We start from the raw sequence: 230,686 nt of genomic DNA on the forward strand, positions 1-230,686 counted from the left end.
TTGCTTCTTCTACCATTTCGTGATAGGTGTAACTTGTTACTTCTGCTGATACGGGACCATCTACTATACTTGCTATTTCTTTTACTACTGTTTCAAAGTCTTTGCCTTCTTTTTTTATTATGGATGGGTTGGTTGTTACTCCATCACAAAGTCCTAGGTCATTTATTCTTTTTATTTCATCTATGTTTGCTGTGTCTAAGAAAAATTTCATTTTTACTCCTTTATTGAATATTTCTACAAAAGAGAGCTTGAAACATTCATTTCAAGCTCTTTATAAGTCTTATCTTACTTTAGGTTTTATTAGGGGAAGATTTTGTTATTTCTTGATTAACTCAAGTGGTGAGTCTACTTGTTCTTCTACTTGTTCACCTTTTAGATATTTTAGAGCTGTTTCGATTGCGAGTTTTCCCATTTCTTGTGGTTTTTGGGCAACAGTTGCTGATAGCATTCCTTCTTCTACTGCCTTTATTGCATCGTCATTTCCGTCAAATCCAACTATTGTAACGTCTTTGCCGCTTGCTTTTACTGCTTCGCTAGCTCCTAGTGCCATTTCATCGTTTTGACAGAATACTGCTTTTACATCTGGGTGAGCTTGAAGGAGATTTTCCATTACTGTCATTCCTTCTGCCCTATCGAAGTTTGCTGTTTGGCTTGCTAATAGATTAATTTTTCCATCAGTTGCTTCAGTAAATCCTTCTCCTCTTTCACGAGTTGAGCTTGCTCCTGGGATTCCTTCTAGTTGAATTACTTCAGCGTTTTCTCCTACTTTTTCTAGGATATATTCTCCTGCAAGCTTTCCACCTTCTACGTTGTTACTTGCTATGAAGCTTACTAGTTCTCCTTCGTCTGATTTTCTATCAACACAGATTACAGGAATGTTTGCTTCATTAGCTTTTTGTACAGATGTTGAGATTGCAGTTGAGTCTACTGGGTTGATTACTATGAGATCAACTCCTTGGGTGATAAGGTCTTCAACTTGGTTGTTTTGAGTTGATGAATCGTTTTGAGCATCTGTTATTACTGTTTCTACGTTTTCATTTTGTGCTACTTCTTCAACACCTTCTCTGATTGATACGAAGAATGGGTTGTTTAGAGTTGATAAGGAAACACCGATTTTGATATCTCCATCTTTTGCTTTTTCTTCTTGGCTAACTTCTTTTTTGTCAGCGTCTTTGTTTTGTCCTTCTATGCTACATCCTGTTATTACAAATAAGGCTACTAGCATTACTGATAATAATCTTCTTAGTTTTTTCATAAATATCTCCTATTTGTTTCTCTTTCTGTCAATTAGTACAGCGATTAAGATTACAACACCTTTTACGATTTGTTGGTAAAAACTTGATACCCCTAATAAGTTTAACCCGTTGTTTAATACTCCTAATATTAGAATACCAATTAAGGTTCCTGTTAGAGAACCACTTCCTCCAGTCATGCTTGTTCCTCCAAGTACAACTGCTGCTATGGCATCCATTTCGTATGCTGATCCTGCTGTTGGTTGAGCTGAGTTTAGTCTTGATGTTAGAACTAGACCTGATACTACAGCCATTAGTGCTGATATTACATAAACAAGTACTTTTACCTTGTCAATTTTGATACCTGATATAAAGCTTGCCTTTTCATTGCCACCTACTGCGAATATTTTCCTACCGTGGGATGTTTTGTTTAATAAGGTGGATAGGACTATATAAACTATTAAAAATAGTATTACTTGGAAAGGTATGCCAAAAACTTGTCCTTTGCCTAAAAATTGGAAGGCAAAGTTATCTTTTGGTCCTGAGATTGGACGACCATCCATGTAAACTAAGGTTAGTCCTCTAAATATAGTCATGGTTGCTAGAGTTACAATAAATGGTGCAAGTTTTCCTTTAGTAATCAAAAGCCCATTTATTAAACCTAAACAAAGTCCAAGAGCTAAAGTAATTAGAATAGCAAGGCCTGTGTTCATACCATTTTGCAAGAGTCCTGCAAAGATAGCTGAGGTAAAAGCCAGGGTTGATCCTACTGATAAGTCTATACCCCCAGTTAGGATTACAAAGGTCATACCAAGCGCTATGAATCCATTTATTATTAGTTGACGCATAAGGTTTAGTAAGTTGTTTACTTGCAAGAATGCAGGATTTAAAACACTTACAAAAACTATAAGAATAATCAAGGCGGCTATAGTGCCTAGATTTTGATTTTCTTTGAATTGTTTTTTTATACTATTCATAATCTTCCTCCTGTTGCAAGGGTCATAATCTTTTCTTGATCTGCATCCTCGCTTAAAATCTCTCCTTGTACTTTTCCTTCACATATTACATATATCCTGTTAGATAGGCTTAAAAGTTCTGGCAAATCGCTTGAAATCAATATTACACAAACACCTTTTTCTGTAAGGTCTTTGATTAAATCGTAGATTTCTCTTTTGGCACCAACGTCTACTCCCTTGGTTGGCTCATCTAGGATTAGGATTTCTGGGCCTATGGCATACCATTTGGCAAATACTACCTTTTGTTGGTTACCTCCAGACAAATCTTTTACCTTAGTTTCACTAGATTGAGTCTTAACCCTAAAGCTATCTACCAAACCATCTGATAATTTGTTTTCATCTTTTCTATCTATAAAAGAATTTTTAGAAAACTTATCAAAATTTAGAACAGAAATATTCTCTCTTATAGATTCATCTAAAACAAGTCCTTCTTCTTGCCTGTTTTCTGTTACAAAGCCAATCTTGTTTTTGATGGCGTCTATTGGATTTTTAATCTCCACCTTTTTTCCGTCTATGAAAACTTCGCCCGAATCCTTTGGATCAAGACCAAATAGAGATCTCATAATTTCAGTTCTACCTGCTCCCATTAGACCAGATATACCAAGGACCTCGCCTTTTTTGGCGTGGATATTGATATCTTCATAATATCCTTTTCTGCTAAAGTTTTTAAGTTCAATTTTTGTATTAGAAATATCTGCATCCATCTCTGGATAGAAATCTCCAATATCTCTACCAACCATGTGGCTTACCACTTCTTTTTCATTAGTTTCGTTAGTATCAAGGACTGCCACACTCTTGCCGTCTCTCATGACTGTGATCTTGTTAGTTAGGGCAAATATTTCCTCCATCCTATGGGAAATATAAATCATAGAAACATTTTGATCTCTAAGTCTTTTTATAAGTTTAAAAAGTTTGTCTATCTCATTATTTGTAAGGGCACTTGTAGGCTCATCTAAGATTAAGAGGTTGACCTTGTTTAGGTTTGCCTTGGCTATTTCCATCATTTGCCTTTGTCCTACGGAAAGCTTTGCTACCTTCATATCTGGATCAATATCCAAATCAAAGTTTGCCAAAAGCTCCTTGCATCTTTTTCTCATGGTATTTCTATCTAAGAAAAGGCCTTTCCTAAGCTCATTGTTCATGAAAATATTATCCATTACGCTAAGCTCTGGCCAGTCGGATAGCTCTTGGTGGATAAAACTAATCCCCAAGTCCTTGGCAACATTGGTATCGGTTATGTCTACCTTTTTGCCGTCAACTAATATATCTCCCTTATCCTTAGCTAATACACCAGATAAGATATTCATAAGGGTTGATTTACCGGCACCATTTTCTCCAACTAAGGCGTGAATTTCTCCCTCACCTACTATAAAGTCTACTCCCATCAAAACATCATTTTTCCCGAAGGACTTGTATATGTTTTTCATTTCTACTTTCATGACTTGCTCCTAAAAAATATTTTTAGATTGAAGAATTATATTAGAATATGGGGTTGTTTCTCCAGTTCTTATGACAAATTTTACATCAGCTAGTTTTTCCTTAAAATCTTCGTGGCTGATGTACTCACATTCCACACCTTCCAATAATTTTTCTATGTTTTTTTCTTGGTCTGGATTGTTTTCTTTTATTTCTTCAGCTAAATAATAATATTCTACAGAAAAATCTTCCAACAATACCTCAAGTACATCTATAAACTTTGGCTCTCCAAGTTTTAAGGAAAGGTCAATTTTCTTCTCTGGATCAATTGGCAGACCACAATCTCCTATAGCTATCAAATCTGTATGACCTAAATCAGCTAGGCCCTTAGCTATATCACTATTTAAGATTCCCTTAAGTTTCATATAAGCTCCTTTTCAAAATTAATAACTTCTTCTTGGTTTGGTATCGAACCGCTAGCTCCTTTTTTAGTTACTGAAAGTGCTGATGCCTTGGTTGCAAGATCCAAACATTTATCTACATCAACACCCTTGTAGAAGTTTGCTACAAAATACCCTGTAAAGGTATCACCTGCTCCAGTACTATCAATAGCCTCTACCTTGTAAGCATCTTGTCTTATTAGGTCATTTTCGCTAATATATATTGATCCCTTGCTGCCCAAGGTGATTACAAGCTTTAATTTAGGATAGGTCTTTCTAAAATATTCGATATTTTCTTCAATATCACTAAAACCACTTATGGCTCTCGCTTCGTGTTCATTTACTAAAAGAAGGTCGATCTTTTCATAGTCAAATTTCTTAACTTCTTCTGTTATTGGAGATGGATTTAGGACAATCTTTAGTCCCTTTTCATAGGCTCTATCTATTATGTAATCCATCATGTTGATTTCATTTTGTAAAACTAGGATATCTCCTTTTTCAAAGTGAGAGAAAACTTCATCTACAAAATCTTTATCATTGTCAAAATTCGCTCCCTTGTAGAGGACTATGCAGTTTTCTCCAGCATCGTCTACTTGGATTAGGGCATTTCCAGTTAGATTGTCGCTTTTTCTTAGAAAATCAGTATTTATTCCTTGGCTAACTAGATAATCAGCAAGAAATTCTCCATCACTTCCAATATTTCCAACATGGTAAACTTCATCAGAATTTTTCGCAAGAGCTACTGATTGATTGAGTCCCTTACCTCCAGCTCTTCTTTCTATATCCCTTGCACTGATGGTTTCACCAGGTCTAACAATGTGCTCTACTGCAAAGAATATATCGATATTGACAGAACCAAAATTAATTATTTTCATTCTTCCTACCTACACTTTCTCCTTCTACTAGATGAGGTTTTATCATAATCCTATCTAGCGTTTCTTTTTTATTAATCAAATCATCCGCCATTTCTATGGATCTTCTAGCCAAATCTTCAAGGTTTTGGTCAATTGATGTAAGTCTTGGACTTATAATCTTATTTAGGTACAAATTATCATAGCTTATCAAAGAAATATCTTCGGGAACTCTTATACTATTTTCAGAAAAATAATTTAGCAAACCGTAAGAAGACATATCTGCAAAAGAAAATATAGCATCTACCCCTCTATCTAGAAAAAACTTACCTGCCTTATAGCCGCCTTCGTAGGAATAATCTCCGTGGATAATATTTTTTGAATCTATGTAAATATTACGGTTCATAGCTGCTTTTATTGCTCCGGATAACCTTCTTGATGAGTTGGCAGTAGACCTTGGTCCAATCAATATTCCTATATTTCTAAAGCCCCTATCCAATAGATAATTCATAGCCATCATTCCGCCGATTTCGTTATTGCCAGTCACTAGGTGAGTTTTGTTATCTGTAAAGTTAACTTCATCTAAAAATATCACGTTGTAGTCTTCTATAATTTTTTGGCTGATTTTATTAATATTTCTATCAACTACTAGACACGCCGCTGCATAGTTACTCTTTAGAAGATTTTCAAACTCTTCTTTTTTTATTTTCTTGTTGTTTGTATTATGGATATATAAGAAATAATCGTGTTTTAAGGAATAATTTGTCAAATACTTTACCAACAAAGAAAAAAATGGATTGGCTATATCTGGAATTATCGCCATAATTATGTTGCTCTTCTTGCTGGCAAGCGCCTTGGCGTACTTGTTTGGATTGTAGCCCAGCTCTTTTGCCGCTAGAAAAACTTTTTCTTTAGTTTTATCTGAGATTTTGTCGTTAGTCTTGTTTAGCACCATAGAAACTGTAGTTATAGATACTCCAGCAAGCTTTGCGACATCTTTGATAGTTGCCATATTAAACTCCATTAAAACGTTTTAATTAATTATAATATAACACCCCAGAAAACCTTTGTCAAGAAAATTATTTTTTTCTTTAAGTATTTTATTTGATTAATTTTAATTGTTTATTATTTATTTTTAATAAAAAAACTCCCACCTGTAAGGTGGAAGCTTTATCTTATTTAGCCAAGTCTTCTACAGCTCTTGCAACCTTTTGGGCTACATTTTCTTCAAAAGCACCTGGTATTATATATTCTTCGTTTAATTTATCATCTGTTACCATAGCTGCTAAGGCTTTGGATGCTTCTAGTTTCATCTCATCTGTTATAGCACTTGCATGAGCATTTAGTGCTCCTCTAAATATTCCTGGGAAGGCAAGGACATTGTTAATTTGGTTCGGATAGTCACTTCTACCTGTTGCAAGGATTCTTGCTCCTGCTTTTTTAGCTTCGTCATAGTCGATTTCCGGAACAGGATTTGCCATGGCAAAGACTATCGCATCATCATTCATGTTTTTAATATCTTCTCCATCAATAATATTTGGAGCTGATACTCCTATAAAAACATCGCTATCTACCATAGCTTCTTTTAGACTTCCCTTGAAGTCTTCTTCGTTAGTAAACTCAGCAATTCTCGCCTTTACTGGGTTATCTCCTTTTAGGTGGCCCTTGTTAATTGATCCTCTCGAATCACAAGCTATGATGTGTTTTACTCCGTAATCTCTTAAAAGTTTTGCTATGGAATAGCCTGCTGCTCCAGCTCCAGATATAACAACTTTGATATCTTCTTTATTTTTCCCTACGATTTTTAGAGCATTTATCAAAGCTGCAAGAGTTACTATGGCTGTTCCGTGTTGGTCATCATGAAATACTGGTATATCAAGCATTTCCTTTAGTTTTTCTTCTATATAGACACATCTTGGAGAGGATATATCTTCGAGATTTATTCCACCAAAACCTGGGGCAATATTTTTAACTGTTTCTATGATTTCTTCTGCATCTTGAGTATCTAATACTATTGGAACAGCATTTACATCACCGAATTCTTTGAATAATACTGATTTTCCTTCCATAACGGGCATCGCAGCCTTAGGTCCAATATTTCCAAGTCCCAAAACAGCAGAACCATCACTTACAACTGCTATTGTGTTAGCCTTTGATGTGTATGTATAGGCTTTCTTCTCATCCTTGGCAATTTCTCTGCAAGGTTCAGCAACTCCAGGAGTGTAAGCGTAGGTCAAATCTTCTGCATTGTTAACTCTGGCCTTTACTTCTGTTGCAACTTTTCCTTGCCATTGTTCGTGTTTTTCTAAAGCTTTTTCATATACGTTCATACAAAACTCCTTTACCTTTATACTTTAATTTTAACACAGAAAACGATTTTTTAAAACATGGTAAATTCTAAAAGAAAATCTCCCTTAACCTGTAAGGGAGATTTAAAATAATTGTTAAGATTTTCTAAAGGACCTTCTGATAAAAGATCTTGATGAGTAGTTTAAAATATTTTTCTTGTAGATTTTGCTAGATATTTTGTAAACACCTACTATGGAAATCATTAGTATAATGATAGATATTAATCCTGATCCTAGTCCTGTACTCGATTTTATCATTCTAAGAGGCATAAAGAAAACTGATGTAAAAGGTAAATATGATAAAACTTTTACTAAAAGATTTTCATCCTTACCCATAAATACCATAGATGTGAAAAAGGCAAACATGATTACAAGCATCATTGGAGTTGCAACTTTTCCAGCGTCTTCTTGCTTCTGAGCAAGAGACCCGAGCATTGCAGCTACTATCATAAATATAAGTAGGCTTAGGATAACCAAGACTCCAATTTCTACTAACATTAAAATATTTATTCCGCCTAGGTAGGCTCGTATATCTATATTTAGTTTATCCAATATTCCATAGCTTTTTACCAAATAAAAGCCTATGCCACCTAGAATGCCATATATAAGAGTTTGACTTATGATAGCCAGGAAATTGCCCAAGATTTTTCCTGCAAAATACGTTCCTGCCTTTATTGAAGAGAAGATAAATTCAATCATCTTTGATCCTTTTTCTGTCGCAATCTCTACAACCAATACATTAGAATACATCACTAACATCAAATACATATAAAATATTAGGGCAAAGTAGGCGCCATACATTATGAACGACTGTCCACCCTCATCTTCAACAATATTAAATGAAGCCTGTCTTTCTAAAATTTCAAATTTATCTTTTCTTATTTGAGCGTTTTTTATATTTAAAGAATTTTGTGCCTCCTTAAGTTTTAGATTAAAGGAAGCTATTTCATTAGAATCGAGGTTTCTAGTGTGGTATTTTGCAACTAGTATGCCAGATTCTTCTGTTATTTCTGCAAAGCTTCCTATTTTTTTATCATCCATTTTTTCTTTGGCTTCATTTTTATTAGATATTTTAAATCCTTCTATATCTTTGAAATATTCTCCTAGCTTTTCATCACAAACTATATATGTTTCTTGGCTTTTTGTATCATTTGAGAAATAGCTAACCGCAGTACTTGCTAGCATCATGATTACAGGCATCAGAACCATTATCCAAAAGGCTAGTGATTTAATTTGTTTTTTCCACGAATCTATGGCAACTGTCAAAAATCTAGACATCTTCTTCTACCTTTCTTGTAAATATTTCATTTAGACTCGGAGGTGTTTGAGCAAACACTGGAATATAATCAAACTTTTCTCTAAGTCTTTCATATATTTTCCTTCCATCGGTTGGGTCGTTTAACTTTATCTTGTAAGTGTTAGAGTCTTTCCCATAAGTAATTACAAAATCGTTTAATATATCAGAAATATCTCCTTCACATTCGATTAGAAGTTTATCTTTTGGATAAGAATTTCTAATCTCTTTTGGTGATCCTTCTAGGACTACTTGCCCATCTTTGAGCATGACAAGTTTGTTACACATATCTTCAATATTTTCCATATTGTGAGATGAAAATATGATTGTCGTACCTAATTCATTAACTTCTTTGATTATGTCTTGCAATAATCTAATATTGTAAGGATCAAGACCAGAAAACGGCTCATCTAAGATTAGAAAATCAGGTTTGTAGATAAGACTTGCCAGAAGTTGTACTTTTTGCTGGTTACCCTTTGATAGATCTTTTATTTTATCATTTAGCTTGCCCTTTATTTCAAATTTGTCGAAATATTTTTGGAGAGTTTTCTTATCAAGACCCTTCATCAAGTTTAACCTTGCAAAATACCTTATCTCTTCTTCTATTGTTTTTTTAGGTGAAAGCGACCTTTCTTCTGGCAAAAATCCAATCTTTTCCAAAGGAAGGCTTTTCATAAGATTTCCATCATAGAGGATTTCTCCTTCATATTCGTCGAAAAAATCCATTATACACCTAAAAAGAGTAGATTTTCCTGCTCCATTCTGTCCGATTAGACCAAACAAATCTCCTTTTTCAACATTGAAACTTACATGGTCTAAGGCTTTTACCTTGCCAAAAGATTTAGATACATTTTTTATTTCTAACATAAAACCTCCTTAAGAAAAAACAAGGTCAACTATTAAGACAGTCAAAGGAATTCCAAGCCCTAAAGCCATGAATATCTTTCCCCATTTATTGCCAACATTTATAGTAGTGCCGACACCTATCCTTTTTTCTACAAACAAAGCTGGATCGTCAGGATTGTAATATATCGAACCGCCCAAAATCCACCTATAGTCCTCTTCTTCGTAACCATAATTTTTAGTTTTATTTAGGGCAGATCCGTCAACAGATCTTAATTTCCCTATGATAATTCCCCCTCCAATTGACAATACAATAGTGATTATAGCTAATATTTTTACAAGTAAGGTATCACCACTTTTCATAAAAGATGATATCCCAACTTGAAACAAGATTATCAACAAAAAGGCGAGCATAGCACAATAATATGTCCAAATTCTCCTAGTTTTCAAAACATTAGCTAGAGATTCTTCTGGCATATCAGGACTTATTCTCTTTTTTGATAAGACAATTGAAATATTTGAGAAAAATGTTAGAGCTAGCATCACTAGGCTTATTAGACTTGGACTTTGAACATCAAAATACGTCTTCTCTGCCACTTTACTTACTTCGCCATCCATATTCATTTGCATAATCAAAGTGTCTGGATAGCTTTCATAGTCAAGGTGGATTTTTATAGCAAATATTATAACGAGAGCTAAAAGCCCAAGATATAAAGTATAGAGTTCTTTTTTGTTAAAAATTTTATTCTTTGAATATTCTATGCTAACAATCTTTTTCTTATCCATCTTTTCCGTCTTGGCTAAACCTTTTAACTTCTTGTTAGCCACTATTAGTGGAAGATACAAAAGGATTATAGCTAGGAAATATATTATGTTTAGAACTGCAAAATTATCTATAGCATAACTTATAAGAACTACAAATATCGCCAAGGATATTCCCAATAGAATTATCTGCATCTTATAATTTTTTATTATTTCTTTTGCCTTTTTACTTTCTGATAGACTGCTAGACATTCTAACTCCAAATATATAGCCTCTCTTAGAATAAGAATCAACAAAGGCTTGTAGTATTGTAAGTAAAATTATTACTCCAGCATAAAAGATAGCAAGTTTTGTGTTTTCACTCATCGTATTTCTCCCATAACTTATCTACATCTCCTAGAAACTCATCTTTTCCTAGACCCTTAACCTTGGCAAGAGCTGTTATAAATTCGAGTTCTTCTGCTATTTTTTCTTCCTGTCTTGTATTTATTTCTAAAGTTTCATCTACTATCCTAGAGCCATATCTCCTATCCATTGTTATTATTCCATCTTCTTCTAGGAGCTTGTAGGCCTTATTTACAGTGTGAAGGTTGACTCCAATATCCGATCCGAGCTGTCTAACAGACGGAAGGCTTTGACCAAAACCTAAGTCTCCTTGAGCCAGAGCCTTGATAATTTCTCTTCTGATCTGTTCATATATAGGAATTTCCGAAGAAAAATCAATTGCTAAAAACATAAGACCTCCTTTCTTTGTTATACTTATTATATAACAACTAAATCATCTTGTAAATAAAAAACCTGCTAAATAGCAGGTCAAGTTTAAGAATTATAATGGCTCATAGGTAGAGTAACTATCTCATTTAGCTCCTCTGGAAGTTTTATATCCCTAGTCAAGGCTAGAAAACTAATTGATTTTTTTCCGTATTTTTTCCTAATCTTATACATGGCTTCATCACATTTTTCATCCTTAATAAATTTTTTATAGTCAGAAAAAACATCCATCTGACTTCCGCCTCCTGCTTTTCTAAGCCTGATAGCTCTAATGCCAACGGCCCTTACTGGAAAATCCCAGCTATATTTTTCTTTGAAAAGTTCAAATCCAGACCTTGCTAGAACTATAGACGATTGACTAGCAAGATTGATTGGGCTTTGATAGTGGAAGGATTGAAGCTTGTTATTTCTAACAAAAATCTCAACACCATTCGCTTCTAGTTCTGCTTCTCTTAGCCTCCTTGATACAGAAAAAGAAAGTTCCTGAAGGACATTAAAGACCTCATTATCGTTTAAAAGGTCCTTCCTACAAGTAGAAGAATTGCCTATAGATTTTATTGGCTCAGTGTCATCCCTATCCCTTACTGGGCGAATATCTAGTCCATTAGCATACTCCCAAAGATAAAGACCATTGATCCCCAAGAGATTTCTTATAAGATCTGGATCACTATTAGCAAGCTCTCCTAGGCTAAATATTCCAATTCTGTTTAGCTTTCTCTCAGTTGCCCTACCTATGCCAACCATCTCTCTTACAGGAAGAGGCCAAACCTTGTCTCTAAAGTTTTCTTCGCTTATTGTAGTAACAGCATCAGGTTTTTTCATATCACTTCCTAGTTTGGCGAAAATCTTACAAAAACTTACCCCGACACTGACTGTTATCCCGAGTTCCTTTTTCATTCTCTCTCTAATCTCGTTTGCAATCTCCTCTCCACTTCCAAAAAGATGAGTTGATCCCGTAACATCTAGGAAACATTCATCTAATCCAAAGGGTTCTACTTGGTTGGTATATTCATAGTAAAGTTTTCTAGCAAGCTTAGAATGTTTTAGATACTCTTCATAGTGAGGTGGGACTATAACTAGATTTGGACACTTAGTCTTAGCTTCCAAGATTGTTTCGCCAGTTTTAACTCCCATTTCTTTTGCTTTCTGGCTTTTAGCAAGTATTATCCCATGCCTGTTCTTAGGATTGCCAGCAACAGCCATGGCCATTCCTCTAAGCTCCGGATTTAATTTCGCTTCTATAGAAGCATAACAAGCGTTCATATCTGAATGTAGTATAACTCTTTTCATAACATCTCCTTGAATTATTTAGACTATTAATGTATAATTAGACAATAAATGACTTAATTAAATTATAAGACTTCTAATGTCTTTTGTCAACTACAAACAACAAATATAAGTCTATCAATGACTAAAAGGAGAAAATATGGGATTTGCAAATAAACTCAAAGAACTAAGAGAAATCAAGAAACTAAGCCAAGAAGACTTGGCTAAACTCTGCCAAGTATCTACAAAGACAATTTCTAGGTATGAACTAGGCCAATCAAAACCGAGATACAGAAAAACTTACGACCTTCTAGCAAAACACCTAGATACAACCCACGACTATCTAGTTACAGATGAGGATGAATTTATCCTAAAGGCAAGGGAGAATTTCGGCAAAGAAGGCGCAAAAGATGCTGAAGATATGATAAATGGCGTTATAGGACTCATGGCTGGTGGACAAATTCCAGATGAAGATAAAAGAACAATCCTAGATGCCATCACAGAAGCTTACTACATAGCTAGATCAGAAAATGATAACAAGGACAGATAATGGGACTATCCTACAATCACATTTACAATGAGACTCTAGAGCTTATAAAATGCCACAAAACTAGAGATCCAAGGCAGATTTTAGAAGAAAGGAATGTCCATCTCATAGCCTTTAAGAAAAACACCAAGCTTTTGGGAATGTATAAGATCATCAAAGGAATTAGCTTTGTATTCTACAATCCTTTTGTAGATGAGAGGATTCAAAATATGGTCTTCGCTCATGAGCTAGGCCATGATATGTTTCACAAAGACCAAGCAACAGAAGATCTTATAGAATACGAGCTATTTGATATAACTTCAGAGATGGAACTTGAAGCTAATATATTTGCAGCCCACCTTCTCCTTGACGAAGATTTGTTAATGGACGATATCAGAGAAGGCTACACCTACAATCAACTGGCAGCTATGTATGATGTAAATGTCAATCTAATGATATTTAAGCTAAACGAAATGCACAGGATGGGCATGCCTATAAGAAGTGAAACCCCATCCGAATCTACGTTTTTTAGAGACATTGACACTTCAAACGAATACAATTACTAAGATCCCCCTCTTGATGGTGAAATCTTTTTATAGGAGAAAAAATGATAGAAAGAGTAACTGATTTAGTAAAAACCTTGATGATTAATGAAAAGGATATAGACCTTGCCGTAGATATGACAGCAGGAAATGGCAACGATAGCTTGTTTATATTAGACGAAATCAAAGCAAAAAGGCTAGTCGCCTTCGATATCCAAAAGGAAGCAGAAGAGGCTACTAAAAATCTCTTAGGAGAAAGGGAGAACTTCCTCTTTATCTTAGACAGCCACGCAAACATAGATCAATATATCAAAGAGAAAATCGACCTTGCAGTATATAACCTAGGCTATCTCCCAAAGGGAGATAAGGCTATAGCAACTACTTATGAATCAACCCTAGAAAGTCTAAGAAAGCTCCTCCACCTTTTAAGAAAAAACGCCAAAGTTTATATGACAATATATACAGGTCACGACCAAGGAAGAATAGAAGCCGCCAAAATAGAAGACTTTATAGCAAGCCTTCCCAATAATAAATACGCAATAATGAAAATTTCATACCCAAACAAAGGTACAATCGCCCCATACATAGTCATAATAGAGAAGAAATTCTAAATATTTTCTCTTAACTTATGACAGGTATTTTATATTTCTATATATTACAGGTCCATGAACTTATCTTATAAGATGTTCATGGATTTTTCTATTAAAGACTTCTGCCACTTCTAGGAAATTATCCTTATTATCTTCACAATTCTAACTGATATTTCAATATATTTATCCCACTCTCATAATAAAATTATTTAAAAACTCTATAAAATCTATCTAGGCCTATTGACTAAGTGAAATTATAGTGATATCATAATGATATCAAATAAATATAAGGAGAAAAATATGGACAAATTGGAAAAGAAACTAGAAAACTCTGATAATGTCGAAGAGAAAATTCTAAAGGCAAAAAAGAACGGCATACTTGTACTAATGATCTACCTAGTCCTCCTAGCCGGAGCTATTTTGACTATAGTAGTCAACGGAAACACAATAGATAGCGGAACATACACTAGCTTGAATGTTGTATTTCTAGTAATAGCTATAGCCTACGTTCTCTTAGGTTGGATTATGCTTTTGGGTCTTAAACTTCTAAAACCTCAAGAGTCACTAGTCCTAACACTTTTTGGAAAATACATTGGAACTATAAAGGGCGAAGGCTTCTATTATGTAAATCCTTTCGTTTCTGCAGTAAATCCTGCTGCCAACACCAAGCTAGGTCAATCTGGTGATGTAAGTGACGGCTTAAAGATTTTTGATAAGTCAAATTCCTACCAATCTACCAATAAGAAGATTTCACTAAAGGTAATGACCCTAAATAACAGCAAACAAAAAATCAACGATTATTTAGGAAACCCTGTAGAAATCGGTATAGCAGTAATGTGGAAGGTAAATGACACTGCCAAGGCAGTATTTAATGTAGACAATTACAAGGAATATCTATCTCTTCAAACAGATACAGCTCTAAGAAATATAGTTCGTCAATATCCTTACGATGTTAACCCACATTATCAAATCGACACAACAGGTGATGGTGAACCAGATGACGGATCTCTTAGAGGCTCTAGCGAAATAGTTGCTAGGAGAATCAAAGAAGAAATACAAAAAAGAGTAGAATTTGCAGGTCTTGAGATAATAGAAGCAAGAATCACCCACCTATCTTACTCATCTGAAATTGCCGCAGCAATGCTACAAAGACAACAAGCATCTGCCCTAATCGATGCGAGAGCAATGCTAGTAGATGGAGCAGTAGGCATGGTAGAAATGGCCCTTGATAAACTTGAAGAAAATGGAGTAGTAGATCTAGACGAAGAAAGAAAAGCCGCTATGGTATCAAATCTCCTCGTTGTTCTTTGTGGTAACCATGAAGCAAACCCAATAGTCAACACAGGAAGCTTATATTAATGGCAAAAAAACAAATACCCCTAAGGGTATCTGAGAAACTCTACAATCAAATTGCCCAATGGGCCGAGGATGATTTTAGATCTATAAATGGACAAATAGAATACCTACTCACAGAATGTGTAAAACAAAGAAAAAAAGACGGCAAATATGTATCAGAAACGATAGATGAACCAATAGACTTAGATATCGAATAAATAAAAGGCCTACAGAAAATATTATTTTCCGTAGGTCTTTTTACTTGCACACTTTCTTATAAAACTAGATTTATATAAAAGATGCTTTATAGCTTTTCCTGGTCTATAGAATATAAAACGTGGTCCTGAAAATCTCATAATCTCACGAATCTTATCACGCATCTTTGGCTTATAGCAATGAATTTTACAATACGAACAAAAAGGCTTATTAGCCCCATGAGGACAAGAAGAAAGTTTCTTTTTGACATAGGCCTTAAGCTCACCAATCTCACTATCAGAAAATTTATCATTCTTCCTATGGTACAAATCAATCATATCACAAACAATCTTATACTCTTCACTAAGCTTCTTATCCATATGTCCTCCTATACTAGCTATTATACTAGATATGTATATATTTATATATAATTAAAATATAAAAAGATAATAAATAACAATTTACGTAATTAAATCAAAAACATATGTATACCTTTAAGAACTGTAGACAAATATAAACTATGATAAACAATTATAACTTAGCTAAAACTTAAAGAAAAATGAATATAGCAATATTAAAATCTCTAAGCAGAAAGAAATAGTCCTAGAAAATAGTAGAGATGTTTGCAACTATTTAGGGATTTGAATAATGGATCTTATAAAATTCCACTATTTAGGAATATTAACCCTGAAAAATAAGCACTTAGTGAACTTAAATAGCCAATGATTGAATATTAAGGCAGAAGGTATAGTGAGTTCTCCCTAAAATATTCATAACAATCGAGTATTCAATAATCTCACTACATAAGAAAGTTTTACAAGAAGTCTCATAACCAGCATATTAGGCAAAAAACACCTCGTAGATGAGATGTTTGGTGGGCCTTTAGGGACTTCGAACCCTGTGGCCTTGTCCCTTGCAGGGTTTTAAATAAGTTAGCATTTAAAATCTCTTAGGCGAATGAAATGAGCCCAGAGAACAGTTATGAGTGTGCTCATAACCGGTTTGTTGGCAAAAAAAACACCTCATAGCTGAGATGTTTGCTGGGTCTTTAAGGACTCGAACCCTGTGGCCTTGTCCCTTGCAGGGTTTTAAATAAGTTAGCATTTAATATCTCTGAGGCGAATGAAATGAGCCCAGAGAACAGTTATGAGTGTGCTCATAACCGGTTGTTGGGCAAAAAAAAACACCTCATAGATGAGATGTTTGGTGGGCCTTTTGGGACTCGAACCCTGTGGCCTTGTCCCTTGCAGGGTTTTAAATGCGTTAGCATTTTAAATCTCTGAGGCGAATGAAATGAGCCCAGAGAACAGTTATGAGTGTGCTCATAACCGGTTGTTGGGCAAAAAAAAACACCTCATAGATGAGATGTTTGGTGGGCCTCCAGGGACTCGAACCCTGGACCTACCGGTTATGAGCCGGGCGCTCTAACCGACTGAGCTAGAGGCCCACAAAAACAAAAGTTAATTGTTACTTAATTTTATGGTGGACCTGAGTAGACTCGAACTACCGACCTCACGCTTATCAGGCGTGCGCTCTAACCACCTGAGCTACAGGTCCATATGTGGCAGGGGAGACAGGATTTGAACCCGCGACATCTGGTTTTGGAGACCGACGTTCTGCCAGCTGAACTACTCCCCTATATTAAGATTGATAGTAATATTAACCGGTTGTAAGATAAACCTATCTATCCAAAAAAATTGGTGCCCAGAGGCGGAATCGAACCACCGACACGGGGATTTTCAGTCCCCTGCTCTACCGACTGAGCTATCTGGGCAAGTTATGGCGGAGAAGGAGGGATTTGAACCCTCGCATCCCTATTGACAGGATCTACTCCCTTAGCAGGGGAGCCTCTTCAGCCACTTGAGTACTTCTCCATAAGCTATAAAGCTTATAGCTTCGCTTTATATTAAGCTTGCTTTTGGCGGAGAGGAAGGGATTCGAACCCTTGTGAGCCAATGACTCTAACGGTTTTCAAGACCGCCCCGTTATGACCGCTTCGGTACCTCTCCAAATATTAAAATATAATGATAAGTAATCAAATGGCTTAGATTTTAAACATATCCATAAAATTAAATCGTCGATACTATAGTCGACGAATTTCCAATTCCACCCTGATAGACAGGATGGATATTGTTTTTTGGTGACCCATCGGAGATTCGAACTCCGGACACCCTGATTAAAAGTCAGGTGCTCTACCGGCTGAGCTAATGGATCATATTGGCTGGGATAGCAGGACTCGAACCTACGCATACCAGAGTCAAAGTCTGGTGCCTTACCGACTTGGCTATATCCCAACGTTCAAAGTACGGTATAATTATATCATAAACGATTTAAGCTGTCAAGCTTTTTTTCGTTTTTATAAGTTCCAGTCTTACTTTAGAAATTGTCATGGCGCACCCTCCAGGATTCGAACCTGGGACACACGGATTAGAAGTCCGATGCTCTATCCAGCTGAGCTAAGGGTGCATATGGAGCGGGTGAAGGGAATCGAACCCTCGCAACCAGCTTGGAAGGCTGGGGCTCTACCACTGAGCTACACCCGCATAGGTGTTAAAAAATTGGTGGGGATGAGCGGATTCGAACCACTGAAAGCTAAGCTAACGGATTTACAGTCCGTCCCATTTGGCCAACTCTGGAACATCCCCATATATTTAATTTCCAAAATATTATTGGAGCTGATGATAGGACTTGAACCTACAACCTATTGATTACAAATCAATTGCTCTACCAATTGAGCTACATCAGCACATTGGATCACTATTGCAATCCAAATGGCGACTCGGATGGGATTCGAACCCACGACCTCCGCCGTGACAGGGCGGCATTCTAACCAGCTGAACTACCGAGCCATATTCGCTTTTAAAGCGATTATATAGGTATTATTGGTGGAAGTAACAGGGCTCGAACCTGTGACCCCCTGCTTGTAAGGCAGATGCTCTCCCAACTGAGCTATACTTCCATATTGGTGACCCTACCAGGATTTGCAACCCAGTCCCTTTCAGGGTTTCAAATGTTTACATTTGAAATCTTTGAGACGAGCTCTGGCGAGTCCAAAGAACTTAGCACCGTTACGGTGGTATCCCCGTCATACGAAGATGTTCTTTTATAAATATATTAGTTTATAAATATATTAGTTAAATATTGGTGACCCTACCGGGATTCGAACCCGGGATACCACCGTGAAAGGGTGGTGTCTTAACCGCTTGACCATAGGGCCTAAAAATTATTGGTTGCGGGAGTAGGATTTGAACCTACGACCTTCGGGTTATGAGCCCGACGAGCTACCAAACTGCTCCATCCCGCGATATTAGTTAGAGTAGTAGGGTTATGGTGCCGAGAATCGGAATCGAACCGATACGGTGTTTAACCACCGCAGGATTTTAAGTCCTGTGCGTCTGCCAGTTCCGCCACCCCGGCGCAGACAATATTTGGCGCTCAGGGTGGGACTCGAACCCACAACCTACCGGTTAACAGCCGGGTGCTCCACCATTGAGCTACCTAAGCACTACAACGATAATATTATAACATGTATTTTATATCGCTGTCAAGTTTTTTATCTAAATTGCTTAGATATTTTTGTTTAGCTACTACCTAGTCTCCCGGGAGGCTGCCCTCCGAGTACCATCGGCGTTATGAGGCTTAACTTCTGTGTTCGGTATGGGAACAGGTGTATCCCTCATGCTATCGTAACTATATTGTTTGGCGACTACCTAGTCTCCCGGGAGGTTGCCCTCCGAGTACCATCGGCGTTATAAGGCTTAACTTCTGTGTTCGGTATGGGAACAGGTGTATCCCTTATGCCATCATCACCATATTTATGAACCTTCTAAATAGCGTCTAGTATTTTTACTAGACCTCATCCCTACTAGCTACGTCGTAGCTTTCTTACCAATCGCACTTCGTGCTCTTGGGAAAGCCTGACGGCTGACCTACCATCGATTTGCTTTGCAAATCGGGTTAGGGACAAGCAAAAATATTTCCAGTCAAGATTTAAAGTTTAGTATCCATTAGCTTAATACATTACTGCACTTACACCTTGGACCTATCAAAGGTATTTTCTTTACCTACTCTTAGAAATCTTATCTTGAGGCCTGCTTCGTACTTAGATGCTTTCAGTACTTATCAATTCCATACGTAGCTACCCAGCTATGCTCCTGGCGGAACAACTGGTACACCAGCGGTATGTCCATCCCGGTCCTCTCGTACTAAGGACAGATCCTCTCAAATTTCTTACGCCCACGCTGGATAGGGACCGAACTGTCTCACGACGTTCTGAACCCAGCTCGCGTGCCTCTTTAATGGGCGAACAGCCCAACCCTTGGGACCTACTTCAGCCCCAGGATGAGACGAGCCGACATCGAGGTGCCAAACCTCCCCGTCGATGTGGACTCTTGGGGGAGATAAGCCTGTTATCCCCGGGGTAGCTTTTATCCGTTGAGCGATGGCCCTTCCATGCGGTGCCACCGGATCACTAAGTCCGTATTTCTACTCTGCGCAACTTGTAGGTTTTGCAGTTAAGCTCGCTTCTGCCTTTGTACTCTGCGAATGGTTTCCGTCCATTCTGAGCGAACCTTTGAACGCCTCCGTTACTTTTTGGGAGGCGACCGCCCCAGTCAAACTGCCCAACTGACAATATCCTTTGCCCTGATTCAAGGGTCAAAGTTAGAACTTTAATATTAGAGGGTTGGTATCCCAAGGATGACTCCACCTACACTGGCGTGCAAGTTTCTTAGTCTCCCAACTATCCTGTACGTCTAATCTCAAAGTCCAATATCAGCCTACAGTAAAGCTCCACGGGGTCTTTCCGTCCTAGCGTGGGTAAGTCGCATCTTCACGACTACTACAATTTCACCGGATCCTTTGTTGAGACAGTGCCCAAATCGTTACACCTTTCGTGCGGGTCGGAACTTACCCGACAAGGAATTTCGCTACCTTAGGACCGTTATAGTTACGGCCGCCGTTTACTGGGGCTTAAGTTCTAGCCTTCGCATTCGCTAAGCCTTCCCCTTAACCTTCCAGCACCGGGCAGGTGTCAGCTCCTATACTTCATCTTTCGATTTTGCAGAAACTTGTGTTTTTGGTAAACAGTCGCTTGGGCCTGGTTTCTGTGGCCAGATCGCTCTGGCTCCCCTTCTCCCGAAGTTACGGGGACATTTTGCCGAGTTCCTTAACAAAGGTTCTTCCGCGCGTCTTGGTATTCTCTACCTCCCTACCTGTGTCGGTTTTGGTACGGGCGCTTTGGTCTTGATAGTGACTTTTCTTGGCAATATGGAGTCAGCTACTTCTCTACTCATGTTTTCGATACCTATCAGATTTTAGCCTTAAAGTGTGCGGATTTGCCTACACACAAGCCTTTATCTTTAGACTAGCTATTCCATCAGCTAGCTTAGCTTATCCTTTTGCGTCATCACTTCTCTATAGCGACTTTAAGCGGTACAGGAATCTAAACCTGTTATCCATCGCCTACGCCTTTCGGCCTCGGCTTAGGTCCCGACTTACCCTGAGGGGACGAGCCTTGCTCAGGAATCCTTAGGGTTTCGACGGGGATGATTCTCACATCCCTTCTCGCTACTCATGCCAGCATTCTCTCTTGTATTCGCTCCACTGTTGCTTTCGCTTTGGCTTCTTCGCTTATACAATGCTCCTCTACCACTGATAGAGGTATTAAATCTAGACATAAAGTTTGGAATACTTGTTTGACGTTTTTTTACCAGGTTATATTTTTTAATCTTATATAACTGTTCGGTGATAATTGAGTATTTTTTTATTTACAACTTACCTTTTGGTTTACGTAATTTGATGTTTTTTACTCGTTTATCTTGATTGTTTTAATATTTCCTAGTTCAAGTATTTCTTTCTTTATTTCGTAGATTTAATTCCTCTATCAATCCGAAGCTTCGGTACTGGATTTTAGCCCCGTTCATTTTCGGCGCAAACCCACTTGACCAGTGAGCTATTACGCATTCTTTAAATGCATGGCTGCTTCTAAGCCAACGTCCTGGTTGTCTTAGTAGATTCACATCCTTTTCCACTTAATCCAGATTTGGGGACCTTAGCTGTCGGTCTGGGCTGTTTCCCTTTCGACTTAGAAGCTTATCCCTCTAAGTCTGACTCCTTGACTTGATTTTTTGGCATTCGGAGTTTGATAGGTTTCGGTACGGTAAGCCGCCCTAGACCATTCAGTGCTCTACCTCCTAAAATCTTTCGTCAAAGGCTAGCCCTAAAGCTATTTCGAGGAGAACCAGCTATATCCGAGTTCGTTTGGCTTTTCACCCCTAACCACAACTCATCCGATACGTTTTAAACCGTACCCGGTTCGAGCCTCCAGTGAATTTTACTTCACCTTCACTCTGGTCATGGATAGATCACCCGGTTTCGGGTCTATTGCATTAAACTTATTTGCCCTATTAAGACTCGCTTTCGCTATGGCTTCATCTCTTAAAGATTTAACCTTGCTTAATACAATAACTCGCTGGCCCATTCTACAAAAGGTACGACATCACACTTTAGTGCTCTGTCTGCTTGTAGGCGCTAGGTTTCAGGTTCTATTTCACTCCCCTTTCGGGGTTCTTTTCACCTTTCCCTCACGGTACTTGTTCGCTATCGGTCACATGTTAGTATTTAGCCTTAGGGGATGGTCCCCCTATCTTCACAACGGATTCCTCGTGTCCGGTGCTACTTTCCTCCTAGGTTTATTTAAGATTCGTTTACAAGACTGTCACTTTCTTTGGTTCATCTTCCCAGATGATTCAACTTCTTAAATATTCCACTATTGGATTAGGCTCTTTTCTGTTCGCTCGCCGCTACTTGGAAAATCGAGTTTTCTTTCTTTTCCTCCTGTTACTTAGATGTTTCAGTTCACAGGGTCTTGCTTCACAAGACTATGTATTCATCTTGTGATGACTGTGTCTTCCACAGCCGGGTTTCCCCATTCGGAGACCTAGGGGTTAGTGCTTTTTGTGAGCTTTCCCTAGTTTTCGTTCACTTACGTCCTTCGTCGCCTTCATGTGCCAAGGCATCCACCTTGCGCCCTTTGTTTCTTGACTGGAAATATTTTTTGCTATTTAGTTTTATGCCTAAGCTGAGTGGGTTCGAAATCTTTGATTTCGAATTATTTTAGAATTTGTCGCTTTAGCGTCAAATGATAAAATAACGTTACTTACTAATAACTTTTTCACTTCTTTAGGCTGGTTCGATTTTGAGCTTACCGTCTCTTCGTATTAATATACTCAGCGTTTGAATCCACTCCGTGGTGGGTCCTCTCAAAGCCGGACGGACTTGCTCATGGTGGAGATAAAGAGATTCGAACTCTTGACCCCCTGCGTGCAAGGCAGGTGCTCTCCCAGCTGAGCTATATCCCCATGTTTAATGATATTTATTTGTTTTTAGGTTAAAAATACCTTAATATTTTAATACCAACGATCTTTATTTTCTTTTCTGTGTGAGAAGCTAGCGTACCAGCTTCTCATCCTTAGAAAGGAGGTGATCCAGCCGCACCTTCCGATACGGCTACCTTGTTACGACTTCACCCCAGTTACTGACCCTACCTTCGACTGCTGCTTCCTAAAAGGTTAGCTCACAGGCTTCGGGTATTGCCAACTTCCATGGTGTGACGGGCGGTGTGTACAAGACCCGGGAACGCATTCACCGCGGCATTCTGATCCACGATTACTAGCAACTCCAACTTCATGCACTCGAGTTGCAGAGTGCAATCCGAACTGGGACAGGCTTTTTGAGTTTCGCTTGACTTCGCAGTTTCGCATCCCTGTGTACCTGCCATTGTAGCACGTGTGTAGCCCAAGTCATAAAGGGCATGATGATTTGACGTCATCCCCACCTTCCTCCGGTTTATCACCGGCAGTATTGCTAGAGTCCCCAACTTAATGATGGTAACTAACAATAGGGGTTGCGCTCGTTATGGGACTTAACCCAACATCTCACGACACGAGCTGACGACAACCATGCACCACCTGTAATACAGTCATCCGAAGATGTAGGCTCTTATCTCTAAAAGCTTCCGTATTATGTCAAGACTTGGTAAGGTTCTTCGCGTTGCGTCGAATTAAACCACATGCTCCGCTGCTTGTGCGGGTCCCCGTCAATTCCTTTGAGTTTCACACTTGCGTGCGTACTCCCCAGGCGGAGTGTTTAATGCGTTAGCTGCGGCACCCAGATTATTCCAGACACCTAACACTCATCGTTTACGGCGTGGACTACCAGGGTATCTAATCCTGTTTGCTACCCACGCTTTCGTACCTCAGCGTCAGTTTATGGCCAGAAAGTCGCCTTCGCCACCGGTATTCCTCCTAATATCTGCGCATTTCACCGCTACACTAGGAATTCCACTTTCCCTTCCATACCTCAAGATGAGCAGTTTTAAAAGCTTGCTATAGTTGAGCTATAGGATTTAACTTCTAACTTGCTTATCCGCCTACGTACCCTTTACGCCCAATGATTCCGGACAACGCTCGGACCTTACGTATTACCGCGGCTGCTGGCACGTAATTAGCCGGTCCTTATTCGTATGGTACTGTCATTTTCTTCCCATACAAAAGATTTTTACAACCCGAAGGCCTTCTAAATCACGCGGCGTCGCTGCATCAGGGTTTCCCCCATTGTGCAAAATTCCCCACTGCTGCCTCCCGTAGGAGTCTGGGCCGTGTCTCAGTCCCAATGTGGCCGTACACTCTCTCAAGCCGGCTACTGATCGTTGCCTTGGTGAGCAGTTACCCCACCAACTAGCTAATCAGACGCGAGTCCATCTTATACCGATAAATCTTTGATCAAATTATCATGCGATTATTTGATGTCATAGGGTATTATTCGTCGTTTCCAACGGCTATCCCCTTGTACAAGGCAGGTTACTCACGCGTTACTCACCCGTCCGCCACTAATCCAATTAAGTTCATTCCGAAGAAATCTTTTAATCTTCATCGTTCGACTTGCATGTGTTATGCACGCCGCCAGCGTTTATCCTGAGCCAGGATCAAACTCTCATATATAGTATGAGCCGTTTTTAATCTTGGCTTATTCATTTACATCTGACTTTTGTCTGATGCGTGATTTAAATTTGTCCTTATTTTATAAATAAGAATCATTGTTATATAAAGAAATTAACTAAAGGTTATTAGTTGTTTTCGTTTATATCTTATATAACTTAATAGTTATATAGATCGTTGATATTAATTTGTTAAGGTTCATGTCATTCGCTTACCGCGTTGACTATTACATAGTACCACAGTATTTTTTGTTTGTCAAGCTTTTTTTGAATTTTTTTATTAATTCTTTGTTTTTAGCTCGACTGCTTTCGCAATGACAATTTATATATTACACCCTTACTTTTCTTTTGTCAAATTTTTTTATAAAAAAATCACCAATATTATCTATTGGTGATTTTAACTTATTCTTCTGGCTCATAGTTTACTATCGAAACCATTTTGCCTTCTTTATTTTTTATTTTTCTTATTTTTTTGTCAAAGTCCAGCCTTTTCATCCATATGTTTTTTTCACAGCCTAGACATTTTAGTTTAATGTCTGCGCCTAGCCTAGTTATTTGCCAGAGGTTTTCTCCACATGGATGGCCTTTCTTTAAGCTTACTATGTCGTTTATTTTATATTTCTTCATTTTTGCCATACTCCACTAATGAGCTTTTTATATTTCTTTCTTCCATTTCTTTTTTTATTAGAATTCTCGCTTTTCTAGATATTTCCCATTGCAAGCCCGCTCTTACTCGTGCTATGATTCTAACCTTATAAGAGAATTCATTTAAATCTTTTATTTCAAATATCTCAAATTTTTCTTTGAATACTTTCTTATATTCTTCCATTTGACTAAGTTCGTTAGAAACTTTTGCTACCATATCTTTTACTTCTTCCAGACTTGTGTCATAGGATACACTGAAGGTTGCTTCTGATGCCATAAATCCTCTATTGAAGTTTCTAACTGTGGTTATTTCTGAGTTAGGTATTATATGAAGCGATCCATCAAAGTCTCTTACTTTTGTAACTCTAAAGTCTAAAGCTTCTACTTCTCCTTCTACTCCAGCAGCCATAATCCACTCTCCAACTCTTATCTTATCATCAAGGATTATAAAAATTCCTTTGATAAAATCCGCAATGAGAGTTTGAGTACCAAGGGCTATGGCAACACCGCCTACTCCAGCTGTCGCTATTAGAGTTGATGTATTTATCCCAAATATATCAAGGATCATTGTAATCGCTATAAATATAATTACAACTCGTATCACTGAGTAAAGGGCTTTTGATATGGTGCTGATTTTGTTTTTGTTTACATCTGATTTCTTTACAACCCTTCCTCCTAAGAATTTATCAATTAGTTTTCTCAGAAGATTTAGTATTATTTTTGAAACGAGCACTACTAATATTATAGAAATTGCTCCATATATTAGTTTGTTTTTCATAAGCTCTCTTATCATTTCTTGGTTTTCTATTTGTTCAATCATCGATCTCCCTTATTATTTTTTCTGCAAGCTTCTTATGAAAGTCACTATCTAGATGAATCCCATCTATATACCTACCAGAAATTTTTCTAGCATCTATTAGAGAAAAATTGTAACTATCTTTAAGAGTAATTAACTTCTCATATAGATAGTCCACTTTCTTATTTGCTTCTTTATAGAAACTATAGATTTCTTCTTCCTCTACATATGGAGGTAAAATCACTATTTTCCTAGTGGCTTTCGATATATCTAATATACTTTTAAGATTTTGGTAGGCAAACTCGACGCTTACTCCATTTAAAAAATCATTGCTCCCACCAAAGACAACTAATACATCGTCTTTCTCTTCTTCCATAAATCTTTTGTACCTATTTAGCATTTCTTCTGTAACCGACCCATTTACACCGAGGTTTCTAACAACAAAGCCCGCCTTCTCTAGAAAGCGGGTATAATTTTTGTCATAAACTAGGTAACCTTCTGTGAAAGAATCTCCTAGACATATTATCTTCATTGAATTTTCTTTAGAGCAAGTCCTGTCCTTGATGGAATATAGATTCTGATTCCGTCGTAGTCTGTTCCTGCTAACCTTTCTGTTTGATATTTATATTCGTGGCTAATTCTATCAAATCCCCCAAATTCACCTTGGTCTGTATCCATTACCACTTCAAATTCTCCAATATCGTGGATTGGTAGATGGAAAGATTCATAAGAATTTTCTGGGTGGAAATTAAATATATAGACAATATCGTCGTTTCTAAAGGCTATGATTTTCCTGTCGTTATCTATCCAAAGTCTGTATGTTTCGTTGGATAATTGCTTGTATTTCTTGGAAAACTCAAGCATAGCATTGTCAAAATTGTTGAGATATTGGTATTTTAGGTTAGGATCATCTGCCAAAGACCATTGGCGTCTCGCATAATGGTAGGAATATCCGTTTCCTTCTCTAGGAAAATCTATCCACTCTGGATGACCAAATTCATTGCCCATGAAGTTTAGGTAAGCGTCAGCTCCCATGGAAAGAGTAATCCACCTTAGCATCTTGTGAAGAGCAATTGCCCTATCAATTATCATATTGTGGTCGTCTTTTCTCATGTTCCAGTACATTTCTTGATCAGCTAACCTAAATATAGTTGTTTTGGATCCAACCAAAGCTTGGTCGTGACTTTCTACATAAGAAATTCTCTTCTCCTCTGGTCTATGAGTTGAAAGTTCGTACCACATTCTTGCCAAATCCCAGTCTTCGTCTCTTTTCATTAGAGCTTTTTCCCAAAAATCTGGCATACCCATAGCAAGTCTATAGTCAAATCCAATTCCACCATCTTCGATTGGTAGGCACATTCCAGGCATACCGCTCATATCTTCAGCTATAGTTATAGCGTCTTTTTTGACTTCTCTAATAAGTTCGTTAGCTAGTTGGAGGTAGTTGATTGCTTCTATATCTGTATTCATAGAAAAGTATTTCTTGTATGAATCAAAGGCTTCACCTCTACCGTGATCTTTATAAATCATTGATGTGACTCCGTCAAACCTAAAGCCGTCGAAGTGGAATTCTTCTAGCCAATATTTAATATTTGAAAGAAGAAAATGGCACACGCCTGGTTTTTTATAATCAAATAATTTAGAATCCCAATCAGGATGATTTCCTTCGTCTCCCTCATGGAAGAATTGATAAACTGTTCCATCAAACTCATTTATTCCTTCAGCTGTGTTTTTTACAGCGTGGGAATGAACAAGATCCATTATTACGTTTATGCCTTCCTTGTGGCAAGCATTTATCAAAGATTTCAAGTCATCATTTTCTCCATACCATGAGCTTGGAGCATAGAAGTTAGAAACCTGATAACCAAAAGATCCATAATAAGGATGCTCAGCAATAGCCATCAGCTGGATTGTATTATATCCATCTTTTACAACTCTAGGTAGGACATGGTCGCGAAATTCCTTATATGAAGAAACTTTTCCCTCTTCTCCTGCCATACCTATATGGGTCTCATATATAAGAAGGTCATCTTTTTTTGTTACGAAATTTTCATCTTCCCAAACAAACTTCTTCCTAGGGTTTTCTATTACACCAGCATAGTCAAGGTCTTCGTTTCTCTCAACTCTCGTTGCAAAAAGTGGTATCCTATCGCTAATTTTTCCATTAGCATCTACCAAGACCTTTACTCTGGACTTGTGTGGGAGATTTCTGATTCCTTTGATTTCAATCTCCCAATCTTCGTCATTTATTTTCTTCATTGGATGGGCGTGCCTATCCCATCCATTGAAATCTCCTATTAGATAAAGTCCGTCGGCGTTTGGCGCCCACTCCCTATATATCCAGCCTGTTTTCGTTTTGTGAAAACCGTAATACTTGTATGCATTGGCAAAATCAATTAATTTCCCATCTTCTCCTAAGAGTCTATTTTTTTGCTCCTTGTAGCGATCCATCCTCAAATTGATGTCATTTTCATAGTCCTTTAGCCAAGGATCTATATCTAATATCTTCCACTTTGCCATTGCACTCTCCTTATCTAATCTTTCTTTTCTATTTTTCTATAGTTTATTTTCCTAAAACCTTATTTGTGATTTCTTTTGGAACTTCTTCATATCTTACAAATTCCATTGAGAATGATCCACGAGCTGATGTTTGGCTTCTAAGGTCTATTGCATAAGTTAGAACTTCAGCCAAAGGTGCTTCTGCAAGGATTACTTGGCTACCGTCAGCTTGAGGTTCCATACCCAAGATTCTGCCACGTCTCTTGTTCATATCTCCCATAACATCCCCCATGTTAGCATCTGGAACATTTATCTCAAGTTTCATTACAGGTTCTAGAAGAATTGGATCTGCCTCTTCGATACCTTTTTTGAAGGCTATTTTTGCAGCAGTTTTGAAGGCTTGTTCGTTTGAATCAACTGGATGGTAAGAACCATCATATAATGTCGCCTTTATTCCAGTAACTTTATACCCACCTAGTGGTCCTTCTGCCAAAGATTCTACTAGACCTTTTTCTACAGCAGGGAAGTAGTTTTTAGGAACTGCTCCACCAAATACTTCTTCATCAAATACGAAATCTTCTTCTACTGGTTCAAATCTTATAAATACATCACCATATTGACCAGCTCCACCAGATTGTTTCTTGTGTTTACCTTGAACATCTGATTTTGATTTGATAGTTTCTCTATAAGGAATCTTGTATTCTACTATTTCTGTATTTACAGAATAATTATATTTTAATTTATCCATCAATACTTCTAGTTGGACATTTCCAAGACCAGATAGGATTGATTGGCTTGTTTCTTGGTTTCTTTCTTCTTTGAAAGTTGGATCTTCTTCGGCAAGTTTTTGAAGTGCTTCAGAAATTTTATCCTCATCGTTTTTGCTTAGAGCCTTTATAGCATAGAATAAAACTGGTTTTGGATATTTTATTCTCTTATACTCGATTGGATTATCCTTTGTAGCAAAGGTATCTCCTGTTGAAGCAGATTCTACCTTAGAGAAAGCTCCTATATCTCCAGCTACAAGTTTGTCTACCTTAATTTGTTCTTTTCCTCTTAGGACAAATAGATTGGCTACCTTTTCGTCCACGCCCTTACTTACATTGTAGACTTTATCATCTTTTTTGATAGCACCGGATAGAACCTTAAAGATTGAAATCTTTCCAACAAATGGATCGGCGATTGTTTTAAATACAACTGCAGAGAAAGGTGAATCTTCCTTAGGGTCGAAAGCTTTATAATCTTCTTTTACTCTATAACCAATATTTGCGGCTTCATCATCTATAGAAGGCATATATTTTATAATTGTATCAAGTAAAGATGTAAGTCCGATTTGTTTTTCACTTGAACCTGCTATTAATGGAACTACATCCCCTTGAAGGATTGCCTTAGAAAGTCCCTTCATGAATTCTTCTTCAGAGAATTCTTCTCCCTCAAAGAATTTTTCCATTAGACTATCGTCAGACTCAGCTACAGCCTCTATAACTTGGTTATAAACTTCGTCTACCTCTGCAAGTCTTATTTCTGGGATTTCTACTTCTTTTTTCTCATCATCTTCATAGGTGTAGGCTTTTTTCTCGATTACATCGATAATTCCTTCAAAGTTATCCCCTTCTCCTAGCATCAAAGTTAGAGGGATGATTTTTTTACCAAATTGTATGTGAAGGTCAGATACTACTTTATTAAAATTAGCATTTTCTTTATCTAGTTTATTTACAAAAAATATAGATGGAAGGTTAATCTCTTGGGTGTATTTCCAGTATTTTTCTGTTCCTACTTCTATTCCATTTTCTCCATCTACAACAAAAAGTGCAGACTCTGCTGCCCTAAGGGCTTGGAGAACTTCACCTTCAAAGTCAAAAAATCCAGGAGAATCTATAAAATTGATCTTAAAATCATTGTATTCTATTGGAACAATTGAAGTTTGAAGAGAAATATTTCTCTTTTTTTCTTGAGCTTCATAGTCTGAAACTGTTGATCCTTCTTCAACTTTTCCTTTTTTGTCGATCACGCCAGTTTTAAATAGTAGTGATTCTGTCAAAGAAGTCTTACCTGCTTTTGAGTGACCGACTAAAGCTAAGTTTCTGATTTTAGATGTGTCATAATTTTTCATATTTACTCCTTTGTGAAAACATTTATTCCTTTGTATAATAAAATGTTCTTTTTTAATATTTATACTATAATTATATAGCAAATCTAAAAATTTATCCACTAATTAGAAAATGTTTTCACAAACTTTCTCTTAAAGCTCTCTATATCAAGAATTTAACGAGCTTATTTATTTATGTATCATAAGTCTTAAAGAAAATTTAAAGTAGTATAATGATAAAAATATGGAGGTTATATGACTTATAATTTAATTAAAAAAGAAAAATTTGATAAATTGGGTCTTGAAGTTTTTCTCTATGAACATGAGAAAACCAAGGCAAATGTAATATATGTAAACGCAAACGACACAAATAAAACTTTCGGTATTGGCTTTAAGACACCGCCAGTAGATTCTAAGGGCAAAGCTCACATAATGGAGCACTCAGTTTTAAATGGATCTAAAAAATACAAAACCAAAGATCCTTTCATGGATATGGCATCATCCAGCCTACAAACTTTCCTAAATGCTATGACCTATCCAGATAAAACTGTATATCCAGTATCTAGCGAAAATGAAAAGGACTTTAACAACCTTGTAGATGTTTACTTGGATGCTGTTTTTAATCCCCTAGTTCTTGAAAAAAAAGAGATCTTAGATCAAGAAGGCTGGCACTATGAATTAGAAGATGACAAAGTTACTGGAATTTCTGGTGTTGTTTATAACGAGATGAAAGGTGCCCTGTCTGACCCAGAAAGCCTTATCTATAACGATATCAAAGAGCTTTTATACAAGGGTTCTTGCTATGAATACGAATCTGGTGGCAATCCTGATTTTATTGGTGATCTAACCTATGATGAGTTTTTAGATTTTTATAAAAACCACTACCATCCATCTAATTCTTTTATTTACTTCTATGGGGATATGGATATAAAACCTCTCTTAGAGAATTTGGATAAAGAATACCTTAGCAAATACGATTACAAGGATATAAACACTAAGATAAAAGTAAAGGAAAATTCCTATCCTGATATTATAGAAGGATCTTATCCTGCAAGTAAAGTAGAAGAAAATTCCGACTATCTATCCTATGCTTTTCTTGCAAGCTCTGCCTTAGATGCCAAAGAATACCTAACTTTATCAATCATAGTTAATACGATTTTTAATATGGATTCGTCAAAGATCAGAACAGAAATAGCTGAAAAACTTAATCCAGAATACTTCTACGCAAGGCCAGGCTACGGCAATAGATCCTCTGTCCTAATCCAAGCTCAAAAGGTAGATGGTGAAAAGATAGAAGAATTTGTAGATATAATAGAAACAGGGATCAAAAATGCAAGCGAAAAAATCTCAGAAGAAAGCCTAAAGTCAGCCTTTTCTATCTTTGATTTTGCTCAAAGAGAAAATCTAAATGATGTAAATCGCGGACTTTCTTATTACCTCATGATGAGCTTTGATGCAGATCCTTTCTCTGTATTCAAACTAGTTGATATCCTAGATGAGCTAAGAAGTCTCATAGGAACAGACTACTATGAAGATTTCATCAAAAAATATTTCCTAGAAAATAAAACTCGCCTAATCCATATTGCAAGACCAGATACAAGTTATGCCGAAAAGAAAGAGGAAACTTTTAATAATAAAATCAAGGCTATAAATGAAAATATGGACGAAGAAAGTTTAGAAAAAATAAAAAACGACCTAGAAAAGCTTAACTCTTATCAAAATAGGGAAAACACACCAGAAGAAAAAGCTACAATTCCAAGATTAGATATAAAAGATGTGCCTACTACCCTTCCTAAAACTCCAAGAGAAGTGATTGCCAATAAATATATCTACCACAATTTAGAAACAAGTGGCATGATTTATACAAATATGTACTTTAATATAGACCACCTTAGCCTAGAAGAAATGCAATATGCACAGCTTATAAATGAATTCTTGGGATCAGTTGATACTAAAAATATATCTTATAGACAAATTGATGATGTGATTTGGCAATATCTAACAGGACTAAACTTCACCATATCAAACATAAGACTAGATGATAAAAACATTGAAAATAACATCAAAGTCACCTTCAAGACAACTAAGGAAAATATAAGAAAATCCACAGAGATAATAAAGGATTTCTTGACAAATACAATCTTTGATAATCAAAAGAGAATAGTAGAACTTCTTAGAATAAGAAAATCTATCTTCGAATCTGGTATGTATGATTCAGGTCACCTAATCGCCCTAAATAGGAGCAATTCTCATATAGATAAACTTACTTTCATTAAAGAAAAACTTTCAGGTATCGACTACTATTTGTTTATAAAAGATTCTATAAATGAGGCGACTGAAGATTTTGAAAGTTTCAAGAAAAAAATAGAAGATATTTACAAGAAGTTATTTACAAAAAATGTAGAATTTAACATAACTTCTGCAGAAGATGATTTCTATCTACTAAAAGATGAGATTGAAAATAATTTTGATTTCCTAATAGATCCATTAGAAAAGAAGGAAATAGCTTTTGAGAAAAAACCTATAAAAGAGGCTATCCTATCAGATGCAAATGTAAACTATGTGTCAAAATCAGCTGATCTTAAAGAATTTGATCTACGCTATGACGGCAAATTTTCTCTAGCGAGCTCAATTATATCAAACCCATACCTCTATGAACTAATTAGAGCTAAGGGTGGAGCCTATGGAGCAGGAATGTTAGTTGATAGGTCAGGACTATTTGGAACTTATTCTTACAGAGATCCAAATATAAAACTAACTTTAGATAACTATGACAAAATCCCAGAGATATGTCAAAATATAAATATGAATGAAAGAGACTTTGAAAATCAACAAATCTCAACTATGGGTAACTTCCTAAAACCTAAAACACCAGCCCAAAAGGCGGATTCTGACTTCTTATATTATAAGAAAAAATCAGCTAAAACCGAAGAAGAAATCTTAAAAGAAATAAAAGAAGCCAAGTTAGAAGATATAAAACAACTCGAAGATCAATTTTCTAAGGCACTGGCAGTAAATAATATATGTGTTTTCGGAAACAGAGATAAAATCCTCGAGAACAAAGACTTATTTGATAGAATAATCGACCTAAATGATTAATATTTTGAACGTTTACTTCTAATATGTTTAAGTATCTTTAATAATATATTCATTTGTAGTATGATATAATTAAGAAAACAAAAGGAAGGCTTATGTTAAATAAAAAATACAAAAAATCATTTACCGATTTTGCAGAAGATGTGGAGAATTTCTCCTTTGACGATATTCCTTTTGCAGAAATCGGAGATAGAATAAAAAATTCAATAAACGGAGCTATTAGAGGTTTTTCTTCTTCTAGTAAGAAGAAACTTCCTCAAACTAGAAATCCCAAAGTTTGTGAGCAAGAGCCACCAGGCAAGGTCATCAGTATTTTATCAAGGATAGCAGCAATAATATCGGCCATGGTATTTTTCGGCATGACTATTGGCTCCTACTCTGAATTTCACCGGAGTGGCGGATTTGCTATGATCTTTGCTACTATTATCTCTGGTCTACTAACACTTGCTTCCCCCTATATCTTGTGGAAAGTAGCTGATAAGTACAAGAGATTATCCAATAACTATGTAAGATTTCTAAGAGAGCTTGGGGATAATACAGTTATTTCTATTAAAGATTTAGCAAGTGGGGTAGCCCAAAGTGAAGAGCAAACAAGAAAAGACATCTTGTATATGATGAAGAAAAATTATTTCAAACAAGCAAGGATAGTAGAAAATGGAAAGATATTTATCCTAGATATCCCGACATTTAAATTATATAAGGAAAAACTAGATAAATTACCTTCTTATAGAGAAAATCTCACTTCTGATACTAGTCCTATGGATGAAAGTCTTTCTCCAGAAGACATTAATAGGCAAAAAGCTAATGAGATTATAAAGGAATCTATCGTATCACTTGATAAAATATCTGAAACTAAAAACGATATAAAGGATGATACCTTCAAAGAAGATGTAGATCTTTTACTAAAAAATTCAGAAGATATTCTAAAAATTATAGAAAAATATCCAGATAAGGCTAGCTATATAGGTAAATTTTCTACTTATTATTTACCAACTAGCTTAAAACTTGTCGAATCCTACAAGGACTTCGAATTAGTAAGCTCAAATGATAGTCGAATCTTAAAATCCATGGTAGAAATAGACGAATCCATTAGGACTATATCAGAGGCTTTCAACAAGATGAAAATAGACCTTTTAGATGATAGGGCTATGGATGTCAAAACTGAAATTGATACAATTAACCTCTTGTTGAAACAAGAAGGCCTTGCTGAAGATGATTGGAGTGAACAATGAGCAATATAAAATTAACTCTTGATGGACAAGATAACGATAACGATTTAGAAAAAATAAATAAAGAACCTGATCTTATCGAAAATAAAATTACTTTCTCCAAAGAAGAGGAGAAAATGATAGATGATTTTTCCAAGAAAATCGACCTAGAAGATACAAATATAATCCTCCAATATGGATCTGGTGCTCAAAAGAAGATATCAAACTTCTCTGAAAAAACTCTAGATACAGTAAGAAACAAAGATCTAGGCGAAATTGGTGGATTACTTGATAAGCTAGTTGGCGATATCAAATCAATGGAGGCTGAAGAAAGTTCTGGTCCACTTGGATTTTTCAAAAAACAAGTCAATAAATTAGATACGATGAAGGCTAAATACCAATCAGCCGAAAAAAATATCGACAATATTACAAAGACCTTGGAAAATCATCAGATAACTCTAATGAAAGATATATCAATGCTCGATCAAATGTATGAGCTAAATGAAGACTACTACAAAGAAATCTCTATGTATATAGAAGCTGGAAATAGAAAGCTTAAAGAAACTTACGGAGTTGATATACCAGCCCTTGAAGATAAGGCAAGAAGTTCAAATCTTCCTTTAGATGCTCAAAAGGTAAATGATGTAAAAAGTCAGGCCAACCGTTTTGAAAAGAAACTCCACGACCTAGATCTAACTAGGATGGTGTCTATTCAAATGGCTCCCCAAATAAGGATGGTTCAATCATCAAATTCAATCATGGCAGAAAAGATCCAAACTACAATAGTAAACACTATTCCTCTTTGGAAAAATCAAATGGTTCTTGCCCTTGGTATGAACCACACCCAGCAAGCAATCAAGACCCAACAAAGAGTCACAGATTTAACCAATGATCTACTAAGAAAAAATGCTGATATTCTAAAACAAAATACCGTAGAAACAGCAAAAGCCACAGAACGCGGTATAATTGACCTAGATACAATAAAACACACTAACGAAGCTTTAATTTCAACTATAGAAGAGGTTAGAAATATTCAAATAGAAGGAAAGAAAAACAGAGACCTCGCCAAAGCTGAGATCAAAAGCCTAGAAGAAGAACTAAAAAGAAATTTGAATAGATAAGGAGATTGTATGGCAGATAAATTAGAATTTAAGTTTGATTGTCAAATGTTAATAGCTGGAGAAGGCTTAGATGAAGATGAAATCTTCGATTATATAACAGAAAACCTAGAAGGAGATAGCCTTCTTGCTGTAGGTGATGAAGATCTTATAAAGATTCACTTTCACTCTAACAAACCTTGGGAAGTTTTAGAATATGCCCAAAGCCTTGGCGAAATCCATGACGTAGTTATTGAAAATATGCAAAGACAAGCAGAAGGTCTCCAAGGATAATATTAGCTGGTGATTTCCACCAGCTTTTTCTATGCCAATTTTTACAAAAATAAAAACCAGAGCATCCACTCTGGCTTCTATAGGTTAATCTATAAGTTCTTTTAGTCTTCCTACTATTTTGTAGTCTACTTTTTTTAGCTCTTCTATGTTTTTAACACCTAATAGGCACATTATGATTTTAATCTTGTCATTTAAATCCTTTAGATAAGATTCGCAAGCCATATATCCACCGTGGAGGAGATATTTTAAAACCTCTCCACTAACAGCTGCCATATCTGCACCAATAATTATTGACTTTACAACATCCATCGCGTTTCTAAGACCTCCAGATGCAATTATAAATACATCCCTCGATATACTCCTTACATCTATAATGGCCTTGGCAGTTGGGATTCCCCAATTATATAGTTCTGAGAAATCTGTATCCATATCTCTTAGATCTTCTATTTCTATAAAATTAGTTCCGCCTTTTCCTGAAACGTCTATATATTTTACACCAAGATCGATTAAATCTTTGGCAACTTCCTTAGATATTCCAGCTCCAGTTTCCTTTACTATTATTGGTGTAGCAAAATTTTCACTTAAATTTTTGATGTTATCTCTAATACCTCTAAAATCCTTATCACCCTCTGGCATCACTAGCTCTTGAGCCATGTTTAAATGCACTTGCATTATATCAGCTCCGATAAGGTCAGCCGCAAAGGTAAAATCTTCTATAGATCTTTCTGATCCTAGATTTCCAACTTTAATCAAATCCTTATCTTTAAGGAGAGTAAAAGACTCTCTGCTTTCTTCATCATCTATAGCTATAGCCTCACTACCAACAGCCATAGGTATGTTTAAGCTCTCACATATAGAAGATAAGTCCTCATTTATATCAGCTCCCGCTTCGCCTCCGCCTGTCATAGCATTTACCATAATTGGCATAGCTATTTTTCTTCCTAGAAATTCTATAGAAGTATCAATTTCATCTATCGCTATGTCAGATAGAGCCTTGTGCTCGATATAGATATCTTCTAGCAAATTATTAGTTAAACTTTGACTTTTTAGGTAATTTTCTATGTGTTGATCTTTTCTTTCTCTTCTTTTTTCTATCATAATCACCTACTTTTTTATCCTATTAGTCGTTATTTTCCGGACTAATTACTCTTACATCTGAACTATCAGTTTCTGATCCACTTTCCTCTTCTACTTCCTCGGGTTCATCAGGCTCTTCTGGCTCTTCAGGAGTTTCCTCTACCTCTTCATGGGCTGGATGAGTGTAAGATGTATCTGGTCTTTGTGGAGTATAAGACGTATCTGGCACGTACTCTTCTTCTACATAATTATTAGAATAAGATGGCTCAGTGTATTCTATCTCTTGTGGAGCTACTGGTTCATAATACTCATCTTCTTCATTAGTCTCTTCTTCTATTTCGCTATCAAAGCCAGCCTTGTCTCTAGTCCAATTTTTAAGTTTAAAGGTCTCAAAGTTTTTGTCAACTATATCCAAAGTTTTGTCAAAATCTGGTAAATAGTAACTAGTTCCATATATTGTTTGTTCATGGCCAGGTACTAAGTGAGTTTTAACCTTATCTGATGAGAAGTTTTTTATGTTATTTGTAAGGTCTAGAATAGTTCCCATAGGAACATTAGTCTTTACATATTTTAGATAGTTGGTTACAAAGGTTGTAAGGTCGATATTTTCAGATTTTTTCACTATCTCATCTACCATAGCCTTCATGAAACCTTGTTGAGCCTCAACCCTACCTATATCTCCATTGTTATAGACGCTTCTAGTTCTGACATACCAAAGTGCTTCTTTGCCGTTAAAATGATTCTTGCCCTCTTTTATGGTTACGCCATGAGTTTTTACATTGAATCCTTTCGGTACATCGAAATCAACTCCTCCAAGTGCGTCAATTATATTTTCCACTGCCTTAAAGTTAACCTGAACATAATAATCTATGTCTAATCCCAAGAAGTTTCTTAGGGTTTGCATAGTTAGGTCAATTCCACCAAAAGCATGAGCGTGGTTTACCTTATCAAAAGTATCCCTAATCTTTACTCTAGTATCTCTCGGAACGGAGAGGATATCGACTTTTCCAGTTTCGCTATTTGCCTTAATTAGCATTATAGTATCAGTTCTAGTAAAGTCCTCATTTTCTCCATCTGGATTCTCATCAACCCCAACCAAAAGAATCAAATGTTCATGTTCATTGGTATTTGCTGAATCATCGTCAAATGAGTCTCCATTAATAGCTCTCATTTCCTTAGCTTCTAGCTGGTTTAGGATGACAGTTGATCCAAAATAGGAAAGGACCGCTACCAAAAACACAGCTAAAAATCTTTTTAATTTCATTTGTTATTCCTTATCTAATTTTTTAGCATACTTTTAAATACTTTTTTATTGTTTCCAAAATTATTTTTAATTACTTCACTTACTATTATATGCTAAATTTTCTTAATATCTTCCCCTATATTTTAAGGCTTCCGCCATAGACTTAACTGCAACCATAAATGAAGCTTCTTTAAGGTTTGTATTCTCTCTATCAGCCATTTCAAATATTTTGTCAAAGGCCTTGGTCAAATCTTCTTTTTCCTTATTTTTAACTTGGTCATAGGAGAAATAATAGCCAATTTGGTTTTGTATCCATTCATAGTGGCTGACTAAAACCCCACCAGAATTGGCTAAAATATCAGGAATCACAAGGATATCTTTATCTTCTAGAACCTTCATAGCAGCTGGTGTTGTCGGACCATTTGCCCCTTCGGAAATTACCTTCGCCTTTATTGTTTTAGCAATTTCTTCTGTGATTACATTTTCTAAAGCACATGGAAGGATTATATCAACATCAAGGGCAAAGAACTCTTCATTTGTGATTTTTTCTACCCCTTCTTTTTCAAAGCTTAGGACAGATTTGCCATTTTCCTTTAGCTCGTGCAAGACTTCTGGGTCAAAGCCTTCCTCACGATATATAGCAGCTGATCCAAGCTCTTTATCGCTGGCATTTACACTTACTAATCTAGCACCAAATTCATGCATGTATTTTGCCGCAAAATATCCTACATTTCCAAAGCCTTGGATGATGAAAGTCTTTCCTTCAAGGCTTTCATTTTTTCTTTCGTAAGCGTATTTTACAGCAAGAGCTACGCCATAGCCTGTAGCTTGATCTCTGGCAAACGATCCCCCAAGAACCAGAGGTTTACCTGTAAAGGTCGCAATTTCTTCTCTCTTAGAGTTTAAATTTATATATTCATCTGTAAAATATCCCATGATTTTGGCATTTGTATTGACATCTGGGGCAGGAATATCAATTCTAGGTCCCAAATAGTTATTTATAGCACGAACAAATCCCCTAGATAAAGTTTCAAGTTCTCTTTCAGAAAGATTGTTTGGATCTACTGCAATTCCTCCCTTGCCTCCTCCTAGAGGTAAGCCAAGAAGAGCTACCTTGATACTCATCATCATTGATAGGGCAAGGACCTCATCTCTTGTTACGTTCTTATCAAATCTAACTCCACCCTTAGATGGGCCAAGGGCTGATGAATGAGCTGACCTATAGCCTTTAAATACCTTTGTGCTTCCGTCATCCATTTTTACAGGAATAGAAACTTCAATTATTCTTTCTGCATCTTTTAATAATTCATAAACACTAGGATCAAGATTTAGCTTATCACAAGCTAATTTGTACCAAGACCTAGTCGCTTCTAATATATCTAATTTTTCGCTCATATTATGCCTTTCATTACTTATTTATAAAATTATAATACGTATTTTTGAAGGAATCGTCAATTATATCTATTCTAAAAAATAACTGGTCACCGACCAGCTAATTTTTCTTAACTCCCATAAGTTTATCTATTGTAATTAAAGAATCCTTGTATGATTTGGATAAAATATCGGGTGTTGTGGGATTTTCTTCGTTTATCTTTCCAGCAGGATCATAACCCAAAGTGTTTGTGTAGGTAAAAACATAACCAGAATTTGGCAATACAGAATTAATCACACCAAGGGTTACGCCATCTCCACCTGTGCTTTGTCCGATAAGAGTTGCTGTATTTGAATATTTCATAAAGTTAGCAAAACCTTCTGCAGCAGAAAATACTCCCTCATCAACTAATAGGTAAATCGACCCTTGATAGCCATAGTCCTTGTCTGATTGGTCAGGGTTTATGGTAATTATATCCTTCATATAAAAATCAAAGTGATCCAAATCTTCTGCATTGTCAAGCTTTATCCCTGAAATATCCACATTTCTAACTCTTTCTACATTTAGACTATCATCAGCAAACATAAGCTTAGCTTGGTTAGATTCCTTGAAAAATAAGTTGTTAGTTACAGTTTTTTGACTGGTTATTATCTTAGGTAGAAAGAAATTTTGCCAATATTCCATATTGCCTCCAGAATTTCCCCTAATATCTATAATTAGAGCCTTGTAAAGGTGTTTATTTCTAAGAAATTCCTTTAATACCTTTAGATCTTCAGTGTATTTTTCGCTGCCAGCCATTTGATTTATCCTTAGAAGGACCATATCATCTCCAACTTCTTTTAAGGTTAAGTTTCTAGAAGAGTCTTCGGTAAACAAAGACTTTTTCCTATCTTTTTGAAAATTATCATCCGTATCTGACTGCATACCCGCTAGAGAATATCTATTTCTAACAACTTGTCTATTTAAATTTAAAAATTCATAATAAATCGAAGGTGACTTCCAGTTTTTAGAAAAATATCTCATGGTTGCTTCTACATAGTCTTTGTCAGCAATCCTTGCGTGATTGTTCTTAAGGTCTGCCATTATTTCATCTAAGACGATTTTAAATTCCTCATCATCCTTACAAGCTTCGACCTTTTTCAGGTATTTGTCATAGTTTTTTAAAAAATCAATCTTATCTTCTCTCTTCAATACTCCAAAAAAAGGGTAATTATTTTTAAGTTCATTGAATAGATAATTGAAATCCTCAACTCTTTCTTCATTAGTCAAAGTCTTCGCCTTGGAGTAAGAGGGAAGCTGGAGTTTTAGGGGAGCTGATAAATTCTTATACCATTTCAAATACTCATCTACACTAAAGTCTGTAATCTTATCTGGATAAAAGCTTCCATCTGATAAGATAATCCCATCCTCATCGTAGGTTCTCATAGCTCTTTTTGTTTGAAGTTTAGCAAGTCTTCTTTGGGCACAAGATGTACTTATCAAAAATATAAGAAGTAATACTAGAAGTGACCTTAATTTTTTAATCATCGATAAGCCCTCCATTTAGGATTAAGTCTCTCTTATAAAGATCAAATAAAAGAGGGATATTGCCAATAGGATTAACTAAGGAATAAACTACTATAAAAACTACTATAAAAGAAAGTTTGTTCATCTCTACTCTTTTTATAGAAGATTGGCTATAGTTTTTATTTTTGAGATTTGCTATGCTGTAAATCATCCCAAAAACGCCAAAAACTATCTCAAATATTTCTCTAAAGTATATACCAAAAGCTAAAACAGCTGCTCCTGCTAGAAACCAAAGACCTGAGCTAAACTTAGTCAAACTATTGTATCTTTTGATTACATTTCTTTCTTTTCTATTTCGTCTCTTGCCCATATCATAATTCCAAATTAGGATAAACTTTCATGTAAGTGTCATCAGAAGATCCATTTTGATAATTTAGATATCCTGCCATGGCAATCATAGCTGCATTGTCTGTGCAAAGAATGGTAGATGGATGATAAAATTTTATATTCTCCTTAGCACATTCTTCCTCAAGCCTTTCTCTAAGTCTTGAATTTGCTGCAACTCCGCCGCTTACACAAAGAGCTTTCATGCCTGTTTCTCTTACAAGCATCATTGATTTATCAACTAAAACGTCTACTACAGCTTCCTCGAAACTCGCTGCAAGATCAGCCTCGTTAATCTCTTCACCCTTTTGTATCATATTATGATGATAATTTAAAACCGCAGTCTTTAGTCCTGAGAAAGAAAAATCGTAAGATCCTTTCTTAAGCATTACCCTAGGAAAATCTATCGCATCCTTGTTTCCTTCTTTGGCAAGTTTATCTATCTTTGGTCCGCCAGGATATCCTAGGCCAATTTTTCTTGCAACCTTATCAAAAGATTCTCCAGCTGCATCATCCAAAGTCCTACCTACTACCTCATAGTCAGTATAGGAATTTACCTTGCAAAGGTAGGTATGACCTCCAGATACAACTAAACTAATAAAGGGTGGTTTAAGATCTGGGTTTGACAAATAATTTGCACAAATATGTCCTTGCATGTGGTTTGCTCCAATCATAGGAGTTTTAGTTGCAAGAGACAAGCCCTTAGCGGCAGATATTCCAACCAAAAGAGAGCCCATTAGTCCTGGCCCCTTGGTTACAGAAATTAGGTCTATATCATCATAAGTAAGATTTGCATCATTTAAAGCTTTTTCTATCAAAGGATTTATAGCTTCTAAATGTTTTCTGCTGGCAATTTCTGGTACAACTCCCCCAAACAAAGTATGGATATCTATTTGAGAAGATATTAGATTTACCAATACCTCTCTTTCATTTTTAAGAATTGCTACAGAGCTATCATCACAGCTTGTCTCAATTCCCATTGTATAAAAATCACTCATATAATTTCCTTTTCATATTGTAGGCATCTACTCCCAACTTTTGGTAGTAATTTTTCCTGATGCCGTCTTTTTTAAAGCCAAATTTCTCATAAAGATTGATAGCGTTGGTATTTTTAACAGAAACTTCTAGCCAAATTTCGCTGGCCTTGTTTTTCTTGCCTAAATCTATTAAATGACTTAGAAGCGCTTCTCCTATTCCTCTCCTCCTGTAGTTTTCATCTACAGCAATAGTGAATATTTCAACTAAATCAAGCACCCTACTTGCTATATAAAACCCCACAACTTCTCCATCTAATTCATACACATAATGGTCTAGGAGAGTGTTTGAAGTCAATTCTTTTAGTAGATGCTTTTTGGACCAAGGCTCAAAAAAAGAACTATTTTCTATTTCGTAAACTCTATCTACGTCCTTTACTTCCATCTTTCTTATCATTTTTTAAAAGCTCCCTTTCCGCCTGACTTGCTCTCAGGTAGTTTGGTCTTATTTTATAAAGATCAACTGGCTCATAATCATCTAATAAAGCAATCTTAATTAGAGATCTACCTATGGAATTGTTGAAATTAAGCGGAAGTTTAACAGCATTTTTAAACTTATCCCCATATTTTTCATTCATAGTTCCAATAAGCTCAACCTCGCTATCAAGATCATTGACAAGATCTTTAAAAACATCAATAGTGTAAAGATCTTCTTTTATAATCTCCTTAAAATCTTTGTCATAAACCGCCCCATAAATCCTATTGCCTCTAGCATCTATCATTGGCACTTTAAGCCTATCTGATGAGGAATTGTTGGCAAGAGCTAGGAGGGTTGATACTGGAACAAGCTCTTTTTTACTTGCTTGGGCTAGGGTCTTTGCTACAGTCATTCCTATCCTAAGACCTGTAAATGAACCTGGACCCTCAGCTATGACAAACTTATCTATATCAGCTACTTCCATACCCAAAAGCTTAAGGAGATTTTCAATCATAGGCACCAATGATTCGCTGTGAGTCTTTTGTTGGTTTACATTAAAATCTCCCAAGATCTCCACACCATCTGAGATAGTTACAGTAGAAATCATGGTAGATGTATCAATGGCTAAAATATTCATTTATCTCTCTTCCCCTTTCGCTATCATCTAGGATAGTAATTTCCCTGGTATTTTCATCTACCTTGTCAAATTTAAGGCTAATCATTTCATCTGGAAGGTAGCCTTCTACATTTTCTCCCCATTCCAAAAAGGTAATAGCATCTCCTGGGTAGAAATATTCTTCAAAATCAATATCCAAAATATCATCTGGATCATCAAACCTATATAAATCCAAGTGATATATTTTCTTATCCGCCTCATAGATATTAACTATGGCGAAAGTTGGAGAAGATGAGTCATAGGCAGAAAAGTACTCACAAACTTTTCCTGTAAAGGTTGTTTTTCCTGCACCCATCTCACCAACTAAGTTTATAACATCGCCTTCTCTTAAAAGTGAGGCGAATTTTTCCGCAAAATCTTTTAATTCATTTAAGTTTCTAATAATCATAATTCCTCTTTCATTATATTATACTAAAGACGAACCAATAAAAAAAGCCTAATCCTGTTGATTAGGCAAATCCTTAGTATTTATCTATATTTAATTATTGGTGAAACCCTCTTGTAAATTAAGTCGGTTACTATGGATGCGACAGCGCCCTTTACTATGTTAAATGGTGCGATAGATAAAACCATCAAACTAAAATAGCTTTTTACAAGTCCGTTAGTCTTACTAGTCATTCCTACAAAAGCATTTAGATCTATACCCATAACCTTAGCATAAGTTGGGAATACAACAAAGGCGTTAGATAATGTAGCAACTGCAGTCATAGCTATAACTCCCATAGATAGGGCAAATAGAGCAGTTTTTTTGGTTTTTCTATTCTTATATATACTAGCTGATACATATACAAAAATTGCACCAACTATAAAGTTAGACAATTCTCCAACTCCACCTGTAGTTGTCTTTGATAGGTTCAATAAGTTCTTTATAAGCTGAATCAAAACACCATACCAAGGACCCATAGCAAATCCACCTATTAAAGCAGGTACGTCTGCCAAGTCTACTTTCATAAATGGTGGGGCAATTGGAATTGGCATTTGGATAAACATCAAAATGTAAGAAAATGCTGCAAGGATTCCAACTTTAACTACTGAATTTAAACTAAATGTTTTACTTCTATTCATATTTCCTCCTTCTAGGCAATAAAAAATGCCCAATATCAGGGCAGAAAAAAGAGATTTTATATATAAATCTTCTTTCATCCAGACTATACTGTCGGTATTGGAATCACACCAATTCAATCCCGTAGGACTCGCAGACTCTACTGCCGGTTAAGGAATTTCACCTTTCCCTGAAGATAATCATTTTTGATTAAATTTAGTTTATTTCTTATACTCATAATACCACAAGTTAAGAAAAATAGCAAGCTAATTTGCTATTCGTTTTCACACTTGTCTAATATCCATTTGTACCCTTGTTTAGATACAGTTTTTATAGGATTAATCTTAGCCTTCTTAAATTGTGATCTTATTTTTCTTATGTACTCTCTAACCGATCTTTCGGTTGTATTTATGCCTTTTTCGGCCATCTTCTCTACTATTTCTTCTCTTGATAAGACCCTTCCCATATTTGATATGAGAATTGAACAGATAGAAATCTCACTTTTAGTCAAATCTAGTATATCATTTCCTATCCTAAAGATACCATTGTCCTCTTCTAGGCTGCAGATACCAAGACTTATGATATTTGCTTCTCTAAGCTCTTCCACTTTTCTAAAAACATCTTCTATGAACTCTTCTCTAGTTAGGGAGTGAATTACGAAGTCTTTATCGTCAATTTCTTGTTCAAAGGGATTCTTTTTATATCTCTCTGTAAGGTAAATTACAGGTATCTTAGTTTTTTGCTTGATAAATTGAATTACTTGTAGGCACTTGTTATGGCTCATATCTACAAGAATCAAATCATAAATACTCAAATCTTTAAATAAAAGTTCATCGATTGAGTCGATTTCATCTACCAAAACTTCTTTCTTATCAAATCGAGAGTTGATTAGTGAGGATACCCCATTTTCATTTTCTACTGATAGAATCCTCATGTTTCCTCCAATCTCTTGAATACGTTTTTTTATTATTAGTAGGCAAACTTGCCCATCTTTATTATTTTACCTTGCTTATAAGATTAGGCAATACTTTAAGATACTTAAAAAATACAAAAAACCTAGGTGAATTTTCCTAGGTTTTGGTATTTTTATTAATTATCTAAGTTTATAGGTAATATTTCTTGATTACGTTTAGATTGTCATCTAGTTCATAAACAAGTGGTTGACCTGTTGGTATTTCAAGTCCCATTATATCATCATCTGAAATTTTCTCTAAGTGTTTTGCAAGAGCTCTAAGGCTGTTACCGTGAGCTGCTACTAAAACCGTCTCTCCATCTAGTAGTTGTGGAGCAATGTGGTCAAAGTAGTAAGGAAGTACTCTATCAAGAGTTACTTTTAGGTTTTCTGCTGTTGGAATTACATCAGCTGGTAGGTGTTTGAACATTGGAAGTTCTGCTTGTTTTTTAGCTTCTTCTTCGCTTAATTCTGGTGGAAGTGTATCGTATGATCTTCTCCAAATGTGAACTTGCTCATCACCATATTTTTCTGCTGTTTCAGCTTTGTTTAATCCTTGTAGGGCACCGTAGTGTCTTTCGTTTAATCTCCAAGATTTTTCAACTGGAACATACATTTGTCCTGAGTATTCTAGGGCAAAGTTACAAGTTTTTATCGCTCTTGTTAGAACTGATGTGTGAGCATGATCAAACATAATTCCTGCTTCTTTGATCTTTCTTCCAGCTTCTTTAGCTTCTTCTTCCCCTTTTTCAGATAGGTTTACATCAACCCAACCTGTAAATTTGTTTGCAAGGTTCCACTCACTTTGTCCGTGTCTTACTAGAACTAATTTCTTTGTCATTATCTTCTCCTTAATTTCTCGTCTCTTTCCAACTCTTTTTGCTTGCCTTTTATAGCGTCATTCTTCTCTTCATCTAGGGATTCCATCCAGTTTAGTGCTTTGGAAGTTCCAATTATAACACATTCGTTAGGATCTTGGGCGATTTTTACTGGAATTTGAAGTTTTTCATAAATTCTTTTTGCAAGTCCTAAGGTATTTGCTCCTCCACCTGTAAGAATTATTTCTCTTTCATAGATATCTGAGGCAAGTTCTGGAGGAGTTACTTCTAACACTTTCTTGATACCTAAGATTAGACTATCTATTTCATCTCTTAGACAATCGTATATCTCAGCTACTGGAACGAATATTTTTTGTGGAAGTCCGCTTGTTATTGCCCTACCACTTACTTCAAGAGATTGCTCAAAGCCAGCAAGACCTGCTTCGATTTTTATATCTTCTGCTTTTTGATCCCCTATTAATATACCATATCTTTTCCTAATGTAGTCTTTTATTTTTTTATCTAGGGAAAGTCCTGCCACATCTACTGATCTACTTGCTACGATTTGACCCATAGAAACAACAGCTATATCACTTGTTCCGCCTCCGACATCAATTACCAGATTTCCTCCAGCATCAGTTATATCAACTCCTGCTCCAAGAGCTGCAGCAAGTGGTTCTTCCATTAGGTAAACTCTGTGAGCCCCTGCATTATCAGCTGCTTGAAGCACAGCTCTTTTTTCTACTTGGGTTGCTCTTGATGGAACACAGATTAAAAGATTTGGTTTAAAGAGTGACTTCTTGACAGACTTATCTAGGAAGTATTTTAGCATTCTTTCTGTCGCCTTAAAGTCTGCTATAACTCCATCTTTCATAGGCATGATTGCCTTTATGTTTCCTGGAGTTCTTCCTATAAGTTTTTTGGCCTCGCTACCTACAGCAAGGATATCATCTGTTAAAACATCTACTGCAATTACTGATGGTTCTTCAAGGACTATGCCCCTTCCTGTAACATAGACCAAAACTTGGGCAGTACCCAAATCTATTGCTATAGTTTTTCTTAAGCTTGCCATTATCTCTCCTAATATTTCTTCAAATCTTCTACTTTATCTAAAGCTTCCCAGCTAAATAGTGAATCACTTCTACCAAAGTGTCCAAAGGCTGCTGTTTTCTTAAAGATTGGTCTTTGTAGGTCTAGTTTATCTATTATAGCTTGTGGTCTAAAGTCAAAGTTTTCTTTTACGATTTCAAGTAGTTTCTCATCATCATATTTTCCTGTGCCAAAGCTATCAACATATATAGATAGAGGTCTTGCAACACCTATCGCATAGGATAACCCTATTTCCATTCTATCACAAAGGCCTGCTGCAACCATGTTTTTAGCTGCATATCTTGCCATATAAGCTGCTGATCTATCAACCTTTGTTGGGTCTTTTCCTGAGAATGCTCCACCACCTGATTTTGAGTATCCACCATAAGTATCTACTATAATTTTTCTACCTGTTAGTCCGCTGTCTCCCTTAGGACCACCGATTACGAATTTACCTGTTGGGTTTACATAGATTTTGGTATTTTCATCCATCAAGGATTCATCTATAACATAATCTATTACTTCTTTTATAATATCTTCTCTTATTTTGTCTAAAGATACATCAGGGCTATGTTGAGCTGATATTACTATTGAATCAATTCTTACTAGTTTATCATCATCATATTCTACAGTTACTTGAGTTTTTCCGTCTGGTCTTAGGTAAGAGAGTATTCCTTCTCTTCTTACTTGGCTTAGTCTTTGAGAAAGCTTTTGGGCATATACTACTGATAATGGTAGATATTCTTCGCTTTCATTGTCTGCATAGCCAAATACCATACCTTGGTCTCCAGCACCGATTTTATCATAATCTTCGTGGCTTGTTTGATAATCTTGAGATGCATCGACACCTTGAGCTATATCGGCAGATTGTTCAATAAGAGATGTTAGGACAGCTACATTTGAATGGTCAAATCCCAAAGATGGGTCGTCATATCCAATTTCTTTTATTGTTTCTCTGACTATTTTTTCTATTGGTGCATAGGCTGTAGTTGAGATTTCTCCTACTACTAATACAAGACCTGTTGTTGTTACAGTTTCACAGGCTACTCTCGCATTTTTATCTTGTTTTAGACATTCATCAAGGATTGCATCAGAAATTTGATCGCAAACCTTATCTGGATGTCCTTCTGTTACAGATTCACTTGTAATAAGTTTTTTCATTATCTATTCTCCTCCAAAAGCACAACCGCTCTTGCTTCTATTCCTTCGCCCCTGCCAGTAAAGCCAAGCTTTTCGCTGGTGGAGGCCTTTACGCTTACATTTTCTATATTTGTTTTAAGATGCTCTGCCAAGATTTTTCTTATATCATCTTTGATAGGAGCAATCTTTGGCATTTCACAAATTATTACACTGTCAATATTAGTGATTTTATAGCCTTCTTCTTCCATAAGAGCTACTACCCTATCTAAAAGGTCAATCGAATAAATATCCTTGTAGGCTGGATCTGTATCTGGAAATAAGTTTCCTATATCAGGCTTACAAATCGCTCCAAGGATAGCATCCATTATCGCATGGGTAAGGACATCTGCGTCAGAATGACCCAAAAGACCAAGCTTATAGTCAACCTTTAGTCCTCCAAGAACTAAGTCTCTACCTTCTACTAATTTGTGAACATCATATCCAATTCCAATTCTCATTATACGTCCTTTTTTCTATCAAGAAATGCTTTAGCAAAAATAATATCTTCTTGAGTTGTTATCTTGATGTTTGAATACTCACCATGAACTACTTTGACAGGTTCACTTCTATCGAAAAACTCGAATAGCTGGGAGTCATCTGTTACCTTAAATTCACTTTGTATATAGTCTTTATACATTTCAAATATAAGTCTTTTATCAAAGGCTTGGGGAGTTTGAATGTTATAAACATAATCCCTATTTGGTGTAAAGTCTACATACATATTATCATCCACTATCTTTACAGTATCCTTTGATTTGGTAGCTGTTATTACAGCCTTGTTATCCCTAAGTCCTTCTATAGTTTTTAGAAAAAGTTCTCTACTTGCAAAAGGTCTTACCCCGTCGTGGGTTAAGACCAAATCGCTTTTTTCACTCAAGGCTTTTAGTCCTTCAAAGGTAGAAAGCTCTCTAGTGGTTTTGCCGTAAACATATTTTATATCTCTATCATACTTACTAATTATATTTTTAACGAAAGACTCATCATCTTCTCTTATAACTAGGATTATCTCGTCAATTTCTTTTATTGTTGTTATCGTATCTAGGGTTATCTCTAAAATCTTTCTTCCTCCTACTTCTATGTAGGGTTTGTTAACCTTAGATTTCATCCTGAGACCTGATCCTGCAGCAGTTACTATGCAGGATAAATATTTTCCATCAATCATTCTTATGCCTTACAAATATCATTCGACCTGCAGATGTTTGTAGAACTGATGTTACAGTTGCATCAATGGTTTGGTCGATATACTTAACTCCATCTTCTACAACTACCATTGTTCCATCGTCTAGGTAACCTACACCTTGATTTTTGCCCTTACCTTCTTTGATGACGTCAATTCTCATCATTTCCCCTGGGATTACTACAGGTTTTAGCGCATTGGCAAGGTCATTTATATTTAAAATTGGAATGCCTTGGACATCAGCTACCTTATTTAGGTTGTAGTCGTTAGTAAATACCTTTCCATTTAAGTCTATGGCAAGTTTTAGAAGTTTAGAATCAACTTCTTTTATATCCTTGTAGTCCTTGTTAGTTATCTTTAGTTTGATCTTATCATTTTCTTTAATTTTATTTATTATATCAAGACCACGTCTTCCCCTTTCTCTCTTAAGATCATCTGGGGAATCAGCTATGTGTTGGAGCTCCTCTAGGACAAACTCGCTTACAACAAGTTCTCCTTCTATAAAGTCTGTTTCTATGATATCTAAGATTCTGCCATCGATAATCACAGAAGTATCAAGGATCTTAGGACTTGCAGTATGTTTAGACCTGTCAAATATAAAACTCTTGTTTTCCTTATCCTTAGCTTCTTTATTATCTTTCTTAACAAAAATACCTAGTATATCATCAGCATTGTTTGATGCAACTCTCCAACCGAGATAACCCAATCCAATATATAATAAAATAGATAATAGCACAAAAATTAAATTTCCCACATAAGGAATGGTTAATTGGGTTAGGGGTCTTGTTACCAAAGCTGCTATCAAAAATCCTAAAATAGCACCAACTATACCAACAATTAGCTTGTTTGCCGGTAGTTCTTTGAGGTTATCCTCAAACAAACTAAAGCCTGCCGAAAATCTACCTGAAAGTTTGTCGGTAAGCACATAAAAAACTAATGCTCCCAATAAAGCTGCTGCTATGTGTGCTAAGATTGGCAAAAAGCCGGCTTTTGGTAAAAACTCCGTGCCGGCATTAACTAATCTTAAAAGCACAATACCAAGAACAGCTCCGATTATTGAAAGCACTAATCGAATTATTCTTTTCATTTACTTCTCCTTAGAGTCCAATAGACTCATCTATCATCGCTTCTGCTTCTTCTTTATCTAGAGAACCTGCCATTACTAATTCACTCGCAAGAATTCTTCTTGACCTATTTAATAGTTTCTTCTCAGTTGTAGAAAGACCTTTGTCCTTATCTAAAATAGCTAAATTTCTAACCATTTTAGCTATCTCGTAGACATCTCCCGTCTTAAGAATTTCTTGGTTTTGTCTGTATCTTGTTGTCCAATTTTCGCTCATATCGCTTGGATCTTCATCTAGAATCTTTAGTACTTTGTCGCCTTCTTCTTTTGTGATGACATCCCTTATATTCATATCATTAATTTTGCTGGTGGGAATAGATATATCCATATCTCCAATAGGCATCTTTAGGATAAAATAATCCTTTACTTCTCCCAAAAACTCCTTTTTTTCAATTGAATCTATAGTACCCGCACCATGCATTGGATATACGATCTTATCGCCGATTTTAAACATTTTTACCTCCTAGGTCCTCTATTATATTATATCCTATTTGGAGGTTTTAGTAAACGCAGACTGAATATTATATCCCATTTTTGGGGACTTTCAATCATCTAAGCCTGTTTTTATTGATATTCTTTTTTTAAGGATATCTATCTTTGCATCAATACTTGATCCACCATATTCACCGTCCAAAGACCAAGATACTTCTCTATCGGTTTTTACTCTAAAACTTGATGCTTGCCTTAGAATAACCATATCATTTTCCTTTTTGTTAGTAAGAGCTGTTACAATTTTATTAATATCCGTTAAACTTTTTGGCTTTTTTATAATTGTTAGCTCAAATATTCCATCATCAAGCCCTACGTTGTTGCCTAAGATATTGGTAAAACCTCCAACTGAAAATGAATTTGTTACCATAAAATGAACAAAGTCGCCCTCGATCTTTTCATCATCAAAGAAAACCTCAGCGTGGTAGGAATCCATAGTCTGTAGAGGAAGAGCTTTCCTAAGTCCTTCAAAAACATAAGCACTTCTTCCAAAGATATTTTTAAGGTCTTGGTCAGTGTTAAAGGAAACCTCAGATATTGTGCCAAAGGCTGCAACATAGACAAAATATTTATCGTCAATTTTTCCTACATCTACAAGCCTACTTTTAGCATTAACAGCCATTTTGGTAGCTTCTTTTATATCAGAGCTAATGTTTAAGCTCTTTGCAAAGTCATTGGTAGATCCTGTTGGCACATAGGATATTTCAGGTGAAATTTCTGCCTTCAAGGCTCCTGATATAACTTCATCTAGGGTTCCATCTCCGCCTGATACCATGATTTTCTCGAAATTTTTCCCGATTTTTTCTACTATTTTCCTAGCATCTCCACTTTCTTGTGTAGCATAAAAACTTCCTAGATATCCTTCAGATGATAAATAATTAATTATCCAATTCATATAATCGCCAATCATTTGTTGACCGCTATTAGGATTATAAATAAACAAAATATCTTTCATAATAACTCCATATACACATGTATTCATGGGATAATCTTACTTTAATTTTTCCTATTTAAAAGGCTAATACAAAACAAATTCTAAGTAAAAATTTATCACAAAAAATCCCTGTCATTTGACAGGGATAATTGTCTATGCAACAGATAGGGTTTTTTTGTGAAAGTAGTTTGTCGCTACATATAAGATTACTATTTCTAAGATAAATATAGCTACAAATAGATAATTAGTCTCAAAGAATGTCAATCTTACATTTGGATTATCTACTATAACTTTATCTACAGAATAACTTGCGATCATTTTTATTTGGATGTAATTTTCTAATGCAAATAAGATTACTCCAACAAGCACTGGTCCGAGCTTTCCAAGTTTTTTTAAGTAGTAGGAGTTTCCGATACTATTGGCCGCCATAAAGGTTAAAGCAAGCATTAGACCAAGTCCTATAAGTGTTAGAAGTATCTTAAATAACTCCCAATATTGCTCAGGGCTAAGCTCGCCTAAAAGTCTAAATAACTCTCTAAAAAAGTCTACTATGTCAAATTCAGATGGTAGAACCAAAGACATATTAAATAGAAATGTAAAAGCAGTAAAGATTCCTAATATAGCATAGTTTAAAAGTCTTGCCAAGGTTATTTTACCAGAGCTTAATGGATAAGTATCGTATAAAGCTGCATATTTTCCATAAAACCTATTGTGATCATTTCCAACAATGATTACCAAAGCTATTAAAGGACCCATGAATAAGACTCCTGCAGAGATAAATGCTAACATATCAAATCCGACTATTCCTGTAAGACTTCTCAGATAAAGTCCTGCAAAAGCACCAATCAACGGAATAAATAACCAAGGGAGAATTCCAAGGATATCTTCTTTTAATAATTGTTTAAGTAAATTTTTCATCTATACTACCTCCGTAAAGTATTCTTCAACACCCATATTTTGCTTTTGTCTTATGTCGTCGACTGGTTCATTTACAAGGATCTTTCCCTTATCTATGAAAATCGCCCTATCCAAAACTTTCTCTATTTCTCCAATAAGGTGGGTTGAGATTATCAGAATCCCTTCATAATCAAAATTATCTATGATAGTTTGAAGGATAATCTTTCTTGATTTTGGATCAATACCACTCATTGGCTCATCTAGGATGTAAACGGGACTTTTCCTTGATAGGCTAAGGGCTATTTGAACTTTATCTTCCATTCCCTTAGAGCATTCCTTGATTTTTAAATCCTTATCAATACCAAATCCCTCAATCAGATTTAGAAACTTCCCTTCATCAAAGTCAGCGAAGAAATTTTTATAGATCTTTCCTACTTTCCTAATCTTTAGACTAGAATCTACAGGCAAATGGTCTGGTTGATAGGAAATATCTCTATTTGTAAAACTTCCTGGGTTTTTTCCGTTTATTTTAACGTCTCCCTTATAATTTCTCTCAAGACCTGTAAGTATCCTAAGTAGAGTTGTCTTTCCTGATCCATTCTCACCAAGTAGACCAACTATCTGACCTTTTTCTAAGTCTAAGTTTAGTCCATCGATAACAGGTCTTCCGCCATATTTCATAGTCAAGTTTCTAATTGTTATCATAGTTTTCCTCCCAATAGTTTTTTAACAATCCTAAAGCCTCATCTTTTTCTAAGTTTAAATTTATGGATCCCTCTACGAAATCATATGCCAATGTTTCAAAGGTCTTTCCTGTTAAACTTTTTATCTTTTTCTTATCATTTGTAACAAATCTTCCAGCTGTTCTCCTGCTTTCACAAAGACCTTCTCTTTCTAGCTCTTGGAGAGCCCTTTGGACTGTGTTTGGATTTACCTCGTAAGTTTTGGCGAGATCTCTTACAGGGAGAATCTTTCCTCCGGCCTCCCATTCACCTACAGATATTTTTATCCTAAAGTCTTCTAGTAGTTGGAGGTAGATGGGTCTATTGCTATCAAATTCCATCCTTAGCTCCTTTCGTTTTTGTATTATTGTATTATTATCTTAATACAATAATACCACCTTTATAATTTCCTTGCAAATATTTCTTGAGATTTTTTATACAGACCTATTTTTGATATAATAGCCTAAAAGGAGGATTTATGAAATTAATAGTTAAAAACCTAAGCAAAACTTTTGGCAAAAAAGAAGTCTTAAAAAATGCAAGCTACACCTTTGACCAAGGAGAAGTCTATGCTCTTTTGGGTAGAAACGGCTCAGGAAAGACAACTTTATTTAAGCTAATCACAGATTCTATAGTCAAAGATAGCGGAGAAGTTCTCTTAGAAGTAGACGGCAAGACATCACCTTTAGATTTTAAAGATGTGTTCTTTATGGTAAGCGAGCCGGAATTACCTAAGTTTCTAACAGGAAGAGAATTTATAAGTTTTTTCATAGAAGCAAATAAGGAAAATATTAAAGATACAAAAGACCTTGATTCTTATTTTTCGCTGGTAGACCTAGATACCTACGATTCAAACAGACTAATCCAAGATTATTCCACAGGTATGAAAAATAAACTTCAAATGCTGATGTTTCTTATTCTAAGACCTAGGGTTATCCTTATGGATGAGCCACTCACAAGTCTAGATGTTGTTATCCAACTTCAGATGAAAAAGATTATAAGAGAAATCCACAAGAACCATATCATTATTTTCTCAACTCATATCCTCCAACTAGCCAAGGACATCTGCGATAGGATAGTTCTCCTTCACGATAAATCCCTAAATCCTGTGGATAGTCTGATAAAAGATGATCCGGCCTTTGAGGATACTATAATAAACCTCCTATCAGGAAAAGCAGAGGCAGAAGAGATCAAAAAGATAGAAGAAAATCTTGAATACACGGGAGAAAACTATGAATAAAAGTCTAAGAACTTTTTCACTCATGCAAAAAATCGACCTTGCCAAATCTATAAACGGCATAGTTTGGTTTTTTAGAAAAATTCCAATTCTAGGGAAATTCTTAGGAGATAAGTATAGGTTCTACGAACTAAAACAAATCGTATTCTTCCTCCATCCACTCTTTTCCCTTATCTGGCAGCTAATAAAATCAGCTATAGCCCTTTCCATAGCTGTAACCCTTATGACTAATGTCAATAACGTTTTAGTTGGTATATTTGGCGTAGACAAACTTATAGAAGACTCCTTACATGGCATGACTTTAAATGATTACTCAATAAGCCTTTTGGTCCCTAGCTTTCTTTACCTCGCTATTGGTATTTTTAGAAACATGATTGTAGATAATGGCAGTTCTATCCACGAGCTTTACACCAACTTTGGATTCGACCCTGAAAATATTGGCAAGGCACACTTATATTACCTTCCAATCCAAAGATTTATAGGAAGAAGCATAATATTTATGGTTTTATTTAAGGTTATTGGCAAAGTCAGCATATTTTATAGCCTAGCGATAAGCCTTGCTATCTTGTTAGTAGAACTTGCTGCATCAGTCTTTTGGATGGATTTTTATTTGAAGCGTGAAAAGTCAATCATGGACAATGGCTTTGTTCAGTTTATTATAATAATCACCTTGTCCTTGGCTATGCATATAGCTAGTTTCTACCTTGCTATACCAGCTAGTATTTTTAGTTTAACAACTCTGTCTATAGCTATAGTTTTGTTTGTCTTTGCCTTTATTTACATGAAAAACTTTGACTCTTATGCAGAGATAATCGAAAAATCTAGCAGGAAATACGAACTTGCCATAGAGGGAATAAGTGTAACAAGCGAAAATCAAATTAAAATCAAGGAGAAAAATCTAGGTAGGGAAAAAGTAGTCGGTACAGGCTTTAAGAAATTAAACAAACTTTTCTTTATAAGACACAGGCGAGTTATTAGAAAACCAATTATCATAAAGACATCAATAGTTCTTGCTATAAGTCTTGCCCTAGGTATTTACCTATATCTCAATGGATATCACGGCGAAAGTACAGGAAAGATTTCGACCTTCCTCATACCTCTTATCATGTATATTCTCCTAAAACAAGACAATATACTTAGGTCAATATATCTAAACTGCGATAAGGGACTCATGCCTTATGGTTTTTACAGGGAAAATAAAAATGTCCTTTTGATGTATAAGGAAAGATTTAAGTCTCTGCTTAAAATAATAGCTCTACCTAGTTTCGCTATTATAATTTCTTACCTTGGACTTACTTATTTTGACAAATCTATAGACCTATACGACAAAATTCTAAATGTAATCTACATCGGGCTTTTGGGTTTGTTTTTCGTAAATCTCCCCTTGATGGAATACTACTTACTTCAACCTTTAGACCAAGAGGGAAAAAAGGTAGGAAAACTTGCCAACTTGATAGATTGGCTTGTGTATGCAGCGGTGTTTTTTATCTTGCCAAGGCTAGGTGATTTAACTTCAGAAGCTACATTTGTTATTGTGATATCAGCCTTTATCATAGGTTTTATAATTGTAAGTCAGATTCTAATCTACAAATTGTCCCATAAGACCTTCAAGGTTAGATATTAAGAAGAAAGGATTATATTATGAAAATAGAACATATAGCAATGTATGTAAGAGATTTGGAAGAAGCTAAGAGCTTCTTTGAAAAATATTTTAAGGCTAGATCAGGAGATCTTTATCACAACAAGACAAGTGATTTTAAGTCTTACTTCTTGTCCTTTGATGATGATACAAGGCTTGAAATTATGACAAGTCCAGATATGATAGATCAAAAAAAAGATCAAAAGAGAACAGGCCTTGCCCACCTAGCCTTTAGTCTCGGAAGTAAAGATAAGGTAAATGAACTTACAAAAAGATTGGAAAATGATGGCTATAAAGTAATATCTGGTCCTAGAATTACAGGTGACGGCTATTACGAAAGTGCAATCCTCGCCTTTGAAGAAAATATAATAGAACTTACAATTTAAAAAAGGCGGTGATAAATCACCGCTTTTTTTAAACTCTTTGTAAATCTTTATTTATAACATTTCTTAGTAGATAAATTATAACAATTGTAATAGCAAATTCTACTACCAAGTAGCTTGCATTATAAATTATTGAATATGCCCAAGGATTTTGTCCTTCTGGTGCGTAGCTTGCAAAAAATATAGCTCCTGTCAAAGTGTGAGCAATCATTCTTAGGACAATTCCTAAAGATGCTCCCTTTATAACTGGTCCTATGCTTTTTGTTTTTTCAAATTCACTTGAAAATAAACCAGCAAGACCCAAGACACCAAAAGCTACTGGGTAATCCAAGATAGCTTGAACTGGGTGAAAAATTGATCCACCGAAAAGCATTTGTACAAAACCATACAAAGCACCGACAACTATACCTGGTAGGCTACCATGTCTTAGAGCAAAGATAATTATAGGAATCATCTCTCCTGCAGTTACAGAGCCTCCTTGAGGCATAGAAAACAATTTAATATAACCTAGTACGAAGGAAAGAGCTATACAAAGTCCACCTTCTACTAGCATTTTTACTGTCCAATTTTTCTTCATTAAAAAATACCTCCTTTACACATAACTGGGAGGTATTGGCACTTACCTCCGCCAGCATTACCTGGATCAGGTTAAGGGTATATTCTCAGCCGATTTTTAGGCACCCCTAGTGTACTTATATCATATTATATTTTATTAGTTTTTCAAATCTAAAAATCCTCAAGCAAATCACGTCTCACATATCCCATATTGCCGTTGTAGTTAATTAGGATAAAGCTATAATCACTTGTATCTATAGCTCTTACAACAGAGCCTTTTTCTAGTTTGTCAACTGGGTCTTTGTCATCTGGATTTGCAAATAAAGATGTGTCCTCTTTTATCAAATAAGATAAGTTCGGGCTTATTTCTTCTGATGATTCTTCCTTGTAGGTCCTAGGTCTAATTTCTATATCTTTCTTCTCATAAGAAACTTCTTCGTTGGAGCAAGATGCTAAAAAAACAGCAAGGATTCCTATAATTATTTTCTTAGTTATTGTAAATCACCCCTAAAACTCTAGTGCCCATCTCTTCGATTTGGTTGATTTTTTCAAGAAGCTCTTCTCTTTTTGCCTTGGAGTTGATAACTATAATCTTATAATCTTCATACCTTAGGCTGATTATAGGAGAGATACTTGTAAGGTTTGCTTCATTTATCAAGACATAGTTGTAAGTATCTTTAAGCTCATAGATTTTTTCTTCAAACTCGAAAGAATCAAGCATCTTCTCAGGTTTTTCAACTAGTTTAATAAAATCGACTCCCTTGTATCTTAAAACCTTGATATCTTCTGGCACAGATCGGTATTTCTTTTCTACATTAGTATTTTCTGAGAGAGAATCTACTAGGCAAACCCCTAGAGAAGTTGACATAGCAAGGGCTAGTTTTTCAGAAAAATCATAAGTTGATTTATCATCTCCCATAGAAGTTATACCGATAACAGAATTGTCAGTTAGGTTGTTTATGGCAGTTTTACTAGTGTAGAGAGCTAGATTTTCATCACTAGATAAATCTCCCAAAACTCTCACTCCCATCTCTTTTAGATCATCAGAATCTCTTATTTCATCAGATAAGATTTCTCTATATATCGCTAAAATAACCCCAAGCATGGCACCAACTAAAAAAGCTGCCACAGAAATTCTAAGAGCCTTAGACTTTGACTCTTCTTCTACTGATGGTTTTTGTACATAGGCGATATTATCCATATCAAGATAGTTTTTAACATAAGATCTAAAATCTTCAGTTATATAGGTTAGGGTATCAACAGCCCTATCCTTGTTGGTATCATTGTAAGTAAAAGTAATAACTCCACCTTGCGGATTTACTTCATAATTTAAATTATCCTTGATATCAGCAGGTTCTATATCACCGCCAATTTTGTCAGAAACTTCCTTAAAAAGGTCGTTTGATTCAAGAAATTGACCGTAGATATTAGATAGCTTCTCATTTAACAACAGATTATTATAAGATATTTGCTTATCCTTTTCTGCCCCTGTAACCATAAGAATTGAGCTTGCATCGAAAGATTTGCCTTCCTTAAGCATGGTTTGGGACAAGGCTAAGGCAAAAGCTAGAATAGCAGGCACTATTATAAGCAAAATATTTCTTTTTATAGCCTTAAATATTTGTTTTGTAGTAATTACCTTCATTTTTTCCTCTTCGTTTTATTTATTGTTCTAATATAGGCGCATCACTTTAAAAATTCGCCCTATCTTCTAACTTATATTATAACATGAATTTTCTTAATTACTAGAATTTAAATCTATATAAGTTAAAAACAAGAAAAAACCGTCCATTTTTGTGGACGGTCTAATAATATTTTTTATCTATCTTAAAGAAACCTTGCCGAATCCTGACTTGATGTTGATGTTTAAATCACTATTGTCAACAGCAGTGCTAATCTCATAGCCTTTTGCATCTTGAATCTTGTGGGCAAACTTTTCTGTTATATTTATAGCTTTACTTTCAACATTTGCTCTAATATCTCCACTGAAATCTGTAGTATCTACAACTATGTTGCCATATCCTGATTTAAGTTTGATATCCTCTGTATTTTCAATGTTAAATATTCTAATAGTACCTGCATTTGAACTAGCATCCAAGTTTTTAGAAGCTAAGCCATCAATTCTAATGTTCCCATTTATATTGTAAATTTCAGCTTCTTCACCTTCGATATTATTTAAATAAATAGGACCATTTATGTTATCTATGCTTAGGGCACCTCTTACATTTTTGACATCAATTTTTCCATTGGTGTTTTTTATTCTTGTGTTTGCGCTAAGGTTTATAAGTTGAATCTTGCCGTTTACTGTATCAATTCCAAGGTCAGCAAAGTCTATATCTGATATTTCCACCTTACCGTTTACTTGGTTGATTTGGATTTTATCGTAAAGATCTTTTCCTAGACTTAAGACGATATCTGATGTCGCTTGAACATTGTTGTAAGCATCATTTACAAAAATAGACAATTTATCTTCTTCTATTTCACAATCTATAAAATCATTTAGGTCAGGTTTCTTAGCCCAAACATCTGATTTTACATAAATTCCTTCTTCATCAGACTTTTCAATCTCTATTGTTCCGCTAACGATATCTATGTTTATCTCATTGATATCATCTTCTATCCTAAGGTCTTTGTGAGTATTATATTCACCTTTAACGTTATATTGACCAAAATCCATTGCTTGGTCTATATCAAACCCTTGGATTGTATCTGTAGCTTTTTTGATGATGCTATCTACAGCACCAGTTATTTTTTGGGTCAATTTATCAGTTTTACTTTTATTTTCTGAACAAGCTGAAAGAAGGTCGCTTGCTTCTTCTACGCTAATCTTGCCTTCCTTAAGCATCTTTAAAATAATTTGTTTTTCATCATTCATCTTTTAGCTCCTCTAACAAAGTCTTAGCTTTTTCAGCAGTGATTTCGCCATTATCAAGCATATTTAAAATATCAATCCTGCCTGCTTTCTTGTCGACTGTTCCGCCAAGTTTTCCAACAATTCTATCGATTCTATTTCTAACAGTTGGATAAGATATTCCGATTTCTTCCCCAACATCCTTTATAGATCCTCTTTTTTGTAAAAATAATTCTATAAATTCCTTATCTTCATCATCTAATCTTTGGAACTTATCTATTTCAAACTCACCTGAAACTTCTGTATAACATGAATTGCATCTATATGATGTGATTACCATCTCATCACCGCAATTTGGACATTTATTAATCATAGAACCTCCCCTTTTGATAAAATTATACTATATCTTTCATATTTGTAAATAGTTATTTTAATTATTTAAGTTTTTTATATCAATTTATTTAATATATGGATTATTATATTGACTCTTTTTATTTTTGCAAATTAAAAGTCCACTTTTCGTGTGGACTAATTAATATTTTTAGATAAATTTTCTATCCCAATATGAGTTTACAGTTCTAACTATCCAAATTATGGAGTTTATCATTAGGACAAAGGTCATTATAAGACCAATTATATAAAGCATAAAGGCAAAGGAAGTATTTCCAAATATCCCCTTTTTTAGTAAACCAACTCCAATTATAAAAGCAAAAAACAAAACTAGCCATTTTATACTAGTCTTTAGGTTTTCCTTAAAATCAGGGTAAATCCTTGTTTTGTGTTGGTATTTCTTGTTGAAATTATCTCTTTTTATCTTAGCTTCTTCTCTCTTCTTTCCTTGACTATTAGAAATTAGAGCTGAGTAATAGTGTTTCATATCTTCTGTTGAGTCAGTGTATTTTCTAAGATTTTTAAGCTCATCTTCCGAATAATCTATATTTATAAGCTCATTTGTTATCTTAGATTTTGACTTGTAGGTAATCCTCTCATCTCTAAGTTTTCTAAGGGCATCTGGATTCTTATTTTCCTTTATAAGTTCTTCTGTTTTTATCTCATACCTTCTCATAAGTGAAAAAACTCTAGTAAAAGCAATAATCATTAATAGCATTATAAAAAACTGAGCAATTATGACTACAGTTTCATTTCCACCAAAGAGGCTAACTAGGCTCATCACAAGGGTTGGAATTAGGATTGCAACAAGCATGAAGCTTAATAATTTCACTACCGATTTCATATATTTCTCTCTTTCTATATTTACTTTTAGGATAACACAAATAGGCGAAACTTTAAAGTTAGTTCTTTATCCATATATGAGTATAATACTAGAAAGTGAGGTGAATTATGGGACCTTTGATTGTAGCTGATACCCTACTATTGGTATTTAGTATTTATATAGGAATATTTTTGATTAAATTTTACTCCCCTTATCCGGAAATGCTGGTTGGCTTTCACATATGGGAGGTTTGTTATTCTAAAGAAACTTGGGATTATGGAAATAAGTTAGCTGGAAAGCTTGCTATAGGACTTGGGATAATATTTTTTGCCCTTATCTATCCTATATCCCTTTATTTCGGAACAAATAGAAACTATCTTGCTGGGCTTATTTGCCTCTTAGTTGTCTTATATTTTATTTTTCTATTTGCTATAGTTAAATTTAGACTAAGGAAGAAATTCAATCTAAAAGATAAATAGTTTCTTAACTTATTAAAATATAAAGATCTCCCAATATTAGGGAGATCTTTTCGCTGTTAGTCATTTTCTTTTTTAAACATTGATGTTAGGTCGATCTTTTGAGCATAAGGACTGAGTCTAAGATAAACTTCCGATCCCTTAGTCATAAAATCTTTAAATATCCTTAGGTCATCTTCATCAACCGCAACCTCTTCGGTCAAGGATTTCTTCCCTTCACTCATGTGAATTATCCCAATATTTATTGTAGGTATATCTAATCCTTCAGATGCGATTATTTCTAGATCCCTTGCATTTTCTACTATCAGAAATATATCTTTATCAAGCTTTTTAACAAATTCTCCTACTTCTTTTACAGGTAGATAATGCCTATTAATATTATCAGGAATTGTAAGATCCATGACTTTTTTCCTAAAATCATCACTACTTACCTTATCATTGGCAATTACAACAGTATCTACTCCAAGCTCTTTAGTCCAAACTTTAACGACCTTTCCATGAGACAATCTCGAATCGATTCTTACAAGTTTTATCTCTCCCATTATGCCCTCCTAATATCTTTAATTTCCCTAGGATCATCTATAATGAGGTCAGGATTTCCTTTTTCTAAAATATCCCTAGACCTAAATCCCCAAGAGCAACCCACAGTAAATATGCCGGCGTTTTTCCCGCATTTCATATCAACTTCGCTATCGCCAAAGTAAATTATATCTGAAAAATCTACACCAAACCTTTCCCTTATGATAATTATTCCTTCAGGAGATGGCTTTCTCTCATAGCTTTCCTTATATCCTAGGATATAGTCAAAATAGCCTTCGCCAAAAACTTCTGTTATCACCTTGTTAGAGGTTGAATCTGGTTTGTTGGAAAAGCAAGTTATAATCTCACCTCTTTGTTTTATAATATCCAAGCTCTCCTTTATCCCGTCGTAGGCTTTTAATAAATAGCTTGGATCGTCATCATAACTTTTATTATAAAAATCTAAAATTTCTTTCCTATAAACCGGATCAGAATCTGCCTTTACATAATCTAAAGATTTTTCTATTAGGACAACCGGACCATTTCCCACAAATTCTCTAACTTTTTCTTTAGGTACAGGGTCCAAATCATATTTTTTCATAGTCTTATTTATGTGATAATTAATTGAATCTATTGTGTTTAACAAGGTACCGTCTATATCAAATATATACATATGACCTCCTTACTAGTCTTTCTACTTGTATTCTACCCTATTTGTTAAAAAAATAATAAAAAGCACTTTATTAGGGTATAATAATAGGAAGTATAAAAGAAAAAGAGGAAAATAATGAACGATAAGAGAAACCTAACCATGTTAAGCGACTTCTATGAATTTAGCATGGCTAATGCGTATTTCAACAACGGTATGAAAGATACAGTCGCAGTCTTTGATGCCTATTACAGAAAAAACCCTGATGAGGGTGGATTTTCAATATTTGCTGGTTTACATGACATAATTGAATATGTTAAAAACCTCCATTTTGATGAAGAAGACATAGAATTTTTCAGGAAAAACGCCAATTTTAGCGAAGGATTCTTAGATTATCTAAGAGATTTTAAATTTACTGGAGATATATGGGCCTTTCCTGAAGGATCAGTTATGTTTCCTAATGAGCCAATCATTACAGTAAAAGCTCCAATCATAGAATGTTCCATAGTAGAGACTTATCTGCTTTTATCTATGAACTTCAATTCTCTAGTAGCAACTAAGACAAATAGAATAGTTAGATCTGCTGGCGATAGACTCGTAATGGAATTTGGTGCAAGGCGTGCCCAAGGAGCAGACGCCTCTATAAATGGTGCAAGGGCAGCCTATATCGGTGGTGCTCCAATTACAAGTAACACTTACTCAGCACAAAAATATAATTTTAAGGCAAGCGGAACTATGGCTCACTCATGGATTCAAGCTTTCCCAAGTGAATATGAGGCCTTTAAAACATATGCCAAATCCTACCCAGACAATTGTATTTTGTTAATAGATACCTACGATACTCTAAGATCAGGTCTTCCAAATGCGATGAGAGTATTTGAAGAAGAACTTAAACCAAAGGGCCTATCAGGTGGAGTAAGGATTGATTCAGGCGATTTGGCCTATCTATCAAAAGAAATAAGAAAAATCCTTGATGAAAATGGCTTTACTGATGCAAAAATAGTCGCAAGTAACTCCCTAGACGAATTTACAATAGAATCTCTCCTATCCCAAGGAGCAAAGATTGATTCTTTCGGTATTGGAGAAAGGCTAATCACAGCTAAATCAGATCCAGTTTTTGGTGGAGTGTATAAGCTAGTTGGAATCGAAAATAACGGAAAAATCGAAGCTAAAATCAAAGTTTCAGAAAATGTAGAAAAGATTACAACTCCAGGAGAAAAAAGAGTCTATAGACTATATGACCTAAAAACGGGCAAGGCAGAAGCAGATTATATAGCTTTGGAAAACGAAAAAATAGATAGCTCTGAGCCACTTGTAATATTTGATCCACTCTTTACTTGGAAGATGAAGAGAATGGAAAACTACAAGGCAAGACCTATGAAAGAGCAAATCTTTAAAGATGGAAAATATGTATACGAAAACCCAAGTCTTGAAGAGATAGCAAACTACTCTAAAAAAGAAGTTGATAGTCTTTGGGAAGAGGTTAAAAGATTCGACCAACCTCACAACTACTATGTAGATCTATCCCAAGAGTTGTGGAACTTAAAACAAAATTTGATACTGGAAGCAAAAGGAAGATAGGAAAAAGGCAAGTTCAAGCTTGCCTTTTTTACATACCTAAAAATGTAATATACTCATTTTATATCAATAAAAATTTACCAAAAAAGGACAGGCCTTTATCCTGTCCTTAAATTTTATTTTTCTGAAATATATTCTTCTGCTGATTTTGCGGCGTTTCTACCGAATACCACTGTATCTGTCACAGCATTTCCACCTAGTCTATTTCCTCCGTGGATACCTCCTGTAACTTCTCCAGCTGCATATAGACCTGGGATTACATTTTCATCTTTTGAGATCACTTCAGAGTTTGTATTTACCTTAACTCCTCCCATGGTGTGGTGGATTCCTGGAGCTATTTTTACTACATAGTAAGGTGCCTTGGAAAGATCTGATTTAGACTTATCCATTCCCTTTCTACCAAAGTCTGGATCTTCGTTATTGGCACAGATTTCCTTCCACTTTTCTATAGAGTTTTTAACAGTTTCTTCGTCTGCTTCCATTATTTCAGCAAGTTTTTTAACGTCATCTGCCTTTTCTAATAGACCTTTGTCAAAATATTTTTTGATTGTAGCTGATTCATCCATCATCTTTTGGTCAACTACAAGATAAGCTGCCTTTCCTTCTTGGTCTAGGATTGTTTTTGATACGAAATCTCTTGTTTGAAGTTCATCAACAAATCTTTCACCCTTTTGATTTAAAAGAATTGCTCCTTCTCCTCTAAGCCCTTCAGAGATTAGAGATCCGTCTTTTTGAACAACTGTTGGATGGATTTGAATTTGATCCATATCAATAAAGTCTGCTCCAGCTTTTTCAAGGAAGTCTACAGCATCTCCTGTTATTGATTTAGCATTTGTTGAAACATAACCTTCAAGCTCTGGTTTGTATTTTACAACCATATCCATGTTTGAACCAAAACCACCGCTTGCTACAATAACTGCATCAGCATTTACTGTAAGGTCACCTTTTTTTGTCTCGCAAACTACACCCTTAGCTACTCCATCTTCCATAATTATTTCGTTTACTCTTGCATCGTAGATGAAGTTTACTCCAAGTTCTTTGGCTTTTTTAGTAAGTTTATCTACTAAGTAAGAACCAACTGGAATTGATTTTCCTTCTTCATTTACTGGAGCGTGAGTTCTCATCTCTGTTTGTCCACCAGAAAATTTAAGTTGAGTTAATGGAGCACCGAGTTCTTCTAGCCAGTCGATAGCATCTGATGATGATTCTACCATTTTTCTAACTAGGTCAGGGTTGTTAATATCATGGCCACCCTTCATTGTATCTTCGAAAAATAGGTCGTTAGTGTCAGCTATTCCTTCTTTTTCTTGAAGCTTTGTCTCTGATGCATTCATTCCACCTGAAGCAAGGGAAGAGTTACCACCAGTTATGCTTGCTTTTTCTACAACTGTTACTTCTTTTCCGTCTTGGGCAAGTTGGATAGCAGCAGATAAACCAGCTCCGCCAGCACCGACTACGACTACTTCTGTATCTACAGGTGTTTTAAAGTCATCTTCTACATCTTTTGCCTCTAGATTTTCAGCATCAACTCCTGCTGTAAGTAGAGCTTCATTTACAGCTGACAAAAATGCTGCTGATGATATTGTAGCTCCTGTAGCTCTATCAACATCTGTAGAATTTCTCGCTATGACTTCGTCTTTTACCCTCTCGATTCCTTGTGAACCAACGGATACAGTTTCATTTTCTTCTGTTTCTATGTCTGTAATCACTCCCTTATCAAGGGTTACTTTTACATTTATGTCTCCACCGTATCCTGTTGCTTTTCCTTCATATGTACCTGAAACTTCACTAGCATCCTTAGCCTTAGATGGTTGTTCTGTCTTAGCCTCTTCTTTTGTTTCTTCTTTTGTGTCTGTTGGATTTGATCCACAAGAAGTAAGAGCAAGAGCTAGGGCTAGACCAGCGAATAAATTTTTAGCTTTCATATTTCCTCCTTTATATCAAAGCTTTTAAAAAAGCTCCAAAGGAATCTCCTCTGGAGCTTTAATAAATTATATTATTTTGCAGCTTTAATAGCTTCGTCAACAGCTGTCTTAAGAGCTTCACTTGTTACAGTTGCTCCTGAAACATTGTCAACACCTTCTGTTCCATTGTTCTTTTTGATATCTTCAACTAATGTTGGAACAGCATCAGCGCCTACGCCTTCTGTTTCTGTGTGGTCAACTTGGATATCTTTGATTGTTTCACCATCCATAGTTACTTTAACTTTGATATCTCCATTGTAACCTGCTGCTGTAGCTTCACCGACTTTTTCGCCAGTTTCTGCTGTTTCAGTTTTAGCTGTATCTGTGTCTGTTGTTGTATCAGCTTTGTTTCCACAAGCTGTTAAAGCAAGTGCAAGTAATGCAACTGCTGCATATGATTTTATATTTTTCATATATTATCTCCTTTATATTAGTAGTGTCAGATAATTATACTACATACGTTTTCTATTTTCAAACTGGTATCTTTTAGCTTCAATTCAATACATCTTTTATAACTTGGCTGATATTTGCGTATTGAATAACTTCTAAATCTTTAAAGTCTTTATCATCAACTGAGTTTCTCGCTACAAAAGCTTTCTTGTAACCGAGTCTTTCGATTTCTTTTAGTCTTTGTTTGATTTGAGGGACTTTCTTAAGCTCTCCTGTCAGACCAACTTCTGCTATAAATACATACTTATCAGAAACTGGTTTTTTCATTAGGGAAGATGCAATTGATATCATTATAGCAAGGTTGACTGAAGGTTCGCTTAGCTTAAGCCCACCTGTTGTCTTTATTATAACATTGTAGTCGAAAAGATTAAGACCTGCTCTTTCTTGTAGGATTGATATTAGCGTATTTAGGTCATCTCTTCTTAGGCTATCTCCTATCCTCTGTGGATAGGGCATAAATGATTTAGATACCAAAGATTCAATCTCGACTTCTAATAGTCTAGAACCTTCTTTAGTTACAGAAATAGCTGATCCTTCGATTTCTTCACTTCTTTCTGTAATAAAATACTGGCTAGGATTACTAATTTCATTTAGACCATCTTCATCCATGGAAAATAGTCCGATTTCTCCTGTTCTACCAAACCTATTTTTGCTTGATGTTAAAACTCTTAGGTCCTCTTCGCTTTCTCCATCTAAGATTAAAACCGTATCTACCAAGTGCTCCAAGGTCCTAAGTCCTGCCATCTCTCCCTTTTTGGTCATGTGGCCAATCATTATCACAGCTCTTTTTCTATTAAAATCTTTGGCTATTTCTACCGCTTTGTTACTTACTTCTATTGTTTGAGTAGGACTTCCTGCCTTGCTATCAAACTCAGCTAGGCTAAAGGTTTGGATGGAATCTAAAAAGACAATATCCGCATCTATTTTTTTGATTTCCTTTATTGCAAGGTCCATGGAGTTTGTAGAAAGTATCCAGACATTTTCAGGCAAAGAATCATTCATAATCCTATCTGCCCTCGATTTTATCTGACTTTCACTCTCTTCTCCAGATATATAAATCACCTTTAGTCCCAAATCAGCATATGATTTTGATAGTTGCAAAAGAAGAGTAGACTTTCCTGCTCCAGGTCTTGCAGTAAGTATCGAAACAGAATCTCTTACTAGTCCACCGCCGACTGCTCTATCAAACTCAGCATAAGATGATTTTATCCTCTCAGAGGCATCAAGGCTTATGGATTTTAGTTTTTTAGATGTTTTATCTTCTACCACAATAGATTTACTAGCAGATGTTTTTTCAACTACTACTTCGTGCATAGTCCCCCATTTTTTGCACTGAGGACATTGGCCCGCCCACACTCCTTGGGTGTGACCACATTCTACACATTCGTAGGCTTTTTTGACTTTCGCCATTACATTCTCCTTAGAGATGAGTCAGCGGAAAATTCTCTTATTGCTTTCTTAGGATCTTCTTTATAGAGATTTTCATAGATATCTCTAGGACTTTTTCCTTCTTTTAGTATTTCTTCTAGTGGATCTAGGAAGTGTGCTTCGTTATCTAGTGATTTTTTCGCCATAGCTACAAAATCCAATCCCCATTTATAGACTTCTTTATCTTCGTATTTTGCCAAAAGACCGTATCTTTCTGCCCTACTTTTTAGGTTGGTAAACTTCCAAAAGTCCATATCAGAAAAAGTCTCATACATTTTATTTAAGTTCTCTTCATCATAGAAGATTCCCTTAATCAAGGCCAAACAGGCAAAGTTATATGGATAAGGAACTTCATCTGGCATCCTTATTTCTATATATTTCTTTGCTCTAACATCTGGAAATACTATTGATAGGGCGTGAAAAATCATCTCATCGCTACTATCTTGATCCATTATCTCTGAAAATTTTACGCTACCCTTGTACTTATCCTCGCCGTCTTCATGGACAAATATAATATCTGTATCTAAAATCTTTGCCGCATATTTTTCGTAAGATAGGTCCTTGTCAAAGGCAAATTCATAAGTTCCTGTCCTTGTCCTATCGCAATTATCCCATATCATCTGACGGAGATTTCTCTTCTTGTAGACTTCTCCCTCAAAAATATAGGCATTATCAAACATAGAATATAAAAATGGACCCATGGCACTAGCTACAAGATATTTCTTCTTAAAATCTTCTTCGCTAGAATAATCTATGGCAGCTTGAAGACTTGCTGTTCCTTTCATCATATTGTGAGCGTAGGCTGCTCCATTTACCCTAAAATACTCGTACATGTAGTCATATCTTTTCTTAGGGATTATTTTAATATCGTCAATTTTAGTCCTTGGATGATATCCTGTCATAGCTAAAACTTGACCCTTTTTTTCAAAGACTGGGACAATTTCGCCCATAGCTACTTTATAATCCTCGTACAAGTCATTTATATTTTTCCTTGACGCTAGGGCAAGCTCAAACTGACTTGCTGGTTCTACTGATATATCAAACCTGTCCTTGCTAAGTCCTAGGATATTACCATCTTCTAAATGCTTGTCATAACCTAGTTTTGAGATTTCTTCCATGGATTCTGCTATTCCGTTTTCTCCATAATAAGAAACTGTATTTAAAGTATTTTCATCTACAACAAAATGTTCAGATTCAAAACCTATAGCAAAATCTTCTGAGTCTTTCTCTCCGCTTTTTATATAATTAATTATTTTTTGTATTTTTTCTTTGTATTCCATAATTTTCCTCTTCTTTACTTCTGCCTACACTATACGCCTTATGGAATATTTCTACCAAGCCTATATAATACCTGTATGAAATACGCATATTACAACACTAAAATAGGAACAATCGAAATAACATATTTAGATAAAATTCGTTCAATAAAGTTAGTGGATAATAAAATACAAAATGATACAAAAAGTGAGATGACAGATTCAGTTTATAAGGAGATTTGCGAATATCTTGAAGGTTCTAGGAGGGAATTTTCAGTGTATGATTTACTAGAAATAAAGGGAAGCAACTTCAAACAATCTGTGATTAAAGCACTAAGAGATGTCCCTTACGGCAAAACTGCAAGTTATAAAGATATCGCCGCAAAAATAAACAATCCTAAAGCCCTTAGAGCAGTAGGAACTGCTATTGGGAAAAATCCTTTCTTAATAATCTATCCCTGCCATAGGATAATAAAAAACGATGGAAGGATTGGATATTTCGCCTATGGAACGACCATCAAAAGATTTTTACTAGATATAGAAGAAGCTGAGTATAAAAATTGACATAGAAAAACCCTGCATCATGCAGGGTCTTAACTTTGTAAAAATTAATTAATTCTTTCTGTTGTTTCACCATCAAAGAAGTGAAGCGCTTCTGGATCTAGGGTAAAGTTGTGATCTTCTCCTACTGCATATTCAAAATATCCAGGTTGGCTTACAGTAAGTTGTGTGCCATCTTTAAGTCTTGTATATAAAAGTTGTTCCTTACCTAAAGATTCTATTACTTCGATGTTGGCATTTACACAGTTGTAGTCTCTTTTTTCTGCAATAAATCTTTCTGACCTAATTCCTAGGTGGACTACTTTTCCTTCGTAGGCCTTTATTTTTTCAAGGTCTTTGTCAGCTGGTCTAACCCTAACTTCTCCTGAATCATTTACAAAAAGACCATTTTCGATTTTTCCTTTGATGATATTCATAGTAGGTGATCCGATAAATCCTGCCACAAAGAGGTTGTTTGGTCTTTGGTAGAATTCATTTGGAGGACCTACTTGTTGGATGACTCCCTTATCCAAAAGAACAATCTTGGTTGCCATAGTCATAGCCTCTGTCTGGTCGTGAGTTACATAAATACTTGTTGTATCAAGTTGGTTGTGGATTCTTACAATCTCAACTCTCATGTGCTCACGAAGCTTGGCGTCAAGGTTACTTAAAGGCTCATCCATAAGGAAAACTTCTGGGTTTCTTGCAATAGCACGACCCAAGGCAACCCTTTGTCTTTGTCCACCAGAAATATCTGATGGTCTAGAGTAAAGGTAATCTTCTAGCTGAAGAATCTTTGCTACATCTTGGATTCTTTGGTCTATTACTTCTTTTCTTTCCTTTTTCATATTCAAGGAAAATGCCATATTATCATAAACTGTCATATGTGGATATAAGGCGTATGATTGGAAAACCATAGCTATATCCCTATCTTTTGGCTCAACTGTGTTCATGATTTTGTCATTAAACTTCAAAGTTCCTTCTGTAATTGAGTTAAGTCCTGCAATCATTCTAAGAAGAGTTGACTTACCGCAACCAGATGGGCCAAGTATTACACAAAAATCATTATCGTCTATATCGAGGTTTATATGTCTTATGGTGAAATTTTCACGTCCCTCGTATTTTTTACCTACATTATCTAATGTTACTCTCATTATTAACTCCTATCCCTTAACTGCACCTGATGAAAGGCCACTTACTAACTCATCTTGTAATACTAGGAAAAGTAGCATTACAGGAACTGCTGATAAAAATCCTCCCGCAGCGAAAGCAGGCTGATTCATATTCCTAACATCTGAAATAAGGGTAAATAGTCCTGTCGCCAATGTATATTCAGATGGATTTGTTAAAAGTATTTTTGGCATCATATAGTCTAAAAATGGTCCAATAAAACATTGGAGGGCAATTATAGCTAGCATCGGACGAGCTAAAGGCATTATTATTATCCTATAAACTTGAAGGTTAGAACAACCATCGATCTTTGCTGCCTCATCTAATTCTGGTGAAATACTATCAAGATATCCTTTCAAAATAAAGGTGTTAGTTGCTATAGCTCCACCAGAATAAATTAAGATAAGCATAGCTGACCTTGAAAATACAGGAATTATTCCAGAAACTATGGAATGAATTGCATAGTAAGCTGTAATTCCAGCAAAGGCAGGGATAATTTGAACTAGCATTATAGTAATAAGACTTGCTCTTTTACCCTTAAACCTAAATCTTGAATAAGCATAACCTGTAAAGGATACAAAGATTAGCGTTAATATTGTAGTTGCCGCTGCAATTTTTAATGTATTTAGAACCCATCTTAGAAATTGTGTTTTCTCAAATAGATACTTAAAATTATCTAGGGAGAACACAAAATCTCCTGACATAGATATATACTGACCTTGGTTGCCATTAAATGATGAAATAACCATTATAGCAAGAGGAACAAGGATAAAAGCTGCCCATACAAGTAATATTATATATGTTATAGCTAAAAGTGTTTTTCCTCCAGCAGATAAGGGTTGAAGGTCTGATAGGTATAAGTCTTTATTTTTCTTTTTCTTAAACATATTAGTACTCCTTAAACGCTGAAGAGTTTTTATATCCAAAGTAAGATATGATAATCAAAATTATAGATATAAATACTGTAACGGCTGCACCTATGGCTTGGTATTGGCTCTCCATAGTTAGCTTGTAGATGTATGATATAAGGATATCAGAACTACCTGCAAGGTTACCATAAACTTGTGGGTTAAATGGCCCACCTTGGTTGTAGAGGTAAATTATGGAGAAGTTGTTAAAGTTAAAGGTGTATTGGTTAATTAGCATTGGTGCTATTTGAAAGAGTACAAGTGGAATTGTAATCTTTAGAGTCCTTTGGAAACCTGTCGCTCCATCAATACTTGCCGCCTCATATAAATCTTTTGGAATAGCTTGGAGTACTCCTGTAGTAAGTAAGAATATATAAGAATGGCCCAGCCAACCTTGAAGTAAGATTAACATAGCTCTCGTTTGGAAGGTATTGTTTTTTATATCCAAATTTACATTAAACAAAGAGTTTAGAGCCTCTGGTATGATTCCACCACGACTTGTCATTATTGAAAAGAACATAATCGTAATAAAGGCAGGGATTGCCCATGGCAATAGATAAACAGTTCTAAAGAACTTTTTGCCTCTAACTCTCTCGTTATTTACTAGAAGCGCAAAGACAAATCCTAATACTATGGCAAGAGTTGAAGCAAGGAGTGTCCAAACAACAGTCCAGCCAAATATATGCCAGAAGGCTTGTCCAGCAATTCCTTGACCCTTAGCAATTGTTATATAGTTGTTTAGCCCAATCCATGTAAACTTGTTCTGGTTTTGAGGATCCATATTTGTAAATGAAATCATAATAGCAGTTACAATTGGAACTATAACTATAAAGATTATAACTAAAAGGGCAGGTGCCGTTATCAAGAATGGGAAGCCATCTGTCCTTAGCATCTTCTTAGTTTCAAAGAAATTGTTAGGTCTAATGCCTGCCATTTCTTTTTTCTCTACCTTTCTAACATCTTTGAAAGAAAATATATAAATCAAAGCTGCTAGAAATACAAAAACTAAGGAAATTATTCCTTCTATCATAAATAGGATTGACCTATCTAATCTTTTCCCACCTTGGGCAAGACTTATAAGGCCCGCTACACCTTCTCCTTGATAGTTACCAAAACCTAGAGCATAAGGAATGGCAATGAAATAGATAAAAAGTGATCCTAGTAGAAACATAAGTCCCTTTTGCCATTGGCCATTTAAAATTTGACCTAGACCTGGAAGAGGAGCTGTTAAAATAGACCTGTAGGCAGAAGTTTTTTCAACTTCTACTGGTGTTCTTCTTCTAGCCTCTGCCTTATCTGCTTCTAGGATTTTTATCTCTTTCTTGTAGTCTTTATCGATCTTATATTTTAGTGATTCGATTTCTTCTTTGAGTGAAACCTCTGGGTTTCTGTAATCAAGTCTTTTGTTTTGGTCTTTGAACTTTTGTTTTATCTGTTCTTTTTCAGATTTGAAAGCTTTTTTAGAAATATGACCTTCACTATAGGCTTTCTTTAGAGATTTATTATCAGCATCAAACTTTTCTGAAAGAACTTTTCTATCTTCTTCTATTAGCTTTTTGCTTTCTTCTACTTCCTCACTAGTTAGTTTTTCTAGTCTATTACTCGCTCTTTCGAGGTTACTTTTGATAAAAAGGTCATTTTCTATAATTTTTGGAATCTGTTCGTATTCGAGTTTGCACAACTTATAATCAAGCTCGCTATCATAAGAAAGATCCTTGTTTTCTTCATAGAAGCCTAGCATTGCATTTGCCATGAACTTCCTATAGTATAAATCTCTTAGATATTTTTGATCTAAGGAATAATTAGGGTCTTTCTTTGCCATAGCATCTGCTTTTTCTAGAAGGTCTTTCTTTTGTTTTTTGTAAGATTCAATTTGTTGATTATAAGGATGGTTTTTGGCATCAATTTTCTTGCCAGTTTCATCTGCCTTGATAGAATCTATAATATATTGGTTTTTTCTAGGTCTTTTTTCGCCAATATCATCTATCAGGTACTTTTCATATGTCATAGCCTACATCCTTTCTTCCCTTCCTATAATAAATAATAAAATAACGTTTAAAACTATCACCAAATAATAAAATATAGATCCAGTTCTAAACTGCAAAATAAGGTTTATAATTTCAATCAAGGTCATTCCACCAAAGAATACCTTGTAGGAAAAATTGATTCCATATTTTTTAACTGTGAAAAATGTATAAAGGGAAATAACCACAGGGCTCAATGCTCTAATAAATAAACTAAAAATAACTGAATTAATATAATCATTAAAGCTTAGCCCTGGATTTTTTTCTAAAGCCCTCCTGTATATTTCGTAATCTTTTGCCATCATCATTGCTTCTATAGATAAAAATAAGATGATGAGAGCTGAAATTATCAAAATTTTAATAAGGAACTTTTCTCTTTTCTTTTCTATTGGTAAATTTGTCATAATAGTGAAAGAAAGGCCAGAAACTGACCTTTCCTACCTTCTATTAACTATTTGTTAAAGTTTGCCATCATTGAATCAAATGATGCCTTTAGCTCTTTGTAAGCTTCCTCTTCATTTGCAGGTTTAACTGAGTTCCAAGAAAGTATTGCATTCTTGTAAGTATCCCAAACGTCTCCCCATTCTTTGAATAGAGGTCTAGCTGGTGCTATTTCATATGATTTGATTGTAGCATCTATTATCTTCTTATCAGATTCTGGTAGGTCAGAAGATTGGTAAGTTTCATTCTTAACATTTTCAAGAACCTTACCTGTTGATTTGTAAAGATCTACTGCGAATTCTGGATTTACAATCTCTTTGATCATTTCTTCTGCTATAGCTTTTTTGTTAGCGTCTTCTTCAATTCTTGCATTGATTCCAAGACCCCAACCACCTTGCCAGTGTGTTAGTGGTTTACCAGCTACAGTTAAGTGGTCTATTGGATAAATCTCAAGGTTACCTTCGCCTGCTTGTTCAGATATTGAAGCTGCATCCCAAGCTCCACCAAGTCTAGCTACTCCGCCTTTGCCAGATTTAAATTCTTCGTCGATATAGCCCCAACCTGCATCTGGGTCAAATAGGCTTGTTCCCTTTTCGTTGTGTTTTTTCCAATATTCATAAAGTGATTTTATAGTTGCTTGTTTTTCAGGTTCAAGGTCTTTCCATTCTTTTGTGAGATCTGAAAATAAGCTGCCATCTTCATTCATACCTAGAAGTTCGATATTTGATGAGTTTGTTGCAGCAACTCCGTACCAAGCATCAAATATTGGTAATAAGACTGTTGAAGGTTCTTTGATTTCGTCAAGTTCTATTGGTTTTGTTGCGTCGATTCCACTTGCCTCAGCATTTTTAGTATTAACATAAGTAATCAATGTTTCAATGTTATAAGGAAATGCGAAATATTCTCCATCTATGTTGAAGTTTCCGCCAATTCCCTTGTCAAAATCATCCCAACCACCGATTTCTTCGGCAAGTTTCTTAGAATCAACTGCTCCAAGGATGTCATTTCCAACAAGACCAACAAGTCTATCTGCAGGAAGTGCAAAAAGATCTGCTACGTCTTCGTTGTTAGCATCTGTTTGATCAATTATATCTAAGTGATCGAAAGCACCTAATGTTTTAAATTCGATTTCTGCATTAGGATATTTTTCCTTAACTCTTTCTGCTGCCTTTTCATAATGGTCTTGCCATTCTTCTTCAACTTGAACAGTGATTTTGCCAGATACATCTCCTGGCTCACTAGCTTCATTCTCACTAGCCTTATCAGCTCCTTTTCCTCCACAAGCTGTAAGCACTGCTGCAAGAGATAAAGCCATCAAGGCTTTAAATTTGTTTTTTCATATAAATCCTCCCTTTCGTTTTCTTTGAAAACGTTATTTGATTCTGTAATATATATTATACATTAGATCTAAATTAAATGGAAGAGGTTTATTGTGAAAATTCCCTCAGATTGTTATTATTTATACAAATATTTTCCCTTGAAACTCCAGCATCTCTCCTAAACCTTCTTAAAAAACTTAGCACAATCTCCAACTTTTAATATTATTTAGTCCTTATTCCTATATAAACTTCTTTGTATATCCATTGATTTTACTTATTTCCCAGACACTTCTTAAAATTTAAGCTAATTTTAAGTCTTTTGCTTTAATTTTTTATCATGGATTTTAACTCCATATTTAATTAATATAAATAAATATTTCATAATATTTGAACATAAATTTAGGGAAATCGTTTCATATTCCGGTTTTATAATTTTCTTGTGAAATTTCACAAATTATGTGATGAGTGGTTATTTCATTACAATTTTCCCCAATAAAAAACTCTTCCCAAAATCCTTAGAAAGAGTTTAATTGATTTATTCTTTTTTAGTTTTTAGCTTCTACAAGTTCTTTGTTAGCTTGTCTTTTCTTTTTTTCCTTGCTTATATTTCTAAAGACTAGGCTATCTTTTCTAACAGATATCCTTATGGTTTCATCTCTATCGAGTTTGCCATCTAGGATATCTTCGGCTAGTCTATCGTCAATCATCTTTGTTATGTGACGTTCGAGTGGTCTTGCCCCATATTCAGGGTCAAATCCTTCTTTTGCTAGAAGTTTTACAACCTTTTGATCATATTTTATATCAAGGTCAATCTCGTTTAGTCGAGCCTTGGTTTTTTCAAGCATTAGACCAGATATTTCCTCAATCTCCTTTTCACCTAAAGGCTTAAACATTATTACCTGATCAAGTCTATTGATAAATTCTGGAGCGAAAGAATCTTTGACCGCCTTTTCTATAAGGTCAGCTGTTCTTTCTTCTTCTATTTTTTTCTCATCTCCAAGCTCGAAACCTATTGTTTTACTTTGGCTTAGGCTTCTTACACCGACATTGCTGGTCATGATTATGATTGTGTTTTTAAAGTCAACTGTCCTACCTTGACCATCAGTTAGCCTTCCATCATCTAAGATTTGAAGGAGCATGTTAAATACATCTGGGTGGGCTTTTTCTATCTCGTCAAACAATACTACAGAATAAGGATTTGTTCTTACCGCTTCTGTTAGTTGTCCTCCCTCTTCGTAGCCGACATATCCTGGAGGAGAACCAACAAGTCTTGATACGGCGAATTTTTCCATATACTCACTCATATCCATCCTTATTAGTTTATCCTCTGATCCAAACAAGTCTCTAGCCAAGGTTTTGGCAAGATAGGTCTTACCTACTCCTGTTGGTCCAACGAATATAAAGGATCCGATAGGCTTTTTAGGATCTTTTAGACCGACCCTTGCTCTTTTGATAGATCTTGCTACTGAGTCGATGGCTTCTTGTTGACCTATTACACTTAGTTTAAGATCACTATCCAAGTTAGCATATTTTTCCTTTTCATCTTCTGTTAATTTTTCAACAGGAACCTTTGACCAGCTTGCAACTATACTTGCTAGGTCATCATAGGATATGAAAAGTTCATCTTTGTTTTTATTTTCCTTATCTTTTTGTGCTTCTAGATCAAATTTAGCTTGGTTAATTTTATCCCTAAGCTCTGCTGCTCTTTCGAAGTCTTGATCTCTTACAGCGTTTTCTTTTTCTCTAGTAAGTCTTTCCAAATTTTCTTCAAAAGAATTATCTTTGTCAGATTTTTGGAAGGCTGCAATTCTTATTTTAGAGCTTGCTTCATCTATAAGATCTATCGCCTTATCGGGAAGATACCTATCAGTGATGTATCTGTCAGATAATTCTACAGCTGCATTTATAGCCTCATCTGTGATTTTTACCCCGTGGTGGTCTTCGTACTTATCCTTAAGTCCTCTTATTATTTCTCTAGCATCTTCAAGACTTGGTTCGTCTACTTGGATTGGCTGCATGCGACGACTTAGGGCAGAATCTTTCTCCACATGTTTTCTATATTCTTCTATAGTTGTAGCTCCCATGATTTGGACGTCACCCTTGGCAAGGATTGGTTTTAGGATATTTGCTGCATCCATAGATCCTTCAGAGGCTCCAGCCCCAAGCACCATGTGAAACTCATCTATAAAGAGTATGATGTCATCCCTCTTTTCGATTTCTTCAAATAATTTCTTTAGCCTATCTTCGAAATCTCCCCTGTACTTGCTTCCTGCAATTAGGCTTGCAAGGTCTAGGCTTAGTATGGTTTTACCCTTAATAATCTCAGGAACATTTCCTTCAACAATCCTTTGGGCAAGACCTTCTGCTATGGCAGTTTTTCCCACACCAGGTGCCCCTATCAAGATAGGATTATTTTTTCTCCTTCTCATAAGGATTTGCACCAATCTTTGGATTTCTTCATCTCTACCAATTACTGGATCTATCTTTCCACTTTTGGCAATTTCGTTTAAATCTCTGGCAAAGTTAGTTACATTTTCAGATAAACTAGAGTTAGTCATTTGCTTGTTAGGATTTTTCCCCATCAAATCATTTAGATTAGCTCTTATATTTTCCTTATCCAAACCTGACAATAAAAACATGAGGTTTGTAAAGGAGTCATCATCATCAATTATCGCCATTAGAACATCTTCTTCACGAGGAGCAGGAAGTTTCTTATTTAAAGCTATATTTCTTGCCTCTTCAAAGATTTGTCTAAGTTTTTTAGAAAACTCAGTAGCAGGCCTTTGAGAGTTGCCCCTTCCTATATTATTTATAACAATAGATCTAAAAAGATCATAATTTGCTCCGCTTATTTTTAAAGCCTCACTTGCAAGTGAGCCTGTTTTCATAAGGGCTAGTAACAAGTGCTCGCTTCCTATATAATCATGGTTTAGGGAATAAGACTCTCTTCTGGCTTGGGAGGTAAGTTTGTTTAGTCCTGTATTTTCCATTATCTCTCCTTAATATATTCTCTTAGAAAGAGGTATCTATCCTCATCTCTATTTCCCTTATACTTATTCTTTGTCAAATTAAATATTAAATAATCTATTTCTTCATCTGTAAAATCAGTATCAAATCCTAAAATCCTGTATTTTTTTAATATATACAAGTTTTCTATCATAAGATCTAAGGTCTTTACAAGACCTTCCTTAAGATTTGTCAAACTAATATTTATTCTATCTTCTATCTCTTCGCTCTTGACCTTGTTTATGTGCATATAATCTCTTCTAAATCTTCTCTCATTTCTTAGGAGAATATCTAGGCTGTGGTCAAATTTATCTACATATGATTCTATATCTTTCCTGTAATTTCCAATGTTTTTTATGAGATAAACATCATCTGAGTATGCATTGTTGTACTTCGGAGTAAATCTTGTAAGATACATTCCTTCCCTAAGTAAACTCTGTTTTAATCCATAGTAGGCTTTTTCATCATCAACCATAGCAAACAAGAATGTTTTTACAAAAATCTCAAGACCTGAGCCTGTATTTCTCGCATCTTGAGTGTAATAGCCAAGATCTGATGAAAAAGAAAAATCTAGGATTTCATCTAACTTTTCTTCTACATCCAAAGCCTTTCTATAAGCTTTTTTACAATCAAGGTCGAAATTTCTGACATTTATTGCCAGATGATCTCTATCATTTATTGTCAAGATGTAATCATCTTCTATAACCAGTCCAATCTGGGCAAGTTTTTTATCAGCTTCTTCGCTTAATACAAAGGAATTTATAAGCTCATTTTTTGTATTTTCGTCAAGATCTTCCAATAAAACAAGCTTATCAGCATATATATCTCTAAACATTTCTATGATTTTCTCGCTTGCCTCAAGTGTCATTGTCGCAGGAAAATCATATCCTTCGATGTTTCTTCTGATAGATAGGTTTGATTCTAGGATTATATTTTTGCTATAGTCCATTAATTTCCCACCTTGCCAGTTAACTCTTCTATTTCTTCTTTGATAGTTGCTGCTCTCTCGTAATCTTCTATCTCAACTGAAATTTGTAATTTATCTTGAAGATTTTTAATCCTTGCCGCAAGGTCTTTTACCTCACGCTCTTTTCTAGGGAATTTCCCCTCGTATTTACTATAATTATTATAGGTCCTAAGAATCTTACTTGTAAGTTTTTTGTCTAGCTTGTAGCAATCTGGGCATCCAAAAACACCATTGTTTATATTTGAAACGAGGTTGCCACAAGTTGGACAAGCTTCATCTCCAAGTCTTCCTATCATGTCATAGGAGAAGTTTACCTGATTAAATTTATATTCATAATATGAATCAATCACTTCTTCAAGGCTTGGCATAAATTGACCAATAAGATTTTCTATATTTTTACTATCAAGGCTTGTAACTCCCGGCTTTACATTTCCATCTTCATCTACGCCTATATCTGTAAATTTCTTTACGCAGTCGTTACATAGGTGAAAATCTGTTTGTTTACCATTAATTATAGCCTTGACTGTTACCGTAGCTTCCTTATCACATTTATCACATTTCATATTAATTACTCCTTGCCATTAGGCTCAGCAAGATATTTTTAATGATATCAGAACGAATGGCGTTTCTTTTCTTTACATCGCATATTCCTGCTAGGGCCTTATCGCTTGTGACATATCTTGCCATTATATATTCATTTTCTGTAAAGTATTCCCTTCTTACAAGATCTTTAAACAAACTGTCCGCATTGTTTTCGCTCATATCTTTTTTTAAGTTTTTTATAAGATAGGAAATATATGAATCTTCATCAACAACTGTAATTATCTTTATAAAGCCATTACCTCCACGCTTACTTTCAATCAAGTAACCATTGTATGGGGTAAATCTTGTTGATAAAACATAATTTATCTGACTTGGAGCACAGTCAAAACGTGTTGCCAAGTCATTTCTACCGATTTCAAGCATTCCGTCAACGGAATCCTCTAACATCATTTTAAGAAACTTTTCAATCTCCGAAGTAAGACCCGCCATATTCCACCTAACTTTCTATATTTAAAAGCCAATTTTCATTGACTATCTCTGACCTTCTTCTGTTAAAAATAAGAACCATAAATGATTCCTAGTAAAATTGTACTATATAGCAAATTGAATTCAAGAAATTTAGGAAAGACTATTTAGTCTCTCCTATTGTTTCTATTTCCATAAAGGATAAACAACCTCAAGAATTGAAGGGCTGTCGATAAAGTTGCTGCAACATATGTTAGGGCTGCAGCTTTTAGCATAGACCTTGCTGAATTTACTTCATCATTTACAAGCATGCCACTTTCTTCAATAACTCTTATAGCTCGTCTTGATGCATCAAACTCTACTGGAAGAGTTATTATCTGAAAAATCAAAACTAAAGAAAAAAGTATAAGCCCTATATCTAACAGGCTTTGTTTTGATAAAAACAAACCTAGAAGAATCATAGGAAAGGATAGTTTTGACCCGAAATTAACTGCAGGTACCAACCAAGCCTTAATTCTTAGTGGAAGATATCCTTCCTTATATTGAATAACGTGCCCACATTCGTGGCAAGCAACTGCTATAGATGCTATTGACGTATCTGTAAAAGATTCATTTGATAGAGCAACCTCCTTAGTCGCAGGATTAAAATAGTCGGATAAGCTTCCACCAATCTTTTTTATAGAAATATCTTTATATGAGTTAGTATCTAGGATATATTTGGCTGCTTCATAGCCAGTTATTCCTTTTTGAGATTTTACTTTCTTGTATTTATTAAAAGCTTTTTGGATATTTGCTTGAGCTAACATACTTATAACAAGACCTAACATAACAAGTATATAAGTCTTGTCATAGAACATATATCCAAAATAATTTGGGTTATACATTTTTATTCTCTCTTTCTATTTCTTTTTTATATTATACCCATACTTTAAAAATGGACACAGAAAAAGGGCCCTCAGGCCCTTCTCCTTTATAGAAAAGAATAAGTTAGTCCTAGTTTTCTAAAGGGAAAACTATAAGGAATTAATAATGAAAAACCTAGCTATTTAATAGCTGATTTTATTATAACACCATTTTATGATTTGTGCAAACTTTTTCTTATCCGTTGTTTTGTTTAATTTTTATCAACGTTTTAGACTTTACCACGTTTTCCTTGTTATGAGTTTTCCTCAAGTTCTTTAGCGTTTTCATTATCTCCAATGAGGACTAAAACATCATCTTCTTCTATTTTTATATTTGGGTCGATGTCCATCATCATCTTTCCATCTCTTTCAAAGGCTACGACATTCATCTTGTATGATTTTCTAAAATCAAGTTCTATCAAAGTCTTGCCCACCCAATTTTTATGAGCTTTAATCTCTATTAGTGAAAAATCATTTGAAAACTGAACAAGCTCTAATAGATTTGACCCAGCAAGAGCTCTCGCTAGTCTTTCTCCTGTGTCAAGCTCTGGATAAACAATTTGATCTGCTCCAATTTTCTTTAAAATTCTTGCGTGAGATTGACTAGTTGCTTTTGCTATAACTTTCTCTACGCCACTATCTTTACATATCAAGGTAGCCTCAATTGATGCTTCTATATCTGTTCCTGTAGCTATTATTGCAATATCATAGTTATTTATACCAAGGGATTTCATCGCTAGCTCTTCTGTCATATCCCCCTGAGCTGCATTTGATACGAAGTTTGCAATTTTTTCTACTTTTCTGTAGTTTGAATCTACAGCAGTGACATAAACACCTTTTTCAAAAAGTTTGGTTGCAACTGCTGATCCAAATCTTCCTAGTCCTAATACAATAACATTTTTTTCCATAATATCTCCTAACCTAAACTAATAAAACTTTCTGGATATCTAATTAATTTATCATCTGTTTCTAAACCAAAGGCAAAGGCCATAGTCATAGGACCAATCCTACCCAAATACATACAAAAACCTATGAGAATTTTGGCTATCTTTGATAACTCTCCTGTTATTCCTCTACTTGCTCCTACTGTTGCAAGTGCAGATACTGTTTCATATAAAGTATCTATGAGGTCAAAATCATCTGTGATAGTTATTATAAAAGTTACCAAAAGAACTATAGCAAATGAAATCATAAATATAGATAGAGCTTTTTTGATTGACTCATCGCTGATATGTTTCTTGAACACTACTGGTTCTTTTTGATTTTTGATTATAGAATAAGTTGCCAAAACTAAAACACCGAAGGTAGTTGTCTTGATACCTCCAGCGGTTGATCCAGGGGAGCCACCTATAAACATAAGTCCCATCAACAGCAAAGATGTAGAATCTTTTATGTTTGAAAGATTTACTGAATAAAATCCAGCAGTTCTTGCCGAGATTGATTGAAAGAATGATTCTGTAACAGAGCCTAATGCTCCTTCGCCTACTAAAACTCCACCTTGGATTGATTCAAGTATGAAAAATCCGATAGCTCCAACTAATATCAAGGCAAGATTTATCACTAAAACGAGTTTTGAGTGGGTTGAAATCTTCTTTATATCTCTCTTATAAAATATTTCGCTTGTTACCATAAATCCTAATCCACCAGTAACAATAAGAGCCATTATAGTTATGTTGACCAAAAGGTCTTTTCTAAGCGGATAAATAGAATCTCCTAAGATGTCAAAACCAGCATTACAAAAAGCTGATATTGAATGAAATACTGAATACCAAATCCCTTTTCCAAGTCCATAGCTTGGCACAAATCTAAAAGATAACAATAAGGCTCCAAGGCCCTCAGCAACGAGAGTAAAAACTAAGACATATTTAAATAGTTTTACCATGCCCGCCATGCTTTCAACATTTAACTGTTCCTTTAGAATTTGCCTTGATTTTATTCCTATTTTCTTTCTTAGAAGAAGTGGAATAAGAGATGCTATAGTCATTATCCCAAGTCCACCTATTTGAATTAGAATAATAATCACAACTTGTCCAAGTGTATTCCAATAATGACCAGTATTTACAGGAGATAATCCTGTAACGCAAGATGCACTTGCCGCAACAAAGAACGAATCTATAATTCCCGTTCTAGTTCCTGTTTGGGTTACAAAAGGAGTTGATAATATCAGTCCTCCCAAACTTATTAAAATAAGAAAGCCCATCGACAAGATAAAAGCAGGATTTTCTGTTGCCTTGTCGAATGTTCTTTTGACAATATTTTTCTGCATAAATACCTTCCTTACACAATCAAAGGGGCTGGCAAAATTAAAACGCCCTCCCCTAACTTAAGAGAATTTTACATCTTGTGACAATTATTGTCAACGATTTAATAAATAATCTATGGGGTATAAATTATATGATAAGATTAATATCAAATTTTCTAATAATTTGGAGGTAATATGAAAAGGATTTATAAAACTATAATGAAGACAATCTTTGTTATAGGCTTGATACTTATACCAAAAACATCCTTTGCAGATGATTTTAAATCAATTGATATGGACATTTCCATTGATAAAGATGGAATAGCAAGTGTAAGTGAAACATGGAATATAGATGAAGACAACAAAGATTATACAGAAAGATATAAACTAATAGAAAACCTAAAAGGATTAAAGATCGAAGATTTTTCTCTATCAGCTAATGGCAAAGATTTTGAAAGAATTGAGCCTTGGGATACTGATAAAAACTTTGAAGAAAAGTCCTACAAGTACGGAATGATTAATAGAAATGACGAAGTAGAACTTTGTTGGGGAATAAGCTCTTATACAGAAAATACATACACATTAAAATACAAGATAAATCCTCTGGTTGTTGGACTAAATGATGCAGACATGGTGTTTTTCCAATTTGTAGGTAGCAATTTTGATCCTAAGCCAGAAAATGTTTCGATAAAAATAAATGGCTATGAGAAGTTTCCTGAAGATATAAAAATGTGGGGATTTGGATTAGTTGGAGAAATAAACAATGAAAATGGAACAATAGTTTTAAAGTCAAAGGGAGAAGTCGATTACACAACTATAATGCTCAAATTTCCTAAAGGATACTTTAACACCTCCTACAGAGAAGATAAATCTTTCAAAGATTACGCAGACAAGGCGGTAGTCGATTCTAAGTGGGAAGAAAAAGAAGGCAGTGTAGATACAGAGCCAATCCCTCTTTTTGTAAAAGTTATACTTGCAATCCTTCCTATAGCTGTACTTTCCGGAATATTTGCAGGAATTAGGGGGTATAAGCTTAACTTTGATGAAAATAACATAATTAATGATAATAGACTTAAAAAAGCAAAATCCTACAAAAATGAATTTGAATCTCGCATTCCTTATGAAGGAAATATAGAAGACCTATACTTTCTTTTAAATAGAGCTTATCCTTATGAAGTCAGTCCTGAAAATTTCATAGATGCTTTCATCTTAAAATGGATCTATGATAAAAATATTAATCTCACAGAAGATAAACATCCCAAAATAGAAATAATCTCAAGACCAAAAAACATGGGTCAAGTTGAAGAAGAATTTTTTGATATAGTTGAGGAGTCTAGGGAATATTCCAAAGACGGACTAGTAAGCGAGAAAAATATAGCCAAATACTTTAGAAAAAATAAGGAAGAAGTAGAAGATTTCTATGATAACTTTATTGATTCTTCAAAGAACGCTCTCATAGAAAATGGATATCTAAAAGAGATAAGCTACCAAAAGCAATTCCTAAATACCAAAAAATCTGGGACAGAGCTTGAAGTTACAGATAAGGGGATAAATCTATATGAAAATTTGATTAAATTTAAAAACTATCTGTTGGACTATGAAAATGTAGAAGAAAGAAACCCAAATGAAATTGACACTTGGGATATGTTCATAATATATGCAGCAATCTTTGGCATAAGCGAAAAAGTTTTTGCTAAGTTTGAAAATACCTACCCAGAATTTTACACAAGAACTTACTTTGCTCCGTATATGATAGCAAACTCTAGGTCCTTTTCTAAGAAAACTTCTACTTCCTACTCAAACGCAACGGGCTTTTCTTCTGCTGGTGGAGGAGGAACAACTTCATTTTCCGGTGGAGGTGGAAGCTTTGGAGGTGGCGGCGGTGGCGGTCGCTAAAATATAAGAAAACAAAAATTGGAGCAATTAGCTCCAATTTTTTCTTATTTCTTTTCTAGCATATCATCAGAATAGCCAAATAGATAAGTTAAAATAAAGGCTACTCCTGCTGCTATAACTAGCATCAACAAATACATAAATATATTATCAAGGTACAAGAGTGTTCCTGGAATCACAGTAACTGCCATTCCTGTTCCGGCTAGTTTAAAGATTGATGCAAAGAATCCTCCAGCTGCTCCTCCAATCATTGCCATAACAAAAGGCTTTACAAATCTTAGGTTAATGCCGAAAATCGCGGGTTCTGTTATTCCTAAAGCTGCAGATAAGGCAGAATGTTTTTCAAAAGACTCACATAAGGAAATAGGTAAATTAATTTTTAATCTATATAATTATAACTACTTTAATTAATAAACGTATTTTTATAAATGCAGCTGATGTCCGAATAAGGTTTAGGCAAGAGCTATCACACAGGAACACACGGCTATAAATTTCATAGCAGTAAATTCGTTGATGTTCCTTCCTGATGGTATTTCTCTAAATAAATAGATGATGAAGATAATCTTCTCCCCCGTCTTTAATTTATCTCTTTGCTCACCTGTGCCCTTATGGGTGAATATTAAGTTTAAAACATTTATATTATCGCCTCTTAAATTGAGTATAAGAAAAGCATCTACTTTTGTAGATGCTTTTATTTCATGTAAACAATAATAAGATATTTGTTCATATTATATACCATGATTTAACTTTTGATATACATACTTATACATCCAATAATAATCAGTAAACAACCAAGTATTTTTTTCAACATTTTTTTGTTTTCTCCATCTGAAGATAATATAGAATATGCTAAAATATAAATACCGAAAAAAATTAGAATATACATATATTTAGATTTTAAAAAATTCAATATGCTCATCATACTTCTATATATCCATTATTTGGTATTCTATCATTTCCATCAATTCTTTCAGCTAACCATTGACCTGGATCTATATATGCATCGATGATTCCTTTAACTATATTTCCAGCAAAAATACCGAATGCCCCTAGCCCTATAGCTGTTAATTTATTTACTACAGCTTTTTTCACATGCTTTTCAACCCAGTCTTTTGCTAACGCATTTGACGGAATAATTGAAAGCATTATAGCAAAAACCAAAAATCCAGTGATCAATTTTTTTAGTTTATCCACAAAATTCATCCTTAGTTCATTTTCGATAAAATTGTACTTTAATTCAAAAATTTCTTCAATGATTCAAAATATTAGTACCCCCTATAATAATAAACAGATTCAATAGTAAGAAAGTTAATCTTATAGTAAAGACATAGCTTTATAAAGATCTATTTTCTAAGATAAATCATATAATCATATAAAATATAGCTTTGGGTATAATAAAAATAAAAGGACGTTTTATGAAAAAGTATTATTTCAAAGAAAAGTTTTTTAAGATAGTAGACCACTATCCAATCTTAGATGAAAATGGCAAAAAAGCCTTTTATGTAGACCAAAAACTCAAATTAATCGGCTACAAGGTAAGAGTATCTGATGAGAATCATGATGAGATTTTCTCTATAGATAGAGCATTTAAACCATTCTTACCCACATATAAGGTAGATTTTGCTGATAAAAATAAAGCCTCTATGAAAATAAAGGCAAATCTAAGTATCTTTAGAAAGTCAATTGATGTTATAATGGATAATGACAGGATTAATCTTAGTGGAAATTTCTTCGATTATGAGTTTAAGATACGATATAAAGGTGAAACAATAGGTGAAGTTACGAAAAAGATTTTATCAATGACCGACCAATACGAGCTTACAGTTTATGATGAAAATTATACCCTTGAGCTCATCAGCCTTTGTATATGCCTAAACAACATCAAAGATATGGAGCTAGAATCTTCTAGGAACAATGATTAAAGGAGAAAATATGGAAATTACAACAATAACTAACTACATCAAAAACTTGATAGAAACCCCATCACCTACTGGCTACACTAAACTTTGCGAAAAATACTTGATGGACGAATTTAAAAACCTAGGCTATGAACCTTACCAAACAAACAAAGGAAATGTCGTTGTCCCAATAGTCGAAGGAAATGAAAATGGACTTTTATTATCTGCTCACATAGATACACTTGGTCTAATGGTTAGAAGTATCAAAGAAAATGGTAGACTTAAAGTTACAGGTCTTGGTGGCTATCCATTTTCCTATGCAGAGGGAGAAAATGTGACAATCCATACTAGATTTGGCAAAGAATTTAGCGGAGTATTTAGACTTAACGAACCTGCTGTTCACGGCTCAAGAGATCCACAAGAATCTAAAAGAGACGACGAAACAATGGAAGTTGTCCTAGATGAGATAACTAGAAGTGATGAAGAAACCAAAGCTTTAGGAATAAGTAACGGTGACTTTATTTCCCTAGATCCTAGATTTATACAAGCAAATGGCTTCATCAAATCAAGACACTTAGATGATAAGGCATCTGCAGGTGTTCTTTTGGCCCTTGCTAAGGAAATTAAAGAAAAAAATATCAAAATCAACAGACCTTTATACATGGAGTTTACAATCTATGAAGAAGTCGGTCATGGTGCAGCAAGCGGTCACCCAAAGGGAATTACTGACATGGTTGCAGTTGATATGGGCGTTGTTTACGACGATTTAACTTGTGATGAAACTATGGTTTCTATTTGTGCCAAGGATTCAACCGGTCCTTATAACTATGATTTGACAAATGAACTTGTAGATTTAGCCATAAAACTTAACATAAACTACGCACTTGATATTTATCCTTTCTATGGATCAGATGCATCTGCAGCTATTGCAAGTGACAACGACTTCCGTCATGCCCTTGTAGGAAGTGGTGTCGCTGCAAGTCATGGCTACGAAAGAACTCATGAATTAGGACTTATGGGACTATATAATTTGTTATTTAACTTTGTTCAAAAATAAATATCATCTCCTAGCTTTATCTTGTAATTAATCAAATTTGTTATATAATATAGGTAAGCAAAAGGGAGTAGCCCAATTATTTAATCGTCAGAACGGAAGATTTCCCGGTTAAATAAACCCTAAAAGGTGGCAAGACTTTTGGCATGTATTTGCCAAAAGTTTTTTTTATATCTTTTGCAAATATTAATGGAGGAATTATGGACTATAAAGGAAGTTTAAACGAAGTAATCAAAAAACATAATAGTGACCCAAACCGTGGTCTTACTTCCGATGAAGCTAAACAAAGACTTGAGAAGTTCGGTCCAAACGTGATCGAGTCTTCAAACAAAAAATCTTTAGCTAAGAAAATCATCGAACAAATAGCAGACCCTATGGTTATCCTTTTGGTACTAGCATCTATTGTATCAGCCTTTACTGGAGATACTGTAGAAGCCGTTATAATTATTGCAATAGTAGTAATTAATGCTATTATGTCAATTATTCAAGAAGGTCGTGCAGAAGATTCTGTAGCTGCCCTTCAAAAAATGAGCTCGCCCGAAGCAACCATCATTAGAGATGGAGGAAGAAAAAAGGTAAAGGCAGAAGAACTTGTACCTGGAGATATTGTAATCATAGAAACAGGAGATATTATCCCTGCTGATATGAGACTCTTAGAATCAAGCAACCTACAAATTGATGAGTCTTCCCTAACAGGAGAATCAGTCGCTGTAGAGAAAGATTCCAGTGTAGAATTCGATAGTGAAGTAGGAATTGGAGATAGAGACAACTTTGCCTTTTCTTCATCAATAGTAACCTACGGCCATGGTAAGGGACTTGTAACAGCAACTGGAAGCGAAACTGAAATCGGTAAAATTGCAACAAGTCTTGAAAGTGTAGAGGCTAAAGATACTCCTTTACAAAAACAACTCAAAAAACTATCCAAACTATTGGCAATCCTTGTTGTAATAGTATGTATCCTAGTATTTGTTGTAGGATACTTTAGATCTAATATGGATATGCTAGAAAACTTTATGGTTGCAGTATCTCTTGCAGTTGCAGCTATACCAGAAGGTTTGACAGCTGTTGTAACAATAGTTCTATCAATCGGTATGAACAGAATGGCAGAAAGAAAAGCCATTGTTAAAAACCTTCTTTCAGTAGAAACTCTTGGTTCTACTACAGTAATCTGCTCAGATAAAACAGGAACTCTAACTCAAAACGAAATGACTATAACAAAAGTTTATACTAATGGAGATGAGTTTGAAGTAGAAGGATCTGGCTATGAACCAAAAGGAGATATTAGAGACTCTAAGGGAGAAGTTATTAATGATCACGATCAAATAAAACTTCTAATGACCATAGCTAGTTTATGTAACGATGCCAACCTAATTAGAGAAAATGATACCTACAAGATAACAGGTGACCCTACAGAAGGGGCAATGCTAACATTTTCTGAGAAATGGAACATCAACCAAGAAAATCTAAACGAAAAACATCCAAGACTTGAAGAAATCCCATTCGATTCTACAAGGAAAATGATGACAACCTTCCACGAAATGGATGGCAAAAATTACGGATATACAAAAGGTGCTCCAGACGTTGTAATAAACAAATGTTCAAAAACTCTTGTAAATGGAGAAATAGTAAACTTTACAGATGATCTAAAGAAAAAAGCACTAGAAGTTAATACAAGCCTTGCAAGCCAAGCTCTTCGTGTTATGGCATATTCCTTTAAACAAATGGAAACACTTGATACAGAAATAACTAGTGAAAATATCGAACATGATATGGTCTTTGTTGGTCTAACTGGAATGATCGATCCACCAAGACCAGAAGCAAAAGCTGCTGTCAAAGAATGTCACGCATCAGGTATTGATGTTGTAATGATAACAGGAGACTATTTTGAAACAGCTCTAGCTATCGCCAAAGAATTAGGCATAGCTACAAGTCGTGACCAAGCTATGCAGGGAAGCGACCTAAATGACAAAACCGAAGCAGAAATTCGTGAAATAGTTAAAACTAAGAGAATTTTTGCTAGAGTTTCCCCAGAAAATAAAGTTCAACTTGTAAAGGCCCTCCAACAAAACGGAGAAATAGTAGCCATGACAGGTGATGGAGTAAACGATGCTCCAGCTATTAAAAATGCTGACATTGGTATATCAATGGGTATAACAGGAACTGACGTTGCAAAAGATACTGCAGATATGATCCTTGTAGATGACAACTTTGCAACAATTGTAAATGCAGTAGAAGAAGGAAGAGTAATATTTTCAAATATCAAGAAATTCGTATCCTTCCTCCTATCATGTAACATAGCCGAAGTATTGATAGTATTCTTATCAATCCTATTTGGGCTCCCTAGTCCACTTACACCAATCCAGCTTCTATGGTTAAACCTTGTAACAGATGCCTTCCCAGCTTTAGCTTTAGGTGTTGAACCAGCAGAGCCAGGTATTATGGAAGAAGATCCTAGAGATCCAAACTCATCTATCATTTCAGGTAGGACAAGAACAGACCTTATAGCTCAATCAATATTTATAACAGTTGCAGTTCTTGCCTCTTATATAGTTGGGCTTAAGTTTATCTTCCCTAACTCAATAGAAGGTGCTCATACAATGGTATTTGCAACACTTATAACAAGCGAACTACTAAGAGCCTTCTCAATTAGGTCAAACAAGTTCACTCTAAAAGAATTAGGATTTGGATCAAACCCACAACTAATAAAGGCAACACTTCTATCATTTGCCCTATTACTAATTGTAATGTATGTCCCAGTCCTGAGAGACTTATTTGAAGTTGTATCTCTAACTTGGGAATGGATACCAGTACTTCTTCTTGCTCTAATTCCACTAATATTAGGAGAAGTATCTAAGGTTATTAGAAGAAAATAACAATAATTTGTAGAAAAACAAAAAGGAGAAGTCTAACACTTCTCCTTTTTACTTACTAAATTTTATTTTTCATATCTTCTGAAGAAAAAATATCCTACAATTAAACTAATAATAGAAAGACCTATAACATACATATAACCAAAGTTCCAGTTTAATTCTGGCATATTAGTAAAGTTCATCCCATACCAACCAGTTATAATAGTAATAGGCGTAAATATAGCTGTGATAACAGTAAGTATCTTCATAGTGTTATTCATAGACAAATCCATTTTAGATGCGTATGAATCCTTTACATTTGTTATATAATCACTCAAGTAGGATATATTGGAAGAATATCTTTCCACCCTAAAAGCAATCGACTTTAGATGTTTTATATCATCGTCATCGAAAATATCATTATCATTTTCCATAAGAATCTCTAAAGTATCTAAAAGTCTCTCATAAGATGCATACATATTTAAAACCTTGTGTCTATTATCAGATATTATTTCTATACTATTGCTTGGCTTTCTATTTTTTATAATAGCATCCTCAACATTTGCTGTAGATGTTTTTATTTGATCAAAAATACTATTATGGTTTTCTATAAGGGCTGTAATAAAATATTTTAAAATCCTACCAGGAGATCTTGCATAGAACTTCTTCTTGAGCATCTTCCTAAAAGCCTCTTTGGTAGATAAGTCTCTATCGTACATATCTACTATTATAAGTCTATTATTTTCTATATAAAATCCTATAAGATCTGAAGTTTCAAGGTTACCCATTATATCAAATATCTCAAGGATTGCAAAAGTATAAGTATCTTCGACTGCCACATAGGACTTCTTAGAATTGTCTGTTGACAAAAGATCAATAATAGCGTGATCTAACTTATAGGTCCTAGCAAAATCTAGAAAGCTATCCCTACCCAAATACATCAGATAAAAATCATCATCTTCTAAAACATCATAAAAGCTAGACCTATCTACTATCTCAAAACCATTATCCGTATCAAACTTGTAAATAAATTCCATCTTCCCTCCTAAACATTCAGGAAATTTTATATCTTTACTAATAATATAATAACTATATGAATAAGGATGGAAAATATCAAAACTACGCTATCTTTAGAATATATTTCTCAATTCCTTTTCAAATTCAGATATATTTTTATATGCCTTTTTTGTTTTTGCTAGATTGTCCATGATATTATTTTTTATATCTTCTCTCTTTTCCATTGAATACAAAGCCACTTCCAGATTTTTTAGGACTTTCATAGACAGATTATTAGAATTTTTAAGCTCTGATTTTATTAGGTCTTTGGTCTTTTTAGATTTAAGAAATGCCAAGATATAATAAGGATCAGCCTTGTTCTTATCTATTCTTAAAACAAACAAATTATCATTAACCAAATATTTATTCCCATCGTCTACTATAGCTGTATTGTAGGGAAATGTTTTGGATATAATTAAATCTCCCTCACTTGCGTAAAACAAAGAACTAACATCTCCAGCAAAACTCGAATAAGGTCCGCTAACGAATCCCTTGGCAATATTTGAATTTGATAGATATGAAAATCCATCGCAGTCATAACTAAGTCCTAAATTAAGTAGTTCAGATACAGAATACCCTCTCCTTGCTTGAACTATAAAATCTTTTAGCATATAAATTCTAGTATTGTCTTTTATGATATTTATCTCACCAAAAGGATCTTCGCTAACTAGTGAAGCGTCAAAATATCCTTCCTTAAACAAACTATAGTTTCTATCAAAATACCTATAAAGAAGTCTATCTTCCCTTCTTCCAACCTTTAGAAAAACCTTTTTGTTATCAAAGTTAGTAAGAGAAAATAATGGAAATTTATCCTCTATTGATTTCCTAAAACTAAGGTTTCTTTCTCTCATGAAATCCTCATAGGTCATAACTAAGAGAGCTTCAGAAAAGCTATTTTCATCAAGAACTTTTTCACAAAGAGATACATCCCCTGATAAATCAATTATCCTATCAAAATTAAGATTTTTTATACTAAAATCATCCCTCATAAAAACAAAACCCGGCACAGCCAAAGCCTTTTTCATGAGACTTAGAAGGATAAACTCATCATAATCCCCTACTAAAAACGATGAATCAACTAATAAATTCTGCTTTAAGATCAAAGAAAGCTTCTTAATATCATCATCTAAAATTATAAGACAATTTCTCCCAGCCTTTAGAACTTCCTTATAAAAACTTAATTCCCCTTCACTTAAATTAATTTTAGAAAATATATAAGGAAAATTTTTAATAATCTCAAGAATAATATCCTTAGAAAAACAATAATTAAGCATTTTTATATGTCTTGGGTAGGCTAACTTTATCTTTTCCAGATAGGACCTAGTAGCGCTTGATAAATTGACGTTAGGTTCTAATGAAAGATATAAAATTGCCATAGTGTGGGCTGGATTTGTAATTTCTCTAAGATTTTCAATAACATAATAATTTTTACAAATGCTATCTATAATAAAATTAGGGTATAAATTTTTATCTATATTCTTTAACAATAAAGAAATGAGACTACTAACATCTTTTCTAATCGCTGCTCCATATGGAGGAGGTACATCAACAATCTCTGCCCTATATAAATGAGGAAAGTCTTTTTCATTCAAAAATTTATCAAAAGATTCCTTAACCAAATCGTAAATACTATTTATAACAAGAAATTTTGGATCAGACACTTCCAAAAGCTCAATCTCCCTATCAAGTGCCCTTAGCTGAGTTTTTATATAGGTTTCATAAGAAAGCTCATCAAGAGATCTTAGGAAAGAAAAAACTTCTTGTCCATCTCTAGTTACAAATCCATCCAAAAACTCTCCATCAGGAGAAGTTTTGAAAAAATCTGTAACATAAGCTCCTTCAAGCATCGTATTAGAAAAAAGATTATTGAACCTTGTTATCGCAGGATCAGCCTTAGAAAAAATCCCCTCTTCTAAATTATGGAAAACCCACCAAGGAATAAGCTCAGACCTCTCAAAAATATCGTAGACATTTCCTCTAAAGTTCTTATACAATCTATAAAAATCCTCATCATCAGTTCTAAGATTCATCGCTAAATATATATAAGAGGTTTTAAAATTCTCCTCCCTATATTTTTTATCATCAAAACAAGGAGGCAGACCATTATTAACCCTTTCATCATTCCAAATCAAAAATGAAGACAAGTGCGAAAATTCTTTTTTTAAAAGCTCATAATTCATAGCCCCTCCTAAGTAAATCTATATTATAATTATACAATATCAATCAGAAAAATACGGGTATTCTATTACTCTAAATATTTTGATTATTTAAATTAAAAGTCTTCAAAGACCAAAATATATAAACACAAGCACCAATTACAAGTAAAAGCACCCCTAGATAAGGGTAATTTAATACTCTGAAAAATTTGATTGGTAATGATATATTTAATTCATATAATAAATATATTTTAAGGAGAAATTATGAAAAATTCAAGAAAAATTGTAGTTGGATCTGCTTTAATACTAGCTCTATCATTTAGTACTATAGCAAATAGTATTTCTTATGCAGAAGAAGATCCACTAAAAAATGTTGAAACTAATGAAGTCGAAACAAACGAAGAAAATAATGAAAATCTTATAGAAGCTCCTAATGAAGAGTTAAAAGAAGATGTTACTGTAGAAAATACTGAAGAAGATGAAGAAACCGAAGATATTGATCAAAAAAATGAATCAACTGAACCTAAATCAGAAGAATCAAATGGTAAGGTTTATACAGAATCAGACTATGACGAAAATTATAGTAGAATAGATGAATACCGCTATAAATATAGAGATCAATTTAATGATGATAAGATAATTTTTGAAGAAGAAAGCTACAACGAAGCTAAGGCTTATGAAAAATCAGAAGAATATCAAAAAAATAATCCATACAACAAAATTCAAAACATCAAAGAAATAGAAGAAAACAAGAGAGTAGAGAAATTTGACGAAAATCTGGATATCGGATTTGGTGATGGAGTAATTGCGAAAAATTCATCAGGACTTCTAAATGATTTTATTAAGTTTAATTATAAAAATGAACAAGATCATTTAGATGATGTTAATAATAAAAGGCACTTCTCAATCAGTTTTGATGACGAGAACTTTGATCCAAGCAAAGTTGGAGATTATGAAATAAAAGCTAGAGTTATGTCTTACTATTCTAACGATTCAATTAACGCTACTGCATCAATTGGTGACATTGTAGAAAACTTCATTAGAATTAGAGTAGTTAATGACGGCAATGACAGGATTATGTATAATAGTGTTGAGGAAGCCAAAGATGCTGCTAAAGAAGCTATTAACTCAAGTAGTGATTTCAATAATTACACCATCTTCAAAGACGGAAATAAATACAGCTATAGTTTATCATACTATGACAGAAATGAAGATTATAAGAAACCTAAAGAAGAACTAGACAAAGACTACGAATCCTATCAAAATTATATAAAATCTGGTAAAGAATTTCAAAACACTTTCAAAGAAGATATGCATAAGTACGATGAAGAATCTCAAAAATATATAAAATCTTATAACTATAATTCTGGTCAAATAACAGAACCTCTAAGTAGAGAAGAATTTGAAGAAAAATACCCTAGTGGTAATCCTTTCGGTGAAGGAATTATAGCTCAGAAGAACTTCGCATATGCAATTATGAATAAACTAAATCTTTTACCTCAATATGACTACAAAAACGAAAGCTTAAATGAAAAGGTAAGTATAGAAGATTTTGCTGAAATAAATATATACAACGCTGATCTAGAAGTAGGGAATAAGCTTCCTCACTTAAAGAAACTTGTAGAGTTTAACTTCTTAAAAGAAGGTCCAAGAGTAAATTATAGTTGGGACCCTGATTCTATCGATACTAATAAATTAGGCAAACAAAATCTTGACGTCAAATTCACTTACTGGAATGCTCAAGGTCAAGAGGAAGAGTTAACTAAAACAATTGTAATAAATATAGTTGATAGTAGTAAACAAGACCCTGATACAGAAGAAGTTCTAGATAAAAAAGGTCTTGAGAAAGAAATTTCCGAAGAAACTAATATAAATCCTAATGAGTTTACAGAAGAAAGTTACCAAAATTATAAAGCCTTGCTAGCATCAGCTAAAGATCTTTTAAACAAAAAAGATGTCAAACAAGAAGAAATAGACAAGGCATTAGAAGAACTAAAAGAATCTAGGAAAAATCTTGTTAAAGTTGATATTGGCAAAGAAGATGAAGATAACAAAAACAATGATAACAAAAAAGAAAATTCTAATTTCGATTTCCCAATTTTTGCTACTGAGTCTGAGGCAAGGAAAGCTGCTGAAGAGTATCTTGTAGATAGTAAGGATTTTGATTCTTATACCATCAAAAAAACAGATGACGGTAAATATTATTATGAATTATCTAGAAAAGATAAGAAAATAAGCGATAATAAAGTTGCTAACAAAACTAGCAAGGAAGAGGATCAAACTAAATCTAAAGAAAAAGAAATTAAGCCAGTAAAAGTTAGCGAAATAAAAAAATCATCTAACGTAAAAACTGGTATTACTGGACTTTCTGGAGTTGTTGGTGTATTTGTAGCCGCTGTTGGTGGATATTTATTTACAAAGAAAAACAAATAAAACCCCAATCTTTATATATAATACAAAAACCCGAGCTAAGCTCGGGCTTTTGTATTTCTTATTTTGCTCCCCTAATATCTTCCTTGGCGTGGATTAGTTGGGTTACTATCTTGTTATACGGAGTAGCTATATTGTGATTTTTGCCTTTTTCTACTACTGCTCCGTTTATAAAGTCTATTTCTGTTTTTCTATTTCTTTTGATTAGGTCTTGATACATTGATGGGTAGTGGTCTTTGGCTTCTTCGGCTGATTTTAAAATGTAAGCCATCATTTCTTCATAGTCAAGCTTTATTCCTTCTGCCCTTCCTACTTCTGTAAATTCTTTTACTAATTCACCTACGATTTCTTTAGATTCTTCTGATTCGAAGAATTCTCCTATAGTGCATTCCATAAGAGATGTCATGGAGTTCATTGTTCCATTTACCATTACTTTTCTCCAGATGGCAAACATTACATCTTCATCGTATTTGGCACCTAATCCTGCCTTGTCTAAAAGATCTGCAATTTTCTTTCCGTTTTCTTCATCACCGCCGATATTTTGAACATCTATTGTTCCCTTGCCTGTGATTTCTATTTCTCCTGGTGCATTTAGACCAGCCGCCCAAATTGTAACTCCCATGTTAATTTTATTTTTATCTACAAATTTTTCTAAGATTCTTTCATGCCCCATTCCATTTAGTAGGCAAAGAATTTGGGTATCTTTTCCTATTATTCCTTCGATAGATTCCATCATGGATTCTAGGGCCATTGACTTGGTCATGACTACGACTAGGTCAGCCTTTTTATCTGCTTCTTCTGGCTTCATCGCTTTTATTTTTATTGTATCTTCTACTTTGCCAGAGACTTTGAGACCATTTTCGTTGATTTTTCTAATATGATCATCCCAGTAGTCTAAAAGTATTACCTCGCTGTCTGTATTTTTTTGTATATGATAACCAATGGTAGAGCCCATAGCTCCACTTCCTGCTATATAAACTAACATATAATCTCCTTTGTATTTCTAAAAGTTTCTACTCTTAGTTTATACCCAGAAAGTGAGATTTTTCAAAGTCCTAGGACAATCCCAAGTACCGCTCCTGCGATAATTATAAAAATAGGATTTATTTTCTTAAATTTTAGTAAAACAGTCAAAAATACTGCAAATATAATCATAGGTATTGGTTTTATGAGAGAAAATATATTCATACTAGCCCTAAAGGCTTCTATATTAAATAAGGTCGCAAGTAAAACAGAGCTCATTGCTCCTAAGATTAGTCCCGCAGTTGCAGGCCTTAGAGTAACAAAGGCATCTTTTACAATTTGTGATGACTTAAATTTATCCATGGCTCTCGCTATTAATAAAATGATAATAACAGGGCCTGTTATTAATGATATTGTGGCTAAGATGCCCCCCCAAAATCCATAAGCGTTGATTCCGGCATAGGTTGACATGTTTATTCCGATAGCGCCAGGTGTTGATTCAGATACAGCTATCATATCCAAAAGCTCTTCACTAGAAAAATATCCAAACTTCTCCCCTAGCTCATACAAGAAAGGAATTGTCGCCATCCCTCCTCCTACCGCAAATATCCCAACCTTAAAAAACTCCCATACTAATCTAAGCATTAATATTTCTCCTTCCTAGTAGTATTCCAAAGATAGCCACACTTATTACGATTATTATTGGAGAAATAGACAAGAAAGCGATAGCTATAGAAGTCAAAAGAAAAATCATAAACTTTATCTTGGTATTGGCATTTTTTTTGACCATATTTATAACAGAATAAAAGACCAAAGCACAAACTGCAACCCTAATTCCAACAAAGGCGTGCTGAATTATGACAAGGTGGCTAAAGCTTTTTAAAAATTTGGCAATTATATTAATAATAATTATAGATGGTGTAATAAATCCGAGACTTGCAACTATGCCTCCAATATTACCACAAACCTTGTATCCACAAAATGTAGATGTATTTATGGCAATGATGCCTGGAGTAGATTGACCGATAGCATAATAATCTAGAATTTCTTCATGAGTTGCCCGTTTCTTATCTTCCACAACCTCTCTTTCCAAAAGAGGTAACATAGCATATCCTCCACCAAAGGTGAAAAGACCCAGTTTAGCAAAAGTTAAATAAAGTTCTAATAGTTTATTCATATGTACTCCTTAATCCTAATTATATAATAAAACGTACTTTAGGAAAAGGAGGATCCTCCTATGGTATAATGGAGCTAACAATAGTTTCTAATAAGTAGATAAAATAGAAAGGAATGAAATGAAATCCCTAATATTTGATATAGATGGAACAGTGCTTGACTCCATGCACATATGGATAGAGCCAATGGATAAGATTTTTGCAAAATATAATTTTAAATTAAACGACTTGCCTAAAGAGAAAAAAGGTGAGATTGAGGCTCTTCCATTCGAAGCCATGTGTGAGTTTATAGCGAAAAATGTAGCTTATGATATGAGTAAGGATGAGGTTATTAAATATTTCGTAGACAATTTGGAAAATGCCTATAGAAACGACCTTCTTCCAAAAGATGGTGCGGTAGATTTTATAAAAGATTTAAAAAAAGCTGGTTACAAGATTTCTGTGGCATCATCTACTGATTATGTCTACTTGGAACCTGCTCTAAAGCGAATCGGAATATATGACTGTTTCGACTTTTTTGCAACGCCTGATATTACAAAAATGAAAAAATCAGATGATAGTTATTGGAAGTATTCTATTGATAAACACAAGAAAAATCCAGAAGATATAGTCTTATTTGATGATGCTTTATACGCAATTAAGGCATCCAAGAAATCAGGTATAAAGACAATTGGAGTTAAAGATTTCCCTTGGAATGAAAATGAGTGGGAGCATATAAAAAATGAAGCCGATATATTCACTGATAAGATAAAAGATATTAGTATAGATGATATAGAAAATTTATAAGTCAAAAAAATCCTAGCCCAAATTAAAGGGTTAGGATTTTTCTCTTGTAATGTAATTTTAGCTATTAGTCCGAAGTTTTTTCTTCGAGCTTTTTGACCTTTTTTCTTAACAGAATAAGGCTTAAGATTCCCTTGAAATTTGATGTCAAGCTCATAGATATCCATACGCCGTGAACCCCTAATATCGGCATTAGAATAAGGGATATTGGAATCCTGGATGTATTCATAACAAGACCAATGATTGCTGGAGTCTTGGTATCTGATAGTCCATTGAAGGCTCCTGCAAGTCCTATTTCTGTAGCCATCATGAGCTGACTTAGGGAAAGAATTAATAGATAGTCTGAGCCAAGCTTAATTGCCTCGCTATCTTCTGGTGTAAAGATTGTAAATAGTCCATGTCTAAAGACAAATAAAAATAAACTTGCTACAAGACCTATACCCATTACAAGTTTTAAACTAACTTTTATGACTTCTATAACTCTCTTAAACTTCTTTGCTCCGTAGTTTTGCCCAACCAAGGCTTGGATTCCAACTTGGATACCCTCAGTTGTATTCCATGAGATTGATTCTAGTTGCGCTCCAATAGATGCAACAGCAACCGGTACAGGTCCAAAACTTGCCATAAATCTATTAAGAATCATAGATATAGCTGCATGAAAACCACTTAGAACTCCTGCTGGTAGACCCAACTTAAATATTTCAATTTGCCAATTTTCCCTATAGTCAATTCTTGTAATAGCCTTTTTTATCAGACCATCCTTACTTAATGTTACAAGTAAAAAAGCAATTGTAACAAGGATTTGACTTAGGATAGTAGCTATCGCAGCTCCCTTTATGCCAAGGGCAGGCATTATCCCAAAACCGAAGATAAGCAAAGGATCTAGCACCATATTAGCGACAAGACCAATAGCATTTATCTTAAAAGGTGTTAGAGAATCTCCAAGAGCTGTAAAAGATTGGGAGAACATTGGATTTATAAAGAAAAAGATCATCCCGCATCCTACGATAAATAAATACTCTTTGGCAAAAACTTCAGCAGCTTCTCCTAGCTTGTAGGCTTCTATGAATATATTTCTAATCAAAAGTACAAAAATAGTAAATACAAAACCTATAATAAGCGCTTGGATCATGCCGTTATTTATAACTCTAACCGTTTCCTTCTCATTCCCCTGACCAAAAGATTGAGATGCATATACTCCAGTACCAACTTTAGAAATAAGTCCCAAAGAATTAGCAATCCAAAATACAAATCCTGCAATTCCTACTCCAGCAACTGCATCTGTTCCAAGTTTTGCTATCCAAATCGTATCTACAAATCCATAAGCTATTTGAATAAAAGCAGTCAAAGCAAGGGGTATAGAAAGTTTGACCAAAGTTTGCCAAATATCTCCCTTAGTTAAATCTAATTTCTGGTTCATAAACCCTCCTTTCCATTTATCTATATTTCATACAAATTTCATAATATCTAACTATTGAACAACTATTTTCCCTACTTGTCAAAGTCTTTTGCCATATTTTTATGCTTTTCTCATACTTTTATAAATAGTATAGTGTATTTTATGAAAACACAAAGAGAAAATATGTTAGAAGAAAAACTTTATATGGTAGATGATGACCTAAAAGAAAGACTTTATAGGGCAAGAAGAATCCTTCAAAAGTTAAATAAAGCTATCACTAGAGAAGAAATCCAAGAAATTGCAAGAGAACTTTTCGCTAAATTCGGAGATTCCTCAATCACACCTCCCTTTAGGTGCGATTATGGGTCAAATATCTATATAGGTGACAATTCCTATTTTAATTACAACACTTCCTTAGTAGATGTAGCAGAAATTAGAATTGGCGATAATGTCTTGTTAGGGCCCGATTGTGGATTTTATACAGCAGAGCATCCTATTGATCCTTACGTTAGAAAAGTAGGAGTAGAATTTGCTAGAAAAATAATAGTAGAAGATGACGTGTGGATTGGAGGTCATTCAGTTATAACATCTGGAGTTACAATTGGCAAAGGATCAATAATAGGAGCAGGATCAGTTGTAACGAAAAATATCCCAAGTGGAGTAATAGCTTTTGGCAACCCTTGTAAGGTCTATAGAAAGATAGATAAAAAAGATCGTGATTACTGGATGAAGAAACTAAACGACTTCTGCGATTCGTACCCTGACTTAGTTTCGGAATAGACTTTTAGAAACTAATTTTTATAAAATTTATTGATTAAAATCTTTGAATATACTAGATTTTGTGATTTATATTAATAATTTTACATTTATGATAGATATTATCACTTTTCAAATTTGATTATTTGTAGTATAGTTTACTATTATATTAGCTAATTAAAGTTAGCGTGTAAAGGATTATATCCCTTAATCCTGAGTAGAAAAGGAGAAAATAATGGAAAAATTGAACAATATTATAGGAGGTATAAACTCGGTCTTATACTTTCCTATTCTAGTTATTTTATTAATAGCAGTTGGTCTCTACTTTACAATAAGGACAGGTTTTATCCAAGTGAGCCTTCTTAAAGAGGCCTTTAAGGTAATCAAGGAAAAACCAGATGATAAGTCAGATGTATCAAGCTTTCAAGCTCTGATGATTTCAACAGCATCTAGGGTTGGTACAGGTAATATTGTCGGTGTATCTTCTGCTATATGTCTGGGCGGCTACGGTGCAGTCTTTTGGATGTGGCTAGTTGCTATAATTGGATCAGCATCTGCCTTTGCAGAATCAACTCTCGCTCAAATGTATAAGAAAAAAGGAAAACACAGTTCTTATGGTGGACCTTCATATTACATAGAGGAAGGACTTAAAAGTAGAAAGCTCGGCGTAATATTTTCTATAGCTCTTATAGTTTGTTATGCTGTTGGATTTAATATGCTTGCAAGCTACAACCTCCAACAATCTTTTAACAGTTATTCTATTTATAACCCTAATATTACTCCAAAAATTATAGGATTAATATTTGCAGTAGCTGTGGCTATTGTAATCCTCGGTGGTGGAAAGAGAATAATAAAGATTACTCAAAGTTTAGTTCCTTTTATGGGGATAATATTTGTTTTAGTTTCTTTAATCATGATCGGTATTAATATTACAAGAATACCAGAAGTTTTTAGAAAAATTATAGAAGATGCCTTCAACTTCAAGGCTATATTTTCCGGTCTTGCAGGTTCATCCATGATTTTAGGTATGAAAAGAGGTCTGTACTCAAACGAAGCTGGTATTGGTTCTGCTCCAAATGCTGCAGCTGCAGCTAAAGTTAGCCATCCAGTAAAACAAGGACTTGTACAAATGATTTCTGTATTTATAGATACTCTTATTATTTGTTCATCAACAGCCTTTATGGGACTAAGCTCTGGTGTTGTTCCTAGTCCCGAACTAGATGGTTCTCCTTTTATTCAAGAAGCCTTGGCAAGTGTATTTGGTAACTTTGGTTTTTACTTTATAACTGCTTCTCTAGTTTTATTTGGATTTACAACCTTTATAGGAAACCTATATTATATAGATTCAAACTTTGATTATCTTTTAGGAAAAGAATTGGAAGAAAAACAAAGAATTCCTTATAGAGTAATTGCAGTACTTTTGATCTTTCTTGGTGCTATCCAAGAACAATCCTTCGTTTGGAACCTAGCAGACCTGTTTATGGGAATCATGGCACTTATAAACTTGCCAACTATAGTTATCCTATCAAATAAGCTGATAGCTTGCCTAAAAGATTACAAAAAACAAATTAAAGATGGAAAAGACCCTGTATTTATCTCAAAGAATATAGGCATGACAGAAAATTTAGATTATTGGAAATAAAGTAAAACCGGATTTTGAAGTTCAAGTCAAAATCCGGTTTTTTACTTATAAAATTTTACACAAAAAAAGGCAAGACACAAATTAGTCTTGCCTTTTTCTTCTTTTATTCACCATCTATATATTTAGCTTTAAGTTTTAGAGCTGATGGACAAACTGCTATACCACCATCTCCAGTTTCTCTTAGTTTAGAAGGAAGTACATCTCCAACATTCTTTAGGGCATGTACAGCTTCATCAAATGTTACTATCATTTTTACATTAGCCATAGCCATATCTGCACTTGCTAGAGCATTCATAACTCCGTTTGCATTTCTAAGGTTACATGGGAATTCTACCATTCCTCCTATTGGGTCACAAACAAGGCCTAAGATATTTAGAATTGCTGCTGTAGCTGCATTTTCTTGGATTTGAATGTCGTATCCTCTTAGGAAACATACTGCTGCTGCCGCCATTGCTGCTGCAGAACCTGTCTCTGCTTGACATCCACCCTCTGCTCCTGCAAATGTTGCATTATCAAATATAACTTGACCTATTTCACTAGTAACTAGAAGCGCTTTTTTAAGCTCTTCATCACTGTATCCATATTTGTGATACATAGTCATAAGAGTTGCTGGAAGAATACCTGAAGATCCTGCTGTTGGAGCAGCTGCTATTATTCCCATAGCTGCGTTGATTTCGGATGTCGATAGAGCCATAGCCATAGCTAAAGCTGGAGTTTCTCCAAGAACTGATTCTCCCTTTAGGAAGTAATCATGCATTGACTTGGCGTTTCCACCAGTCATTCCTGTTACTGAAGTTACTTCTGTCTCAAGAGCAGCTTGAGCAGATTTTTTCATAACGTCTAGAGTTCTTTGAAGTCTATCCCAAATCTCTTCTTCGCTTTTTCCAGAAATTTCTATTTCGTCTTCTAAAGCAAGTTGCCAAAGTTCTTTATTTTCTTCTTTGCATCTTTCCTTTAATAATTTCATTGTTGTTAACATATTATACACCTATATATTTAATAAAGGTAAAGTCTTTACCTTCTCTAATCTTTTGCAAAACGTCGTCCCTTAGAGGTTCGTCGAGTTCGCAAACTAGCATCACATTATTATCTTCTTTAATTGTTTTCATTGTATTAATGTTATACCCATTATCGAAAAGTATTCCTGATACAAAAGCGATTACTCCCTTTTGCTCACCATAAGCCATAAATAAGGTTGGCTTATTTGCCTTAAATTCTATAGGATTTCCATTGATATTTGTAATTACTATCGCTCCTCCACCTATTGAAGAACCTTGAACAGAAAGGTCGCTTCTATCTGGATATTTGAAAACAATTTTTACTGTATTTGGGTGAACGTCTCCCAAATCAGTTTCAACAAAGGTATATTTTATACCTTCTTTATCAGCATACTCGAAAGAATTGATAATTCTTTCATCTTCTGGGTCAAAGCCCAATACACCACCAACTAGAGCCCTATTTGTTCCATGACCCTTATAAGTTTTAGCAAAGGAACCATGTAGATAGAAGATAACTTCATTGAAATTTCTATCTACCATGCGTCTAGCTGTGTGCGCTATCTTGCAAGCTCCAGCTGTGTGTGAGCTTGATGGACCGACCATGTTTGGCCCAATTATATCAAATGTAGAAACATTAACTGTCATAATTCCTCCTTAATTTACATAAGGGCGTACAAAAACTGTCGCCCTTATTTTTTGCAAAGGTAAGAAAACTTTTTAAGCTTTCGCATCCTTAACTGGCGCTGGTTGCCAGTCTTTTTTACCTAATATATTTTTATTATAGATTTTATCTACTGCAACTGCAAGTGCAGTGTCTCCAGAAATATTGGCAGCTGTACCAAATGAATCTTGAGTTAGATATAAGGTAATCAACAAACTTGCCATTGTAGATTCTGGTGAAATTCCTACAACTGGTAGGAATGGTAGGGCACTCATAACTGCTCCACCTGGAGCTCCTGGTGCTGCAACCATTGCAATACCAAGAATTGCTATTAGTCTTAGGATAAGACCGTATGAGTGAGGCATATCGTACATTGTCAAGATTGTAAATGTACAAGCTGTAATTGTAATCATTGATCCTGGCATATGAACTGTTGCTCCCAAAGGAATAACAAAATCTCCAATCTCACGGCTTACTCCGTTATTTTCAGCACATTGTAAGTTAACTGGAATAGTTGCTGCTGATGATTGTGTACCAACTGCTGTCAAATAACCTCTTACTTGATTTTTGATCATTGTAAATGGATTCTTGCCTGTATATGATCCTGATATGATAAATAGCACAGATACATATAATAAGTGTAGAGCTATTACACATAGGAATATCTTCCAGAATATTGATAATACTGCAAATACGGAACCTGATTTTGCCATTTTTGCAAAGTTACCTAAGATAAAGAATGGAAGCAATGGAACTATAGCTGTTCCCAAAACCTTTGTAATAACTATATTAAATTCGCTAACAGCATGATATAAAACTTCGCCTTGTTTAGTTTTTCTTAACCAAGATATTGAAATACCAAGCATAAAAGCAAATATAATAGCACTAGTAACATCAAAGAATGGTGTTATTGGAACTTCAAAATATGGTTCAAGGGTTAGTCCTTCTGAATCTTGGATAGCTGCAACTTGTTCTGGAGAAATAAATCCAGGGAAAATTGCATTTGCCATGAAGTATGACAAAGATCCACCAATAAGAGTAGACATGTAAGCAAGACCTACTGTAACTCCCAAAAGCCTTCCTGCACCCTCACCTAAATCTGCTATACCTTTAGTAACAAATGCTAAAATCATAAGTGGGATTATGAAATTTAGAAATGCTCCAAATATAGACGAGAATGTAATTGTAATTCTAACAAACCAATCTGGTAAGTAAAGTCCTACCAATATACCGACTAGAATACCTAAAATCATTCTAGGTATTAGTCCTATTTTCTTAATCGCTTGCATTTAAACTCCTTTTATTTTATTTTTTTGTAAACCTTTGCAAGTTTATAAGAAAGTGCTATGTAATAATGTCTTATGATATGTCCTAAATATTTCCTTAAATTATCTTCAAGAAATACTATTCATAAATTGCACCTTCAGTTTCATATTATACAAGTAAATTATATTATTGTCAAACATTTTTTAAAACGTTTTCTTTGTTAGCTAAAATACAATGTTTGTTTAGTATTTCTTGAACTTACCTTTATTTAAGATTTTATCCTTATAATGTACAAAGCAAAATAAACATATTTGATTTTTTATCGAAGCATTTTCCCAAAAATTAGGACCTAAATTTTACCAAGCCTTGGGCAGTATATTCTGTTACAATCTCGCCTTCTGGATTAGATGCTGTCATTTTAAAATCAACCAAGCCGTCTTTTCCAGGGACTCTTTCTTTCTTAGCTACTATTTCCACTTTGACCTTATATTTAGTATTAGCCAAAACAGGTTTAATCCACTTACAAGAAACTACAGCAATTCCTGCTATAATCCCATCTCTATCTATTCCTGTCCTAACCCAAGCTCCCCACAAGACTAAGTTAGCGTAAGCTCCTGGTGCAATTATCTCGCCAAATCTACTTTCACTAGCTAATTTTTTGTCGACATGGATATCCCTAGGGTCATACTTCTTAGATACTTCTATAATCTCTTCTTCTGTAAATATTACATCTTCTATTTCTTCATCAAAAACTTGTCCAATTTCATAATCTTCAAAAAACATATATCCTCCTGCTTATTTATTACCCCAAATAGAAAAAATCTCGCAAGATTCTCTCGCGAGATTATAAACATTACAAAATATTTTCTTATGATTTTTCTAAGGAAACAAATCTCCCCTCGTTTACATTTCTTCCTTGCAAGAAATACTTACTTGACCCTTGTAAAGCTTTTTTCCTTAAACTCTCGATAGATCCAGAATTTTTTCTATTAATTATGAGAGAAATTTCTGTTTCATCAAAAAAAGTAAGCATTTCAAAGTCGCCGTCGCTATCTCCTCCAACCATTATAGGTCCATAGTTCCTGTCATTTTTGATAAATTCATTTATAGTTTGAACTTTGCCTTCTCTGATAGTTATAGGGAAATTCCTATCAAACTTAGGAAGGATTCTCCCCTCGTCATCTTTCATAAGTCTTAGTCCTAAAACTTTTTTCTTATCCATCCTATAGTTATTGTCTTTATCTGTAGCAAAGGCTCTCACTATATCTATAAAAGAAGCTGAAGCTATGTAACAATCTATACCATTTTCCTCAAAGCTCTTGTATAGATCAACCATTTCATCCAAAACTCTTATCCCTACAAAATATTTTATAGCTACTCTCCCTGCCTTGGATTTGATATCTGGCGATATGAGTTCTTCTACTCTTATTTTTTCCTTTTTCATAAATGTGAAGGCTCTCTTACAAAGAGAATAAACTTCCTCGCTTTTATAGTTTTTTAATAAAAAACTCATCCAACAATAAGGATCTTCTGCATTTTTATCATAGACACTTGCCCTGTACCTATAAAGCATCTTTGTCACAAATTCCTTGTAATAATCCGTATCTTTGATTTTATCTAAGCTCATCTTACCTTCAAAAGTATTGAGATTGTTATAAAGTTTTTCATAAGACGATTTTATATCTTCGGAAATAAGATCTATATTAACTCTTTGATTGCAAATATTGTTAAATCTACTGTCGTAGTCTTTCTTATCAACATTTTTCCTAATCAAATCATAAAACTCATCTGGATTCATCTTAAAGGTTACATTCGTAACCATATAGTATAAAAGAGCTTCTTCGACATCTCCTATTATAGATGTATTATCCCAATCAAAAACAGCAAAAGGTTTGTAGTTTTTGTTATAAGTCTTGCTATCCTTTCCATGCTTTTCTATTAGTTTATTAATAGCCTGGAAGTTTCTATCCTCCCAGGCCAATTTCTTAATATAAGTCTTCATTTTTTATATTAGACCATCTTTCTTGGGTCTACTATTTTTTCAAAGTCGCTATCTTTAACAAATTCTAATTCCTTGTTGGCATCTCTTAGGCTAAGTCCATTTTTGTGGGCATATTTTGCAAGTTCTGCTGCTTTATCATATCCTATGTGTGGACTTAGAGATGTTACAAGCATGAGGGATTTTTCGAGATTTTCTTCTATCTTTTCATCATTTATACGCAAATCTTCTATCAAGTGAATCCTAAATGATTTCATAGCCTTTGTTAGAAGTTTGATTGATTTTACCATATTATAGATTATTAGTGGCATGTAGGTGTTAAGTTCTAGCTGTCCACTAGCATTAGCGAGGCTTATAGCTGTGTCATTTGCCATGACTTGGATAGCTACCATAGTTAGCATTTCAACTTGGGTCGGATTTACCTTGCCCGGCATTATAGATGATCCAGGCTCGTTAGCTGGTAGAATCAATTCTCCAATTCCAGTTCTTGGCCCACATGATAAAAATCTTAGGTCATTTCCGATTTTATTTAAATCTTCTGCCAAGACTTTAAGAGCTGAGTGACTTCTGGCAACCGCTTGTTTAGAAGAAAGCCCTACAAATTTATTGCTATCAGATACAAGTTTCAAACCAGTAAGCTCACTTAGCTTTTCAACCATAAGTTTGTCATAACCTTCTGGTGCATTTAGACCAGAACCAACTGCCGTTCCTCCTATTGGAATAAAACGCAAATCTTCTATTAAATTTTCTAAATAAGCCTTATCTCTTCTAACAAGCTCGGCATAAGTTTTTATTTCATCTGATAAATATAGAGGAGTCGCATCTTGCAAGTGAGTCCTTCCGGTTTTGATTACTCCTTCAAACTCCTTTGCTTTTTTATCTATTGCTTCGATAAACCTATCTATCTCTGGAAGGAGGTCTTCGCAAATTAATCCTAAACTTGCTAGATGAATCGCTGTTGGGAATGTGTCATTTGAACTTTGGGATTTATTTACATGATCATTTGGGTGAATTAGATTTTCTCCTGCTTTCTCATTCGCAATATGAGCTATGACTTCGTTTACGTTCATGTTTGATTGAGTTCCCGAACCTGTTTGCCAAACTGTTAGAGGAAAATTGTCAGCAAAATCCCCTGCCAAAATTCTATCTGCAGCATATACTATGAGATCTTTTCTATTGTCGTCAATTTTACCCAACTTATTATTTACAAGAGCTGCTGCTTTCTTTATCAAAACTAGAGCATGAATTTGCTCTTTAGGCATTTGATCTAAACCCTTTGGGAAATTTTGGTAGGATCTTTGAGTTTGTGCACCCCAATATTTCTCCTCTGGAACTTCTATTTCTCCTAAAGAATCTTTTTCTATTCTCATTGTCATAATTAGTCCTTGTTTATATGATCTTCATCCAGTATGCCTGGCTTGGTCATCTTTTCGTAATTTAGGATTTTATCTATCTCTTCTGTTGTCATTATTCCATCACGAATTAGGATTTCTCTTATAGGGGTTCCTGTTCTAAGAGATTCTTTGGCTACCCTGCTTGACTTATCGTAACCTATATGTGGAGCAAATGGTGTGATGATGGCGATAGAATTTTCCACTCTTTTTTCAAGTTTTTCCTTATCACTTGTAATTCCATCTATACAATTTGTATAAAGAGTATTTATAGCTCCCTTCAAACTCTTAATTGATTCAAATATGCTATAGAAGATTATCGGCTCAAATGCGTTTAGTTCAAGTTGCCCGCCTTCAACTGCCATAGTTACAGTCATATCATTTCCAATAACTAAAAAAGCAACTTGGTTTACTACTTCTGGAATTACAGGATTTACCTTGCCAGGCATGATTGATGATCCTGCTTGCTTGGCTGGAAGATTGTAATCGCTAATTCCTGTAGTAGGTCCTGATGATAAGAGCCTTAGGTCGTTGGCTATCTTTGAAAGGTTGCTTGCAAGAGTCTTTAGAACTGAAGATGCAAATAGGAAACAATCAAGGTTTTGAGTTGCATCTACCAAGTCATCTGCTTGGCTTAAATCAAGATCACAAATCTCCTTTAGGGTTGGAACAACTTCCTTTATGTAACTACCATCTGCATTTAGACCTGTACCTATTGCTGTTCCTCCAAGGTTTAGATAAGAAAGTTGTTTTATGGCAGCATCAAGCCTTTCATAATCTCTTGAAATAACTTTTGAATAAGCTGTGAATTCTTGACCAAGTTTGATTGGAACTGCGTCTTGAAGTTGAGTTCTACCCATTTTTACATAAGAATCAAATTCTTTTGCTTTTTTATCGAAAGATGCTATTAAGTTTTTAACTTCTATCTTAAGCTCATTTATATACCTAATTATAGCTATTTTTCCTGCTGAAGGAATTACGTCGTTAGTAGATTGACCCTTGTTTACATGATCATTTGGATGAATATGTTCATAAGTTCCAAGTCCACCACCCAAACTTTCATTGGCAATATTAGCTATAACTTCATTTACATTCATATTAAACGAAGTTCCAGCTCCCCCTTGGATTGGATCAACCACAAAATTATCCAAGAATTCTCCAGCTAGAATCTTGTCACAGGCACTAACTATGGCATCCTTTTTCTTGTCTGATAATATTCCTACCTTATTATTTTCTATAGCACAAGCTTTTTTTACCTCAACTATAGCCTCTACCAAAAATGGATCCATATCCTTTCCTGTAATGTGGAAGTTATCAAGGGCTCTTTGGGAATTAGCACCATAATAAGCGTCCTTTTTTACCTCAATCTCTCCCAGAGAGTCTCTTTCTATTCTAATATTTTCCATAATATCCTCCTTACTTCTATTATAACCCAAGCAAAGGTTTTTTTGAATACTATTCAGATTTTAACGCATAAAAAAGACGCTAGATTATATATAACATCTACTGGTATTATCTTCCTTTGGTCAGACTAATAGTATTTACTTTATAATTAATACATTATTTTCTTCTTATTGATTGTATATTTCTCCTTTTAAAAACAATTAAAAAGCACCCTAAAGGTGCTTAAATATTTGTAAAATTTGTAAAGGTTTATGGTTAAGGGAAGGTTTTAGATAAATGGATCATTGTAAATAAAGTATTGTAGAGAAATTAGGTTTACAATTTAATCGAAAAACCTTCCTTTACCAGCTTATTTGTTTAATCTATTTGGATGCCTTAGAGCTTTCTATGGCTTTGTTGATATTTTCTTGTAGTTTTTCTTGTTGTTCAGGGATTGTTAGCGCTCCTTCGATAGGATCTCCTATTACGTTTCCATTTTTGTCTACAACTATTGTTGTTGGATAAACAAATATGTTTTCTAGGAATTCTTTCATAGCTCCCTCATATTCAACTCCTAAAGCTTGATATGTTGGCTTTTTCTCTTTCATTATTCTTTCGTAAGCTTCTTTAGTTGAGTCATCATAGTCTTTGTCTGTACACATAGATACAAAGTCTACGCCTTCTTGACCTTTGATTTCTGTTGCTAGGTCATTTAAGGCTTCCATTTCTTCTATACATGCAGAACATCCTGTAAACCAAAGGTTGATTACTGTAGCGTCATTTTTAGCTATATCTTCTTTGCTATAGCCATTTCCTTCTTGGTCAGTTGCTTTGAAGTCTGGTAGCATCTTAGATCCTGCCTTTGAAGCGTCCACTGATTCAGTTTCTTCTTTTTTCATTTCTTGTGATTCAGCTTCTTTAGATTCATCTTTCTTGCCTTCTTCTTTGTTTGCTTCATCCTTTTTAACTTCTTCTTGTTTAGTTTCTGGTTTTTCTTCAACTTTCGCTTCATCTTTTGTATTGCCACAAGCTGTTAGGGTTAAGGCAAATAACATAGCTATAAGTATTTTGTTTTTCATAAACTCTCCTTTTGTCTGAATGAGGAAGATATGGCTTTAGTTGGACAAGCCTTCTTACAATCATTACATCTAATACATTCTAAATCGCAAGCATTTTTTCTTATATCTACATCCATCCTACAAACCCTAGCGCATTTGCCACAGTTTATGCATTTATTCTCGTCTACCTTCATTTGGTAGAGGGAGTACTTGTTAAACAAAGAATAAAATGCCCCCAGTGGACAAATCCACTTGCAGAAAGGTCTGTAGAATATTATAGATAGGATAATTGTTATGATTAATATCGTAAGTTTTAAGTTAAATAAGCTTCCAAGTCCTAATCTCAAAGATGGATTCTTGATAGCAAGAGGGATTGCTCCTTCTAGGATTCCTTGTGGGCATATGTACTTGCAAAATATGGGAGGAACCACTTCGTACTTATCGCCTAGTACGAGAGTCATCGCAAGCATTAGCCCAAATAGTATCACATATTTTATGTATCTTAAAGGCTTTAGTTTTTTTGTACTTAATTTTTTGGAGGGAATCTTTGCCAACAGATCTTGGAAAAATCCGAAAGGACAAAGAAAACCACAGATAAGCCTTGCAAATACAACTCCAAAAAACATCATTGTTCCTATAACATAATATGAGAACTTGTATTTTTTGGCGCCCATTACAGCCTGCATAGATCCTATGGGACAAGATCCTGCCGCTCCTGGACATGAATAGCAATTAAGCCCCGGTACACAAGCTCTTTTGGTAGGGCCCGTGTATATTTTTCCTGTAAAGAAGTTTGGTATATGGATATTAGTAAAAAGAGTCGCAAGTGCTTGAATCGCAGTACGATTTATTTTCTTTATCTTATCCAATGCCAATACACTCCAAACATAATTTGACAGCCTTAGCTAAGACTGTATCCATCTCTCCTCTCATCGCTCCATATATTATGAAGGCAATGGAGATTAGTAAAAGTAACTTTCCAACATTTCTTCTTTTTTCATATATCATATCCTTACCTCGATTATATATTAACATTGTGCTTGTTAAATTTATGTTAAATATTTCTAAATTTAATCACAAATATAGATCCGCAAGGATTGTTGTCGTAAACTTCAATCTTTGCACCGAGATTTTCTGCTATATCCTTTGATAAGGATAAGCCAATACCAAATCCTTCTTTAGATCTTGAGTCATCTACTTGGTAGAACAGGTCAAATATTTCTTCCTTTTTCTCATCACTTATGCCAATACCGGTATCAGCTACTTTCACAACAACATCATTTTTATCTTTATTAACACTGATATCTACACTTCCATTTTCTTTATTGTATTTAATTGCATTTTCAACAATATTAAATATTAGCCTTTGGACAAGCACATCATCTGAGTTTATGTCTATATTATTATAGGAATAATTTATAGCTATATTTTTTTCACTAGCCCTATCTTCCAAGTCAAAGATAATCTCATCAATCATATCATCGAGACTTATTTTAGTAATATCGAGTTTATTTTTCTTGCTCAAAAGAAGAACGGAATCTATAAGTTTTTTAAGTCTCTTAAGATTCGAATCCATAGTATCCAGGAATTCTTCATAATTTGAGTCTAATTTTTTTCTCCTAAAAACATCAACCTGAGCTTGCATTATAGCTATCGGGGTTCTAAGCTCGTGAGCTACATTTGATGAAAAGTCTTTTTGTTTCCTATAATCTTTATAGATTCTTTGGATCAAATCATCAAATTTCTCAGCCAATTCTTTTATTTCGCTAGGACCTTCTTCCATTAGAAAACTCTCTTCAAAGGTGGCTGGATTTTCTATATCTACTTCAGATATTTTCTCTTCAAGATCCTTTAAAGGTTTTAGTGTTCTATTTATAATGTAGGCAAAGGTCAAGGAACCAAACAGCAAAGCTCCTGCCATAACCATTCCAGAATATATTCTAAAATCACTAGTCGATTGAACCTGAGTGCTATCTACTAAAAGCACCATTGCCTTGTTATTTGCTGGAAGTCTTTCAGAAAATCTCTCAAAAACAGTTTCCATTACCATAATTTGTTTTCTATTTATAAGATAATTTGAAACTACAATCATTAATAAGAAAATTATAACTACCGATATGATTAGCCTTGTAACTATGGAATCGTAAGATTTTTTATTCTTCATAAATCTTGTAGCCTTTACCTATTGCATTTTCTATATAATTTTCACCCGTTACCTTTTTAATCTTTTTTCTTAGAGATGACATGTGAACCCTAACAGTATTTGAAAAATCATCCGCATTTGAATCCCACACATGATCCATTAGCTCTTCTACGCTTACATACCTATCTCTATTTAAGAAAAGATATTCTATAATACCAGTTTCCTTTGCAGTTAGTCCCAAATCTTCCCCTTTAAATGTAGCTATCCTTTTAACTGTATCAAAAGTTATGCCATTTATGGTTATTTCTGTTTCTTCTTGAATAGATTTTCTCCTTAAGAGAGATCTCATTCTCGCATCTAGCTCTTTAAGGTCAAAGGGTTTAGTCATATAATCATTTGCACCGTAATCTAATCCCTTAACCCTATCATCTATATCAGATCTAGCAGTTAGCATTATGATATTTACTTCTTTATTAAACTGTCTAATATCTCTTAAAACTTCAAAACCATCTTTTTTAGGCAAGTTTATATCCAAAATAATAATGTCATAAGCTTCGACATAGGCAAAGTCCAAAGCCTCTTCTCCATCTTTAGCTACATCTGTCACATAACCTAATAAATCAAGCCCTTCTTTTAAAAGCCTTAGAAGCTTTCTCTCATCTTCAACTATAAGTACCTTCATTTTATCCTCCTATTATTAAAAAATTATATCATAAATGTATTAAATTCTTATAAATATAGGAAAAACTAGCCTTTTTTATTAAAAATGTTTTACAAATTATGATTTGGGTATATAATTAATACGTAACAAGAAACTTGTTAAATATAAAGGAGAGATTAAAATGAAAACAAATAAAATTGCAGCACTATTACTAGTTGCATCATTCGCACTTGCAGGTTGTGGAAACAACGCTGACACAACAAAACCAGCAGATACATCTGCAGAAACAAAAGTAGAAGAAAAAGCAGACGACGCTAAAGCTACTACAGACGAAAAAGCTGAAGATGCTAAAGAAGATATTGATCAAAAAGCTGAAGATGCTAAAGAATCAGTAGACGAAAAAGCTGAAGATACAAAAGATTCTGTAGATCAAAAAGCTGACGATGCTAAAAACGCAGTAGAAGAAGATAAAGCTGACGAAAACAAATAATTAAACTAAACTTAGAGCTGGTATATGCCAGCTCTTTTTATTTATTAATTTTATGTTGTCTTTTTATTAATTTTCTTAATATAAACTTTACATTTCTTAAATAAGAGTTATAATATATGTGAAATCGAAATGAAAAAGGAGATTTTATGAACAAAAAATTATTAGCTGTTGCTCTTTCAGCAGGAATCGTTCTTGCAGGATGTGGCAACTCAACAGAAAACAAAACAGATGATACAGCAAGTACAGATACAAAGGTAGAAGAAAAAGTAGAAGATGCTAAAGATAGCGCCAAAGAAGTAAAAGATGACGCAAAAGACGCAAAAGATAATGCAGAAACTGCTGTAAAAACTGCAACTTCTGACATTAACGAAGTAAAAATCGACCTAGATGGAGCTATAGCTAAATTCAAAGAAACTTTCGGCGACGAAGGAATCGAAATCGAAGATATATCTCTTGAGCTTGAAAACGGAGAATATGAATACGAAATCGACGGAAAGAAAGAAAATACTGAATACAAACTTGTTTTAGATGCAAACACAGGTGATATCAAAGAACAAAAAGAAGAGGAAGATAGCGATAACGAACCTATAGAAGCAATCGACTTTGCATCAATCATCAGCCTAGATGAAGCAATGGATAAAGCTCTAACAGGTCAAGAAGATGCAAAAGTTCTTGGATGGAGCCTATCTACAGATGACGGTAAAACAAAATATGAATTCGATATAGATAATGGTGATGACAAAGAAGTTGACGCTCTTACAGGAGATATCCTAGCTGACTAGTACTATCTTTCAAATTACAATATAATTACGCAAAAGGGCAGGATTTTATTCCTGCTTTTTTGTTTGTTTAAAAGTAAATTTATATTTCTTAAATAATTTCTATTAATGTTTGAAAATGTAATCTTTTTATCGCAAATGCTTGCTTTGTATCTTGATAATGTGTTAAAATAAAGCTGTAAACGTTTTATGAAATTATAGGAGGTAGTTATGAAAGAAAAACTACAAAGATTGGGGCAATCCCTAATGCAACCAGTCGCTGTAATGCCTCTAGCAGCCTTACTTTTAGGTATAGGCTATGCAATTGACCCTGAGTTATGGGGAGCTGGATCACCTATCGCAGCATTTTTAATATCTGCTGGTGGATCAGTTCTTGATAACCTTGGTATAATCTTTGCTGTAGGTATTGCATTTGGAATGGCTCGCGACAACCACGGTGCGTCTGCACTTGCTGGTCTTGTGTCATTTCTAACAATTATCAAGTTACTAAGCCCTGCTACAGTGGCAATGCTTTCTGGAATGGAGCTTGAAGCATGGACTGCTGCCGATGAATTTAGGGCAACAGCTTTTGGAACTATGGGCAACGGAAATGTTTTTGTCGGAATCTTATCAGGTATTATAGGTGGATTTGCCTATGATAAGTTCTACTCAACAAAACTTCCTGACTTCTTGGCTTTCTTCTCTGGTAGAAGACTCGTTCCAATCATGGCATCATTTATGGCTATGGTATCTTCAGGAATTTTATTTATCGTTTGGCCAATCATCTATGTTGGTTTAGTTAACTTTGGTCAATTCTTATTAGGATTAGGTCCAATAGGAGCTGGTATATACGCCTTCTTTAACAGACTTCTAATACCAACAGGTCTTCACCACGCTTTAAACCAAGTATTTTGGTTTAACCTTGTTGGAATTAACGATATTCCAAACTTCTTGGGTAATGTTCAAGAATCAATCACAAATGTATACCACCCAGGTATGTACCAAGCAGGATTCTTCCCAATTATGATGTTCGGTCTACCAGGCGCCGCTCTTGCTATTGCAAAAAAAGCTGACGAGAAGAATAAAAAAGCTACAAAGGCAATCATGCTTGCAGGCGCTCTTGCATCTTTTGCAACAGGAGTTACAGAACCACTCGAGTTCTCATTCATGTTTGCTGCACCACAACTTTATCTAATCCATGCGGCTTTCACAGGAATTTCTGCATTTCTTGCAGCAACACTAAAGGCCTACGCAGGGTTTGGATTCTCAGCAGGACTTGTTGATTTCGTTCTTTCAATTAAAAACCCAATGCACGCAAATATTCTTATCCTTGTAGTAATGGGACTTGTTTATTTCTGCTTATATTACTTTGTATTTAGTACTTTGATTGAGAAATTAGATATCGCTACTCCAGGTAGAAATACAAAAGATATGGGAAAAGTTGGCGCAACTGATAAATCACAAGCTGAAGAAGAAAGAGAAGAAAAACTTACAATTTCTAACTCTTACGAAGAAACAGCTAGAAAAATCTTGGCTGGTCTTGGCGGAGCAGAAAATATAGATACAACAGGTTATTGTACAACTAGACTTAGACTAACAGTCAAAGATTCAGAAAAGGTTAACGATGATATGATAAAATCAGCTGGAGTTGCTGGTGTTATGAAACCAGGCCCTAAGGCTGTTCAAGTAATCATAGGCCCACAAGTTCAAGCAGTCTATGACGAATTCGTTAAACTAGTCTAGAATAAAGATCAGCAAGTTAAGGCTTGCTGATTTTTTATTGGCTTATTTTAATATTACAGCTTATCTATTTAACCTAAGTTATCATATATAATTAATGATAAGATAGTAGGTTTATTTATAATGTAGAGGGCTATATATTTTAATAAAACTTTCTTATATCTTAATAAATTTATAAAAGCAAAAACCTCCCATTTGGGAGGTTTTCTAAGTTAAACAGTATATCTATGATACTATTATTATTTCTTTTGTGAAGCAGCTTTTTCTTTTTCTTCTCTACGTTTTTTCATAGAGTCTTTGATTCCTTCAACTATAGCGTCCATGTCACCTTCTTTTTGTGATTTCAGACTTGATACTATGTCTAGTCCTTCTGGAAGAACATCCATTAGTCTCATCTCTTCGTCAAGGAATTTTTCCATTTTTTCTGCTGCTTGTGGTGCCCATGTACCATTTCCGATGATTGATACAGCTCTATTTTGTAAGTTTAGAGCAGCCATATCGTTTAGGAAGTCTTTCATCTTTGGATAGATACCTAGGTTGTAGGTTACAGATGCTAAAACTAAGTTAGAGTATTTAAATGTTTCAGCTATTAATGTAGAAACATCTGTGTTTGATACGTCTCTTAGGGATATATCTGTAATACCTGCTTCACAAAGTTTGCTTGCAAGAGCTTGAGCTGCAAATTCTGTATTACCATACATTGATGCATATACAATTAATACACCTTCTTTTTCAGGTTCATAGGTTGCCCAGTGTACATATTTGTCGATGATATAACCAAGGTTATCTCTCCAAACTAGTCCGTGAAGTGGGCAAATATATTTTATGTCAAGTCCGCCAGCTTTTTCTAGGGCTTTTTGTACAAATGTACCGTACTTACCAACTATATTTGTGTAATATCTACGTCCTTCATCAAGATAATCTCTATCCCAATCAACTTCGTCAGCAAATAGTCTACCGTTGTTTGCGATAAATGAACCGAAAGCGTCAGCTGAGAATAAAACTTTGTCTGTGCTATCATAGCTCATTAGAACTTCTGGCCAGTGAACCATTGGAGCTTCAACAAAAGTAAATTCGTGTTTACCAAAGCTAATTGTATCGCCTTCTTTTACTTCGATATATCTATCATCTACATGATAACCAAATTGTCTCATGAACATTACTCCCTTTTCAGAAGAGATTATCTTCATGTTTGGATATCTTTGTAGCATTAGTTCTATAGCTGAGCAGTGGTCTGGTTCCATGTGGTGAACTATCATATAGTCTAGGTCACGACCATCTAGAACTCTTGCTATGTTTACCATATATTCTCTTGTTACTGCCCAATCTATTGAGTCGACTAGTACTGTTTTTTCGTCCATTAGTAGGTATGAGTTGTAAGAAACTCCTTCAGGAATAGGAAATATATTCTCAAATAAGGCAAGTCTTCTATCGTCCCCACCTACATAATATAAATCGTCTGTTACTTTTCTAACTGTATACATTAAATCCTCCTACTATTTTCTATCATCTGGGAATTCTACTTTTACGAATTCTTCTTTAGCTTCTCCAGAAACTGGACTTACCCATTCGTCTGGCAACTTGTCAAATGGTGTGCCTGGTTCGATTCCTTGAGTTGGATCGCCTACTTCTGGGTCATATTCGTAACCAGATCCCAAATCCACGTAAATATCTTCTTTGGGAGCCATCTTTCTTGGTTTAGATCTTTTGATTTTTTTCATAGGTGGAGCTGGTTTCTTTTCTTCTCCATTATCAAGTTCTTTGATAAGAAGTGGAAGAACTTCCATAGCATCTCCTACGATACCGTAGTCACAGTTATTAAACATTGGAGCATTTTTGCTGTTGTTAATTGCAACGATTGTTGATGCGTCTTTCATTCCCTTTAGGTGTTGTCCTGCGCCTGATACGCCGACACCAATATATAGGTTACCCTTGAATGATTGACCACTCATACCGATGTATCTATCTAACGGAATATACTTTAATGTTTCAGCAACTGGTCTAGATGAAGAAATAGCTGCACCTGCTTGGTAAGCAAGTTCTTCTATTAGTTTCATGTTTTTCTTTTCACCTATACCACGTCCTGCAACAACTACTCTTTGTGCTTCAGGAATTGGTGTATTTGGATCGATACCTACTGTAAAGTCATATCCGTCTTTCTTTAGTGATTGAACAAGCTTTTTAACAGCTTCTTTAGGGTCTCCTTCGTAGATTTCTTTTTTACGAACTCCTGCGATGGGACCAGCACCTTTGCCTTTACCTCCTGCTCTTTTCATTTTTGGAGCACGTCCTACAGTGTTTGCACCAACTACAACTCTCATGATTTCGTTAGTACCTTCATAGATTTGTGTAATCTTAGCGTCTCTGAAGAATCTTTCAACATCAACACCCTTGATAAATCCAGAACCGCCGTAAACTTGTACAGCTTCTGTAGCAATCTTCATAGCAAGATCTGATGCAACTTGTTTAGCCATAGCAGCTTCTGCAGAATATCTTTCGTGATTTTCTTTAAGTTCTGCTGCATGGTAAATCATAAGTCTTGCACCGTGTAGGTGAGTTGCCATATCAGCAAGTTTAAATGTATTTGCTTGTAAGTGAGCTATTGGAAGACCAAATTGTTCACGTTCTTTAGCATAAGCAAGAGCAGATTCATAAGCACCTTGTCCAATACCAAGAGCTTGTGAAGCTATACCAATTCTACCACCGTCAAGTGTTGCCATAGCAATCTTAAATCCTTGACCTTCTTTACCGAGTAGGTTTTCTTTTGGAACTTTAACATTATCAAAATGAAGTTCAGCAGTAGATGATGATCTAATACCTAGTTTGTCATAGTGGTCTGAGAATGTAAATCCTTCAAAATCTTTTTCTACGATGAAGGCAGATATACCGTGTGTTCCAATACCTGGTGTAGTTACAGCAAATACAACATATGTATCAGCTTTTGGAGCGTTAGTTATAAATATCTTCTTACCATTTAAGATATAATTATCGCCATCAAGTTCAGCAGTTGTTTCTGTTCCACCTGCATCTGAACCTGCGTTTTCTTCTGTAAGTCCAAAGCCGCCTAATTTTTCACCCTTAGCAAGTGGTGTTAGGTATTTTTTCTTTTGTTCTTCTGTACCGAATGCAAATATTGGCCATGAACCAAGTGATGTATGAGCTGAGCATATTACACCAACTCCACCGTCTACTCTAGATAGTTCTTCTACAACGATTGCATAAGAAATAACATCAAGACCTTGGCCACCATATTCTTTAGGATAAGGTATTCCTAGAAAGCCCAATTCTCCCATTTCTTTCACTATATCATCTGGGAATTCATTCTTTTGATCTAAGTCGAAAGCTATTGGTTTTACCTTTTCTTCAGCAAAAGCTCTAACTTTTTTACGTAGGGCCTCATGTTGATCTGTTGTCTTAAAAAGCATAAAATCCTCCTTTAATAATTGTCATCTAATTAAATTGTAAACCGAATAAAAATTTTTGTCAAATATATTTACCTGTCACAATATTTATAAAATTTTTACTAATATACCTAAAAATTTAATGAAATTGCTTGCTATTTTTCTTTATTTTCATACATTTAATTAGATTCTTAGAAAACTTTTTGAAAAAGCTTTTCCTAATCATATATTTACCCAACTTTATAAAATAAATAACTAAAATTAAATAATTATACTAGATGATAGAATATACTTTGGGGTAGAATATATATCAAAGGAGAGATATATGAAAAACAATTTTAAAAAAGTATTTGCCCTTGTTTTAGTTGCCTTAGCCCTAAGTGCTTGTTCACAAAATAAAGAAAGTGAGGATAAGGAAGATAAGAAGGTTGAAGTAAAAATAAATAAAGATAATAAAAAAGAAACTTCTGGTAAGGATAAAAAAGATTTAGAAAACGAAGATAACGAAAGCTCCGATACCAAAGAGGAATCAAATATTTCTAACAATCCTACACAGGAAAATCCTGAGGGTGATATAAAGAATATTGAAAGTTTAGAAAATACTGAAAATAATGACAAGGATAATTCTTCCCTTGATAAAGACGGCAAGTATCTAACTTCTATTATAGCAAGTCAAAATGGTGATTTTAATGATTTAGGATATGCTAGCACCTATGAGTTTTATGTAGATGGCGAAACTAATACTCTTATAGTAAAGGGATCTTTAAATTATAATGAAGATATAGATGACCGTGACTTTTTAGAAGGATCCACTCAAATGGATAATTCAACCTATACTTTTAAGCTAGATGAAAATTCTATTCTAAGAAGCACTGGGGGTATAAATGAGCCACATCCTTATACGATAGAAGAGTTTAACAATATCGCAAATGATGTGAAAGACTCTGGTCTAGGACTAATTATAATCGTGGAAAATGGTGTAGTTAAAAGCGCAAGCATAGCCTCATAATTTAAAAAGCTAAAAGACGGAAACAATTTAACTCGTTCCCGTCTTTTTATTTGTCTTAGTCTTCTATTTTTTCAAAAACAGAGTGTGCTGTTTCTTTTAGAACTTCATTTAATTTTTCTATGTTTTCTTTTCCTGTTGATTCTAGCCATTTTTTAGCTTCGTCTTGGTCTTTACCGAATATATCTACTGAATCTTTCCATGTAGCTCTACCACATAAAACTCCGTTGAAGTTTGAATCAGCTTCTTTAGCAAGTCTTAGAGTTTCTTGGAAGATTTCTGCACTTACTCCACCTGATAAGAATATAAATGGCAAGTTTGTTGATTCAGATTGTTCTTTGAAGTATCCTATAGCTTCATCTCTTGTATAAACTGGATTTTCTTTGCCAATTCCTTCTACAAAGTTCATGTTTGTTGGTGTTTCTACCTTTAGAACATCTACCTTGTATCTAGGATCAGAGAATTCTTTCATAGCTGTGTTTACCTTGTTTGGTCTAACCTTAGCGTATTCTTCTCCCTTTTCAGAATCCATATTTCTATCGTAAGTGATGATTTCTAAGAAATGTGGTAAACCTAATCCTTCACATTCATAGCCAACTCTTTCTACCCAAGCTCTCTTGATGTCGTTTGTTTTTTCATCATCGTCGCAATCATAATAAAGAAGTGTTTTAATTGCGTTAGCTCCCATTTCTTTAGCTCTTAACACACTCATAAAGTCGATTAGACGTGGAAGTCTGCCTTCGTCATATTCGTCATATCCTGTTTGCTCATAGCTTAGGATAAGTCCAACATTTTTTGCCTTAGCTGTAATTCCTTTTTCTCCATAAATTGGGTCAAGTAGGATTGATGAAGCATATGGTGTAAGTTCTTTAGAAACTAACTCCTTGTAAGCTCCAATTCCTTCTACATTGTTTAGGTCAGGGTTAGCCTTATCCATCATTTTTTCCATAGATCCTCTTTGATCTATTGCAAGAGCTGCTATAGCTCCATCTTCGTTTACTAATTGTTTAAGGTTTTCTAGTTTTTCTTGTGAAATTTTCATTTGTATTCCTCTACTTTTATTTTCTCAAAATATTCGTCAAACTTATCCATTTCAATGTGGGCAATCTCTTCTGTTAAAACATTCAAAAGTCCACATGTCATTGATGTTTTTATAGCATCTACATCTTCTTCGTTCTTATCTATAGCAAATAAAGCTCCAGCAAGGGAAGAATCTCCACTTCCTACAGGATTAATTGCATCAACCTTTGGAACAATCGCATTGTAGATTCTATCATCTACCTTTACTATGGCTCCATCTTTTCCCATTGATACAATTATATACTTAATATCCTTGAAAGGTTCTTCTAATAGAATATCTTTAAGTTCACTTTTTTCTATCTTCCTTCCAAGAACATCTCCTATTTCTGTCTCGTTAGGTTTGATTAAGTCAGGCTTTACATCTGCATTAATCATATCTTTTAGGGTTTGTCCAGATGTATCTACTGATACAAACTTGTTATTGTCCTTGGCAAACTTTATTATTTTCTTGTAAAATTCACTAGTAAGTCCCTTTGGCAAAGATCCAGAGATATTTATCACAGAGCAGCCTTCACTAATTTTTGAAAGACTATCTAAGAATTTCTCTTCTTCTTTGGCACTTATACTAGGACCTGCTTCCAAAATTTCAGTTTGCTTTCCTTCATGAATGATTGCTATACAATTTCTTGTTTCGCCATCAACTTTTACAAATCTTGCTTGATGACCTCTTTTTTCAAGGTCTTCTTCTATATATTCTCCGAGTTTACCGCCGACAAATCCAGAATGAACCGGACTTGCTCCCAACTCTTTTAGGACATATCCAACATGGATGCCCTTGCCTCCTGCGTGTTTGTTAACGTCAGATGTTCTTGTAACATCGTCTATATTTAGTTTATCCAGCTGATAAGCTACATCTACAGAAGGATTTGCTGTAATTGTTAATATCATCCAAAAACTCTCTTCCCATTTAAAAATGTTGCCTTAAGATCTAAATTCTCATCTAAAACTATAAAATCAGCGTCGTATCCTTCGTGAAGTTTACCGCAAACATTATCTATACCAAGAGATTTTGCTGGCACAAGACTTGCCATTTGAATAGCTTCAAATACATCTGCTATCTCCCACTCTACGACATTTTTAACTGCTTCTTTTAATCTTAGAATTGATCCTGCAAGGTTACCGCTATCTTTTAGTCTTGCTGTGCCGTCTTTTACAATTACAGGGAACTCTCCAAGCTTATAATCTCCTTCAGGCATGCCACCTGCTGACATACAATCTGTAATAAGTGCAATTCTATCTCTACCCTTGGCATTCATAAGGATATTTGCTGCATTTGGATTTACATGGTGGCCATCACAAATTAGCTCTCCATATGAATCTGTACTCATGGCAGCTCCAACCATACCAGGATTTCTATGATGAAGTCCGCTCATACCATTATAAACATGGACAAAGATATTAGCTCCTGCATCAACTGCGTCTACAGCCTCATCAAAGCTTGCATCTGAATGTCCCAAGGCAACTCTTACTCCCATAGCATTTGCTTCTTTTATAAAGTCAATTGCTCCTTCTCTTTCTGGAGCTATGGCAATTTTATTTACTAAGCCATCTGATAGCTCTTTCCATTTTTTAAGTTTCTCTATATCAGGATCTGACATATATGATGCGTTTTGAGCACCCTTGTATTTTTCTGTGAAGAATGGTCCTTCCAAGAATATTCCCCTAACCTTGGCACCTGTAACTGATTTATATTCGTCACCAATCACCTTGCAAGCTTCATTTAGCTTTTCTGTTGAATCTGTTAGGGTTGTTGGCAAAAAGCTTGTAACTCCACACTCCAAAATACCTTTGGATATTTCATCTAAGTAGCCTTTTTTACAATCCATTATATCCTTGCCACCATAACCATGAATGTGAGTATCAACAAGGCCTGGAGCGATAATTTCTCCCAAGTCTTCGTATTCTTCTACTTCCTTTTTGGAAAATGATTTAATCTTGCCATCTTCTACTTCCATGTAACAGTTTTCTAAAATCCTATCTTCTAATACTATATACTTTGCAAAATAATGCATTTTATCTCCTTAGTTTATCTCGGATTATAACTTGTTTCATAATAGAACCTATCTCCTCTGGCATAAGAGATAGTATATTCTATCAAATTGTCATCAAAATCATAGCTTTTTCTAATAACCTTAAGACTGGGTGAGTCTATTCTCTGATCTAAGAAATCGGCAATTTTCTTTGTAAGATTTGCCACTGAAAATCTTTCCTTTACTGTAAATATCTTTGCGTTTGCCTCTTCAAATATCTCGTACAGAGGTTTTTTTGCTACTAATTCTTTGGATATATTTCTAAATCTTTCATATGGGATAAAGCTTGTCTCATACATCATTGGCTCATCATCAGCAAGCCTAAGTCTGATGATTTCTATAACCAAGTCCATTTTGTTTATACCCATAGTCTTAGCTAAATCCTTACTTGCCTTTTTCACTCTAAAATCAATTATCTTAGATGTTGGGCTCATGCCCCTAAGCTTTGTTCTTTGAGTAAAAGAATAATAATTTGATAGGTTATCCTTTAAATCATCCTTGCCAGTAACAAAACTTCCCTTTCCTTGAATCTGAAAAATTAGTCCGTCGTTGACCAACTGACCTATAGCGTTTCTTATAGTAGTTCTACTTACGCCATAGTCTTTGCAAAGTTGCCTTTCCGAAGGAATCTTGTCTCCTTTTTCCATAGTAGATATTTTTTCAGTAATATCCTTAACTATTTCTGAATAAAGACTCATAATACCCTACTTGTTATATTCGTGGATACTTACACCCTTTACAACCCTGTTTACAGTTTGTGACTTAGATGGGTTATCCGGAGTATTTCCCACTCTAAGGGCTGTAATTAAACTTATAAGTTGCGCTACTATCGCATATAAAACTGCTAGGTATCCATCATCGACACCATCTATATCGTAGATGAGTTTTTCATAAGATCCGCTAACTTCCTCGTTTGCTACAGCTATTACCTTTTTTGCTATCCCGTCTAGGTATATCTCATCTAAAATATCAGTATCGTATTTTCTAGTGTAAGGATTGTTTGAGATAAAGGATACTACCAGTGTGTTTTTATCTATGAAAGATTTTGGACCATGTCTAAAGCCCATGCTTGATTCATACATGCTAGAAACACTTCCTGCAGTAAGCTCCAACACCTTTAGTCTAGCCTCGTTAGTTAGCTTATACAAAGGTCCACTTCCAAGATAAATAATTCTATCAAAATCAAAATCTACTAAGTTTTCAATATTTTCTCTATCTTCTAGGATTTTTCTCCCTGCATCAGAAATCTTACTTACAATTTCTTTTTTATTAGAATTTGTCTTATCAAATATAAGTAAACTTGTCAAAAGCATGGATGTAAAAGAGCTTGTCATTGCAAATCCCTTGTCATTTGTACCGTCTGGTTCGATAAAGACATAGGCGTTTTCATCATCATAAAGCTTTTGGGCAAGCTTGCCATCCTCAGCACAAGTTATAGCTAGATTGTAGCAATCATCTACCAAATCTTCCATAAGCTCTACTGCAGCTAGAGACTCTGGTGAATTTCCACTTCTAGCAAAAGAAACTAGCAAGACCTTCTCGTCCTTTTTAAAATGAAGGTAAGGAGCAGAGACAAGATCTGTAGTTGCGATTGACTCAAACTCAAAATCTCCATTAGCTTTCAAATATTCCTTGGCTATATTTCCAACATACTCGCTTGTGCCAGCACCTGTAAATATAACCTTGCTATCTTTAACCTTTTCTAAGAATTTACTAATATCTTCTTTTCTTTTTTCGTACAAGTCATAAACAAGCTCCCAAATATTAGCTTGTTGTAAAATTTCGCTATAAGTATTTATAGCATCATTTTTATTAATATAATCTAAATCTAAAAACATTTGAACCTCCAACTGGTAACTACCACTTCCATTATATTCTTTCATTTTCCTTAGTCAACTACAGATTCTAATGTTCTCTTAGATTTTATAAATTAAGTTAGTAAATTTTTCAATATCTTTTTTGCCCTTGTTACTTATCTCATCATCACTTATTACATCAGCATTTTCTATCTTATAAAACCCATAGAAATCCTCAACGCCAATCTTAGATGAATCGGCAATTAGATATGCCCTGTTCGAATTATCTAATATCTTAGCCTGAAGTATGCCTTCATCCACACTGTAAGTATAGGCAAGACCATCGTGAATGCCATTTACACCGATAAAGGCCATAGAGAACTTGAGCTTTTCAATAACATCTATTGCGAGGCTTCCAACAAAGGCTCCTGTAATCTCCCTAAATTCTCCTCCTATTAGAAATACTCTTACTGCCCTTAAGTTTTTAAGCTTTTCAAATAAGTACAAGGAGTTTGTGTAAATATTACACTTTTTGTTAGACAAGTAGGTGCTAACATATTCTATAGTCGTCCCTGCACCTAGGAATATATTTTCATCACTATCAATAAGAGATGCTATAATTTGAGCTATATACTCTTTCTTTTCTTTGTTTTTATAAATTTTTTCTTCATTGGAAAATTCTCTAGGCAAAGCCTTATCCAAGCTCTTTGCCCCACCGTGAACTCTAAGAAGGAGGTTTTGATCCTCAAGCTCCTTTAGATCACGTCTTATAGTCATATCTGTTACATTTAGAATATTTGTAAGAGTCGAAACTTGAATTATTCCGTCTTTTTCTAATTTGTCTAGTATTATTTCGTGTCGTTCTTCTTTTAACATAGCTATTTCCTTTAATAAAAATAGCGTCATTGAGACGCTACCTTTATTATACTCGAATTAACTACTTTAGTTCTTTACTTTCTGATAATTCCTTCCACCAGTAAGCACTCTTCTTTGGATATCTCTTTTGTGTTTTGAAATCTACAAAGAAGAAACCGTATCTCTTATTATAACCGTTTGACCAACTAAACATATCCATCAGACTCCATAAGAAGTAGCCTTTTACGTTAGCGCCATTTTCGTTGGCTTTCAATACAGCTTCTAAGTGTTTAGATACATAGTCAATTCTTGCATCATCTTCTACGGTATTATTTTCGTTAAGTTCTTCCTTAATACCTATACCGTTTTCTGTGATATATATTTTCCTACAATTTTCGTATTGAGAAACTCTCATGATCATATCATATAGACCCTTAGGATATATTGACCAATCCCAATCGGTCTTTGGTATATCATCTCTTTTTACTTCTTCGCCCATTCCTTTTAGACGGCTTTCAAAGGTTCCTTTATCACCAGTACCGTTGTGGTGGTGAACATTTTCACCCTTGTATTCTTTCATCCAGTGAGCTTGGTAAGAGTTAATACCCAAGAAGTCGATTTTTGGAGCTGCTTTTTTCATTTCTTCCAAATCTTTTTCACCTGGTTTAAATTCATCAAATCCATTGACTTTCAATATATAGTTAACTCTATCCAAGGTTTCTTTAGTATATTCACCAAGTAATACTGATTCTATAGCCAAGCCATTTGCTATTGCATCATATCTTTTGGCAGCTTCTATATTTTCTTCATTATCATCTATTGAATAGTAAGTTTCTAGGGAATGGATTACTCCCATTTCTCCTTCTTTGCCGCTATCTTTGAAGTGGTTTAATACTCTTGCGTGTGCTGTGAGCATACCGTGAATATTTGAAACAGTTTTGTTAAATTGGTATTTTTCTCCTGGAGGAAATGTTCCTGTAACAAATTGGTTAACTGACCAAGGCCATATTTCATTAAATGTTGCCCATTTTTTGACTTCTGTAAATTCATCTAAGCAGAACTTAGCATATTCCACAAAATAATCTTCTACTTCTTTGTTAGAAAAATCTCCGTCTTTGTTAAATAGGTATGGAGTATCAAAATGGTGAAGTGTTACATAAGGTTCAACACCATTGTCAATCGCATATTTGAAAAGCTCATGATAGTGATCTACACCTTGTTTATTAACTTCTCCATATCCTTTAGGGAATATTCTTGTCCAAGCTATAGATATTCTTATTCCGTTTATGCCGAATTTTACGCAATTATCTATATCTTCCTTGTACTTATGATAAAAGTCACTGGCTGGATCTGGGTTATATCCATTTGTTTCATCATAATATACATCCCAACAAACTAGGCCTTTTCCATCTTCCTTAGTAGCTCCTTCGCATTGGTAAGCTGCTGTAGCTCCTCCAAATACAAAATCATCAGAAAATCTCATAATTACTCCTATTCATCCATTTTGCTTAGAATAAACTTGACTGCTCCGTCTGGATCTCTAGTCAAATCAATATATTCTTTTCCGCCTGTCTTAACTAACTTGTTTCCTATTCTATCTGTATCTTGTTTTATATCTTCGTAATAGTTTGCAACTTGTGGTGCCAAAACTACTACATCAAATTTTGGTAATATATCGTGGTGAGAACCATAGCTTCCTGCTGCTGCATGAACTTTCGCTCCAGATTCTTCTGCACCTTCATTTAGTGCATTTGCTAATAGACCGCTTGTTCCACCACCAGCACATAATACTAAGACGTTTGTGATTTTCTCACTTGCCTTACTCTTTTCGAGTAGGTTTTCGTCTATTCCTTCTGCTTCTTCTTCTAATTCTAGTAACTCTTCCTCTTCTTTTTCTTTTTCAAGGATTTGTTTATCATAAACTTTGAAGAATGGATAGTATATTAATACGTCAACTGCTATAATTATTGCCATCATCAACAATGATAATGGAGCAAAACCTGTTGATATGAAAGCACCAATTGGTCCTGGTGTTGTCCAAGGCATTTGTGCTACCATTGAGTTCATTCCCAAAACTTCTACGAAAAATTTAAATATCCAAACATTAAGTATTGGAGCCACGATAAATGGTATCATGAACACTGGGTTTAGAATCAATGGACCACCGAATAAGATTGGCTCATTTACACCAAATGATGTTGGTACTACTGCAGCTCTACCTACTGCTTTGTTTTGTTTTGATTTAGCTAACCACATGAACATAAATGGTACTACGAAAGTTGCTCCTGTACCTCCAAGAGTTGCTATAAACTCTCCTGTATTTGGAGTAACTATTGCCGTTGCGTGTTGACCAGCTTGAAAAGCTGCGATATTGTTTGCTTGGTTAATATAAGCAATAGCATTTATTGCTGGGTTTACTATTGATGGTCCGTGGATTCCTATAAACCAGAAAAATGCCATAGCTCCGTATATCAAAGCTGTTCCTCCCCAGCTATCTGCAGCTGAGAATAGTGGTTGGATAAGAACTATTATAGCTTCTGCTAAACTTGTTCCTACAAATTTTCTGATTATCATATCTATAATCCAGAAACATAATAGAGATAGACCGAAAGGAATAATATCTTTAAATGCTTGAGAAATATTTGGTGGTACTTCCTTAGGCATTTTTATTGTTAGATTCCTCTTTATACTAGCCTTGTAAATATTACCAGCTATAAATGTTGAGATAAATGCAGCTATAAGTCCTGTTGAACCTAGGTAAGAATTAGTTATTCCACCTTCAATAAAGTCAACAGATAAGAACATAAATCCAACTAGTGATGCAAACATAACAGAAGTTGCATTTATTTGATTATCTACTGGCATCTCTCTATTTAAAGCACCGGTAAAGTGTTTTGCTGTTGTAATTGACATAACCAAACCCAATAGTCCCATTGATAGGTTGTAAGGTTTAGTTAGAATTGCCTCCATATTTTCTGACCAATAAAATCCAAAAATATTTGGAATATAAGCCACTAATAGAAACAATGATGAGAAGATTACTATAGGCATAGTTTCCATGAAACCATCTTTTATAGCAACCATGTATTTATTTCTTGAAAGTTTTTCAAAAAACGGTGTTATTTTTTCAATCCCTTTTAGTATCGCATCCATAAGCTCCTCCGATAAGCTGACCTACTTTTTATAAATATTGATTAAATCATAAATGATATCTTTTAGTAAGATTGTTGTCATCAAGTGGTCTTGGGCATGGATCATGATGATTCCAATGTCTAAATCCTTACCTTGTGCATCTAAAGCTAACATTTCTGTTTGTTTAGCATGAGCTAAGTTAAGGTTTTCTTGAGCAGCTTGAATTTTTTCTTCTAATCCATCAAACTTGCCGTTTCTTGCATCTTTTAATGCTTCAAGCAAGCTGCTCCTTGCATCTCCAGAGTATGCAACAATTTCAAAACCTAGCATACCAATATCTCTTCTTGACATTTCCTTATCTGACATAATTTCCTCCTTATATTTTAAATTTATAAATCACTTAATCGTGATATTCTCCCCTATCCCATTTCTCGATGAATTCATCAAAGAATTTTTCGTTAGACACTTGGTCTTTTTCATCGTCTTTGTATTTTTCTTCGATTGCCATTAGTTTTTCAATTATCTTATCTTTTTCTTCTGTTGGTTCATATTCTGTATTGATGAATGAATCAACTATTTCAAAAGCAAGGTCTCTTCCGACAATCATTCCACCAAAGGATATTACGTTTGCGTTTAGGTCTCTTTTTGCATGGATTGCTGTCGCACAATCTCTAACAAGAGCGCAACGTGTACCAAAAGCTTTGTTTACAGATGTTGATATTCCAACCCCTGTTCCGCAAAGTACAACTCCTAGATCACAATCTCCACTCGCTACAAGCTCTCCTACCTTTTTACCAAAAATAGGATAGTGTGTTCTTGTATTATCGTAAGTTCCAACGTCTACCACTTCATGACCAAGACTTTTGAGATGGTCTGAAACTTCCATTTTTAAACTTGTAACTATATGGTCACATCCTAATGCTATTTTCATTCCTACCTCCTACATCATCTTATTTAACATATCAATTCTAATTTGGTGACGACCTCCGTCATATCCATGGCTTAGGAAGTTTCTTAGGCAAGATTTTGCTAAATCTTCTCCAACTATTCCTGATCCCATAACTAGAATTCTTGCACCGTTGTGTCTTTTTGTCATTAGAGCACTTCTTTCATCTGATACTTCTGCAGCAACCATTCCCTTGTGTTTAGAACATGCCATGTAGCTTCCTGCTCCATATCTATCAATAACAATCCCTACTGATGCGTCATCAGAACCTGTTGTCAAGATTCCATCTACTTCTAATAGTTTTTCACAAACTGCATTTGAACTATCGACAAAATCAAAACCTTCTTCTGTCAAATCTTCGTATTCAAATGATAAATTCTCTAGCTCTTCGATTAAAGCATCCTTCAATCCTAGAGCATCCATGTCTGAAGAAATATATACCTTCATAAAACCCACCTTTCTTTTTTTATATCAATGCACATGCATTAACTTTCATAAATTTATTTACTCACTTAAATAATCATCTGAAAATAAGTAATCTAAGCCAGTTTCATTTAACTTTTTATACCAATAAAAACTTTTTTTCTTATATCTATTTAGACTACCAGAGCCGTCATCATTTCTATCAATATAGATGAAACCCCATCTTTTTCTCATAGTTCCTGTGGTTCCACTTACAAAGTCTTCTACAGCCCAATTAGTATAACCTATAACCTCTACTCCATCTGCCAATGCTTTATTTAGCTCCAAGAGGTGATTTCTCAAAACTCTTATTCTATAATCGTCATTTACTGTAAGATTTCCATTTTTATCTTCTTCGAGTTTTTCTATCTTGGCAAAGCCATTTTCACAAATGAACAGCGGCCTATCATACCTGTCCCACAAGACATTACACAAAATCCTAAGTCCAACATGATCAACTGGCCAATCCCACTCTGTATATTCAAGTTCTGGATTTTTTAGCTCACTAATTTGATTGCTATATGTGCTATCAAACTCTTCTTCGTTGAACTTAGATATTCCACTGACATAATATGAAAACGCCAGATAATCAACTGTATTTTCTCTTATATCTTTTATTTCAGCTTCGTTTGTATCTAATTTAATTCCCTTTGACTCCAATTGTTTTATTTTCCACTTTGGATACCCTCCAAAAACATGAACATCTGTGTGGAACAAGCCATTTCTATTGTCGAAATAAGCTTGCAAGTTATCAAGAGGATTCATAGAGTATGGATAACTTGGACCGAGGGCAGTAGAACAAGCTACTTTAGCCATAGGATTAATTTCTTTTATGATTTTTATTGCTCTAGCGTTTGCTAAGAACATATTATAATTTAGCTGTTCTTTCGCCTGATCATCATACTTTATCTTTCTAGTATCTACTCCCAGGTGAAAAAACGGCTGTCTATCAGCAATATTTATTTCATTGAAAGTAATCCAATGTTTTACTTTATCTTTATATCTTTTTACAATAGTGTCGACATATTTAAGGTAGAAATCTATTACTTCTTTATTTAAAAATCCACCATAGTTATCCGCCAAGTATAGAGGCGTTTCCCCTGTATGTGTTATTGTAATAACTGGTTCAATGCCATGTTTAATAAGCTCATCAAACATATCATCATAATGCTTCAAGCCCTTTTCATTAGGCACATCTTCAATCCCTTTAGGAAAAATCCTTGCCCAAGATATAGAAGTTCTATAGGCTTTGATACCTAATTCTCCAAACAGAGAAATATCTTCTTTATATCTATTATAAAAATCAACTCCTAAATGTTTAAGATTTCCTTCTTCTGGTTTCTCAGTCCTAGGATCATTAGGAGAATGAGGCAATACATCAGCTACTTGCGCTCCTTTTCCATCTTGGTTAAAGGCTCCTTCATTATGGTAGGCTGCCGCTGCAGATCCAAGTAAGAAATCTTTAGGAAAATAATTTTTCACCATTGCTCCTTTCTATATTCTGTTTGTTTATGTTTTTTATTTATCTTTTTTGTTTATTTATCTTCATATTACATTACAAACAAACATTTGTCAAGCGTTTTCAAAACATTTTTTACAGAAATAAAAAATGCCCTCTATGCTAGCTACTCCAGCAAAGAGGGTAAAGTATATTCTAAAATAAGAAATTATTTAATTTTATTCCCACAAATACAAACATTCATATCAAATCCGGCTCTTATCGCTGTATTTATAGATGCCGTATGTGAAAATTGGGTCGTATATATTGGACTAACCTCGGGGTATTCTTTTTTAATTATTAGAGCTAAACTTCTAACAATAGCAGAGGATAATCCTTCATACTTTTTATCAAAATAAAACTTTTCAACTCCAATACTCCACAGATATTTTCCTATAGTAGATGCTCCACAAAGAGCAACTAGCTTATTATTATCATAGAAAGAAAGACCAATTCTATCATCTTCATCAAAGGCAAAAGGCATCTTGCTTATTCCTTTATATGATAGTATATCTTTTTTATCAATCCTATTGAACTTAAAGTTCTTTGTTTTCACATACCTATCAGAAAAAGTCATAAGTGGAAAGAAATTGTCAATCTTTATATTATAGTTTCTTAATATAATTTCTAACTTCTTAATATTTTCAAATTCTGTAAACCACTGGGCCGGATAATCACTGTAGTCATTTTTTAAACTATTAATAAGATCACTATTATTAGATCTTACAAAAACTCTATTGGATAAAATAATAATTGAAAAAGAATACTTGTTATAGAAAAGAAATGACTCGTGTACGTCATTTACAGTAAATATATTTTTCCCCAAATCAAATTCTTCTTTAGTTATTGAAAAATCATTTAATATTTGGCTTTTGAAATTGATATCCATAACTTCTCCCATAAATAAAAAACTATAGAAAACCTGTAGCATCTGGCTGGGATAGCAGGACTTGAACCTGCGCTCTCCAGAGTCAGAATCTGGTGCCTTACCGACTTGGCCATATCCCAATAATATATACACTTTTAATTAAACACTATTTTAATATGATATGTCAATATATGAAACAGCTTTTACGAGATTATCTATCTTTATATATCAAAAAAAGACTGGAATATATCCAGTCTGTTTCGTTTGGCGACTACCTAGTCTCCCGGGAGGTTGCCCTCCGAGTACCATCGGCGTTATAAGGCTTAACTTCTGTGTTCGGTATGGGAACAGGTGTATCTCTTATGCCATCATCACCATATAATGACCTAACCCAAAAACTTGTTTTTGCTGGTAGGTCAGATGTCGCGAAGTCCAAATCTTTGATTTGGCTAACGGAGCCGACTTACTAGCCAGTTTTGTTAGGTTGAACCTTCTAAATCAGCAAAAAATATTTCCAGTCAAGATTTAAAGTTTAGTATCCATTAGCTTAATACATTACTGCACTTACACCTTGGACCTATCAAAGGTATTTTCTTTACCTACTCTTAGAAATCTTATCTTGAGGCCTGCTTCGTACTTAGATGCTTTCAGTACTTATCAATTCCATACGTAGCTACCCAGCTATGCTCCTGGCGGAACAACTGGTACACCAGCGGTATGTCCATCCCGGTCCTCTCGTACTAAGGACAGATCCTCTCAAATTTCTTACGCCCACGCTGGATAGGGACCGAACTGTCTCACGACGTTCTGAACCCAGCTCGCGTGCCTCTTTAATGGGCGAACAGCCCAACCCTTGGGACCTACTTCAGCCCCAGGATGAGACGAGCCGACATCGAGGTGCCAAACCTCCCCGTCGATGTGGACTCTTGGGGGAGATAAGCCTGTTATCCCCGGGGTAGCTTTTATCCGTTGAGCGATGGCCCTTCCATGCGGTGCCACCGGATCACTAAGTCCGTATTTCTACTCTGCGCAACTTGTAGGTTTTGCAGTTAAGCTCGCTTCTGCCTTTGTACTCTGCGAATGGTTTCCGTCCATTCTGAGCGAACCTTTGAACGCCTCCGTTACTTTTTGGGAGGCGACCGCCCCAGTCAAACTGCCCAACTGACAATGTCCTTTGCCCTGATTCAAGGGTCAAAGTTAGAACTTTAATATTAGAGGGTTGGTATCCCAAGGATGACTCCACCTACACTGGCGTGCAAGTTTCTTAGTCTCCCAACTATCCTGTACGTCTAATCTCAAAGTCCAATATCAGCCTACAGTAAAGCTCCACGGGGTCTTTCCGTCCTAGCGTGGGTAAGTCGCATCTTCACGACTACTACAATTTCACCGGATCCTTTGTTGAGACAGTGCCCAAATCGTTACACCTTTCGTGCGGGTCGGAACTTACCCGACAAGGAATTTCGCTACCTTAGGACCGTTATAGTTACGGCCGCCGTTTACTGGGGCTTAAGTTCTAGCCTTCGCATTCGCTAAGCCTTCCCCTTAACCTTCCAGCACCGGGCAGGTGTCAGCTCCTATACTTCATCTTTCGATTTTGCAGAAACTTGTGTTTTTGGTAAACAGTCGCTTGGGCCTGGTTTCTGTGGCCAGATCGCTCTGGCTCCCCTTCTCCCGAAGTTACGGGGACATTTTGCCGAGTTCCTTAACAAAGGTTCTTCCGCGCGTCTTGGTATTCTCTACCTCCCTACCTGTGTCGGTTTTGGTACGGGCGCTTTGGTCTTGATAGTGACTTTTCTTGGCAATATGGAGTCAGCTACTTCTCTACTCATGTTTTCGATACCTATCAGATTTTAGCCTTAAAGTGTGCGGATTTGCCTACACACAAGCCTTTATCTTTAGACTAGCTATTCCATCAGCTAGCTTAGCTTATCCTTTTGCGTCATCACTTCTCTATAGCGACTTTAAGCGGTACAGGAATCTAAACCTGTTATCCATCGCCTACGCCTTTCGGCCTCGGCTTAGGTCCCGACTTACCCTGAGGGGACGAGCCTTGCTCAGGAATCCTTAGGGTTTCGACGGGGATGATTCTCACATCCCTTCTCGCTACTCATGCCAGCATTCTCTCTTGTATTCGCTCCACTGTTGCTTTCGCTTTGGCTTCTTCGCTTATACAATGCTCCTCTACCACTGATAGAGGTATTAAATCTAGACATAAAGTTTGGAATACTTGTTTGACGTTTTTTTACCAGGTTATATTTTTTAATCTTATATAACTGTTCGGTGATAATTGAGTATTTTTTTATTTACAACTTACCTTTTGGTTTACGTAATTTGATGTTTTTTACTCGTTTATCTTGATTGTTTTAATATTTCCTAGTTCAAGTATTTCTTTCTTTATTTCGTAGATTTAATTCCTCTATCAATCCGAAGCTTCGGTACTGGATTTTAGCCCCGTTCATTTTCGGCGCAAACCCACTTGACCAGTGAGCTATTACGCATTCTTTAAATGCATGGCTGCTTCTAAGCCAACGTCCTGGTTGTCTTAGTAGATTCACATCCTTTTCCACTTAATCCAGATTTAGGGACCTTAGCTGTCGGTCTGGGCTGTTTCCCTTTCGACTTAGAAGCTTATCCCTCTAAGTCTGACTCCTTGACTTGATTTTTTGGCATTCGGAGTTTGATAGGTTTCGGTACGGTAAGCCGCCCTAGACCATTCAGTGCTCTACCTCCTAAAATCTTTCGTCAAAGGCTAGCCCTAAAGCTATTTCGAGGAGAACCAGCTATATCCGAGTTCGTTTGGCTTTTCACCCCTAACCACAACTCATCCGATACGTTTTAAACCGTACCCGGTTCGAGCCTCCAGTGAATTTTACTTCACCTTCACTCTGGTCATGGATAGATCACCCGGTTTCGGGTCTATTGCATTAAACTTATTTGCCCTATTAAGACTCGCTTTCGCTATGGCTTCATCTCTTAAAGATTTAACCTTGCTTAATACAATAACTCGCTGGCCCATTCTACAAAAGGTACGACATCACACTTTAGTGCTCTGTCTGCTTGTAGGCGCTAGGTTTCAGGTTCTATTTCACTCCCCTTTCGGGGTTCTTTTCACCTTTCCCTCACGGTACTTGTTCGCTATCGGTCACATGTTAGTATTTAGCCTTAGGGGATGGTCCCCCTATCTTCGCAACGGATTCCTCGTGTCCGGTGCTACTTTCCTCCTAGGTTTATTTAAGATTCGTTTACAAGACTGTCACTTTCTTTGGTTCATCTTCCCAGATGATTCAACTTCTTAAATATTCCACTATTGGATTAGGCTCTTTTCTGTTCGCTCGCCGCTACTTGGAAAATCGAGTTTTCTTTCTTTTCCTCCTGTTACTTAGATGTTTCAGTTCACAGGGTCTTGCTTCACAAGACTATGTATTCATCTTGTGATGACTGTGTCTTCCACAGCCGGGTTTCCCCATTCGGAGACCTAGGGGTTAGTGCTTTTTGTGAGCTTTCCCTAGTTTTCGTTCACTTACGTCCTTCGTCGCCTTCATGTGCCAAGGCATCCACCTTGCGCCCTTTGTTTCTTGACTGGAAATATTTTTTGCTATTTAGTTTTATGCCTAAGCTGAGTGGGTTCGAAATCTTTGATTTCGAATTATTTTAGAATTTGTCGCTTTAGCGTCAAATGATAAAATAACGTTACTTACTAATAACTTTTTCACTTCTTTAGGCTGGTTCGATTTTGAGCTTACCGTCTCTTCGTATTAATATACTCAGCGTTTGAATCCACTCCGTGGTGGGTCCTCTCAAAGCCGGACGGACTTGCTCATGGTGGAGATAAAGAGATTCGAACTCTTGACCCCCTGCGTGCAAGGCAGGTGCTCTCCCAGCTGAGCTATATCCCCATGTTTAATGATATTTATTTGTTTTTAGGTTAAAAATACCTTAATATTTTAATACCAACGATCTTTATTTTCTTTTCTGTGTGAGAAGCTAGCGTACCAGCTTCTCATCCTTAGAAAGGAGGTGATCCAGCCGCACCTTCCGATACGGCTACCTTGTTACGACTTCACCCCAGTTACTGACCCTACCTTCGACTGCTGCTTCCTAAAAGGTTAGCTCACAGGCTTCGGGTATTGCCAACTTCCATGGTGTGACGGGCGGTGTGTACAAGACCCGGGAACGCATTCACCGCGGCATTCTGATCCACGATTACTAGCAACTCCAACTTCATGCACTCGAGTTGCAGAGTGCAATCCGAACTGGGACAGGCTTTTTGAGTTTCGCTTGACTTCACAGTTTCGCAACCCTCTGTACCTGCCATTGTAGCACGTGTGTAGCCCAAGTCATAAAGGGCATGATGATTTGACGTCATCCCCACCTTCCTCCGGTTTATCACCGGCAGTATTGCTAGAGTCCCCAACTTAATGATGGTAACTAACAATAGGGGTTGCGCTCGTTATGGGACTTAACCCAACATCTCACGACACGAGCTGACGACAACCATGCACCACCTGTAATACAGTCATCCGAAGATGTAGGCTCTTATCTCTAAAAGCTTCCGTATTATGTCAAGACTTGGTAAGGTTCTTCGCGTTGCGTCGAATTAAACCACATGCTCCGCTGCTTGTGCGGGTCCCCGTCAATTCCTTTGAGTTTCACACTTGCGTGCGTACTCCCCAGGCGGAGTGTTTAATGCGTTAGCTGCGGCACCCAGATTATTCCAGACACCTAACACTCATCGTTTACGGCGTGGACTACCAGGGTATCTAATCCTGTTTGCTACCCACGCTTTCGTACCTCAGCGTCAGTTTATGGCCAGAAAGTCGCCTTCGCCACCGGTATTCCTCCTAATATCTGCGCATTTCACCGCTACACTAGGAATTCCACTTTCCCTTCCATACCTCAAGATGAGCAGTTTTAAAAGCTTGCTATAGTTGAGCTATAGGATTTAACTTCTAACTTGCTTATCCGCCTACGTACCCTTTACGCCCAATGATTCCGGACAACGCTCGGACCTTACGTATTACCGCGGCTGCTGGCACGTAATTAGCCGGTCCTTATTCGTATGGTACTGTCATTTTCTTCCCATACAAAAGATTTTTACAACCCGAAGGCCTTCTAAATCACGCGGCGTCGCTGCATCAGGGTTTCCCCCATTGTGCAAAATTCCCCACTGCTGCCTCCCGTAGGAGTCTGGGCCGTGTCTCAGTCCCAATGTGGCCGTACACTCTCTCAAGCCGGCTACTGATCGTTGCCTTGGTGGGCAGTTACCCCACCAACTAGCTAATCAGACGCGAGTCCATCTTATACCGATAAATCTTTGATCAAATTATCATGCGATTATTTGATGTTATAGGGTATTATTCGTCGTTTCCAACGGCTATCCCCTTGTACAAGGCAGGTTACTCACGCGTTACTCACCCGTCCGCCACTAATCCAATTAAGTTCATTCCGAAGAAATCTTTTAATCTTCATCGTTCGACTTGCATGTGTTATGCACGCCGCCAGCGTTTATCCTGAGCCAGGATCAAACTCTCATATATAGTTTGTTATGAGAATCTTCCCTCGTCCTTCGTCCTCGACCACTCCGTGGAGGGTCCTCTAGGAGCCGGACAGGCTAATTCTGACTCTTTCATTTACATCTGACATTCGTCTGATGCGTGATTTAAATTTGTCCTTATTTTATAAATAAGAATCATTGTACTCAAAGTATTAACTTTGGTTGTTGTTATATTCTATATAATTGTATGATTATCATCCGTAGATGTTAACCTTGGTTCAACGTCGTATCTCTCAACGACTATTACATAATACCACATAATTTTTAGCTTGTCAACTTTTTTTATCATTTTTTTGTGATTTTTAAAGTTTTTTGCTTTAAAAACTTATGTCGCATTAATTATATGATACACCATCATATGCTTTTTGTCAAATATTATTTATTTTTAAATATTTGATCTGCATTTCGACGTGCCTTATTATAATACTTGCTATTATTTTTTTGTCAAATATTATTTTCCTATATTTTCCTATTATGTTTCCTACTATATATAGGTATTAATATTCCCTTTTTATCTATTACTATTATTTTTTATTAATTTTTATTTACAAATTAATAAAATAAGTCTATAGTTAATTATTATATTATAAGTAGGATGGTTTTATATGTTTGATAGTTTTATTAAGTTAAATAGTGAAGTGAGTGACTTTTTGTGGGGATATCCTATGATCACTAGCTTATTCTTTGGTGGTATATACCTTGTCTATAAGTCTAGGTTCTGGGTTTATAAGAACTTCTTTTATATTTTTTCTCAAACTTTTGGCAAGATTTCTTCTAACAAGGATACTAACGAATCTTCCATTTCTCCTTTTCAAGCGGTTTCGACAGCTCTTGCTGGTACAATTGGAGCAGGCTCTATAATCGGTGTTTCTACTGCTATTGAATTTGGTGGACCTGGATCTATATTTTGGATGTGGCTTGCCGCTATAGTCTGTATGTCTACAAAGATGGCAGAAGTTTGTTTCGCTGTTGCTACTAGAAGAGTTGACCTTGATGGTAAGTTCGTTGGCGGCCCTATGTATTACATTTCTGAAGGTGCTAAGAAGCCAGTCTTAGCTAAAGTTTTCGCTGGCTTTTCTATAATCGCTATTTTAGGTACTGGCGCTTTAGTCCAATCAAATTCCATATCTGAATCTATTAAAGATTTAAGTGGTTTGCCTTTAAATATATTAGGACTTGTTATAATCGTCCTTTTATTTTTAGTTTTAGTTGGCGGTATCAAAAGAATAGGAGCTTTCGCTGAAAAAATTGTTCCCTTTATGGCTCTTTTCTATGTTTTAGGTTCTGTTTTTATAATATTTCTTCAGAGAAATCATCTAGCTGATGCCTTCAGATTAATCGTTAGCGATGCTTTTTCTAGTGAGTCGTTAGTTGGTGGTGCTTCTGGATCAGGAGTAATGCTAGGGGTTAGATGGGGACTTGCAAGGGGGATTTTTTCAAATGAGGCTGGTCTTGGAACTGCCCCTATGGCACACGCTTCAAGTAATACCGACCATCCTGTTAGACAAGGTATGTGGGGTGCAATGGAAGTATTTATTTCTTCTATTGTGATTTGTACAATGACAGCTCTTGTTATCATAACTTCTGGATTGTGGCAAGATCCAAACCTATCTGGAGCTAGCCTTACTGCCGCTGCTTTTTCTAAGAGTTTCCCTTTTGGTAGATATATAGTAAGTGTAAGCTTGATACTTTTTGCGTTTACCACTGCGGTTTCTTGGTGTTATTATGGGGAAAGATCCATATTTTATCTAACCAAGTCAAGAAAAATCACTGCAGCTTTTAAGTATTTGTATATTGGATTTTGCTATTTAGGAGCTATCGGCGGATTAAAATTTGCATGGAATGTAGCTGATACTGCAAATGCCTTAATGGCTATTCCAAATATAATTTCTCTTGTCATTATGGCTAATGTTTTCTACAAGTTGATAAAAGATTTTGATTTTCTTAGGGAAAATAACAGATTAGGTGATTACTCATGGACTTTCGATAATAAGTGGAAAGATTTTTTCAAAAAATATATATAAGGATATAAACTTCAAATCTAATCATGGTTTGAAGTTTTTTTATTAAGCATATATCTATCACATCATAATTGACAAATGAAATATAAACCCATACCATAAGCTAGTATTCATTAATTTATATTACTTATAAATATATTACTTATAAAAGAGAAAGGAGTTTAAATGAAAGAAAAATCATCTTATATAAAAATAATAAGGTTTTTAGCTTATCATTAGCCGTTTTGCTATTATTAGTATTTATGGGAATATTTATCCCTACATCTTTTGGAAATGTTACTGAAAATCTAACTTCAAGAATAACAACTAACTTCGGCTGGTTTTACCTTTTGTTAGTTACAGGAATTTTGTTTTTTCTATTTTATCTAATAGTAAGTCCTATCGGACAAATTAAACTAGGAAATCCTAATTCCTCACCGGATCATTCTACACCTTCTTGGATAGCTATGATGTTTTCTGCTGGTATGGGAATAGGATTAGTATTTTACGGAGCAGCAGAACCTCTAAGCCACTATGCTATTAACACCCCAATTCATAATGAAGGAAATAAAGAAGCTATATCAGATGCTTTTCAATACACATTTTTCCATTGGGGAATCCACGCTTGGGGAGTGTATGCTGTAGTAGGTCTCGCTCTTGCATATTTCGTTTTCAGAAAACAAGAGAAGTATCTACTATCTGCCACTTTTAAACCTTTATTAGCAGATAAATCCGAAGGATTTTTGGGAAAAGCCATAGATATAATTACAATTGTTGCTACTGTTATAGGAGTTGCAACTACCTTGGGATTTGGAGCAAGCCAAATAAACGGAGGTCTGCCCTACCTTTTTGGTATAGCCAACAATTTTAAGGTTCAAACAGTCATTATAATTATTACTACCATGCTTTTTATCCTAAGTGCTATGTCAGGTCTTGGAAAAGGAGTTAAGATTTTATCCAACCTAAATTTAATTCTTGCAGTTTTCCTATTAGCTTTGGCTATAGTTATAGGACCATCAGTTAGGATTTTTGACAATTTGACAGACTCTATAGGTAATTATTTACAAAATTTCTTGCAAATGAGCTTTAGATCTTCATCTTTTGACCCAGAAAATCGTGGTTGGATCAATATGTGGACAATATTTTATTGGGCGTGGTGGATATCTTGGTCTCCATTTGTTGGAGTTTTTATAGCGAGAATATCTAAGGGAAGAACTATAAGAGAGTTTCTTACCGTTGTACTTCTAGTTCCAACTATGTTAAGCCTATTATGGTTTACTACTTTCGGAACCTTGTCCACAAGCGTTCAAGCATCAGGAGTTGATCTTACGGGATTTGCTACAGAGGAAGTCCTCTTTGCTACATTTTCCAATTATAATCTAGGAAATATAATGTCCATCGTAGCATTGATTCTTATAATATCCTTTTTCGTAACATCAGCAGATTCAGCTACTTTTGTCCTTGCTATGCTATCAGAAAAGGGAGAGCTAAATCCATCAAATAAGAAAAAACTCACTTGGGGAATCCTTCTTTCTATAATAGCAATTTCCTTATTATTCTCTGGTGGACTTGATGCTTTACAAAACACTCTAATAATTGTAGCCCTACCATTTTCTATAGTCATCATTTTTATGATGGTTTCTCTCTTAAAAGAGTTAAACCACGAAAAGGATCAGATGGGTCTTTCTATAACTCCAGACAGACTCCCTAAGAAAAATCAACCTTTCAAATCTTATACAGAAGACTAAAAATCGCCCCGATAGGGCGGTTTTTTTGTAAATAAAAAGGAAGCGTCTAGCTTCCACAGATTGTTGACAAAGTGACAAAATCCAAAAGTAAGCGTTCCATTCGGAAGAAATTTCAAGAAATTCAAATCGAAATAATACGCCCGTAAATCGCACTGTTTGAGCATTAGCGAGTTTGCGATTTACAGTATTATGAGATTTAGAATTTCTAAATTTCTGTAGTTGGATAAGCGTTTTTTGATTTTGTCTACGCTCTGAGGAAGCGTCTAGCTTCCAATTTTGCTATCTCGCTTCTCTTTCGTTAGTTGAGTTTAAAATGTCTTGACTTAAATTATCTAAGGCATAATTTAGTTTATCTAAAATTTGATCCTTGTGTTTCCACCTGTGAGTTACATTTACTAGATTTACCATGTGTCCTGAAGAAAATAAAGTATCCTCAGGAAGATCTAGGTTTTCTACTAAAATTATTTGCTCTTTTATAATCTCACCAAGGCTTGCCTCTACGAAATCTCCTCTTTGTCTCATCTCATATAATTTTGATCCATATTGAACTGAAGTCGTCATAGGAAAAACTGACTTTGGAGGGTAAATGTTTAGAAACTCTGCTGTAGCCTTGGCATTTACCTCACCATTACCCGCTCCAGCAACCCCCATCATAAGTATTGCATGGTAGGACATACCTGCGCTTTTTAGTTTTTCCAGCCCTTCTTTATATTCATTTAGATTGCAACCTTTATTTATATTTAGTAGAGCCTTCTCGTAGGCAGTTTCGACTCCTATATAAAGTTCATCATATCCAAGAGCCTTTAGTTTTTTCAATTCATCTACGCTCTTATTTTTAAGATTATAAAACGATGCGTAAGATGTGATTGTCTTTACATTTGGCAAATAATGATTTATGAGCCCTCCTATTTCGTACAATTTATCAAAAGATAAGACAAAAGGATCTCCATTTAAAAGATAGATTCTGTCAATATTAGGTGCGTATGTCCTAACTTCCTCCAAATCACTTATTATATTTTCCATAGGTGCTATAGAAAAAGGAGTCCTCTTGTACATAACACAAAAAGCACATTCGTTATGAGAACAACCCCTAGTTACTTCTAATAAAACTGTCCTAGCCTCCAAAGGCGGTCTATAAACTTCTCCTGTATAATGCATATATCCTCCTAAAATAACTATACAAGTCCTACAAATCTTTGCACGAGTAACATTTGTTACATATTTTGTTAATGTTAAAGTATATAATATAAGTAGGTGATAATATGTATGCAATAGATTATTTAATAGAAGAACACGAACAAATATCTAACTTTTTAGACAGATTAGAAGAAAAATGTATAGAAGTTATAAACGAAAAGACTGTAGATTTTAATTTTTTTAGAGCAAGTATTTCCTTCATAAGAGAATATGCGGATGGTATCCACCACAAAAAGGAAGAAGATATCCTATTTAAGTATATGATAAGTGATTTGGGAATGTTGGGAGAAAAGGTAATAAAAGGAGGAATGTTAGTTGAACATCAACTGGCTAGAGGATATGTATATGATTTAGAAATAGCTATATCTTCCTACAAAGATAGTCCAAACGATAAAAATCTCCTCCAAATCATAGCAAATGCTATGGCTTATGTAAATCTCTTGAGAAAGCATGTAGAAAAGGAAAATACAACAGTCTACAAATTTGCAGAAGATAGGCTGAGTGAAGACAGGAAATCTCTTATCGAAAAAGAATCTAGCGAAAGAATTGAAACAGAAAAGAAATATGATAAACGAAAGGAAGAACTTTTATCTATAATTTTTAAGGAAAATAAATAGGATATAAGAAAAGCCCTCAATCCATATTTTGGATTAGGGCTTTTAAGTTTATAAAATAGCTTGTCTTAAATCTTTTAGAGCATCTCTTGCTACATCCATAGCCTTTCGCATGGCTGTCTTGTTAGTCATATCAACGCCTGCTTTTTTGAGAACTTCTAATGGATATTCACTCTCTCCTGCTTTTAGAAAGTCTAAGTAAGCCCCTCTTTGATCATCAGTTCCATTTAAGATATTTTGACTTAGGGCAACCGCACTCATAAATCCTGTCGCATATTGGAATACATAGTAGAACATATAGAAGTGTGGAATCCTTGCCCATTCTGCTGATATATACTCATCTACTTCTATGTCCTCACCAAATAAATCTTCATTTAGCTCTTTGTATATTTGGTGGAGTCTTTCCGCTGGGATTGGCTCACCATTTTCTACTAATTTGTTTACCTTGTGTTCAAATTCCGCAAACATAGCTTGCCTAAATACTGTAGATTTGAATTGATTTACAAAATAGTTCAATAGATAAGCTGTCTCTTCTTCAGACTTGGAGTTTTTGAGCATATAATCAAGTAATAATAGTTCATTAGTAGTTGATGCAATCTCTGCCAAAAATATTGAATAAGATCCATAATGGTAGTCTTGAGTATTCCTTGTGTAGTAAGAATGCATGGAGTGACCCAACTCATGGATAACTGTAAATACATCATCAATTGTGTCTGTGTAGTTTAGTAAGATAAATGGTTGGGTGTCATAAGATCCTGATGAATAAGCTCCACCTCTCTTGCCCTTGTTAGGACAAACATCAAACCAGCCATTTTCAAATCCCTCTCTTGCAACTCTTACATAATCTTCTCCTAGAGGTTTGATTGCTTCAAGAACTATCTCTTTTGCCTCGTCAAACTCTATCTTTCTATCATAATCTTTTACCAAAGGAACATAAATATCATGAAAACCTAAATCATCTACACCCAAGAACTCTTTTCTTAGACTTGTATAGTCCCTGTGGATATCCACATTTTCATGAACCACTTCAAGAAGGTTATCATAAATTTCTTCTGGGAGATTGTTCGCAAACAAACTCATTTGTCTAGCTGAATCAAAGTTTCTAAGTTTAGCTTCTGTATTGTGGGCAGAATAATCTCCGTCCAAGGTACTAGCTAAAGTGTTTGCGAATTGTCTATAGGTTTCATAGTATTTTTCATACACTTCACGTCTAAAGTCTCTATCCTTATCTTGCTCTAGGTTTACGAAATTTGCACCAGTAATTTGAATCTCTTCTCCATCTTTTTCTACACTTGGAAAACTTAGGTCAGCATTTTCAAAAATCATATATGTTGAGCTTGGATTTTGGGCAGTTTTTCCAAAACTCGCTATAATCTGTTCACTCTTTGGGTCTAAAGTATAGTCTTTGTATCTGTAAATATCTTCAAAATAATGGTCTAGGTTTTTGATTTCTGGATCTTTCAAATATTCTTTTATTAAATCGTAGTCTGTAGCTAATAGTTCTGGTCTTATGAAGGATAGGGCTTCGCTTGTTGATACATAAGTATTTGTAGCGATTTGCTTCATCTCTTGATACTTGGTTACTCTTGTATCTTCGTCAGATTTTAATGAGGAAAATACATATGCCTTTTCCATTTTTCTAGAGAATTTCTCATCTAACTTTAAAAAACTTTTAAAAGTATCAAGATCTTGGGTGATTTTCCCTTCAAAATCTTTCAATTCCTCAGCTAGACTTTTTATACTTTCAATATCTTCATAAAAATCTTCGTCTTTTTCATAAATTGATGTGGTATCCCACTTCAATCTCTTATCTATATCTTTTCTTTCCATGTTATCTCCTAATCTAAGCTAATAAATAGCTAGGCTCTTGTTTCCGATTCTAATAAATAAGAAACACAAAATCACAAAGGCTGCGACTGATATCACAATCGTTGTAAGAGGTAAGTTTCTATTAACAACTGGGAAAATTCCTGCAAGAAGAACTCCTGCCAAGAAACCTCCCAAGTGACCTTGAATTCCAATTCCTGGAGCTAAAAGAGAATATATCAAGTTTATTACAATAATAGAAATAAAACTTGCACCAAGTCCTCTTAGAACTGCATCATCTTTGTAATTGATCATAAGTCCCATAGCAAGTCCAAACATCCCATATAAACTAGTAGATGCTCCCGCTGATACCGTGCTTACATCTCCAAAGGCATAGGTGAACAAATTCCCCATAACACCTGCCAAAAGGTAAATAATAAGGAAATTAATAGATCCATATAGCCTTTCAAATAGTGGCCCTATATTATATAGAAAATACATATTAAACATAATATGGAAAAATCCTATATGGATAAAGGCGGCACTTAGTATCCTCCACCACTGTCCATCATGTACTAAAGGTTTGACCATAGCACCATACCTAACGAGATTACTAATATTTTCACTGCCTCCTGTTAGACTCATAAGAATGAAAACTGCTATGTTTACAATCATCAAGACTAGCGTCACTTTTGTTTCTCCTAATTTTTTTATATTCATATTCATAATTATTAATTGTACCGCTTTTTTACTTTAATTTAAGTACTTGCTATTTACATCGTGAGCAAGTTTTTCAATCTCATCTAAAAGGCTCTTTCTATCCAAATGATTTTCAATTTTATATTCATAGATATAATCAAAAAACTCATCATTAGAAATTTTCTTATCTTCGCTATCATGAAGGAAAATTATTTTTACTTCCTTTTTATATCTCTTGGCAAGTTTAGCCATACTTATTGAAGAATAAGCATCGAACTGACTCAGATCTTCTCCCAAGATAATGTAATCCATATCTCTGACCAAGCTTTTAAAATCAATCTTCTCCAAAATATAATCCATAGGTTCGCTAATCCTCGCCTTAAAATAAGTAAATAAGGCCCAAGCAGCTCCCCCACCAGAACCTAGAGAAGGAAAATCTACATGATTTATTCCCAAAAGCTCAGATGTCTTTTCCATAAAATTCTCACAGCCTCTAAAAAGTCTCGCCACATCATAATCATCAGCACCCTTCCTATAAGCTCTATCCTCAAGGAAAGAATTCTCTCCAAAAAGGGTCATCTCACTACTTGTAGCGATTTTAATATCAGCATTTATAAATCTTTTATCAAGTTTTTCTATATCAATTCTGTTGACCTTGACCAAATTTTTAGCAACAGGACTTAGACTATTATCTTCCTTATCATAAAATCTAGCGCCCAAAGCATATAACATGCCCATGCCCATATCGTTACAAGCACTATCACCAAGACCTATGTAAAAGCTCTTCGCACCGTTGTCCAAAGCATCCAAGAAAACCTCTCCAAGACCTAGAGAAGAAGCATTCATCACATCCAAATCTTCCTTATACAAGAGAGAAAGGCCGGATGATTCAGCCATTTCTATAGTAGCAAAATCATTATTTATAAGGTATCTCGCTGTAATCGCTTCATTTAAAGGATTGTGAACATTGACATACTTATAAGTACCACCTGCAATAAACTTCATAGACTCGATAGTACCTTCGCCTCCATCAAGAAAGGGAATCGCATAAGATTTGCCATCTAGCACTTTTTTAAAAACTTCTCCCATAGTAACAGAATCTTCAAAATTTTTAATTGTATCTATAGCTATTAATGTCTTCATTTTATCTCCTCACTTTACCTATACCCTAGTTAGACATATATAAAATACTTTTGTTAAAAAAATCACTTAGAAATATAAAATATTTTATTTTTAGATATCATTTTTCGGGTAAATGCCATAATGAAGGATGTATTATAGAGGATAGAAGTAATTAAAAGGATAATACTATGATAGATATAATTCTCATTTTGATAACAATAACATTTGTTGTGATTGCTGCTTACCAAGCTGATAAAAATAAGCATAAAAGCAATAAGAGTTTTTCATACAAACTATCAAAATTTATTGCAAACATATTGAATTTTGTTACTTTTTTAGATACTAAAGACGTTAATAATATAATTGATGATATAGAAGATAAAAATAGGAAAGATAAAGATTAGGATAAAAAAGAGGGCTTACTTAGTCCTCTTTTTGGCTTATTTTTAAACAATATTTAAATAGATAAATAGGTGCTATAAATGCAAATTTATAAGATGCGAACGGTATTAACAAACCAGTTAGATCATTTTCCTTTTTATCTAAATAAATATTTTCGCTTGGCACACTACACAAAGCTCCTAAGCTTAAATAAATAAATATTATTTTTTTTAATACTTGATTTATATTAAATCTTTCTAATAAGTAATAAAACAATATTATAAAAATAGCACTAAACACTATACCCAATATATTAATAATAAATTTAGAAAACTTAAATTCGTATTTAACTTCATTATTTTGGGTTATTATAAAGATAAGGAAATATTTTATAGCTTTAAACATTACCAAAACCTCCTACATTTATATGTACTTAGAGCTGCTCCAGCCGCATTACTATCATAAAATCGAGTTTTGGATAATATTTGACCTACGGTGTTCCATGCATTGTTTGCCACAGTTTCACCTAATGCTTGCCAAGTATTACCATCAAGAGCATCAAATAACCAAGCAAATTGATCATTGTTTGAGACATCTTCTAATAAATCTAGATTAGTTATTATGTGTTAGCTATTTTAAATTATTTCTCAAACCACTCCAAAATAAAACTCTAATTGTTTCGATAGCTCCTTTACTTATTAATATGTAAAATATACATTTGTATTACCCTCTTCTTACTGTTTTAAAACTTTCCATTATTTAGATTTAGAAAAATGCCTTATACAGTAATAAACAATTCCAAAAGCAAAATACGCTATAGTGGCATTTCTATTGTAAAAATCAATACTATTAGAAAACAAATTTAATATTAAAGTTATTAAGAAAATTCCTCCCATAACAACCAATGTTTCTCTAAAATCATTTTTCATGTTATAACCTCCATAAAGTACAAAATAATCACGTGAAAATCTTCTGATTTGGAATAGTTTTCTTCTATTAGAAGCAACATCTTCCAAATAAGAATAAGTTCTTTAATAAAGCACCCTCTACTAACAACTTACCCGAATCATAATAGGTTAGACAAAATAAAATTTAAAATCATGATAAAAGTTTTATATTTCAGCAAAAATTAATATATCTATTTTAATTATTTTCATAATATTCTTAAATTTCTTGTGCAATCGTTTAAATGTTGTCTACATTTAGCTAATTTAAGACAAAAACACTTTACAGAAATGCCAAGTCTTGTTATACTAGATTAGAAAGAATATAACTTTCGCTGTTTAACTCATGCAATCTAGGAGATTGCAACCATCAAAGACCATTACACGAGTAATGGTTTTTTTTATTTATGTAAATACTTATTTACCATAAACTTTATATAGCTTTGATAAATAGCTTATTTTAAGTAAAGTAATAATATTATGAATTACTTTAGGAGGTTTTTTTGTTAAAAAATAAAAAAATAGCAATTATTTTTTCAATACTTGCAATGCTCTTGTGGGGTTCAGCCATCCCTACTATAAAAACTACCTATCTCGAACTAGGAATCGCAGGCTCTGATACAGGAGCAAAGATCTTAGTCGCTGGAATTAGATTTTTTATGGCTGGTATTATAACACTCATATACTTTTTGATATTTGATAGAAACTTTAAAGATTTTAAGAAGCTTAATTGGAAATTTGTCCTAGTTTTAGGTCTAATTCAAACAAGCATTCAATATCTTTTCTATTATATAGGATTGTCAAACACTTTCGGTGTCAAATCATCAATCATTCAAGCCGCTAACTCTTTTATAGTTGTAATATTTTCTGCTCTATTTCTACCAGAAGATAAGATTAACTCAAAAATGATTGCAGCCCTTGTTATTGGAACCATTGGCATTATTATAACAAATACTGGTAAACCTGTCGGTGGTGAGGCAATGAAGCTAACTGGTGAAGGTTTCATCCTAATATCAACTTCTATAAATGCCCTTTGCACGGTTCTAGTTAGAAAATACGGCAAGGGTCAAAATGGGTTCTTGCTAACAGGAATTCAATTTTTAGTAGGATCTATTATTCTAATTATAGTAGGATCAACCCTTGCTAAATCTAGTCTAAACTTTACTTTAAAAGCTGGAATACTTTTGGTATATGCTGCCTTCATATCAGCAACAGCATTTAGTATATGGACTCTAGTCCTACAACTACATTCAGCAAATGAATTTGGAATATACAAACTATTTATCCCACTATTCGGGTCTATCCTATCAGTTATAATTCTAGGAGAATCCTTTACAATGAGATTGGCACTAGGAATGATACTAGTCCTTTCTGCATCACTTATTTTAAATTTGAATAAGAAAAAAGTTTAAATAAAACTGGTAGCTTAAGAAATATCCTCATATTTAGGATAACTTTCAAATAAGCTACCAGCTTTTTTACCTTAATTCCATTATTTCTTCTATTTCATTTGGGTTTATTCCAACCATGGCTTCTCCTAGGTTCTTGCTTACTTCAAGTAAAACCTTAGGGTCGTCGTAGTTTTCTACAGCCTTTACTATGGCCTTGGCTCTTTTTTCTGGATCTCCAGATTTAAATATTCCTGATCCTACAAAGACTCCCTCTGCTCCTAATTGCCTCATTAAGGCAGCATCTGCTGGAGTTGCAACCCCACCGGCTGAAAAGTTTAAGACTGGAAGTTTCTTATTATCTCTTACATATTTTAAAAGATCATAATCTACTCCGAGATCTTTGGCCTTGGTGTAAAGAGCATCATCTCCTAGGGCAGATACTTCTGCTATTTGAGAGTTGATTGTTCTTAAATGTCTTACAGCCTGAACAACATCACCTGTTCCAGCCTCTCCCTTGGTTCTAATCATTGAGGCTCCCTCTTTGATTCTTCTTAAAGCCTCTGATAGGTTTCTTGCCCCACATACAAAAGGTGTTTTAAATTTAGTCTTATCAACATGGTTATCATCATCTGCAGGAGATAAAACTTCTGATTCATCTATGTAATCTACTCCTAGTGCCTCTAAGATTTGTGCTTCTACAAAATGTCCAATCCTAACCTTGGCCATAACTGGGATAGAAACCGCCTCTTGGATTTTAGCTATCATTTCTGGATCACTCATCCTGGATACGCCACCAGCTGCCCTAATGTCTGCAGGGACTCTTTCAAGAGCCATCACAGCAACAGCACCCGCCTCTTCAGCAATCTTTGCCTGCTCTGCATTTACAACATCCATTATTACTCCGCCCTTAAGGCTTTCATTTATTTTTAATATTTCTTTATCCATCATTTTTCCTTTCCTAAATAGCTTTTAACTTACATGAATATTATACAATACCTAGAGGCTTTTGTTAATTGTTTATCCACATACTAAGTATTTCTAAAATAGTTTCTTATAAATTAACAGAGCTTTAAGATTTATCCTTTACTTTTAATAGAGAATTTCAAATCATTTCCTTAGCCAGGTAATTTAATTTGACTTTTACCTTAGAATGATTATAATTATTATAGGCGGAGTGATAACGATTATTATAATTGTTTTAACTCCCAAGAACTACTAGAATTTTAAAGGAGAAAAAATATGGCTTTTATAGGAAGAACATTACCAGAATTTAGTCTAGATGCATACGATCCATCAAAGGATGAGTTTGTTACAGTAACAGATAAGGACCTTAAAGATAAGTGGACCGTACTTATTTTTTATCCAGCAGATTTTACTTTCGTATGTCCAACAGAGCTTGAAGACATGCAAGAATCATACAAAGAACTAAAAGATTTAGGAGCAGAAGTATACTCAGTATCAGTAGATACTCACTTTGTTCACAAGGCATGGCACGATGCTTCTGACGCAATAGGAAAGATTGAATACACCATGATTGGTGACTCAAATAAAGAACTTACAAGAGAACTTGACCTACTTGACGAATCAGGCAAGGCCCTAAGAGCAACTCTTGTAATAGATCCAGAAAACGTGATCCAAACTATCGAAATCAACGCTGACGGTATCGGTAGAAAGGCAAACGTAAATGTTAACAAGATTAAGGCTGCAAAATATGTAGCAGAACACCCAGGTGAAGCTTGTCCAGCTAAATGGGAAAGTGAAGAAGATGCTACTCTTACACCAGGACTTGACCTTGTAGGAAAAATCTAATATGTTAGATCAAAATCTAAAGAACCAGTTAGCCCAATATCTTGACTTACTAAAAACAGAGGTCACTATTGGGCTTTCTGTTGCTAATGACGAAAACTCAAAGAAAGTTAAAGAATTTATAGATGATGTGGCTAGTTTATCTGAAAAAATCAAAGTGGAAGAAAAGAAGTTAAAATATACTCCTTCCTTTGACCTAAAAGGTGACTTTGACCATGGAGAGATTATCTTTGCTGGTCTTCCTTTGGGTCATGAGTTTGCTTCCTTTGCCCTAGCCCTCCTTCAAGTGGGAGGCATAAGCCCAAAGGTAGATGATAAAACCATCCAAAGGATAAAATCCCTTGATGAAAGTATGGATTTTGAAACTGTAGTTTCCCTATCCTGCCACAATTGTCCTGATGTTGTCCAAGCTTTAAATATTATGGCTATAATTAATCCAAAGATTAACCACACCATGATAGAGGGTGGAATGTTTAAAGACCTTGCCGAAAGCCGTGAGGTCCTTGCAGTGCCAGCTATCTTTAAAGATGGCAACTTCTTTGAAGGTGGCAAGCAATCAATGGATAACCTTCTCGATCTTTTGGGAAGTGAGAAAGATACCAGTCATTTTGAAAACAAGGGAATCTTCGATGTCCTTGTGATCGGTGGAGGCCCTGCTGCTGCGACAGCTGGGATTTATGCAGCAAGAAAGGGACTAAAGACAGGAATTCTTGCAGATGAATTTGGTGGCCAGGTAAATGAAACCCTAGCTATAGAAAATATTCCTGGCTTTAAATATACAGAAGGCCCTGACTTTATGGTTCAGATGAAAGATCAAGTATCTTCCCTCGGTGTAGATATCATGACAGGAGCCCTAGCAAATGATATAAAAAGGCTTGAAAATGAGAAAGTAGTTGAGATTAGCCTAGATAATGATATTACTCTTAGGGCTAAGACTGTAATTTTAGCTACTGGAGCTAGGTGGAGACTGATAGGAATTCCTGGAGAAGTAGAATTTAGAAACAAGGGAGTGGCCTATTGTACCCACTGTGACGGACCTTTATTTAAAGATAAACCTGTAGCTGTTATTGGTGGAGGAAACTCAGGAGTAGAGGCTGCAATCGACCTTGCAGCAATGGCAAGTAAGGTTACAGTCCTAGAGTTTTTACCAGAACTTAAGGCAGATAAGATCCTTCAAGATAAGCTAAGAAGTCTTGAAAATGTCGAAATAATTACCAACGCCCAAACAACAGGCCTTTATGGAGATGGCAAGGTAGAAAACCTAGAATTTACAGACAGGGTATCTGGAGAGGAAAAAAATATCGATATAGACGGATGTTTCATCCAGGTTGGTCTTGTTCCAAATACAGAATGGCTTAAGGAAAGTGACCTAGACCTTAATAAATTTGGTGAAATCCCAACCAACAAGGATGGATCTACAAATATCGAGGGAGTTTTTGCAGCAGGAGATGCAACAGAAACTGCCTTCAAACAAATTGTCATTGCCGCAGGTACAGGAGCAACAGCAGCCCTTGGAGCCTTTAACTACTTGGTGGTAAACTAAAAACAAATATATCCTAAGCAAAAAACTACTAACTGGACTTGGTTAGTAGTTTTTTTATAAATTCTCTTAAATTTTACTAACTTGCATAACAAGTTAGTCTTATTCTCCAAGCTCTTTTTTGTAGGCTTTTATTAGGTCCTCTTCTCTTATGTCCCTTGCTCTTAATTCTAGGACAATTTTTCCCTTCTTTAACATAATAATCCTATCCGAATATCTTACTACATCTCTTAGGTTGTGGGAGATTAGTAGGGTTGTTATTTTTTCCTTATCTATGAGATTTCTCGTCATGTCCATTATATTTCTGCTTGTTTTCGGATCTAGGGCAGCTGTATGTTCATCTAATAAAAGTAAATCAGGTTTTTTGGCTGTTGCCATAAGAAGTGCCAGAGATTGCCTTTGTCCACCTGACAAGAGTCCTGTTTTGGTGTGAAGTTTATTTTCAAGTCCTAGTTTTAGTTTTTTAAGTCTTTCTATTACCTCTTTTTCATCAGTTAATTTTTTTAATGATTTTAGTCCAAACTTTCCGCCCTTTTTTAGAGCGAGAGCCATATTTTCATATATATCAAGGTTAGTGGCAACTCCGTCTTTGGGATCTTGGTTTACCTTGCCCATATATTTTGATCTTTTTTCTTCGCTAAGCTTAGATATATCTATCCCGTTTACTAAGATTTGACCCGAATCAAGGGGAAGGCTTCCGCTTATAAGGTTCATCAAAGTTGACTTGCCACAACCATTTGGCCCTATAATTGTTGTTGCTGTATTTTCTTCTACCTTTAGCGAAAAATTATTGAATATTGTATTTTCCTCACTTGTTCCTATGTTAAATGTTTTGGATATATTTTTAATTTCCAACATTTTTTACCATCCTTTTATAATTCCTAGACCCTAAATAGTTGTTGTAGGCAATAAATCCTATAACTATAAGTGCAGTTACAAGTTTTAAGTCGTTTGGATTTAGACCTAGATATATGGCTAAACCAGATATAAGTCTATAGATCAAAGCTCCAAGTATGGCTCTTGAAGTATCTTTTAATTTATCAGAAGATTTCATAATAGTATCTCCTATTATGATAGAAGCAAGTCCTGTAACTATCATTGCTGTTCCCATCTGGATATCAGCAAAGCCTTGGTAGTTTGCCATAAGTCCTCCACTCAAAGCTATAAGAGCATTTGATAAAACTAGACCTACCATTATATATGTGTCAGGATTCTTGCCAAGTTGTTTTACAAGCTTTCTATTGTTTCCAGTTATTTTTAAAAGATAACCAACTTCACTTTTTAGATAATAGTCGATAGCTATTTTAACCAAGATAGCAATTATCAAAAGAAATGACCACTTTGGTAGGTTAAAAAATATATCCGCTCTTCCTGCTAGGGTAATATTGCTTGCTCCACCTATTTTTAAGTTGATCGAATAAAGCATGGTTAAGGTTAATATTCCAGAAAGAAGTGGATCTACTTTTATCTTTTTGTAGAAAAAATATGTCAATAATCCTGCGAGTCCTCCACAAATGATAGCTCCCAAGATTCCAAGATACGGATTAAGTCCTTGTTGAATAAGAACTGCCGCAAGAAATGCCCCAAGAGGGTACGTTCCTTCTAGTGAAAGATCATAATATTTTAAGTATTTGTAAGTAAGCATGTATCCCATAGCAAGTATTGAAAATATCAATCCAACTTCTATAGAAGAAAGCATACTTGATAATAAGCCAGTCATTTTCTCTCCTTAATCAATCTTCTCTGCGTTTTTTATAATTTCATTTTCTAAATCAAGTCCCAGGGTCTTTGCTGTATTTGTATTTACTAGAGTTGTAAGGCTATCTGCTTTTTCATATGGAAGATCTTTAATACTTTTATTATTTTTAAGTATTTCAACTGCCATAGCTCCCGCTTGATCTCCTAGTTTTTTATAATTTACTCCCTCACTTATCAAGGCTCCGTTTCTTACACTTCCCTCATCATAAGCGATTGACGGAATCTTATCTTTTGCCAAGGCTTCGCTAATAACTGGCATTGCATTTACAACTACATTATCAGTTACTGTAACCATAGCATCGATTTTACTCTTTAAGCTAGTTATGGCTTGAGGAATATCATTGATAGATGAAACACCTTGTTTTTCAAGATTTAGTCCTCTATCTATTAGGGCTTTTTCTAAAGCTTCAACTTGGACATTTGAATTTTGCTCGTTTGTATTATACATTGTTCCAAAAGTTTTAGTTTCTGGATACAATTTCAAAAAATCATCTATTAGTTTTCCTGCCTCAACATAATCAGATACGCCAGTGATATTTTCACCTGTTAGCCCTGCTCCCTCAGGGTCTGTTACAGCTGCAAAAAGGATTGGTTTATCTTTTATTGTATTAGCTACCCCTTGGGCTGCTGGAGTTCCTATGGTATAGATTAAGTCTGCTTTTTTGTTTTTCATATCACTTGCAAACTGAGGGATAAGGGATAGATCTCCATTTACCCTTTGGTCAATTAACTTGTAGTTTATATTTTCACTATCAAGTTTTTCGATAAATCCTTCTCTTGCAGCATCTAAGGCTGGATGATCTGCCACTTGTACTATTCCTATAGTAAGTTCGGCTTCTGTTTTGTCATTAGAAGCTTTCTCGCAAGATGCTAATAATAAACAAGTAAGTCCTAGTCCTAACAATTTCTTTAAAGTTTTTTTCATAATTTTCTCCTTGTATGTATTAGATAGAAGTAATTTTTAGTGAAATAAAAAACTCGCCCTACATAGGACGAGTGAGATTCGTGGTACCACCTAATTTTATAACCCAAAAAGATTACCTTAACAAGAGTCTATCAACTCCTTGCTTCAGATAACGGAAGCTTCCGTAATAGCTTACTAAGTTCGGCTATTCTGCCTACAGAGGGAATAAGTAAATAATCCTTATAAGACTTGCACCAACCGTCTATTCTCTACAATAAGTCATATAAACTGTCTTTCTGTAATCACATTTTCTCTTTAACTAGATAATACAACCTTTCAAAATATTTGTCAAATATTTTTGCTTTTTTATTTATTTTTATTAATAAAACTTATTTTATAACAACCTTAATCAGCCCTCAAGGTAGCATATAATATCGCCTTTACTGCAGGTATTCTATTTTCTGTTTGGTCAAATACCATAGATTTAGCTGATCTAAATACTTTATCAGTCACTTCCATTCCATCAAAATCCATATCATTTGGTAATTGGTCTAGCACTTTTTGGGCAAGCTTTGATTTTTTATCATGAAAAGCTGGCAAGCAATGCATAAATATAGAATTGTCCTTAGTTTTCTCCATAACTTTATCATCTACTCTGTAAGGATAAAGCTTGTAAATCCTATCTATTGGAACCTTATCAATCTCAGTTAGAGCTATCCACATATCAGTATAGATTATATCCGCTCCTTTGATGGCTGAGTCTAAATCTTCTGTGTAGGTCACCGAAGACTTGTTATCTTTGGCAAAATCTTTGGATAAGTCTATGAAATCTTTTTTTGGAAAGTATTCTTTAGGTCCACAGGCAGTGAAGTTAATACCTAACTTTGCACAAGTTATGGCTAGGGAGTTTGGCATGATATCTCCAGGATAACCCAAATAAACTAAATTGAGTCCACGAAGATAGCCAAATTTCTCCTTTATAGTTAGCATATCTGATATCATCTGACTTGGGTGGGTCTTTTCTGTCATAGCATTATAAATTGGAACTTCTGTCATATTTACTAATTTTTCTAGCATATCTTGCTTGTTGCCACGATAAACTATCCCATCATAATAACGGTCGAATACATTTATACTGTCTTCTATAGATTCCTTAGCTCCAAGTTTGCTTGTCTCAGAATCTATCAAACTCACTCCCATACCCAAATCAAAGGCAGCAACTTCAAAGGAAGTTCTAGTTCTGGTAGAAGCTTCTTCAAATAAAAGGATTAGGTTTTGTCCTTCCAAAAATTTGTGAGGCTTTTTTTCCTTTTTTAGTCTTTTAAAATCACTTGCCAAATCTATTAAATAAAGAATCTCCTCTTCTGTAAAATCTTGCATAGCTAGTAGATTTCTATTTCTTAAATCAATTTCCATTTCTTTCTCCTTTGTAATAATATACCATATTTTATATATTATATTAAAGAAAAAGACCTCATCTAAGTGAGGTCAATGTCTATATGTTATTTTAGTATTTCCTCTACTATTGGAATTGGAGCTACCTTTTTATCTGTAAATGATAGGGTGTTGTAGAAATCTTCTATCCATTCGTCTGTAAGCTCTTCGTCGTGATATACTGTACAAAGTAAGTCGCCTTTTTTGACGTAATCACCTTTCTTAGCATTCATCTCAAGACCAACAGCGTAGTTTATTGGGTCAGTTTTCTTAGCTCTTCCAGCACCAAGTTTCATAGCTTGGATACCAAGACCCTTAGAGTGAATATTTTCAATATATCCTTCTTCTCTAGCTAACATTTCTGTCTTATGTTTTGCTTGTGGCAATAGGTCTGTATTTCTAATTTGTTCTACATTTCCACCTTGATATTCAACCATTTTTTCAAGTTTTTCATAAGCTTTGCCAGATTTAACAGCTTCTTCTAACATAGCTCTAGCTTCTTCTTTAGTTTCTGCTTTGCCTGCTTGCATTAGCATAATTTCTCCTGCACACATACAAAGTTCAGTAAAGTCCTTTGGACCTTCTCCTTTTACAGTTTCTATAGCTTCTCTTACTTCTAATGCGTTTCCTATAGTGTTTCCTAGAGGTTGATTCATGTCAGTAATCATTGCCATAGTATTTTTACCAAGTTTATTTCCTATTGAAATCATTGCTGTAGCAAGCTTTCTAGCATCTTCTACTGTATGCATAAAAGCACCTTCTCCATATTTTACATCAAGTAAGATTGTATCTGATCCTGATGCAAGCTTTTTGGACATGATTGATGATGCGATTAGTGGAATAGAATCTACTGTTGCTGTTACATCTCTTAGGGCATAAAGCTTTTTGTCAGCTGGAACCAAATCTCCTGTTTGACCGATTATAGCAAGACCTATTTCATTTACTTGTTTTTTGAATTCTTCTTCTGTTAGGGCTATGTTAAATCCTTCTATAGATTCTAGTTTATCAAGAGTTCCACCAGTGTGTCCTAGTCCTCTACCACTCATTTTTGCAAGTTTTAATCCGCAAGCAGCAACCATAGCACCTAGAGCCATTGATGTTTTATCTCCTACTCCTCCTGTTGAGTGCTTGTCAGATTTGATTCCTTCTATATCTGATAGGTCAATCACATCTCCAGAATGCATCATTGCTTCCGCAAGTTTTGCTGTTTCATGCTCTGTCATTCCATTTAGTCTAATAGCCATAAGTAAAGATGCTATTTGATAATCTTCTATGGAATCATCTGTAACTCCATCTATAAAAAATTGAATTTCTTCGTCTGTTAGTTCTTCTTTGTTTTTCTTTTTTTCAATAATATCTATAAATCTCATTTTCTTCTCCTTATTTTAGAATAACAACCAAATACCAACTATTAATGCTGATAGTACGCTAACACAGAAACCTGCAAACATTGCTCTCATGGCAAGTTTTGCAAGGACTGGTCTTTTTTCTGGACACAATACTGATATTCCTGATATACAAATTCCTATAGAACTTACATTGGCAAATCCTGCAAGAGAAACTGCAAGCATCATACCTGTTCTTTCTGTCATTGATGCTAACATTGGTCCTAATTTTCCGAAAGCTACGAATTCGTTAAGGATTAATTTTGACCCTAAAAGCTCTCCTGCTGTTAATACTTCTTTACCCTCAAGTCCCATTAGATAACCCATTGGGGCAAATACATATGATAAAATTGTTTCAAGGGATATGTTAAATATGCCAAGTATACCATTTATCAAAGCTACTATGGAAATGATAGCTATAAGACTGGCACCAATTGCCATAGCCATATTCATTCCGTCTAGGGCACCACTTGCTAGGGCATCTAGGACATTTTCGTTATCTCCTTTTCTATCCATCTTAACTTCTCCAAGTTCTTGGATTTTTTCAGTTTGTGGACAAACGATTTTCGATAATAAAATAGATCCTACTGGAACCATCGTTGATGCAATTAGTAAATATTCCATTGGAATTCCCAAGGCAACATATCCAGCTATAATAGATACTGACATAGATCCCATACCTGATACTAAAACTAGCATAACTTCACTTTCAGTCATGAAATTAAGATATTTTGCAACCAGTATTGGTGAGTCTGTTTGACCTAAGAACATATTAGCTACTGCTACAAATGATTCAACTTCTGAGGTCTTAAATAGCTTTCCTATAACCCAACCTATCTTTGATACTACAAATCCCAATATTCCTGTGTAGAATAATACTGCTACCAAAGCTGAGATAAATACAATGTTTGTCAAAGTTTGAAAGGCAAATATAAATCCGGTTGGGGCAGCTGGATCTCCCAAAGATCCAAAGACAAATTGGATACCTTCGCTACCATAAGATAGAACTTTCTCAACGCCTGTACTTACTGCTGCTATAGCTTTCCTACCTTGAGGCAACTTTACAAGAAGGCCCGCTATAATAAACTGAGCAAGTAAGGTAGTAAAGATTCTCTTTACATTTACAGCCTTCCTATTCATTGATATCGCAAACATGAAAGCGATAACAACAACTATCCCAAGAAGGTTTAACACTAACTTCATATAGATCTCCTATTTTCTAACTTCTCTATAAAAACTTGTTCCTGGTATTGAACTCTCTATGCCAAATATATCGGCAACAGTCTTTCCAATATCCGCAAAAGTATTTCTTGTCTTTAGATCAACACCAGCTTTAATCTTATCACCAAATATTATCATAGGAACATATTCTCTGGAGTGATCTGTAGATTCTGTTGATGGGTCACAACCGTGGTCTGCTGTAATAATTACTATGTCATCTTCTCTAAGTTTATCCATCATTTGACCTAATTGCTTGTCAAACTCACTAGCTGCATTTGCATAGCCATCGACATCATTTCTATGACCATAAATCATATCGAAGTCAACCAAGTTTACAAAGCACAAACCGTTGAAATCCTTATCACATAGGTCAAGAGTTATGTTCATTCCGTCGATATTATCTTCCATCTTGTAACTTTCTTCAACAGATTTTCCTGCAAATATATCGTAGATCTTTCCTACTCCAATTGAGTCAAAACCATTTTTCACTAAATCATCCATTACAATTGGACCTGTTGGATCAAGGGCGTAATCATGTCTGTTTCTAGTTCTTTCAAAAGATCCTTCTTTTCCAACAAATGGTCTTGCTATAACTCTTCCTACAGCAAGATCTCCTTGTAGCATCTCTCTTGCAATCTCACAACAACGATATAATTCTTCAAGGCTTACTACATCTTCATGGCCTGCTACTTGGAAAACTGAATCTGCAGATGTATATACTATCAAAGCCCCAGTTTCTAGATGTTCTTTTCCATAATCTTTTATAACTTCTGTTCCAGAGTATGGTTTATTGCAAAGAATTTTTCTGCCTACTCTTTCTGAGTATTCTTCCAAGAAATCTTCTGGGAATCCATTAGGGAAAGTTGGGAATGGCTTTTCAGAAATTATTCCTGCCATTTCCCAATGACCTGTAGTTGTATCTTTCCCATTTGAACTTTCAGCAAGTCTTGCAAAAGAAGCTTGAGGATTTTCTACGCCTTCCTTACAATCAACTCCTTCTATATTGAAAAGACCAAGCTTTTCTAAGTTTGGAGTGTCATACTTTTCGCTTTTAACAATTGCAGCTAAAGTACTACTACCTTCATCTCCATACTTTTTTGCATCAGGCATCTCGCCTATTCCAAAACTATCTAAAACTATTAAAAATACTCTCTTCTTATTTTCCATGGCAAATCCTTAATAATCTGATTTATTTTCTTCGCCCTTTAGCATCTTGATTGCAGAGCTTGTTCCAATTCTATCGCAGCCTGCTTCGATGAAGGCTATCAAATCTTCTTTTGTTCTAACTCCACCAGCTGCTTTAATTTTAACATTTTCTCCGATGTTATCTTTAAATAGGATTACATCTTCCATCCTAGCTCCGTCTGTACCAAAGCCTGTAGATGTTTTAATATAGTCAGCACCTGCATTAGTTACTGCCTTACACATGGCTATTTTCTCTTCTTCTGTTAGATAACAAGTTTCAACAATAACCTTTAAAATTCTTTCTCCAACAGCTTCTTTTATAGCTCTAATCTCTTCTTCAACCTTTTCGTAGTCGCCATTTTTAACATCAGAAATATTTACAACCATATCAATTTCGCTTGCTCCATATTCTATGGCCTTTTTAGCTTCTACTATCTTTGACTCTGTAAGATTGTATCCTAGAGGAAATCCGATTACTGTGCAGATTGTTAGCTTATCACCGTATTTTTTGTTAATTCTTTCGATGTATGATTGAGGAACACAAACAGATGCAGTCTTGTATTCTACAGCCTCATCACATAGTTTTTCTATATCTTCCCATGTAGAAAAAGGTTTTAGTAATGTGTGATCAATATGAGCATAAATTTCTTTATTTTCCATAATAACTCCTTATAACCCTTTGTGAAAGGTTTTCCTTATTGTCTAGACATTTCGTTTCTTTTGTTATTTTTATTCTACAACAATTATGTTAATATGTCAACATAAAATGTTATAATTTTACCATTATTTTCTTAAAATAGCTTCTAGCCCTTAATTTATCAGATATTTATGGTACAATTAAGCTAAAGGTGGTTGGAGTATATGGCTAAAAAAGACGAAAGATTAAATAAAATAATAAGCATAGTCAAGAATAAAAACGGGTCTTCCATCAAGGAATTGGCAAGCGACCTGTCAGTCTCTGAGATGACTATAAGAAGGGATATAAAGATTCTTGAAGACAATAACATTATAGAGGTTTACCATGGGGCTGTTGTTTATAACCCTTCCTTGGATAACCCGACTCTCTCCCAAACTGAGCCGGACTATGACTTAGATCAGAATTTGAAATTAAACAATAGGCAAAAGGATTTGATTGGAAGAAGGGCTTCTAGTTTAATTAACGATGGAGATATTGTAATAATAGATACTGGAACTACTACTGATAAGCTTTCTAAGTATATCTCTAATGATATTTCTTCAACTTGTCTTGTTTTCTCATCAAATAACTTCCTGAATTTGATGTATAAGGATAATATCGACCTAATCCTTGCGGGAGGATTTTTCCACAGGAATACAGGGATGTTCGAATCACAAGCAAGCCTTAATGTTATAGAAAACACAAGAGCCAACAAAGTCTTCTTATCAGCAGCCGGAGTACATAAAAATTTGGGCATAACTTGTTCCAACTCCTACGAGTTAGCCACTAAGAAGCTAATTATTAAAAATTCTCTAGAGGTTATTTTGCTTGTAGATTCAAGCAAGTTCGATGCTGTAAAGGCTGTTCATTTTTGTGAGCTTGATGATATAGATATTGTTGTAACTGATAAAAATATAAGTAGAGATTGGCTTAGCTATTTAGAAGAAAAAAATATAAAAGTGATAATAGCTGATAAATAAAAGGCAGTGCTTAGGGTCTTTCTATAAACCTTAGGCACCGTCTTTTTTTGTTTATTAAATTTTATAATCTTTCATGTTCTTGCCAGCAATCATAACTGTCGATAGGTTGTGAAGGAGTGAAGAACTTGTATTTGACAAAATTCCTAGAACTCCTAAGATTATAAGGCTTGAGTTAATGGATACAATCTGCTTGTAGTCAGTTTTTATCCTTTTATCCATAGCCTTTGATAGTTTTACAACATCAACTAGGCCTTCTAGGCTGTCGCTTCCTATGGATATGTCAGAGATTTCTTTGGCTATATCAGCTCCCTGGTGCATTGATATGCCGACGTCTGAACTTGATAGGGCTACAGAATCATTTATTCCGTCTCCTATCATGACAACAGTCCTTCCCTTATCTTTCTCATCTATCACATATTTTTGTTTATCTTCCGGTAGAACTTGGGACTTGTAATAGTCAAGGCCTAGCTTTTCAGCTACACTCCTTGCTGCATTTTCTGCATCTCCTGTAAGCATGGCTATGTTATCGAAAGATAAGTCTCTAAGGTATTCCACCATGTCCTTGGCTTCTTCCCTTAGGGGATCTTCAATACAGATTACTGCTATAAGTCTATCGGCAAAGGCCATATAGAGAAGTGAATAATCTTCTTTGAGCCTATCAATTATATCCCTAGTCTCATCGTCTATTTCGACTCCCTCATCATCCAAAATAAAGTGTTCTGATCCAATCATAGCTACCTTGTCTACTATAGTAGTCTTTATACCATGAGCTACTATATATTCAGGCTTGGAGTGCATCTCTTCGTGTTTTAAATCCCTTGCCCTAGCAGCTTCTACTACAGCACTTGCTATAGAGTGTGGGAAGTGCTCTTCAAGACAAGCGGCGATTCTTAGACATTCATTTTCCTCGATATCATCAAGGGCAATAACTTTAGCAACCCTTGGTTCAGACTTAGTTAGGGTACCAGTCTTGTCGAAGACAATGGTGTTAGCCTTAGATAAGTTTTCTAAGTATTTTCCTCCCTTAACCAAGACTTTCTTTTCAGATGCTTGGCTAATCGCCTTCATTATAGCTATAGGAATAGTAAGTTTTAGGGCACATGAGAAATCTACCATCAAGAACGACTTGGCCTTTTCTAAGTTTCTTGTAAGAAGATAGGTAAGTCCTGCTCCTACGAAAGAGTACTTAACTAGGCTATCAGCCATATTCTCTGCATTTTTCTGAGCCAAAGACTTGTTCTTTTCGCTATCTGAAATAAGCTCAATAATATGGCTTAACCTAGATTCATCGTACTTTTTCTTGGTTTCAACGATGATTGCTCCCTCTTCGAGGGCAGTTCCTGCAAAGACTATAGATCCCTCTGATTTCTTGACAGGATTAGACTCTCCTGTAAAAGAAGATTCGTTGACCATGGCAACACCCTTGATGACCTTGCCATCTACAGGAATTAAGTTACCCATCTCAACTTCTATTAAATCTCCTTCTTCAACTTCCTTGATATTTTTGATAATCTTCTCACCATTTTCGATTACAAACACATTATCAACATTTAAGGCAAGGGAATGAGCTAAGTCTTCTTGGGATTTCTTCATGGTGTAATCTTCAAGTTTTTCACCAAGGCCCAATAGGAACATTATGTTTGCGGCATCGCCAAACTGTCTTGTTGCAAGAGAGATTGAAATTGCAGTCGCATCCAAGACTTCTACATTTACCTTTCTCTTAATCAAAGACTTAACTCCAGCTTTGATAAATGGATAGGCCCTAAAGAATAGACTTATGGTTCCTAAAGGCTGAGGTAGGATATATTTAAAAAATATCCTAGTATACATGGCATCTCTTAAAATATGGAAGATGTCATTTTCTGATTGAGCCTCAAAGTCTACTCTTTCTATAGAGGTTTCCTCAATAGTCTTTAGGTCTAGGTCAAGGATTGCCCTAGCTATTTGAGGAATAAATCTCTCCTCGTAATTTACCGTGATGGACTTTGTGAGTATCGACACCCTACAAGACTTGACGCCTTCGATTTCTTCGATGCGATATTTTAGCTTATTTAAATTTTCCTCTTTGATATAATCTTCATAGGTGAAACGGCTTCTGCCTTCGATTCTATGAGCAATAGAGGCTCTCATTACTTATTTTCTTCCTCAGAAGTTTCTTCTTCGCATCCACACTCGCATTCGCAAGCTACTTTGTTAATATCTTGTTCAGCTTCTTTTTTTGCTTCTTCAGCTTCTTCCTTAGCCTTTACTTCCTTAGCTTCTGCTAGGACATCTTCTGCTGAAACTCTGATAGATTCAATAGTTTTATCGATAGATTCCTTTACCTTTAGTCCTCCAACAACTGTGTTAACTGTTGCTTTTTTGGCAAGTTTTGAGTTGAGAACTTTTCCTCCAACTAATCCTACCAATAATCCTGCTCCAACGCTTAATGCTTTCTTTTCTAACATGAATTCCTCCTTAAATTTTTAGGCTTTAATATCTTAACGAAAGTTTTACCTTAGCTTTGACCTAAAGCCTTTACTATGATTCAATTATACTCTTATTATTTAATTTTGAATAGAGGGTTTTCTAATTTTAAAACAATTCTTACTTTCCATCGATTACAGTATCTGAAAATCCAATCATTAAATTCAAATCAGAATTTTCTATTTGTAGAATTCCGTATTCTACTAGGCTTACTTCCGGATTATCCTTATATCTTTTATCGGGGCTTCCATCTTTGTTGGCGTGTTTATAAGTTTTTTCTAAGATTGTTGCATCTTTGGCGATTTCCCCTTCTTCCTTAAAGTCTTCTGCCCTAAGATCTACTTTTAGATCCTTGTAGTCAATAGCCTTAAGGTCTTTGTTTTTCTGAAGTAGAAGGGCATCTGGCAAGAAGCTTATCATTATATCATCCGTCTTGAGGCTTATTATCTCTACATTTGTATCTATTCCATTAGGAAGTCCCTTCACTATTCTTAGGGGGCTCCTATCTAGGATTAGATCATTTTCTAGATCATTTATTAGAAAGACTTCATCACTTTCTAATATCCCTGCCAAAAGCTTATTGCTAAGGTCGTATTCTTCCTTGGATCCGTCTTCGAAGTCATATTCTAGGCTTACTGGTTCTGGATTTTTCTTATAGAAATAAAGAATAGCACCTATTATTGTAAGGCCTATGAGTAAGGGATTTATGAAAAATAAAAATATTCCTGCAACAGAAAGAATAAGGCCGACAAGCTTGTAGGGTCTTTCTTCCTTTCTACTTTCTAGGACATCTTCTAGGGCAGTTGACTTGATGTTTTTAAAGTCAATAGTTGATGTTTTATTTATTATTTTTCCTTCTTTGTTTTTGTTTTCTTCTGTATGATTTTTCCCTAAATCATTTAGGGGATTTTTGAATTCTTTCTGATAGGATAGGCCTGTTCCGGGGATATAGGCCGTTCCCCTGATATTTCCCTTGGCTGTTTTTGTTATCCTAAAGCCTTTTCCGCCCCAAGAAAACCCAGGACCAGTCTTAGACATATTTATCCTAAAACCCTTACCTAAATTTATACTTTTTCTAAATCTAACTCCCATAATATCATCCTTTCATAAGTATTATATCATAAGAAAAATATTTTTAGGCAAAGAAAAACTGCTAGGTTATACCCAGCAGTTTTAATTTTTCTATTATTTTAGTGTTGCATACATTATAGCTTTGATTGTATGCATTCTGTTTTCAGCTTCATCAAATACTTTAGATTTGTGTGATAAAAATACATCTTCTGTAACTTCCATACCGTTTAGTTCGTATTTGTCGCCGAATTTATCATAGATCTCTTTACCAACTGTTGTGTTTAAGTCGTGGAAAGATGGTAGGCAGTGCATGAAGATTGTATCTTCTTTAGCATTGTCCATTACCTTTTGGTTAACTTGGAATGGGTGAAGTTGTTCGATTCTATCAGCCCAAACTTCTTCTGGTTCTCCCATTGATACCCAAATATCTGTGTAAATTACATCAGCATCTTTTGTGCTTGCCATTACATCTTCGCTAAATTCAACTTTTGAACCGTGTTTTTTAGCAAATTCTCTAGCTAGTTCTTGAACATCTTCTTCTGGCCATAGGTCTTTTGGTCCACAACCGATGAAGTTGATACCAAGTTTTGCACATGTTACTGCTAGGGAGTTACCCATATTGTTTCTGCAATCGCCCATATATACAAAGTTTAGACCACGAAGGCGTCCAAAGTTTTCTTTGATTGTAAGCATATCAGCGATCATTTGAGTTGGATGCCATTTGTCTGTTAGACCATTCCATACTGGAACTCCTGCATTATCAGCTAACTCTTCTACTAAATCTTGTCTAAATCCTCTATATTCGATACCATCGTAGAATCTACCTAAAACTTTTGCAGTATCAGCTATTGATTCTTTCTTACCCATTTGGCTTGAACCTGGATCTAGATATGTTACTCCCATACCAAGGTCCATACCAGCAACTTCGAATGAGCATCTTGTTCTTGTTGATGTTTTTTCGAATAATAATACTATGTTTTTACCTTGTAGATAGTTGTGTGGTGTTCCTGTTAATTTTAAGTTTTTAAACTCTTCTGATAGTTTGATTAAGTATAAAACTTCATCTTCTGTAAAATCTTTAATAGCTAATAAATTGCGTCCTCTTAAGTTAACTCCCATTTTAATCTCCTTATTTTTTTATTTTACATAATGCTAAAGGAAAAATTATCATCCTCTAACATAATTGTAAGCACGTTTGTACTATCCAAGTCATCTTGTAAGATTTTTCTAGAAACCATGGTTACTATCTTATCATCAACCACTCTTCTAATCTCTCTAGCCCCAAATTCTTCATAATCTGAGAGGTCTACTATTTTTTCGATGACTTCATTTGTGTAGGCAAAGTTTACTCCAATTTCCCTAAAGTCATTTTTAACTTCTGCAAGGTAAATCTTTGTGATTTCCATAAGATCTTCATAAGATAAGGTATTAAACTTAACTATTGCATCAAGCCTATTTATAAATTCAGGCTTAAAGTATTGGTAAAGTTCATGCTTATATAGATTACTATCATCTTCCCTAGCCAATATATTAGATGTCAAAATTATAATAGTATTGGTAAAGTCTATGGTTATGCCTCTATTATCAGTCAGCCTTCCCTCATCGAGTATTTGAAGAAGAATATCAAAAATCTGCTTGTTAGCCTTTTCTATCTCATCAAATAGAATTACCGAATAAGGATTTATTCTTACTTTTTCAGTAAGCTGGCCACCTTCTTCATAACCGACAAATCCTGGAGGAGCTCCAATAAACTTAGTTGTGGAATTTGAATCCATATACTCACTCATGTCAAATCTTATTAGGCTTTCTTCCCCTTCGTAGAGGGTATCAGCCAGAACCTTTGCCAAATAGGTCTTACCAAGTCCTGTATTTCCTGTAAAAAGAAATGTCCCTATTGGCTTGTGCCTATTTTTCATGCCAACAGCCGTTCTTATTATTGCATTTGATATCTTTTCTACGGCTTCTTGTTGACCTATTACTTTTTTACCCAGAGCCTTGTCTATATTTAAGATTTTTTCCTTCCTATCTTGATTCAAATCCTCTACTGGTATCTTAGTTATCCTAGATATCAGCGTTTTGATATGATTTTCTTCAAGTTTTTCTATTTTGACAAATTCGTATTTCTTGTTTAGGTAGGATTTCTCTTCTTTTCTAAGCTCCGGAAGTTTTACCTTAGTAATTTTAGTATATTCCTCGAATTTATATTCATTTAGTAATCTTTTTTTGATAAATTCAAGCTCTCTTATATCGCTTCTTATCCTTCTTAGATCTTTTAGATTTTCTGTTTCTTCTTGTTTTATTTCTAGATTCTTATCGTAAAGCTTCTTTAGCTCATTTAACTTGTTTTTATTCTTATCGTCATCTTCAAGCTGTAGGCTTTCTTCCAATTCTAGAATATCTTCTCTTAAATCATCAAGACTATCCGGCGTATTTTCAAGCTTATTTTTAAGCATTGATGCCGCCTCATCCATAAGGTCTATTGCCTTATCAGGTAGCTTTCTGTCAGTTATATATCTATCGGATAGATCTACACAAGCCTTTATCGCCTCATCTGTTATTATAAGATTGTGAAAATTCTCGTAGTTAGTCTTTATTCCACGAAGAATATCATAAGATTCCTCGATACTTGGCTCTTTTATCAAAATCTTCTGGAAACGGCGTTCAAGTGCTCCGTCTTTTTCTATATGAGACCTGTATTCAGCAACAGTTGTCGCTCCTATTATAGTTACTTCTCCTCTGGATAGCTTTGGTTTTATGATATTTGAAATATCAATTCCACCTGAAGAGCTTCCTGCTCCAACTATTGTATGAATCTCATCAATAAATAGGATGATTTTTCCTTCAAACGAGGTTACTATGTCCATCAAATCTTTAACTCTTGATTCAAATTCACCTCTTAGACCAGTACCTGCCAATACACTTGATATATTTAGTGAAAATATTATCTTATCTTTTAGAAAATCTACCACATCTCCTTGGGCGATCTTTAGAGCTAGTCCCTCTACAACTGCAGATTTACCAACTCCAGGCTCGCCTATTAGGATAGGGTTGTTTTTTATCCTTCTTGTTAGAATTTCAGATAATCTATCTACTTCATAATCCATGCCTATAACTGGATCAATTTTACCTTCTTTAGCTCTTTTGGTAAGGTCTATCCCATATTTATCAATTAGATCTCCTATTTTTTCGCTAAATCGTTCGCTAGTTTCTACTTCCTTTTCTTTGTTTACAAGATATTCTTCACATTTTTCTTGCCTTAGGCCAACTTTTTCTAGGATATGTTTGCTAGTAGTCTTGCCTAGGTCAAAGAAAGCTAGAAATAGATGGCTTGTAGTTATTTTCTCAGCGTATCTTTTCTTGGCATTTTCTTTGGCAATTAGCAAGGCACGTTGGTAATCTCTCGAAAAATAAAGCTTGCTAAGTCCATCATTTGACCTTAATTTTCCTATAGCTTTTGTTATTTCATCAGCTAAGTTATCTTTATCTACAGAAAATTCCTCAAGCATTGTATCTAGGACATGATTTTCTTGATCTGTTACAGACTTTAGTAGATGAAGGTCTGTTACTTCTTGATTTTTATTGAGGAGGGCGAGGTTTCTGGCTTCCTTAATCGCCATTGATGCCTTTAGTGAATATATATCTTTCATTGACCCTCCTTATATCTTTTACTTAACTATTTTTGTTCCTACTTTTCCTTCTAATCCATCCAAAGCTTTGTCTAGTGAAGTGATTATTGCTTCACCTTCTGGATTTTCTTCTAAGAATTTAAGACAAGCTTCTATTTTTGGTAACATAGATCCCTTAGCAAATTGGCCTTCTTCTATATATTTCTTGGCTTCATCTACGCTAATTTCTCTAAGTTCCTCTTGGTTTTCCTTTCCAAAATTGATATATACACTATCAACTGCAGTTAGGATTAAAAGTTTATCTGCATTTATATCTGCTGATATTTTACTTGCAACAAAATCTTTATCAATTACAGCATCAACTCCAACAATAGTACCATCTTCATCAAATACTGGAATTCCACCACCGCCACCTGTAACTACAGCTGTATTATTTTCTAGCAAAGTTTTTAGGGTTTCTATTTCCTTTAACCTAACTGGTTTTGGACTTGCAACTACTCTTCTATAGCCTCTGCCTGCATCTTCTTTGAAAGTATAACCGTCTTCTTTTTCGATTCTTTCTGCTTCTTCTTTGCTATAGAATGTTCCTATTGGCTTAGTTGGATCTTTGAAGGCTGGGTCGTTCTTATCAACTTCTACTTGGCTAACTATTGTCACAACCTTCTTGTCGATCTTTCTTTTCTCAACTTCATTTTCAATTGCTTGTTGAAGGTGATAACCTATATAACCTTGGCTTAAGGCAACACATTCTACCAAAGGAAATTCTGGTATGCTTGTATCAATCTCACTTGCCTTAGATAATCCTAGGTTTATTACACCAACTTGTGGTCCATTTCCATGAACTATGGCTACATTTTCATAATTTTCTATAATATCTGCCAAGGCCTTAGAAGATCCCTTTACTGCCTCTAATTGCTCTTTTGGACTATTTCCTAGGGCGTTTCCACCCAATGCTACTACTATTGTCTTCATCTATGCTCCTTTCTCAAAAATGATGGTTTGTGTAAATTTTCTTTATTTCTTATTTTTTTGATCTAGCTTATAATAATTCTCTCCATTAAAGAATTCTTTCTTAATATCTTTTATCTCTCCGCTCATAGCTATAAGTCCTATCATATTAGGTATTACTACAAGTCCTAATGTAAAGTCTAAGAATACTCCAGCCTTTTCGAAAGATACAAATATTCCAAGAAGAATCATAAGTGATGCTACAACTCTCATTATCTTACCAACCTTAGTACCAAATAGATATTCAGCTTGTTTTTCACAATAAAATACTATTACTATAATTGTTGATAATACAAATAAGAATAAGCTTATTGATATTATGATTGATCCCGCTTGACCAAATATAGTGTTAAATGCTCTTTCAACTGCTACCGGTGCTAATTGATCGCTTTCTGCTTGGCTTAGACCTGGTTGCCATACTCCTGATAAAAGAACTGTTAGGGCTGATATTGTACAGACTATAATTGTATCTGCAAATACTTCAAATACTCCCCACAAACCTTGTCTTGCTGGATGATCTGTGGTAGCTGCAGCATGACCATATCCTGCAGAACCCATACCAGCTTCGTTAGAATAAACACCACGAGCAACACCCATAGATATTACCTTAGATAAAGCAGCTCCACCAACTCCTCCAGCAACTGCTTTTGGATTGAAGGCACCTTTGAAAATATATCCAAGGACTCTTGGCACATCACCTATGTGCATAATAATTATGATTATACCAAAAAGTATATATAAAGCTGCCATTATTGGAACTAGTTTTTCTGTAACTCTACCAATTTGTTTTACTCCACCAAACACTACAATTGAAACAATTATAAAAATAACTATGATAGCAATTGTTTTGATAATGTTTTCGTTTAAGTTAGTTGCAGCAAATACATTTTTAACAGGATTTGCTGCTGATAGAGTTTGAAGAGTAATTGATGGAAGGATTTCAATCATAAAGAAGAAAGCTGCCAAAGCTCCCATAGCCTTACCAAGACCACCCTTTAGTCCGTTCTTTAACATATAAGAACATCCACCAACGAAGTCTCCATCTTCATTCTTCTCCCTATATTTTATAGATAGAGCAACTTCTGCAAACTTTGTTCCTTGACCAATTATTGCAGCTATCCACATCCAGAATACAGCTCCTGGACCTGCTGCAAATATAATAGTTGGAGCGACAACTATGTTTGCTGCTCCAATTGATGAAGCAAGAGCTGTGGTCATGGCTTGGAAGGCAGAAACTGTACCAGATCCTTCTTCATTTTTAGAAAACATCTTTCCAAAAGTTTGTCTCATGATATATGGGAAATATTTTAATTGAATAAAGCCTGTTCTAATATTAATAATTAGCCCACCACCCATAACTAGGGCAAGCAGTGGCCATCCCCATAGCCATTCCGTAAACGATTTTATAATTTCTAGCATAATTTACTCCTTGTTGAAAATCACAACAAACCACCATCTTTTTTTAATTTTATTATCTAAAGTAGATGTAAACTTCAAATAATATAGTCAATCTAGGAATTATTTCTATCCTAGCTTTATACGAGAAATCCTTCATTTATCATGAAAGATAACTCGTCTTATAAACCTATCTATAACATTTACTCATAATATAGAGGTTTAATATGTGACCCTGTAATTATTATACAAAAGAAATCGTTTTTATATAAGACAAATACATATTTTATTTTTGTAAATAGAAATATATTTACCTTGGTATTTAATCTTTGTGATATAATTGTTATATAAAATGTCAGGCACAAAGAAAAAGAGGAGATGATTCGTATAACTAAAAAGACAAATATCCAAGATGAGTCTACTTATTTTGAGACAAATAAAAATAAACTTCCCCTAATAGATTTGGGAGATGAAATTTTCACCGAAAAGACAGAACCACTCCTTCATACAAATGCAAGGTTTTGGATCATAAAAAAGGGATCTGCCCTTGTTAACATCCAAGGAGAAGATGTAGAAATAAAAGAAGGATCTATGGTAGGGATCCTTCCTTGGTATTACACTCAGATAAAGGAAGTAACCGAAGATCTTCTTATGGATGTAGTTGTTTATGATTTAGACTTTGTAAATATCCTCTTTAAAAGAACTAATGATTTATTTATGAAAGACTATTCCCTAAGCAAGTTAGTTTCTGACAATATTTATGTCACTCTTTCTAGCGAAGAAGAAAAGGAAGTAGCCTTTATCCTTGATAAGCTTAAAAATGAACTCGCCAAATACAAACAAGGTGACAAGTTTTCTAACCATATGATTTTTGTAAAGCTTATGGAACTTGTTGTGATATTTGAGAAAAATATAGATTATTCTAGTAAAAAAAAACTAAAAAATAAGCACGATATCCAAATTTTCCACTATATTTACTCTCATTTAAATGAAAATATTAATCTAAAAAATATATCTGAGAATTTCTATCTCAGTCAATCTCAGACCAGCAAGTATATAAAGGAAACTACAGGTCTAAGCTTTAGCTCGCTTGCATCTATGATGAAGCTCATTAAGCTAATGGGATATCTAAACTTTTCACAAATGAACCTAGAAGAACTTTCTGTTATATTGGGATTTAAAGATCCATCACATCTTTCCAAGTTTTTTAAGGCAAAGCTTGGGATAAATACTAGTGAATTTAAAAATAAAACTAACAACAATACAAAAAAAGTCATAGACTTAGCTAAAATGGAGGAGATAACTTCATATCTATACAAGTACTATTATATGGAATTAAACCTTGAGGATTTGTCCATAAAATTTAGACTAAACCCTACAGAGATAAACAATTCCTTCGATTTTTACCTAGATAAATCCTTTGATTCCTACTTAACTTATGTAAGGATTATAAATGCAGCCAAAATCCTTCTGATAAAAGATGATACGGTAACAGATATAGCCTATACTGTTGGTTTCAATACGACCAAAACTTTTAATAGAAATTTTAAGAAAATCTATGGAATAAATCCCAGCGATTTTAGGAAAAAATTAATCTACCAAACCGAAATTATGTAAAGTATTTAAAATAAACCATAAATTTTATGTATACAAAAAATCCACCCCTGAAAGGTGGATTTTTCTTATATTCTATGCTTTTTATTTTTGATTTAAATTTCTATCAATATTTTTAACGAAGTCTTGAGAGTTTGTAACCATTGTTTTTGCAGTTAATGTTCCTCTGTCTGATAGTTTATTAACAGCAAATTCTTGGATATCAACTGTATACATGAATACTGGTCTTATTTCTCCATTGATCTCATTGTAAGATGGAGTCATATTACCTGTAGCAATTGTAAATAGAATTGCTGATGACATGATTACTGTTGATGATTTTTTGATGTTTCTTCTCATCTCATCTTGAGCTTCGTATACATTGTTGTAAGTGTCATTAAAGGTATATCTATCTCTGATTGTTCCAGCTATTACTAGATTTACATTATTTCTAACCGCAGCTGCAACAAATCCCGTTTCTATTCCTTCTTTTTCTACATATTCTTTGATAGAACCGTATTCGTTTACTCTGTTGATTACTTCATAGAAGTTTTCTCTTGTATTTTGGCTATTTAGATATTCTTCTTGACCTTCAACTGTCTTAAACTTAGCTCTTTCAAGGTCGTAAGCAACAGCTGCTGTACCACAGAATATCGCATTTGCATATCCATTTTCTACAAGTCTAGCTAGGGCATCGTCACTTTCTTCATCGAGAGATGTTGCTGTACCAAGTACCCAAGTTACATAGCCATTATTTTCTTTTTCATATTTTAGGATTTCATAAAGTTCGTCGTAGTCTTTAGAAAAGGCAGTTTCTCTTGATCTTCCTTCTCTAAATCCAAATGTAGCTTCTTCTTTGCTGGATTTATCTACGAAACCTTCTGTATAAACATAGATTCCTTCAGATCCGTCTTCTTTACGTCCAACAACGACTTTGTCACCTTTTTTAAGGTTTCTAAATTCTACAACATCAACTCTTTCATTTCCTGGTTCATCTATTGCTACTGCAACAGTATCCATTCTAGATTGTAGGGCTAGAACCCATTTATCATTTATCTTGAAATATTCTGGGAAAACTGATAGAGCGTGATAGCCTTCTGGGCTTATTCCGTCTTCTTCTACTTCTACAAGTTTAGCATTTGGAAATTTATCAAATTTCTCATCAAATTCTTTAGGGAAGTATTTTGGCATTTCAAATTTATAGTCCATCATCTACTCCTCTCTTCCTTGGCTCATTGCCTTTTTATCTTCAATAGAAGCTTCACTGCTTGCTTCTTCTACTTCGTAAACGTGTTCTTCGTCATAAGATAGGTATTCTTCTGGAACAAGTTCTTTTTCTAAGTTCACTACAAAGTCTTGAACATTTGTTACAAGAGTTCTTACAGCGATTCCTTCTCTAGCAGCAGATACTTTTCTAACTGCGTTTTCTGTAACATCCACTGTAAAGATAAATACTGGAACTATATTGCCATTTTCATCTACTCTATAGCTTGTAGCTGTCTCTGCAGTTGAAGCTGAGTGGAGGGTTGTAGCAAGACAAATAATAAGATTTGACTTATCTGTAGCAACTCTTACATTGTCCAAAGAGTCGTATACATTGCCTGTAACTTCTGGAAGTGGTCCATCATCTCTGATAGATCCAGCTAGAGTAATTGGAACTCCAAGTCTGTTTAGAGTTTTAACGAATCCATCACGAACATTTCCTTCGTTTATGAATTCATCTATAGAACCAACTTTTCTTATAGCATTTAGTGTATCCAAGTGGTTGTAGTGACCTAGTGGATCAGATTCTTGAGTATAAATATCTTGACCAAGAGCTGTGTTTAAATAACCACCTTCAAGGTCGTGAGTAGCCATAGCATTTCCACCAAGAAGAGCTTGAACGTATCCGTTTTCTGCAAGTCTTGATAGACCATTTCTTGTATCATAGTCAAATACAACAGCAGGTCCTAGAACCCAAGTAATATTTCCTTCTGATTCTTTTTCAGCTCTAAGTAATTCGTAAAGAAGTTTGTAGTTTGATGTATTTGATGCCTCAACAAAATCTCCTCCACGAGAAAAAACTTCCTCAGAGAAACCTTGTGCATATTTTAAAACACCTTCACTACCATCAGTAACACTTGCGATAACTACCTTATCACCTTTTTTAAGATTTCTAAACTCTCTTACAAAAACCTTTCCATCTTCAACAACTGCAACACAGTCTTGAGAACTTCTTTCTGGAATTTGCCAAGATCCATCAACCTTATAATAAGTTGGCATGTGGCTTGTTAAATAAAAACCCTTTGGGCTTACACCATCTTTCGTAACTTCTGCTGTAGTTACATCTTTAGCAGAAGCGTATTTTTCTTCCGAAAAATTAGGTGGTGTAAATAATAAGTCTTCTCTCATTTTTTCCTCCTATTTCTTTAAACGATCTCTTATAATATCATATTAGTTTAAACTAAGGAAATCAATAACTATTCCCGAGGCAAACGGACATATGAACTATTATTTCTGGTATATTAAACATTTACCCAATTTGTTTGTTTTTTTAACAAAAAACTTCATCATTTATTTTATAAATCATATTAAATTTGTAAATAATATTAAAATTGATATTAATTTTTATTATTTGACAAAGACAAATTTCGAGTATAATTAAACTAGATGTTAGATATATTAAACCTCAAGGAGGACTTATGAATAAACTCATGAAAATAAAAAACTTCATACCTATGTATTTTAAGGCCATGAAAAATAAAAATACACCAAAAGCTGCCAAGTTTTTAGGCATCCTTGCAATCGCATATGCGATTTTGCCAGCAGATATGATCCCAGATGCTATCCCAATACTTGGAGTACTAGATGATGCAACCATTCTTCCTCTACTAATCTATCTTACAACAAAGATGATACCTAAAGATATATACAAGGAAGAAGAAGTAGAAATAATAGAAGGATAAAAGCAAAAATCCCGCCAAAAAGGCGGGATTTTTTTATTCTACTGTTACAGATTTAGCTAAATTTCTTGGTTTGTCTACGTCAATTCCTTTGGCTATTGATGTGTAATATGCCATAAGTTGAGTTGGGATTACAGAAAGGATTGGATACAAGATATCCATTGTTTCTGGAAGGACAAGTGTTTTTTCACTAACTTTTCTTATCCTAGAATCATCTTTACTTGTTATAGAGAATACTTTTGCTCCACGACTTTTAACTTCTTCTACATTGGATAGAGTTTTATCCAAGAGATTTCCTTGAGTCATTATGGCTATTACTGGAGTAGCTTCTTCGATTAAGGATATGGTTCCGTGTTTAAGTTCTCCAGCAGCAAAGGCTTCTGTATGGATGTATGATACTTCCTTTAGCTTCAAAGCAGCCTCGATGCTTGTTGCATAATCCAAAGATCTTCCTATATAAAACAAGCTCTTGCTATCCTTTATTTCGTGAGCAAATTCTTTGATTGATTCATCATTCTTTACAAGTTCTTCTACTTTCTTAGGAAGTGTTTTAAGTTCCTTCAAGATATTTTCATAAGATGAAAGCTCAATTCTACCTAGTTTTAAAGAAAAGTCTAGGGCTAGTAAATACAAGTTTACAACTTGAGTGATGTAGGCCTTGGTACTTGCAACTGCGATTTCTGGACCTGCATAGCAATAGATAGATTTAAGAGCTTCTCTATCCATTGATGAGGCAAGAGTGTTTGTTATAAGTAATGTCTTAGCATTTTTTTCTTTGCTAAGTCTAAGCGCCTTCAAACTATCAGCTGTTTCTCCTGATTGAGATATCAATATTACTAGAGTGTTTTCATCTATAAATGGATCATTGTACCTAAATTCTGAAGCTATATCGCAAATTACTGGAATTTTCGCTATTTTTCCAAAAGCATATTTTCCTACAAGACCTGCATGGTAGGCTGTTCCACAGGCTACTATATAAATCTTGTTTATATTTGCTATTTCTTCTTTATCAAAAGAGTTTTCTTCAAAATCAACCCTATTATCTTTTACATTTACCCTCAGAAGTTCATCAATGGCAGAGCCTTCTTCATTGATTTCCTTGATCATAAAATGATCGAAGCCATCCTTACTTGCAGCATCTACTGACCATTCTATGGTCTTGATTTCTCTAGAAACTTCACTATTATTCTCATCGTAAATCGTGTAGCTATCACCATTTATGTCGACTAAGTCTCCATTTTCAAGATATATTACATCTCTTGTGTATTTTAAAAGAGATGGAATATCACTTGCCATTAGAAATCCATCTTCCATCACTCCAAAGACAAGTGGAGATTCTACTCTCATACCTATTAATCTATCTGGCTCATCTGCTGTAATTATTCCACAAGCAAAGGATCCTACAAGTTTTTCTTTGACTATTTCACAAGCTTTGAGGATATCACCTTGGTAATATTTTTCGATTAATACAGCTATGACTTCAGTATCTGTTGATGATTTGAAAGTATAACCTTCCTTTTCAAGCTCATTTTTAAGCTGTCTATAATTTTCAATAATCCCATTGTGAACTACAGCAATCTTACCATTGTTTGATAGATGTGGGTGGCTATTGGTATCTGTAGCTGCTCCATGAGTTGCCCATCTTATATGACCTATACCAACATTTCCCTTTAAAGGATTTTCTTCTAGAGCTTCCTTTAGATTGATTAGCTTTCCAGCTTTTTTCTCAAATTCTATCCCTTTAGCATTTGCCACAGCTATCCCTGCTGAGTCGTAACCACGATATTCTAGTTTTTCTAGTCCATCAATGATTACCTCTCTTGCATCTAGCTTTCCTTTATACGCTACTATTCCGCACATAGTAACCTCCTATTAGATTGTAAATTTTATGAGGCCACTGTATCTTCTCTGTCCATTTGATTGCTCAAATGTTTTGTCTAATACTAGGGCTGTGAACCCAGACAGCTCCCGCCGAACTTTCGATAACTGTCTTCCTCGTCATCCCCTAGGGATCTGGCGCTTCTTTGTTTTTACCTCATCTTGTTATTATATTCTATTTTTAAATTTTCCGCAAAACAAAATCCCTCTTAATTAATAATTTAAATATATAGAGGAGATTTTTAATTCATTTATTCAATTTTTATGAACAACTTCAATTACGCATTTATTCTTTGAAATTTCCAATATTTTTTCTCTTATTATTTTTGAATTCTTCTTATCTAAATTTGCGTTAATTTCATCTAAGAGAAGAACTTCAATATTATCAAATTCTTCAGAAAATATTATTTCATCAAACACGCTTATAATTCTTTGACCAGTAGATGCTTGCAAATTTTCTTTATCAAAGTTAAAATACAGATTACTATCTGATGATAACAAATAAGCTTTATCCTTTAACTTTTCTTTTAATTGTGCAAGTAGGCTAGATTTACCACTAGCATTATCCCCTATCAAAGTAAACAATCCTGGGGAAAATCCATTTGTTATAATCCCTATATCATTTACAGAAGATAAAGAAAAATATTTTTTATCATGATATATTTTAATTTTAGAAAAATCAATTATTCCCTTAGTAGCCTTGTTTTTCATATTTAGCTTATCAATAAGATTATCCATCCTTCTAACCTTATCTTTTCCACTAAGTATTATATTAATAAATTCAGATAAATACTGGAGCATGCTCAATTGTCTAGGTAAGGTAGCTAGGATTATAGTTTTAAGGGCAAGGTTATTATAGCTTGAAAAGTAAGTCGAAACTATAGCAAAAATTACAGGAATAGAAGATATTATAAGCAAAACAAAAGCGAAAACATCGATGTTTAGATCAAGCTTAGCCTTACTATCTGACGCATCTTTGCATTTATTATTAAAATTTTTATACCAAATCTTAAAGTTATATAGATTCCCTAGTATTATAGATGACATCCCATAGTTTTGGTGTTGCATAAGATTATTATGGCTTTTTTGAAAATCATCGGATAAAATTGCCATACGACTATTTAACAATTTAATAAACATTATCGAAATTGGAATAGATGCTAAATAAGCAATAATAAATATAGGACTTATAGTAAATGCAATAGCTAATATAGAAAAAAATATATTAAAAAACAACTCAACAAAATCTCTTAAGAAGTTTATACTTTCGTCTACAATAGAAAAAGATTCGTGCGTAAAATAAGCCTTATTTTCATTTAGAAATTTTCTATCATAAGCAGAAAAAACTTCCCCATAATTTTCGTAAGAAAAATCATTCATTAGATTCTTAAAGGATAGGTATTTAGATTTGTTAAAGTAGTAATTCATAAAAGTGCTTGGAAGATAAACAAAACTAAGTGATAAAATATATCCTATAATCCATATTAAAAATTCACCATCGTCATTAATATTAATTGCTATTTTGTTGATAATCAGTATAGAAGATGCTACTATAATCTGCTCTATTAAGGCAAAAAATATGCCAAGGTAACTGTATCTATTTAATACTTTTTTAATTGTATTTACCTTATACAAACTCTATTTATCCTTTCTAAATTTTATAAATAAAAAGGGTCGTCTCATTTTGAATATATTATCTCGGTTATAAAAACTTTTAAATGAGTTCATTAACAACCTCTAAAAATAAACATTCATATTTTTGAAACAACCCTGTTTTATTAAATTATTAAAGCAAATATTATAAAAGGTGAAAGTATCAACAGTACCCAAGGCAAGAATACTTTCATTGCCGCCATAAACATGGCCATTTGGTCGTGTTTATCTAGGTTATCCTTGTCTAATAGACTTTCTTTTTCATAGATTTCTTCAGGACTTTTTCCTTTGAATCTATCTATGGGAGCTTTCATATTGCACTCATTTCTTCCAATTCTTCTTCTTTTTTAGCTTTTTCTAACTTATTTTTCTCGAAGGCTTTTTGTTTTTCTTCTTCAGATACATCTAACAAGTGACAAGCTACAAAGTGACCATCTTCTCTTTCTTTAAATTCCGGCTCGAAGTTTGCACAGATATCCATTGCATATTCGCATCTTGTGTGGAACCTACATCCTTTTGGTGGTTTAACTGCTGAAGGTATATCTCCTTCTATAACTTGAAGCTCTTGACCTTGGTCCACATCAGTTCTTGGGATCGCTCTTAGTAGAGCCTTTGTATAAGGATGAAGTGGATTTGCAAATATCTTTTCAGAATCAGCAAGTTCTACTAATACTCCCAAATACATTACCCCTATCCTATCTGATATATATTTTACAACTGATAGGTCGTGGGTTATGAATAGATATGTTAGATTATTCTCATCTTTTAAGTCTTGGAGAAGGTTTATGATTTGTGATTGGATTGATACGTCAAGAGCACTTACTGCCTCATCACAAACTATAAAGCTTGGCTTTAGGGCAAGGGCTCTGGCTATACCTATTCTTTGTCTTTGTCCACCTGAGAATTGGTGAGGATATCTGTGAAGGAAGTATGAAGCAAGACCACACTTGTCCATAGTTTCCTTGATATATTCGTTGTACCCTTCTTCTTTTCTGCTCTTGAACAAATCATGTCCAAGAACACCTTCGCCTATGATATTTCCTACAGTCATCTTGGTATCAAGAGATCCATAAGGGTCTTGGAAGATCATCTGTAGGTCTTTACGTAAGCCTCTCATCTCCTCATCATTAAGCTCTGATAAGTCTATTCCGTCATCTCTAAGCTCTTCTAGTTCCCTAAACTTATCATTTCCTTCAAGAGTTTTTCTATAGGCTTCAATCTTAGAATTTTTCTCTTCAATTTCTCTTGTCTTGGCGTCTCTTTGATTTATTAGATCCTTGTATTTGGGATCTTTAGCCAAGCTATCATGGTATTCATCCCATGATCTAGATCTCATTTGAGTTTTTTGCTCTTTTTCTTCGATGCTTGTTAGAATAGCTGCTCTTTGTTTGAGGATATCGTACTTTTCTTTTAACAAGCCAGATACCTTGTTCAAGTCATCACTAGAAAGAAGACCACCTGCGATTCTTACCATGTTTAAATAGTTTTCTTCGATTTCACGACGTTTAAACATAGCCTTCTCATTTAGTTCAGCTCTCTTCTCATCAGTATCAGCCTCATCTAGATTTTTATAAATATCATTTAGTTCATCAAGCTCTGTGTGATACTTTGGAAACTGACTTGGGATTTTCTTTATCATATCGAGCATGTAGGCTGGAGCCATATCCTCGATTGTCTTTCCATAATAAAGAGTTGTTCCTTCTGTTTGATCGTATATTTGTAGGAGAGTTCTACCAAAGGTTGATTTACCACAACCAGATTCTCCTACAAGTCCTAGAGTTTCACCTTGGTATATATCCAAAGTTATAGATTCGTTAGCGTGAACGTATTCTCCTGGGCCCTTGTCAAAGAAGGATTTTTTCTTAAGAGGGAAATATTTTTTTAAGTTTCTTATTTTAAATAAGACTTTTTTCTCATCGTTAGTTTGCATTTTCTTCCCTCTCCTTTCTATTTGGATAATGGCATCTGATCTTTTGGTTCTCATTTACAGAAACAAGATCAGGCATTTCTTCTATACATTTTTTGGTAGCAAACTTACACCTATCAGCAAACTTACATCCTTTTGGCAAGTTTAGTGGGTGTGGTACGCTTCCTGGTATTATATCTAATCTCTCATTCCTATCTGATGTTATAGATGGAATTGAATTTAGTAGTGCAACAGTATATGGGTGGTTATAATCTGTTATATCGTGTTTAAAGATAAACTCTACTGGAGATTGCTCTACGATTTGCCCACAATACATTACAGCTACTTCATCTGCCATTTGATTTATAACTCCTAAATCGTGAGTTATAAATAAGATTGAAGTTCCAGCTTTTTCCTTTAGATCATTCATTAACCTAAGTATTTGGGCTTGGATTGTAACATCTAGGGCGGTTGTTGGCTCGTCAGCTATAAGAAGTTTTGGTTCGCAAGCAAGAGCCATGGCAATCATAACCCTTTGGTTCATACCACCAGATAACTCAAATGGATATTGTTTAGCCACAACATGTGGGTTTGGGATTTTAACTGAAGCAAGAAGTTCCTCACATCTTTGGGCAGCTTCTTTTTTGTTCATTCCCCTATGAAGCATCAAAACTTCTGATATTTGTTTTTCGACTGTAAATACAGGGTTTAGAGAGCTCATTGGCTCTTGGAATATCATAGAGATAGCATTTCCTCTGATATGTTCCATTTGACTAGTTTTATATTCTGATATTTTTTCTCCATCAAATATAATCTCACCGTCATAAATTCTTTGGTTAGATTCAAATAGTTGAAGGATACTCATAGCAGTTTGACTCTTTCCAGATCCACTTTCTCCAACAAGACCCAAGGTCTTTCCAGCATCGACTGTAAATGATACGTCATTTACAGCCTTTATAAGACCACGTCTTGTTTCAAAGTAGGTGTGGAGATTTTTTATTTCTAATAAGCTCATAATTTCACCTATCTCTCATTTGCTCTTGGGTCGATGGCATCTCTTAGGGCGTCACCGATTAGGTTTACAGAAAATGATGTTAAGAATACTGCAAGTGCTGGGAATACCCATCTCCACCAGTAAGTATTTAATACGTCTGATGATTGAGCTGCAGTTAACATATTACCCCAAGAAGGAGTTGGTTCTTGTACACCAAAACCTAGGAAGGATAAACCTGATTCTGTTAGTAGGTTTCCTGCGTATCCTATAGTTGCATTTACTATTACTATTGAAAGAATATTTGGGAAGATGTGTTTGATCATAATAGACCAATCCTTAACTCCCAAAGCTCTAGCTGCTGTTATATAGTCACGTTCTCTTTCTGCTAGGATTTGTCCACGAACAAGACGGGCAAGACCAGTCCATCCGAGTAGTCCTAGAAGGATCATAACCATTGTTATCCTTTGTTCCTGGCTTGCTCCTGGTGGGAGTAGAGCTGATAGAGAAATTAGCATTGGATAGAATGGGAATGATGCCACTATCTCTGAAAATCTCATAAGTACATTGTCTAATTTTCCACCGACAAAACCTGATACCATACCTATAACAACACCCAAAACTATTTGGATAATAGTTGAAATTAGGGAAATAACCATAGTCATCTTTCCACCATGGATAAGTCTTGTAAATATATCACGTCCTTGGTCATCTGAACCAAACCTAAATCCATTTAGTCCCCAAGTGTGAACCTTACCTTCTTTATCAACTGCATAGTTGTTAAAGTAAGAAGAATAAATTTGATCGAATTCTCCTTCTGGAGTTTCTAGCTCACCGTAGTTATCAATACCCCATTGGTACATCTTGCCTTTTTCATCTAAAGCTGTAAGAACTGATCCACTAGCTTTTATATCAACCAAAGGACTTTCAAACTCAGGAATGTTATCTCCAGTTAGTTTGTCTCTAGCTGGACCCCAAACATAAAGTTTGCCATCTTCAGCTATAACAGCTGCTGTAGAGTTTGTTAGGGCAACCTTCTTAGCCTTTACTTTTCCTGTCTTAAGTTCTTCTGGCATTTGAGTATCTAGTTCTGATCCCATAACTCCAAGAAGTCTAACAGATCCATTGTCCATCAAAGCTAACATATTGATTGGATTTGTAGCAAAGTCTACAACCTTACCTTGGATATCTGATGGAAGAAGGTTTAGCCTACTTGCTAGAGTTGAACCCCAAACAATTAGGTTATGTTTTTTTGTAAGGACTGCAGAATATTGAACACCTGCACCTAGTTTTTCTATTCCTTCTTCTTTTATTTTTGATTCATCCATTGGTGGGGCTTGGTTTTGTTGGAATGATTTATTACCCCAACCGTATATTTCATTATCTTCAGTTGCAAAAATTATATGTCTATCACCTGCTGCTATATCGGTTACTTTTTTGTTTTCAAGAGCTTCCTTAGCTTTTTCAGGTATCTCTAGAACCTTATCTTCATTATCTGATCCCCAGACATAAACATTTCCTTCTTTTGTTAATCCTGCTGAGAAAGTATTTCCTATAACAATTTTCTCAACACCTTCTTTTTCAAGATCAGAAGGATAATTCATATAAGCTCCACCTGGAGCAACGTTAGTTAAGTTTCCTTGGGAATAGTATTGGTTAAACGGAAGAAGCTTGCTTCCAACAAACACTACAAGAACAATAGCTACAAAAAGCACAAGTCCTATAACTCCTAGTGGGTTTCTAAAGTAGTTTCTAACAGCTACCTTTCCTGGAGACATAATCGCTTCTTCTTTTAGCTTGTCATTCTCATCTTCTTTTCTAGGTCCATTGTCTACATTTTTATTTTCAGAGTGGATTAGCTCATCCTCTCCCTTGTTATCATAAGGTGTATTAGGTTTTTCACTAAAATCTTCACCCTTAGAAAAGGTAAAGGCTCTTAGAAACAAGTCTTTCAAAAAGCTTCCATATGATTTAAAAGATTTCTTAAAAGTTCTATTCATCTTAGGCCTCCAATTGAACTCTTGGATCTACAAGAGCATAGCCTACATCCATTATCAAGTTTCCAAGAAGAGTAAGCACTGCATAAAACATTGATAAAGCAAGGATTACATTGTAATCTTGGGCCATAACAGCCATAATCAATTCATTACCAATTCCTCTAAATGAGAAAATCCTCTCTGTAATAGCTGATCCTGAAAACATTCCAAGTACAGCCCAAGTTAAGGCAGTAACTACTGGAATAAGAGCATTTCTAAAGGCGTGAGAATAAACTATTGTCTTCTCCTTTAGTCCCTTACTTCTTGCAGTTCTAATATAATCTTGGTCTAAGGCATCTAGCATTGAGTTTCTAACATATCTTGACAAGGATGCTAATGATCCAATAGTTAGAGTTGCCGTTGGAAGAACTAAGTATTTCACCCATTCTCCAAAGGTGTTTTCTCTTGGCATACCGTTTGCTGGAAGCCATTTTAATCTAAATGCAAATATAAATATTAATATAAGTCCTATGAAAAATACTGGAATAGATAAACCAACTAGGGTGAGAGTCTGACTTATCTTATCAAACGCCCCTCCCTTGTGCGTGGCACTCCTTATTCCTATAAGCACCGAAAGCACAAATGATAAAATTATAGAACCTATATTTAAAAATATAGTGTTTTTTAACGGTTCAGCCAAATACTCAGAAACAGGTCTTCTAACTCTGATAGATTCACCCAAATCTCCCTTGAGAGTTCTACCTAGCCATCTAACATATTGTTCTGGAAGTGACTTATCGAGTCCATATCTTTGTTGAAGAGTCTTGTATAGATCTTCTTGTTCTTGCTTAGTCATACGAGTGTTTTGTGGCATCATCGCCTTAATCGGATCACCTGGCATCGCTTTTGAAAAAGCAAAAAGCATAATAGATATAATCAGAGCAACGGGTATTAAATTTATAATTCTCTTAACTATATAACGAAACATATCTTCCCTTCCTATTTTTCTATACCATTGAGATTAATTATCTAACTAAAGTTTATTGATAAATATGTATTTATAAAGTATAGAATGAAAATCTCAACATATAATTTTTATTAGTTACATATTATAATATTAATGGCTTTTTGTCAACCATTACCCTCATACAAATACTAAAATTTAGGTTATGTAAAGGTTATTTTTTATTCGGAATTTCCAGAATATTTATACATCAATATTCAAAAAATACTCATTTTTTATCTATGTTTTAACTAAAATTTCAATATTTTTATATCAAGAAAAAAGGCTCACTCTCGTGAGCCAATTTTTAACTTACTTATTTTTCTAAAGTAATAGCGTTAATTTGGTATTCTGATGGCCATACTGGTGTATTTATATCAAAACCTTTAACTCTCTTTGTATAACCTGTGTGATATTGGTTAGCATATAGTGGAATTTCTGGTAGATAATCATTGTACCAAAGTTCGAATTCTTCCCAATTATCTAGGTATTCTTCTTTCTTGTCTGGAGCTGTTCTACGTAGCTTAACTGTGATTTCATCTGCCTTAGGATCATTTGTCCTTGTCTTGTTGTCAGATCCTTCAGAGTGATATTGATACCATGGATCAAATGGTGTACCAAAGCCTGTTCCCATGTTGAAGGCTGTATATTCTGGATCTTCTTCTGGGAATGTGTAGTAGTTTAGAAGTGTTGAGAATGAACCTGCTGTTACGTTATATTCCATACCAACTTGTTTAGCGTTGTTTGGAACTTGGTTAGAAATTAATGTTGTAATTGGAGATTCATCAGAACCGTATTGGTTTACTACAAGTTTCTTGCCATTTTCATCGTATCTATAGTAGTCAAATCCATCTGGGTTAGATGAGAACATTTCATCAGCTTTAGCCTTATCCCATGGAGTTGTACCATCAGATTCAAATTTGAATGGAGTTTTATCTAATAGTTCGTTAGCTTGCTCAAGGTTCATTTGATAGTTAACTAGCTTACCTTCTAGGTCTGCTCCTCTTTCTTTGTACATCCATTGGCTTGTACCATACATACCGTTTGTTACAACACCGTAACCACCAGCATATGATTGAACGAAGCTGTTTCTGTCCATCAAGTGAGCTATAGCTTGTCTAACTTCTTTATATTTTGTTGTTCCTCTATCTGTTAAGAAGGTCACGTTTCCATAACCATTTCTTTCATAAGTGTTAAATCCACCTATTGTTCCCTTATCAGCAGCTTCTCTTATTCTATCTATTGCACCACCGTCAGCTTCTTCTTCCCAAATGTCGATATCGCCGTTTTCTAGTAAGTCTACTGCGATCTTTTGGTTTACTACTTGAAGGATAACATGTGGAATTGTAGCTTTTTCGCCTTTGAAGTTTCCAGCATAGTTTTCATTTAAGCTTAATTTAACCATGTTATTTGAGTAAGAATCAAACTTATAAGGACCTGATACTACTGATGGGTTAACTCTGTATTCGTTAACTTCTTTAAGCATAGCTTCGTCGATTAATTGTTGAGTTGGATCTACATCTCCTTCTTTACGAGCTTCAAGATCTGCAATTGCTGCTTCATTTTCTTTTTTAGTTTCTTCGTATTCAGCCTTATCTTCTTCTGTTGCATCAGCTTCTGGAGCTGGATAGTTTTCTTCAAAATCTGCTTTTTGTTTTTCAATTTGTTTATCAAGACCTTCAGTATAAGCTTTTTTATCTTCTTCTGTTGGAGTGTATCCGTCTTTTGCAACTAGCTTGTTACCTTCTTTTGATACAGCCAAGTTTTCACTTAGGGCATGCATTGGAAGTGGAGCTTGGGCAAGAAGCGATGCTTCTTCATAATATGGAAGGAATGATGCGTCAATTGTTACTTTAAATGTTAAATCATCAACCTTTTCAAGTCCTTCAAATACATCAGATTCACCTTTCTTGTAAGCCTCGTATCCTTTAGCAGAATCATGACCTATAGTTGTTGATCCTGTAAGCTTTGAGTATTCTGGGTGAGTGTGTAGGAGTGATCCGAATAAATAGTCATCTGCTGTTACAGGTTCACCATCAGACCATTTTAGACCGTCTTTTAGTTTGAAAGTAACTGTTTTTGATCCATCTGCATTTTCTTCAGATTTTGGATCTTCTGCAAGGATAGTTTTGTTATTTACCCACTCGCCGCCTTCATCCTGAACTACAGTTTGGTAACCGTTGTTTCCTTCGATACCCATGTATCTTCTTACCTTAACGTCTCCTGCGTTGTTAGTCCATCCACCTAGGAAGTCACCATTTAGCTCGCCAAGACCTACTACTAGAGTATCATCAGCTGTTTGTGATTCGAAATCTTCTGCAGATTGGTCTTCACCTTCTGTGCCTTCTGCTGCTTCGCCTTCTGTTTTATCTTCAGTTTTTGTATCAGCGTCTTTGTTATCAGTTTTGTTGTCTTTATTTTCTCCACCACCACAAGCAACTAGTGTACTTGCAAGACCTAGAGCCATTAATGAAGAAAAAACTCTTTTCATTTTCATTGGTTTTCCCCCTAAAAAATTAAGTAACTTTTATTTTTATATATTTTAACTCAATAAATTAGTTTTGTCAAGACTCATAAGTTATTTTATACACCGTTAAGAATTTTTATTCTTTAAATTGTCTTGTTATAGCTATTGGGCTTGACCTCTTGAAATAAGATACAGGTAATTTAAGCGTGATAAAGCAGTAATAAGCTAAAAAGACAATTTAAGGAAACCTTTGCATATTTAATCATTTTATTTGTTTTTTAACCCATATTTTTATTTTTTATGTTATATAATATAAAAAAAGAACCTAGCTAAGGCTAAGTTCCATTGATTACTTATTTTCTATTTTCATATAAATAACTGTTGCTTGCACCAACTAATCTATAGTATCTAACTGGAAGTCCTCTTCCATCTCCCATTCTTCCTTTTCTAGGTGTGATAGATACTCCATCAGCGCTGTAATTCATGTGAATTATGGTGTCATTTTTTCTATTTAAGATAAAACCTGTATGACCATCTGCTCCTAGAGATCCTCCTGGATATCCTGCAACAAAGATATCTCCATATCTAATCTCAGATTCATCTATTTCATACATTACCTTACCCTTTGCACCCATTTGAAATAGGGTTTCAGTGCTTCCTGGCCATGTTCCTTTATCTAAGAAACCACCATACATCAAGGCTCTAAACACAGCAGAAGAACAATCTGCATACTCATCAGATACTCTCTCTTTCCAGTGCATGCTATAGTTTAGCCCTGCTCTTCTTGCAGCAAACATCCATTCTATAGTTTTGTCTATACTCTTATCTCCCTTGATATTGTTATCAACCGGAGTTGCAACTCCTCTATGATCTACTCTATACTCAACTCCACCTTGAGTTACAGTTGTATTTCTTTTTATTCCATTTGAGTCAAAATAATAGTTTGTTCCGTTTATATTCCATACACCTTCTTGAATATATCCATTTTCGTTGGTGTGGTAGCTCCTGTTTTCGTAAGTAACCCATTCGTTTTTAGGGCTAGTTGCTACTCCTCTGTAGTCACTTTTTAGGAATTTCCCTCTATATTTGATGATGTTGTTAGTTGTAAGTTTTCCATTATCTGCAAATATGTAGGTATAATTGTCTATATTTCTAACACCTGTTACAAGTTTCCCATCATTTCCTGTTCTATAAGTTGTTCCATCTATAGCAAACCAGAAATTGGATGGATTTGTAATTCTTCCCTTGCTATCTGTTAGGTAGAATTTATTTTCCTTGATTTCTTTCTTGTTAGTTTGAAGAATTCCTCTATCGTCAAATCTATAGTAGGAGCCGTCTATTTGTCTTAGTCCCTTGTAGAAGTTACCATTTGCATCAGTTCTATATCTGTTGTTTTGGATATTTACCCAAGTGTTTACCTTTTTATTTAAGACTCCCTTGCTGTCACTTTCATAATAAGTGTTATCTATAAGGATTTTCTTGTTCTTTTGAAGAACTCCTTTATTGTCAAAATAGTAGTTCTTGCCTTCGATCGTGCTAAATCCTTTTGTGTAGTATCCGTTATTGTTTTTGTAGTAGGTATTTGATCCAGAAGTTTGCCAAGTAAGCTTGTTGTTATTTTCATTAGCTTTCTTTTCATCTTCTCTATTCTTTTTATCTTTTCTGTATTCTCTTACTATAGCATCCAAATCAGAACTATCGTAGTTAACTACAGGCTTGTTTGCGGTAGCTCTTTTTGCTCTTCTTGGGGCAGAATAAAGATTTACAGTTCTTACTTCTTCTATTTCTTTTACAGGCACTTCAGTTTTAACTTCTTCTTTCGCTGGATTTTCTTCTGTATTTTCTATATTTTCTGTATCGCCTGTATTATCTACAGAATTTTCTTCTGCTGGAAGATTTTCATCTTCACTACCGCTCTCATTTTCTAAAGATGTAGATTCTTCCTCATTTTGTAGTTTTCTTTCATCATTTGTCTCTATTGAAGAATCTTCTAAACTTTCTATATCTTTAGAATCACTTGCTTGTTCATTTTTTAAATCAACATTATTTTCTTCGTCTGCATAGGCGTTAGTATTTCCTATAAGTGTTGAAGCTACAAACAAGGTTGATGCGAGCAAGATAGTTTTGTTTACCTTTTTCATCCTTACCTCTTTCAAAAATTAGTTATTTTTAATTACAATTTAATTACAATTTGTCCTGTCTTTAAGTATATCACAAATATTATAGACCATTTACCACAAAATTGCAACAAAAAGGTTACAAATTTCTACCATTTTATGTTTTTTCTAAAACTTTACCAATTATTTAACTATCTTGGTGGATTTTTAATATAAAAAACAAATAAATCGGGTATTATATTATTAAAAATAGGAGGATTTATGAAAAACAAGAAAATACTTTTATCCCTTATATTTGTTCTTGCTCTAAGCTCTTGTGCTAATACTAGCCAAGGTGAAAAAGCGAGTGTATCTGACTCTACTATAGAAGATGCCCTAAACTCAGAAGAAAAAGCTGATAAGGAAAAAAATAATAAAGAAGAAGATACAAAAGATTCCAAAAATAAGGATAAAAAAGAAGATAAAGACAAAAAAGAAGAAGAAAAAATCGACTACGAAAAGTGGAGAGAATACATCACTGGCGTTGGCGAATTTGATGAAGAAGTCCTTGATGAGATAAGTGACGAAGACATCAAAGATTACTATCTTCGTGCCAAGGCCACTTGCGAAAAAACCGGTTATTGGGATGTAAAAGACATAGTATTCCAACAAATAGCCAAAGACTATCCTGACTATTCAAACAAATTCCCATATGACTTCATTGACGATATCTACAACTGGAAAGAAAGTACAGATGAAGTAACTGACAAGTTTGCAGACGAAAGAGTTAGTCTAATTGAACAAGGCTATGGCGAAGATGAAGTTTATGAAATTTCTGATAAGGACTTAGAAAAATCATTCAAAAAAGCCTACAAAGAAAACGAAGAAGGTCTATATTTAGATTATATAAAGGCTGTTGGAAAAGATTTATTCGGCGAAGTTCAAGTCCAAGAAGAAACTTACGAAAATAACAACGAAGATAATCTCCTAGCTCTAGGAGAAAGCCAAGCTGATTATGATGAATTTAGAGCCGCTTTAGTAAATGCCTATGGATTTAGTCAAGAGTCAGTGGATCAAATGTCAAATTACGACCTAGATTTAGCCTACACTAGAGCCCAACAAAGACTAGAAGAAACTGGCTTTGGTGATATTGGACTAATCATAAATGAAATAGCAAAAATGTATCCTGGTTCATCAGATATGTATCCTGGCTACTAAAATGGAAAATACTTGATTTAAAATATGACAGAACCCCTCTATCCAGAATCTGGATGGAGGGGTTTTTTCACGCCAAAATATATAAAAGAATTTAATGTATAAGACTTTTTTATTTATTTTTAATAAAAACACAAAACCATACAGCCTTATCCTGATCAACTACCTTGTGGGATTGACCGTAAGGAATATAGATACAATCCGAGGCTTTCATTTTAATTATCCTATCCTTTGTTTGTATAGATCCTTCGCCTGCCACTAAAATTACCAGTTCATCTTCATCTTGAGTCATATAATCAGTTTCTTGATCTAAAGACATAGTTCTAAGTACTCTCATTTTTTCATCTTCATAGATTATTTCTTCAACTTCTTCATCACTTGAAAACTCTAAGTTTTCCAATAAATTAAAGACTTCCATTTACTTTTCTCCTATCATATTTTCTGATATTTTATATAAATTATATCACAAGGATTTCTTAATATAACAAACATTTTTTTATCTAGCTTTTATCGACTGAAATTCAAAATAAAAATCACCTCTAAGATTTGCTATGCACTAAACTTATGAGGTGATCTTCTGTATATTTATTTTTCTGCAATTTTACAAAAACTAGGTTTATTTTGTAAGGTGATCCTTATAAAAACTTAGGTCTTGGACTGTTTCTAGGACTCCCTTGTAGTTTCCTTCCTTATCTCTTACAGCATAATAGGATATAGCAAAGTCCTTATCTCCTAATTTTTTGACAAGCTTAAAGGAATCTCTCTTATTATTTTTAAAATCTTTTACAAGTCCTCTAACAATTGGCTCTACATGTGGTGGATGACATGTGTAAACTTCTCTTCCTAGGGAGCTTTCTGGTCTTTTGAAGATCTTTGCTCCTTGATTGTAATTGTAGTAGGAGTTGATATCATTTTCATCTACAAAAGTTATTTCCATTTCTATAGTATCTAACAAAGCCTCAAGTTGGTCTAGTCTAAGTTTTCCTTTTTTGAAGTAAACATAGTTTTCCTCTTTTCCCTTAGTATCTTTTATAGATTCTTTTTCCTCAATAACTAAGTTTCCATCATAGTCTTGTAAGTCCTTATACAAGAGGTCTAAGTCCTCCTTGCTTAGATTATCATATACCATAGGATACAAGATGTTATCTTCCTTGTAGGTCATCTCCTCTGCTCTTTTTAATGTTTCTATTAGAAGAGTTTTATTTTTTCCCTTTATGGATTTTTTTAGAGATTTTCCTATTTCAACATCTACTGCCCACATTACATCTGATGGGCCTGGTTTGTTGTATTTTACCTTAAGAATTGGATAGATTAAATCACCCTTTTTCTTATAATGTGGTCCTATTTTTCCTAGATCTTCGCTAAACTCCTCTTCTCTTAGAGATTTTTTTATTATTTCTTTTATCTTAATATTTTCTTCTTCCATGTATCTTAGGAAAGGGTGATCATAGGTTAAGTCATTTTTTTCTTTTTCGGTCATATCATGAAATAAGGCTGAGTGAACATCGCATAGTTTTCTCACTTCTTTTTTGTCTATACCACTTGATAGAAGTTCTTCTTCTGCATCCATTATTTCTGCAGATGATACATTTTCGAAGTTTTTTACAAAATCAGCTCTAACAGACTCTAGACTTTCTCCATCTGTTAGTCTCTTAATATATTCTTTTATCAACTTTTTCCTGTGGATTACATCTTTATCTGTTGATGAATCTATCACTTCATATCCATTATCTTCTAGTTTCTTATCCACATCTTCTATCCCCAGCATTTTTGCGCCTCTTTTTATAGACATTTTCTTAGCCATTGTATTAAACATCAATGGATTTTCTAGGGCATCAAATCCTATATTTATCAAAGTTTGTTTTAAATCTTTATTTTCTGTAACTAGATCGTACACATTTTTATTTATATCAATTTTCATAACTACCTCCGCTATTATCTTTATTATATGACTTTTGATATTAATAATCAGTAACATTTGTTACAGAGTAAAAAAATAGACCTCATTGTGAGATCTATTTCATCTTTTCAAGTTCTAGGGTGAACTTTTGAATTATTTTCTTTTCAATTCTTGATACTGTCATTTGGCTTATATCCAAGGTATTGGCTATATCAACTTGAGTTCTACCTTCGTAGTATCTTAATTCTAGAATTTCTTTTTCTAGGTCGTTTAGTCTTTCTTTTGACTTATCTATCAAGTCTTTTAGCTCAATTGAATCGAAATTCTTATCTTCTTCACCTATCATTTCAGAAAGGTCTATTGCGTTTTCTCCCTTTTGAACTTGATATTTCATATCAAGAGATTGAGGTGCGTATACCTTGCTTGCTTCCATTGTTTCAAGGATTGTTTCCTCATCTTCTCCCAGATAATCAGCAATATCTGTAACTGTCGGTGTTCTTTGCAGCTCCTGAGGTAGGATTTTCTTGGCTGTATTTATTTTTTTGTACAAGTTTTGAATTCTTCTTGGTACTCTTATAACCCAGCCCTTATCCCTAAAATATCTTTTGAGTTCCCCCATGATTGTTGGAGTTGCGAAAGAGGAGAAAGCGTATCCTTTGGTTGGATCAAACCTATCTATAGCATAGATAAGTCCAAGACTTGCTACTTGGTAGAGGTCATCTTTTTCGATTCCCTTGCCTACGTATTTATTTGAAAGAATATCAACTATATACATGTGCTCTTCTATGAGCTCATCTCTTAGTTTTTTATCTCGAGTCTTATAATACTCTTCAAATTTTTCTTGGATTGCCTCTTTTTGCTCTTGTTTGCTTTCCTTAGACATTACTTTGCCCTTATAGTTAAAACTATTTTGTCATCTAAAATAGTTACTTCATCACACAATTCTTCAAGGATTAGATTTCTCATGGCCAAGGCCTTCTTGTCGAGCTCTCTGTCCTTGCCTATGACTTCCACCTGTAAATATTTTTCTTCGGAAGAAAAGTTTACAGTGATTTCTCCATCGCTTAATTTATAGTTTATCGCTTCAGATACAACTACTCTTATATCTTCTACTTCTTCGATATTAAAGCCTAAATCTGATGCAAGGCTTGCTGCAAAAAGCCTTATTGATTTGATATACAGGCTTTTTGCAGGGATTTTCATACTAATATTTTCCATCTTACACCATCTCAAATATATCTGTTAGGTCAGTTATCTTAAAGAGTTTCAAGATATTTTCCTTAGGATTAATTATCTTTACCTTTTGACCATTTTCTTCATACATCTTGTATATTTTCATAAACATACCAAGACCAGTTGAATCAAGATAGTCAAGATCTTTTATGTCTATTACAAGGTCGCTATTCTTATCTTTAAGTTCATCTTCTATAAAATCTCTGAATTCTTCTTCTGAATATACATCTAGATCGCCAGCAAGATTTAGTATTAGGTAATCATCTTTTTTGTCAATATTTGCCTTAAACATCTTCTTCCTCTTCTTCTAATGCGCTATATTTTGTTACTGAAACAATTCTATCGCCATCTTCTGTTAGATTTTTAAGCTTGACACCTACTGTGTTTCTGCCCATTATAGAAATATCTCTTACATTTAATCTAATCATATCTCCTGATAGAGATACCATCATTATATCATTGTCAAGGTCAACTGGGAGTGTATCTACTAGCTTACCAGTTTTATCTGTTACCTTGTGACACTTTACTCCCTTGCCTCCTCTATTTTGGTTTTTGAAGTTGTTAAAGGAAGTTTTCTTACCAAAGCCATTTTCTGTAACAACTAATAGATAGGTTTCATCTCCCTTTATATTCATTGACACTACTTCATCACCCTCGGCAAGTTTTATAGCTCTAACTCCTTGAGCAATCCTACCCATAGAACGAAGGTCTTTAGAGTTAAACTGAATGGTCATACCTTTTTTAGTTGATATGATTAGTTCTTCTTCCTTGTCGATTTGTCTTACAGAAATTAGTTTATCACCATCTTTTAGGGAAATAGCTATTATTCCGTTTTTCCTGATATTGGTGAAGTTTTCTGCGTCAGTTTTTTTGATTGTTCCGTCTTTTGTTTGAAGAACTATCTGACTATCCTCGTTTAGCTCTGATAGGGTCATCATCTCTGTGATTCTCTCACCAGACTCTAAGTTTAGGATATTTATTATAGCAGTTCCTCTTGATTGACGGCTACCTTCTGGTACTTCGTAGGTTTTTAGTGAATATACCTTACCCAAGGATGTAAAGAACAAGAGGTCTTCATGGGTGTTAGTTGTCTTTATCTTTTTGATAAAGTCTCCCTCTTTGGTATTGCCAGCAGCTATACCCTTTCCACCTCTGTTTTGTACCTTGTAGGTATCTATTGGAAGTCTTTTGATATATCCATCATTAGTTAGGGTTAGAAGGACATCTTCTTTTTCGATTAGTTCTTCGATTTCTATTTCTCCCTCATCTGGGATAATTTTACTTCTCCTATCATCAGAGAATTTATCCTTGATTTCTTCCATTTCACTTATAATTAATTTTATCAAATTTTCTTCAGAGTTCAAAATTGAAAGAAGATAAGAAATTGTTTCTTCCAATTCTTTGTTTTCTGCATTTAATTTGTCAATTTCAAGACCTGATAGTCTCTTTAGTTGCATATCTAAGATAGCTTGAGATTGTTTGTCAGTTAAATTAAACTTCTCAAAGAAAATCTTCTTGATCTCGTCATTATCATAAGATGATCTAATTATTCTTATGATCTCATCTATATTGTCTATTGCAATTATGAGACCTTCAACTATATGTTTTCTAGCCTTAGCTTTTGATAAATCAAAGCTTGTTCTTCTAGTTACAACTTCCTTTTGGTGGTCTATATAATATTCTATCAGTTCTTTTAGATTTAATACTTGTGGTATTCCATCTACTAAGGCTAGGTTTATAATACCAAAGGTTGTTTCTAGTTGGGTATATTTGTAGAGGTTATTTAGGACTATATTTGCATTAGAGTCCCTCTTAATCTCTATTACAATTCTCATTCCCTTTCTGTCAGATTCATCTCTTATGTCAGATATTCCATCTATTTTCTTATCTTTTACAAGGTCTGCTATCTTTTCTATTAGTCTTGATTTGTTGACTTGATAAGGGATTTCTGAGACTATAATTCTTTCTCTATTTTTCTTAAATGGTTCTATTTTAGCAACTGCACGAAGCTTTACCTTGCCACGGCCAGTTTGATAAGCATCTTTTATTCCTGATTTTCCTAAAATATAAGCACCTGTTGGGAAATCTGGACCAGGAAGAATTTTGTTTAGTTCTTCTATGGATATTTCTGGATTTTTCATATAGGCTACACAAGCATCTATGGATTCTCCTAAGTTGTGAGGAGCCATATTGGTTGCCATACCTACAGCTATACCGTTAGATCCGTTTACCAAGAGGTTAGGAAATCTTGAAGGAAGAACAATTGGTTCCATTTCTTCTTCATCGAAGTTTGGCATGAAGTCAACTGTATCCTTGTTGATATCTCTTAGCATCTCCTTGGCAATCTTGCTCATCTTAACTTCTGTATAACGCATAGCCGCTGCGTCATCCCCATCTATAGATCCAAAGTTACCTTGACCTTGGGCCAAAGGATATCTGGTTGAGAAATCTTGGGCAAGTCTAACTAGGGCATAGTATATTGCACTATCACCATGAGGGTGATATTTACCCATTACATCTCCGACAACTCTGGCTGATTTTCTAGTTGGTTTATTAGGATCAAGTCCAAGTCCTTCCATTCCGTAAAGGATTCTCCTGTGAACTGGCTTTAGTCCATCTCTTACATCTGGAAGGGCCCTTGATACTATAACACTCATGGAGTACTCAAGATAGGAGTCCTTCATTTTTTCTTCGAGGTCTACATTTATAATATTGTTATCTTCTGTCATTTTGCCTCCTATACGTCAATGTTTGAAACGTACTTGGCGTTTTCTTGGATAAAGTTACGTCTTGGTTCTACCTTTTCACCCATTAAAAGTGAGAAGGTGTCATCTGTGCTTGTTGATTCAAAGTCTTCGTTTACTCTAAGTAAAACCCTGTGGTCAGGATCCATAGTTGTATCCCATAGTTGGTCAGCATTCATCTCACCAAGACCCTTATATCTGTTAATTTTATAGTTTTCTACGTTTAATTCTTTTAAGACCTTATCTCTTTCAGCATCTGTATATACATAGCGTTCATTTCTACCATGACTTATCTTATAAAGTGGTGGTTGAGCTACATAGACATGTCCTTCGTCTATTAGAGGTTTCATGTATCTGTAGAAGAAGGTCAAAAGCAAGGTTCTAATGTGAGCTCCATCGACGTCTGCATCTGTCATGATTATGATCTTGCCGTAACGAAGTTTGGATATATCAAATTCCTTACCTATTCCTGTACCAAAGGCTGTAATCATAGCTTTTATTTCTTCTGAGTTTAGGATTCTATCAAGGTTTGCCTTTTCTACATTCATTATCTTTCCTCTAAGAGGTAGAATAGCTTGAATTCTATTGTCTCTTCCTCCCTTGGCAGATCCTCCCGCAGAATTACCCTCGACTATGAATATTTCGTTTTCCGCAAGGTCTGTTGATTGACAATCTGCAAGTTTTCCTGGAAGAGTAGTTGAATCTAGGATAGATCTTTTTCTAGTTAAGTCTCTCGCTTTTCTAGCAGCTTCTCTTGCTCTTCTTGAGGCTAGAGCTTTTTCTATGATAGACTTGGCAGGTTTTGGATTTTCTTCTAAGAAAGCTTGAAGCCTTTGGCTAACAAAGGTATCTACAGCTCCTCTTACTTCAGAGTTTCCAAGTTTTGCCTTGGTTTGACCTTCAAATTGAGGTTCAGATATTTTAACTGAAATTATAGCTGTGATTCCTTCTCTGATATCCTCACCTTGGAGGTTATCTTCATTTTCTTTTATGAATTTAAAGTTTCTTGCGTAGTCATTTACAGTTCTGGTTAGAGCTGATCTAAAACCTGATAAGTGGGTTCCACCTTCTAGTGTATGGATGTTGTTAGCATAAGTTAAGATATTTTCGCTATAGCCATCTGTATATTGAAAGCTAACTTCTACTTCTATATCTTCTTGCATTCCATCAAAATGAGGAGTTACGTCCATTATAGGTGTTTTATTTCTATTAAGATATTTTACAAATTCGCTAATTCCACCGTCGAATTTGAAACTTTCTGAGAAATCTTCCCTTTGATCCTCAAAGATTATCTCTACGCCCTTGTTTAGAAATGCCATTTCTCTAAATCTATTTTCTAAAGTCTTCCTATCGAAAATAGTTGTATCAAATATTTCTTCATCTGGCTTAAAGGTAATCTTGGTTCCAGTTTCCTTTGTATCACCTATTACTTCAAGTTCGCTTGTGACTTCGCCTCTGGAAAAAGACATCTTGTATATATGGCCATCTCTTTTAACTTCAGCTATTAGGTATTCACTTAGCGCATTAACTACAGAAACACCAACTCCGTGTAGTCCTCCAGAAAATTGGTAGGCCTTATCATCAAACTTACCACCTGCGTGAAGAACTGTAAGAACAGTCTCTAGGGTTGACTTGTGGGTTGTTGGGTGTTCCTTTACTGGAATACCTGATCCATCATCTTCTACTGTTATTATATTATCTTTTGATACTATAACTTTTATGTAATCACAACGACCAGCTAGAGCCTCATCTACGGAGTTGTCTACTACTTCGTATACTAGGTGGTGAAGCCCTCTCTCACTGGTTGATCCTATATACATACCAGGTCTTAGTCTAACTGGCTCAAGCCCCTCTAAGACCCTGATGTTACCAGCATCATAATTATTTTCTTGCATACTATTCCTTTCTAATATTTCCATCCACTATATAAGATATCTTATCTTTATCTATATATTCCAAACTCTTTGTATTAGTTGCAGTGATTATTGTTTGATAACCTCTTAGGTTTTCTAGTAAAAATAAGGATCTTTTCTCATCAAGCTCTGAAAATACATCATCAAACAAAATAACAGCCTCATCGCCTGTTACTTCCTTAGTTAGTTTAACCTCTGCAAGCCTTATATTTAGAATTGCAGATCTCTGTTGCCCTTGGGAGGCAAAGTTTTTAGTATTTTTACCATTTATAGAAATTTCTATATCGTCTCTATGGATTCCCTTTTGGGTAGTTAAATATTTAAGGTCATTTGCTCTGCCTTTTTTAAATTCTTCTACATAAGAAGAAAAATCATCTGCCAAAATATCTGGTAGATACTTCATTTCCAAAATTTCACTTCCTTCTGTTAAGGATGAGTTAAACTCTCTAGCAAACTTTTCTAGGATATTTACAAATTTCTTCCTTGTCTTATATATACTAAAGCCTAGCTTCATCAAATTTTCATCGAAGGCGTTTAATTGCTCATTAAAATAAGAAGAAGACTTATTTTTTAAAAGTCTATTCCTCTGGTATAAAATTTTGTCATAATCTCTTTTCTTGGCCTTATAGGAAAAATCAATTCCCTCTATAATTCCATCTATAAGATCACGCCTTAGATTGGGTCCTTCTTTGATTATTGCAAGGTCTTCTGGAGTAAAGAGGACTATTTTAAAAAGAGACCTTAAATCTTTTCTCCTATCATACTTTACTCCATTTACAAAAATACTCTTATCCTTATCCTTAACTTCTATAGAAACTTCCTTAAAAGACCTACCCTTTCTAATGGTTCCTTTTAGCCTCATCTGACTTTGGGAAAATCTTATAATATCCTTATCCCTAATCTTTTTAAAGCTAGTTCCATTTGCCAAGTAATAGACACTTTCCAAAAGGTTTGTCTTGCCTTGGGCATTATCTCCTATAAAAATATTGTAATCTTCGTTAAATTCTACACTTTGATAAAAATAATTCCTAAAATTATTAAGTTTTAAATCTTTTATCCACATTATATGATTGTAATTAAAATATCATCGAATTCTAAAGTATCATTTTTGTATAATTTTTTGCCTGGAAGATAGGAAATCTCACCGTTTATTAGGACTCCTTCTTCTTTTATTATATGTTTAGCAATCCCTCCACTTGGCACTATATTTATAGCTTTTAGGAGGTCTTTGGCTGCTATTACGTCTGCTTCAAATTCTATTTTTTCCATATTTTCCTCAATTTGCAAGTCTTACTGGTAGAACTAGATAAGTAAAATCTTCATTTTCGTAGCTTGAATTTTCTGGATAAATCAAACATGGATTTAGAGAAGATTTGAAATTTAATTTAATCTTTGTAGAATCACATGCCTTTACACCTTCTTGCATATATCTTGCGTTAAAGGCTATATCTAAGTTTTCTCCTTTTTGTTCTACATCTATAACTTCTTTTACATCACCAATCTCAGAGTTTGATTTGATAACCATGGAAGAATCCGCTACTTCTATTTTTATTAGGTTGGCTCTGCCTGGATCTGCCAATACTTGGGCACGGTCTAGGGAATTTATAAGTTCTCTTTTGTCTAAGATTATAGTTGTTTCTGAAATATCGTTTATTATATTCCTATAATCTATGAAGTTTTTATCTATTACCTTGCATTGCATTGTAGTGTTTTCACTTACAAAAATTAAATCATTATCATTTTTGTAAAGTTTAGTCTTAGTATCTTCCGTAATTATCCTTGACCATTCTATAAGGGATCTTTTAGGAATGATATATTCGCTGTCCTCATAATCTGTCGGATAATCTAATTTCACCTTCTTTAGAGCTACCCTATAACCATCAAGGGCTACCATATTTAAAGATCCTTCTTTTAGCTCAAATAGAATCCCTGTTAGGGCAAGCTTAGTTTCATCTAAAGTTGTTGCAAACTCAGTTTGACTTATTGATCTTTTTAGAACGTCATTAGCTATTTCTATAGGTGTAGTTTCCGGAATTTCTATATCATTTTTTTCGAAGTAGTCAAAGGCTATAAGGTTAAAGTTAGATGATGAACATCTAATGCTTATTTTCCCTTCTTTGTTAGATATAGTGACTAAATCATTAGGCAGTTTTCTAACGATATTAGATATAAGACTAGCTTTAACTGCCATTTCTCCTTCTTCATCTACTATAGCATCTACAGAAGTTTTGATAGAAATCTCTCCATCAAATGCCATTAGGTATAAAGAGTTTTCTTTACACTCAAAGTATATTAATTCATGGATCTGTATATTGGTACTTTTTGAGACAGCCTTACTAGCGATATTAATAGCATCTATCAATTCTTGCTGATTAATTCTAAATTTCATATTTGCTCCTTAACTTATTATATATACTTAGTAGTATTATTAGTAGGGGGTGTATATATGTGGATAAGTTCCTTAAACATTTTGATTTAGCCAATAACCCTTGGTGATAAGATGTGGGTACAAAAAGGACAAAGTCGCTAGTTTTCCACATTATCCACAGGATACAAGCTTAAAGATCATCAAATAAACTTATCAACATACTTATCCACAGACTTATAAACAATATTACTCTGTTAGATCTTTATATAGACTTTCTATTTCTTTTTTGAAGTCTTCATCATCTTCTATTTGCTTTTGGATTTTTTCTATACCATGAATTATTGTCGTATGGTCTCTATCGAAAGAATTAGCAATTGTTACTAAAGAATCATTTAGGATTTCTCTTGATAGATACATGGCAATTTGCCTTGGATTTACAATTTCTTTCTTTCTAGATTTTCCCTTAAGATCAGTTAGCTTTACTCCATATTTATCAGCTACTTGTTTTTGAATATCTTCGATATTTACGTGTTTTTTCTTATTTTGAACTCTAGTTCCAACGCCAATTATGGCATCTTCCATGGTAACTACTTCTCTATTGTCTGATTTAGCATAGGCTATAGCTGTAGATAAAGCTCCCTCAAGGTCTCTTATGTTTGTGTCGATATTTTCAGCTATATAAAATAATATTTCATTATCTATATAAGCACCTAGCTGATCGAGCTTTTTTTGGAGTATTGCGACTCTAGTTTCAAAGTCTGGCTTTCCAATATCAACTATAATTCCCCAAGAAAATCTTGAAACGAGCCTATCTTCTAGACGCTTTATTTCTTTTGGTGGTCTATCCGATGATATTACGATTTGCTTGCCTGTATTATAAAGGTCGTTAAAGGTATGGAAGAACTCTTCTTGTGTTCCTTCCTTTCCAGCTATAAACTGGATATCATCTATAAGAAGGATATCCACAGACCTGTATTTTTCTCTAAATTTCTCATTTTTGGTAGACCTTAGGGCTGCAATCATTTCATTGGTAAATTTCTCACTAGATAAATACATAACATAGGCATCATCTCTGTTATCTAAGATTTCATGAGCTATAGCTTGCATTAAGTGAGTTTTCCCTAAACCGCTTTCTCCATATATAAAGAGAGGATTGTATAATCTCGCCTGTGATTTGTTGGAAATATTTTGAGCAACTGCCTGACTCACCCCAAGGGCATATTGGTTGGATTTACCTTCTACAAAGTTTTCAAAGATATTTTCATCTTCAAGTTGAGGCCTAGGAAAAGATGTCACTTGATTTATTCTCATTTGCCCATTTGAATCGTAATCCTTACCTAAGGTTAGGACTTTGTTGTAATTTTCAGCATCTTTAGCAACTACTGATACCTTTAGGTCTTTACCAGTCTTATCCTTTATGTTATCTAAAGCAAGTTGTAATTGAGGTGTCCATATTTTTTCATAGATAAAAAGTGTGTCTTTTTTTGGAACCTCAAGATATAAAACACCATTGTACATGTTTAGTGGCTTTAAAATACTAATCCATGTATTAAATTGCTGGGTATCCGTTACATGCACTTTCATTTCGTTTTTTAATTCATCTGTAATGTATTCTAGATTCGTCATCCATCCTACCTTCCTTCAAAAGTTATACACATAATATAAATGTCTAATTACTAAAGTTAACTTAGAAAAAATAGACTTATCCCCAGATATAGGATAACTTGTGGATAACTTTTATGTTGATAATTGTATTAGCTTAAAAATAAGGATTATGTAAGATAATTATAGGAAAAAATAAAAACTCTATAAATTTATCCACAGGAAAGACTTAAATTTAGCTTTAAAATACACTTATACATATACTTTTACACAAGCAATTATACTATAAACAAGCTGTTTAATCAACTTATCCACATTTTTATTTTAAAATTTGGGAAAAGTCAAAATAGGTTTCTGAAAAATAAGTGGATATGTGGATAAGTCTGTGTATTTATTTAGGTTTTTTCATAGTTTTTATAAAAAAGCTTAAAATTAGACAAGATAAAATAAAGTATTAGTTAATTTTACAAAAATATTCACTGAAAAAGTCTGTCAAAAACTTGTGCACAAAAAACTTCTACACAAAGTTATCAACAATGAATTTATATTCGATATAACCTAGTAAAAATGATATAATATACAATATTAAAATAGATATTATTCAATAATTTAATCTTCCAAAAGACTATAATAAGTAGATTATTTTTTATTAAATATCTTGACAGATTAGCTTTATTTCAATATAATAGTAGGAGTCAAAAAAAGAGTAGGAGGTGTAAGCATGAAGAGAACTTATCAACCAAACAGAAGAAAAAGATCTAAAGACCACGGCTTCAGAAAAAGAATGTCAAGCCCAGGTGGAAGAAGAGTGCTTAAAGCTAGAAGAAGAAAAAACAGAAAAAAATTATCTGCTTAAGTTAGACAATTATATACAGGTTAAATAGAGGGCCTTTTTAAGGCTCTTGTTTATATAATTTTAACTTCCGCAGAATAGTTAAGAAGTGTTTAATGGAAAAAAGAATTAGTTTAAGAAAAGACACAGACTTTCAAAGAGTTTACAAAAAAAACCAAGCTTTTTACAACAGGGACTTTACGATTCTTATAAAGAAAAATAACCTAGACCATCCACGCTTTGGATTTACTATAAGTAAGAAGGTAGGAAAGGCGAATGTCAGAAATTCCCTTAAGAGAAAGCTAAGAGACATAGTTAGGTTAAATTATTCTAATATAAACAATGTTGATATTGTAATTATACCTAAGAAACATACGACAGATTTTACTTACGATAAATTAAAAAAATCTTTGGGTCACGTTTTAAGTAAAGCTTTTAAAAAGAAGATGATTTTTTATGTTAAATAAAATTTTCATTAAGATGATAAGGTTTTATCAAAGATTTATTTCTCCACAATTAGGATATTCAAAGTGCAAGTACTATCCAACTTGTTCCCAATACGCCCTTGAGGCCTTTAACAAGTATGGATTTTTCAAGGCATTTTCTATGTCTTTGTGGAGAATTTTACGATGTAATCCATTTTCTAAGGGTGGATATGACCCAGTAGATTAGTACCTACAGATTAATAATAGATGGAGTTTATATGTTCAATTTTATAGCCAGTATTTTAGGTAAACTGATGAGATGGACTTATGATAGCCTCTCAGCAAATTTTGCAGAACCTACAAATATTAGTTTTTATGCCATAGCAATAATATTAATGACCTTGCTTGTAAGTCTTATGATTATACCAATGACCATAAGCCAACAAAAACAAGCAGAAAGAACTAAGGTTTTTAAACCAAAGATGGAAGAAATCCAAAAGAAATATGGCTACGACCAACAGATAATGCAACAAAAAATGCAACAACTTTACAAGGAAGAAGGGGTAACCCCTGGTATTTCAGGTTGTCTAGTAATGATAATTCAAATTTTAGTCCTATTTGGCTTGTTTAGAATGATGAGTGATACCACAAAGTATGTATTCCCAGAAGGACTGGACAATGTAAAGACAAACTTCTATTGGATACCAACCCTTCTTGATAAAGACCCTTACTGGTTTGGTCTTCCACTACTAACAAGTTTATCCCAATTTGCAGTTCAGCTTTTCTCAATGAAAACTAACCCACAAATGCAACAAGGTGGAGCTATGGGAGGAATGAATAACATGTTCCTTCTTATGCCATTGATGTATTTCTTTGTATTTAGAGGATTACCAGCAGGTTTGCCACTATATTACACCCTAAGTTCTTTATTTAGACTTGTAATAATGGTAATAATGCATTTTGCTATGAGAAATAAAAAAGAGGATCTAGTAGATGAAAAAGTCAATAATTAAAAGTGCAAAAACAAAAGATGCAGCTATTGAGCTTGCCCTAGATGAAATTGGTAAAAGTAAAGACGAAGTTGAAATAGAAATACTAGAAGAAGAATCTAGTGGATTTTTAGGATTAATTGGAAACAAAGATGCCGTAGTTAGAGTAAGCTACGAAGAGGATATAAAAGAAGCTCTATCTAATTTAGAAAGAGAAATTGAATCTACAAAGTCTTTTGGAACAGAAAATGAAGATTTTGAAGCAGATAAGGATATAGAAGCTCCAGAAGAAATAGTAGAAATCAAAGAAGATGAAAAAGAGACTCTAAAGACTGATATAGAAGAAAAAGATCAAGAAATAGAAGTTATAGAAGAAAAAAAAGAAGTAGTAGATTACGGCAGAGCTAAACAACAATCAGATATAGACAAGTTCTATGAGTCAAAAGAGCTTCTCGAAAATATACTAAAGGCTATGCATTTTGAAAATGTTAGTGTAATAGGAAATCTTGAAGACAACATTATAAAACTTGAAGCAAAAGTAGATGAAAAAGATACAGGAATTGCCATAGGTAAGGGCGGAGTTACCCTAGATGCAATTGAGCTTATAGTAAGAAAAGCAGTTGATTCTAGAAGAAATAATGTTAGACTTAATATAGATATTAACAACTACAAGAAACGCAGAGATGAGAAAATAATTGATCTTGCAGCAGATACTGCAAGAAAGGTTGCTAAGAGTAAGAAAAGTTGGAATCTAAGATATATGAATTCATATGAGAGAAGACTTGCCCATGAAGAAATCTCTAAACATAAAAATGTCTCTAGCCACTCAGAAGGAGTAGAGCCAAGAAGATATGTAGTTGTAGATTATATTGAAGAATGAAAATTAAAGAATAAATAAAAGCTTGTGCTTTAATGCACAAGCTTTTTTAGTTGTTAATATTTTGTTTCACGTGAAACTATAAATCTAGATGTCTTTCCAATCTATTATATGCTTCTATCATTTCATCATCGTCATCTTCGAATTTGGCATGACTTATTGTATGAACTTTAACTGGTTCCATAGTAAGTCTTGCAATATTGTATGCATGGTCACCAATTCTTTCCATAGTGGATAAGATATCGTTAAATACATAAGAAGCTATAGAAGTCATATCCTCACCATTAGCAAGTCTCTTGTAGTGAGCTTTTCTAAGGGTTGTTTCCATCATATCTAGCGCTGATTCATCTTCACTAAGTCTAGAAAATAGAGCCTGATCTTTAGTTTCAAAGACTTCTATTGATCCAACGAAGTTATTTATAACAAGATCATAGATATCTTCAAGATCGCTTAGGGCTTCTTTGTTGTAGCTTGCACCAGATTCGTATATTTCTTCGTAATATTCACCTAAGTTTTGAGCAAGATCTGATATTCTTTCTACATTTATTTGAATTTGTAGATAATTTTGAACTTCAGCTTCTAGGTCAGATGATCCTGAACTTTGAGCAATGGCTAATAAATACGCTTGGATTTTTGTATCCATGTCATTTACTATCGATTCTGCTTGGTTAGCTGTTTCTAAGTATTTTTTATCATTTTCAAGTAAATATTGCTTGGTTTGCTTTAAGTTTTCAAGAGCAACTTTTGATTCTTTTTGTACAGCAGATCTTATTTGATCAAGAGCAGCTGCAGGGAAAGTATCAATTAGTCTTTCGTCTAACTCGATATTTCCAAGTTCTGAGAATATTGAATCCTTACCAGGAATAAGTTTTCTAAGAATTTTTCCAACGTATTTAATAGTAGGTAAGAAAATAACCATACCAACGAAGTTAAATATGAAATGTCCTACTGCTATTGTCATAAGTTTGTTTGCACCAATGGCTGATGCCACTGTTTTAACTAAATTTTCATATGGACCAATGAATACTAAGAACACTACTGAAATTATAACGTTAAATAGAACGTGGAATGTAGAAGTTCTTCTTGCAGAAAGTGATCCACCTATTGATGCAAGAATAGCTGTTATACATGTACCAATATTTGCACCAAACATCAAACCCAAGGCAACATTTAAGCTGATAGCGCCTGAAGCGTAAAGCGACTGAGCTATACCTATAAAGGCTGATGAAGATTGGATAAGAGCAGTCATGCCCGCACCAACTATTACTGCTATAATTGGATTTTGTGCCATATTAGCCACTATCTTATCAAACCCATCTAGATTCTTAAGGTCAGATAGAGATCCTCCCATCATTTCAAGTCCTATAAATAGGAGTCCGAATCCTACCAAAATCTCGCCGATGTATTTATTTTTTCTCTTGGATGCAAACATATAGAAAGCAACACCTATCAAGGCGACAAAATATGATAGGTATCCAAGGTCAAAACCTATTAATATAGAAGTAACGGTTGTACCAATATTTGCCCCCATAATTACAGCAATAGCTTGCTCGAGGCTCATTACACCTGCTCTAACAAAACTTATTGCGATAACTGTGGTTGCAGAAGATGATTGGATTAAACCTGTTATAACTATACCAACCAACACTCCCATTATTGGGTTGGAAGTGTATTTCTCTACATAACCGCGAAGCTTGGGGCCTGCAAAGTTTGTTAGGGCATCTCCCATTAGAGAAATACCAAACAAGAATATAGCAAGTCCACCAGCTATTAGGTTCCACTGTAGAGATCCTAATGATTGTAGTTGCATAATCCCTCCAAATATATTTTAAATAATAACTACATCTAATATATCATAATAATTCAAATACACCAATTTTTTCTCAAATATTTTAAGACTGCATACAGTCATCTTTGCCTGATAAATGTTGACAAATTCGTATTTTCCACTATAATTCTTATGTTACAAACCACTAGTCAAAGTAGTGGATATTATCATACCAAGGAGTGAAAATGGAAGAAAGAACAATAGCTGCGATATCTACTCCATCCGGAACTGGTGGAATATCCATTGTTAGGATGAGTGGAAATAAGTCATATGAAATTATAAAAGAAATCTTTAGACCTATAGTTGGAAAGAAAATTGATAGGGATAAGGATAATAGAAAAATGAGATATGGGAATATAGTTGACATCGATGGTGAAATCATAGATGAAGTTATGGTTTGTTTTATGAAAGGACCTTACACCTATACAAGGGAAGACATATGCGAGATTAACTGTCATGGATCTTTTGTATCAGTCAAAAAAATATTGAACCTTCTTTTGGATAAGGGATGTGACCTTGCAGAAGGCGGGGAATTTACCAAAAGAGCCTTTCTAAATGGAAGGATTGATTTATCTCAAGCTGAGGCTGTTTTAGATATAATAAATGCCACAAATGATTTAAGTCAAAAGGAAGGTGTCAACCAGCTAAATGGAGCACTTAGAAAAAAGATTAATGATATTAGAAATTCTCTTCTAGAGGCCCTATCTAGACTTGAATATTCAATTAACTTTACAGAAGATGGGGAAGACTTATCACCAGATGAAATAATAAAGTATATGGATGATGCAAAATTAATGATAGATAAGCTTCTTAGTACTTCTAACAAGGGTAAAATCTTAAGAGATGGAATAAATACCACAATCATAGGAAAACCTAATGTAGGAAAATCTTCACTACTAAATAACCTTTTAAATGAAAACCGAGCTATAGTTACAGACATACCAGGTACAACTAGAGACTTGATTACAGAATATATTTCCTTTGGAGATTTCACCTTGAAGGTAAATGATACGGCTGGAATTAGAGATACAGAAGACTTGGTAGAAAAAATAGGGGTAGATAAATCTATAGAACTTGTAGATAAATCCGATTTAATTATAGCAATTTTTGATACGTCTAGAGACTTTGACGAAGAAGATGAGAAGATTTTAGCATTAATAAATGGTAAAAATGCTATAATAATTTTAAACAAGGTTGATCTAAGCCCTAAGTTTGACGAAAGCAAATTCGGATTAGAACATAAGATTGTAAAAACATCAATGACTAATGAAGAAGGCATTGATTTGCTAGAAGCTGCTATAACAGAAATGTTTGATACCAAAGATTTGAAGAGAGAATCAGTACTTATAACAAACACACGTCATGAGAGACTACTAAAACAAGCGAGCTCAAAACTAAACGAATCCTTAACTGATATAAAAAGAGGCATTCCACTAGATGCTTGCGAGGTGGACCTAAGAGGCGCTTATGATGATTTAGGATTAATAATTGGTGAATCTGTATCTGATGAAATAATGGATAAAGTATTTAAGGAGTTTTGTGTTGGAAAATAAATATAAAGCAGGAACTTACGATGTTGTTGTCGTAGGAGCAGGTCATGCAGGTTGCGAAGCGGCTCTTGCAACAGCAAGGCTTGGATTAAAAACATTAATATTAACTACAAGTCTTGAATCAATAGCAGATATGCCTTGCAATCCAAACATTGGTGGAACTGGTAAGGGACATATTGTTAGAGAAATTGATGCTTTGGGTGGGCAAATGGCTATTAACATCGACAAGACATTTATCCAATCTAGAATGTTAAACACAAGCAAGGGACCAGCAGTTCATTCTTTGCGTGTACAGGCAGATAAAAAACTCTACCACGACGAAATGAAAAAAACTCTAGAAAATGAAGAGAACCTAGATATATTTGAACAAGAAGTAGATAAAATAAATTATGAAGATGGAAAGATTGTTTCATGTGAAACAGTCCAAGGTGCTATATATGATACCAAGGCTCTAATAATTTGTACAGGAACTTATTTAAATGGAAAAATCCTCATAGGAGATTATGAAAAAGTATCAGGACCACATGGATTGTCTGCGGCAACATTTTTATCTGACTCTTTAGAGGAGATGGGTTTTAAACTTAGAAGATTTAAAACAGGAACTCCAGCTAGAGTTGACAGAAAATCATTACACTTGGAAAAAACAGAAATCCAAAAGGGCGATAGCGAAGTAATTCCTTTTTCATTTATAAATGAAGGAAAAGACTTTTCAGATAGGCACCAAGAGAATTGCTACCTAACCTATACACGTCCAGAAACTAAAGAAATAATAATGGAAAATCTTTATAGATCTCCAATATATGGTGGCCATGTTAAAGGAATTGGTCCTAGATATTGTCCATCTATAGAAGATAAGATGGTAAGATTTCCTGATAGAGATGTACACCAAGTCTTTATAGAACCAGAAAGCCTAAGTACTGATGAAATGTATGTACAAGGTGTTTCATCTTCTCTACCACAAGAGGTACAATTTGACTTTTACAAGACAATAATAGGCCTTGAAGATGTAAAAATCATGAGACCTGCCTATGCTATTGAATACGATATGATTGATACTAGAAACCTATATAGAACCTTAGAATCAAAAGATTATGAGGGTTTGTATTTTGCAGGTCAGATTAATGGATCAAGTGGTTATGAAGAGGCAGCAGGTCAAGGTATAGTTGCAGGAATAAATGCTGCTCTAAAAATCAAAGGTAAAGAGCCACTAATCTTAGATAGGTCTGATGCCTATATAGGAGTTTTAATTGATGACTTGGTAACAGAAGGAACTAACGAGCCTTATAGAATGATGACATCAAGATGTGAATACAGACTAACCATGCGTCAAGACAATGCAGACCAAAGACTTACACAAAGAGGCTACGAAATAGGACTTGTAAGTGAAGATAGATATCAAAAGATGAAAGAAAAAAGAAAAGCCATTGATGATGAAATAGCAAGGCTTAAAAATGTTATACTAACACCAAAAGAAGAGGTCAATGATAAGCTAGTAAGCTTGGGATCAACACCTCTAAAAAATGCTCTAAGCCTATATGATCTAATTAAAAGACCTGAGTTAGACTATGAAAAGCTAAAAGATTTTGATCTTGAAAGACCAAATCTTCCAAAATTCCAACAAATTCAAGCTCAAACAGAGATAAAATATGAAGGCTACATCAAAAAGAAAATGGCAGATATCGACAAGTTCAAAAAACTCGAGGCCAAGGAACTTGATAAAAATATAGATTATACAAAAATAGCTGGTCTCAAAAAAGAATCAGCAGAAAAACTCAATGAGATACAGCCAGAATCACTAGGACAAGCATCTAGGATTTCAGGAGTATCACCTGCGGATATAAACGTGCTTTTGATTAGACTTAAGACAGGAGAGTTAAATGGAGAAAAGTAAAGCCTACAAGATTTATATGGACTATTTATTAGAAGTAAACAGTCATACAAACTTAACAGCAATAACAGATCCAAGCGAAATTGAAATCAAACACTTCAAAGATTCGCTGACTGTCTTAGATTATATAAAAGAAGGCGATAAAGTTCTAGATATAGGAGCAGGGGCTGGGTTTCCAGGAATTCCTTTAAGAATTGAAAAAGAAATTGACTTAACATTAATAGATTCTGTTAATAAAAAGGTCAAATTTATGAATGAAGTTATAGAAAAATTAAATCTAGAAAATGCCAGAGCAATTCACGTTAGAGCTGAAGATTTTGCCAAAGATCAAAGAGAAAAATATGATGTTGTAGTTTCAAGAGCTGTTGCTAATATGAGAACTTTGTCAGAATATTGCCTGCCTTTCTTAAAAGTGGGTGGATTATTCATTGCTCTAAAAGGACCTAAGGCTATGGAAGAGTTAGAAGATGCTCAAAATGCAATTAGTATATTGGGTGGACAGGTTATAAAAACAGAGTCTATAGATCTTAGTGGTAATGACAGAGTTAATATTGTAGTTCAGAAGATTAAAAAGACCAAAAATAAATACCCTAGAGGAAAAAACTTACCTAAAAAAAGTCCTCTATAAGTTTCACGTGAAACAAGAAAGGATAACCATGAGAAAAACGTTAAGAGTCTTAGGAGTTGTTTTTACTTTTCTACTAGTAAACATAGCATTTGACCTTTTGATTGGAAGTGGATTAGGCTTATTACTAAATTCATATAACATAGAAAATCCAACACTATTCATTTTGATTTTAAGCCAAATTCTTAAATTGATATTAGTACTTATCTTCTTAAAATTTAGATCTAAGAAATATCATCATCAATATGGTTTAACATATATTAAAAATAAAAACCTTGATAGTGACTTCTATAAGATAATAACTATTGCCTTTGGAGTTGCTGGTTTTGGTAATATCTTATTATCAATTTTCTTAAAGATTTTTGAGAATAATGATTATATAAATACCACACTTGAGACGTTAGAAACTATGCTTAACTACAACAATACTTTTGAGTACCTAGTACTTTTTACAAGTGTAGTAATTATTGCTCCTATACTTGAAGAATTATTATTTAGAGGGATTCTATTTTCTGAAACAAAAAAATATTTAAATGTAACAGCTGCAATAGTAATAAATGGCTTATGTTTTGCAATCTATCATATGAATATAATTCAAGGGATTAATACATTTTTCATGGGTATGGTTTTATCCTACGTATATTATTATAGAAGAAACATAAAAGAAGCAATAGCAATTCACATGGTAAACAATCTTATTGCTATGATGATGGATGTAAATTATTATTTAACAATAATTATGGGAACTATAGCTTTTATATCAATTATTTTTTCAATAAAGTATTTAAGAGAGTTCAAGAAAGGGTTGTAGGTATCTGCAACCTTTTTTATTTGATTGTTTCATATGAAACAAAATTATGTTATACTAGGTGAAGGAGATTAATATGCAAGCTTTAATTTTATCAATTGGTACAGAAATTTTACTAGGAAATATAACAGACACTAACTCACAGTATTTAGCAAATCATTTAAAAGATGTTGGAATTGACGTCTACAAAATGATTACAGTAGGTGATAATAAAGATAGGTTAAAAAAAGTACTAGAAAAAGCAGATGGTCAATACGATTACATATTTATGACAGGAGGTTTAGGACCTACCGAAGATGACATAACAAAAGAAGTAGCTGTCGAAGTGTGTGGTTTGGAAAATGAACTTGAGGTTGATAAAAGCTCCTTAGAAATGTTAGAATATTATTTTAATAACAAAAATAAGGCTGTAGCTATAAATAAAAAACAAGCTATATTTCCAAAGTCAGCCACCATACTTAAAAATCCTAAAGGAACTGCACCAGGATGCATCTTAAGATCAGAAAAAAACACAAAATTTATCCTTCTACCAGGACCACCACATGAAATGACTTATATGTTTGATAATGAAGTGAAAAAACATTTGAAAAGTTCCTATATAATAAAATCTGTAACTGCGAAAACTGCCTTCTTAGGAGAATGGGATATGGCAAGTAGGGTAGATCTAACAGGAGATAATCCAACAATAAGTCCCTATGCTACAGACAATGGTTGTATATTAAGGATAACAGCTAAGGCTAAGAATGACATAGAAGCCGACAAAATACTAGATACAGGTATAGAAAAGGTTAAAAAATCACTAGGAAAATATGTGATAACCTTTGATGACAAAAGAAAAGAAGAAGTGTTAATAGACTTATTAAGATCTAGAAATGAATTTGTTTCTACTGCAGAATCTATAACTGGTGGAATGATAGCAAGTTCTATTGTTGATATTTCTGGTTCTAGTGATGTATTAAAAGAATCCTTCGTTACTTATGCTAATAAAAGTAAAGAACAAATACTAGGTGTTTCACATGAAACAATCGATAAATTCGATGTAGTTAGTAGAGAAGTTTTACAAGAAATGTTAACAGGCGTTAGAAAAGTAACGGAATCAGATCTTTGCATTGCAACAACTGGATATGCCCACCTTGGCCATGTTTTTGTTGGCGTACTATATAAAGGAAAATATTTACTTAAAGAGTATCAATTTAATGGTGATAGAAATAGAGTTAGACTTAGAGCAAAAAACAGGGCGATAGATCTAGCGATTACTATGATGAGAGGTGACTATGAAGAAGATTTCGATATTTAATCAAAAAGGTGGAGTAGGAAAGACTACAAGTGTTGTAAACATAGCTGTAGCCTTGGCAAGGCTTGAGAAAAAAGTGTTGGTTATTGATATGGACCCTCAGGCTAATACTACAACAGGTTTAGGTGTAGATAAATATACAGAAGAAGATTCTATTTATGGTTTATTTTATGAGTTGGATGATAGTATTGACAATGAAGAGGATAAATCTATAGAAATAGAAAAAGAAGATCAAGAAGATTTTGAATTAACAAACATATCTTTAGATAAAGATGATGAAGAAAAGGAAAGCGGAGATATTGAAATAGACTTTTCTAAATATATAAAAGAAACAGAATCAGGAGTTTTCCTTATCAAATCTGAATCTTCTTTGTCAGGTCTTGAGGTTGAACTAGTTAGCCTAGATCCAGTAAAAAGAACCCAAGTCCTTAAGAACATAGTTGATAAAATAGATGACTCATATGATTATTTTATAATTGATTGCCCACCTAGTTTGGGACTTTTATCAATAAATGCCCTTGTTGCAAGTGATTCAATTATTATTCCGATTCAGACAGAATATTATGCCCTAGAAGGTGTTAGCGAGCTAATGAATACATATAAGCTTGTCAAAGATTCCTTGAATGAAAACTTGGATATAGAAGGTGTATTACTTACAATGTTTGATAAGAGAGAGAATTTATCTTATGAAGTGGTAGAAGAAGTTAAATCTTATTTTAAGGGAAAAGTATTTAGAACAATGATTCCTAGAAATGTTAGATTGGCAGAGGCTCCTTCATATGGTAAATCAGTTATTGAATATGAAGAAAGATCGAAAGGTGCGATAGCTTACAAAATGCTCGCTCAAGAAATTATAGATAGGTAGGTAGAAATGACAGGAAGAAAAACCCTTGGCAGAGGGCTATCTGCCTTAATCCCTGAGTCTAATGAGAAACTTGTAGAAAGTGAAAAAGTAACAAGTCTTGATATAAACTTAATAGTTCCTAGAAGTGACCAACCTAGAAAAAACTTCGACCAGGAAGCAATAGAGGGCTTGGCAGAATCTATAAAAGAATATGGACTACTTAATCCAATAGTAGTTACTAAAAACGGCAATAGGTATGAAATTTTGGCAGGAGAGAGAAGATTTAGAGCAAGTAAACACTTGGGATTAGAAAAAATAGATGCTATTATCAGAGACTACTCTAAAAAAGATATAGATATATTATCCCTAGTGGAAAACATTCAAAGAGAAGATTTAAGTCCTGTTGAGGAAGCCAAAGCCTACAAAAAATTAGTAGATGATTTCTCAATGACTCAAGAAGAAATCGCAAAGATTATGGCAAAATCTAGATCTTATATAGCAAATACTATTAGGTTATTAAACCTAAATGATGAAGAATTAGATGCATTAACAAACAAACAAATATCTTCATCTCAAGCAAGGACACTTTTATCTATAAAAGATGATGATAAAAGAAAAGAAGCGCTAGATGGATTTGTAAGTAATAAACTTAATATAAGACAAGCAGAAAATCTTAGCGAGAAAAACAAAACTAAAAAAGCAAAAAAAACTAAGAAAAAAGATGGCCTAAGCGATATAGACAAGATTCTCTTAGAAGATTACGAAGAGAAATTTATGGATAAGGTTGGATCAAAAGTAAAGATAGATAAAACTGGACAGATTTACAAATTAATAATTGATTGTTTTACAGTTGAAGATATTGAAAATATATATTGGAGACTAAAAGATGAAAATAATTGACATGGACCTAGGAAAGCTCCTAGATCAAGCTAAAAAGCCAACTGCAAATCCCGGTGGCGGAGCCTTAGTTATAACTATAGCTGCTATGGCAGTTAATATAGTTAGGATGATGGATAGGAAAAATGTTTCACATGAAACACTCGATAATATAACAGATAGACTAGTAGACCTTATCCAAGAAGACGTTGACTATGCCAATGCCTTAGTTAAAGAATATAAAAAAGGGAAGAAAGTAGATGAAAATTATTTCTTAATGGCAGCTAGTCCACAAATTGAATTAGTAGAATTAAGTATCAAAGCCCTAGATTATATAAAACCAATTCTAGAAGATGGTAAACTAGATGCAATATCTGATGGTATAATTGCAAATAACTTATTATTTGAAGTAGTAAGAGACGCCATGCCAACTATAAGGGTAAATCTCGATCCAATATCAAAGTCATATGATTATGACGAAAAAATAGATTATGCAAAAAAACTTCATAAAAGAAATCAACAAATAATAGAAAGAAGGTTAAAATGACAGGAATATATATAATTCTTGCTATCATGGCTATTTTAATAATAGTAGAATACGCACTAATTAAGTCAATGAACAACAAACTTAGACGCCAAAAGCAAAGATATGATCATTTGCTTAGAGGTAACAACCAAGAATTAAACCTAGAAGAAGTCTTGGTTTCAATAAATGACCAACTAGAAAAATCAAACAAAGAGATAAGGACAATCGATCAAAGAGCAATTGATGCAAAAGACAAAACCATGGGAGCTGTGAGTAATATGGCGGTAGTTAACTATGATGCATTTGATGGTCAAACTAACGAGCTTTCATTTAGTCTTTGTTTGTTAGATAATTTCCATAATGGAATAATCTTGACCAATTTATACTCTAATGATGGATCAACAATTTATGTTAAAGAAATAATAAACGGTTCTTCTGAAAAGGATTTATCTCAGAATGAGTTAGAGGCTCTAAATAAAGCAAAAAGTTAATAAAATAACTATGCTTAACTTTAAAAATTTAAGGGTATAATAGAACTGACAAACGATATTATCCACAAGGAGGAATAGATGCCAACACAAGGTATATTAGAAAATGCGAGAAAAAATATAGAAGGTAAAAATCTAAAAATTGTACTTCCAGAAGGAAGCGATGCAAGAGTACTCGCTGCAGCACTTAAACACAAAGAAGAAGGACTTTTGACACCAATAGTTTTAGGTGATCAAGGGGAAATCCAAAAAACAGCAAATAAAGAAGGTCTCAAACTAGGAGATTTACAAATAATAAACCCACAATATTCTGAGCATTTCGACGAATTAGTAGAAAAATTTGTTGAAGCTAGACGTGGAAAAACAAGCAAAGAAGAGGCAGAGTTCTTACTAAAAACTAATGTAAACTACTTTGGTGTAATGCTTGTGAAAGCTGGTTATGCTGACGGAATGGTATCTGGTGCAGTGCACACAACAGGAGATACTATCAGACCAGCTCTACAAATTATCAGAACAAAACCAGGCGTAAACAGAGTATCTGGAGTTATGGTAATGATAGGACCTGATGGAAATCAATTAGTATTTGCAGATACAGCTGTAAATATAACCCTAGAATCAGACGAACTTGCAGAAGTTGCTGTAGAAACAGCTAAGAGTGCGGAATCTTTCGGTATGGATCCTTACGTTGCCCTACTTTCATTCTCAACACACGGTTCAGCTCACCACGATCTTGCAACAAAAGTTGCTAAGGCAAAAACTAGAGCATTAGAACTTGATCCAGATTTAAGAGTAGAAGGTGAAATTCAATTTGACGCAGCAATCGATCCAATAACTGCAGCTCAAAAAGCTCCAGGATCTGAAGTAGCTGGAAAAGCAAATGTATTTATCTTCCCAGACCTACAAGCAGGTAACATCGGTTACAAAATCGCACAAAGACTTGGCGGTTACAAGGCTCTAGGACCAATCCTTCAAGGACTTAATGCACCAGTTAACGACCTTTCAAGAGGATGTACAACTGAAGATGTTTATGAAATTGCAATAATAACAGCTTCACAAGCAGTTAACAAGTAGTCATAATAAAATTTGAATTTAAAAAGAGACAGTCTTTTGATTGCCTCTTTTTCTATAAGAAATTTGAGGTGGTTTTATTTTTATAGAAGAAATAAAAAATAACGCGAAAGCAGTAATTCCAATAGCTATCCTAGTAGTAATATTAAATTTTTTCGTAGGGGTTTCTAATAGGCTCTTAATAAATTTCTTTTTGGGATGCGTTGGAGTAATATTTGGCCTTGCTGTATTTTTGACAGGTGTTGAGATATCTATTTCAAAAATTGGGACCATGATGGGAGAGTTTTTGGGTAGGTTTAAATCAATTATTTCTGTTATTATTTTTGGTATCTTTATTGGATTTGTAATATCAGTTGCAGAGCCTGACCTTTTGATTTTGGCAAATGAAATAACTAGCACTGTTGGGCTTGCCCCACAAGTTATTGTAATGATAATATCTCTTGGAGTCGGGATATTAATTTCTGTGGGTCTTTTTAGGATATTTAAAGAAATAAGGATTTCAAACTTGATGCTAATTATCTATTCTGTGATTTTTATCTTGATGATTTTTGCAGAAGATATAGGTCATGCTATCGCCTTTGATGCTTCAGGAGCAACGACTGGAGCTATGACGACTCCTTTTATAATTTCTCTTGGACTAGGAGTTGCATCTCTTAAGGGTGATTTATCAGAAGATGATTCATTTGGACTTGTTGGAATAGCGTCTACAGGACCAGTTCTCGCTGGACTTTTGATGAGTATGTCAATTAATCAAAGTGGGGTGGAAGTTATAGAAAAAGCGCACGAGTCAATCCTTCTAACAGGTGTTATAAATGCGACTTTTGCTATTGTTCCAATCACAATAGTATTTTTCCTAATGAATTTACTAGTATTTAAAATAGATAAGGAGACTTTAAAAGAAATATCTATAGGACTTTTCTACACATATTTGGGATTAATTATATTTCTAACATCAGTAGAAGGTGGATTTATGGAACTTGCAAGAGCGATGGGTGAAGGACTAAGAGATTCTAAATTTCTTCCTTTGATAGGATTTGTTTTAGGACTATTGGTGGTTTTAGCAGAGCCAGCCGTTGCAGTTTTGGCTGAACAGGTCGAAGATGTAACAGGAGGTTCTATCCCAAGAAAGCTTATCCTAAGAGCCCTATCTATAGGAGTTGCCTTTGCGGTTATGCTTGCCATATTAAGGATAAAGATAGAAGGTTTTGCCCTCTGGATGGTCATAGTACCAGGATTTTTGATATCTTTAATTCTAGCAAGGAGAGTGCCACAAATATTTGTTGGAATCGCCTTTGATTCGGGAGGAGTTGCATCAGGACCGATGACTGCTACATTTATCCTAGCTTTCTGCCAAGGAGTAGCGGGCAATATCGCAGATGGTTTTGGGGTGATTTCTTTTGTTGCTATGATGCCAGTCATAACTATTATGATTTTGGGAAGTATATTTAAGGGGAGAAGTTAATGCAGTATATAAGAGTTATTCTACCTAGAGGAAAGGGCAGCGGCTTCATGAAACTTCTAAAGGACAATGGAGCTTTTGGAGTTTCATGTTTTTATGGAGAAGGATCTGCCCCAAATGAAATATTAAATAAATTTCATGTAGATAAACAAAAAAAAGAAATTGTAACAGCTCTTTTTGATAAAGAAAATACACTCATATTATTTGACAAAATCAAGGAGAAACTAAAAGGTGTAAATACAGGCATAGCCTTTGCTACATCGCTTGATAGAAAGGATTATACGATGGATTATGTATGTCTATATGTAATTTGCGATAGACACCAAGGTCAAAAGGCCATCCACATAGCTCAAGAAAACGGAGCTCGTGGAGCAACCCTTGTTCATGGAAGAGGATCAGCAGAAAATGTTAAATCACCAATATTTTTAAATATGGCAATAGAACCTGAAAAAGATATAGTGATTATGCTAATAAAAAAAGAATTAGAAGATACAATTAAGGGTAAAATATATGAAGAGATGGAACTTGGTAAAGAAGGTAAGGGGATAATATATTCCCTACCAGTTAGCGAAGTTTCAGGACTAGTAGAGCAAAATAATTAGGAGATATTATGAAAAAATTAAACTCAAATGAATTTAGACAAGAAGTAGAAAGTGGTAAAGGTCTTACTCTAGTAGACTTCTCAGCAACATGGTGTGGACCATGCAAGATGCAAGGACCTATCCTTGAAGAGCTTGCTTCTGAGGTGGACTATCAAATATTTAATATTGATGTAGATGAATCAGACGATATAGCTGGTCAATACAATGTAAATGCAGTTCCTTCCCTAATGATTTTTAAGGATGGTGTACTAAAAGATACTCTAGTAGGTTTTCACTCAAGAGAAGCTATAGAAGAAAAAATGGCTAAATTTCAATAATGAGATATGATATGGCAATAATCGGCGCAGGTCCTGCAGGACTTAGCGCCGCTTTAAATGCAAAAATAAGAAATAAGTCAGTTATTATTTTCGGTGAAGATTCTAAGGCGATAGTTAAAAGTAAATCTATAAAAAACTACTTAGGATTCCCTGACATCAGTGGGTGCGAATTAAATGACAAATTTAAGGAAAGCTTAACAAGTTATGATGTAGAATATTCTAAGGAAAGAATTCAAACTGTCTATGCCATGGGGGATTACTTTGCCCTAAGCTTAAAAGATAATACTATGATAGAGGCAAGCTCTGTAATAGTGGCAACAGGCATAGATCTTAAAAAAGATTTGGTTAATGAAGAAAAGTTCTTCGCCAATGGTGTAAATTATTGTGCAACATGCGATGCTGCCTTGTACAAGGGAAAAGAAGTTGTAGTCATAGGTTATAACGAAGAAAGTGTAGAAGAAGCAAACTTCACAGCAGAAATCGTAGGCAAGGTAAGTTATGTAAACATGTACAAAAGAGGTGTGAAACTAAATTCTGGTATAGATGTAATAGAAGGAGAAATCCCTCTTGGCTTCATAGGAGAAGATAGGGCAAGTAAATTAGAATTTAAGTCTGGTAAGAAACTTTCTGCTGATGGATTTTTCATAATAAAAGACTCATCCAAGCCTCAAAGGTTGATTCCATCTGTAAAATTAGACGGAAATCATATTTTGGTAGATAATAAAATGGCTACAAATATTAGAGGACTATACGCAGCAGGAGATATAACAGGCGAGCCTTATCAAATAATGAAAGCAGTAGGTCAAGGTCAGATAGCAAGTTTAAATGCAGTAAAATATCTAAGTAAACTTAAAAACAAAGAATGAAAACATAAAAACCACAAAGGAAAACTTTGTGGTAGTCTTACATAAATATTAAGATATAAATCGTAAAAAATATAAAAAAAACAATATATTATAAAAGAATATTTAAACTATTGACCGACTATAATTATAAAAGTACCATAATTAAGTCTTACTTTCACAGGATCTTAAATTATGTGGAAAATATATGTAAAATATAAATAAGTTTTATTGAAAAAATTTAACTTATATGTAAGATAATATTATAGTATAATTATTTCTAGGAGGAAATATGACCAAAAAGCATATTGATTTTTTTGAATTCAATAATTCCATATTCTCGATGATTAGAGAAATTTCACATAAAATTGATCTTTTGTTGCAAGATACAGCAAGCGAACTAGAAATTACACCTTTGCAATTAAAAATGATAATAACTCTATACGCAAACAGGGAAAAACCTGTTTCCATAGGTAGCCTTGGAAAAGCTATAGGAATTACAGGTGGAAATATATCAAATATATGTAAAAGACTTGAAAAACAAGGCTTTGTTGATAGAGTAAGAAGCGAAGAAGATGAACGTGTAGTAAATGTTATGTTGACAGATAAGGGAAATGATGCAGCTTGTATGGTGGATGACTATTTCCAAAAAATCAGAAAAGATATACCTGAAGATGGAATAGACTTAAACCTACAAACAATTATCGATGAGCTAGAAGCCCTAGAAATGCTTTTAGATAAATATATAGCTAGGAGTGGTTTATAATGACAAACAAAAATAAAGGCAAAAAACCTCTATTATATTATTGGTTAGTTGCCATTGTAATATTTTTAGTAGTCCACTTTGCCCTAAATCCTATAGCTACGGATGAAAGTGTCAAAGAGGTTAGCTACTCACAATTTGTAGATATGATCGATAACGATCAAGTAACTGAAGTGTCAAAAGATGACCAAAAATATACCTTCAAAGCTAAGGTAGATAATGACGAAAAAGTCTATGAAACTGGTTTATGGCAAGATACTGATTTAACAGAAAGACTATTAGAAGCTAAGAAGAGAAACGACAAACTAGTATTTAAACAAGAGATAGAAACAAGGATGAATCCTTATTTATCCCTATTCCTAACAAGTATACTACCATTATTATTCATATGGATAATATTTATGTTTGCGTCAAGATCACTTACAAAAACTATGGGTGGTCGTGGCGGTGCGGACTTCATGAACTTCGGTAAGTCTAACGCCAAAATATATGTTGAAAATAAAACAGGAAAGACCTTCAAGGACGTTGCAGGTCAGGAAGAGGCTAAAGATTCTCTAAGTGAGATAGTTGATTTCCTTCATAATCCTGGAAAATATAAGGAAATTGGAGCTAAAGTTCCTAAGGGAGTTTTATTAGTAGGACCTCCAGGAACAGGTAAAACCTTGATGGCGCAAGCTGTTGCAGGAGAGGCAAACGTACCATTTTTCTCAATATCAGGTTCTGAATTTGTTGAGATGTTCGTAGGTATGGGTGCAAGCAAGGTTCGTGATTTATTTAAACAAGCCAAAGAAAAAGCACCATGTATAGTATTTATAGACGAGATTGATGCTATAGGTAAAAAACGTGATGTATCTGGATATTCTGGAAACGATGAACGTGAACAAACCCTAAACCAACTTTTAAATGAGATGGATGGTTTTGATGCAACAGAGGGAGTTGTCCTTCTTGCGGCAACTAACAGACCAGAAATCCTAGATCCTGCTTTAACAAGACCAGGACGTTTTGACAGACAAGTTCAAGTTGAACTACCAGATCTAAAGGGACGTGAAGATATCCTAAAGGTTCACGCTAAAAATATCAAAAGAGAAGATGATATTGACTACGAAGAAATTGCAAAAAGAACTGCAGGAACTTCTGGTGCTGACCTTGCCAATATCATAAACGAAGGTGCTCTAAGAGCTGTAAGGGAAGGTAGAAGAAAGCTAACCCAAGAGGACTTAGAGGAATCAATCGAAACAGTAATAGCTGGTCAACAAAGGAAAAATGCAGTTATAAGTGATGATCAAAAGAAAATTATTGCCTACCACGAGGTTGGACATGCCCTTGTTGCGGCAATACAAACTCAAAAGACTCCAGTAACAAAGATTACAATTATACCAAGAACTGGTGGAGCTTTGGGTTATACAATGACTGTAGACAAGGATGAAAAATATATAATGACTAAGCAAGAGCTATTTGATGAAATAGTTACATTTGCTGGAGGTAGATCTGCAGAAGAGTTGATATTTAATACCAAAACAACTGGTGCGTCAAATGATATCGAAAGAGCTACAGCTATAGCTAGGAATATGGTTACTATTTACGGTATGGATGAGGACTTTGACTTCATGCAACTAGAACAAATCCAAGGTAAATACCTAGGTGGTCAAAGATCTATGATAGTTTCTGATGGTACTGGAGATAAGGTAGACGAAAAAGTTGCTAAAATCATTGCCGCAGCTCATATGAGAGCTATAGAAATCTTAAAAGATAACCTAGATAAACTTCACGAAATATCCGACTTCTTGCTTAAAGAAGAGACAATCACTGGAGAAGAGTTTATGGCTATCTTAAATAAGAATGAAGTAATAGTCGATGAAGAAGAAAACGATGAAGATGAACAAAAAATAATAACAGAAGATTTATCTGATAAGGGCTCTGATTCTATTGAAGATGAAAATTCAAATACAGATATATAAGATAATTAAGTTCCAAGCCAAGGCTTGGGACTTTTTTTGTGGAAAAAATTATATTTCTACCACAAATTCACCCCTATATTGACTTGAAATTATGAAAACGATATGATTTATCTAAGAAAATATATAGGCTCTACGTATTAATTTCAACTATAGAAAAGCTGATATATAAATAGTGAAAACGTATACAACGATGGAGTCTATACAATTTTTATATAATCATTTATCATTAGGAGATATTATGAAAAGTAGTTACAAAAAGAACATAACGATAGAAAATTTCTTATTTATTCTAGTATTTTTTGGAATGTTTGGCTGGATAGGAAAAATCATGGGGCCAACCAATATGCTATCCACAGTTATGAATACAGCTTATAGATTACTGATGGATACATGTTTTTACATAATGGGTATATCGGTAGTAGCAGGAGCTTTGTCGAGCTTATTTTCTGAGTTTGGTTTTATCGCTTTAGTTGATGTATTATTATCAAAGATTATGAAGCCGATTTATAACCTTCCAGGTGCCTCATCTTTGGGTATATTAAACTGCTACTTATCAGATAACCCTGCTATACTAACCCTAGCTGATGAAGATAACTTCAAGAAATATTTTAGAAAATTTCAAATGCCAGCCTTATGTAACATAGGAACATCGTTTGGTATGGGGTTAATTGTAACAACAACTATGTTTGCCCTGCCTGTAGAAGGAGCTGTGAAAGCATCTCTGGTTGGAAATCTCGGTGCTTTTGTAGGTTCTATTGTGTCAGTTAGGATAATGCTAAGATTTACTAAAAAATACTATGGTACAGAAGATATGGTCGAAGTAAGAAGCGTAATAGATGTACCTGAAGGACATAGGATTATTAGAGATGGATCATTTGGATCGAGAGCAATCGAAGCAATCTTACACGGCGGCAAGAGTGGCGTTGATATGGGGATGGCAATCATTCCTGGAGTAATAACTATTTGTACAGTTGTAATGCTTCTTACTAATAAAATGCCAGCAGGTGGCTATACAGGTCAAATTGGCGAGGGAGTTGCCTTTCTTCCTTGGCTAGGGCAAAAATTATCCTTTATCTTAAGTCCTATATTTGGCTTTACAAGTGATAGTTTTATCGCAGTACCAATAACAGCCCTAGGGTCTGCAGGTGCAGCTCTTGGAGTAGTAAAAGAATTTGCAGGTGGTGGATTAGTCACAGGAAATGACATAGCAGTATTTACAGCTATGTGTATGTGTTGGTCAGGATATTTGTCTACTCACATTGCTATGATGGATGCTTTAGGTACAAAAGAGATGACAAGCTCAGCAATTCTTGCCCACACTATAGGTGGTCTATGTGCAGGATTTGCAGCTCATATTTTTTCCTTGGTTTTATTATAGTATTTTTTAATTAAAATCAGTTTTAGCCCTACGGGGCTTTTTCTTATGTTTAAATTTACGAAAGTTTGACCTAAGGGTAAGGATATTTTATTATAAATTTGTAAAAATCATAAAATTTAGTACATTATTATTCTAAAATTAAGTTAATACATAAGAAAAAAATTTATTTATTTAATTTGACATTAACCTTAGGTAAATCCATATAATATAAGAACAAGAAATCATTTTCCTAAAATAAGGAGGAATTTATGACAGGAATATTAGCCCACAGGGGATTTTCAGGTAAGTATCCTGAAAACACTATGCTTGCTTTCAAGAAAGCAGCTGAACTTGATATTGCAGGTTTTGAGACAGATGTACAAATGACCAAGGACGG

Annotated in this window: 205 protein-coding genes, 21 tRNA genes, 7 rRNA genes, 1 pseudogene and 2 riboswitches (1 of these 236 only partly in view); of the genes and pseudogenes, 61 read left to right on the plus strand and 173 right to left on the minus strand. The window is 34.6% G+C overall.

All coding sequences use genetic code 11. From position 1 onward, the window contains the following. Window position 1 precedes the first annotated feature (1 nt). The 13 genes and pseudogenes from E0D87_RS02175 to E0D87_RS02235 all read right to left on the minus strand — a co-directional run. Window positions 2-211, minus strand: a pseudogene (locus E0D87_RS02175) (transaldolase family protein); the annotation flags it as partial. A 105-nt stretch (window positions 212-316) separates the two neighbouring features. After that, complete coding sequence (gene rbsB / locus E0D87_RS02180) at window positions 317-1,255, minus strand: ribose ABC transporter substrate-binding protein RbsB (protein ID WP_004835408.1); 939 nt, start codon at window positions 1,253-1,255, stop codon at window positions 317-319. A gap of 9 nt (window positions 1,256-1,264) precedes the next feature. After that, a complete protein-coding gene (locus tag E0D87_RS02185; RefSeq protein WP_004835409.1) occupies window positions 1,265-2,209 on the minus strand; it encodes an ABC transporter permease in 945 nt (314 codons plus the stop codon). Next, window positions 2,206-3,687 (minus strand): sugar ABC transporter ATP-binding protein, encoded by a 1,482-nt coding sequence (locus E0D87_RS02190; protein ID WP_130819190.1) that lies wholly within the window; start codon window positions 3,685-3,687, stop codon window positions 2,206-2,208. Before E0D87_RS02190 ends, E0D87_RS02185 begins: the two co-directional genes overlap by 4 nt. 9 nt (window positions 3,688-3,696) lie before the next feature. Beyond that, window positions 3,697-4,089, minus strand: a complete 393-nt coding sequence (gene rbsD, locus E0D87_RS02195) for a D-ribose pyranase (RefSeq protein ID WP_130819191.1) — start codon at window positions 4,087-4,089, stop codon at window positions 3,697-3,699. Further along, window positions 4,086-4,979, minus strand: coding sequence for a ribokinase (locus E0D87_RS02200; protein WP_130819192.1), 894 nt, complete (start codon window positions 4,977-4,979; stop codon window positions 4,086-4,088). Before E0D87_RS02200 ends, rbsD begins: the two co-directional genes overlap by 4 nt. Further along, window positions 4,966-5,967 (minus strand): LacI family DNA-binding transcriptional regulator, encoded by a 1,002-nt coding sequence (locus tag E0D87_RS02205; protein ID WP_130819193.1) that lies wholly within the window; start codon window positions 5,965-5,967, stop codon window positions 4,966-4,968. The genes E0D87_RS02200 and E0D87_RS02205 overlap by 14 nt, the downstream gene beginning before the upstream one ends. A gap of 163 nt (window positions 5,968-6,130) precedes the next feature. After that, entirely contained in the window at window positions 6,131-7,285 is a 1,155-nt protein-coding gene (locus E0D87_RS02210; protein WP_130819194.1) for an NAD(P)-dependent malic enzyme, read from the minus strand. A 114-nt stretch (window positions 7,286-7,399) separates the two neighbouring features. After that, a complete protein-coding gene (locus E0D87_RS02215; RefSeq protein ID WP_130819195.1) occupies window positions 7,400-8,581 on the minus strand; it encodes an ABC transporter permease in 1,182 nt (393 codons plus the stop codon). After that, a complete protein-coding gene (locus E0D87_RS02220) occupies window positions 8,574-9,464 on the minus strand; it encodes an ABC transporter ATP-binding protein (RefSeq protein ID WP_130819196.1) in 891 nt (296 codons plus the stop codon). Before E0D87_RS02220 ends, E0D87_RS02215 begins: the two co-directional genes overlap by 8 nt. Window positions 9,465-9,473: 9 nt before the next feature. Continuing rightward, window positions 9,474-10,568, minus strand: a complete 1,095-nt coding sequence (locus E0D87_RS02225) for a DUF1648 domain-containing protein (RefSeq protein WP_130819197.1) — start codon at window positions 10,566-10,568, stop codon at window positions 9,474-9,476. Next, complete coding sequence (locus E0D87_RS02230) at window positions 10,561-10,938, minus strand: GntR family transcriptional regulator (RefSeq protein ID WP_130819198.1); 378 nt, start codon at window positions 10,936-10,938, stop codon at window positions 10,561-10,563. Before E0D87_RS02230 ends, E0D87_RS02225 begins: the two co-directional genes overlap by 8 nt. Before the next feature lie 83 nt (window positions 10,939-11,021). Beyond that, window positions 11,022-12,263, minus strand: coding sequence for a DNA polymerase Y family protein (locus E0D87_RS02235; protein WP_130819199.1), 1,242 nt, complete (start codon window positions 12,261-12,263; stop codon window positions 11,022-11,024). A gap of 136 nt (window positions 12,264-12,399) precedes the next feature. Between E0D87_RS02235 and E0D87_RS02240 the strand changes: the two genes are divergently transcribed. The 5 genes from E0D87_RS02240 to E0D87_RS02260 all read left to right on the plus strand — a co-directional run bounded on the left by E0D87_RS02240 (window position 12,400) and on the right by E0D87_RS02260 (window position 15,450). Continuing rightward, window positions 12,400-12,789, plus strand: a complete 390-nt coding sequence (locus E0D87_RS02240; RefSeq protein WP_004835404.1) for a helix-turn-helix domain-containing protein — start codon at window positions 12,400-12,402, stop codon at window positions 12,787-12,789. Next, the gene (locus E0D87_RS02245; protein WP_130819200.1) at window positions 12,789-13,331 is read left to right on the plus strand and encodes an ImmA/IrrE family metallo-endopeptidase; all 543 of its coding nucleotides are present in this window, start codon (window positions 12,789-12,791) and stop codon (window positions 13,329-13,331) included. The genes E0D87_RS02240 and E0D87_RS02245 overlap by 1 nt, the downstream gene beginning before the upstream one ends. 41 nt (window positions 13,332-13,372) lie before the next feature. Further along, window positions 13,373-13,918, plus strand: coding sequence for a tRNA 5-(aminomethyl)-2-thiouridylate-methyltransferase MnmM (gene mnmM / locus E0D87_RS02250; protein WP_130819201.1), 546 nt, complete (start codon window positions 13,373-13,375; stop codon window positions 13,916-13,918). A 279-nt stretch (window positions 13,919-14,197) separates the two neighbouring features. Further along, window positions 14,198-15,256, plus strand: coding sequence for an SPFH domain-containing protein (locus tag E0D87_RS02255; protein WP_130819202.1), 1,059 nt, complete (start codon window positions 14,198-14,200; stop codon window positions 15,254-15,256). Further along, window positions 15,256-15,450, plus strand: coding sequence for a type II toxin-antitoxin system antitoxin (locus tag E0D87_RS02260; RefSeq protein ID WP_004835393.1), 195 nt, complete (start codon window positions 15,256-15,258; stop codon window positions 15,448-15,450). Before E0D87_RS02255 ends, E0D87_RS02260 begins: the two co-directional genes overlap by 1 nt. Window positions 15,451-15,471: 21 nt before the next feature. On the opposite strand, the gene E0D87_RS02265 is transcribed toward E0D87_RS02260, so the two are convergent. The 29 genes from E0D87_RS02265 to fusA form a co-directional block, all read right to left on the minus strand. Beyond that, the gene (locus tag E0D87_RS02265) at window positions 15,472-15,807 is read right to left on the minus strand and encodes a nitrous oxide-stimulated promoter family protein (protein WP_130819203.1); all 336 of its coding nucleotides are present in this window, start codon (window positions 15,805-15,807) and stop codon (window positions 15,472-15,474) included. A gap of 990 nt (window positions 15,808-16,797) precedes the next feature. Further along, window positions 16,798-16,874: transfer RNA gene (locus E0D87_RS02270), tRNA-Ile, on the minus strand. Window positions 16,875-16,907: 33 nt separating this feature from the next. Further along, window positions 16,908-16,984 (minus strand) — tRNA-Ile (locus tag E0D87_RS02275). 5 nt (window positions 16,985-16,989) lie between these two features. Further along, a tRNA-Trp gene (locus E0D87_RS02280) sits at window positions 16,990-17,065 on the minus strand. A gap of 60 nt (window positions 17,066-17,125) precedes the next feature. After that, window positions 17,126-17,201 (minus strand) — tRNA-Phe (locus E0D87_RS02285). 6 nt (window positions 17,202-17,207) lie between these two features. Continuing rightward, window positions 17,208-17,301, minus strand: a tRNA-Ser gene (locus E0D87_RS02290). 45 nt (window positions 17,302-17,346) lie between these two features. Next, window positions 17,347-17,436: transfer RNA gene (locus tag E0D87_RS02295), tRNA-Ser, on the minus strand. Window positions 17,437-17,565: 129 nt separating this feature from the next. Next, window positions 17,566-17,641, minus strand: a tRNA-Lys gene (locus tag E0D87_RS02300). A 4-nt stretch (window positions 17,642-17,645) separates the two neighbouring features. Further along, window positions 17,646-17,721 (minus strand) — tRNA-Gln (locus E0D87_RS02305). 95 nt (window positions 17,722-17,816) lie between these two features. Beyond that, window positions 17,817-17,893 (minus strand) — tRNA-Arg (locus E0D87_RS02310). Window positions 17,894-17,896: 3 nt separating this feature from the next. After that, window positions 17,897-17,970, minus strand: a tRNA-Gly gene (locus tag E0D87_RS02315). A 16-nt stretch (window positions 17,971-17,986) separates the two neighbouring features. Further along, a tRNA-Tyr gene (locus tag E0D87_RS02320) sits at window positions 17,987-18,072 on the minus strand. Between the two features lie 25 nt (window positions 18,073-18,097). Next, a tRNA-Thr gene (locus E0D87_RS02325) sits at window positions 18,098-18,173 on the minus strand. A gap of 26 nt (window positions 18,174-18,199) precedes the next feature. Further along, window positions 18,200-18,276: transfer RNA gene (locus E0D87_RS02330), tRNA-Asp, on the minus strand. A 34-nt stretch (window positions 18,277-18,310) separates the two neighbouring features. Next, a tRNA-Val gene (locus tag E0D87_RS02335) sits at window positions 18,311-18,386 on the minus strand. A gap of 183 nt (window positions 18,387-18,569) precedes the next feature. Further along, window positions 18,570-18,644, minus strand: a tRNA-Glu gene (locus E0D87_RS02340). A 10-nt stretch (window positions 18,645-18,654) separates the two neighbouring features. Beyond that, window positions 18,655-18,731 (minus strand) — tRNA-Met (locus E0D87_RS02345). Between the two features lie 24 nt (window positions 18,732-18,755). Next, window positions 18,756-18,844, minus strand: a tRNA-Leu gene (locus E0D87_RS02350). A gap of 12 nt (window positions 18,845-18,856) precedes the next feature. Beyond that, window positions 18,857-18,931 (minus strand) — tRNA-Asn (locus E0D87_RS02355). 74 nt (window positions 18,932-19,005) lie between these two features. Further along, window positions 19,006-19,122: ribosomal RNA gene (rrf, locus tag E0D87_RS02360) — 5S ribosomal RNA — on the minus strand. 2 nt (window positions 19,123-19,124) lie between these two features. After that, a 5S ribosomal RNA gene (gene rrf / locus E0D87_RS02365) occupies window positions 19,125-19,241 on the minus strand. A gap of 165 nt (window positions 19,242-19,406) precedes the next feature. Next, a 23S ribosomal RNA gene (locus tag E0D87_RS02370) occupies window positions 19,407-22,473 on the minus strand. A 239-nt stretch (window positions 22,474-22,712) separates the two neighbouring features. After that, a tRNA-Ala gene (locus E0D87_RS02375) sits at window positions 22,713-22,788 on the minus strand. A 114-nt stretch (window positions 22,789-22,902) separates the two neighbouring features. Then, a 16S ribosomal RNA gene (locus E0D87_RS02380) occupies window positions 22,903-24,429 on the minus strand. The 16S, 23S and 5S rRNA genes sit together here with 19 tRNA genes alongside, the layout of an rRNA operon. A gap of 398 nt (window positions 24,430-24,827) precedes the next feature. After that, entirely contained in the window at window positions 24,828-25,052 is a 225-nt protein-coding gene (locus E0D87_RS02385) for a DUF951 domain-containing protein (protein ID WP_004834892.1), read from the minus strand. Next, complete coding sequence (locus tag E0D87_RS02390; protein ID WP_004834903.1) at window positions 25,039-25,890, minus strand: mechanosensitive ion channel family protein; 852 nt, start codon at window positions 25,888-25,890, stop codon at window positions 25,039-25,041. The genes E0D87_RS02385 and E0D87_RS02390 overlap by 14 nt, the downstream gene beginning before the upstream one ends. After that, window positions 25,883-26,398, minus strand: coding sequence for a GDSL-type esterase/lipase family protein (locus E0D87_RS02395; protein ID WP_004834887.1), 516 nt, complete (start codon window positions 26,396-26,398; stop codon window positions 25,883-25,885). The genes E0D87_RS02390 and E0D87_RS02395 overlap by 8 nt, the downstream gene beginning before the upstream one ends. Continuing rightward, window positions 26,395-28,386: an alpha-amylase family glycosyl hydrolase gene (locus E0D87_RS02400; RefSeq protein ID WP_004834907.1), complete on the minus strand. Its 1,992-nt coding sequence runs from the start codon at window positions 28,384-28,386 to the stop codon at window positions 26,395-26,397. The genes E0D87_RS02395 and E0D87_RS02400 overlap by 4 nt, the downstream gene beginning before the upstream one ends. A 43-nt stretch (window positions 28,387-28,429) precedes the next feature. Continuing rightward, window positions 28,430-30,478, minus strand: coding sequence for an elongation factor G (gene fusA, locus E0D87_RS02405; protein WP_004834904.1), 2,049 nt, complete (start codon window positions 30,476-30,478; stop codon window positions 28,430-28,432). A gap of 231 nt (window positions 30,479-30,709) precedes the next feature. Between fusA and E0D87_RS02410 the strand changes: the two genes are divergently transcribed. The 4 genes from E0D87_RS02410 to E0D87_RS02425 all read left to right on the plus strand — a co-directional run bounded on the left by E0D87_RS02410 (window position 30,710) and on the right by E0D87_RS02425 (window position 36,149). Then, a complete protein-coding gene (locus E0D87_RS02410) occupies window positions 30,710-33,553 on the plus strand; it encodes an insulinase family protein (RefSeq protein WP_130819204.1) in 2,844 nt (947 codons plus the stop codon). Window positions 33,554-33,645: 92 nt separating this feature from the next. After that, on the plus strand, window positions 33,646-34,782 hold the full coding sequence (locus E0D87_RS02415) for a 5-bromo-4-chloroindolyl phosphate hydrolysis family protein (RefSeq protein WP_130819205.1): 1,137 nt from the start codon (window positions 33,646-33,648) through the stop codon (window positions 34,780-34,782). Then, window positions 34,779-35,879, plus strand: coding sequence for a toxic anion resistance protein (locus E0D87_RS02420; protein ID WP_130819206.1), 1,101 nt, complete (start codon window positions 34,779-34,781; stop codon window positions 35,877-35,879). The genes E0D87_RS02415 and E0D87_RS02420 overlap by 4 nt, the downstream gene beginning before the upstream one ends. Window positions 35,880-35,888: 9 nt before the next feature. Beyond that, a complete protein-coding gene (locus E0D87_RS02425) occupies window positions 35,889-36,149 on the plus strand; it encodes a hypothetical protein (protein ID WP_004834913.1) in 261 nt (86 codons plus the stop codon). A gap of 84 nt (window positions 36,150-36,233) precedes the next feature. Here E0D87_RS02425 and fni read toward each other — a convergent pair whose 3' ends face one another. From fni to E0D87_RS02535, 22 genes are all read right to left on the minus strand, one after another. Further along, window positions 36,234-37,247 (minus strand): type 2 isopentenyl-diphosphate Delta-isomerase, encoded by a 1,014-nt coding sequence (fni, locus tag E0D87_RS02430; RefSeq protein WP_004834888.1) that lies wholly within the window; start codon window positions 37,245-37,247, stop codon window positions 36,234-36,236. 22 nt (window positions 37,248-37,269) lie between these two features. Further along, on the minus strand, window positions 37,270-38,490 hold the full coding sequence (locus tag E0D87_RS02435) for an LCP family protein (protein ID WP_004834911.1): 1,221 nt from the start codon (window positions 38,488-38,490) through the stop codon (window positions 37,270-37,272). 102 nt (window positions 38,491-38,592) lie between these two features. After that, window positions 38,593-39,864, minus strand: a complete 1,272-nt coding sequence (locus tag E0D87_RS02440; RefSeq protein ID WP_130819207.1) for a Glu/Leu/Phe/Val family dehydrogenase — start codon at window positions 39,862-39,864, stop codon at window positions 38,593-38,595. 97 nt (window positions 39,865-39,961) lie between these two features. Beyond that, entirely contained in the window at window positions 39,962-41,368 is a 1,407-nt protein-coding gene (locus E0D87_RS02445) for a S41 family peptidase (RefSeq protein WP_130819208.1), read from the minus strand. Continuing rightward, on the minus strand, window positions 41,361-41,717 hold the full coding sequence (locus E0D87_RS02450) for a hypothetical protein (RefSeq protein WP_004834879.1): 357 nt from the start codon (window positions 41,715-41,717) through the stop codon (window positions 41,361-41,363). Before E0D87_RS02450 ends, E0D87_RS02445 begins: the two co-directional genes overlap by 8 nt. A gap of 1 nt (window position 41,718) precedes the next feature. Further along, window positions 41,719-42,729: a tRNA (adenosine(37)-N6)-threonylcarbamoyltransferase complex transferase subunit TsaD gene (gene tsaD, locus E0D87_RS02455; protein ID WP_130819209.1), complete on the minus strand. Its 1,011-nt coding sequence runs from the start codon at window positions 42,727-42,729 to the stop codon at window positions 41,719-41,721. Then, window positions 42,722-43,162: a ribosomal protein S18-alanine N-acetyltransferase gene (gene rimI, locus E0D87_RS02460; RefSeq protein WP_130819210.1), complete on the minus strand. Its 441-nt coding sequence runs from the start codon at window positions 43,160-43,162 to the stop codon at window positions 42,722-42,724. Before rimI ends, tsaD begins: the two co-directional genes overlap by 8 nt. Further along, window positions 43,128-43,820, minus strand: coding sequence for a tRNA (adenosine(37)-N6)-threonylcarbamoyltransferase complex dimerization subunit type 1 TsaB (tsaB, locus tag E0D87_RS02465; protein WP_130819211.1), 693 nt, complete (start codon window positions 43,818-43,820; stop codon window positions 43,128-43,130). Before tsaB ends, rimI begins: the two co-directional genes overlap by 35 nt. Beyond that, window positions 43,801-44,247, minus strand: coding sequence for a tRNA (adenosine(37)-N6)-threonylcarbamoyltransferase complex ATPase subunit type 1 TsaE (tsaE, locus tag E0D87_RS02470; protein ID WP_130819212.1), 447 nt, complete (start codon window positions 44,245-44,247; stop codon window positions 43,801-43,803). Before tsaE ends, tsaB begins: the two co-directional genes overlap by 20 nt. Before the next feature lie 80 nt (window positions 44,248-44,327). Next, entirely contained in the window at window positions 44,328-44,924 is a 597-nt protein-coding gene (locus tag E0D87_RS02475; protein WP_004834886.1) for an ECF transporter S component, read from the minus strand. Window positions 44,925-44,986: 62 nt separating this feature from the next. Then, window positions 44,987-45,103: riboswitch (FMN riboswitch) on the minus strand. Window positions 45,104-45,175: 72 nt separating this feature from the next. Then, complete coding sequence (locus E0D87_RS02480; protein WP_004834895.1) at window positions 45,176-45,835, minus strand: winged helix-turn-helix domain-containing protein; 660 nt, start codon at window positions 45,833-45,835, stop codon at window positions 45,176-45,178. Window positions 45,836-46,004: 169 nt separating this feature from the next. Then, a complete protein-coding gene (gene gpmA / locus E0D87_RS02485) occupies window positions 46,005-46,694 on the minus strand; it encodes a 2,3-diphosphoglycerate-dependent phosphoglycerate mutase (RefSeq protein ID WP_130819213.1) in 690 nt (229 codons plus the stop codon). Beyond that, window positions 46,694-47,743, minus strand: coding sequence for a rod shape-determining protein (gene mreB, locus E0D87_RS02490; RefSeq protein ID WP_130819214.1), 1,050 nt, complete (start codon window positions 47,741-47,743; stop codon window positions 46,694-46,696). The genes gpmA and mreB overlap by 1 nt, the downstream gene beginning before the upstream one ends. Before the next feature lie 8 nt (window positions 47,744-47,751). Then, on the minus strand, window positions 47,752-48,921 hold the full coding sequence (metK, locus tag E0D87_RS02495) for a methionine adenosyltransferase (RefSeq protein ID WP_130819215.1): 1,170 nt from the start codon (window positions 48,919-48,921) through the stop codon (window positions 47,752-47,754). Next, entirely contained in the window at window positions 48,921-49,397 is a 477-nt protein-coding gene (gene ispF, locus E0D87_RS02500; RefSeq protein ID WP_130819216.1) for a 2-C-methyl-D-erythritol 2,4-cyclodiphosphate synthase, read from the minus strand. The genes metK and ispF overlap by 1 nt, the downstream gene beginning before the upstream one ends. Next, a complete protein-coding gene (ispD, locus tag E0D87_RS02505) occupies window positions 49,397-50,101 on the minus strand; it encodes a 2-C-methyl-D-erythritol 4-phosphate cytidylyltransferase (RefSeq protein ID WP_130819217.1) in 705 nt (234 codons plus the stop codon). Before ispD ends, ispF begins: the two co-directional genes overlap by 1 nt. Further along, the gene (locus tag E0D87_RS02510; RefSeq protein WP_130819218.1) at window positions 50,094-51,203 is read right to left on the minus strand and encodes a PIN/TRAM domain-containing protein; all 1,110 of its coding nucleotides are present in this window, start codon (window positions 51,201-51,203) and stop codon (window positions 50,094-50,096) included. The genes ispD and E0D87_RS02510 overlap by 8 nt, the downstream gene beginning before the upstream one ends. A gap of 10 nt (window positions 51,204-51,213) precedes the next feature. Continuing rightward, window positions 51,214-51,693 (minus strand): CarD family transcriptional regulator, encoded by a 480-nt coding sequence (locus E0D87_RS02515; protein WP_130819219.1) that lies wholly within the window; start codon window positions 51,691-51,693, stop codon window positions 51,214-51,216. A 90-nt stretch (window positions 51,694-51,783) separates the two neighbouring features. Beyond that, window positions 51,784-52,683, minus strand: a complete 900-nt coding sequence (locus tag E0D87_RS02520) for a diacylglycerol/lipid kinase family protein (protein WP_130819220.1) — start codon at window positions 52,681-52,683, stop codon at window positions 51,784-51,786. 132 nt (window positions 52,684-52,815) lie between these two features. Next, window positions 52,816-53,580 (minus strand): hypothetical protein, encoded by a 765-nt coding sequence (locus E0D87_RS02525; protein ID WP_130819221.1) that lies wholly within the window; start codon window positions 53,578-53,580, stop codon window positions 52,816-52,818. Then, window positions 53,581-54,264 (minus strand): ABC transporter ATP-binding protein, encoded by a 684-nt coding sequence (locus E0D87_RS02530; RefSeq protein ID WP_130819222.1) that lies wholly within the window; start codon window positions 54,262-54,264, stop codon window positions 53,581-53,583. After that, the gene (locus tag E0D87_RS02535) at window positions 54,251-54,622 is read right to left on the minus strand and encodes a GntR family transcriptional regulator (RefSeq protein ID WP_130819223.1); all 372 of its coding nucleotides are present in this window, start codon (window positions 54,620-54,622) and stop codon (window positions 54,251-54,253) included. The genes E0D87_RS02530 and E0D87_RS02535 overlap by 14 nt, the downstream gene beginning before the upstream one ends. Window positions 54,623-54,759: 137 nt before the next feature. Between E0D87_RS02535 and E0D87_RS02540 the strand changes: the two genes are divergently transcribed. The 3 genes from E0D87_RS02540 to E0D87_RS02550 are packed head-to-tail and all read left to right on the plus strand — an operon-like array spanning window position 54,760 to window position 57,543. Further along, window positions 54,760-55,521 (plus strand): ABC transporter ATP-binding protein, encoded by a 762-nt coding sequence (locus tag E0D87_RS02540; RefSeq protein ID WP_130819224.1) that lies wholly within the window; start codon window positions 54,760-54,762, stop codon window positions 55,519-55,521. After that, window positions 55,514-57,142: a hypothetical protein gene (locus E0D87_RS02545; RefSeq protein ID WP_130819225.1), complete on the plus strand. Its 1,629-nt coding sequence runs from the start codon at window positions 55,514-55,516 to the stop codon at window positions 57,140-57,142. Before E0D87_RS02540 ends, E0D87_RS02545 begins: the two co-directional genes overlap by 8 nt. Before the next feature lie 17 nt (window positions 57,143-57,159). Next, window positions 57,160-57,543 (plus strand): VOC family protein, encoded by a 384-nt coding sequence (locus E0D87_RS02550; RefSeq protein ID WP_004834885.1) that lies wholly within the window; start codon window positions 57,160-57,162, stop codon window positions 57,541-57,543. A 28-nt stretch (window positions 57,544-57,571) separates the two neighbouring features. On the opposite strand, the gene thiT is transcribed toward E0D87_RS02550, so the two are convergent. From thiT to E0D87_RS02580, 6 genes are all read right to left on the minus strand, one after another. Then, window positions 57,572-58,117: an energy-coupled thiamine transporter ThiT gene (thiT, locus tag E0D87_RS02555; RefSeq protein WP_004834898.1), complete on the minus strand. Its 546-nt coding sequence runs from the start codon at window positions 58,115-58,117 to the stop codon at window positions 57,572-57,574. A 26-nt stretch (window positions 58,118-58,143) separates the two neighbouring features. Further along, window positions 58,144-58,235, minus strand: a riboswitch (TPP riboswitch). Between the two features lie 31 nt (window positions 58,236-58,266). Continuing rightward, complete coding sequence (locus tag E0D87_RS09190) at window positions 58,267-58,440, minus strand: SH3 domain-containing protein (RefSeq protein WP_004834909.1); 174 nt, start codon at window positions 58,438-58,440, stop codon at window positions 58,267-58,269. A gap of 142 nt (window positions 58,441-58,582) precedes the next feature. Next, window positions 58,583-59,740 (minus strand): YveK family protein, encoded by a 1,158-nt coding sequence (locus E0D87_RS02565; RefSeq protein ID WP_130819226.1) that lies wholly within the window; start codon window positions 59,738-59,740, stop codon window positions 58,583-58,585. Window positions 59,741-59,917: 177 nt separating this feature from the next. Then, complete coding sequence (locus E0D87_RS02570; protein WP_004835513.1) at window positions 59,918-60,970, minus strand: DUF4097 family beta strand repeat-containing protein; 1,053 nt, start codon at window positions 60,968-60,970, stop codon at window positions 59,918-59,920. After that, a complete protein-coding gene (locus tag E0D87_RS02575) occupies window positions 60,963-61,319 on the minus strand; it encodes a DUF2089 domain-containing protein (RefSeq protein WP_004835490.1) in 357 nt (118 codons plus the stop codon). Before E0D87_RS02575 ends, E0D87_RS02570 begins: the two co-directional genes overlap by 8 nt. A 168-nt stretch (window positions 61,320-61,487) precedes the next feature. Next, on the minus strand, window positions 61,488-62,180 hold the full coding sequence (locus tag E0D87_RS02580; RefSeq protein WP_004835487.1) for a hypothetical protein: 693 nt from the start codon (window positions 62,178-62,180) through the stop codon (window positions 61,488-61,490). A 107-nt stretch (window positions 62,181-62,287) separates the two neighbouring features. On the opposite strand from E0D87_RS02580, the gene E0D87_RS02585 reads away from it, so the two are divergent. Next, complete coding sequence (locus E0D87_RS02585) at window positions 62,288-62,638, plus strand: SdpI family protein (protein ID WP_004835515.1); 351 nt, start codon at window positions 62,288-62,290, stop codon at window positions 62,636-62,638. Between the two features lie 56 nt (window positions 62,639-62,694). Here E0D87_RS02585 and E0D87_RS02590 read toward each other — a convergent pair whose 3' ends face one another. Then, window positions 62,695-63,177 (minus strand): PTS sugar transporter subunit IIB, encoded by a 483-nt coding sequence (locus tag E0D87_RS02590; protein WP_004835494.1) that lies wholly within the window; start codon window positions 63,175-63,177, stop codon window positions 62,695-62,697. After that, on the minus strand, window positions 63,177-63,827 hold the full coding sequence (locus E0D87_RS02595) for an HAD family hydrolase (protein ID WP_004835471.1): 651 nt from the start codon (window positions 63,825-63,827) through the stop codon (window positions 63,177-63,179). The genes E0D87_RS02590 and E0D87_RS02595 overlap by 1 nt, the downstream gene beginning before the upstream one ends. A 114-nt stretch (window positions 63,828-63,941) precedes the next feature. Between E0D87_RS02595 and E0D87_RS02600 the strand changes: the two genes are divergently transcribed. Continuing rightward, window positions 63,942-65,384 carry a nicotinate phosphoribosyltransferase gene (locus tag E0D87_RS02600; RefSeq protein ID WP_130819227.1) on the plus strand — a complete coding sequence of 481 codons (1,443 nt, stop codon included), beginning with the start codon at window positions 63,942-63,944 and terminating at the stop codon, window positions 65,382-65,384. Window positions 65,385-65,497: 113 nt separating this feature from the next. On the opposite strand, the gene E0D87_RS02605 is transcribed toward E0D87_RS02600, so the two are convergent. From E0D87_RS02605 to E0D87_RS02620, 4 genes are all read right to left on the minus strand, one after another. Next, window positions 65,498-67,306: a flavocytochrome c gene (locus E0D87_RS02605; RefSeq protein ID WP_004835498.1), complete on the minus strand. Its 1,809-nt coding sequence runs from the start codon at window positions 67,304-67,306 to the stop codon at window positions 65,498-65,500. A gap of 71 nt (window positions 67,307-67,377) precedes the next feature. Continuing rightward, entirely contained in the window at window positions 67,378-67,758 is a 381-nt protein-coding gene (locus tag E0D87_RS02610) for an FMN-binding protein (RefSeq protein WP_004835455.1), read from the minus strand. Window positions 67,759-67,837: 79 nt separating this feature from the next. After that, window positions 67,838-69,205 carry a DNA repair protein RadA gene (radA, locus tag E0D87_RS02615; protein ID WP_004835459.1) on the minus strand — a complete coding sequence of 456 codons (1,368 nt, stop codon included), beginning with the start codon at window positions 69,203-69,205 and terminating at the stop codon, window positions 67,838-67,840. After that, entirely contained in the window at window positions 69,205-70,503 is a 1,299-nt protein-coding gene (locus E0D87_RS02620) for a glutamate-cysteine ligase family protein (RefSeq protein ID WP_004835518.1), read from the minus strand. The genes radA and E0D87_RS02620 overlap by 1 nt, the downstream gene beginning before the upstream one ends. Before the next feature lie 75 nt (window positions 70,504-70,578). On the opposite strand from E0D87_RS02620, the gene E0D87_RS02625 reads away from it, so the two are divergent. Next, window positions 70,579-71,043, plus strand: coding sequence for a methylated-DNA--[protein]-cysteine S-methyltransferase (locus E0D87_RS02625; protein ID WP_004835476.1), 465 nt, complete (start codon window positions 70,579-70,581; stop codon window positions 71,041-71,043). Between the two features lie 44 nt (window positions 71,044-71,087). Here the strand turns inward: E0D87_RS02625 and E0D87_RS02630 are convergent, their stop codons facing one another. The 12 genes from E0D87_RS02630 to E0D87_RS02685 form a co-directional block, all read right to left on the minus strand. Beyond that, window positions 71,088-72,173, minus strand: a complete 1,086-nt coding sequence (locus E0D87_RS02630; RefSeq protein WP_004835477.1) for an ABC transporter ATP-binding protein — start codon at window positions 72,171-72,173, stop codon at window positions 71,088-71,090. 9 nt (window positions 72,174-72,182) lie between these two features. Further along, the gene (locus tag E0D87_RS02635) at window positions 72,183-73,076 is read right to left on the minus strand and encodes a sugar ABC transporter permease (RefSeq protein ID WP_004835463.1); all 894 of its coding nucleotides are present in this window, start codon (window positions 73,074-73,076) and stop codon (window positions 72,183-72,185) included. 1 nt (window position 73,077) lies between these two features. Beyond that, window positions 73,078-75,105 carry an ABC transporter permease subunit gene (locus tag E0D87_RS02640; RefSeq protein WP_130819228.1) on the minus strand — a complete coding sequence of 676 codons (2,028 nt, stop codon included), beginning with the start codon at window positions 75,103-75,105 and terminating at the stop codon, window positions 73,078-73,080. Between the two features lie 3 nt (window positions 75,106-75,108). Further along, window positions 75,109-75,426 carry a hypothetical protein gene (locus E0D87_RS02645; protein WP_242618428.1) on the minus strand — a complete coding sequence of 106 codons (318 nt, stop codon included), beginning with the start codon at window positions 75,424-75,426 and terminating at the stop codon, window positions 75,109-75,111. A gap of 146 nt (window positions 75,427-75,572) precedes the next feature. Continuing rightward, window positions 75,573-76,877, minus strand: coding sequence for a sugar ABC transporter substrate-binding protein (locus tag E0D87_RS02650; protein ID WP_130819230.1), 1,305 nt, complete (start codon window positions 76,875-76,877; stop codon window positions 75,573-75,575). 549 nt (window positions 76,878-77,426) lie between these two features. Next, window positions 77,427-79,871 carry an ATP-dependent Clp protease ATP-binding subunit gene (locus E0D87_RS02655; RefSeq protein ID WP_130819231.1) on the minus strand — a complete coding sequence of 815 codons (2,445 nt, stop codon included), beginning with the start codon at window positions 79,869-79,871 and terminating at the stop codon, window positions 77,427-77,429. Beyond that, complete coding sequence (locus tag E0D87_RS02660; protein WP_130819232.1) at window positions 79,871-80,836, minus strand: ATP--guanido phosphotransferase; 966 nt, start codon at window positions 80,834-80,836, stop codon at window positions 79,871-79,873. Before E0D87_RS02660 ends, E0D87_RS02655 begins: the two co-directional genes overlap by 1 nt. Continuing rightward, window positions 80,836-81,417 (minus strand): transcriptional regulator, encoded by a 582-nt coding sequence (locus tag E0D87_RS02665; protein WP_130819233.1) that lies wholly within the window; start codon window positions 81,415-81,417, stop codon window positions 80,836-80,838. The genes E0D87_RS02660 and E0D87_RS02665 overlap by 1 nt, the downstream gene beginning before the upstream one ends. A 1-nt stretch (window position 81,418) precedes the next feature. Then, a complete protein-coding gene (locus tag E0D87_RS02670; protein ID WP_130819234.1) occupies window positions 81,419-81,886 on the minus strand; it encodes a CtsR family transcriptional regulator in 468 nt (155 codons plus the stop codon). Between the two features lie 143 nt (window positions 81,887-82,029). Further along, complete coding sequence (locus tag E0D87_RS02675; protein ID WP_207278253.1) at window positions 82,030-82,746, minus strand: zinc metallopeptidase; 717 nt, start codon at window positions 82,744-82,746, stop codon at window positions 82,030-82,032. 272 nt (window positions 82,747-83,018) lie between these two features. After that, window positions 83,019-83,672: a potassium channel family protein gene (locus tag E0D87_RS02680; protein WP_130819235.1), complete on the minus strand. Its 654-nt coding sequence runs from the start codon at window positions 83,670-83,672 to the stop codon at window positions 83,019-83,021. Window positions 83,673-83,680: 8 nt separating this feature from the next. Then, window positions 83,681-85,030 carry a TrkH family potassium uptake protein gene (locus tag E0D87_RS02685; RefSeq protein WP_130819236.1) on the minus strand — a complete coding sequence of 450 codons (1,350 nt, stop codon included), beginning with the start codon at window positions 85,028-85,030 and terminating at the stop codon, window positions 83,681-83,683. Window positions 85,031-85,201: 171 nt separating this feature from the next. Here E0D87_RS02685 and E0D87_RS02690 point away from each other — a divergent pair, with 171 nt between their 5' ends. Next, a complete protein-coding gene (locus E0D87_RS02690; RefSeq protein WP_130819237.1) occupies window positions 85,202-86,902 on the plus strand; it encodes a DUF2207 family protein in 1,701 nt (566 codons plus the stop codon). 44 nt (window positions 86,903-86,946) lie between these two features. On the opposite strand, the gene E0D87_RS02695 is transcribed toward E0D87_RS02690, so the two are convergent. Further along, on the minus strand, window positions 86,947-87,156 hold the full coding sequence (locus E0D87_RS02695; protein WP_242618429.1) for a hypothetical protein: 210 nt from the start codon (window positions 87,154-87,156) through the stop codon (window positions 86,947-86,949). A 661-nt stretch (window positions 87,157-87,817) separates the two neighbouring features. Continuing rightward, a complete protein-coding gene (locus E0D87_RS02700; protein WP_130819238.1) occupies window positions 87,818-88,093 on the minus strand; it encodes a hypothetical protein in 276 nt (91 codons plus the stop codon). A gap of 221 nt (window positions 88,094-88,314) precedes the next feature. Here E0D87_RS02700 and E0D87_RS02705 point away from each other — a divergent pair, with 221 nt between their 5' ends. The 3 genes from E0D87_RS02705 (at window position 88,315) to E0D87_RS02715 (ending at window position 92,724) form a co-directional block, all read left to right on the plus strand. Then, on the plus strand, window positions 88,315-88,821 hold the full coding sequence (locus E0D87_RS02705; protein WP_130819239.1) for an LURP-one-related/scramblase family protein: 507 nt from the start codon (window positions 88,315-88,317) through the stop codon (window positions 88,819-88,821). 10 nt (window positions 88,822-88,831) lie between these two features. Continuing rightward, the gene (locus E0D87_RS02710) at window positions 88,832-89,854 is read left to right on the plus strand and encodes a M42 family metallopeptidase (protein ID WP_130819240.1); all 1,023 of its coding nucleotides are present in this window, start codon (window positions 88,832-88,834) and stop codon (window positions 89,852-89,854) included. Between the two features lie 197 nt (window positions 89,855-90,051). Then, entirely contained in the window at window positions 90,052-92,724 is a 2,673-nt protein-coding gene (locus tag E0D87_RS02715) for a cation-translocating P-type ATPase (RefSeq protein WP_130819241.1), read from the plus strand. 62 nt (window positions 92,725-92,786) lie between these two features. On the opposite strand, the gene E0D87_RS02720 is transcribed toward E0D87_RS02715, so the two are convergent. Continuing rightward, window positions 92,787-93,737 carry a magnesium transporter CorA family protein gene (locus E0D87_RS02720; RefSeq protein WP_130819242.1) on the minus strand — a complete coding sequence of 317 codons (951 nt, stop codon included), beginning with the start codon at window positions 93,735-93,737 and terminating at the stop codon, window positions 92,787-92,789. A gap of 93 nt (window positions 93,738-93,830) precedes the next feature. After that, the gene (locus E0D87_RS02725; protein ID WP_130819243.1) at window positions 93,831-95,936 is read right to left on the minus strand and encodes a restriction endonuclease subunit S domain-containing protein; all 2,106 of its coding nucleotides are present in this window, start codon (window positions 95,934-95,936) and stop codon (window positions 93,831-93,833) included. 240 nt (window positions 95,937-96,176) lie between these two features. On the opposite strand from E0D87_RS02725, the gene E0D87_RS02730 reads away from it, so the two are divergent. Then, the gene (locus E0D87_RS02730; RefSeq protein ID WP_130819244.1) at window positions 96,177-98,345 is read left to right on the plus strand and encodes a DUF5633 domain-containing protein; all 2,169 of its coding nucleotides are present in this window, start codon (window positions 96,177-96,179) and stop codon (window positions 98,343-98,345) included. Between the two features lie 58 nt (window positions 98,346-98,403). Here the strand turns inward: E0D87_RS02730 and E0D87_RS02735 are convergent, their stop codons facing one another. The 3 genes from E0D87_RS02735 to E0D87_RS02745 all read right to left on the minus strand — a co-directional run bounded on the left by E0D87_RS02735 (window position 98,404) and on the right by E0D87_RS02745 (window position 100,482). Further along, entirely contained in the window at window positions 98,404-99,327 is a 924-nt protein-coding gene (locus E0D87_RS02735; protein WP_130819245.1) for a 2-dehydropantoate 2-reductase, read from the minus strand. Window positions 99,328-99,389: 62 nt separating this feature from the next. Next, window positions 99,390-99,950: a chromate transporter gene (locus E0D87_RS02740; RefSeq protein WP_130819246.1), complete on the minus strand. Its 561-nt coding sequence runs from the start codon at window positions 99,948-99,950 to the stop codon at window positions 99,390-99,392. Further along, window positions 99,943-100,482 (minus strand): chromate transporter, encoded by a 540-nt coding sequence (locus tag E0D87_RS02745; RefSeq protein WP_130819247.1) that lies wholly within the window; start codon window positions 100,480-100,482, stop codon window positions 99,943-99,945. Before E0D87_RS02745 ends, E0D87_RS02740 begins: the two co-directional genes overlap by 8 nt. A 118-nt stretch (window positions 100,483-100,600) precedes the next feature. On the opposite strand from E0D87_RS02745, the gene E0D87_RS02750 reads away from it, so the two are divergent. Further along, the gene (locus E0D87_RS02750) at window positions 100,601-101,266 is read left to right on the plus strand and encodes an HAD family hydrolase (protein WP_130819248.1); all 666 of its coding nucleotides are present in this window, start codon (window positions 100,601-100,603) and stop codon (window positions 101,264-101,266) included. A 64-nt stretch (window positions 101,267-101,330) separates the two neighbouring features. On the opposite strand, the gene E0D87_RS02755 is transcribed toward E0D87_RS02750, so the two are convergent. Then, on the minus strand, window positions 101,331-102,683 hold the full coding sequence (locus tag E0D87_RS02755; protein ID WP_130819249.1) for an MATE family efflux transporter: 1,353 nt from the start codon (window positions 102,681-102,683) through the stop codon (window positions 101,331-101,333). 141 nt (window positions 102,684-102,824) lie between these two features. On the opposite strand from E0D87_RS02755, the gene E0D87_RS02760 reads away from it, so the two are divergent. Next, complete coding sequence (locus E0D87_RS02760) at window positions 102,825-103,442, plus strand: sugar O-acetyltransferase (protein ID WP_242618430.1); 618 nt, start codon at window positions 102,825-102,827, stop codon at window positions 103,440-103,442. Between the two features lie 211 nt (window positions 103,443-103,653). Then, on the plus strand, window positions 103,654-105,060 hold the full coding sequence (locus tag E0D87_RS02765; protein WP_130819251.1) for an alanine/glycine:cation symporter family protein: 1,407 nt from the start codon (window positions 103,654-103,656) through the stop codon (window positions 105,058-105,060). Between the two features lie 103 nt (window positions 105,061-105,163). On the opposite strand, the gene sdaAA is transcribed toward E0D87_RS02765, so the two are convergent. From sdaAA to E0D87_RS02820, 12 genes are all read right to left on the minus strand, one after another. Further along, on the minus strand, window positions 105,164-106,039 hold the full coding sequence (gene sdaAA / locus E0D87_RS02770) for an L-serine ammonia-lyase, iron-sulfur-dependent, subunit alpha (protein ID WP_130819252.1): 876 nt from the start codon (window positions 106,037-106,039) through the stop codon (window positions 105,164-105,166). Window position 106,040: 1 nt separating this feature from the next. Then, on the minus strand, window positions 106,041-106,703 hold the full coding sequence (sdaAB, locus tag E0D87_RS02775) for an L-serine ammonia-lyase, iron-sulfur-dependent subunit beta (RefSeq protein ID WP_130819253.1): 663 nt from the start codon (window positions 106,701-106,703) through the stop codon (window positions 106,041-106,043). A 72-nt stretch (window positions 106,704-106,775) separates the two neighbouring features. Further along, on the minus strand, window positions 106,776-108,008 hold the full coding sequence (locus E0D87_RS02780) for a dicarboxylate/amino acid:cation symporter (RefSeq protein ID WP_130819254.1): 1,233 nt from the start codon (window positions 108,006-108,008) through the stop codon (window positions 106,776-106,778). 319 nt (window positions 108,009-108,327) lie between these two features. Then, window positions 108,328-108,768: a MaoC/PaaZ C-terminal domain-containing protein gene (locus tag E0D87_RS02785; protein WP_130819255.1), complete on the minus strand. Its 441-nt coding sequence runs from the start codon at window positions 108,766-108,768 to the stop codon at window positions 108,328-108,330. A gap of 85 nt (window positions 108,769-108,853) precedes the next feature. Next, window positions 108,854-109,987, minus strand: coding sequence for an HAD family hydrolase (locus E0D87_RS02790; protein WP_130819256.1), 1,134 nt, complete (start codon window positions 109,985-109,987; stop codon window positions 108,854-108,856). An 8-nt stretch (window positions 109,988-109,995) separates the two neighbouring features. Beyond that, window positions 109,996-111,360 carry a class II fumarate hydratase gene (locus E0D87_RS02795; RefSeq protein WP_130819257.1) on the minus strand — a complete coding sequence of 455 codons (1,365 nt, stop codon included), beginning with the start codon at window positions 111,358-111,360 and terminating at the stop codon, window positions 109,996-109,998. A gap of 2 nt (window positions 111,361-111,362) precedes the next feature. Beyond that, the gene (locus E0D87_RS02800) at window positions 111,363-112,781 is read right to left on the minus strand and encodes an aspartate ammonia-lyase (protein WP_130819258.1); all 1,419 of its coding nucleotides are present in this window, start codon (window positions 112,779-112,781) and stop codon (window positions 111,363-111,365) included. 360 nt (window positions 112,782-113,141) lie between these two features. Further along, complete coding sequence (locus tag E0D87_RS02805) at window positions 113,142-113,837, minus strand: TlpA disulfide reductase family protein (RefSeq protein ID WP_130819259.1); 696 nt, start codon at window positions 113,835-113,837, stop codon at window positions 113,142-113,144. Continuing rightward, window positions 113,834-114,685: a 4Fe-4S binding protein gene (locus tag E0D87_RS02810; protein WP_130819260.1), complete on the minus strand. Its 852-nt coding sequence runs from the start codon at window positions 114,683-114,685 to the stop codon at window positions 113,834-113,836. Before E0D87_RS02810 ends, E0D87_RS02805 begins: the two co-directional genes overlap by 4 nt. After that, window positions 114,678-114,824: a CD1871A family CXXC motif-containing protein gene (locus E0D87_RS09080; protein WP_004835443.1), complete on the minus strand. Its 147-nt coding sequence runs from the start codon at window positions 114,822-114,824 to the stop codon at window positions 114,678-114,680. Before E0D87_RS09080 ends, E0D87_RS02810 begins: the two co-directional genes overlap by 8 nt. Before the next feature lie 46 nt (window positions 114,825-114,870). Beyond that, window positions 114,871-115,980, minus strand: coding sequence for a sensor histidine kinase (locus E0D87_RS02815; protein WP_130819261.1), 1,110 nt, complete (start codon window positions 115,978-115,980; stop codon window positions 114,871-114,873). Continuing rightward, window positions 115,970-116,641 carry a response regulator transcription factor gene (locus E0D87_RS02820; RefSeq protein ID WP_130819262.1) on the minus strand — a complete coding sequence of 224 codons (672 nt, stop codon included), beginning with the start codon at window positions 116,639-116,641 and terminating at the stop codon, window positions 115,970-115,972. Before E0D87_RS02820 ends, E0D87_RS02815 begins: the two co-directional genes overlap by 11 nt. A 160-nt stretch (window positions 116,642-116,801) precedes the next feature. Between E0D87_RS02820 and E0D87_RS02825 the strand changes: the two genes are divergently transcribed. The 3 genes from E0D87_RS02825 (at window position 116,802) to nagE (ending at window position 119,611) form a co-directional block, all read left to right on the plus strand. After that, window positions 116,802-117,110: a hypothetical protein gene (locus E0D87_RS02825; protein ID WP_130819263.1), complete on the plus strand. Its 309-nt coding sequence runs from the start codon at window positions 116,802-116,804 to the stop codon at window positions 117,108-117,110. Between the two features lie 146 nt (window positions 117,111-117,256). After that, the gene (locus E0D87_RS02830) at window positions 117,257-117,892 is read left to right on the plus strand and encodes a PepSY domain-containing protein (RefSeq protein WP_130819264.1); all 636 of its coding nucleotides are present in this window, start codon (window positions 117,257-117,259) and stop codon (window positions 117,890-117,892) included. Window positions 117,893-118,099: 207 nt separating this feature from the next. Beyond that, window positions 118,100-119,611 carry an N-acetylglucosamine-specific PTS transporter subunit IIBC gene (gene nagE / locus E0D87_RS02835; RefSeq protein ID WP_130819265.1) on the plus strand — a complete coding sequence of 504 codons (1,512 nt, stop codon included), beginning with the start codon at window positions 118,100-118,102 and terminating at the stop codon, window positions 119,609-119,611. A 236-nt stretch (window positions 119,612-119,847) separates the two neighbouring features. Here the strand turns inward: nagE and E0D87_RS02840 are convergent, their stop codons facing one another. Together E0D87_RS02840 and E0D87_RS02845 are read right to left on the minus strand one after the other, a co-directional pair. Continuing rightward, complete coding sequence (locus E0D87_RS02840; protein ID WP_130819266.1) at window positions 119,848-121,092, minus strand: FprA family A-type flavoprotein; 1,245 nt, start codon at window positions 121,090-121,092, stop codon at window positions 119,848-119,850. 12 nt (window positions 121,093-121,104) lie between these two features. After that, on the minus strand, window positions 121,105-123,033 hold the full coding sequence (locus E0D87_RS02845) for an acyl-CoA dehydrogenase family protein (RefSeq protein ID WP_004835481.1): 1,929 nt from the start codon (window positions 123,031-123,033) through the stop codon (window positions 121,105-121,107). 301 nt (window positions 123,034-123,334) lie between these two features. Here E0D87_RS02845 and E0D87_RS02850 point away from each other — a divergent pair, with 301 nt between their 5' ends. Then, window positions 123,335-124,018 (plus strand): hypothetical protein, encoded by a 684-nt coding sequence (locus tag E0D87_RS02850; protein ID WP_130819267.1) that lies wholly within the window; start codon window positions 123,335-123,337, stop codon window positions 124,016-124,018. Between the two features lie 55 nt (window positions 124,019-124,073). Here E0D87_RS02850 and E0D87_RS02855 read toward each other — a convergent pair whose 3' ends face one another. The 18 genes from E0D87_RS02855 to E0D87_RS02940 all read right to left on the minus strand — a co-directional run bounded on the left by E0D87_RS02855 (window position 124,074) and on the right by E0D87_RS02940 (window position 142,219). Then, entirely contained in the window at window positions 124,074-125,057 is a 984-nt protein-coding gene (locus tag E0D87_RS02855; RefSeq protein ID WP_004835461.1) for a tagatose 1,6-diphosphate aldolase, read from the minus strand. Further along, entirely contained in the window at window positions 125,054-125,983 is a 930-nt protein-coding gene (locus tag E0D87_RS02860) for a hexose kinase (protein ID WP_004835473.1), read from the minus strand. Before E0D87_RS02860 ends, E0D87_RS02855 begins: the two co-directional genes overlap by 4 nt. Then, window positions 125,980-127,107 carry an N-acetylglucosamine-6-phosphate deacetylase gene (nagA, locus tag E0D87_RS02865; RefSeq protein WP_130819268.1) on the minus strand — a complete coding sequence of 376 codons (1,128 nt, stop codon included), beginning with the start codon at window positions 127,105-127,107 and terminating at the stop codon, window positions 125,980-125,982. Before nagA ends, E0D87_RS02860 begins: the two co-directional genes overlap by 4 nt. Window positions 127,108-127,121: 14 nt before the next feature. Next, window positions 127,122-127,823: a GntR family transcriptional regulator gene (locus tag E0D87_RS02870; RefSeq protein WP_130819269.1), complete on the minus strand. Its 702-nt coding sequence runs from the start codon at window positions 127,821-127,823 to the stop codon at window positions 127,122-127,124. A 6-nt stretch (window positions 127,824-127,829) separates the two neighbouring features. After that, complete coding sequence (locus E0D87_RS02875) at window positions 127,830-128,963, minus strand: SIS domain-containing protein (protein ID WP_130819270.1); 1,134 nt, start codon at window positions 128,961-128,963, stop codon at window positions 127,830-127,832. Window positions 128,964-129,041: 78 nt separating this feature from the next. Then, complete coding sequence (locus E0D87_RS02880; RefSeq protein WP_242618431.1) at window positions 129,042-129,827, minus strand: DeoR/GlpR family DNA-binding transcription regulator; 786 nt, start codon at window positions 129,825-129,827, stop codon at window positions 129,042-129,044. A gap of 31 nt (window positions 129,828-129,858) precedes the next feature. Continuing rightward, a complete protein-coding gene (gene lacG / locus E0D87_RS02885) occupies window positions 129,859-131,259 on the minus strand; it encodes a 6-phospho-beta-galactosidase (RefSeq protein ID WP_130819271.1) in 1,401 nt (466 codons plus the stop codon). 8 nt (window positions 131,260-131,267) lie between these two features. Continuing rightward, window positions 131,268-132,929: a PTS lactose transporter subunit IIBC gene (locus tag E0D87_RS02890; RefSeq protein WP_130819272.1), complete on the minus strand. Its 1,662-nt coding sequence runs from the start codon at window positions 132,927-132,929 to the stop codon at window positions 131,268-131,270. Window positions 132,930-132,950: 21 nt separating this feature from the next. Next, complete coding sequence (locus E0D87_RS02895) at window positions 132,951-133,274, minus strand: PTS sugar transporter subunit IIA (RefSeq protein ID WP_479722802.1); 324 nt, start codon at window positions 133,272-133,274, stop codon at window positions 132,951-132,953. A 34-nt stretch (window positions 133,275-133,308) separates the two neighbouring features. Beyond that, entirely contained in the window at window positions 133,309-133,839 is a 531-nt protein-coding gene (gene lacB / locus E0D87_RS02900; RefSeq protein ID WP_004835474.1) for a galactose-6-phosphate isomerase subunit LacB, read from the minus strand. 9 nt (window positions 133,840-133,848) lie between these two features. Further along, entirely contained in the window at window positions 133,849-134,301 is a 453-nt protein-coding gene (lacA, locus tag E0D87_RS02905) for a galactose-6-phosphate isomerase subunit LacA (protein WP_130819273.1), read from the minus strand. A 57-nt stretch (window positions 134,302-134,358) separates the two neighbouring features. Further along, window positions 134,359-135,801 (minus strand): glycoside hydrolase family 1 protein, encoded by a 1,443-nt coding sequence (locus E0D87_RS02910; RefSeq protein ID WP_423190621.1) that lies wholly within the window; start codon window positions 135,799-135,801, stop codon window positions 134,359-134,361. Window positions 135,802-135,983: 182 nt separating this feature from the next. Next, on the minus strand, window positions 135,984-136,703 hold the full coding sequence (locus tag E0D87_RS02915; protein ID WP_130819275.1) for a hypothetical protein: 720 nt from the start codon (window positions 136,701-136,703) through the stop codon (window positions 135,984-135,986). A gap of 43 nt (window positions 136,704-136,746) precedes the next feature. Further along, window positions 136,747-136,822: transfer RNA gene (locus E0D87_RS02920), tRNA-Gln, on the minus strand. Window positions 136,823-136,944: 122 nt separating this feature from the next. Next, a 5S ribosomal RNA gene (gene rrf, locus E0D87_RS02925) occupies window positions 136,945-137,061 on the minus strand. Window positions 137,062-137,196: 135 nt separating this feature from the next. After that, window positions 137,197-140,263: ribosomal RNA gene (locus tag E0D87_RS02930) — 23S ribosomal RNA — on the minus strand. Window positions 140,264-140,502: 239 nt separating this feature from the next. Beyond that, a tRNA-Ala gene (locus tag E0D87_RS02935) sits at window positions 140,503-140,578 on the minus strand. Window positions 140,579-140,692: 114 nt separating this feature from the next. Next, window positions 140,693-142,219: ribosomal RNA gene (locus E0D87_RS02940) — 16S ribosomal RNA — on the minus strand. A 622-nt stretch (window positions 142,220-142,841) separates the two neighbouring features. On the opposite strand from E0D87_RS02940, the gene E0D87_RS02945 reads away from it, so the two are divergent. After that, window positions 142,842-144,260 carry an alanine/glycine:cation symporter family protein gene (locus tag E0D87_RS02945; protein WP_130819276.1) on the plus strand — a complete coding sequence of 473 codons (1,419 nt, stop codon included), beginning with the start codon at window positions 142,842-142,844 and terminating at the stop codon, window positions 144,258-144,260. A gap of 176 nt (window positions 144,261-144,436) precedes the next feature. After that, window positions 144,437-145,984, plus strand: a complete 1,548-nt coding sequence (locus E0D87_RS02950; RefSeq protein WP_278044797.1) for a BCCT family transporter — start codon at window positions 144,437-144,439, stop codon at window positions 145,982-145,984. Between the two features lie 279 nt (window positions 145,985-146,263). Here E0D87_RS02950 and E0D87_RS02955 read toward each other — a convergent pair whose 3' ends face one another. Then, entirely contained in the window at window positions 146,264-147,142 is an 879-nt protein-coding gene (locus E0D87_RS02955; RefSeq protein ID WP_130819278.1) for a radical SAM protein, read from the minus strand. 104 nt (window positions 147,143-147,246) lie between these two features. Between E0D87_RS02955 and E0D87_RS02960 the strand changes: the two genes are divergently transcribed. Then, window positions 147,247-147,798, plus strand: coding sequence for a hemerythrin domain-containing protein (locus E0D87_RS02960; RefSeq protein WP_130819279.1), 552 nt, complete (start codon window positions 147,247-147,249; stop codon window positions 147,796-147,798). Between the two features lie 48 nt (window positions 147,799-147,846). Here the strand turns inward: E0D87_RS02960 and pepF are convergent, their stop codons facing one another. Genes pepF through E0D87_RS02975 form a run of 3 tightly spaced genes read right to left on the minus strand, consistent with a single transcriptional unit; the run spans window position 147,847 to window position 151,443 of the window. Then, a complete protein-coding gene (gene pepF, locus E0D87_RS02965) occupies window positions 147,847-149,625 on the minus strand; it encodes an oligoendopeptidase F (RefSeq protein WP_130819280.1) in 1,779 nt (592 codons plus the stop codon). A gap of 18 nt (window positions 149,626-149,643) precedes the next feature. Beyond that, window positions 149,644-150,327, minus strand: a complete 684-nt coding sequence (locus E0D87_RS02970; protein WP_130819281.1) for a rhomboid family intramembrane serine protease — start codon at window positions 150,325-150,327, stop codon at window positions 149,644-149,646. Window positions 150,328-150,354: 27 nt separating this feature from the next. After that, window positions 150,355-151,443, minus strand: coding sequence for a glycerate kinase family protein (locus E0D87_RS02975; protein WP_130819282.1), 1,089 nt, complete (start codon window positions 151,441-151,443; stop codon window positions 150,355-150,357). A gap of 167 nt (window positions 151,444-151,610) precedes the next feature. Here E0D87_RS02975 and E0D87_RS02980 point away from each other — a divergent pair, with 167 nt between their 5' ends. After that, window positions 151,611-151,826, plus strand: a complete 216-nt coding sequence (locus E0D87_RS02980) for a hypothetical protein (RefSeq protein ID WP_130819283.1) — start codon at window positions 151,611-151,613, stop codon at window positions 151,824-151,826. Between the two features lie 19 nt (window positions 151,827-151,845). Here the strand turns inward: E0D87_RS02980 and E0D87_RS02985 are convergent, their stop codons facing one another. Both E0D87_RS02985 and E0D87_RS09085 read right to left on the minus strand, forming a co-directional pair. Further along, window positions 151,846-152,208, minus strand: a complete 363-nt coding sequence (locus E0D87_RS02985; protein WP_130819284.1) for a hypothetical protein — start codon at window positions 152,206-152,208, stop codon at window positions 151,846-151,848. A 350-nt stretch (window positions 152,209-152,558) separates the two neighbouring features. Next, a complete protein-coding gene (locus E0D87_RS09085) occupies window positions 152,559-152,732 on the minus strand; it encodes a hypothetical protein (RefSeq protein ID WP_165442721.1) in 174 nt (57 codons plus the stop codon). A gap of 518 nt (window positions 152,733-153,250) precedes the next feature. Here E0D87_RS09085 and E0D87_RS02990 point away from each other — a divergent pair. Beyond that, window positions 153,251-154,159 (plus strand): DMT family transporter, encoded by a 909-nt coding sequence (locus E0D87_RS02990; RefSeq protein WP_130819285.1) that lies wholly within the window; start codon window positions 153,251-153,253, stop codon window positions 154,157-154,159. A gap of 66 nt (window positions 154,160-154,225) precedes the next feature. Here the strand turns inward: E0D87_RS02990 and pdxS are convergent, their stop codons facing one another. Beyond that, entirely contained in the window at window positions 154,226-155,083 is an 858-nt protein-coding gene (gene pdxS, locus E0D87_RS02995) for a pyridoxal 5'-phosphate synthase lyase subunit PdxS (protein ID WP_004835018.1), read from the minus strand. Window positions 155,084-155,377: 294 nt separating this feature from the next. On the opposite strand from pdxS, the gene ahpC reads away from it, so the two are divergent. Next, window positions 155,378-155,947, plus strand: a complete 570-nt coding sequence (ahpC, locus tag E0D87_RS03000) for an alkyl hydroperoxide reductase subunit C (protein WP_004835041.1) — start codon at window positions 155,378-155,380, stop codon at window positions 155,945-155,947. Between the two features lies 1 nt (window position 155,948). Continuing rightward, the gene (gene ahpF / locus E0D87_RS03005) at window positions 155,949-157,487 is read left to right on the plus strand and encodes an alkyl hydroperoxide reductase subunit F (protein ID WP_004835053.1); all 1,539 of its coding nucleotides are present in this window, start codon (window positions 155,949-155,951) and stop codon (window positions 157,485-157,487) included. 99 nt (window positions 157,488-157,586) lie between these two features. On the opposite strand, the gene E0D87_RS03010 is transcribed toward ahpF, so the two are convergent. The 8 genes from E0D87_RS03010 to deoC form a co-directional block, all read right to left on the minus strand. Continuing rightward, on the minus strand, window positions 157,587-158,342 hold the full coding sequence (locus tag E0D87_RS03010; RefSeq protein ID WP_130819286.1) for an ABC transporter ATP-binding protein: 756 nt from the start codon (window positions 158,340-158,342) through the stop codon (window positions 157,587-157,589). Then, entirely contained in the window at window positions 158,329-159,204 is an 876-nt protein-coding gene (locus tag E0D87_RS03015) for an ABC transporter permease (protein WP_130819287.1), read from the minus strand. Before E0D87_RS03015 ends, E0D87_RS03010 begins: the two co-directional genes overlap by 14 nt. Before the next feature lie 9 nt (window positions 159,205-159,213). Continuing rightward, window positions 159,214-160,167, minus strand: coding sequence for an ABC transporter substrate-binding protein (locus E0D87_RS03020; protein WP_004835025.1), 954 nt, complete (start codon window positions 160,165-160,167; stop codon window positions 159,214-159,216). Between the two features lie 384 nt (window positions 160,168-160,551). Continuing rightward, window positions 160,552-161,562 (minus strand): ornithine carbamoyltransferase, encoded by a 1,011-nt coding sequence (argF, locus tag E0D87_RS03025; protein WP_004835000.1) that lies wholly within the window; start codon window positions 161,560-161,562, stop codon window positions 160,552-160,554. An 86-nt stretch (window positions 161,563-161,648) separates the two neighbouring features. Further along, entirely contained in the window at window positions 161,649-162,950 is a 1,302-nt protein-coding gene (locus tag E0D87_RS03030) for a pyrimidine-nucleoside phosphorylase (protein WP_004835045.1), read from the minus strand. Window positions 162,951-162,965: 15 nt separating this feature from the next. Continuing rightward, complete coding sequence (locus E0D87_RS03035; protein WP_004834997.1) at window positions 162,966-164,168, minus strand: NupC/NupG family nucleoside CNT transporter; 1,203 nt, start codon at window positions 164,166-164,168, stop codon at window positions 162,966-162,968. A gap of 9 nt (window positions 164,169-164,177) precedes the next feature. Then, window positions 164,178-165,353, minus strand: coding sequence for a phosphopentomutase (locus E0D87_RS03040; RefSeq protein WP_130819288.1), 1,176 nt, complete (start codon window positions 165,351-165,353; stop codon window positions 164,178-164,180). Window positions 165,354-165,362: 9 nt separating this feature from the next. After that, window positions 165,363-166,031, minus strand: a complete 669-nt coding sequence (gene deoC, locus E0D87_RS03045; protein WP_130819289.1) for a deoxyribose-phosphate aldolase — start codon at window positions 166,029-166,031, stop codon at window positions 165,363-165,365. A 201-nt stretch (window positions 166,032-166,232) separates the two neighbouring features. Between deoC and E0D87_RS03050 the strand changes: the two genes are divergently transcribed. Beyond that, window positions 166,233-167,027, plus strand: coding sequence for a DeoR/GlpR family DNA-binding transcription regulator (locus tag E0D87_RS03050; RefSeq protein ID WP_130819290.1), 795 nt, complete (start codon window positions 166,233-166,235; stop codon window positions 167,025-167,027). A gap of 54 nt (window positions 167,028-167,081) precedes the next feature. On the opposite strand, the gene E0D87_RS03055 is transcribed toward E0D87_RS03050, so the two are convergent. From E0D87_RS03055 to E0D87_RS03085, 7 genes are all read right to left on the minus strand, one after another. After that, a complete protein-coding gene (locus tag E0D87_RS03055) occupies window positions 167,082-169,157 on the minus strand; it encodes a heavy metal translocating P-type ATPase (protein WP_004835040.1) in 2,076 nt (691 codons plus the stop codon). After that, window positions 169,157-169,474, minus strand: coding sequence for a DUF6110 family protein (locus tag E0D87_RS03060; RefSeq protein WP_004834965.1), 318 nt, complete (start codon window positions 169,472-169,474; stop codon window positions 169,157-169,159). The genes E0D87_RS03055 and E0D87_RS03060 overlap by 1 nt, the downstream gene beginning before the upstream one ends. Before the next feature lie 139 nt (window positions 169,475-169,613). Beyond that, window positions 169,614-170,585 (minus strand): DUF4236 domain-containing protein, encoded by a 972-nt coding sequence (locus E0D87_RS03065; protein WP_004835014.1) that lies wholly within the window; start codon window positions 170,583-170,585, stop codon window positions 169,614-169,616. Between the two features lie 93 nt (window positions 170,586-170,678). Continuing rightward, the gene (argF, locus tag E0D87_RS03070; RefSeq protein WP_004835055.1) at window positions 170,679-171,683 is read right to left on the minus strand and encodes an ornithine carbamoyltransferase; all 1,005 of its coding nucleotides are present in this window, start codon (window positions 171,681-171,683) and stop codon (window positions 170,679-170,681) included. 23 nt (window positions 171,684-171,706) lie between these two features. Continuing rightward, window positions 171,707-174,211, minus strand: a complete 2,505-nt coding sequence (locus E0D87_RS03075; protein WP_130819291.1) for an ATP-dependent Clp protease ATP-binding subunit — start codon at window positions 174,209-174,211, stop codon at window positions 171,707-171,709. A gap of 18 nt (window positions 174,212-174,229) precedes the next feature. Further along, window positions 174,230-175,162, minus strand: coding sequence for a carbamate kinase (arcC, locus tag E0D87_RS03080; protein WP_130819292.1), 933 nt, complete (start codon window positions 175,160-175,162; stop codon window positions 174,230-174,232). A 42-nt stretch (window positions 175,163-175,204) separates the two neighbouring features. Then, window positions 175,205-176,617 carry an alanine/glycine:cation symporter family protein gene (locus E0D87_RS03085; protein ID WP_130819293.1) on the minus strand — a complete coding sequence of 471 codons (1,413 nt, stop codon included), beginning with the start codon at window positions 176,615-176,617 and terminating at the stop codon, window positions 175,205-175,207. 354 nt (window positions 176,618-176,971) lie between these two features. Here E0D87_RS03085 and E0D87_RS03090 point away from each other — a divergent pair, with 354 nt between their 5' ends. Then, entirely contained in the window at window positions 176,972-178,210 is a 1,239-nt protein-coding gene (locus E0D87_RS03090) for an AraC family transcriptional regulator (RefSeq protein WP_130819294.1), read from the plus strand. Between the two features lie 81 nt (window positions 178,211-178,291). On the opposite strand, the gene E0D87_RS03095 is transcribed toward E0D87_RS03090, so the two are convergent. Further along, the gene (locus E0D87_RS03095; RefSeq protein ID WP_004835057.1) at window positions 178,292-179,395 is read right to left on the minus strand and encodes an ornithine cyclodeaminase family domain; all 1,104 of its coding nucleotides are present in this window, start codon (window positions 179,393-179,395) and stop codon (window positions 178,292-178,294) included. A gap of 3 nt (window positions 179,396-179,398) precedes the next feature. Beyond that, window positions 179,399-180,577, minus strand: coding sequence for an ornithine cyclodeaminase family domain (locus tag E0D87_RS03100; RefSeq protein ID WP_130819295.1), 1,179 nt, complete (start codon window positions 180,575-180,577; stop codon window positions 179,399-179,401). Window positions 180,578-180,867: 290 nt separating this feature from the next. On the opposite strand from E0D87_RS03100, the gene E0D87_RS03105 reads away from it, so the two are divergent. Further along, on the plus strand, window positions 180,868-181,131 hold the full coding sequence (locus E0D87_RS03105; RefSeq protein WP_130819296.1) for a YkvA family protein: 264 nt from the start codon (window positions 180,868-180,870) through the stop codon (window positions 181,129-181,131). Between the two features lie 33 nt (window positions 181,132-181,164). Here E0D87_RS03105 and glmS read toward each other — a convergent pair whose 3' ends face one another. The 9 genes from glmS to E0D87_RS03150 form a co-directional block, all read right to left on the minus strand. After that, complete coding sequence (glmS, locus tag E0D87_RS03110) at window positions 181,165-182,988, minus strand: glutamine--fructose-6-phosphate transaminase (isomerizing) (RefSeq protein WP_130819297.1); 1,824 nt, start codon at window positions 182,986-182,988, stop codon at window positions 181,165-181,167. Window positions 182,989-183,261: 273 nt separating this feature from the next. Further along, complete coding sequence (locus E0D87_RS03115; RefSeq protein WP_130819298.1) at window positions 183,262-184,641, minus strand: ABC transporter ATP-binding protein; 1,380 nt, start codon at window positions 184,639-184,641, stop codon at window positions 183,262-183,264. Window positions 184,642-184,784: 143 nt separating this feature from the next. Beyond that, window positions 184,785-184,973 carry a hypothetical protein gene (locus E0D87_RS03120; protein WP_004834979.1) on the minus strand — a complete coding sequence of 63 codons (189 nt, stop codon included), beginning with the start codon at window positions 184,971-184,973 and terminating at the stop codon, window positions 184,785-184,787. Then, window positions 184,970-186,589: an ABC transporter ATP-binding protein gene (locus tag E0D87_RS03125; RefSeq protein WP_130819299.1), complete on the minus strand. Its 1,620-nt coding sequence runs from the start codon at window positions 186,587-186,589 to the stop codon at window positions 184,970-184,972. Before E0D87_RS03125 ends, E0D87_RS03120 begins: the two co-directional genes overlap by 4 nt. Then, window positions 186,579-187,580, minus strand: a complete 1,002-nt coding sequence (locus E0D87_RS03130; protein ID WP_004835060.1) for an ABC transporter ATP-binding protein — start codon at window positions 187,578-187,580, stop codon at window positions 186,579-186,581. Before E0D87_RS03130 ends, E0D87_RS03125 begins: the two co-directional genes overlap by 11 nt. Window positions 187,581-187,588: 8 nt before the next feature. Beyond that, a complete protein-coding gene (locus E0D87_RS03135; protein ID WP_130819300.1) occupies window positions 187,589-189,556 on the minus strand; it encodes an ABC transporter permease subunit in 1,968 nt (655 codons plus the stop codon). A 1-nt stretch (window position 189,557) separates the two neighbouring features. After that, complete coding sequence (locus tag E0D87_RS03140; RefSeq protein WP_004835050.1) at window positions 189,558-190,520, minus strand: ABC transporter permease; 963 nt, start codon at window positions 190,518-190,520, stop codon at window positions 189,558-189,560. Window positions 190,521-190,851: 331 nt separating this feature from the next. Then, window positions 190,852-193,032 carry an ABC transporter substrate-binding protein gene (locus E0D87_RS03145; protein WP_130819301.1) on the minus strand — a complete coding sequence of 727 codons (2,181 nt, stop codon included), beginning with the start codon at window positions 193,030-193,032 and terminating at the stop codon, window positions 190,852-190,854. 323 nt (window positions 193,033-193,355) lie between these two features. Next, complete coding sequence (locus tag E0D87_RS03150) at window positions 193,356-195,143, minus strand: peptidoglycan amidohydrolase family protein (RefSeq protein WP_130819302.1); 1,788 nt, start codon at window positions 195,141-195,143, stop codon at window positions 193,356-193,358. Between the two features lie 237 nt (window positions 195,144-195,380). Here E0D87_RS03150 and E0D87_RS03155 point away from each other — a divergent pair, with 237 nt between their 5' ends. Further along, window positions 195,381-196,316 (plus strand): hypothetical protein, encoded by a 936-nt coding sequence (locus E0D87_RS03155; RefSeq protein WP_004835058.1) that lies wholly within the window; start codon window positions 195,381-195,383, stop codon window positions 196,314-196,316. A gap of 109 nt (window positions 196,317-196,425) precedes the next feature. Here E0D87_RS03155 and E0D87_RS03160 read toward each other — a convergent pair whose 3' ends face one another. From E0D87_RS03160 to dnaA, 11 genes are all read right to left on the minus strand, one after another. Further along, window positions 196,426-196,731, minus strand: a complete 306-nt coding sequence (locus E0D87_RS03160; protein ID WP_130819303.1) for a cupin domain-containing protein — start codon at window positions 196,729-196,731, stop codon at window positions 196,426-196,428. Between the two features lie 198 nt (window positions 196,732-196,929). Continuing rightward, the gene (locus tag E0D87_RS03165; RefSeq protein WP_130819304.1) at window positions 196,930-198,234 is read right to left on the minus strand and encodes a DUF438 domain-containing protein; all 1,305 of its coding nucleotides are present in this window, start codon (window positions 198,232-198,234) and stop codon (window positions 196,930-196,932) included. Between the two features lie 94 nt (window positions 198,235-198,328). After that, the gene (locus E0D87_RS03170) at window positions 198,329-199,096 is read right to left on the minus strand and encodes a SigB/SigF/SigG family RNA polymerase sigma factor (RefSeq protein WP_130819305.1); all 768 of its coding nucleotides are present in this window, start codon (window positions 199,094-199,096) and stop codon (window positions 198,329-198,331) included. Continuing rightward, a complete protein-coding gene (locus E0D87_RS03175) occupies window positions 199,096-199,431 on the minus strand; it encodes an ATP-binding protein (protein ID WP_130819306.1) in 336 nt (111 codons plus the stop codon). Before E0D87_RS03175 ends, E0D87_RS03170 begins: the two co-directional genes overlap by 1 nt. A 1-nt stretch (window position 199,432) precedes the next feature. Next, complete coding sequence (locus E0D87_RS03180; RefSeq protein WP_130819307.1) at window positions 199,433-199,738, minus strand: STAS domain-containing protein; 306 nt, start codon at window positions 199,736-199,738, stop codon at window positions 199,433-199,435. Continuing rightward, entirely contained in the window at window positions 199,731-202,175 is a 2,445-nt protein-coding gene (gene gyrA / locus E0D87_RS03185; RefSeq protein ID WP_130819308.1) for a DNA gyrase subunit A, read from the minus strand. Before gyrA ends, E0D87_RS03180 begins: the two co-directional genes overlap by 8 nt. An 8-nt stretch (window positions 202,176-202,183) precedes the next feature. Then, entirely contained in the window at window positions 202,184-204,085 is a 1,902-nt protein-coding gene (gene gyrB / locus E0D87_RS03190; protein WP_130819309.1) for a DNA topoisomerase (ATP-hydrolyzing) subunit B, read from the minus strand. 1 nt (window position 204,086) lies between these two features. Further along, a complete protein-coding gene (gene recF / locus E0D87_RS03195; RefSeq protein WP_130819310.1) occupies window positions 204,087-205,166 on the minus strand; it encodes a DNA replication/repair protein RecF in 1,080 nt (359 codons plus the stop codon). Beyond that, window positions 205,166-205,372, minus strand: a complete 207-nt coding sequence (locus tag E0D87_RS03200) for an RNA-binding S4 domain-containing protein (protein WP_130819311.1) — start codon at window positions 205,370-205,372, stop codon at window positions 205,166-205,168. The genes recF and E0D87_RS03200 overlap by 1 nt, the downstream gene beginning before the upstream one ends. A gap of 7 nt (window positions 205,373-205,379) precedes the next feature. Then, complete coding sequence (gene dnaN, locus E0D87_RS03205; RefSeq protein WP_004835005.1) at window positions 205,380-206,492, minus strand: DNA polymerase III subunit beta; 1,113 nt, start codon at window positions 206,490-206,492, stop codon at window positions 205,380-205,382. A gap of 225 nt (window positions 206,493-206,717) precedes the next feature. Then, the gene (gene dnaA, locus E0D87_RS03210; protein WP_130819312.1) at window positions 206,718-208,097 is read right to left on the minus strand and encodes a chromosomal replication initiator protein DnaA; all 1,380 of its coding nucleotides are present in this window, start codon (window positions 208,095-208,097) and stop codon (window positions 206,718-206,720) included. Between the two features lie 697 nt (window positions 208,098-208,794). On the opposite strand from dnaA, the gene rpmH reads away from it, so the two are divergent. The 5 genes from rpmH (at window position 208,795) to jag (ending at window position 211,199) form a co-directional block, all read left to right on the plus strand. Further along, the gene (gene rpmH, locus E0D87_RS03215; protein WP_037371642.1) at window positions 208,795-208,929 is read left to right on the plus strand and encodes a 50S ribosomal protein L34; all 135 of its coding nucleotides are present in this window, start codon (window positions 208,795-208,797) and stop codon (window positions 208,927-208,929) included. A 92-nt stretch (window positions 208,930-209,021) separates the two neighbouring features. Then, window positions 209,022-209,372 (plus strand): ribonuclease P protein component, encoded by a 351-nt coding sequence (rnpA, locus tag E0D87_RS03220; RefSeq protein ID WP_004835019.1) that lies wholly within the window; start codon window positions 209,022-209,024, stop codon window positions 209,370-209,372. Continuing rightward, window positions 209,362-209,577, plus strand: a complete 216-nt coding sequence (yidD, locus tag E0D87_RS03225; protein ID WP_004834964.1) for a membrane protein insertion efficiency factor YidD — start codon at window positions 209,362-209,364, stop codon at window positions 209,575-209,577. The genes rnpA and yidD overlap by 11 nt, the downstream gene beginning before the upstream one ends. A 31-nt stretch (window positions 209,578-209,608) precedes the next feature. Beyond that, window positions 209,609-210,343: a YidC/Oxa1 family membrane protein insertase gene (locus E0D87_RS03230; RefSeq protein WP_037371644.1), complete on the plus strand. Its 735-nt coding sequence runs from the start codon at window positions 209,609-209,611 to the stop codon at window positions 210,341-210,343. Next, window positions 210,324-211,199 carry an RNA-binding cell elongation regulator Jag/EloR gene (gene jag, locus E0D87_RS03235; RefSeq protein ID WP_130819313.1) on the plus strand — a complete coding sequence of 292 codons (876 nt, stop codon included), beginning with the start codon at window positions 210,324-210,326 and terminating at the stop codon, window positions 211,197-211,199. Before E0D87_RS03230 ends, jag begins: the two co-directional genes overlap by 20 nt. A 76-nt stretch (window positions 211,200-211,275) precedes the next feature. On the opposite strand, the gene E0D87_RS03240 is transcribed toward jag, so the two are convergent. Then, window positions 211,276-213,006: a Na/Pi cotransporter family protein gene (locus tag E0D87_RS03240; RefSeq protein ID WP_004835015.1), complete on the minus strand. Its 1,731-nt coding sequence runs from the start codon at window positions 213,004-213,006 to the stop codon at window positions 211,276-211,278. Window positions 213,007-213,209: 203 nt separating this feature from the next. Here E0D87_RS03240 and mnmE point away from each other — a divergent pair, with 203 nt between their 5' ends. From mnmE to E0D87_RS03330, 18 genes are all read left to right on the plus strand, one after another. Continuing rightward, window positions 213,210-214,577, plus strand: a complete 1,368-nt coding sequence (gene mnmE / locus E0D87_RS03245; protein ID WP_130819314.1) for a tRNA uridine-5-carboxymethylaminomethyl(34) synthesis GTPase MnmE — start codon at window positions 213,210-213,212, stop codon at window positions 214,575-214,577. Further along, complete coding sequence (mnmG, locus tag E0D87_RS03250; protein WP_130819315.1) at window positions 214,567-216,465, plus strand: tRNA uridine-5-carboxymethylaminomethyl(34) synthesis enzyme MnmG; 1,899 nt, start codon at window positions 214,567-214,569, stop codon at window positions 216,463-216,465. Before mnmE ends, mnmG begins: the two co-directional genes overlap by 11 nt. After that, window positions 216,452-217,090, plus strand: coding sequence for a 16S rRNA (guanine(527)-N(7))-methyltransferase RsmG (rsmG, locus tag E0D87_RS03255; protein WP_130819316.1), 639 nt, complete (start codon window positions 216,452-216,454; stop codon window positions 217,088-217,090). The genes mnmG and rsmG overlap by 14 nt, the downstream gene beginning before the upstream one ends. Window positions 217,091-217,118: 28 nt before the next feature. Further along, on the plus strand, window positions 217,119-217,898 hold the full coding sequence (locus E0D87_RS03260) for a CPBP family intramembrane glutamic endopeptidase (RefSeq protein WP_130819317.1): 780 nt from the start codon (window positions 217,119-217,121) through the stop codon (window positions 217,896-217,898). 73 nt (window positions 217,899-217,971) lie between these two features. After that, complete coding sequence (locus E0D87_RS03265; protein ID WP_130819318.1) at window positions 217,972-219,192, plus strand: CinA family nicotinamide mononucleotide deamidase-related protein; 1,221 nt, start codon at window positions 217,972-217,974, stop codon at window positions 219,190-219,192. Next, window positions 219,170-220,054 carry a ParA family protein gene (locus E0D87_RS03270; RefSeq protein WP_130819319.1) on the plus strand — a complete coding sequence of 295 codons (885 nt, stop codon included), beginning with the start codon at window positions 219,170-219,172 and terminating at the stop codon, window positions 220,052-220,054. Before E0D87_RS03265 ends, E0D87_RS03270 begins: the two co-directional genes overlap by 23 nt. Window positions 220,055-220,060: 6 nt before the next feature. Then, window positions 220,061-220,933, plus strand: a complete 873-nt coding sequence (locus E0D87_RS03275) for a ParB/RepB/Spo0J family partition protein (protein WP_130819320.1) — start codon at window positions 220,061-220,063, stop codon at window positions 220,931-220,933. Next, entirely contained in the window at window positions 220,920-221,456 is a 537-nt protein-coding gene (locus E0D87_RS03280; RefSeq protein ID WP_130819321.1) for a cyclodeaminase/cyclohydrolase family protein, read from the plus strand. The genes E0D87_RS03275 and E0D87_RS03280 overlap by 14 nt, the downstream gene beginning before the upstream one ends. Continuing rightward, window positions 221,453-221,926, plus strand: coding sequence for a DUF4446 family protein (locus tag E0D87_RS03285; RefSeq protein WP_130819322.1), 474 nt, complete (start codon window positions 221,453-221,455; stop codon window positions 221,924-221,926). The genes E0D87_RS03280 and E0D87_RS03285 overlap by 4 nt, the downstream gene beginning before the upstream one ends. 78 nt (window positions 221,927-222,004) lie before the next feature. Continuing rightward, complete coding sequence (gene pta / locus E0D87_RS03290) at window positions 222,005-222,994, plus strand: phosphate acetyltransferase (RefSeq protein ID WP_130819323.1); 990 nt, start codon at window positions 222,005-222,007, stop codon at window positions 222,992-222,994. 127 nt (window positions 222,995-223,121) lie between these two features. Further along, window positions 223,122-224,453 carry a DUF1538 domain-containing protein gene (locus E0D87_RS03295; protein WP_423190627.1) on the plus strand — a complete coding sequence of 444 codons (1,332 nt, stop codon included), beginning with the start codon at window positions 223,122-223,124 and terminating at the stop codon, window positions 224,451-224,453. Continuing rightward, a complete protein-coding gene (locus E0D87_RS03300; protein WP_130819325.1) occupies window positions 224,453-225,052 on the plus strand; it encodes a transcriptional regulator in 600 nt (199 codons plus the stop codon). The genes E0D87_RS03295 and E0D87_RS03300 overlap by 1 nt, the downstream gene beginning before the upstream one ends. An 8-nt stretch (window positions 225,053-225,060) precedes the next feature. Then, window positions 225,061-225,369, plus strand: a complete 309-nt coding sequence (trxA, locus tag E0D87_RS03305; protein ID WP_130819326.1) for a thioredoxin — start codon at window positions 225,061-225,063, stop codon at window positions 225,367-225,369. Further along, window positions 225,369-226,235, plus strand: a complete 867-nt coding sequence (locus E0D87_RS03310) for an NAD(P)/FAD-dependent oxidoreductase (protein WP_130819327.1) — start codon at window positions 225,369-225,371, stop codon at window positions 226,233-226,235. Before trxA ends, E0D87_RS03310 begins: the two co-directional genes overlap by 1 nt. Before the next feature lie 268 nt (window positions 226,236-226,503). Beyond that, the gene (locus E0D87_RS03315) at window positions 226,504-226,977 is read left to right on the plus strand and encodes a MarR family winged helix-turn-helix transcriptional regulator (protein ID WP_130819328.1); all 474 of its coding nucleotides are present in this window, start codon (window positions 226,504-226,506) and stop codon (window positions 226,975-226,977) included. Beyond that, window positions 226,977-228,932 (plus strand): ATP-dependent zinc metalloprotease FtsH, encoded by a 1,956-nt coding sequence (gene ftsH / locus E0D87_RS03320; RefSeq protein ID WP_130819329.1) that lies wholly within the window; start codon window positions 226,977-226,979, stop codon window positions 228,930-228,932. Before E0D87_RS03315 ends, ftsH begins: the two co-directional genes overlap by 1 nt. Before the next feature lie 238 nt (window positions 228,933-229,170). Next, window positions 229,171-230,310 carry a CD0519/CD1768 family membrane protein gene (locus E0D87_RS03325; RefSeq protein WP_130819330.1) on the plus strand — a complete coding sequence of 380 codons (1,140 nt, stop codon included), beginning with the start codon at window positions 229,171-229,173 and terminating at the stop codon, window positions 230,308-230,310. A gap of 248 nt (window positions 230,311-230,558) precedes the next feature. Then, window positions 230,559-230,686 carry the beginning of a glycerophosphodiester phosphodiesterase gene (locus E0D87_RS03330; protein WP_130819331.1) on the plus strand. 610 nt of this gene lie beyond the right edge of the window, so only the first 128 of its 738 coding nucleotides appear in the window; the start codon lies at window positions 230,559-230,561; the stop codon falls past the right edge of the window.

This window comes from Anaerococcus vaginimassiliensis (genome assembly GCF_900626155.1).
Taxonomy (GTDB): domain Bacteria; phylum Bacillota; class Clostridia; order Tissierellales; family Peptoniphilaceae; genus Anaerococcus; species Anaerococcus vaginimassiliensis.

Excerpts from the sequence above, each read along its gene's own strand:
- rbsB (WP_004835408.1), bottom strand. The coding sequence starts at position 1,255 with ATGAAAAAACTAAGAAGATTATTATCAGTAATGCTAGTAGCCTTATTT.
- E0D87_RS02185 (WP_004835409.1), bottom strand. The coding sequence starts at position 2,209 with ATGAATAGTATAAAAAAACAATTCAAAGAAAATCAAAATCTAGGCACT.
- E0D87_RS02190 (WP_130819190.1), bottom strand. The coding sequence starts at position 3,687 with ATGAAAGTAGAAATGAAAAACATATACAAGTCCTTCGGGAAAAATGAT.
- rbsD (WP_130819191.1), bottom strand. The coding sequence starts at position 4,089 with ATGAAACTTAAGGGAATCTTAAATAGTGATATAGCTAAGGGCCTAGCT.
- E0D87_RS02200 (WP_130819192.1), bottom strand. The coding sequence starts at position 4,979 with ATGAAAATAATTAATTTTGGTTCTGTCAATATCGATATATTCTTTGCA.
- E0D87_RS02205 (WP_130819193.1), bottom strand. The coding sequence starts at position 5,967 with ATGGCAACTATCAAAGATGTCGCAAAGCTTGCTGGAGTATCTATAACT.
- E0D87_RS02210 (WP_130819194.1), bottom strand. The coding sequence starts at position 7,285 with ATGAACGTATATGAAAAAGCTTTAGAAAAACACGAACAATGGCAAGGA.
- E0D87_RS02215 (WP_130819195.1), bottom strand. The coding sequence starts at position 8,581 with ATGTCTAGATTTTTGACAGTTGCCATAGATTCGTGGAAAAAACAAATT.
- E0D87_RS02220 (WP_130819196.1), bottom strand. The coding sequence starts at position 9,464 with ATGTTAGAAATAAAAAATGTATCTAAATCTTTTGGCAAGGTAAAAGCC.
- E0D87_RS02225 (WP_130819197.1), bottom strand. The coding sequence starts at position 10,568 with ATGAGTGAAAACACAAAACTTGCTATCTTTTATGCTGGAGTAATAATT.
- E0D87_RS02230 (WP_130819198.1), bottom strand. The coding sequence starts at position 10,938 with ATGTTTTTAGCAATTGATTTTTCTTCGGAAATTCCTATATATGAACAG.
- E0D87_RS02235 (WP_130819199.1), bottom strand. The coding sequence starts at position 12,263 with ATGAAAAGAGTTATACTACATTCAGATATGAACGCTTGTTATGCTTCT.
- E0D87_RS02240 (WP_004835404.1), top strand. The coding sequence starts at position 12,400 with ATGGGATTTGCAAATAAACTCAAAGAACTAAGAGAAATCAAGAAACTA.
- E0D87_RS02245 (WP_130819200.1), top strand. The coding sequence starts at position 12,789 with ATGGGACTATCCTACAATCACATTTACAATGAGACTCTAGAGCTTATA.
- mnmM (WP_130819201.1), top strand. The coding sequence starts at position 13,373 with ATGATAGAAAGAGTAACTGATTTAGTAAAAACCTTGATGATTAATGAA.
- E0D87_RS02255 (WP_130819202.1), top strand. The coding sequence starts at position 14,198 with ATGGACAAATTGGAAAAGAAACTAGAAAACTCTGATAATGTCGAAGAG.
- E0D87_RS02260 (WP_004835393.1), top strand. The coding sequence starts at position 15,256 with ATGGCAAAAAAACAAATACCCCTAAGGGTATCTGAGAAACTCTACAAT.
- E0D87_RS02265 (WP_130819203.1), bottom strand. The coding sequence starts at position 15,807 with ATGGATAAGAAGCTTAGTGAAGAGTATAAGATTGTTTGTGATATGATT.
- E0D87_RS02385 (WP_004834892.1), bottom strand. The coding sequence starts at position 25,052 with ATGAAGAAATATAAAATAAACGACATAGTAAGCTTAAAGAAAGGCCAT.
- E0D87_RS02390 (WP_004834903.1), bottom strand. The coding sequence starts at position 25,890 with ATGATTGAACAAATAGAAAACCAAGAAATGATAAGAGAGCTTATGAAA.
- E0D87_RS02395 (WP_004834887.1), bottom strand. The coding sequence starts at position 26,398 with ATGAAGATAATATGTCTAGGAGATTCTTTCACAGAAGGTTACCTAGTT.
- E0D87_RS02400 (WP_004834907.1), bottom strand. The coding sequence starts at position 28,386 with ATGGCAAAGTGGAAGATATTAGATATAGATCCTTGGCTAAAGGACTAT.
- fusA (WP_004834904.1), bottom strand. The coding sequence starts at position 30,478 with ATGAAAAATTATGACACATCTAAAATCAGAAACTTAGCTTTAGTCGGT.
- E0D87_RS02410 (WP_130819204.1), top strand. The coding sequence starts at position 30,710 with ATGACTTATAATTTAATTAAAAAAGAAAAATTTGATAAATTGGGTCTT.
- E0D87_RS02415 (WP_130819205.1), top strand. The coding sequence starts at position 33,646 with ATGTTAAATAAAAAATACAAAAAATCATTTACCGATTTTGCAGAAGAT.
- E0D87_RS02420 (WP_130819206.1), top strand. The coding sequence starts at position 34,779 with ATGAGCAATATAAAATTAACTCTTGATGGACAAGATAACGATAACGAT.
- E0D87_RS02425 (WP_004834913.1), top strand. The coding sequence starts at position 35,889 with ATGGCAGATAAATTAGAATTTAAGTTTGATTGTCAAATGTTAATAGCT.
- fni (WP_004834888.1), bottom strand. The coding sequence starts at position 37,247 with ATGATAGAAAAAAGAAGAGAAAGAAAAGATCAACACATAGAAAATTAC.
- E0D87_RS02435 (WP_004834911.1), bottom strand. The coding sequence starts at position 38,490 with ATGAAATTAAAAAGATTTTTAGCTGTGTTTTTGGTAGCGGTCCTTTCC.
- E0D87_RS02440 (WP_130819207.1), bottom strand. The coding sequence starts at position 39,864 with ATGAGCGAAAAATTAGATATATTAGAAGCGACTAGGTCTTGGTACAAA.
- E0D87_RS02445 (WP_130819208.1), bottom strand. The coding sequence starts at position 41,368 with ATGATTAAAAAATTAAGGTCACTTCTAGTATTACTTCTTATATTTTTG.
- E0D87_RS02450 (WP_004834879.1), bottom strand. The coding sequence starts at position 41,717 with ATGGGCAAGAGACGAAATAGAAAAGAAAGAAATGTAATCAAAAGATAC.
- tsaD (WP_130819209.1), bottom strand. The coding sequence starts at position 42,729 with ATGAGTGATTTTTATACAATGGGAATTGAGACAAGCTGTGATGATAGC.
- rimI (WP_130819210.1), bottom strand. The coding sequence starts at position 43,162 with ATGATAAGAAAGATGGAAGTAAAGGACGTAGATAGAGTTTACGAAATA.
- tsaB (WP_130819211.1), bottom strand. The coding sequence starts at position 43,820 with ATGAATATTTTAGCCATTGATACATCTACCATGATTTCTACTGTAACT.
- tsaE (WP_130819212.1), bottom strand. The coding sequence starts at position 44,247 with ATGATTATTAGAAACTTAAATGAATTAAAAGATTTTGCGGAAAAATTC.
- E0D87_RS02475 (WP_004834886.1), bottom strand. The coding sequence starts at position 44,924 with ATGAATAGAAGTAAAACATTTAGTTTAAATTCAGTAGTTAAAGTTGGA.
- E0D87_RS02480 (WP_004834895.1), bottom strand. The coding sequence starts at position 45,835 with ATGAGGATTCTATCAGTAGAAAATGAAAATGGGGTATCCTCACTAATC.
- gpmA (WP_130819213.1), bottom strand. The coding sequence starts at position 46,694 with ATGACAAAGAAATTAGTTCTAGTAAGACACGGACAAAGTGAGTGGAAC.
- mreB (WP_130819214.1), bottom strand. The coding sequence starts at position 47,743 with ATGGCAAGCTTAAGAAAAACTATAGCAATAGATTTGGGTACTGCCCAA.
- metK (WP_130819215.1), bottom strand. The coding sequence starts at position 48,921 with ATGAAAAAACTTATTACAAGTGAATCTGTAACAGAAGGACATCCAGAT.
- ispF (WP_130819216.1), bottom strand. The coding sequence starts at position 49,397 with ATGAGAATTGGAATTGGATATGATGTTCACAAATTAGTAGAAGGTAGA.
- ispD (WP_130819217.1), bottom strand. The coding sequence starts at position 50,101 with ATGATTGATGGAAAATATTTATCCTGCATAGTAACTGCTGCAGGATCA.
- E0D87_RS02510 (WP_130819218.1), bottom strand. The coding sequence starts at position 51,203 with ATGAAAAGAATAATTCGATTAGTGCTTTCAATAATCGGAGCTGTTCTT.
- E0D87_RS02515 (WP_130819219.1), bottom strand. The coding sequence starts at position 51,693 with ATGTTTAAAATCGGCGATAAGATCGTATATCCAATGCATGGTGCGGGT.
- E0D87_RS02520 (WP_130819220.1), bottom strand. The coding sequence starts at position 52,683 with ATGAAAGATATTTTGTTTATTTATAATCCTAATAGCGGTCAACAAATG.
- E0D87_RS02525 (WP_130819221.1), bottom strand. The coding sequence starts at position 53,580 with ATGAAAAATTTACTTAAACAATTATTAAAAGAAGATATCCTTGGAATT.
- E0D87_RS02530 (WP_130819222.1), bottom strand. The coding sequence starts at position 54,264 with ATGATAACAATTAGAAACTTGACTATGAAATATGGCGGAAGACCTGTT.
- E0D87_RS02535 (WP_130819223.1), bottom strand. The coding sequence starts at position 54,622 with ATGGAATTTGATAGCAATAGACCCATCTACCTCCAACTACTAGAAGAC.
- E0D87_RS02540 (WP_130819224.1), top strand. The coding sequence starts at position 54,760 with ATGAAATTAATAGTTAAAAACCTAAGCAAAACTTTTGGCAAAAAAGAA.
- E0D87_RS02545 (WP_130819225.1), top strand. The coding sequence starts at position 55,514 with ATGAATAAAAGTCTAAGAACTTTTTCACTCATGCAAAAAATCGACCTT.
- E0D87_RS02550 (WP_004834885.1), top strand. The coding sequence starts at position 57,160 with ATGAAAATAGAACATATAGCAATGTATGTAAGAGATTTGGAAGAAGCT.
- thiT (WP_004834898.1), bottom strand. The coding sequence starts at position 58,117 with ATGAAGAAAAATTGGACAGTAAAAATGCTAGTAGAAGGTGGACTTTGT.
- E0D87_RS02565 (WP_130819226.1), bottom strand. The coding sequence starts at position 59,740 with ATGAAGGTAATTACTACAAAACAAATATTTAAGGCTATAAAAAGAAAT.
- E0D87_RS02570 (WP_004835513.1), bottom strand. The coding sequence starts at position 60,970 with ATGAATGATGAAAAACAAATTATTTTAAAGATGCTTAAGGAAGGCAAG.
- E0D87_RS02575 (WP_004835490.1), bottom strand. The coding sequence starts at position 61,319 with ATGATTAATAAATGTCCAAATTGCGGTGATGAGATGGTAATCACATCA.
- E0D87_RS02580 (WP_004835487.1), bottom strand. The coding sequence starts at position 62,180 with ATGAAATCGGTAGTGAAATTATTAAGCTTCATGCTTGTTGCAATCCTA.
- E0D87_RS02585 (WP_004835515.1), top strand. The coding sequence starts at position 62,288 with ATGGGACCTTTGATTGTAGCTGATACCCTACTATTGGTATTTAGTATT.
- E0D87_RS02590 (WP_004835494.1), bottom strand. The coding sequence starts at position 63,177 with ATGGGAGAGATAAAACTTGTAAGAATCGATTCGAGATTGTCTCATGGA.
- E0D87_RS02595 (WP_004835471.1), bottom strand. The coding sequence starts at position 63,827 with ATGTATATATTTGATATAGACGGTACCTTGTTAAACACAATAGATTCA.
- E0D87_RS02600 (WP_130819227.1), top strand. The coding sequence starts at position 63,942 with ATGAACGATAAGAGAAACCTAACCATGTTAAGCGACTTCTATGAATTT.
- E0D87_RS02605 (WP_004835498.1), bottom strand. The coding sequence starts at position 67,306 with ATGAAAGCTAAAAATTTATTCGCTGGTCTAGCCCTAGCTCTTGCTCTT.
- E0D87_RS02610 (WP_004835455.1), bottom strand. The coding sequence starts at position 67,758 with ATGAAAAATATAAAATCATATGCAGCAGTTGCATTACTTGCACTTGCT.
- radA (WP_004835459.1), bottom strand. The coding sequence starts at position 69,205 with ATGGCGAAAGTCAAAAAAGCCTACGAATGTGTAGAATGTGGTCACACC.
- E0D87_RS02620 (WP_004835518.1), bottom strand. The coding sequence starts at position 70,503 with ATGGAATACAAAGAAAAAATACAAAAAATAATTAATTATATAAAAAGC.
- E0D87_RS02625 (WP_004835476.1), top strand. The coding sequence starts at position 70,579 with ATGAAATACGCATATTACAACACTAAAATAGGAACAATCGAAATAACA.
- E0D87_RS02630 (WP_004835477.1), bottom strand. The coding sequence starts at position 72,173 with ATGAGAGTAACATTAGATAATGTAGGTAAAAAATACGAGGGACGTGAA.
- E0D87_RS02635 (WP_004835463.1), bottom strand. The coding sequence starts at position 73,076 with ATGTTTAAGAAAAAGAAAAATAAAGACTTATACCTATCAGACCTTCAA.
- E0D87_RS02640 (WP_130819228.1), bottom strand. The coding sequence starts at position 75,105 with ATGACATATGAAAAGTACCTGATAGATGATATTGGCGAAAAAAGACCT.
- E0D87_RS02645 (WP_242618428.1), bottom strand. The coding sequence starts at position 75,426 with ATGATGGCAAAAGATTACGAAATATACAGGAGGGCTTTAGAAAAAAAT.
- E0D87_RS02650 (WP_130819230.1), bottom strand. The coding sequence starts at position 76,877 with ATGGCTTTATCTCTTGCAGCAGTGCTTACAGCTTGTGGAGGAAAAGGA.
- E0D87_RS02655 (WP_130819231.1), bottom strand. The coding sequence starts at position 79,871 with ATGGAAAATACAGGACTAAACAAACTTACCTCCCAAGCCAGAAGAGAG.
- E0D87_RS02660 (WP_130819232.1), bottom strand. The coding sequence starts at position 80,836 with ATGGACTATAGCAAAAATATAATCCTAGAATCAAACCTATCTATCAGA.
- E0D87_RS02665 (WP_130819233.1), bottom strand. The coding sequence starts at position 81,417 with ATGAAATGTGATAAATGTGATAAGGAAGCTACGGTAACAGTCAAGGCT.
- E0D87_RS02670 (WP_130819234.1), bottom strand. The coding sequence starts at position 81,886 with ATGGCGGGTCTTACTTCGGAGATTGAAAAGTTTCTTAAAATGATGTTA.
- E0D87_RS02675 (WP_207278253.1), bottom strand. The coding sequence starts at position 82,746 with ATGTATAACCCAAATTATTTTGGATATATGTTCTATGACAAGACTTAT.
- E0D87_RS02680 (WP_130819235.1), bottom strand. The coding sequence starts at position 83,672 with ATGGAAAAAAATGTTATTGTATTAGGACTAGGAAGATTTGGATCAGCA.
- E0D87_RS02685 (WP_130819236.1), bottom strand. The coding sequence starts at position 85,030 with ATGCAGAAAAATATTGTCAAAAGAACATTCGACAAGGCAACAGAAAAT.
- E0D87_RS02690 (WP_130819237.1), top strand. The coding sequence starts at position 85,202 with ATGAAAAGGATTTATAAAACTATAATGAAGACAATCTTTGTTATAGGC.
- E0D87_RS02695 (WP_242618429.1), bottom strand. The coding sequence starts at position 87,156 with ATGGCAATGATTGGAGGAGCAGCTGGAGGATTCTTTGCATCAATCTTT.
- E0D87_RS02705 (WP_130819239.1), top strand. The coding sequence starts at position 88,315 with ATGAAAAAGTATTATTTCAAAGAAAAGTTTTTTAAGATAGTAGACCAC.
- E0D87_RS02710 (WP_130819240.1), top strand. The coding sequence starts at position 88,832 with ATGGAAATTACAACAATAACTAACTACATCAAAAACTTGATAGAAACC.
- E0D87_RS02715 (WP_130819241.1), top strand. The coding sequence starts at position 90,052 with ATGGACTATAAAGGAAGTTTAAACGAAGTAATCAAAAAACATAATAGT.
- E0D87_RS02720 (WP_130819242.1), bottom strand. The coding sequence starts at position 93,737 with ATGGAATTTATTTACAAGTTTGATACGGATAATGGTTTTGAGATAGTA.
- E0D87_RS02725 (WP_130819243.1), bottom strand. The coding sequence starts at position 95,936 with ATGAATTATGAGCTTTTAAAAAAAGAATTTTCGCACTTGTCTTCATTT.
- E0D87_RS02730 (WP_130819244.1), top strand. The coding sequence starts at position 96,177 with ATGAAAAATTCAAGAAAAATTGTAGTTGGATCTGCTTTAATACTAGCT.
- E0D87_RS02735 (WP_130819245.1), bottom strand. The coding sequence starts at position 99,327 with ATGTTAGTTTATATAGCAGGAAGTGGAGCTATGGGCTCTACCATTGGT.
- E0D87_RS02740 (WP_130819246.1), bottom strand. The coding sequence starts at position 99,950 with ATGCTTAGATTAGTATGGGAGTTTTTTAAGGTTGGGATATTTGCGGTA.
- E0D87_RS02745 (WP_130819247.1), bottom strand. The coding sequence starts at position 100,482 with ATGAATAAACTATTAGAACTTTATTTAACTTTTGCTAAACTGGGTCTT.
- E0D87_RS02750 (WP_130819248.1), top strand. The coding sequence starts at position 100,601 with ATGAAATCCCTAATATTTGATATAGATGGAACAGTGCTTGACTCCATG.
- E0D87_RS02755 (WP_130819249.1), bottom strand. The coding sequence starts at position 102,683 with ATGAACCAGAAATTAGATTTAACTAAGGGAGATATTTGGCAAACTTTG.
- E0D87_RS02760 (WP_242618430.1), top strand. The coding sequence starts at position 102,825 with ATGAAAACACAAAGAGAAAATATGTTAGAAGAAAAACTTTATATGGTA.
- E0D87_RS02765 (WP_130819251.1), top strand. The coding sequence starts at position 103,654 with ATGGAAAAATTGAACAATATTATAGGAGGTATAAACTCGGTCTTATAC.
- sdaAA (WP_130819252.1), bottom strand. The coding sequence starts at position 106,039 with ATGTTAACAACAATGAAATTATTAAAGGAAAGATGCAAAGAAGAAAAT.
- sdaAB (WP_130819253.1), bottom strand. The coding sequence starts at position 106,703 with ATGACAGTTAATGTTTCTACATTTGATATAATTGGGCCAAACATGGTC.
- E0D87_RS02780 (WP_130819254.1), bottom strand. The coding sequence starts at position 108,008 with ATGCAAGCGATTAAGAAAATAGGACTAATACCTAGAATGATTTTAGGT.
- E0D87_RS02785 (WP_130819255.1), bottom strand. The coding sequence starts at position 108,768 with ATGTTTTTTGAAGATTATGAAATTGGACAAGTTTTTGATGAAGAAATA.
- E0D87_RS02790 (WP_130819256.1), bottom strand. The coding sequence starts at position 109,987 with ATGAAGACTTATATTAAGAAATTGGCCTGGGAGGATAGAAACTTCCAG.
- E0D87_RS02795 (WP_130819257.1), bottom strand. The coding sequence starts at position 111,360 with ATGACAATGAGAATAGAAAAAGATTCTTTAGGAGAAATAGAAGTTCCA.
- E0D87_RS02800 (WP_130819258.1), bottom strand. The coding sequence starts at position 112,781 with ATGGAAAATATTAGAATAGAAAGAGACTCTCTGGGAGAGATTGAGGTA.
- E0D87_RS02805 (WP_130819259.1), bottom strand. The coding sequence starts at position 113,837 with ATGAAAAACAAAATACTTATAGCTATGTTATTTGCCTTAACCCTAACA.
- E0D87_RS09080 (WP_004835443.1), bottom strand. The coding sequence starts at position 114,824 with ATGATATATGAAAAAAGAAGAAATGTTGGAAAGTTACTTTTACTAATC.
- E0D87_RS02815 (WP_130819261.1), bottom strand. The coding sequence starts at position 115,980 with ATGAAGAATAAAAAATCTTACGATTCCATAGTTACAAGGCTAATCATA.
- E0D87_RS02820 (WP_130819262.1), bottom strand. The coding sequence starts at position 116,641 with ATGAAGGTACTTATAGTTGAAGATGAGAGAAAGCTTCTAAGGCTTTTA.
- E0D87_RS02825 (WP_130819263.1), top strand. The coding sequence starts at position 116,802 with ATGAAAACAAATAAAATTGCAGCACTATTACTAGTTGCATCATTCGCA.
- E0D87_RS02830 (WP_130819264.1), top strand. The coding sequence starts at position 117,257 with ATGAACAAAAAATTATTAGCTGTTGCTCTTTCAGCAGGAATCGTTCTT.
- nagE (WP_130819265.1), top strand. The coding sequence starts at position 118,100 with ATGAAAGAAAAACTACAAAGATTGGGGCAATCCCTAATGCAACCAGTC.
- E0D87_RS02840 (WP_130819266.1), bottom strand. The coding sequence starts at position 121,092 with ATGTATACAGTTAGAAAAGTAACAGACGATTTATATTATGTAGGTGGG.
- E0D87_RS02845 (WP_004835481.1), bottom strand. The coding sequence starts at position 123,033 with ATGCTTTTTAAGACAACAGATCAACATGAGGCCCTACGTAAAAAAGTT.
- E0D87_RS02850 (WP_130819267.1), top strand. The coding sequence starts at position 123,335 with ATGAAAAACAATTTTAAAAAAGTATTTGCCCTTGTTTTAGTTGCCTTA.
- E0D87_RS02855 (WP_004835461.1), bottom strand. The coding sequence starts at position 125,057 with ATGAAAATTTCACAAGAAAAACTAGAAAACCTTAAACAATTAGTAAAC.
- E0D87_RS02860 (WP_004835473.1), bottom strand. The coding sequence starts at position 125,983 with ATGATATTAACAATTACAGCAAATCCTTCTGTAGATGTAGCTTATCAG.
- nagA (WP_130819268.1), bottom strand. The coding sequence starts at position 127,107 with ATGCATTATTTTGCAAAGTATATAGTATTAGAAGATAGGATTTTAGAA.
- E0D87_RS02870 (WP_130819269.1), bottom strand. The coding sequence starts at position 127,823 with ATGAGTCTTTATTCAGAAATAGTTAAGGATATTACTGAAAAAATATCT.
- E0D87_RS02875 (WP_130819270.1), bottom strand. The coding sequence starts at position 128,963 with ATGTTTTTAGATTTAGATTATATTAATAAAAATGATGCTATAAATACT.
- E0D87_RS02880 (WP_242618431.1), bottom strand. The coding sequence starts at position 129,827 with ATGACGCTATTTTTATTAAAGGAAATAGCTATGTTAAAAGAAGAACGA.
- lacG (WP_130819271.1), bottom strand. The coding sequence starts at position 131,259 with ATGAGATTTTCTGATGATTTTGTATTTGGAGGAGCTACAGCAGCTTAC.
- E0D87_RS02890 (WP_130819272.1), bottom strand. The coding sequence starts at position 132,929 with ATGGATGCGATACTAAAAGGGATTGAAAAAATAACACCGTTTTTTGAA.
- E0D87_RS02895 (WP_479722802.1), bottom strand. The coding sequence starts at position 133,274 with ATGTCAGATAAGGAAATGTCAAGAAGAGATATTGGTATGCTAGGTTTT.
- lacB (WP_004835474.1), bottom strand. The coding sequence starts at position 133,839 with ATGAAAATAGCATTAGGATGTGACCATATAGTTACAAGTTTAAAAATG.
- lacA (WP_130819273.1), bottom strand. The coding sequence starts at position 134,301 with ATGAAGGTATATATTTCTTCAGACATGGATGCTCTAGGATTGAAGGAT.
- E0D87_RS02910 (WP_423190621.1), bottom strand. The coding sequence starts at position 135,801 with ATGGTGAAAAATTATTTTCCTAAAGATTTCTTACTTGGATCTGCAGCG.
- E0D87_RS02915 (WP_130819275.1), bottom strand. The coding sequence starts at position 136,703 with ATGGATATCAATTTCAAAAGCCAAATATTAAATGATTTTTCAATAACT.
- E0D87_RS02945 (WP_130819276.1), top strand. The coding sequence starts at position 142,842 with ATGTTTGATAGTTTTATTAAGTTAAATAGTGAAGTGAGTGACTTTTTG.
- E0D87_RS02955 (WP_130819278.1), bottom strand. The coding sequence starts at position 147,142 with ATGCATTATACAGGAGAAGTTTATAGACCGCCTTTGGAGGCTAGGACA.
- E0D87_RS02960 (WP_130819279.1), top strand. The coding sequence starts at position 147,247 with ATGTATGCAATAGATTATTTAATAGAAGAACACGAACAAATATCTAAC.
- pepF (WP_130819280.1), bottom strand. The coding sequence starts at position 149,625 with ATGGAAAGAAAAGATATAGATAAGAGATTGAAGTGGGATACCACATCA.
- E0D87_RS02970 (WP_130819281.1), bottom strand. The coding sequence starts at position 150,327 with ATGAATATGAATATAAAAAAATTAGGAGAAACAAAAGTGACGCTAGTC.
- E0D87_RS02975 (WP_130819282.1), bottom strand. The coding sequence starts at position 151,443 with ATGAAGACATTAATAGCTATAGATACAATTAAAAATTTTGAAGATTCT.
- E0D87_RS02980 (WP_130819283.1), top strand. The coding sequence starts at position 151,611 with ATGATAGATATAATTCTCATTTTGATAACAATAACATTTGTTGTGATT.
- E0D87_RS02985 (WP_130819284.1), bottom strand. The coding sequence starts at position 152,208 with ATGTTTAAAGCTATAAAATATTTCCTTATCTTTATAATAACCCAAAAT.
- E0D87_RS09085 (WP_165442721.1), bottom strand. The coding sequence starts at position 152,732 with ATGAAAAATGATTTTAGAGAAACATTGGTTGTTATGGGAGGAATTTTC.
- pdxS (WP_004835018.1), bottom strand. The coding sequence starts at position 155,083 with ATGGATAAAGAAATATTAAAAATAAATGAAAGCCTTAAGGGCGGAGTA.
- ahpC (WP_004835041.1), top strand. The coding sequence starts at position 155,378 with ATGGCTTTTATAGGAAGAACATTACCAGAATTTAGTCTAGATGCATAC.
- ahpF (WP_004835053.1), top strand. The coding sequence starts at position 155,949 with ATGTTAGATCAAAATCTAAAGAACCAGTTAGCCCAATATCTTGACTTA.
- E0D87_RS03010 (WP_130819286.1), bottom strand. The coding sequence starts at position 158,342 with ATGTTGGAAATTAAAAATATATCCAAAACATTTAACATAGGAACAAGT.
- E0D87_RS03015 (WP_130819287.1), bottom strand. The coding sequence starts at position 159,204 with ATGACTGGCTTATTATCAAGTATGCTTTCTTCTATAGAAGTTGGATTG.
- E0D87_RS03020 (WP_004835025.1), bottom strand. The coding sequence starts at position 160,167 with ATGAAAAAAACTTTAAAGAAATTGTTAGGACTAGGACTTACTTGTTTA.
- argF (WP_004835000.1), bottom strand. The coding sequence starts at position 161,562 with ATGGAAATTGATTTAAGAAATAGAAATCTACTAGCTATGCAAGATTTT.
- E0D87_RS03030 (WP_004835045.1), bottom strand. The coding sequence starts at position 162,950 with ATGAGATTTATAGATATTATTGAAAAAAAGAAAAACAAAGAAGAACTA.
- E0D87_RS03035 (WP_004834997.1), bottom strand. The coding sequence starts at position 164,168 with ATGAAGTTAGTGTTAAACCTTCTTGGGATAGTTGTTGTTATCGCTTTC.
- E0D87_RS03040 (WP_130819288.1), bottom strand. The coding sequence starts at position 165,353 with ATGGAAAATAAGAAGAGAGTATTTTTAATAGTTTTAGATAGTTTTGGA.
- deoC (WP_130819289.1), bottom strand. The coding sequence starts at position 166,031 with ATGGAAAATAAAGAAATTTATGCTCATATTGATCACACATTACTAAAA.
- E0D87_RS03050 (WP_130819290.1), top strand. The coding sequence starts at position 166,233 with ATGGCTAAAAAAGACGAAAGATTAAATAAAATAATAAGCATAGTCAAG.
- E0D87_RS03055 (WP_004835040.1), bottom strand. The coding sequence starts at position 169,157 with ATGAGAGCCTCTATTGCTCATAGAATCGAAGGCAGAAGCCGTTTCACC.
- E0D87_RS03060 (WP_004834965.1), bottom strand. The coding sequence starts at position 169,474 with ATGTTAGAAAAGAAAGCATTAAGCGTTGGAGCAGGATTATTGGTAGGA.
- E0D87_RS03065 (WP_004835014.1), bottom strand. The coding sequence starts at position 170,585 with ATGGGAGTTAGATTTAGAAAAAGTATAAATTTAGGTAAGGGTTTTAGG.
- argF (WP_004835055.1), bottom strand. The coding sequence starts at position 171,683 with ATGGGAGTTAACTTAAGAGGACGCAATTTATTAGCTATTAAAGATTTT.
- E0D87_RS03075 (WP_130819291.1), bottom strand. The coding sequence starts at position 174,211 with ATGAAAGATATATATTCACTAAAGGCATCAATGGCGATTAAGGAAGCC.
- arcC (WP_130819292.1), bottom strand. The coding sequence starts at position 175,162 with ATGAAGACAATAGTAGTAGCATTGGGTGGAAACGCCCTAGGAAATAGT.
- E0D87_RS03085 (WP_130819293.1), bottom strand. The coding sequence starts at position 176,617 with ATGCTAGAAATTATAAAATCGTTTACGGAATGGCTATGGGGATGGCCA.
- E0D87_RS03090 (WP_130819294.1), top strand. The coding sequence starts at position 176,972 with ATGATTCGTATAACTAAAAAGACAAATATCCAAGATGAGTCTACTTAT.
- E0D87_RS03095 (WP_004835057.1), bottom strand. The coding sequence starts at position 179,395 with ATGGACTATAAATTTGAAATGCCAAAATACTTCCCTAAAGAATTTGAT.
- E0D87_RS03100 (WP_130819295.1), bottom strand. The coding sequence starts at position 180,577 with ATGAGAGAAGACTTATTATTTACACCACCTAATTTTTCGGAAGAAAAA.
- E0D87_RS03105 (WP_130819296.1), top strand. The coding sequence starts at position 180,868 with ATGAATAAACTCATGAAAATAAAAAACTTCATACCTATGTATTTTAAG.
- glmS (WP_130819297.1), bottom strand. The coding sequence starts at position 182,988 with ATGTGCGGAATAGTAGCGTATAAAGGAAAGCTAGATGCAAGAGAGGTA.
- E0D87_RS03120 (WP_004834979.1), bottom strand. The coding sequence starts at position 184,973 with ATGAAAGCTCCCATAGATAGATTCAAAGGAAAAAGTCCTGAAGAAATC.
- E0D87_RS03125 (WP_130819299.1), bottom strand. The coding sequence starts at position 186,589 with ATGCAAACTAACGATGAGAAAAAAGTCTTATTTAAAATAAGAAACTTA.
- E0D87_RS03130 (WP_004835060.1), bottom strand. The coding sequence starts at position 187,580 with ATGAGCTTATTAGAAATAAAAAATCTCCACACCTACTTTGAAACAAGA.
- E0D87_RS03135 (WP_130819300.1), bottom strand. The coding sequence starts at position 189,556 with ATGAATAGAACTTTTAAGAAATCTTTTAAATCATATGGAAGCTTTTTG.
- E0D87_RS03140 (WP_004835050.1), bottom strand. The coding sequence starts at position 190,520 with ATGTTTCGTTATATAGTTAAGAGAATTATAAATTTAATACCCGTTGCT.
- E0D87_RS03145 (WP_130819301.1), bottom strand. The coding sequence starts at position 193,032 with ATGAAAATGAAAAGAGTTTTTTCTTCATTAATGGCTCTAGGTCTTGCA.
- E0D87_RS03150 (WP_130819302.1), bottom strand. The coding sequence starts at position 195,143 with ATGAAAAAGGTAAACAAAACTATCTTGCTCGCATCAACCTTGTTTGTA.
- E0D87_RS03155 (WP_004835058.1), top strand. The coding sequence starts at position 195,381 with ATGAAAAACAAGAAAATACTTTTATCCCTTATATTTGTTCTTGCTCTA.
- E0D87_RS03160 (WP_130819303.1), bottom strand. The coding sequence starts at position 196,731 with ATGGAAGTCTTTAATTTATTGGAAAACTTAGAGTTTTCAAGTGATGAA.
- E0D87_RS03165 (WP_130819304.1), bottom strand. The coding sequence starts at position 198,234 with ATGAAAATTGATATAAATAAAAATGTGTACGATCTAGTTACAGAAAAT.
- E0D87_RS03170 (WP_130819305.1), bottom strand. The coding sequence starts at position 199,096 with ATGTCTAAGGAAAGCAAACAAGAGCAAAAAGAGGCAATCCAAGAAAAA.
- E0D87_RS03175 (WP_130819306.1), bottom strand. The coding sequence starts at position 199,431 with ATGGAAAATATTAGTATGAAAATCCCTGCAAAAAGCCTGTATATCAAA.
- E0D87_RS03180 (WP_130819307.1), bottom strand. The coding sequence starts at position 199,738 with ATGTTTAAGGCAAATATTGACAAAAAAGATGATTACCTAATACTAAAT.
- gyrA (WP_130819308.1), bottom strand. The coding sequence starts at position 202,175 with ATGACAGAAGATAACAATATTATAAATGTAGACCTCGAAGAAAAAATG.
- gyrB (WP_130819309.1), bottom strand. The coding sequence starts at position 204,085 with ATGCAAGAAAATAATTATGATGCTGGTAACATCAGGGTCTTAGAGGGG.
- recF (WP_130819310.1), bottom strand. The coding sequence starts at position 205,166 with ATGTGGATAAAAGATTTAAAACTTAATAATTTTAGGAATTATTTTTAT.
- E0D87_RS03200 (WP_130819311.1), bottom strand. The coding sequence starts at position 205,372 with ATGGAAAAAATAGAATTTGAAGCAGACGTAATAGCAGCCAAAGACCTC.
- dnaN (WP_004835005.1), bottom strand. The coding sequence starts at position 206,492 with ATGAAATTTAGAATTAATCAGCAAGAATTGATAGATGCTATTAATATC.
- dnaA (WP_130819312.1), bottom strand. The coding sequence starts at position 208,097 with ATGACGAATCTAGAATACATTACAGATGAATTAAAAAACGAAATGAAA.
- rpmH (WP_037371642.1), top strand. The coding sequence starts at position 208,795 with ATGAAGAGAACTTATCAACCAAACAGAAGAAAAAGATCTAAAGACCAC.
- rnpA (WP_004835019.1), top strand. The coding sequence starts at position 209,022 with ATGGAAAAAAGAATTAGTTTAAGAAAAGACACAGACTTTCAAAGAGTT.
- yidD (WP_004834964.1), top strand. The coding sequence starts at position 209,362 with ATGTTAAATAAAATTTTCATTAAGATGATAAGGTTTTATCAAAGATTT.
- E0D87_RS03230 (WP_037371644.1), top strand. The coding sequence starts at position 209,609 with ATGTTCAATTTTATAGCCAGTATTTTAGGTAAACTGATGAGATGGACT.
- jag (WP_130819313.1), top strand. The coding sequence starts at position 210,324 with ATGAAAAAGTCAATAATTAAAAGTGCAAAAACAAAAGATGCAGCTATT.
- E0D87_RS03240 (WP_004835015.1), bottom strand. The coding sequence starts at position 213,006 with ATGCAACTACAATCATTAGGATCTCTACAGTGGAACCTAATAGCTGGT.
- mnmE (WP_130819314.1), top strand. The coding sequence starts at position 213,210 with ATGGAAGAAAGAACAATAGCTGCGATATCTACTCCATCCGGAACTGGT.
- rsmG (WP_130819316.1), top strand. The coding sequence starts at position 216,452 with ATGGAGAAAAGTAAAGCCTACAAGATTTATATGGACTATTTATTAGAA.
- E0D87_RS03260 (WP_130819317.1), top strand. The coding sequence starts at position 217,119 with ATGAGAAAAACGTTAAGAGTCTTAGGAGTTGTTTTTACTTTTCTACTA.
- E0D87_RS03265 (WP_130819318.1), top strand. The coding sequence starts at position 217,972 with ATGCAAGCTTTAATTTTATCAATTGGTACAGAAATTTTACTAGGAAAT.
- E0D87_RS03270 (WP_130819319.1), top strand. The coding sequence starts at position 219,170 with ATGAAGAAGATTTCGATATTTAATCAAAAAGGTGGAGTAGGAAAGACT.
- E0D87_RS03275 (WP_130819320.1), top strand. The coding sequence starts at position 220,061 with ATGACAGGAAGAAAAACCCTTGGCAGAGGGCTATCTGCCTTAATCCCT.
- E0D87_RS03280 (WP_130819321.1), top strand. The coding sequence starts at position 220,920 with ATGAAAATAATTGACATGGACCTAGGAAAGCTCCTAGATCAAGCTAAA.
- E0D87_RS03285 (WP_130819322.1), top strand. The coding sequence starts at position 221,453 with ATGACAGGAATATATATAATTCTTGCTATCATGGCTATTTTAATAATA.
- pta (WP_130819323.1), top strand. The coding sequence starts at position 222,005 with ATGCCAACACAAGGTATATTAGAAAATGCGAGAAAAAATATAGAAGGT.
- E0D87_RS03300 (WP_130819325.1), top strand. The coding sequence starts at position 224,453 with ATGCAGTATATAAGAGTTATTCTACCTAGAGGAAAGGGCAGCGGCTTC.
- trxA (WP_130819326.1), top strand. The coding sequence starts at position 225,061 with ATGAAAAAATTAAACTCAAATGAATTTAGACAAGAAGTAGAAAGTGGT.
- E0D87_RS03310 (WP_130819327.1), top strand. The coding sequence starts at position 225,369 with ATGAGATATGATATGGCAATAATCGGCGCAGGTCCTGCAGGACTTAGC.
- E0D87_RS03315 (WP_130819328.1), top strand. The coding sequence starts at position 226,504 with ATGACCAAAAAGCATATTGATTTTTTTGAATTCAATAATTCCATATTC.
- ftsH (WP_130819329.1), top strand. The coding sequence starts at position 226,977 with ATGACAAACAAAAATAAAGGCAAAAAACCTCTATTATATTATTGGTTA.
- E0D87_RS03325 (WP_130819330.1), top strand. The coding sequence starts at position 229,171 with ATGAAAAGTAGTTACAAAAAGAACATAACGATAGAAAATTTCTTATTT.